The organism is Ligilactobacillus faecis (assembly GCF_029889745.1).
Classification (GTDB): domain Bacteria; phylum Bacillota; class Bacilli; order Lactobacillales; family Lactobacillaceae; genus Ligilactobacillus; species Ligilactobacillus faecis.
Genome location: NZ_CP123639.1, coordinates 930,172 through 1,147,500 on the forward strand (window position 1 = coordinate 930,172; position 217,329 = coordinate 1,147,500).

Consider the following 217,329-nt stretch of genomic DNA (forward strand, 5'->3'; position numbering starts at 1 on the left):
CTTTGCTGATCTAGATAAATACGGTAGCATGCAAGCTGTTAAAGAAGCTGGACGCTTACGTTCAGAAGGTAAAGCGTACGAAGTTCAAGATGGTGACATCATCGAATTTAGATTCAACGTTTAAAAATTTAACTAAAAGATCCAGCTAGGAGGGATTTGCGTGGCAGAAGAAAGTAGACGTAACGAACAAGCAGCCAAGCGCCAACAAGAACGGGCCAAAGAAGTTCAAGTGACTGTGCGCGATGGTAAATTTTCAGGGTTAACAAAGCGCAATGAAGATTATTTGTTCCATTTAGATAAAGCTTTAACAGAAAGAAACTATGATCCTGAGAAAAAAGAACAAGTTTTGACTTTGATGTATGAAGAATTAAAAGATAAACAACGTCAAGGGATCGTCGCAACTAAGCTTTACGGGACAGTCACAGAGAAAGCAGAAGAGATCGTCAATGGACCAAAAAAAGAAGATGAGCCAACAGAGCTACCTAAGTTTTGGGTCTTAGCACTTGATAATGGTTTGATCATGTTTATCATGTTTTGTATCATGTATACTTTGCTAGGACTCTTCTCACCAAAACAAGCCGATGTTAGTGGTGGCTGGATCACACTTTTAGCAACTTCAACGATCGCTGGGATCGGGCTTGCCTTCTTCTACCGTAGCATGCTGTCTGCCCGGAAAGAAAAAGGACGGAGACGTTGGATCAGGACGCTTTTAGTAACACTTGAGTTGATCTTGATCTGGATCGTGGCTTTTGGCGTGATCGCCTTTATCCCAGTCTCGATCAATAAGACGATGGAACCGATCGTTTATGCGATCTTAGCTGGTCTAGGTTACTTAGCACGACGCTATTTGAAGAAAAAATTCAACTTTAGAAGTGTAATGTTTTAACGAACTTTAGACCTGCGAGATAAACAGATAGCTTATTAAAAGACCACTGCAAGCCTCAGTCATTTTGGCGCTTAAAGTGGTCTTTTTGTTTAGAAAAGGTGTGCTCTTGAGCAAATGCGCAAATTATTAGTTGCTAGAGAGATATAGGTATTGCTAAAGTTGCGTTTTTATTAAATTTTAGATAAACTTTACGTTAGAGAGCGTGCTAAGACCGCTTTCCTTTCCGCAAGATCTCTGCAAAGTTCCCAAGGCTTTGTAGAGATCTTGTTTTAATGAGATTATGCTATTAAGCAGTCTCTGCCAAATAAGAGTAATTTAGAAAAGTAAATTTTCTAAATTACTCTTATTTTTTTTTAGGTGTTTTTGTTAATAATGATGAGCAAGCCCCCTACAACAAATGAATAAATCGATTTTATTTGAATAAAAGTATCGAAGGAATAAAAAGGATGAAAAAATTTTAATACGTCAAATTATATATATAATAGCAATTTATAAAAGAAAATAAGTTTTTTTAAGTAGTGACGAGGTCAAAAACTAGTTTACGTGATACTACTATTAGTATACCCTTAAATTGTGATGATAACTGAAGTGAAGAATGGAGTTTATTACGGAAAAGTTATCTTAATTAAAAAATGGTGTAAAACTATTCAATATCACATATTTTTAATGATTAACACACGATCATAGGAGGGGTGTGCATGCTTAGGTATAATGTCAATTCGCGGTTGTTTAAATATACGACTGAGGAAAAGAAGCGGTATAAGCTATATAAAAGGAAGAAAATGTGGGTCGTAGCTGGGATGTCGCTCTTTAGCACCGCTACGCTCGTACAACAAGTTTCTGCTGATGAGGCGCCACTAACAAGTACGACTGCGCAAAATGATGTTAAAGATGAAACTACTCAGCCAGTTGTAAATATTAGTGAAACAAAAGAAAGTGATCCAGCTAGCCAAACTAGCGCTTCTGTAGTGGCTGAAAAAGAACAGGCTGATGGATCAAGTGAGCAAACTGCTACAGACAAGCCCCAAATGATATCAGAGCAAACGCAAGACACTGAGGAAAGTGATGCTGTAAATAAAGCAGATCAACCTCAAGTAGGGACTGTTAGTCAAGGAGAAGTCACTGCAAAAGAAACTGAAACATCCAATGGACAAGATGCTCCAAAAGACCAAGATGAGAGTGTTAAGGGGCAAGCAACGACTGTTGATAAGCAAGAAAGTACGCCTACTGAAAAGGATGCTCCTGTTGAGGTGGCTAAGGATGATCAGGTAGGAGAGCAAATTTCCGATAACAAAATTCAAGCAACAGCAAAAGAAGAAAACGTAGTTGATAAAGTCAATAAAGATGTGACTGAAACAAAAACAGCCACTTCAGTAGTATCTAGTGAGCAAAAACAAGCCGATGAACCAGCAAAAGTTCAAGGTCAAGTAAATGGTCTACATACAAAAGCAAATATTGACTTTTTAGAGCGTGAAAAAGATCTAACGCCTTTGAAAAGAACAGCACGTTCAGTCGCAACAAACAAATTAGAAACTTCATTATTAGCAACTACTGCAAGCGTAGAACCTAAAGCAGCAGATGTGACTGACGGTAGATCAGTTGGTTTGACCTCTTTGACCCAAGGAGATAGCTATGGAACTTTGTCTGCTCCTAAAGTATTAGAAGATGGCTCTAAAATGTACGTATATGATGCTCAAGGGCATGCCAACTACAGTAGCCAGTATCAAGGTAAACTAGGTATGACAGTGTCATATACAGGGAAAAAAGGTGATAAATTTAGTCTGGTTTTTAGTCCTCTTAAAAATTATCCTTATACTTATTATTACGTAAGCCCAGTAGAGCAGATGCGCCCAACGGGAAATCCTGTGAAGAAGCGTGAGAAAAACGGTAGCTGGACTATGACTTGGACGATCGAGGACGCACCTGATAATGTTACTGTCACCCGAACCCAGATCATCCCCGCTGTTGATTTCTTTAACCATGGGCATGCTGCTACTAGTGGTTCTGACGAATACCTACCATACAAGAGTGGCACAGGAAGTGATATAAAAAAATATCATGGTGGGGAAAGTTATGAGATCAGCTTTTTAATAAATGGTGAAGCTGCCCCCGCTAATACACGCAATGAGATCGTGTATAAGCTGGGAGAAGAGGTTATTCCTAATATTAATATAAAAAGCATTGGGCCTGTCGAGAATAGCAAAGTACTACGAACTGTTGATGAAAACTATCTGTATGTTGTTACGGTAGATTCTGATAAATATGCAGGGAATGGTATTTTAAGACTGAGTATCCCTGTTCCTGAACACTTTCTTTTAGATGAACAAGCAACTAAAGATTATATAAAGAAGAGTGCATACGAGGGATCTTATGGCGAGGGGCTTTTCTCAGTAACACAACCTCAAGGCGAGGGAACACCCATAGTTGTTGATTATTTAAGAGTAAGCAGTATGGCTAGTCTTAACAAAGTGCCATTTGTTGGACGGTATACTAGTGAACAGACGACAGGTGAGAGTGGACAGGCCTCAGGCTGGTATGATGTAGGTGATGGCGAAAAACATTACTTTGGTCAAACAAATATTGATACTGGTGAAGCGTTAGATGCTAGCAGAGCTGTCAAAAATCTTAAATCTTTTGCCGAAAAAGTTTTACCTAGAGATGGTGCTAAAGTTTATGAAGATTTTAGCATTAATCTGCAATATCCAATTTTTAATCAAAGAAACAGTGGTATTGATGAGTATGAGTCGAACACGAATTTTGGTTCTATGCCATATTATTATGGGTATGATAATCTCCCAACGACGCATCGAATGACAATAAATGTACCAATATTAGAAAATGGTGCACCTTACGCCCCAGTATTGTATTCAGTAGGGCTAAAAGGGAAGGGGCTTACTAGTTTTACGCCTACGTATCATTTTGATTTTCCAGCTGAGGTCACAACTACTGGGATCGTCATGCCCCTAAACAATGTAAGTGGTGACTATGCCGATTTTAGGTCATATAATCCAGCGCAGACAGGTTACATAGTCGTCGTTACTGGAGCAGATGGAAGTAAAATAACACAACGATTACAAGCTGGGGAAAGCTATAACCCGACTACTGGCGTTATAGATCACTTTGGTAAGTTTAGCAATGGGGAAAAGTTAGCTGAAGGCGTAAAAATTTCGGCTTATGATGTTACCCCAGATGTTCCTTATTATGCTAACGCCATTATGGAAAGGAGTTATAACTCAACTTACTATGACGGCTATCATGATATCGGTACTGGATACATCAATATATTGGGGTATCTAAATACTCTTGCACAGTACGGTAAAGATAATGTGTATACTACAAATATATCTGTTACATCTAAAAATAGAAAACGGAGTATACAGTTAGACCTTAGACCATTTCGAGCAGAAGATACAGTGCTTAATTTACCTATTAGGACGGTATTACCTTCATCGGCTGGATCTGGAAATAATCAAAGTGTGTATAATTTAGGCGATAGCTTATCGTTGTATTTAGAAGCAGGTGGAAGTCTAACAAAACCGACTTCTGTTTATAAACCTGGGGTAAACCTAGATGCAGGTGGGATCTTAGAAGGAAAGCCCAATAATACAGCTACCGATCTTTCAGGTGGTTACTGGGTAGAAGAACCTAAAACAATATATAAAAAAGTTAAAGAGCCGATCGTGTACTTTACTATTCCAGATCAAATGGAAGTCACTAAAATTGCGGGCTCAAATAGGTTCTATGCTGTTAGGTCAGCTCAAGGGGAGGTCCCAGAGCCTAAAATATCTAGGAAGTACAATAGTGATAATCAGGAAGTTATTATTCTTGATTGGACTGGGACAGGCTTTGAACTTGGACCTACTGACAGAGTGGGCATTAATGTACAGGTCCGTAGTGATGCGTTAAATGGTTTTGATACGAACAGAACGACTGAGACCTTATACGCTTACGAAGACAAAGCCAATAATAAGACTTTAGATCTATATACTGTAGCACAACTACAAGCGATGGGAGTTTCAACTGAAGGTTTACGTGCTTATGCTCCTAACTTCTATAGTGATAGAAATACTAGCTGGGTTCAAGTTGGTGGTGATTTTAGTAACTCTGATCTATCTGATTCATCTAAGACAAAGATCGTGTTTAATGATGGCACGAGCGCTGATACTATACCGCTACTCTCAGGAACTAATAATGGCTATTTGCGGATCATTGCGCCTGTTGAAGTTAGACCAGTACCTTTGATCAAGGGGACTGCTGATGTTGGTTTATCTTCTAGTGGTTTGAGTTATCCAGCTCAAGATTTTATTGATGTTAATGGTAAGAAGACTGGTCTTCAAACACTTCAAATGGGGATGGTCAATAATACCGCTGACCCATTAAAAGGTGTTATTTCAGTTATGAATCTCCCCCAAGTTGGAGTAGTTGATGGCAATAATCCTAATGCGACCCAAGATTTTACGCTAAATGTTAGTGGACCAGGGTCATTGGCAATTGATCCAACCAATAACTATGTCAATGACGCACATACAATGTATTATTCGACGCAGTTAGCTACACTGAGTTCAGACGGTACAACGTTAACCTTTGAGGATGGATCGACATGGTCGCGTGGTCAAGCGCTCCCAAGTCAATTAAAGACTGCCGACCAAGTAACTGATTGGTCAACAGTCAAATCATTAGTATTATATGTGCCAGCATTGAGTGCAAGTAACAAGATCGTTTATCAATTTAACGCATATTCACCGACAAGTGAGCATAATATGTCGAAGAAAGTTACTTTACGACAAGTCATGGGTTATGAAAATCAGCTCTCTTTAATCCCAGGGACAGTTACTGATACTTATGCGACTTATGCTACTTTGAAGATCGTTGATCAAGATGGAAATCAGATCAACGGTTACAAAGATGTACAAGGTAAAGCTGCTTTAGATCCAAGCACTGGCGAGTATGTCATTGAAAATGGTGATCTTTTTGGTGAAGCGGGGAAAGCTTTAGTGCTTGATCCTCCCGAAACTATTACTGGATATAAATTCACACGAAACACTTTCTCCCCAAGTACTCTTTTACAAGCCGATGGTTCTACTGTGGTGACAAGGGTCTATCAAGTCGATAAAGCGCGGTTACTTGAAGGATCGCTTAGTGGGACTGAGTTGGCGACTGCGACTGGTGATCCGCAAGCAAATACTGGAAGTAACTTCCAAGAAGATCCAACAGGGGTCAGCGCTATCAGCTTTAGTGTAACGGATGCACAATTAGCTCGTAAAGGATATCACTATACGATCACAGTAGTCGATCGTACGGGTAAACTACTGACAGATAAAGATGGACGTAGTGAATATGATACTTTAGCTGATGCTTTAGTAGCTCAAGGAACATTTGATAGTACCAGTGATATCTCTGGTGCCACGCAAAACTTTATCGTTAATTATGTTGGTGATTTCCAAAAGGCTGTGATCATTAGTAAAAATGATCCTGCAAAAGAGATCCCAACAACGATAGCTGAGGCAGAAAATATCAGTCCTTTCTATAATGACGGGGTATCTGGGGGAACGATGTTTTATGGTGCAGATGGAAGGCCTGTTCTTTCAGATGCAACTACGTTAGCAAATGGATCTTTGGCGTTTAGACGTCAAAATTATCGCTATACAGTCACTGCGCCAGACGGAAAAGAATATAGCAGTTTAGATGCGGCTTTGGCAGCTAAATTGACTTTTGATAACACTGAAAATACTGGTAATACTGATACAGATATTCAAGTGTATGAGATCAAATATGTTGAAGATCTCCAAACTTTACGTGTGACTGTTATCGATGATCAAGGCACTAAAACTGATGCGGGATATACACCAGTTACATTAGTAGACAAGCAAGAGCTTGGAAATGGTTTATCAAATTCAGAAGTCAGTGCTTCGACTAAGAGTGATTATGAAAATATTATCGAACGTTATAAAGCTGCTGGGTATGTTGTAGTCAGCCAAGATCCAGTACCTGATAACTACGATAATGATCCAACAGTCGATCAAACATTAGTGGTCCATTTACGGCATGATACAGAGGATAAGGCAGGATCTTCAGTAACATTAACAGAGAAGATCAATTATTTATATGCTAGTGGGATCCATAAAGGTGACGTTGCAGCGCCAATGTACACTTCACAACCAATAACGTTCACTTCTGTCGATACGATCGATAAAGTAACTAAGGAAGTTATCAATACAGTTTGGAGCAGTCCTCAAATATTTGTTGAAGTTCAAAGTCCGACTGTCTCAGGCTATACACCAGACAAAGCAAAGATCGAAAGTATCAATGTAACGCATGAAACGCCAGAAAGTGATCTGAGCTTTACCGTTTACTATGCTCCTGAGCAACAAGTGCTCAATTATCAAGTGATAGATGATACTGAAAACAAAGAGCTTGTTCCAGTAACGTTGCTTGGGACAGGTGAATCAGAGGCAAATATTCCGTTAAGTATCTATCAACGCTATCAAAAGATCGCTGATGGTTATGAAAAACAGGGATATATTATTGAAAGTATGTCTGAGATCCCAGACAAATATGATTCAGATTCATCTGTAGATCAGTTGGTGGTGATCCACCTTAGCCATGGTCGTTTAGAAGAAAACGGCGAGACGAAGACGATCAAACAAACGATCAGATATGTCTATGGCAATGGACCAAAACAAGGTGAAGAAGCCGCCAGAACGTATGAAAAAGACTACGTCTTCACCTCAAGAAATACGTTAGATGCAGTAACGAAAGCAGTGCTGACTACTGTTTGGAGCGAGCCACAAACAACACTAGAAGTAACGAGCCCAACAATTGCAGGCTATGTCGCTGATAAGACAAGTGTCGGCAGTCAAAGCTTGACGCATGAGTCGACTGACTTAAATGATGTCGTAACGTATACTGCTGGGACTCAAACAGTAAAAGTGCACTATGTGGACGTTTACGGAGTCGAAAAAGGCACAGGTTACACCCCAACGTCAGGGACTGAGTTGACAGCTCAACTACAAACATTGACAGGTGAAGCAGACCAAAGTTACACCAATACGTTGTGGAACTACGGACAAGCTGGTTATGAGCTTGCAGAAGCACAGCCAGAAGCAAGTGCTGGGACTTTTGATGCTGATCCAAGTGTCGATCAAAACTACTATGTCTATTTGACACATACGCTAAGAGATGTAGAAGGCACACCAGTGAACGTCACAAGAGTAGTCAACTACGTTTACAGTAACGGAACTAAAGCAGGTCAAAGGGCAGCGGACAGCGTGACTGAGACGAAGACGTTTGTGCCAACTTATAAAGTAGATCAAGTAACTAAACAAAATGTTGGCGATCCAGTCTGGAATCCAGCCACAGATACGTTTGTGGCAGTGACAAGTCCAACGATCGCTGGTTATACCGCTGATAAAGCTGTGGTCGAAGCAGAGATGATCACTTCAGCTAGTCAAAACAGCGAAGTGACAGTTTACTACAGCACAAATCAACAAGTATTGACATATACAGTGATCGATGATGGTGATAATGGTAGAGTCTTAGAAAACGAAGTGAGATTGGCAGTTGGAGCCAGCTCAAGTGTGATCGGTGCAAGTGTTCTCCAAGATTACCAACGGATCATCAATGGTTATGTTGATCAGGGCTATGTGTTAGTGAGTCAAGATAGCTTACCAGCAACATTTGATGACAATGATGATGTTGATCAAAATGTAGTGATCCATTTAAACCATGGTCGTTTAGAAGAAAACGGCGAGACGAAGACGATCAAACAGACGATCAGGTATGTCTATGGCAATGGACCAAAACAAGGTGAAGAAGCAGCCAGAACGTATGAAAAAGACTACGTCTTCACCTCAAGAAATACGTTAGATGCAGTAACGAAAGCTGTTCTCGATACGATCTGGAGTGCTGCCCAAACAACATCAGAAGTGACGAGTCCGACAGTCGCAGGCTATGTCGCTGATAAGACAAGTGTTGGCAGTCAAAGCTTGACGCATGAATCGACTGACTTAAATGATGTCGTAACGTATACTGCTGGGACTCAAACAGTAAAAGTGCACTATGTGGACGTTTACGGAGTCGAAAAAGGTACAGGTTACACCCCGACCTCAGGGACTGAGTTGACAGCTCAACTACAAACATTGACAGGTGAAGCAGACCAAAGTTACACCAATACGTTGTGGAACTACGAACAAGCTGGTTATGAGCTCGCAGAAGCACAGCCAGAAGCAAGTTCTGGAACTTTTGATACTGATCCAAGTGTCGATCAAAACTACTATGTCTACTTGACACATACGTTAAGAGACGTAGAAGGCACGCCAGTGAACGTCACAAGAGTAGTCAACTACGTTTACAGTAACGGACCAAAAGCAGGTCAAAGAGCAGCTGATAGCGTGACTGAGACGAAGACGTTTGTGCCAACTTATAAAGTAGATCAAGTTACTAAACAAAATGTTGGTGATCCAGTCTGGAATCCAGCCACAGATACGTTTGTGGCGGTGACAAGCCCAACGATCGCTGGTTATACAGCTGATAAAGCTATGGTCGAAGCTCAAACAGTCACCTCAGCTAGTCAAAACAGCGAAGTGACAGTCTACTACAACGCAAATCAACAAGTATTGACGTATACAGTGATTGATGATGGTGATAATGGTAAAGTCTTAGAAAACAAAGTGAGATTAGCCGTTGGTGACAGCTCAAGTGTGATCGGCGCAAGTGTTCTCCAAGATTACCAACGGATCATCAATGGTTATGTTGATCAGGGCTATGTGTTAGTGAGTCAAGATAGCTTACCAGCAACATTTGATGACAATGATGATGTTGATCAAAATGTAGTGATCCATTTAAACCATGGTCGTTTAGAAGAAAACGGCGAGACGAAGACGATCAAACAAACGATCAGTTATGTCTATGGTAATGGACCAAAACAAGGTGAAGAAGCAGCCAGAACGTATACAAAAGACTACGTCTTCACCTCAAGAAACACGTTAGATGCAGTAACTAAGGCTGTTATCGATACGATCTGGAGCGATCCACAAACAACACTAGAAGTAACGAGCCCAACAATTGCAGGCTATGTCGCTGATAAGACAAGTGTTGGTAGTCAAAGCTTGACGCATGAATCGACTGACTTAAATGATGTCGTAACGTATACTGCTGGGATTCAAACAGTAAAAGTGCACTATGTGGACGTTTACGGAGTCGAAAAAGGTACAGGTTATACACCGACTTCAGGGACTGAGTTGACAGCTCAACTACAAACATTGACAGGTGAAGCAGACCAAAGTTACACCAATACGTTGTGGAACTACGAACAAGCTGGTTATGAGCTTGCAGAAGCACAGCCAGAAGCAAGCGCTGGGACTTTTGATGCTGATCCAAGTGTCGATCAAAACTACTATGTCTACTTGACACATACGTTAAGAGATGTAGAAGGTACACCAGTGAACGTCACAAGAGTAGTCAACTACGTTTACAGTAACGGACCAAAAGCAGGTCAAAGAGCAGCTGATAGCGTAACTGAGACAAAGACGTTTGTGCCGACCTATAAAGTAGATCAAGTGACAAAACAAAATGTTGGCGATCCAGTCTGGAATCCAGCCACAGATACGTTTGTGACGGTGACAAGTCCAACGATCGCTGGTTATACAGCTGATAAAGCTGTGGTCGAAGCAGAGACAATCACCTCAGCTAGTCAAAACAGCGAAGTGACAGTCTACTACAGCGCAAATCAACAAGTATTGACGTATACAGTGATCGATGATGGTGATAATGGTAGAGTCTTAGAAAACAAAGTGAGATTAGCAGTGGGCGCAAGCTCAAGCGTGATCGGCGCAAGTGTTCTTCAAGATTACCAACGGATCATCAATGGTTATGTTGATCAGGGCTATGTGTTAGTGAGTCAAGATAACTTACCAGCAACATTTGATGACAATGATGATGTTGATCAAAATGTAGTGATCCATTTAAACCATGGTCGTTTAGAAGAAAATGGCGAGACGAAGACGATCAAACAAACGATCAGATATGTCTATGGCAATGGACCAAAACAAGGTGAAGAAGCTGCCAGAACGTATGAAAAAGACTACGTCTTTACTTCAAGAAATACGTTAGATGCAGTAACGAAAGCAGTGCTGACTACTGTTTGGAGCGACCCACAAACAACACTAGAAGTAACGAGCCCAACAATCGCAGGCTATGTTGCTGATAAGACAAGTGTTGGTAGTCAAAGCTTGACGCATGAATCGACTGACTTAAATGATGTCGTAACGTATACTGCTGGGATTCAAACAGTAAAAGTGCACTATGTGGACGTTTACGGAGTCGAAAAAGGTACAGGTTATACACCGACTTCAGGGACTGAGTTGACAGCTCAACTACAAACATTGACAGGTGAAGCAGACCAAAGTTACACCAATACGTTGTGGAACTACGAACAAGCTGGTTATGAGCTTGCAGAAGCACAGCCAGAAGCAAGCGCTGGGACTTTTGATGCTGATCCAAGTGTCGATCAAAACTACTATGTCTACTTGACACATACGTTAAGAGATGTAGAAGGTACGCCAGTAAACGTCACAAGAGTAGTCAACTACGTTTACAGTAACGGACCAAAAGCGGGACAAAGAGCAGCCAACAGCGTAACTGAGACAAAGACGTTTGTTTCGACCTATAAAGTAGATCAAGTGACTAAACAAAATGTTGGTGATCCGATCTGGAATCCAGACACAGATACGTTTGTGGCGGTGACAAGTCCAACGATCGCTGGTTATACCGCTGATAAAGCTGTGGTCGAAGCAGAGACGATCACTTCAGCTAGTCAAAACAGCGAAGTGACAGTTTACTACAGCACAAATCAACAAGTATTGACATATACAGTGATCGATGATGGTGATAATGGTAAGATCTTAGAAAACAAAGTGAGATTGGCAGTTGGTGCCAGCTCAAGTGTGATCGGCGCAAGTGTTCTCCAAGATTACCAACGGATCATCAATGGTTACGTTGGTCAGGGCTATGTGTTAGTGAGTCAAGATAGATTACCAGCAACATTTGATGACAATGATGATGTTGATCAAAATGTAGTAATCCATTTAAACCATGGTCGTTTAGAAGAAAATGGCGAGACGAAGACGATCAAACAAACGATCAGATATGTCTATGGCAATGGACCAAAACAAGGTGAAGAAGCTGCTAGAACGTATACAAAAAACTACGTCTTCACTTCAAGAAATACGTTAGATGCAGTAACGAAAGCGGTGCTGACTACTGTTTGGAGCGATCCACAAACAACATCAGAAGTAACGAGCCCAACAGTTGCCGGCTATGTCGCTGATAAGACAAGTGTTGGCAGTCAAAGCTTGACGCATGAATCGACAGACTTAAATGATGTCGTAACGTATACTGCTGGGACTCAAACAGTAAAAGTGCACTATGTGGACGTTTACGGAGTCGAAAAAGGTACAGGCTACACCCCAACGTCAGGGACTGAGTTGACAGCGCAACTGCAAACATTGACAGGTGAAGCAGACCAAAGTTACACCAATACGTTGTGGAACTATGAACAAGCTGGTTATGAGCTCGTAGAAGCACAGCCAGAAGCAAGTACTGGGACTTTTGATGCTGATCCAAGTGTCGATCAAAACTACTATGTCTACTTGACACATACGTTAAGAGACGTAGAAGGTACGCCAGTGAACGTCACAAGAGTAGTCAACTACGTTTACAGTAACGGACCAAAAGCAGGTCAAAGAGCAGCTGATAGCGTGACTGAGACGAAGACGTTTGTACCAACTTATAAAGTAGATCAAGTTACTAAACAAAATGTTGGTGATCTGATCTGGAATCCAGCCACAGATACGTTTGTGGCGGTGACAAGCCCAACGATCGCTGGTTATACAGCTGATAAAGCTGTGGTCGAAGCTCAAACAGTCACCTCAGCTAGTCAAAACAGCGAAGTGACAGTTTACTACAGCGCAAATCAACAAGTATTGACTTATACAGTGATCGATGATGGTGATAATGGTAAGATCTTAGAAAACAAAGAGAGATTAGCAGTGGGCGCAAGTTCAAGTGTGATCGGCGCAAGTGTTCTCCAAGATTATCAATGGATCATCAATGGTTACGTTGACAAGGGCTATGTATTAGTGAGTCAAGATAGATTACCAGCAACATTTGATGACAATGATGATGTTGATCAAAATGTAGTGATCCATTTGAAACACGGAGAAAAACCAGTTGGACCAAATGATCCACACGAACCGGAAACCCCAGTGAACCCTAACGATCCAGATCCAAACGGACCAAAATGGCCTACAAAGGATCAATACCGCAAAGACTACACCTCAACGATCACTTATGTTGATGAACAAGGTAACAAAGTTGCTGAAGATAATATGCAAACATCTACATGGACTCGGACATTGATCATTGACACAGTGACAGGTGAAGTCAAGAACCCTAACGAAGCGTGGACAGCTGACAAGTCACAATATGATGCAGTCAAATCTCCAGTTATTGAAGGGTACTACGCTGATAAAGCAGTCGTAAATGCTAAAGACACAGTGCAAGAAAACTTGAGTGAACAAGTCGTTTACCGTCCATTAGGCAAGATCGTTCCGGTAGATCCAGATGGTAATCCGATCCCAGATGTACCAAATCCACAGTATCCAAATGATCCGACTGATCCAAGTAAGACGACCCCAGATCAACCAGTACCAAATATTCCAGGAATGACGCCAGAAGTACCGACGATCACTCCAGAAGATCCAGGGAAAGATACAAAAGTCGTTTACAACTATGATGATCAAAAAGCAACGATCAATTATATCGATGAAACGACAGGACAACAGTTAGGTTCAGATAGTGTTACAGGTAGAAATAACGCCAAGATCGAATATACGACGGTGGGCAAGATCAATGAGTTGACAAATAAAGGGTACGTGTTAGTAAGTGATGGTTTCCCAACAGATGCGACCTTTGATAATGATAAAAATGTCGATCAGATCTTTGAGGTTATCTTGAAACACGGAGAAAAACCAGTTGGACCAAATGATCCACACGAACCAGAAACTCCAGTGAACCCTAACGATCCAGATCCAAATGGACCAAAATGGCCTACAAAGGATCGATACAGTAAGGAATACACCGCTACGATCACATACGTTGATGAACAAGGCAACAAAGTTGCTGAAGATAATATGCAAACATCTACATGGACTCGGACATTGATCATTGACACAGTAACGGGAGAAATCAAGAACCCTAACGAAGCGTGGACAGCTGACAAGTCACAATATGATGCAGTCAAATCTCCAGTTATTGAAGGGTACTACGCTGATAAAGCAGTCGTAAATGCTAAAGACACAGTGCAAGAAAACTTGAGTGAACAAGTCGTTTACCGTCCATTAGGCAAGATCGTTCCGGTAGATCCAGATGGTAATCCGATCCCAGATGTACCAAATCCACAGTATCCAAATGATCCGACTGATCCAAGTAAGACGACCCCAGATCAACCAGTACCAAATATTCCAGGAATGACGCCAGAAGTACCGACGATCACTCCAGAAGATCCAGGGAAAGATACAAAAGTCGTTTACAACTATGATGATCAAAAAGCAACGATCAATTATATCGATGAAACGACAGGACAACAGTTAGGTTCAGATAGTGTTACAGGTAGAAATAACGCCAAGATCGAATATACGACGGTGGGCAAGATCAATGAGTTGACAAATAAAGGGTACGTGTTAGTAAGTGATGGTTTCCCAACAGATGCGACCTTTGATAATGATAAGAATGTCGATCAGATCTTTGAAGTTATCTTGAAACACGGAGAAAAGCCAGTTGGACCAAATGATCCACACGAACCAGAAACTCCAGTGAACCCTAACGATCCAGATCCAAACGGACCAAAATGGCCAGCTAAAGATCAATACCGCAAAGACTACACATCAACGATCACTTATGTTGATGAACAAGGCAACAAAGTTGCTGATGACAATGTGCAAACATCAACATGGACGCGGACGTTGATCATTGACACAGTAACGGGAGAAATCAAGAACCCTAACGAAGCGTGGACAGCTGACAAGTCACAATATGATGCAGTCAAATCTCCAGTTGTTGAAGGGTACTATGTTGATAAAGCAGTTGTAAACGCTAAAGACACAGTGCAAGAAAACTTGAGTGAACAAGTCGTTTACCGTCCATTAGGCAAGATCGTTCCGGTAGATCCAGATGGTAATCCGATCCCAGATGTGCCAAATCCAAAATATCCAAATGATCCGACTGATCCAAGTAAGACGACCCCAGATCAACCAGTACCAAATATTCCAGGAATGACGCCAGAAGTACCGACGATCACTCCAGAAGATCCAGGGGAAGATACAAAAGTCGTTTACAACTATGATGATCAAAAAGCAACGATCAATTATATCGATGAAACGACAGGACAACAGTTAGGTTCAGATAGTGTTACAGGTAGAAATAACGCCAAGATCGAATATACGACGGTGGCCAAGATCAATGAGTTGACAAGCAAAGGGTACGTGTTAGTAAGTGATGGTTTCCCAACAGATGCGACCTTTGATAATGATAAGAATGTCGATCAGATCTTTGAGGTTATCTTGAAACACGGTCGTTTAGAAGAAAATGGTGAAACAAAGACGATCAAACAAACTATTAATTATGTCTATGGCAATGGTCCTCTGAAGGGTGGGCAAGTCGCACAGACATATGAAAAAGATTACGTCTTTACTTCAAGAAATACGTTGGATGCAGTAACTAAAGAGGTTTTGGCTACAACATGGAGTCCAGCGCAAACGACAGAAGCGGTTGAAAGTCCAACAGTTGCAGGATATGTGGCAGATAAAGCGACAGTTGGTGCAACTCAGCTCGACCATAATAGCGCAAACTTAAAAGATACGATCAATTACTATGTTGGGGAGCAACTGGTGACGATCCACTATATTGACGTTAACGGTGCAAAGACCAAAAATACTGGATATACTCCAAGTGATGGAAAAGAGATCACAGACTTTATCCAACACTTAAGTGGTGAAGCCGGAACAAAATATAGTAATAGGCTTCAAGACTACGGTGCAAAAGGTTATGAATTAGTTTATGCACAGCCTGAGGCTAGTGAGGGAATGTTTGATGAAGATACGAACAAACAGCAAGACTACTATGTTTATCTAGAACATGGAACAAAAACAGTTACAGATATCCCAGTAACTGTTACTGATACGATCAACTATGTTTACGGTAATGGTCCTCATAAAGGCGAGCCAGCGTTTCCATCTAGTGTGGTAGAAAAAGTCTTTACGCCGACATATGTGATCGATAAGGTAACTGGTGAGACGATCGAAACTGTATGGAATGGTGATGGGACGATAGATCCAAGTGTTGTTCCGACTTTAGATGGATATACACCAGATAAACTAGTAGTGGCTGGGAGAGTATTGACACCAGATATGAAAGATCAAAGTCAGACAGTATACTATTACACTGCAGGTGAACCAAATGTCACAGAGCCAGCCAAGCCAAACTCCGTAACACCGACATCTGTTGGAGAGGGGAAAGAAAGTGACCAGAAAGTTCAGGTAAACCAAAGACAAATATCATCGGAAGGTTCAAAACAAGTTTTGGATCAAAACCAGATCGTGAATCGAGAAGTTGTAGGTGAATTACCACAAACTGGTGATGAAAACGATGAAGAGTCAATGTTACTAGGACTAGGATTGTTGAGTGGAGCAGCCTTGTTAGGCGCCACAGAACTAGGCCAAAGAAAACGAAGAAAAAGAAACTAGATCAATAGGTCAGATTTAATATATTTAAAGGATGACGGGTGGGTTAGAGGAATTTATTAGTGATCTAGGAACATGTTATAAAAAGGACGTGAGATATTAGTGAAAAGGTATAAGTATGATCAATTACGTAAGGCTCAGCCAAAAAAACTTTATCACAAAATGTATAAGGCGGGTAAAAACTGGGTCGTTATGGGGTTAACCGTAGTTGGCTTTGGAATATTATTTCCATCTTTAGCTAAAGCGGATACACAAGAAGACGTTCAAAAAACAGAAAATGTCCATGATGATCCAAATGAAGAAATTAAGGAAGGTTCCTTGTCGATACAAGAAAATGATCAAATAAAGCAATTGGCACCTACTGAGGTGAAAGAAACAGATAAGCCAACTGTGACTTCAGATGATCCTACGAATGATCAACAAGTGGATATGTCTAACGATGCTGAAGCAGATAAGGGTGTGGTTGAGCAGCCAAGTAGTACCTCACAAGCTGAAGATCCAGTAGAGATGACTGTTGAACCAGTTGTTGTAAAAGCAACTATTAATAATGACCAAAATACGGAAGCAATTGAAAATATTTCTACGGAAGCAATTGAAAGAGCACAAGCTGAAAGCCCTGATTATTCAACCCAAAATGCTACACAAGAGTCTACAGGGGATATTCAAGAACAAGTAGAAACATCTGTAGCAGCTCCAGATCAAGCACAGCAGCCATCTGAAGTTGCGCCAGAGACAGTAGAAAAAACTACTCAAAATCAAGTTGCCTTTCGAGTTGCTAGTATGCGTGCCGCTACGCAATCTGTAGTTAACGATACTCCTGATGCAAAAATTGAACAAGAGATCCAAAAGTATATCAAATCAGGCGTGCTTACAAATGCAGATGTATCGACGACACCTATTTTGCCGAATCCAACACTCTTTGACGATGCAAGCTTGACAGCTCCACGACCAATTAAGTCACAAACTAGAACGCTATCATATTATGCTCTCTATTATCCTTTTGTTAAACGTTTACAAGATGCGTATAGTAAAAAAGATTATAAAGAAGTAATGAATAATCTAGCTATAATGAGAGTTTTTTCGGAGCTTGGAAATCAGGAGCAAACTATTCCGATACAAGAAAGCTTTAAGTATAAGGCCGATACAGCATTAGCAAGATTCTTCCAATCTTTAGCAGTGATTATCAATGTCGATCAGGATGGCCATATAATCACAGAAACTAGTGGAAGATTAGGGACTGTTAATTCTATTCTTACAGGAAGTGGTGAGGCGTATCGAGTCGATAGTGGGGCAAAATATGCTCTAGGAGGATTTACTAACGCCGCTCAAGGACCGGCTAAGGCTAAGCTTGAAATTCAGTTAGGAAAAAATGGGACTGATGACTTATTGGGGTACGATAGTAGTAATGTAGAAACGATTCAGAACAATCCAGCTAAGAAGTTAGGCCAATATGATTATTTGACTACCGATTATTACCATGCAGATGCTGATCATAATTTAATCAAATATGATGATAATGATCCTAATAAGACGAAGTTTGCAGTTACCGACATGTCCAACCCAAAGAACGCCAGCAATAATGATTACACGATAACATTGGTCGTCAATCGTTATGGAAAAGCTGGAGTTGAAAAAGCAACAGTGACAACGAAATACGTAGATGAACAAGGGAACGCAGTTACACCAGACAAACAAGTGCAAGTACAAGGGAATGTAGGCGACAAGGTGAAAGTACCAGATGCGCCAACAGTTCAAGGACATCATGTAGATAGCATCACTTTCAATGGGACAAAAGTCCAAGCAGGAAGTGAAGTAACACTGAAAGAAACAAATGAATTGACATATACGTATGTGAAAGACGAAGAACCAGTGGTACCAGAAGCTAAAACGACAGTGAACTATCAAGCAGATGGCAAAGCAGTGAGCCCACAAGAAAAAGTCGAGCTAAGAGGACAAGTTGGCGATAAAGTAACAGTGCCGACGGCCCCAGTAGTATCAGGACATCATGTAGATAGCATCACTTTCAATGGGACAAAAGTCCAAGCAGGAAGTGAAGTAACACTGAAAGAAACAAATGAATTGACATATACGTATGTGAAAGATGAAGAACCAGTGGTACCAGAAGCTAAAACGACAGTGAACTATCAAGCAGATGGCAAAGCAGTGAGCCCACAAGAAAAAGTCGAGCTAAAAGGACAAGTTGGCGATAAAGTAACAGTGCCGACGGCCCCAGTAGTATCAGGACATCATGTAGATAGCATTACTTTCAATGGGACAAAAGTCCAAGCAGGTAGTGAAGTAACACTGAAAGAAACAAATGAATTGACATATACGTATGTGAAAGATGAAGAACCAGTGGTACCAGAAGCTAAAACGACAGTGAACTATCAAGCAGATGGCAAAGCAGTGAGCCCACAAGAAAAAGTCGAGCTAAAAGGACAAGTTGGCGATAAAGTAACAGTGCCGACGGCCCCAGTAGTATCAGGACATCATGTAGATAGCATTACTTTCAATGGGACAAAAGTCCAAGCAGGTAGTGAAGTAACACTGAAAGAAACAAATGAATTGACATATACGTATGTGAAAGATGAAGAACCAGTGGTACCAGAAGCTAAAACGACAGTGAACTATCAAGCAGATGGCAAAGCAGTGAGCCCACAAGAAAAAGTCGAGCTAAAAGGACAAGTTGGCGATAAAGTAACAGTGCCGACGGCCCCAGTAGTATCAGGACATCATGTAGATAGCATCACTTTCAATGGGACAAAAGTCCAAGCAGGTAGTGAAGTAACACTGAAAGAAACAAATGAATTGACATATACGTATGTGAAAGATGAAGAACCAGTGGTACCAGAAGCTAAAACGACAGTGAACTATCAAGCAGATGGCAAAGCAGTGAGCCCACAAGAAAAAGTCGAGCTAAAAGGACAAGTTGGCGATAAAGTAACAGTGCCGACGGCCCCAGTAGTATCAGGACATCATGTAGATAGCATCACTTTCAATGGGACAAAAGTCCAAGCAGGTAGTGAAGTAACACTGAAAGAAACAAATGAATTGACATATACGTATGTGAAAGATGAAGAACCAGTGGTACCAGAAGCTAAAACGACAGTGAACTATCAAGCAGATGGCAAAGCAGTGAGCCCACAAGAAAAAGTCGAGCTAAAAGGACAAGTTGGCGATAAAGTAACAGTGCCGACGGCCCCAGTAGTATCAGGACATCATGTAGATAGCATTACTTTCAATGGGACAAAAGTCCAAGCAGGTAGTGAAGTAACACTGAAAGAAACAAATGAATTGACATATACGTATGTGAAAGATGAAGAACCAGTGGTACCAGAAGCTAAAACGACAGTGAACTATCAAGCAGATGGCAAAGCAGTGAGCCCACAAGAAAAAGTCGAGCTAAAAGGACAAGTTGGCGATAAAGTAACAGTGCCGACGGCCCCAGTAGTATCAGGACATCATGTAGATAGCATCACTTTCAATGGGACAAAAGTCCAAGCAGGAAGTGAAGTAACACTGAAAGAAACAAATGAATTGACATATACGTATGTGAAAGACGAAGAACCAGTGGTACCAGAAGCTAAAACGACAGTGAACTATCAAGCAGATGGCAAAGCAGTGAGCCCACAAGAAAAAGTCGAGCTAAGAGGACAAGTTGGCGATAAAGTAACAGTGCCGACGGCCCCAGTAGTATCAGGACATCATGTAGATAGCATCACTTTCAATGGGACAAAAGTCCAAGCAGGAAGTGAAGTAACACTGAAAGAAACAAATGAATTGACATATACGTATGTGAAAGATGAAGAACCAGTGGTACCAGAAGCTAAAACGACAGTGAACTATCAAGCAGATGGCAAAGCAGTGAGCCCACAAGAAAAAGTCGAGCTAAAAGGACAAGTTGGCGATAAAGTAACAGTGCCGACGGCCCCAGTAGTATCAGGACATCATGTAGATAGCATTACTTTCAATGGGACAAAAGTCCAAGCAGGTAGTGAAGTAACACTGAAAGAAACAAATGAATTGACATATACGTATGTGAAAGATGAAGAACCAGTGGTACCAGAAGCTAAAACGACAGTGAACTATCAAGCAGATGGCAAAGCAGTGAGCCCACAAGAAAAAGTCGAGCTAAAAGGACAAGTTGGCGATAAAGTAACAGTGCCGACGGCCCCAGTAGTATCAGGTCATCATGTAGATAGCATTACTTTCAATGGGACAAAAGTCCAAGCAGGAAGTGAAGTAACACTGAAAGAAACAAATGAATTGACATATACGTATGTGAAAGATGAAGAACCAGTGGTACCAGAAGCTAAAACGACAGTGAACTATCAAGCAGATGGCAAAGCAGTGAGCCCACAAGAAAAAGTCGAGCTAAAAGGACAAGTTGGCGATAAAGTAACAGTGCCGACGGCCCCAGTAGTATCAGGACATCATGTAGATAGCATCACTTTCAATGGGACAAAAGTCCAAGCAGGTAGTGAAGTAACACTGAAAGAAACAAATGAATTGACATATACGTATGTGAAAGATGAAGAACCAGTGGTACCAGAAGCTAAAACGACAGTGAACTATCAAGCAGATGGCAAAGCAGTGAGCCCACAAGAAAAAGTCGAGCTAAAAGGACAAGTTGGCGATAAAGTAACAGTGCCGACGGCCCCAGTAGTATCAGGACATCATGTAGATAGCATCACTTTCAATGGGACAAAAGTCCAAGCAGGTAGTGAAGTAACACTGAAAGAAACAAATGAATTGACATATACGTATGTGAAAGATGAAGAACCAGTGGTACCAGAAGCTAAAACGACAGTGAACTATCAAGCAGATGGCAAAGCAGTGAGCCCACAAGAAAAAGTCGAGCTAAAAGGACAAGTTGGCGATAAAGTAACAGTGCCGACGGCCCCAGTAGTATCAGGACATCATGTAGATAGCATTACTTTCAATGGGACAAAAGTCCAAGCAGGTAGTGAAGTAACACTGAAAGAAACAAATGAATTGACATATACGTATGTGAAAGATGAAGAACCAGTGGTACCAGAAGCTAAAACGACAGTGAACTATCAAGCAGATGGCAAAGCAGTGAGCCCACAAGAAAAAGTCGAGCTAAAAGGACAAGTTGGCGATAAAGTAACAGTGCCGACGGCCCCAGTAGTATCAGGACATCATGTAGATAGCATCACTTTCAATGGGACAAAAGTCCAAGCAGGAAGTGAAGTAACACTGAAAGAAACAAATGAATTGACATATACGTATGTGAAAGACGAAGAACCAGTGGTACCAGAAGCTAAAACGACAGTGAACTATCAAGCAGATGGCAAAGCAGTGAGCCCACAAGAAAAAGTCGAGCTAAAAGGACAAGTCGGTGATAAGGTAACAGTACCAGAAGCCCCAACAGTTCAAGGTCATCATGTAGATAGCATCACTTTCAATGGGACAAGAATTCAAGTAGGTAGTGAAGTAACACTGAAAGAAACGAACGAATTGACATATACGTATGTGAAAGACGAAGAACCAGTGGTACCAGAAGCTAAAACGACAGTGAACTATCAAGCAGATGGCAAAGCAGTGAGCCCACAAGAAAAAGTCGAGCTAAAAGGACAAGTCGGTGATAAGGTAACAGTACCAGAAGCCCCAACAGTTCAAGGACATCATGTAGATAGCATCACTTTCAATGGGACAAAAGTCCAAGCAGGAAGTGAAGTAACACTGGAAGAAACGAATGAACTGACATATACGTATGTGAAAGACGAAGAACCAGTGGTACCAGAAGCTAAAACGACAGTAAACTATCAAGCAGATGGCAAAGCAGTGAGCCCACAAGAAAAAGTCGAGCTAAAAGGACAAGTTGGCGATAAAGTAACAGTGCCGACGGCCCCAGAAGTATCAGGACATCATGTAGATAGCATCACTTTCAATGGGACAAAAGTCCAAGCAGGAAGTGAAGTAACACTGAAAGAAACGAACGAATTGACATATACGTATGTGAAAGATGAAGAACCAGTGGTACCAGAAGCTAAAACGACAGTGAACTATCAAGCAGATGACGGTGAAAATCTAGCTAATGAGACCAATGGGACTGTGAATACTGTTTCGAAGGCCACAGATGATACTATGAATAGTCATTCTCAAAAAGTAATTAAGGCTGATGCACAAAATTCGCTAAGTGGCGAATTCGCTAAATCAAGTGCTGAACAAAATGACTTACCACAAACGGGAGACAAAGTGGAAGATATGAAAGCAGGTCTTCTAGGGACATTGCTTGTGGCTCTTGGCGGTTTTCTCGGGGGAAGCGTAGGAAAACGAAAGAATAAGAGTAAGTAATGTAGCGTAGTGACTAAAAAATTTTAGAAGTTCCATGGAGATAGTTTCGAGCTATCTTCATGGAACTTCTTGTATCTTTTCCGACTCTTTGTCAACCACTGTGTAAAATTAAATTTAGATTTAGTGTTTAAAATGGTTGGCAAGGAATTTTTGATCGCTAAGTTCAGATCATAGTGGTTCAAATTTTCAATGAGTATTTATAAAATTGATATATATATAATGCAGAGCATAACTATTTTTTGTGGTAACGTTTTCTTGGGGGTGTTATACTTAGCATAACTTCTAAATGAGAGGATGTTAGTGATGGATTTTACTGAACTTGTCCAAAAAAGACACTCGACACGTGATTTTACTGCTAAAGCTATTTCACAGACACAGCTTGATCAGATCATAAAAGATGCCTTAACAACACCATCTTGGGTCAATTCTCAACCTTGGCGTGTCTATGTTGCTACAGGTAAAACTTTAGAATTGATCAGAGAAAAACACCGTGAGTTGGTCGAGAAGGGAGTTTCTGGGCAACCAGAATATCCTGTTTTGAGTCGAAATAAATGGGATCAACGCTCACAAACTAATATGGCTGCCTGGACAACTGAATTTAAGCAACGCTTCAAACCAGGCGAGGTTGATTTTTATCAAAGCCAAGTTGAGCTCTTTAACGCTCAGGCAATTATTTATATCACCTTACCTAAAGGATCATCACTTTGGTCGATCCATGATATCGGTGCTTTTACTCAAACTTTAGTTTTGAGTGCGACTTATCAAGGGATAGACTCGATCACTGCTTATGAATTGGTCAAATTTCCAGCAAGTGTGAAAGCGATCATGGAGATCCCGACCAATGAAACTTTAGCGATCGGTGTAGCTTTAGGGTATAGTTCAACTGATCCTTTAAATAGCTTTAGCCCCAATAAGCTTGCCTTAGAACAAGTAGTTACTTATAAAGATTAGCTATGATCAGATAGGAAGGCTTTTAGCTACTAAGTGTGCTATATTGAGGTAAGAAAAATAAATTAAGGGGCAATTTGATGTTAAAAAAAGAGCGTTTATTAAAGATCACGGCTTTAGTCGAGCAACAAGAGATCGTCACTGTCAATGAATTGATCAAGCTGTTAGGTGTCTCTGATATGACGATCAGGCGCGATCTCGATGAGTTAGCCAAAAGTGGTAAGCTCGTACGTCTTCATGGAGGCGCGCAAAGGATCATGCGGATAGAGGAGCATGAACTTTCACGCATTCAAAAACGCGAACTCCATTTAGCTGAAAAAGAAACTGTTGCTAAGGCTGCTGCTAAATTGATCAAGCCAAATGAGACGCTCTATATCGGAGCAGGAACGACACTTGAACTGATCGTTTCTTACGTTGAAGATCCGAGTACGCTTAGAGTCGTGACAAATAGCTTGCCTGTCTTTGAAGCTTGGCAAAAGACTCCAGCAGAATTGATCTTAGTCGGGGGGCATTACCGTCAGCGTTCAGGTGAGTTTATCGGGAGTCTGACTGTCAAAATGTTAGAAGATCTTAAGTTTAGCAAAGCTTTTGTCGGTGTAAACGGCGTTAAAAACGAGAGCATGATGGCCGCTAATGCTGAAGAAGGTCAGGCTGAGGCATTAGGCTTAAACAATGCTAAAGAAAAGATCGTTGTGATGGATAAGTATAAGTTCAATCGCGATGATTTTTATCGCTTCTATAGTTTATATAATGTCGACCTTCTCATAACTAACCAAGATCTTGCGAAGGACACATTAGAACATTACGAGCGCTATACCAAGATCATCCAAGCATAAAATGAGTTAGCTAGTTGAGACATTGTAATTATGTTGCCAATTGCTTGTACCAACTAATTAAGCTAAGATAGAACTAACTTAATATATCTTGAAGGGAAAACTTATGGAAAAGATAATGATCATCAACTCTGGTAGTTCGAGTTTAAAATTTAAATTATTTGATAATGAAGACCGCCAAGTTTTAGCAAGTGGGATACTCGAACGGATCGGTCTGAGTGGCTCACGTTTGAAATTAAAATATGGACCAGACAAGAAATATGAACTGACACAAGATATCACTAATCATTTACAAGCGATCGAATTATTGCTTAAAGTTTTAAAAGAGTTAGACATTGTGACTGATCTCAGCGAGATCAAAGGGGTCGGACACCGTGTCGTAGCTGGAGGTGAGTATTTTAGCCGACCAGTCGTGATCGATAACGATGTGATCAAAAAGATCAAAGAGTTAGCTGAACTGGCACCTTTGCATAATCCAGCTAATTTGAATGGGATCAAGGCTTTTCGAAAGTATTTGCCCCAAGCAACAGCGGTGGCGGTTTTTGATACGGCCTTTCACCAAACACTTCCAGAGGAGAACTATCTTTATAGTACGCCGTATGAATGGTATGAAGATTTTGGTGTCCGACGTTATGGGGCACATGGGATCAGCCATGAATATGTGGCCAACGAAGCGGCTAAGCTGATGGGACGCCCTTTGACCGAGCTCAAATTGATCACCTGCCACCTTGGTGCGGGTGCTTCGATCACCGCTGTCAAAAATGGTCGTTCTTTTGATACATCGATGGGTTTTACTCCATTGAGTGGCCTTCAAATGGCGACACGCGCAGGCGATGTTGATATCTCATTAGCCAATTATATGATGAAAAAACTAGAACTCAGCTCGATGTCTGAGATGGTCTATTTGTTAAATGAAAAATCAGGCTTCTTAGGTGTTTCCGGTGTTTCGGCAGATATGCGCGATGTCGAAGAGGCGGCTGAAACAGGGAATAAACGTGCTCAATTAGCGATCAAACTCTTTTACCACAATATTTTGCGCTATGTCGGGCAATATATCACCGAAATGGGAGGTGTCGATGGGATCGTCTTTACCGGTGGTATCGGTGAAAATTCACCTGAGACAAGTGAAGAGATCATGAAAAAATTGTCTTATTTAGGTGTCACGCTTAATGAAACTGAAAATAAGAAACGCGGGCAAAAAACGATCATCTCTGGTCCAGATTCTGCGATCACTGTGATGCGGATCCCGACCGATGAAGAATATATAATCGCTCAAAATGTTTGGGAGAAGATAACTGCTAATTAAAATATAATCAAATGCGATATAATATCTACAAGAAAGATAAAATGTGAGGTAGATATTATGGCGATATTAAAACCAAAAGAAATGGCTGAAAGATTGACGTTACTGTTTTGACCCTCCAACGCTGGGATAATAATGGGATTTTAAAATCTTATCGTACTCCCACTAATCGAAGATATTACACAGAAGAACAATACTTAAAATACATCGGTCGATCAACCAGTAATGATCGTAAGAATGTTGCTTATGCTAGAGTCTCAACATATGGGCAGAAAGATGATTTAAAAAATCAAATTGCTTTTATTAGACAATATGCTAATGCAAAAGGCATTATTCTTGATGAAACATTTACTGATATTGGCAGCGGGCTTGATTATAACCGTAAAAAATGGAATCAATTACTGAAAGAAGTAATGGATAATCAAGTCGATGCGATCTTTATTACCTATAAAGATAGATTTATCCGCTTTGGTTATGAATGGTTTGAAAGATTATGTAAGATGCACAATACAGAAATTGTAGTGTTAAATAACATTGAAACTAGTCCTACTCAAGAAATGATCGACGATATGATAAGCATTGTACATGTATTTTCTTGTCGCTTATATGGTTTACGTAAATATAAAAGTAAATTAAAAAATGACAAGTCTTTGAAAGCTGGCGAAAATAATGATTCGAGTTCAAAAAGTAAGGCTTTATCCAAACAAGACCATGAAAAAGGTGATTGATGATTTGTGTGATTATCGCAGATATTGTTGGAATCAAGGTTTAGCTTTATGGAATGATATATACGATAGCTCGTTGATTTTAGACGACAAGTTGCTTAGACCTAGTGAACGCAAAGTTCGTGATGAATTAGTAGCTGATAAAGAAGATTGGCAGTATCAATTATCAGCTCGTTGTTTACAATTAGCGATCTCTGATCTAGGTAAGGCTTGGAAAAATTTCTTTGATAGATCCCAACCTGATTGGGGCAAACCAAAATTTAAGTCCAAGAAAGCTCCTAGACAAGGCTTTAAAACTGATCGAGCTAAGATCGTTAATGGTAAGCTGAGACTTGATAAACCACTTGGAGTCAAAACTTGGTACGACATCAGATTTAAAGGGGCTAAGTCTTTAGAAGGTGATTTAAGAGTCGTTTCAATTTACCGTGAAAATGATAGATACTGGGCTAGTCTACCTTTTGAAGCAGAGATAAAAAAGAAGATCAAGACGGGTAAGAACTCAGCCGTTGACGTCAATATCGGACATCTAAACTACACAGACGGTAAGTTCAATACTTTGCCAAGTAATTTGAAACGACTTTATAAACGCATTAAGTATTATCAAAGAAAATTAGCTAAAAAACGTGTTGTGAATGGTACAAAAGCTACTCAAACGAGTAATTACGTTAATACGAGAGCCAAGTTACAACGTGATTATCGTAAAGTGGCTAGTATCCAACATGACATTATCCAAAAAGTTACCACTGAGTTAGTGACTAATTACGATCAGGTCGTAATTGAAGATCTAGATGTCAAGAAAATGCAGATGACACATGTTGCCTCTAAAAGACTTCAACGTTCATTGTTTGGCTACTTTAGACAAGCATTAACTTATAAGTGCAACTGGTATGGTAAAAAAGTAGTTTTGGCTGATAAATATTATCCAAGCACGCAACGTTGTTCTAAGTGTGGCTTCGTTAAGACAGGTGCAGATAAAGTCGGTCTCAATGGTAATGAAAAGCACAGAACTAAGCATAACGAGTATATTTGTTATGAATGTGGTGCGATCATGGATCGAGATGAAAATGCAGTAGCTAATCTTTTAGCTTTATTAAATTAAAAAGATAACGGGGTGGGCTACACCCTAAAGCTATCAGAGCTAGTCAATGTCATTACCCTCTAGTTAGGATATGGGAATACTAGCATTGACGGTAGTAAATAAAATTTAGGAAAGGAAAAGCTATATTTCTTTCTCAAATGTAATCATCAGACACGTTTGATTATATTTGTTCACATTTTATATAGCAGATCTTAGACGAGAAAGCCTAGTAAGCCTTTTTGGCTGATAAAGTGAGCAGTTAGTGTTAAAATTATATCTAAACTTAAAATTTTATTAAGGTGGTAATTATTATGCAAACTGCAAAAAGAGGTTTCGACTGGTTTAGTCTAGTTGTCGGGATCATCTTAGTGATCGCCGGGATCGCTTCTTTTATGCGACCAGATGCAACTTTGAAATTTGTTTCGATCTGCTTAGGGATCGGGCTCTTAGTGAAAGGTATTTACGAATTGTGGTTCCGTCAAGGGATCAACAACTGGTTTGGTGAAAAATCAGGCTGGCTCTTATTTATGGGGATCATTGATATCATTTTAGGACTCTTATTTATTTTCCGTGCTGCAAGTGGTGTGGTCGTGATCGCCTATATCTTTGCGTTCTGGTTCATCTTTGATTCGATCGCTGAGATCGCAACAGCTAATTATTTCAAACGTTTAAACCGCGGTTATTATGTAGCGATGCTTATCTTGAACATCTTAGCTTTATTAGTTGGGTTCATCTTACTCTTTAACCCCTTGATCGCAGCTTCAACGTTAGTGTTGATCATCTCATTTTATTTATTGTTGATCGGCTTTATCAAGATCATTCAAGCATTTTAAAAAAAGCGAGTTGGAAGTTTCTTCCAGCTCGTTTTTCTTAAGGGGGAATTCCATATGCGCAAAGTAATTTTATATATCGCGCAAAGTGTCGATGGCTATATCGCAGATGCAAAGGGGCAAGTTGCTTGGCTCAAAGGGCAAGTGGCAGATCTTGAGCTGCCAGATACGTACACTTCATTTATCCAAAATGTCGATACGATCATCATGGAGCAAAAGACATATCACCAGATCACAACTGAACTAGCCAAAGATATGTGGCCTTATCCAGAGCAACAAAGTTATATCGTCACCCATCGACCAAAAGCCCCAACCGACAAGTTGCTCTTTACTGACAAAGATCCTGTGAGTTTAGTCACAGAACTCAAAAAAACAGCCAGGCAAAGATATTTGGATCTGTGGTGGAGCGAATTTGATCGCTCAGTTAGTCGAACATGATCTGATCGATGTTTACCAACTGACTTTGATCCCAACATTACTTGGACAAGGGATCAGACTATTTTCAGAGAATAGAGAGCCAAAAGAGCTGTGCTTACTGCGGACTGTTAGCCAAAATGGGGTCGTTGAATTGACTTATGAAAGAAAGAGAAATGTTACCACAAAAGATCGAAGTTAGAGGAGCTCGCGTGCATAATTTAAAAAATATCGATATCCCGTTGCACCAATTTGTTGTGATTTCGGGGCTATCTGGCTCAGGTAAGAGTTCTTTAGCTCACGGGATCTTGTATGAAGAAGGTTCGAGGCGGTATTTAGAAGCACTTTCGACGTATACGCGGCGTCGCTTAAAGACTGGAGCAAAAGCTAAAGTCACAAGCGTCAAGCGTATTCCGTCAGCGTTAGCTTTGCGTCAAAGACCAAGTATCCCATCTGAGCGGGCAACGGTCGGTACGATGAGTGAGTTGTTCAATGTGATCCGTTTGATCTTTTCTCGCCTAGGATGCCCACTTTGTCCTAATGGGCACCGCTTAACACCTGATCTAGCGATCTCAGAGGCGATGAGTCGTTCAGGTGAAGAGCTCGGAAAGATCACTTGCCCGACTTGTGGTGTTGTATTTTATGCTTTTAGTGCTGAAGATTTTGCGTTCAATTCGACGGGTGCCTGTCAAACATGCCAAGGAACAGGCAAGATCCGTCAGCTAGATGAAAGCAAATTGATCGCAGATGAAACGTTGAGTTTAGCAGATGGTGCGATCGCTTCTTGGCGCTTACCAGGAAGAAATTTTATGGCGTATGTGGCTGAACGTGCGGGTGTTAGGATCGATGTGCCCTATAAAGAACTCAGCCCTAAAGAAAAAGACTTTGTTTTGAATGGGTCAAAGAAAAAATATACCGTCGATTTCAAAAGTAGTACAGGGCGCGTCTTTCATGATTTTCAAGCGCTCTATGAGAATGCCAAAGATGCTGTATTAGATTCGGTCAAAACAAGTAAGAGTGAACGTTCGCAAAAGAAACTGGCTGAATTTTTCCATTATTCAACGTGTCCAACGTGTCACGGGACGCGGTTACGCCCTGAATTGTTGACGCAATTGACTGGTGGGCTAAATATCGCGCAAGTCAGTGCGCTGACATTAGGTGAACTCAAGGCGTGGAAAAAGCAAGTTTTAGCCACTTTACCACCGACGATGCACACTTTAGGACAAGCACTATTTACTGAATTTGATGATGATCTTTTGCCTTTGCTCGAATTGGGACTAGATTATTTAACGTTAGAACGCAATGGTAATAGTTTATCGACTGGCGAACTTCAGCGGTTATAGTTAGCGCGCACATTACGTACTGAAACAACAGGTGTTTTATATATTTTAGATGAGCCCTCGATCGGGTTACACCCTGATAACGTCAAAGGTCTCTTACATGTTTTGCGAGAGCTTGTCGCTCAAGGTAACTCACTAGTCGTCGTTGATCATAACGTTGAGATCATCAAGGCAGCTGATTATTTGATCGAGATCGGACCTGGTTCAGGTGCACTCGGAGGACAGATCATCGGCAAAGGAACGCCGGCTCAGCTTGCACAAGAAAAAGCTTCTTTGATCGGACCTTATTTAAACGGAACTGCTAAATTGTTAGCCCGCACGCCACAAGAAAAAGCTACCGAAAAGATCAGTTTGACTGTACACGAACACTATAATCTGACCGATGTAGAGGTCACGTTAAATGTCGGACAGTTGACGGCCGTCACGGGTTTTTCAGGAGCTGGCAAAACAAGTTTGATCTTAGATAGTTTAGTGCCAGCTCTTAAAGCTAAAGCAAAAGGGCAAGCTTTACCGACTTATGTCACCAAAATAGAGACGACGTTAAAAGATGTCGTTAGTGTTGATGCAACTCCGATCGGGAAAAATACTCGTTCGACAGTTGCGACATATACGACGCTGATGGATGATCTGCGTAAGCTTTTTGCCAGTCAAAAAAGCGCAAAAGAAAAGGGTTATACTGCAAGTTTCTTTTCGTATAATAATAAGCAAGGTGCTTGTGAACGCTGTGGGGGAACTGGAGTCGTCAATTTAGATATCCAGTATTTACCTGATATGGAACAAGTTTGTCCACAATGCCAAGGAGAACGCTATCAAGATAAGATCAAAGCGATCAAATGGCAGGGTTATTCGATCGTCGATCTATTGGCTTTAGATGTTGCGCAAGCGCTTGAAGTTTTCCAAGAACTGCCACACTTTAAGCGTGAATTAGAGCTTTTAGCAGAAGTGGGTCTAGGCTATCTTCATTTAGGTGAGAGCACGCCTAGCCTTTCTGGCGGGGAAGCGCAACGCCTAAAGCTCGTCAAACATTTGCGTAAAAAACAAAAGCACACGCTCTTTGTTTTTGATGAACCAACGATCGGCTTACATCCACTTGATGTCAAAGTTTTAGTTACCGTGATGCAGCGCTTGCTCGATCAAGCAGCGACGATCATTACGATCACGCATGATCTCGATCTGATCGTCAATGCTGATCAGATCTTAGATATGGGACCTAAAGGTGGTAAAAATGGGGGGCAAGCTATCGTAAATGGAACTCTAAAAGAAGTTTTAGCTAAAAATAAGGGGATCACGACGAAGTACTTGAAAAAATATTGCCAAGAGTTTGGCCTAGCAGACTAAAAAAGCAGAGCATACCGGCTCTGCTTTTTTAGTCTGCAAGAGAGGCACTGAGGCGTTTGATGAAGAGCTCAGCGACTTTGGAGCGAACGATATTTTTCTTCCAGATCACGCTTGTGGTCTCTGTCAACTGCGGTGTCAACGGGCGAAAAGTCAATTCACTTTGATTTGAATTATCGATCAGATCATCAAAGGTGATCATATAAGCTTGTCCTTGTTTGACCATCAGTTGGGCGTTGAAGACAAGAGTATAAGTTCCGATGATCTGAATTTTTTTTTCAAGGTTGCCCCACCATTTTTGAAAGCGATGTTCTTCGATCGCTTGCTCGGAAAAAAGCAATGGTAGCCCTAAAAGATCAGAGGGCGCGATCGTTTCTTTTTGAGCTAGCGGATCGTCTTTTCTTAAGACTAAGCCCCAACGTTCTGTTTCAGGTAATTGTAAGTGGTGATAGTTATCTAACGCGCGATCAGCCATCAAAACGGCAAAATCGATCGTGCCTCGTTTCAACGCAGCTTCCATCTCCGCTGCGTTCCCACTGACTAAGCGTAATTTGATATCGGGGTAGTCGTGGATCATTTGACTAAGAACAGTCATGATCCGTTGCATCCCCCCACTTTCCCCAGCGCCAAGTGCCAGTGTCCCACTGATGACTTGGTCGGCTTTTAGAGAGGTCGTAGTTTGGTCAGCGAGTTGGACGATCTCTTTAGCCCGGGCTTGGAGATATTCACCAGCTTCAGTCAACGTGATCTGGCGGTGTCCGCGGATAAATAAAGTGACACCTAACTCAGCTTCGAGTTCAGCTAATTGGCGTGAAAGCGTCGGCTGAGAAACTAGGAGTTCTTGAGCCGCTCTAGTGATATTTTGATACTGGGCCACAGCCAGAAAATAACGTAAGACGCGTAATTCCATGAGGACCTCCTTTTGTATCAGTACGTCTCATCAGGTAAATAATGATTGTAATAAGCGATCTTGATCTGTCCCTCAGAAGAGACGTCTAAGCGCGTGACCGAACCGTTTTTAGGACCGACTGTCACATCGATCTCAGGTGCAAAGTGTTGGGTGATACTGCGGATCATCGTCGCATGGGCGACAAGTAAGATCTTGTCATCAGGGCGAGCAAGCTCATGCAGATATTCAAACCCATGCTTAAGGCGCGTCCAGTATTCAGCGTTATCTTCGGCATCGTGGAATGGATCGGCTGCTTTAGTAAAGTCGCGGGCTTTTGCAAGTGAATACTTAGTGATGAGCTCGTTGAACGTTTTACAACCATGGTCTGCGCCGATCATGAGCCAGGCTTGACTTGTATCGCTACCTTCAAAATAGCCAAAGTTTTGTTCCCGAAATTCAGCAAGTGCTTTTGGTGCAAGCGTCGCAGCTGCTGTTTTATTTTCAGCTAAAATATAGCGACAAGTTCGCGCTGCCCGAGTCGTATCACTATGAAAAGCGTGCGTAAAGGCGAGCTGGGCTAATCTTTTGCCAGCATCGTGGCCATCTTTGACACCTTTGGGAGTGAGCGGTGAATCAGACCACCCTTGGATCTTGTTATAGCGGTTCAAATACGTTTGTCCGTGGCGGACTAAATAGATCGAATAAGCCATGTTTTTACCCCCTAAATTTTCCTTAATTATAGCATGTTAGTAAAAAAAGAAGACCGCTAACGATCTTCTTTTTTAAAAGTTATCATATTCATTTAACTTGCTGATCTGCTTTCTGATGTCGTTTACGACTTCTTTATTGGCTGAGAAGAGCAGATGATCGCCAACTTGGATCTGCGTATTCCCGTTGACTGGGATCGAGCGCCTGTTTCTAAAGATCCGGCTGACCGTGATCTCTTTGATAAATGGCAATTTGCGCAATTCAAGACCAGCAAATTTCTCATTGCGCACGACAACTTCGTAGAGTCGCGAATCACCGGTGATCAGATCAAGTGTCGATGGTGATTCGATGATCGCCCGCATCATTCCGACTGTCGTGGCAAAAGAAGTAAAGAATTCAACACCTGCATCAGATAAACGCTTATCCATTTCAGTCATACTATCGGGATCGCTATTTTGGATCCGCGTGATGACACGGGCCACGCCGTATTCTTTGGCAGCTAAAGCAAGTTGATAGTTGATCTCAACATTTGAGTGCCCTAAAACTAAAATATCAGTATCAAAGACTTGTTGCTTGATCAAAGCTGGAATAGAAAGATCATTGACAAGATGGACGTTATTTTTATATTTATACGTCTGATAGTTTTTCGGCCAATCAGTATACAGCGCGATGTCATACCAATCGTCATTCAACTGCTCGGCGGCGTTGACTGTGATCAAGTTGACGCCAATAAAATGAACTTGGCTCTTTTGTAAGTCTTCTGGTTCAGGTCGATGTAGTTTATTAAAGCAAAGGGGGCCAAGCAAACAACTCAAGACAGCAGCTAAAATAAAAGCGCCAGACTGTTCATTGCTGATAACTTCTAAATTTTGGGCCACTGTTAAAGTTGCCAACACGAGCGTGATCGTCGTTTGTACAAGAAATGTCCCCGCCAAAGCATTGATCTGCTTAAAGCGCAACCGCAAGCCTAAATAAGCAGGCCCTTTAGCTAACAGGTAAGCTAAGAAGAAAAGTGGGATCAAGATCAAAGTCTTTGGTGAAGCTAACAGATCCCAAATGTTGATCTTAGCACCTGTCAAAATGAAAAAGAAGGGGATAAAAAGGCCATAACCGATCGCATCGAGTTTTTCGCGCGTACTTTCAGCCGGTTGGAGCAATTTGATCACGATCCCGGCGATAAAGGCACCTAAAATATTTTCGGCCCCAACGGTCTCAGCTAAGATCACAAGTGTCATGATCACAAGAAAGGCTAGCCGAATGTCGACTTGGGTCGTAGCCTTGTTGATCTGATCAAGTGAAGTAAAAAAGCTTCGGAAACGGCGAAAGATGAGCGCGCCTGCAATAAAGACCAAAAAGATCAGCCAAACACTATTTCCACGCCCCGAGACAAATGAACTATAGATCGTCAAGCATAAAAGCGGGACGACTTCGCCTAAGACCGAGATCAAAAGAAGTGTTTGTCCTAAAGGTTTATTCAATAATTCATTTTCTTTCAAAACAGCGATCACGACTCCCAACGCGATCGTTGAAAAGAGGATAAAGGCAAGCGGGATATTTGAAAATAACCCGAGAAATTTAAACGCTAAAGCCAGTAAAAAGGCCATACCTAAACTTGCACCATAGGCGACCAAGGCGACCTTGACTGGCGAATAGGTCGGGGCCTTGGCAGCCTTTTTTTGTGCTAACGGTGATAAAGTCGTCTCTTTTTTATTGAAGAGCGAAAAATCGATCTCCATACCACTTAAAAAGAGTAAAAAGATCACACCAAACGTAGAAAGATAATTGAGTAAAGTATCGGTGTGGATCACATTTAAGCCGCTTGGACCAAGTAAGATCCCCAATAACACTTCTGCCACAGCTGTTGGTAAAAGTGTGACGTTAAAACGATTTAAGACCATGGGGGTCAAAAAAGCGGCAAAGATAACGATCAAAAGTGAGATCGACATCAATTGGTCACCCCTTTAGTAAAATAATCAACGTAAATTATACACAACTTATGTGCTAAAAAAAACTCTTCTTTTGGCTGAAGCCTTTAGATTGTTCTAAATTCAAAAGATGTGCTACAATATAATACCGAAAATTTGAGGAAGGCAGTGAAACAGATGAGTGAAAGTATCAAACAACAAGAGCAACGGCGGATGGATGACGTTGTTCAAAAAATCCAAACTGCTGAGAAAAAAGCACAGCATAATATTCGGACTGCCAAACGAGATACCCAAGCGATCCAAGACGATTTCAAAAATAATTTGCGGATCAAGACCGGAACTTACTCGGGAATGATGGAGACGGCGCTGACGGTCCGCCAACAACAGCAACAATTAGCCGAACGAGAAAATAATCGGACGCAAGCGGTCAAGCGCCTCGACATTTTAGAAAAAATGGAAAAGAAACCTTATTTTGCTAGAGTCGATCTGACTGAACAAGATGAACAAAAAACCGAAAAGATCTATATCGGCTTAGCGTCATTTTCTGATAAAAATGATCACTTTTTAGTGTATGATTGGCGGGCCCCGATCTCAAGCGTTTACTATGACGGCGGACTTGGCAAAGTCAAATATATGACGCCAGTTGGCGAACGCGAAGTCAACTTAGAATTAAAACGTCAATTTATGGTCGAAGATGGCCAGATCATCACTTTGTTTGATACCGATGAGACAGTGGGCGATCAGATGTTATTAGAAGTTTTAGATGAAGGCTCAGATACGAAGATGAAAAGTATCGTGACGACGATCCAAAAAGAACAAAACAAGATCATCCGCGATACCGATTCAGACTTGTTATTTGTCCAAGGAGCAGCGGGTTCTGGGAAAACGTCTGCAGTCTTGCAACGGATCGCCTTTTTGCTTTACCGTTATCGGGGCAATTTGAATTCGGGCCAAGTCATCTTGTTTTCGCCAAACCAATTATTCAATGACTATATCGACCAAGTTCTACCAGAATTAGGCGAACAAAATATGGTCCAAATGACGTATCATCAGTTTACGAATCGGCGTTTGCCAAAGATCAGAGTCGAAACGTTAAAAGAACGCTTTGAAGAAGAAAGCACTGGGAGCGCTAAAGTTGTCAAAGCTCTAAAAGATAGTTTGCCGTTTTTCCACGCTACGACCCGTTACAGTGAGCGGTTAGAGAAAAAAGGGATGCGGTTTAAAAATATCATGCACCACGGCGAGATCTTTTTCTCGAAAAAAGAGATCAAAGAGATCTATTATAGCTTCAATGAAAACTATCATTTAGGCAACCGGCTACAAGCGACTAAAGAAGCGTTGATCAAACGCTTGAATAGCAAAGTCGGCCAGTTGGCTAAAACTGATGAAGTTCAAAAAGCGGTGCAAGGGCTCTCCCAACAACAACTAAATGAGCTCTATGGGGATGAGCCGCGGAATTTTGAAAATGGCGATAAAGAATTGCTCTTTTTAGCGCGTCGTTATGTGATGCAAGATCTAAAGGCAGTTCAAACTGCGATCTTGCGCAACCGCTTTTTGAACATCAACGCGCAATACGTGCATTTCTTGCGCAGTGTGCCGAGCTTTGTTGACTTGAGTGCTTTTGGGATGGATGAAGCTAAATGGCAAGAAGGGATCGAAAAGACCGTTTTGCTTTTAAAAGAACGACGTTTGTCGATCACAGATGTGACGCCTTACCTATATTTGTATGACCGGATCACTGGGAAAAAAGGCGAATTAGAGATCAAGCAGATCTTTATCGATGAGATCCAAGACTATACGGCTTATCAGTTGGCATATTTAAAGACTGAGTTCCCGCGCGCTAAATTTACGATGTTAGGGGATCTGAACCAAGCGATCTTTACTAAAGAAAATAGTCATTCGCTTTTACGTGAGTTGGAGACGCTCTTTAAGAAAGATAAGATCAAAGTCGTGCAGTTGACGACGTCTTATCGTTCGACACAACAGATCACAGATTTTACTAAAGAAGTTTTAGTCAACGGCGAAAAAGTGACTGCGTTTGAACGCAATGGTAAAAAACCAACGATCACAGTCGATCAAGATGAAGTAGCATTATTAGACGATGTCAAAAAACAACTTGCACAAAATGATGAGAACAAACTAACGACTGCGATCATCGCTAAAAGTTTAGCTGAATGTGAGGACCTTTTTGAAAAGCTCAAAGCTAAAGGTGTCAAGACGACGCTTATCCGGACAGAGAACCAACGCCTTGTGCCAGGAACTTTGATCATCCCATCGTATTTGGCTAAAGGTTTGGAATTTGATGCCGTCATCATGTGGAACGCTGATGCCAAGCATTACCATGACGAAAGCGAACGCCAACTCGTGTATACGATCTGTTCGCGGGCGATGCACCAGCTCGACATTTTTGCTAAAAAAGAGCTCTCGCCGTTGTTTGCGACGGTCTCACCAAGTTTGTATCAGTTAAACGAGCGCTAATAAAAAATGTCTCTATAACGGAGAAGTGAACCCCCTAAGTTGGAAAAAGGATCTAACTTAGGGGGTTCACTTTAGAGTGATCACAGAATTTTTTTATTTCTGTATCCACTCTAGGGGAATCATATCAAAAATTAGCAAGTGTCTCTTTTTTACTCTATTCTTTAACTTGTTCAACGTCTTCTAGATCGTCAAAATAGTCAGCGATCTGCTTGATCTCAGCTGGTCCAGTTGTACAACAACCGCCAATGATATCTGCTCCCGCTAGATGCCAGCGTTTGAGCGCTCGGGCAAAGTCAAAACTTTTATCGACTTTAGTCCATGTCTTAGTCGTAGGATCATAAGTTGCTCCTAAGTTAGGATAAATAATGATCTGTTTTTTTGTATTTTTTCGCATCACTTTGAGTGCTTTATCAACTAGTTTTGGGGCGATACAGTTGATCCCGACCGCAAAAACTTGACGATATTTTGAAACTTCTTTGATCGCTTTAGCAAGCGAAGTACCATCACTTAATGTCTCTTCATCAAGCAAAGTAAATGAGACATAAACCGGCATATCACTTGCATTCTCTTCTAACCAACGCAGTAGTGCCAATGGCTCTGAAAGTTTAGGTTGTGTTTCAAGTGCGATACAATCTGGTTCTTGCTTTAAGATCGTCTCTAAACGTGGTAAATGAAAATCTAGGTACTGGGCTTCATTTAACAAATATTCCCCGCGATATTCATTGCCATCAGCTAAATAAGCACCATATGGTCCAATCGTTCCAGCAACTAAGAGATCTTTTTTCCCTGTCTCTTGCTCATGATCGTCACGGGCTTTTTTAGCAGCTAAAACGGCGATACTGATCAAAGTCTCAGCTTGTTTTTTAGAATAGCCGATTTTTTGGAAAGCTTGTACATTAGCTTGATATGTATTTGTCAAAACAAGTTGCGCTCCGCTTTGAAAATACGCTTTGTGAACGTCATAGACTGCTTGAATATTATCGATCAACGCTTTGGCAGTCCATAAGGCATCATTTGTATCAACGCCTCTCGCTTCTAATTCATTTGACATTGCTCCATCTAAAACGTGGAGTTCTGGAAATACTTTATCAGTCATCTCAAACGCCCCTTTCATTAAAATAGGTGTAGTGCTTATATTTTAACATGTTTTTAATTCTTTTGTAATCTTAAAAATATAAAGGAAGATTTATTTTGAAAATATTAGACCTCTCAAAACCTGTTTATGAATTAGTCAGCCTTTATCCTGAATATGAAAAATCCAAATAGCCACTTTATTTATCTATTAGTTTTGGTATAATTCTAAATAATATTTAATTATCTAACCTTTTTTTAAGGGGGCAACTTATGGCTAAAAACACTCATCTTGAGCGCAAAATGGAAGCGCGCCATATCCAGATGATCTCGCTTGGTGGTGTGATCGGGACCGGACTATTTTTAAGTTCAGGTTATACGATCCATGAAGCGGGACCTGTCGGCACGATCATCGCATACTTTATTGGCGCATTACTGGTCTTTTCAGTCATGCTTTGTCTAGGGGAGCTCAGTGTTGCGATGCCTTACACCGGCGCTTTTCACGTTTATGCTAAACGCTATATTGGCCCAGCAACTGGTTTTTTAGTGGCCATCTTGTATTGGCTGACGTGGACGATCGCCTTAGGTTCTGAATTTACCGCAGCCGGCTTGATAATGCAAAATTGGTTCCCAAATATTCCAGTTTGGATTTTTAGTTTATGCTTTATCGTGTTGATCTTTTTGACTAATTTCTTTTCAGTCAGAATCTTTGCGGAAAGTGAATTTTGGTTTTCACTGATCAAAGTTTTAGCGATCGTACTCTTTATCATTTTAGGCACACTTGCTATCGTTGGAATCTTACCTTATAACGGTCTACACAGGGTGATCGGTCTTAGCGATCTGACTAAAAACGGCTGGTTTCCAAACGGTTTTAGTGGCGTCTTTACGACGATGTTGACAGTCAATTTTGCTTTTTCTGGGACCGAGTTGATTGGGATCACAGCCGGTGAAGCAAAAGATCCCCAAAAGACGATCCCAAAAGCGATTCACACAACACTTTTACGTTTAGTGATCTTTTTTATCGGTAGTATTGTTGTGATGTCGGCTCTTATTCCTTATAAAGTAGCCGGTGTGACGCAAAGTCCGTTTGTTTATGTTTTAAAACAGATCGGTCTACCTTATGTAGCTGACATTATGAACTTTGTCGTTTTAACAGCGATCATTTCAGCAGCTAATTCAGGCTTATACGCTTCAACGCGGATGCTATGGTCACTTGGAAATGAAGGTACGATCCCTAAGGTCTTCAAGCAAACATCAACGCATGGTGTGCCGGTGATCGCACTTTGTACAAGTATGCTAGGTGGGATCTTGGCGTTACTTTCAAGCGTGATCGCTGCTGATACCGTCTATCTTGTGTTAGTTTCGATCTCTGGTCTAGCCGTTGTGATCGTTTGGATGGCGATCGCCTTAGCTCAGATCAGATTTCGCAAAACTTTCTTAGCAGAAGGTCATTCGCTAGATGAATTGAAATATCGCACCCCACTCTTTCCATTTGTGCCGTGGTTTGCTTTTATTTTAAGCGGACTGTCATGCCTTCTCATTTGGTTTGATGAGACCCAACGCGTGGCACTTTATTACACGATCCCATTTGTCTTGTGTTGTTATCTTGGACATTATTTATTTACTAGATCAAAACAAAGTTAAAAAATTGAGGCTGTGACATAAGTAGTCCCTACTAAGAGAAAAGTATCTCAGAAATCGAAAATTTGATTTCTGAGATACTTCTTCTTTGTGTATTTTATTTATCTTGGTCACTACTGTGGCTAATTTGTTGATATTCATTGCCAAAACTACAATGCTCATTTCCTTTGCGACCTCCTCTAACTGAGAAACGATTGAATTCTAAAAAAGCCTTCAATCTTCCCAAAACAGGTTCAACATCAATTTTTCGCCGTGCTTTAAAATATTCTCAGTCATTATTGACCATGATCTTCCTCACATACCGACTTTTAGTTAAGGTTTGGGAATCTATCAAATGATCATCATCAAATTTTTCGGCAGTATACACTTTAAAATCTCTGGTAAAGCCGTACTTATCAGTTCTTTTAGAATTGCTTGAAAAGTTGAATCTGACACCATTATAAATAATAATCATATTTTTCATTATAAGACCAATTTATAACTTTAGCTTCGTGAAGCTCGCCTAAAAGTTCGACAACTTTTTGACGATTGAGTTCATCAAAACGAACGACATTTTTCTTCCATAAAGAGAATACTTATTAGTATCCGCAAAGATCTTCGTACCATCAATGAAAGAAATGTCGTTGATTAGATTATGTTTTTTTAGAAAAGCTGTCAACTTAGTTAAACTTTCTTGCGTTAAAGTGGCTAGCTCATCAGAGATCTGAAAACGACAAATAGTTCGATAAGAAGTTGATCAGCGATCAACCAACCAGCAGGCTTATTTTTGCGAGAAAATCTCTCAATTTTTCGACTACTAAAGATACCATAGCTATAAGCAAGTAAAGTGAGCTTCAGCATAGCCCCTAGATCATATTCACGAGGGTGTCCCAATTGATAGTCATACTTGAGTTCTAAACTTTCAACAAGTTCATGATGTAAAGAGCTGGGTGATTTTTTCAGGAAGATATTCTAAAGAGGTGTTCAAAGTAGTCTGATTAATGTTATAACGTTCGTATGTCGTTTTATCTTATTCTTTCGGGGGTAAGTAACTATAAGGTAGCCGGGCGTGGCTACCTTTTTTCTTTGATTATAATTCAAAAGCTGGATATATGAGACACGAAGGTCTTCATAATATCCAGCTTTATTTTATAGGCTTATGTCACAGCCTCTATTAGTATTTACCCCAGCTCAGCGAGTTTAGCTTTTAGCAAGGGGGTCAGTTGTTCAGTCAATTCGCGATATGCCTTTTTAGAATAATGTAGATCGTCTGCTTGGAGCAGTACTTTTGGATCTTGATCTTTAGTGTAGTCGAACCAATCTAAAACAGGTACTGAAAATTCTTCTGCTACAGCTAAAGTTTCTTTGGCATATTGTTCGACTTTATCTAACGGACGTAAGTTTTGGCGCGTCGGACCAGTTAAACCTGGGGTGATCAAAAGCCCCTTATTAGGCCCGATCGAACTCAACATATAAGCTAAATTGTTGTGATAGTTAGCTAAAAAGACTTCTTTACTTGAGACGTCATTTGTTCCAAAGAAGATCACGACAAGATCTGGTGCTTCGGACAAGACATCGTTTCGGAGGCGTTTGCAAGCGTTACGTGATTGGTCGCCTGGTACGCCACGGTTGATAAATTCGACATCTGGGAATTTGTCGTGCAAAAGTTCCGTGAAGATCCCAGTTGGGTGTCCCTCAAAGACGCCAGCAGTCAAGCTGTCGCCAAATAATACTACTTTAGTCATGTTTACGCTTCCTTTTTTTCAATATCACGCTAAGAGACGTGCTATAATTATTTATTATAAGTTAGAAAACGCTACATAAGGAAATAATAAGCATGGAAAATCAAATAAACTACTATAAGATCTCACGCAAAGAATGGAGTGGTTTTTATAAAGATCAAGTAGCTCCTTTGACTGAAGCTGAGTTAGAGAAGATCAAATCATTAAACGACCGGATCTCTTTGGCAGACGTCTCAGATATTTATCTGCCCTTAGTTCATCTGCTCCATTTATTTTTCAAGACTCATCAACAACAACAAGACGATCAAGCGAAATTTTTAGGTATCAGGCCCCATAAAGTTCCGTTCATTTTAGGGATCGCCGGTTCAGTCGCTGTCGGTAAAAGTACGACGGCACGTTTGTTGAAGGTGCTTTTGAGCGCTCATTTTCCCGCTAAAAAAGTCGACTTGATCACAACGGATGGTTTTTTATACCCGAATGCGACCTTAAAGAAAAAGCGCTTGATGAAGCGCAAAGGTTTTCCCGAAAGTTATGACATGGAGCGCTTGATCAACTTTATCAACGATGTCAAAAATAATCTTCCCGCCAAAGCGCCGGTTTATTCGCATAAGATCTACGATATCGTACCTGGTGAATACGAAACGATCGCCTCGCCTGATATTTTGATCGTTGAAGGGATCAACGTTTTGCAACTGCCAAGCAAACAGCAGATCTATGTCAGTGATTTCTTTGACTTTTCGATCTACGTCGACGCTAAAGAAGAGCATATCAAGCGCTGGTATTTAGAGCGCTTTGGGATGTTGCTCGATACAGCTTTCAAAGATCCAACGAATTATTATTATCCGTATGCTTTAGGTGATCGTGCTAAAGCCTTTGCGATGGCAGAAGCCGTGTGGGATGAGATCGACCACCCTAATTTACACGACTATATCTTACCGACTAAAAAGCGGGCCGATCTGATCATCGTAAAAGGTAAAGACCATTTGATTGATGAATTATTGTTGCGCAAATATTAAGCGGAGTGTTTATTCGGTTTCTAGCTAAAATCTAATTAATTTCATGAAAAATGTACGTGAAAAACGATTGACCCAACTCGGTTCAATGAGTACAATGTAAGATAATATAATGAAAAAATTTATGATGAGGTGAATATCTTGGCTAATGTTGATATGCAGGCTTTTGACAAGATCATTGTATTGGATTTTGGAAGTCAGTATAACCAATTGATCACACGCCGTATCCGTGAGTTCGGCATTTATTCTGAATTGCTCTCCCACAAGATCACAGCTGAAGAGATCAAAGAAATGGCACCTAAAGGTATCATTTTCTCTGGTGGTCCAAACAGTGTCTACGATGAAGGTGCCTTCAAAGTTGACCCTGAGATCTTTAACTTAGGTATCCCTGTTTTAGGTATTTGCTACGGGATGCAACTGATGACGCATACGCTTGGTGGTAAAGTTGAAGCTGCTGATAACAAAGAATACGGTAAGGCTCAGATCACAGTGACTGATAAAGATACTGTGATGTTCAAAGGTCTTCCTAAAGAACAAACAGTCTGGATGAGCCACGGTGACCTCGTCACAGAAGTGCCAGCTGGCTTTGAAGTGACTGCTACAAGTGCTAACTGCCCGATCTCAGCGATGGCTAATGTCGCTAAAAACTTCTATGCTTTACAATTCCACCCAGAAGTGCGCAACACTGAATACGGTAATGATATTTTACGTCACTTTGCGTTTGACGTTTGTGGCGCAGTCGCTAACTGGTCGATGGCTGACTTTATCGACATGCAAGTGGCTAAGATCCGTGAAAAAGTTGGGGATCGTAAAGTCTTACTTGGACTTTCAGGTGGGGTCGATTCTTCTGTCGTTGGTGTTTTATTACACAAAGCGATCGGAGACCAATTGACTTCGATCTTTGTTGACCATGGCTTGTTGCGGAAAGGTGAAGCCGAACAAGTAATGGAAAGTTTAGGGGGCAAATTTGGCCTAAACATCATCAAAGTCGATGCTAAAGAACGTTTTATGGATAAATTAGCCGGTGTTTCTGATCCAGAACAAAAACGCAAGATCATCGGAAATGAATTTATCCGTGTCTTTGACGATGAAGCTACTAAGCTCAAAGGGATCGATTTCTTAGCTCAAGGTACGCTTTATACTGACGTGATCGAATCTGGAACAGATACGGCCCAAACGATCAAGTCACACCACAACGTTGGTGGTCTGCCAGAAGACATGCAATTTGAATTGATCGAACCTTTGAACACACTTTTCAAAGATGAAGTGCGTGAATTAGGTGAAAAATTAGGTATGCCACATGAACTTGTGTGGCGCCAACCATTCCCAGGTCCTGGTCTTGGGATCCGTGTTATCGGTGAGATCACGGAAGAAAAACTTCAGATCGTGCGAGACTCTGACCTTATCTTGCGCGAAGAGATCGCTAAACATGGCCTTGATAAAGAGATCTGGCAATACTTCACAGTTTTACCAGGGATCCGTTCTGTTGGGGTCATGGGTGATGGTCGGACATACGATTATACAGTCGGGATCCGGGCGGTGACTTCGATCGACGGGATGACAGCTGACTTTGCTAAGATCCCATGGGATGTCTTGCAAGAGATCTCAGTGCGGATCGTTAACGAAGTGGACCACGTCAACCGCGTCGTCTACGATATCACTTCGAAGCCACCGGCAACGATCGAATGGGAATAAAAACATAATATAACTTGATGAGGGAAAGCCTATATTTCGGGCTTTTGATGAAGGAAGTCCTACTTAAAAAACGGTAAAATAACATGGTTGTTTGCCAAAAGTTTGCCAAAAAGACTCAATATGAAGAAATTCATATTGGGCCTTTTTTGTGTACCAAGAAATAGAATATAATAAAACATATAACTTAATTAAGGAGTTGGAGTAAATGGCAGTAGAACCAAAAGTAATGGAGCATGTACGCTCTGTTCTCGAACAGTTTGATAATAAGTACATAACTGCTGAGGGCGTTTTAAAGCGGAATAGTGTTATTGAGGACTTAGATAAGTATGAGCATGATTTAATGACAGCCTTGTTATCTGATGAATTAATTCATAACTCTTATACTGAAAAGATTGCAGATGTTGAAGTGTTTAAAGTTAATCAATTTATTGAAATGCTTGAATTTAAGAGTTATTGGGAAGATAGCTATACCAAATATTCAAATAAAATAGGTTTAACAGCAGGTGGGAAGTTTATTGATGAGTCAGCTGATGTAGTTTTAGATTTTCCGTTTAAAGATACTGTTTTAAAGGCAGGCATGAGTAAAGAAGATTTGGAAAATTCAGCTGATGCTGATGAACCATTTTTAAATGAAGTGATTGCTAAGCCTGAGATTGATGAATTATTTGAACCGAAAATTTTGGTAAATGCTAAAAAATTTGATGGTTCGGGGGGGGGCGAACATTACCTACATATCTAATGATGATAATTTAGTTATAAAAGGAAATAATTTAATTGCACTACATAGCTTGAAAAAACGTTATGCGGGTAAAGTAAAGCTGATTTACTTAGATCCCCCATATTATTTTGATACAACTAAACCAAGTGATGCTTTTATGTATAATTCTAATTTTAAATTATCTAGTTGGTTAACATTTATGATGAATAGGTTGGAAATAGCTAGGGAGTTACTTTCAGATGATGGAGCTATATTGTTATCTATTAGTGAAAATGGACAAGCATATTTAAAATTGTTAATGGATAGTACTTTCGGAAAAGAAAACTTTGTTGAAACTTTTATATGGAGAAATACTGATAACGCAGATTCTATAAGTAAAAAAAGTCGTTCAGGTGTTGAGTATGTTCATGCATATGAAAAAATAAAAGATTTATCAAAAAGATGGATTGGTAAGGATACAGAGAATGGTGATGCCCCGTTACTTAATAATGGAAATGGTATTACTAAGAAATTTTTTGTTCCAGGAAGTGTCCATTTTAATATAGCTGATGGAATTTATACAGCTGGAGTCTATGGAAATGTAGAGGTACTAGAAGATTTAGAAGTTAAAAATGGAAAAAATGCTAATACTTTAGTAATGAATGGTCGCTTTAAGTGGTCGCAGGAAACTATAAAAAAAGAGATAGAAAATGGTACATACTTCATTGTTAAATCTGATAAATTTTCTATTAGATTTCAACGTAAAAATGCAAATCCTATGGCTCCTGAAAAGTTTATTGAAGAAAGATATTTATCGAAAATATTTGGTGTTGGTACTAATGAGGATGCTACTTCACATTTGAAGAGCTTGGGTATAGATTTTACCAACCCTAAACCGGAGTCGTTACTTGCATTTTTTATAAGAGCAATAACAGATGAGAACGATATTGTTTTGGACTTTTTTATGGGTTCAGCAACCACTCAAGCAGTAGCTATGAAGATGAATCGCCAATTTATCGGTATTGAACAAATGGATTATATTAATACAGTATCGGTCCCCAGGTTACAAAAGGTAATTGAGGGAGAACAAGGTGGCATTTCTAAAGATGTCAATTGGCAAGGTGGCAGTTCATTCGTTTATGCTGAATTGATGGAGAAAAATCAAGGGTATTTGAAAGATTTACAAGAAGCGCAAACAGTTCCTGAACTTATGTCAGTATATGGACGAATGAAAGAAAGTGCTGATATTGATTTCAGACTTGACCTTGATAAGTTTGAAAAGGAAATAGAACAATTTACTGGCTTGGACGATAGACGAAGAGAGTTTGTTAGAATTTTAGATAAAAATCAACTTTACTATAACTATGCCAATATTGATGATGAAAATGTAAGAGATTTGCTTTCAGATTCTGACTACCACTTTAATAAGTCATTTTATGGCGAGGATGGTGAGTAGTTATGGCTAAGAAGAAACAATCTAAAGGATTACCTTTGTTAGAGGAGATTAATAAGTTTCAACAAACAAGTTTACTTGAAGCAGATGAAGCACTTGACTATAAAGTTGGCGACTATATTAGTGATAATTTAAAGCATGAATTGAGACCTTATCAGGCACAAGCTTTATATGCACTTAACTATACACAAACTAGGGACAAGAAATATAATCAATTATTATTTAATATGGCTACAGGTTCGGGTAAAACTGATACTATGGCTTCGGTAATTCTCTATATGTATGTTGAGTATGGCTATCAAAATTTTGTTTTTGTGGCAAATACTAATGCGGTGGTATCAAAGACTAGAGAAAATTTTTTAAATGATAACTCCCCTAAGTACCTTTTTAATACTCCGATTAGTATTGACGGACAAAGAGTTGAAATTCGAGCTGTAAATAGATTTCCGGTAGTTCAAAAGCCGGGAATTATATACTTAAAGCTTACAACAATCCAGTCCTTAGCTAATGAATTGGGGAGTTCTAGAGAAAATGGCTTAACATATGAAGAGTTAAAGAAAAATAAGCTTGTAGTATTAGCTGATGAGGCACACCACTTTAATGCAAGCACAAAGTCTCAAAAAGTAGAAGAAAAATCATGGGAAATTTTACTTGATAAAGTTAGAAATTCAAATTCAGATAATCGACAATTTGAATTTACAGCTACCATAGATATTGATAAGGAACTTGTTTATGAAAAGTACAAAGATAAAATTGTGTATAAGTACGATTTAGATAAGTTCATGAATGATGGTTATTCAAAGAATGTCTACCGTTTGGAAGCTCAAAATGAAGATAGTGTGAAAATGCTCAATGCTGTTTTATTGAGTCAATATCGCAAGCGGATTGCGCAAAAGGTAGGGGTTGAAAATTTCAAGCCTGTTATTTTGTTTAAATCAAACCGAGTTGCTAACTCAATACAAGCTAAAGACGATTTTTTAGAAATGATTGCCGAATTAAATGCTGAAAAACTGGCAAACTTTTTAGCTGAACAAAATAATATCAATCATAGTACGACTTTAAAGAAGGCTTATAACTATTGGATGAAGCAAGATTTTGCAGAAACAGTGGTTGAATTAAAGCGAGACTTTAAACCTTTGACAACCATTAATGTTAATGATACAGCTAAAGAAGGTGTTCTTGGTGATAAGAATGACTTTAATAACTTGAATACCTTGGAAGATATAAATAACCCTCTTAGAACAGTTTTTGCAGTTGCTAAACTTACTGAAGGTTGGGACGTTTTAAATCTGTATGATATTGTGAGAATTGGTGAACAACCTGTAACTGCTAATCAGACCAATAGCGAAGCGCAGTTAATTGGTCGGGGAGCTAGATACAATCCGTTTGTATACAAAGGAGAAAGGTCTTATACTCGTCGTTTTGACCGAAGCAATCCAGACCTAGAATTATTGGAATCACTTTTTTATCACACTATTAATGATGTGAAGTATATCAATAATTTACTCAAGTCCTTTGATAAGATGAATTTGGTATCCGAAAGTGATAATGACAATGACTATAGTGTTTATACTGCCACAGTTAAGGATAGCTTTAAGCAGTCTAAAGCTTATAAGTTTGGAAAACTATATCATAATCAGTTAGAAGCTGTTCCTGAATCGGCTTATAACAACTTGGGAAGTTACGGATTTAACCGCAATACAATCACGATCGATATGAATGATAGTATTTTAGAACATGCTAAAAATCAGGAAAGTAAGATTAATGAAGCAAGCAGTCGTGAAGAAATTATTGCTGATTTTTCAAAAGTTAGGGATTTACGATTACTAAAGAAAGCAATGTCCAGGGATAAATTCTTTAGATTTGCCGAATTATCTAAGTGGCTTCCTAGCTTGAAGTCCTTAGATGAGTTTATGACATCTAGAGATTGGCTTGGGAATCTGCGAATAAATGCGATAGTACCATATAACAGGCTGGATTCTCAACAAAATAATAGCTTTAGATTATTAGTTGTTGTTCAAGCGTTAGCCCAAGTTAAGAGTTCTATTAAGAGAAATTATTTAAAGAAACGAGGAACTAATAGATTTGATTCAGTTCCGTTGAAAGATATAGTAATTGATTATACTAAGCGTGTGTCTAATAGTAGTACAGGTGTGCAAGCTTTAATTAAGCCAGAACCTATGGATAAAGATGACTGGTTTGTGTATGACCAAGCTATTGTAGACGGGTTAGAAAAAAACTTAATTGAAATGATTAGAGGGTTGGTTACTGAATTAAAAAAGGAATACAAAGAGGTATTCTTGATTCGTAATGAAGAAACTATCAATAAGCTTAAGATATACGATTTTGATAATGATGGTAGTAAAGATATTTTACATTATGAAGGCTTTATGCCAGATTTCCTGCTTTATCTAGATAACGGTCAAGTAACCTATCAATTATTCATTGAGCCAAAAGGGGACCAGTTATTAGAAAGAGATAGTTGGAAAGAAAAATTACTAAAGAAAATTAATCCCGAAAATATTGAGCTTATCGGTGAAAATGATGATGTGCGATTATATGGGGTGAAATTCTTTAGGTTCGGTAATGGTCGTGAAATTGAAACAGAAATAACAGAAATATTAGAGTAAGTGAAGGCGTTGGGGAAAAACTATTTTTTAGTTCGACCTACGAAAAACAGACCTATCAAAAAAAGCGCTAGAAATCAACGTTTTAAGACGTAATTTCTAACGCTTTTTAAATTTGAGACTTTTTTCTAGTCCCATTTTGCTAATTTAAAAAGTGATCTTCACTCAATTTTTGAATACTTTCATCTAATCTTTTTTTAATATAATCGGCTTCGTCATAGACCCTATTAGCGACTTCAGCATTCCTAATTCCTCCACCATATAATTTTTTTTGCCTAAGGGCCTCTTTTTGTCTAACTTCGGCATTACCAATGCTCCCTTTAACATTAATTCCACCAATAACTTTAAAATATAAATCATTAAAAGCGTCTTTATATAATTCTAATAATTCTCGATTATATTTATCGTTTTTTTCTTTAGTATCAATGGCGTTCTCAAATTCACTTTCAATCCTATGAGAAATATAATCATTACGAGCTGTATCATTTTTAATAATTATATCGATAATTTCGTTATAGACACTATCAAGCAAGTCAGGAGAAGCATTTTTATTAAGTACTTTAATTTCATCAATAATTTTTAATTTTTCTTCCTGGTTTCGTTTATTATTATTTTTTCTAATTCTATCAGTTTTAACTATGTCTACCAAAATATTTTTGTATCCAGTCAATGATGGTTTCTTTAAAGATGAACTTTTTTTAGCAGTTAAATTTGGAATTTCATTTCTATAATATTTAATAAGAGAGTTGAGGAGACTTTCGTGAATATAAATTTCATTATCATTTTTATATGTTTTAATATGTTTTTCAGAACCGTTAAGTTGATGAGCTTTTTTTAGAATAACATCACGACTCTTTTTATTTTTAAAACCTATTGGGTCATCGAAAATAGGATGGATAATTTTTCCATCGTCATCATACTTTTCAGCACCATTAACTTTGTTTACAACTTTATTCAGTGAATACCATTTTTCTTTTGTGTTTGGATTTTGAAGGATTCCATAAACGTTTGCACGAGGATCCTCAGTATAAGTATTTTGGGGAATACCATTAATGACTTCGACAGCCGTTTTACTCTCAATAATTGTGGCTCCCTGTAGTTCCGGTGGGATAAAAACAGGAGTAGGTTCGTATGGGATTACTTCATTGTATTTAAAATATATCTTTTTCACGTAAAATTCCCTCTTTTAATTATTGTCAATAATTATTTTACCAGTGTGGTGAAAAAAATATAAATAAATTGTAAAGAATTTAACTTTTTTTAGTAATTAAAAAAAAGCTTTTATATCAGTGATAATAAAGGGTCCACGAAATTAACTTTACAAAGACTACTATAAAAATTGCGTATACTTTAAGTGTTGAAAGGATACCGAAGTAACTTTCGACACTAGTAAAGTAACTCAGGTATTGGTGGTTTACCCACCAGAAAGGATTTTTAATGAAAGTTAATACTTTTACAGGTGGCTATATGCCACAAACTTACACGGCACAATTTGGGAATGAATCTCCACGTATTTTGATTGGCTCAGGTCCGGAAGCAAGAATCAAATTTGACCCGGAAACCAAACGACCAGTAGAGACCGGTGAAGTAGATAGTAAGCGGGTAATGCTGTATTATCCAGGACTGGGAGTTCAAGCGGTTAAGCTACCTGCTGATTTTGAATTACCTAAGGGCTTAGATGATTTAGCGGAAGTAGTGCTCGAATCTCCGGAAGCTTGTATCGTAAATCGCGAAATCTACGTTCGGGCCAAGAATATAAAAGCCCGTTAGAGTATAGGTATTTGAAAATTGAATGTGTGGCAGGATGCCGGGACAGAGGTGGGTTAATAATACAAGGAGGCGGTTATTATTCTATCAAACCGCAATAGCCATGAACCTATGGATATAGATATTCTAGCATATCTTGAAGCAGTACTCATGTATACCGCGTTTACCAATGCTGACCAAAACAGGGAGTATTCTATTGAACAAGTTGAAGAAGGCTTTGTTTTCATACCAATCTACCCTATAACCTATGTAATAGATGAATCGTTCTATAACAAGCTATTTACAATTCTTAATCTAGCCTTGACGCCTATGTATACTCTAATTCGCCCTTTAACAATGCAAGTGGTTACATTAGAAGGAAGAGACCCGTCAAGGTCAAGGGGATTGTTAATACCAGCACGTAAAGGTAAACCATCACGATTAAAAGGTACTCTAAAGGAATTAGTAAACCAATCGAAAGAAAAAGACGGTATAGCAATTATGAACCTTATCACGTGGGATTACATTAGGAGCCCCCATGCCTGTATCACCGGTGTGAGTGGTTCCGGGAAATCGTATTTCCTGAAGTACCTATTCATGATTTGTTCAACTATTGGTGACACAGTTGCGATTGACCCTAAAGGTAGTGATTTAGCAAGGTTAGCTAAAAAGCGAGGGACGGAAGATATTGTTATACCACCGTTTGTTAATGGTGAAGATGGAAAAAATGGTATTGGTGGTAGATTCCTACAAGATGTGATCAATACTTTAAAGCGGGTGGAATCCATAATGTATGAACGTCAAAGTAAGCTATATCAAACAACCAGTAGAGTTTCAACAGATTATCGTGAATTAGGTATAGAGCCCATTTTTGTATTCATTGATGAATTATCAGCATTAATGACAGGGGCAAGTAAGCAAGTGAAACAAGATTTCCAAGATACTTTAACTAGGTTAGTAGTACTAGGTCGTGAAGCAGGAATTTATCTGATTTTGTCCATGCAGTCGGCAAGAGCGGAGTATTTACCAACTATTGTTAGAGATTCGATTTCTTTACGTGTTCAGCTTGGACGAATTAATTCAGAAAATACACGCTTTTTGTTTCCTGAGCTATCAGAAATGCCTATGGTACCTATTGGTGGTAAAGGTTCGGGGATACTTTCAATCGCAGGAGACCCACGTTATGCAGGAATTGAACCAGTTTTGACACCGACAATTTTAGATTAAGAGAGGTAGCGTAAATGTTCTATTTTAAAAAGTTTTGGATTATTCCGGAATTGTTTTTGTTGATGTTGTGGACTATATGTAAGTATGTAGGCCCATATTTTATAAAATTTATCATTAATGCATTATGGAGTGCGAGTGCTAGCGGTAAATTATCATTAAATCCTACTAATTTAATAGCAAAAATGCAAAGCTTAAATGTTAGTTTAGCGGTTTTAGAAAGTAAAGTGCTTCATATCATTATTTTAATTGCGGTATTAGTACTGTTGTGGCTAGTAATCGACCTATTTAGTGGCCAATTAGTAAGAGATATTAAGTTAGTTCCAATTATAAAATTTCTTGTTCGTGATGTAAATCAGGATAGCTTAAATGTAGTGATGGCGGAAGAAAATAAGGCTAATGAATGGATTAGAAGAAGCAGAATTATTAAATGGAAGAAAAAGTTGGTATTCATTATGCCGATTGTAGCTAATGGTACGGTTATGAAGATAATTAAGCAAAGATGTGAACAAGATTTATTAGGTTGCCTATCAGAAAGTTTTAAAACAGTTAATTGGACGCCGATTGCACTAAAAAAGGGAGGGCTTGTGAAATGGGTTATCGTGAAACAAAAATGAGTAAGTACTTTATCAAGAAGGCTGAAAAAATTAGAGTTACTCGGATTAGATACACCGAAAATTATATTGAAAGAGAACATACAATGGCTCGTATTAGCTTAATTACTGGAGTTTTATATTTGTTCGGTGGCAGTTTAAGTCAAGCTAAACGTCAATTTGAAGTGTGGAGCTATCTCCGCTCAAGGAAGAATTAATAATTGAGCACTCCTAAAGGTGAAGACTGCTTTGCGTCAGCAAAGAGCAGAGTCTTCACCTTTTGGAGTGCAAACGAGGAGAACCGCTTGCGGTTCGGGCTGTAGGCCTTTGATGTAATGGGGGTTACTACGACCCCCCATTACATCAGTAATCAATAATCAAGCAGAGCAGGTGATGAAATGAAGGTGAAGCAAAAGGAAGTAAGGTCATCAAAATGGGCATTTCTTGTATATGAAGAAAGTGCGCCGAAAGACTTTATTGAAAAGTTAAACAGTAAGCATGTACCTTATATTTTGAGTCCGTTACACAACTTAGATGTTAATTCAGAAACAGGGGAATTAAAAAAAGCTCATTGGCACGGGTGCTTATTCTTTGAATCGTTGAAAAGTCAATCACAAGTTTCTGAATTACTTGCAGATTTGAATGGTCCTAAATATGTTGAAGTAGTTCACTCCCCTAAAGGTATGTATGATTACTTTGTCCATGCTGAAAATCCTGACAAAACCCCATATAAAGTAGAAGATATTAAGTCAGGTTGCGGATTTGATTTAGTGAAATTCATGCGTGAACAAGGTGAAGATGAATTTGTAGCTAAAGTTATTGATGTAATTGAGGAAAATGATTTTTATGAATTTCGTGAGCTTGTTTCATACGCAAGAAAAGAAGATATGGAACTATTAAAACTTATTATTAGTAGAGCTTATTTTTTCGTAAAATATTTAGATTCAAGAAGAAATGCGATGAGAGATAATGAAAAATAGCTGTTGTTCAACCGGCCAAAGTAAAACGACAGCTATAGTGATAGTAAAATTGGGGAAGTAACTAAACTATCATGTTCATTATCTAATAAAGAAAGGATAATGGCAACTATGGATAAACAAATGATAAATTTTGAAGACCTGGTAAAAATGGGTTTTCCTGCTAATCAGGCAAGAAATATTATTCGGGAAGCTAAGGGAATACTTGTATCACGAGGATATGGGTTTTATAATGGTAAACGAGTAGGGCTTGTCCCATCATCAGTTGTTGCGGAAATTATTGGCTTACCATCAATAGATGAAGGGGCAGATTGATGATGAAAAAGACAAGATATGCTAATGTTTACCAAGATAGTAAAGGAAATTTTTTCTACCAAGTGTTTCTTGGTCGTGATGAACATGGAAAGCAAAAATTTAAAAAGGGTAGGAAGGACACAAAAGGTAATCCATTTTCCTCTGCTAGGTCAGCATATATTGAAGCTGTAAAAATTAAGAATAACTATTTTGAGAGTAGCGGTAAGGTAATTTATCGCATGACCTACAAGACCTTTATGCTGAAGAAGTATATTCCTAAGTATAAGGGAGATGTTGAGGAAAGTACTTTTTTATCGCATTCTAAAGCTTTTGATTATGCAATTAATCGTTTAGGTGATAAGTTACTTGAAGATATTACAGTACTTGACTGTGAGGAGTATCGTACCTGGCTACTAACAGAAAGTGGATTTTCTAAAAGTTACTGTAGCATGGTTTATATTTCATTTCGCCAGTCATTAGAATACGCTGTTTCAGTAGGTATTTTAGATGTAAATGTTTCAAGGAAAACAAAGTCAATTCCTAAGGGAAAAGCAGTAGTTGCTTATTGGGATAAAAAGCAATTTGAAAAGGTTATTTCAAAATTTTGTATTGATGATTACCATGAATATTTTTGTTTCATGATGATTTGGTTTTACTTTATGACTGGTGTTCGAGTTAGTGAAGCGTTGGCTTTGAAATGGTCTGATATTGATTTGAAAAATGCTAAAGTGCGAGTTCACCACACGTTGGAATACAAAAATAAACAAAATTATACCATTAAGCCATATACTAAAACAGCTAGCGGAAAGCGAGTTATTTCGCTAGATTCTGATACAGTTAATTTTCTGAGAAAATGGAAAAAGGTTCAAAGAGAACACGGGGTTAGAAATTTTGTTATTTCTTATGATGATACTCCAACCAGTCGATCGGTGGTTAATAAAATTGTTAAGAGGTATGCCAAATTAGCAGGAGTACCGGAAATTGAAGCTAAGGGGCTTAGACATAGCCATGTTTCATACTTAATCAATGAATTTAACGCAGATGTGTTGACTGTATCGAGACGTTTAGGACACTCCGGACCAGACATTACTCTAAAACATTACAGCCATTTATGGAATAGAAATGATGATAGCCTAGCTGAGTTGATGACGGGTAACATAAAGGTTAAATTTTCTAGAAAAAGACAAGCAAGTTTTAACGGTAATCAGGTATTTAAAGTCAATAAATAGCCTGTTTGCCAAGTGTTTGCCAAACAAAGTAAAGTAAGTAAGAAACATTGATATGATAAGATTTTTAGAACTAAAATTGTATCGAATGGGAATAATGAACTAATTAATTTGGCGACGGAATGCCTGTTTAACAGCAAAGAATAACGAGGTAGTCTATCAAAAATCATTGATGAAGTCTAGTGCAAGAATTTTTTGTGCTAGGCTTTTATTGTATAATATTGATATTATTTGTCGCAATTTACATAATTTATTGTCAAGATGACAATTTGAAAGGGTACGTAAAATATGAGTACATTTAACGAATTAGTAAATCAAATAGATAATAATATAACAAATCAAAGAGATAGGGGCACAGCTTTTGAAAAGTTGGCAGTTGCTTATCTAAAGAACGAACCGGCGTTTAAAAATAAATATTCTGATGTTTGGATGTTAAGTGAAGTACCAATAGAATATAATATTTCTAAACAAGATACCGGTGTTGATATTGTCGCTAAAGATCGTGTCACGGGAAAACTTACCGCAGTTCAAGCTAAGTACTATAAAGGAAAAGTAGGAAAAGACACTATTAACTCTTTTATTGCTGAAAGTTGTAAAGATTACTACGCTGATGGAATGATTATTTCATCAACTGATGATTGGAATAAAAATGCTAAAAAAGCAACTGAAGAATTATCAAAAGATATTTCAATCATTGGATTATCACAACTTCAAAATGCAAATTTTGATTGGCAACTATTTGACTTTGATTCCCAAAATGAAAATTTAAGTTGTGAGCCTAAAGAATTACGAGATTATCAAAAGGAAGCGATTGAAAAATCCTTAGCGTATTTTAAAGAAAATACACGTGGGAAGCTTGTCATGGCTCCAGGGACAGGGAAAACCTTTACAAGTTTGAAGATTGCCGAAGCACTAATGACAGAAACAGACACGGATAATTTTAATGTCTTATACTTAGTTCCAAGTATTCAGTTACTTTCGCAAACACTATTTAACTGGAATTCTGATAAGTCGGATGATATTTCAATGGTTTCATTTTCCGTTGTATCTGATAAAAAGGCAACGAAAAAGAAAACAGGTGTAGATGACTTAAGTGCTAAAGATGTTGGTTTTCCTGCTACAACTAACGTAGATGAACTATTGGAGAATTATACTAATGTTCGAAATCAGGCACAAAAGACGATGGCGGTGGTATTTTCAACATACCAATCCATTGATGTTATTTCTAAAGCACAAAATCAAGGATATCCTAAATTTGACTTGATTATTGCTGATGAAGCCCACCGTACTACTGGGGCAAGTCAGATGGGAGACGCTAGTGTATTTACTAAAGTTCACGATAATAGCATTGTGAAGGGAAAGTTACGTCTTTACCAGACAGCAACACCAAAAGTTTATGGTCCAGAAGCTAAGAAGAAAGCAGATGATAATAGTATGGTTATTTCATCGATGGACGATGAAGCAAAGTATGGTGTAGAAATATTTCGTTTAGGTTTTGGAGATGCTGTTTCACGAGGATATCTAACGGATTATAAAGTATCAGTACTTGCGGTTAGTGAAAATTACATTAACAAAAATATGCAGGCGGTTATGGCTTCTAGCACTAGCGAACTCGATACGAATGATATTGGTAAAATTATTGGCGTGTGGAATGCTATGGTTAAAAGAAATGGTATTACTGGCGAAATTACGGGAGCACCAATGAAACGTGCAATTGCCTTTACCGATACGATTGCTCATTCAAAACAAATTGCCGAAGAGTTTAATTATGTAATAAACGATTATCTTGGAGCACAAGCAGATGATAGTTTCTCTGTTGATGTTCACCATGTTGACGGTGGATTAAATGCGCTTCAAAAGAAAGCTCAGCTTGATTGGCTTGCTAGTGATATGGAAGATAATGAAGCTAGGGTATTGTCTAATGTTCGTTTTTTAACAGAGGGTATTGATGTTCCTAACTTAGATGCTGTTATTTTCTTATCACCTAAGAAATCACAAGTTGATATTGTTCAAGCCGTTGGGCGAATTATGCGTAAATTTGAAGGTAAGGAATATGGTTATATTATTTTACCAGTAGTGATTGATACTAACTCAGATCCCGTGGCTGTTCTTGACAATAATGATAGGTATAAAGAAGTCTGGCAAGTACTAAATGCTTTACGGTCAACTGACGAACGTTTTGAAGCTGAGATCAATAAACTTGAACTTAATAAAAAGAAGAGTGGCAGAATTAATGTTATTGGGACTAACACATCACCTAATGAAGCCGTTACAGAAGATAATGGTAAGAATATTGAAAATGGTGAAGGTAATCAACCGGTTCAACTTGAATTAGATTTAGATGAGATGTCAGATTTGGAACAAGCGTTTTATGGACGAATTGTTAAGAAGGTGGGTGATCGCCGTTATCTTGAAGATTGGTCTAAAGATGTTGCTGAAATTGCTAAGCGTCATATTACTAAAATTAACGATTTGATTGATAGTAGAGAAGAAGCAAAAACAGCTTTTAATATATTCTTAACTAGTTTACAGCACAATATTAATTCATCAGTCGATAGAAAGCAAGCAATTGAAATGTTGGCTCAACATCTTATTACGCAACCTGTCTTTGAAGTTCTTTTTGAGGGTTACAGTTTTGTTAAGGATAACCCAGTATCTCACGCTATGAATGATGTGGTTGACGAATTTTCTAAGTATGGCTTTGATAAAGAACAAAAAGAATTGGCACCATTCTATAAATCTGTAAAATTAAGAGCTTCTGGAATTGACAATGCTGAAGCCAAGCAAAAGATTATTGTTACACTTTATGATAAGTTCTTTAGAACTGGTTTTAAAGAGACTACTGAGCAGTTAGGAATTGTTTTCACCCCGGTTGAAGTAGTTGATTTTATCATTAATTCAGTTGACTATGCTTTAAATAAATATTTTGGTAAACGTCTTTCAAGCAAAAATGTGCATGTTTTAGACCCATTTACTGGAACGGGTACCTTTATAACAAGAACCCTTCAATATCTAAAAAGACAGATGGATGGAGGAGAAATTACGTTTGAAGATATCCTCTACAAGTATAATCACGAGTTACATGCTAATGAAATTATTTTATTGAGCTACTATATTGCGTCGATTAATATTGAATCTGTTTTTGATGAAGTAAATGGTCCTAACCATGGATATCAACCTTTCGAAGGTATTGTCTTAGCAGATACATTTGAGAGTACAGAGCGTGAAGGTTCATTTGTGGATGAGCTACTAGGGGAAAATAATGAACGGTTAAAAAAACAACAAGAAAAGCCAATTACAGTAATATTTGGCAATCCACCATATTCTGCAAAACAAGATAATGAGGATAAGAACTATTCAAGGGCTAAATACCCTAAACTTGATAATTCATTGAAGAAAACATGGATTGATACATCGTCAGCGATAAATAAAAATGGATTGATGGATTCGTATATAAAAGCGATAAGATGGTCTGCAGATAGATTATCAAACGATGGAATTATTAGTTTCATTACAAACAGTTCATACATTGATGGTGTGGCAATGGACGGAATGAGAAAAAGTTTATTGAACGAATTCTCAGATATTTATGTTATTGATTTAAAAGGTCAAATTAGGAGACGATCAAAAAAGCAAATTGCAAATGAGGGTGGAAATATCTTTGATATTATGACAGGTGTTGCAATAATTTTATTGGTTAAAGATAGTAGTAAAGGCAAAGGAAAAGGAAATTTACATTATTTTGATATTGGAAATGGTCTAACTAAAAAAGATAAACTTGAAAAGTTAACGAAATTAGGAAGTATTGCCAATATTGAAAATGTTGCGGAACTTATTGAACCAAATGAAAAAGGGGATTGGATAAATCAAAGAAATTCAAATTTTGAAACACTCCTAAAATTAGGGGACAAAAAAAGTAAGGATGGACTATTTATAGATTATACTGGTGGAATTACTACAGGTAGGGATGATTGGTCTTGGGGATTCTCAGAAACAGCAGTTTATTCAAAAATAAATACGCTTGTGAATTACTATAATGAACATTTAGGGGATACTAGTGTATATGATGAAGATAATACCTCTATTTCTTGGACACGTTCTTTAAAACAAAGGTTTGAGAAGAAAGAAAAAATATCCTTTAAAGACTACAGAATTTACACAGGAATGTATCGTCCATTTGTTAAAAAGCATGTCTACTACTCACAAGAGCTAGTAGACAGGCAATACCGTATGGCTAAGGTATTGCCTGTCTCAGATAGTGATAACATTATGATTTCATTGTCAAATAAAACAGAAGGTAAGGATTTAACCCTACTTGCTTTAAATGTTTTACCGGATAGAAATTTATTTGCAGGTGGTTCGCAAAACTTACCTAAATATTTATATGATGGCTTAGGCAAGTATTCATCTGTTCGTCAAGAACAGCTAAAAAAATTGGTGGGATTAGACGAAGAAGATGTATTGGCTTATATCTACGGTTTGTTAAGTTCTAGTGATTATGAAAATTTATACGCTTTAGATTTGGCGAAAAGTTTTCCTCGTATTCCTAACGTTAAAAATAAAAAAGCTTTTATTGATATTGGAAAGAAATTAATGGACTTACATCTTAATTATGAAGAAGTTCCGGTATTTAAAGGGGTTTCTATTGAAAAGAAGTCTAATCCAGACTATAGAGTTAAGAAGATGAAGTTTGCTAGAGTGAGGAATCCAGAAACTGGTAAACTTGAAAACGATCGTTCTACAATTATTTTTAACACTGATATAACAATTAAAGATATTCCTGAAAAGTCGTATGAGTATATTGTTAATGGTCGTTCTGCTATTGAATGGATTATGGACCAATATCAAATTAAGGATAAAACAAAGTCAGGAGTCATTGACGATCCTAATGATTTTAGTGATGATCCCAAGTATATTTTTAAGCTCTTGCTTCGAATTATAAATGTCTCGGTTCAAACTGTTGACTTGGTCAATAGTTTGCCTAAGCTTGAGGAAGTAGAGTAAATAAGAAAATGAGTGGTCACTAAAAAGATGCTGACGTGAATTGACGAGTTGGACAAAAATAAATGTAGATAGCCCATTTAATAAAAGAGTAAATTTTGCCTTTCAGTTATTATGATCAACTGTAAAATCAAAAAATTAATATTATAGATAAACAAAATATCTTCAAGATCCGAACAAAGGAATCTTGAAGATATTTTTTACATACGTTGCACACACTCTTTTTTTTCTCAAAGTGATGTTGTTTGCTGGTAAAGCGAGATTATGTTTTAATTTTTATATATAAAAAGGAGATGAAGTTATGGATAAGGTAAAAGTAGTGGCGAAGACTCTTCTACTAACGATGGTGTTATTAGTGGTCGCAACGCTTCCGCTCCAAATAGCCATCATCATTACGAGTTTGATCTCGATGTTTGATGTAAGCCACATCACGCTTTATCAGCCGTTGGCGTTAGCGCTTGGCTTGATGGGTGAAGGGTTCGTCTTGTTTGTTTTGCGCCAAGAATTCAAAGGCGATAAAGCGCGCTTGCAGCAGGTGATGCCGTTTGACCAAAAAGGCGCTTTGATCCGTTATGGGACAGGTTATGTCTTAGGGACGATCACTTTTGCCTTGCTTTGGGGCATAGCCGTCTTAGGTAAAGCTTTTCGCGTGACCGTTACTTGGGAAAATAGTGCTTGGTTTTTCTTTGTCTTATTTTTAGTCGGTTTTGGGATCCAAGGCATGGTCGAAGAAGTTATTTTTCGAGGTTATCTGCAAGGAAAACTGACCAAAGAGATTTCGCAAAGTGGGGCGATCTTGACCTCAGCTTTAGCGTTTGCGGTGGCGCACTTAGGTAATGGCGGGATCTCGTTTTTAGGCTTTCTCAATTTGACTTTATTTGGGCTCTTGATGAGTCTCTTTCGGATCTATACTGGCGATCTTTGGCTTGCAGGTGCTTTTCATAGCGCGTGGAATTTTGCTGAAGGTCCACTCTTTGGAACACCTGTTTCTGGAATCGTTGGCACAAATGTTGTTTTGGGTTCACAGTCGGTGGCAGCTCATCCGCTATTGAATGGTGGAAACTTTGGGATCGAAGCCAGCCTGTTGACTTTCGGCGGGTTCATTTTGTTAATAGCGTTCACCTATTACTTAGGGCAAAATTATGCTAAAAAATCTAATCGGATCGAAAAAATAATTTAGAGGCGATAGCAAATGAAAGCTTATGCATTAACTAAAAAAGATAGTCGTGGTCTAGAGGCGCTTGAATTGATCGAAGCACCTGTGCCACGACCACAAGCAGATGAAGTGTTATTAAAGCTTTTCATCCAGCTAAGATCATCGACTATAAGCAAGAAGACGTGACAAAAGCTGTTCTTGAATATACGGACGGTCAAGGTGTCGCTCTGATCATAAATACAGTGGGAAGCAAAGAAGCTAAGCTTGATCTTACAGAACGGTTAGCTTACAACGGTGAACTTGTGTGTTTAGTCGAAGTGCCTAAAGTCGATGACCCAGCGTGGTTATTTGAAAATGGGCTCTCCCTTAGTGCGTTGAATTTAGGGGGCGCCCACGGTCGTTGAGAGCTTTTTATTTATAGTTTATAATTATTACATTTTTAATTCTTTTATAGCTCCAAATCGCATTTTAAAGAAGAAGTATGCCATTTCTTTAGCAGAATATTTAGGATTTTTTATCCAATATTGAATTATCCCGATTAATGCAGAAATACTGTAATAAGATAGCAATTCTTGTTCATTTTTAGGAATGTTTAAATACATATATGGATGCGACTTAGCTTCAAGATTGATTAAGTAGTTCATTAATTTATTGGCAAAGTCTAAATTTGCATTTGGTCCCATTAAAACCTGAAGAATGGAAAAGTTTTTTTGAAATACTTCTAAGAAGTATATTAATACTCTTAATTTTGGTTCAGTTTCCTGTGTTTGATTAGTTAATTGAATATTAGCAATCATATGTGCATGTGGAATATCTAATTTATGGAGAAAATCTTGTTCAATTTTTTCTAATATATCCCATTTATCATTGTAATGGCGATAAATAGTCACACGGTTAATATCTGCAGTCTGTGCTATCTGCTTTGTAGTTATCTGATTAATGTCATTTGTCTGTAAAAGCGTTAATAAAGCTTTTTCAATTTTCGTAGTTGTCTTAATATGTTTCATAAATGCAACACCTTGTTACTTTTTGTAGTTTTATTATAGCATTGCAATTCCTACAATGTTAGTAATCTAAATGTTGAAAGGGATGTCTTTATGTTAAAATTTCTAAAAAATAAATTTGTATGGTTACCCATTTTAGTAGCATTATTTATTGGAGCATATTTTTCAATCACTGCAATTCCATCAACTCATATGAAAGTTAATGATTTACCAATTGCTATTGTTAATGAAGATAAAGGCCAAACTGGAGAAAATTTAACTAAACAAATTACAAACGCCAAAAGATCTTCTAACTCTTCCATGAGTATAAAATGGACAGTTTTTAATTCTGAAAAAGAGTTATTAAAAGAAATGAATAAGGAACAATATTACGGTGCAATTGTTATACCGAAAAATTTTTCTTCTAATCTTCAAAGTTTAATGACACCAACTGCTAAAAAAGCAGAATTAAAAATCATCACTAATCAAGGAATGGGGACGGCTGTTACCAATCAAGTAACTACAGCATTGACTGAAATGTCTAATCAGTTAAATCAAACCTTGAGTAAGCAGTTACTTGAAAATGTATCTAAACGAATGCCTACAATTCCTGCAGAAATATCTTCAAACTTGGCAAGTCCATTAATTATAAAGAAAGAAACCGTAAATAAAACTGGAGATTTAGCAAATGGTGGGGCTCACTTTTTCCAATCAGTTTGGTTAGGATGTCTTGGTACTTCAATGTTGCTTGGGTTTGCATTTTCAAAGGTAAAGTTCAAATCACTTAAAGAAAAATTTGGTGCACTAACAGTTCAATTAATATCTGCTGTTGTTTCTTCATTTGTAATTGGATATGGAGTAATTTATCTACAATCAACAATTCTTGATGTAACAATTCCTAATTTTAACTTGCTTGGTTTGTTCTTATCGTTATGTGCATTTTCATTCATTATTTTTATCAATGGTGTTGAATCATGGGTTGGTTTGATCTCCATTCCAGTTTTCATGTTACTCTTATTCTTTGCAGCCCCATTATTAACAGCTATTCCAGAATCTTTGAACAGTTTCTATAGCACACTTTCAGATTGGCTACCAATGTCATACATGTATAGAGGCGTAAAGAGTATTATGTATTTTAATAATACCCCATCATACTCTGTAATTATGGGCTTAATATACACTATTATTTGTGGATTCATTTTAGTAATTTCAGCACAATTTAAACCAAATAAAAAGAAAGAAGGAAATGAATAATGAAATTGTTTACACTAGGTGCCACAGGACGCACGGGACAAGAAGTGGTCAAGCAGGCAACAGAATTAGGATATGATATTGTTGCTTATGTCCGCTCACCAGAAAAAATGAAAATACAAAAGAATGTTGAAATTGTTCAAGGTGAGCTTAACGATGATAAAAAAATGGAGCAGGCAATGACATCCTGTAATGCAGTCTTAGTAACATTAGGAAATCCTGTAAAGGATAGTTCCGCTGATTTGTTTGGAAGCTTAATGCCAAGATTAGTAAAAATTATGGGCAAAGCAAAAGTGAAACGAATAGTTAGCTTATCTAGTATGGGGACTGGTGAGACAATTCTTAATGTCTCATATCCCTATAAAATTGGCGTTAAGACTTTCTTAAAAGGAAATCAAGCCGATCATGAAAAAGGTGAAAAATATCTAGCAGAATCTAATTTAGATTGGACTTTGGTCTATCCAGGCCCATTATTTGATGGTCTCAAGACTAAAGATCCACTTGTAAAAGACGCTGCTTCTGGTTATAAAATGCCGGGTGCACCTAAAACTAATAGAGCAGATGTTGCTGCTGTAATGCTTGATCAATTAAATAAAAAAGATAGTTATAGAAAGAAATTAGTCATGTGTTCAAAGTAGGAGGACTAGTATGACAGAAATTCAGGAATTAAAAGAGATGTTGTTAGCGAGTCAATCAACTATAGTTATTACGGGAGCAGGAATCTCGAATAGCTCCGGTATTGCCGACATGGAAAAAATGAATGTTACTACAACTCTTGAAACATCATTAGAACCACTCGTTCGGATGCATCCTGAACACTCTTATAAATTGTTACGTGAATCTTTTTTAAAAGCTATGTTTGAAAAAGGACCTAGTCTTTCCCATCGTAAACTAACTGAACTAGAGGAAGAAGGATTAGTAGATGGTATTATTACCACTAATATTGACCACTTGCATTCTTTAGCAGGCTCTCAAAATGTTGCAGAAATACAAGGCTCATATGCAATTAATCGCTGCAGTAAATGCAAGGTACATGAAGATGGAGTTGATATTTGGAATAAAGGAAAAGCTCCTCGCTGTTCAATATGTAATGGTATTATGCTTTCATTCCCTGTATATTCTCATGTAGGAGTTTATGAACCAGCAATGAAGAGGGCAAATCAATGGATCTCACAAGCTGATTTAGTACTGGTAGTTGGTTCAAAAGGTAATTATGGTTCTTATCTTAATAACTTATCCTCATCTGCAAAGATTATACAAATAAATCCCCATCCGACTCAATTTGATAGTATTGCTGTTTTAAATATAAGAGAAAAAGCTGATACCGTATTTAGTCAATTATAAAAAAAGATTTACATGAAAACAGTAATAAATTCAATTCCTGTAGTGCTAGTCGTAAAAAGTCTAATAAACGGTATGATTTAGATATCAAGAAAATATAAAGTGCATTTTATCATAAGTGAAAAAGAGTTATAAGGTAATGTGGTAGGCATTACCTTTTTTTATTTAAAGTGAGATGATTAAGATTATCGTCGCAAAAAAAGTGAGACGATTAGCGTAATCGTTGCAAAACGATTGCGACGATGATACGATTTGGACAAGAGAGGGGTGGGCCTAATGAAAGAGACAAAGACACTCGAATATAAAGAAAAGATCACCAATACTTTTCTTAAAACAGTCAGCGCTTATGCTAATTACGAAACAGGGGTCATCAAATTTGGGATCACAGATAGTGGTGAAGTGGTCGGAATCACAGATCCTAAAGAAACTTGTTTGAATATCGAAAATAAGATCAATGATAGCATTGATCCTCGGCCTAATTTTGAGTTAACGCTCGAAGCGCATAACGTTATTGCTTTAAAAGTATTTGAGGGGTTAGAAAAACCGTATTTATATAAAGGCAAAGCCTATAAACGAAATGATACAGCTACGATCGAAGTTTCGCGGGGCGAGCTCAATCGGTTGACGTTACAAGGTATGGAAAAAACTTTTGATGAGCAGCTAACATCGACTAAAGAACTACATTTCACAGCGCTTGAAAAAGAATTACAAGATAAACTGGGGATCAAAAAACTCACGCCTGATATTTTAAAGACGCTAGATCTTCTTTCACCTGCTGGGTATAATCACGCTGCAGAGTTACTTGCCGATGAAAATGACTTTCCTGAGGTCGATCTAGTCCGATTTGGTAAGAGCATCGATGAGATCATGGAACGAAAAACGTTTAGACAGTGCTCACTCTTGCTTCAGTTTAGAGGTGCGCTTAAGCAGTATCGAAAGTATTATGAATACGAACAAATAAGCGGAACAACAAGAAAGAAGGCCCAGTTGATCCCAGAAGTTGCGTTTCGTGAAGCACTTGCCAATGCACTTGTCCATCGTGCTTGGGATGTTTCAGCTAATATTTTGATCTCAATGTATGCAGATCGGATCGAGCTCCGTTCACCTGGTGGTTTACCTTTTGGAGTCACAAAAGATGAGTACTTGCGGGGGTATATCTCTGTCCCGCGCAACCCGATCATTGCTAATCTCTTTTTTAGATTGAAATATATCGAAATGTTTGGGACTGGTATCTTACGGATCAAAAATGCGTATGTGGATGAGTTTGTACAACCAAGTTTTCAAGTACTGCCAAACGCTGTGATGATCACGTTACCAGTTTTGCATGCGAAAACAGAGCTTTCCAAAGATGAATTATTAGTGTTAGAGCAGTTTGAGACGGGGGAGCTTTTATCTAAGCGGGAACTAGTCACTTTGACTGGTTTGAGCAGTAGTAAGCTTAGTCGCTTGCTAGCTAAATTAGTGAGTGACCACCGTTTGACCCGCATTGGTGCTGGACGAGCTACTAAGTATCAAAGGTAAATTTACAATAAAAAATAAACCATCCGTACAATTTAGCGGATAGTTTAAATAAAAGAAGCTAATATTTTAGAATCTGAAAAGCGCCATTGCAGACGCCAGAGTCCAGGTGCGGCATTCATTAAAAACAACATAGCTCTCACCTCTACGTAGCTCTAATTTACAAGCTAATTATAATTTTTGAGTTTAGTCAAAGCAACTACTGAGCAATAGGTTTAGAAAATCAAATATCATAAAAAGTCGTTCTTTGGGGCGACTTTTTTTGTGACATTTGTCATGAAATAGTATGACACTCACGCCTAGGAAGGGCTAGCTTCTTTGTTTAGACTAAAGGAAAGGATGTGAAAGAGATGAAAAGAGTAGTCAAAGTTAAAAATGTTGCCAAAGCGTACGATAACAAATTTGTTTTAAAACAAGTTGGATTTGAGATCAAAAAAGGTGAGTTGGTAGCTCTTTTAGGTAAAAATGGTGCGGGAAAGTCAACTTTGTTGAATGTTTTGTTACAATTGACACCTAAAGATCAAGGCGAGATCGAGATCTTAGGTGAAAAGAGCTTAAAAACTGAGGCACTTGGAGTGATGTTTCAAGAAGATTTTGTCCTTGAACGAGTAACTGTCAAGGAGATCATCGAGTTGTGGCGAAGTTATTATCCTAAAAGTAAAAGTTATGCCGAATTAATAAAGATCGCAGGATTGGTTGAGAAATCAAATGTATTAATAACTAAACTCTCAGGTGGTCAAAGGCGGCGTCTGTATTTTGCGTTATGTTTAGCAGGTGATCCAGATCTGATCATCTTAGATGAACCGACGGTCGGCATGGATTTGGAGAGCCGCCAAGCATTTTGGCATCAGATCAAAAAGCTGCAAGCCGCTGGTAAAACGTTTTTGATAACAAGCCATTATTTAGAAGAGTTGCAAAATATCGCACAACGTTTTTTGATCTTACAGGATGGATGTATAACTTTTGCTGGAACTTTGCAGGACTTGCAACAGAAATATCAAAAAGTGACGGTGCGCTTTAGAAGCTCATTAAAACCAAGTTTTTTTAGAAAATTAGCTGGGGTCGTGCAGCTACAGTCCGAGGTTGGGAATTATACTTTACAGACGACTAAATTGAACGAATTTCTTAAACAATTAACACCTTATTTGGCAGAACTTGAAGATTTAAATATCGAACAAGGTACGTTAAATGAGCTCTTTTTAGAGATCACTGGAGGGAATAGCGATGTTTTATCAAAGTAAACTCAATTTTAAGCGGATCATTTTAAGAAATCCAAATTTTTTCTTCTTTGATATTTTGTTACCAATTTTATTTTATTTACTTTTTACCAAGATCATGCCGGCTAATCCGACATTTAAACGCGATTATCTTGTGTCGATGATGATCTATGCTAATTTACTAGGATCAGTTTTGACGGTCGCTAATACTTTAGTGATCGATCATGTAAGTGGCTATGCTAAATTATTACAGGTACTTCCGTATAAACAATGGCAATACTATGTATCGATCGGAAGTGTCTTTTGGTTGTTGAACGTCTTTTGTGTAGGGGCTTTAGGATTGACTGGTTGGGTATTCAATGGTATCGTTTTTTCAATGAAATTATGGTTGATCTTAGAAGGACTTATCCCTCTATTAGCTACTCCGTTGATGTTGATCGGGATGTTGCTAGCAACGTCACGTGATCTAAACACAGTCAATATTTTAGGAAATATTGTCTTTTTATTAGCGATCATCAGTGGTTTGTGGTTCCCATTCCAAACTTTGCCACCTTGGGTTCAAGCTATTGGACGTTATACGCCAGTATATTATGTAGCTGAACTTGCTCGTGGGTTGATTCAGGGACAGATGTTTAACTGGGGATATCTTTTTGGGCTTATTTTGTGGAGCATTATCTTAGTAAGTTTGATCTATGCTGTTGAAAAATTAATTCGAAGGACAAATTAAGAATGAAAAAGTTTTTGCGCACCTATCTTTTATTTCCTGAGTACCTAGGGCTTGCTCCGTATTTTTGGTTACTCTTTTTATTACCAGTATTCAGTTTGATCGGTGAGCTAACTGGATCAGAGCGATACTTTTGGTATGGATTGCTCTTTTTTTATACTAAAGTCTATCGAGATAGCTTTATGACGGCTAAAAATTTTTGCTTACGGGTCGTTGTTCAATTGGTGATCGATCTGATCTTTGCATGGCGTTTTAACTATATCTATTTATTTATATTCACGTCGTTTTTGATCGGTTCTTTCCCGCTGGCAAAAGTGCAGTTTAAACGTTTATTAGGGCTTTTTTATATGTTTTTAGCGCTCGGTTTTGGAATAGTATTCTATGGATTATGGTCAGTAAAGGCTAATATTGATATCTTTGACTTAGTTTTGATGATCTTAGCGACAGCTATGCCGGTGTTGGCTTCACGTTCTTTAGGGGAAAAACAAAAACAAAAACGGAACTTACAAAATGAAAATCAAAGATTACGTTTATTAGCAGCAGAAAGAGATCGGATCGCTCAAGCTTTGCATGATGATCTAGGACAAAGCTTTTCTCTGTTGGCTTTAAAGGCCGAACTAGCTCAGAAGCTTTTAGAAATTGATCCAGTTAAAACTCAGATCCAGCTTGAGCAAATTGCAACTGAAGCACGTAAAAATTTAGATATTGTACGCCAGATAGTACATGATTTAAAGTACGAGACCTTGGGCCAGATCTTAGATGGAACAAGTGATAAGTTGAAACAAGCAGAGATCAAGTTGATCGTTGAAAATGCTGAGAATGTAGTCTTGTGGGAAGTGGAGACCCAACAAACGATCGCAGCGGTCATTAATGAAGCAGTTACAAACACGATCAGGTATAGTCAAGCTAGCTTTTTTAAAATATCTTTTGCTGAAGATGCTCTAAATTATCGCGTCATATTAAAAGATAATGGTATCGGATTTGATACTAGACAAGCTTCGTTTGGGATCACGGGTATCAAGCAACGTGTTACTAAAGTAGGTGGCACTAGCACATTTACGACAGAAAATGGAACGCTGATCACACTTGTATTTCCAAAGCAGAAAGGACTGGTAACAAAATGATAACGATCTATTTAGCAGAAGATCAAGTAATGATCGCACAAGCACTACAAACACTTCTTGATTTGGAAGCGGATCTAAAAGTTCTCGGAGTCGCAAATGATGGACAACAAGCCTTAAAAGATATTTTAGAACTCAAACCAGATATAGCGCTATTAGATATTGAGATGCCACATTTGAATGGCTTAGATGTAGCAACACAGCTAAGAGAAAGTGTTTGGTCAGGAAAAGTTATCGTTTTAACAACATTTGCGCGAAAGGAATATTTTGCTAAGGCAATAAAAAATGAGGTTGCCGGTTATTTGTTGAAAGATTCACCGAGTGTAGATCTGATCCAAACGATCAAAACAGTTTTTAATGGTCAAACTGTCTATGAGAGTCGTTTAGTCAAAGGGATGTTCACCAAGGAGGAATGTCCGTTGACTAAGCGAGAATTACAGATCTTGAGTGCATTGCAAACTTCAAGTAATACACAACAGATCGCTCAAAAAGTCTACTTAGCTGAAGGAACGATCAGAAATTATATTTCAGCGATCTTGAGCAAGACAGGAACTAGTTCGCGCCTAGAAGCTGTGCTCTTAGCTAAGGAAAATGGTTGGATCTAAATGAAATAATATAAGTCTAGAAATAATTTTCAATAAGTTACTAAGTTGATTTTAAATGGTGGTAAAATTAAAGCGATAAAGTGAGTAGGTGTTTGATCGTATATCAATAGCTACACATGTTGGAGCAGAGAGGCGCTAGAATGATATTATAGGAAATGAAGAAGCATGACATATCGTCATTGCTTCTTTTTTATTTTTTGGGGAATTCCTCTAGAGATCTAAAAAGATCTAGAAAAACTTTGCTGAATTGTTCAGCATCTTCATTAGGTAGGTTTTGAAGTTTTAAAAAGAGTAATTCGGTGTAAGGCGTAGAATTATCTGAAAATTGCGGTTTTTTAGTAGAGAGTAGAGTGGCTAAATCGACCTCAAGTGTATTTGCGATATTTGCGAGATTTTGAATACTGATATTGGTAGAAGCATCATTTTCTAACAAAGAAATATACTTAACAGATAAATTGCTTTTTTCAGCTAGTTGTTCTTGAGTCATTCCTTGCTGCTTGCGATAAAATCTGATCGTTTGTCCGATATCGATTTGCTTAGAACTCATATTTATACACTCCTATCATATTTACTTTTTATGATAGAAAAATATTTCCTGTATTATAACTTAATATATTTCTGTATAAACTAGTAAAATATTTCTTGTTATACGTGTTTATTGGAAATATAATTCTTGTTATAGGGTTGTAAAAGGATATGCTATGTAAAAATGGCAAATAACAGCCTGTATTTGTATAGAATATCTGTTTATCTTTGATCGGGAAAACAAAAGTAAGTTAGGGAGAAATGTAGATTTATGACCAAAAGAAATTATGGGATCGATCTACTCAGGATCGTTTCGATGTATCTGATCGTTTTGAATCATATTTTGCTTATTGGGGGTGTGCTCGGTCAAGCTACACAATTAGGAACAGGAACGTTCAATTATAAATTGAGTTGGTTGCTTGACATTATCTGTTATGGAGCTGTTAATTGCTATGCTTTGATATCGGGGTATGTAGGTGTTACGAGTCGATACAAACCCCAAAACATCATCCGCTTATGGTTACAAGTTTTATTTTATTCAGTCGTTTTGAATATTGCAGTGGTAGCTTTAGTGCCTGGCTTAAAACTAAGTAAAGAAGATCTCCTGGCGATGTTTATGCCGATCTCATATCAAAGATACTGGTATTTTTCTGCGTATTTTGTGCTTTTTCTTTTTATACCGTTTTTGAACTATCTTTTGAATAATCTAAGTCGAGCTTCATTGCAAAAAATGCTCTTCATGCTGATCATGATCTTTTCTTTTGGCGAGACCTTTATTTTTCGGGTCAAAGATTTTTTAGCACTTAACAGTGGGTACAGTGCTTTATGGCTTCTTGTCTTGTATTTGATCGGGGGCTATATTCGTTTATATGATTGGAACTTATGGCACGCCGATCGACTGGTATTTAGTGGACTTGTACTCCTTTCTTTTATTTGCTTTTTAGTCTTTGGGGGTGAAGCAGGACATGGACGGGTCTTAGTCAACTATCCAGCACCTACGATCCTGTTGATGGCGATCGCATTATTAGCTTATTTCAAAGATCTCAAACTCGATCCTCGAAGTATCAAATGGATAAAATGGTTTGCTCCTTTGACGTTTGGGGTCTATTTGATCCACTTACAACCCATGGTAGCGGTGCATCTTATGCAGGGGCGTTTTAGCTCACTTGCAAAAGAAGCGCCTTTGATCTTATTAGTAGATGTTGTAGGTGGAAGTTTGTTGATCTATTTAGGATGTTCATTGCTTGAAAAATTAAGGCAAGTACTTTTTAGCTTATTAAGAATAGAGTTACTTGTTCAGAAGATAAAAACATTGTTAGTGCAAGTCGTTCATTTAGGAACGAGTAGATTATAGTTAATGGTCGAGGTGGATAAAGTGAACAGATCAAAGAGAAATATTGAGATATTATTATTATTTTGTTGTTTGAGTTTCTTTTTTACCTTTTGGGTAGCGAGAACTCAGTTATTGAGTGGCTTTACTTCAGATGGTAGTTTTCATTTTTCACGGGCAGAAGAGATCTATCAAAATTTACGCTCAGGACATTTATTTACATTTATTGCGACGCATACCTTTCACAACAGCGGTGTCGGTTCATTCTTATTTTATCCGACAGTCTTTTTATATCCTTGGGCGCTTCTAAGATTCGTTTTTGATCCGATCATGGCTTTTTATATTTGGTATGGTCTTTTCATGTTCTTGACCCTTAGTTGTGCTTACTATGCCATGTATGGTTTCTCACGTGATCGTTTGCGGGCGGTAATGTTTGCGCTCTTTTATACGATCTCGAGCTATCATGTTTATTTGGGACTTAGAAATTACGTTTTAGGCGAATTTATCGCCTATACTTTTATTCCGCTCGCCATGTATGGTTTTTACGAAGTCATCTGGGGTGATCAGCGTAAATGGTCTCTTCTAGCAGGAGGTGTGGCTTTACTGACTTATAGTCACATGATCAGTGTTGTTATTACGGTAGGGCTTTTTATTTGCTTATTTCTTTGTCGATTAATAGTAGATCGCCATTTTTCAAAAGAAAGATGGGTGACACTGCTTAAGAGTGTAGCAGTAACTTTTCTTTTGGTCGCTTGGTTCGTATACCCATTTTGGACAGACTTCATCAAAACGCGTTTAGGGACTCCTAGTTTTGGCTTTGCATTTTTATATAGTATGCAAGATCTGTGACAAGCATCTTTGGAAAATTATGCGACTAACCGAGGTTTAGGGATCGTTTTACTTGCAACCGCACTTGGTGGCTGGTACTTTGTTCGCCACGATAAGCGTGAATTGAGTCTTTATATCTTGGGGCTGATCTTTATCGTATTATCGACAAATCTTTTTCCATATACTGAGATAGCTCGGATCAAGTTTCTGAAGATCTTAGGGGTGATCCAGTTCCCGTATCGTTTTACGACCTATTCATCATTCTTTATGGCAGCTATCTTATCATTGGTTTTAGTGTGCATATTTAGACATTTTCAAGGTAAAACAAAAGTGTTAGTGGGCTTGTTTGTGCTTAGTATTGCAATGTGTTTATATGTTCAGACACTTACTCCTGTGTTGGAGCGACTCTACAATGTTTCAGCAACAACGCTATTAAAGAAGGCGACTGATAAATTTGCGACGATTCCAGAAGGGGCTGTCATAAGTAAGAAAAACTATTACGACCTGTATACTTATCGGATACCTTATGGTGAGACTGATTATTATCCTAAAGTCGCGTTTGACGGAAACATGATCGAGACAAATCCAAAGACGCAAAGTATTTTGCTACATCAGGCCTATATCAACCATAAAGTTATGGTGGTTTCTCCACGACCACAAGCTAATGCACTAGAGTATCAAATAAAATTAAAAAATGTGGCCACGGTCGATCTGCCAGTTGTAGCTTATCCGAGTGAAAAAGTTTCTGTTAATGGGCGCACAAGTGCATATACAGTTAGTGAGCGCGGAACAGTTCAAGTCAACTTAGAACGTGGTGTGAATAATGTCACAGTTTACTTTGAAATGAAGAAGCCTTACTATGTTTTATTTGGTCTTGCTGTGCTGACATGGTTTGTTTTGCTCGTGACACAATTTATCAAATTGAAAAAAGCATTGCACGATAGTAATTGATAGTCATACTTGAGTTCTAAACTTTCAACCAGTTCATTGATTTAGAGAGCTAGACGAGTTTTTTTGGAATATATTCTAAAGAGATGTTCAAAATGATCATGTGTTAATTTATGTTATTCTTTCGGGGGGATCGTGAGATAGCTGGGTAGGGCTCAATCGTGAAAAAGAAAAGAACTACCCGCTATAGCTCCTGTTAGTTGTGGTAATTCACTTAGAATAGGCCCACCACCCATTGATAAAATATAAAGTAGTGTATCTTTAAAACCAAGTTTTTTCTGGCGTATAAGATCACTTTTAGGATCGACAACATATTTTTCTTGGTCGATCGAGTCAAAGGTAGTTAAAAATAACTTCTTCAATTGTGCTATATTCATAATGCTTACCGCAGCTAAAATCATAGATGTCAAATAAGAGAGCTTGTATCAAATTTTAATTTAGAAATTTGATACAAGCTCTCTTGCTTTAATGACATTGCTTTTACGAGGGATCTTTTTAAAGCCCAAAAGCTTCATCGTAATGTACGATACCGCTTAGAACAGGGGCGTTTGGACTAAGTTTGGCGGCCATAAAGAACTCATCAGAGACGGTGAATGGAGCTTTGATGTCGTATGAACTAGCTGGACGATAACCAAAACGGGAATAGTAACCTGGATGGCCTAAAACGATCGAGTAAGTGTAGCCAAGTTCCTGGGCCTTTATATGTCCTGCTTTAATAAGTGCTGAACCGATGCCTTGCTTTTGAAATTCAGGTAAAACGGCTAAAGGAGCCAGGGCTAAGGCTTGATGGTTTTCGATCGTGACTTTTGTAAATAAGATGTGACCAACGATCTGTTCGGCACTTACGGCAACTAAAGAAAGTTCGGGGATAAAGTTTTGACTATGGCGCAGCTTTTCCACTAGTTGTGCTTCATTACCATCGCGATGTGTTGCTTTAGCAAAAGCTTGTTCGATCAGTAAAGTGATTTTTGGGTAGTCAGTGATATTTTCTGGTCTGATTTGCATAGGATCCCCCTTGCTAAAATTATTTTTGTACTAAGGTAAAGAAAAATATCTGTGATAAACGAATGATATATATAGTATACTGTGAAATTTTATTTTAGTAAAAAGTAAGTCTAGCTCTGGATCTTTAAATATTTGAGAGATCATTTTTAAGACAATGGAGTAATAGTTGTATATCTCGCTATTAAAATAAGTTTATATTTATTATATTTTTAAATTAAAAATTATCGTTATTTTGTGTATTTATGGAATAAAGACTCTTTTATAGAAGAATACAGTTTTTCTTTGATCAATAAGATTGCTTTTTTTTGATAAGAGCTGTATCACATAAGTGTAAGTTTTATAATTAAAGACTTATGACAATAGTAAGGGGGATCACTATGCTATCGAAGAACAATCAAAAGTTACAGTCACAAAAGATGCGATCAAAGCACCAACATTTTACGATCAAAAAATTCACTGTTGGAGTAGCTTCAATTTTGATCGGAACGACTTTTACGACCTATACGGGGACCACGGTCGGTCATGCCGATCAAGTAAACGAACAAACGACTAAAGAACAAGGTGTGGCTTCAAATGAGGTCACCAATAAACAACAGATCACAGATCCGGCTAGTGACCTCAAAGAAAAAAAGCCAGTTGAGCCAAATGCGACTGTCACACAAGCGCCCAGTTCAGTAGCGTCTGATACAAGTAACGATGTTTCTGGAACTAAAGTAGCCTCTACCGCAGCGGGGGTAGCTTCAGTAGCCGATACGGATCCAGTTTCAGCTGTACCAACAAGATCGAGTGCGGCTCAGTTATCAAGTCAGGCATCAGCAGCCCAAGTTGGCGCGTCTGCTTCTTTCCAACAAACAGCCCCGCAATTTGCCGAAAAAGCAGTGCATGTTGCCACGATACAAGCTTTGCAAACGGCCTTGAATAATAAAAACGTTACGCAAGTTATTTTAGACCAAAACGTCACTAATGCTAATAAAGATACGAATGTGACTGTTGATGGAGAAGGAGTAGCTCGAGCAGTCCAGATCACGGGGAAAACAGCGCAAACGACACTTGATCTAGGAGATGCTTCATTGCTGTTTAAGAATAATACTTATGGAGCTGACAGCACTAAAAAATGGCAGTTAAACTTTAAAGATCTTGCACTCTCTACCAATAATGCTGATGGTTATGGTGTCGTCCGCTTTCAAAGTGATAAAAGTGATGGAGCAACAGTTACGTTTGATCATGTGACAAGTGCAGGTAATGGCGTCTTAGTTTATGCCCCAGATGCAGATGTCACTTTAAACGATGTTGTTACGACACCAAGTACAGTGACAGATCCTAATATCACTGCCAAAAATGTCAATATAGGGGATAATGTAGCGTTGAGTACGCGTCAAAATAGTTATGTAAATGCTAATATCGTGGCTAATGGCAATGTCACTTTCACTGGCAAAAATATTGCGCTACACACAGACGTTACAAACGACAGTGTTGCCACTAACGTTAGAGCAACAGGCGCTGTTAATGTTGTGAATGGGGCCAGTGTTATTTTGAGCGCTAATAATAATTATAGTAACGAGATCCAAAATATTAAGGCTCAGGCTTTAAATATCGATGCAGGAGCTAGTTTGACTGTTGATTCTACGACCTCAGCGACAAATATTTCGACCCCGACCAATTGGGGAACGTATGCTTTTGTTGATGGATATAGCGCAGTCCTTTTAGAAAATGGGAGTGCGGTGATTGATGGTGATCTGACTTTTAACGCTATTTCAAAAAATCGTCCCTCAAGTGGTATCGTAGCTGCTTTGGCATTATATGCCCCTTCAACGGCGACGCGATCTGATGTTAAGATCGGATCAAGCGGGAAATTAGTCGTTAATGCAAGTAAATCACCGAATACACGAGGTGTCTATTTTGTAAATAACAATCATAACATGGGACTATTAAAAGGTGCGAAAGCTTCATTTTATATGGGCCATGGTGTTTCAAATGCTCTGTGGAACCCAGATAATTTAGTGTTAAATGAAGGGGCAGTTCTAAAGATCGAAACATTGCAAGATAATAATGGAAACACAAATAATGGGATCCAAAGTGATGGAGCTGGTGTCCACTCAGCCCCACTCACTTTAAACTGGGGTTCGACACAAAATTATGCCGATAACTCTGACCTAACGAAGGGCAATATTCACGGTACACTTGATATCAAAAAAGATGCTTCTCTAAAGATCAAACGTTTGATGGATGCTGATTCTAAACAAGTAGGAAGTCCCTTGATCTCTTATGGCGGGATAAGTGCCAATAATGTTAGTGCCACACTTGAGGTAGATCATGGAACATTAGAACTGTCTGATGATATGCAAGATAATAGCTCAGATGGGATCAATGGTTATGCTTATGAACAATATTTAGGTAATACTGAGACTAAATTTCCTATTTATCCAATGGGAATGATCGCGATGTGGGGCGTGGCCACTAAAAATAAGATCACTTTGACAGATCCGCGACTTTTTAAATTGGTGCGAAATGGCGCACAGCAAGGGATATTTTTACGTTTAGAAGGGATCGACAATAAAGTTGAACTTAAGGCGGTAGATGAAGAAGAGCTCCCTTTAAGTTTTAAAACAGTTGCTGGCGTAAAATATGCAAATGGAAGTACTACAAAAGCTAAAAAATATTTAGTTGCCGTCAAAGCTTTGGACTCGGTCAATAAGCAGGGAGATTGGTCTATGCATTTTAATAATAAAGATGGTGATACAACAACACGTCCCGCTTATGCAACAGGTGTTTCATTTGGCGAAGCAGATGCAAGCGTAACCTTTGGAAATAAAGTTTCAGAAGTTACTAAAGCGGCATTCAACAATGCCTTTAATTGGTGGGGGATCAATAACTTAGCCTTGGGGACTGATCTGATCGATTATGTGCCCAGCTATGCCCCATTAACAGTCAAACAAGGTGAGCGAGCGGTCTCAGCGGTCAAATATAATACATCAGATAGACCAACAGGTGAGTCTTATGGTTTGGGTGGAGGAACGCCAGCGTGGGTGACAATAACTCCACAGGGAGATCTGCTTGTTGCACCAACAAAACAGACTTCGCCAGGATTATATAATGTGTTAGTGACGACCTATTTTCCAAATAGAACGTTAAGATATACTTATGCCCCGATCTTTGTTACTGATGGGCACGAAAATATTCGCTGGAATGCAAATGGAGCTTTAGTCGGGACTGCTGCATCCCTGACAACGCATAAGACAAGTGATAAAAATATTCTTCCAATGGCGAGTCAAGCAGTCGCAAGTCTTACCACTTACCAAAAAGATCAAGATGGGAAATATGTTGCACTGGAAACTTATGATGTTTTACCAGATGGAAATTTTAAGGCTAAAAATAGTAATGTTATGATCCAAGGGGTCAAAGTGACCTGGAAGAACGCACCGACAACGCTTGTCCCGGCCCAAAGTACACATACTGATTCAGAAAAATTACTGACTGAGGTCGATATTAAAAATGCAAATGTCTTTTTCCCAGAAGTGGGAACTTTTGCAGATCTTGATCGATTGGGGGTCTCGCTCGAACTCCTAGGTGCAACAGCCAAATCTGAGGGGAAGGCCTATCAAAATGAGCTCCAAACTTTACCCTCTGCAACTGATCTAGTTGATACAACAGCTTTAAATAATTTGGTTTCAACGATCACATGGGAGCAAGCACCATCTTTAACGACAGCTAACGCTAAAGCACAAGGAGTTGTCAAATTAGCTTTTGTTGATGGATCGTACTTGAATGTGCCTGTGACAGTAGATGTTATCGGAGTCAAGCAAGGTGACATTTCACAAGATAACATAGAATTGGAGCATAAGATCGACCGTACGATCATAGTTGATTATCCAAAAAGTCCAGCTCAAACTGTTGTTCAGACTGTTGTCTATTCGCGTAATAAATATACTGATCTTGCTAAGCCCAAAGGAAAGCAAGTGACGTACTCGACTTGGACGCCAGTAACGAACACGACTTTTGGGCCGTATTCGTTCTCACCTGTTGCAGGTTATAAAGCTAGTGCTGTTAGTGGAAAAGATGCTGTCTTACTTACAACTTCAGCGACACAATTAATTGTTCCAGCTCAAGAAAATGTAAGTTTTACAACTCCATCAACAACAGTTGTAGTTGATTTTACAGCCAATGATCATGAAGTGACAGTTAAGTATGTTGATGATGCAGGACAGCAGGTCGGGGCAAGTTATACTGTTCGGGGTAAAACTGGGGAAACAGTCAAATTAGATGTTGCATCTCATGCACCACTTAATTGGGTATTAGCCCCAAAACAACAAACGACAACAGATTATACATTTGGCACTGATACTCCAAGTGAGTTGGTTTATACAGTTCAGCATAAAAAAGAGCAAATCGATAATGAACGGAAAGTTACACGGCAGATCTACATGACTAAGCCTAATGGAAAGAGAGAATTAGTCGCAGATGAACAACAAAAATTTCAACGAACTGGTCTTAAAGATCTTGTGACAAATGATATTGTTTGGCATGCATGGTCGCCTGTTAGTGCAGATTTCCCAGGTTATAATTTTGCTCAAGTTAAAGGTTATATCTCAAAAGTTAACGGCAAACCAGCAACTAGTGTGCAAAAAATGAAAGTAACAGCAACTTCACCAAATACTAGCGTTGAAGTGACGTATGCTGTATTAGATGCTGGAAAATACACACCAGTAGGACAAGTAATAACAGTCACTCAAGGTCAAGTTCCTACCCCAGAAGCAGGTGTAAGAAATAAAGTTAAACTGCCAGTATCAACAAAATACAGTTGGCAAGAAGCACCCGACACATCAAAAGTTGCTCAAACAAAAGGGACAGTCGTAGTAACTTATCCAGATGGTAGTAAAGAAGAAGTGCCAGTTGAAGTGAAAGTGGTAAGTGCAAAGACATCAGAAGTAACTCCAGCAGAGCACCAACCAAAAGAACAGACAGCAGCAGATAAGTATACGCCAGTAGGTCAAACAGTAACAGTCACTCAAGGTCAAGTTCCTACCCCAGAAGCAGGTGTAAGAAATAAAGCCAAACTACCAGCGTCAACAAAATACAGCTGGCAAGAAGTACCCGACACATCAAAAGTTGGTCAAACAAAAGGGACAGTCGTAGTAACTTATCCAGATGGTAGTAAAGAAGAAGTGCCAGTTGAAGTGAAAGTGGTAAGTGCAAAGATATCAGAAGTAACTCCAGCAGAGCACCAACCAAAAGAACAGACAGCAGCAGATAAGTATACGCCAGTAGGTCAAACAGTAACAGTCACTCAAGGTCAAGTTCCTACCCCAGAAGCAGGTGTAAGAAATAAAGCCAAACTACCAGCGTCAACAAAATACAGCTGGCAAGAAGTACCCGACACATCAAAAGTTGGTCAAACAAAAGGGACAGTCGTAGTAACTTATCCAGATGGTAGTAAAGAAGAAGTGCCAGTTGAAGTGAAAGTGGTAAGTGCAAAGACATCAGAAGTAACTCCAGCAGAGCACCAACCAAAAGAACAGACAGCTGCAGATAAGTATACGCCGGCGGAGCAACCAGCAACGATGTCCCAAGGCCAAGTTTTTGTCCCAGAAGATAGTGCGAAAAATAAAGCAAATTTACCAACAAAAACAAAAGGGACAGTCAAGGTAACTGACTTAGATGGAAACAAAGGTGTTGTGTCAACTGAGACAAAAGCAGAAAATGATCTGCACAAAACTAAATTGCCAGTAGTGAGCTCAACAGCGCCACGCGCAGATGCAGAGAAACACACGGTAGCAAACCATGCAGTGATGGTGATCCAAGATCAAGTTCCAAAAGTAGGCGTAAAAAATAAAGCAGGTTTACCAGCAAAAACAAAAGGGACAGCTAAAGTGACTGATCTAGATAGTAGTAAAGACGTGCATGTCAAAGTTGAAGAGGCAAACAAACAGGAGCATAGTCTCGAGCCAGAAGTTCAAAAGACTTCAGTTCAAGTCGGAAAATATCTAACTACAGTAGAGAAAAACAAGGGTAAAGGGACTCGCTCAGATAGTCCAAAACAGACTGTTGTCAAAGTAACAAATAGCGATAAACACAAACCTGCAACTCAAAAGAACACATATTTTCAAAGTGAGCCAGGAGTGCCCACAAAAGCAGACTCAAACAAAACTGCTCTACCAGCAAAAACGAAGAAGCAAGTGCAAGAAGTCTCAGATACGACAAAAGAGAAAGGGGATAAAGATGCCAGAGTAATCAAGGTAAAAAGAGTGAATGGACCAAAGAAAGTTGCTTTATCAGAAGTGTCCAGAGAGGATAAGTACCAAAAAGGCTTGACCGATGCTGATAAATATATGCCAGTAGGAAAAGTCGTAACTGTTGTTCAAGGTCAAGAGCTTGCGCCAGAAGCTGGCGTCGCTAACCGCTCTACTTTACCAGCAAAGGCCAAATATAGTTGGCACGAGAGCCCTGTAGTGACTAAAGTTGGAAAAACACATGGAGTAGTTACGATCCTATATCCAGATAAAACTAAGGATATGTTAGTTGTTAGTGTGTTTGTTCGTGAAAAAGAAGCAAGTGCGATGCCACAAGATAAAGTTCAAAGTTTAAGTCAAACGGTAGCACCTCAGACTGAAAAAGACTTAGATGACACCCATTTAGAGCAAAGCTTATTAAAAGATCAGTTTGCCAAAGTAGTACTTAATAATAAAGAAACGCCTAAAGATCTTTTTTCTACTACTTTAGCAACAAAAGAAGTTTCAAAAGCTCAATTACCACAAACCGGTGAAACAAAGGTAAAACATCTAGGGATCTTGGGAACGTTACTTACTTTAAGTGCATTCTTTTTGGGATATGAAGATCCGAAGAAAAAACATGAAAACGAATAGATCTTAAAGATCAAATAGAGTCAGATGGGAGTTTTTCTTATCTGGCTCTATTTGTATACATTTTGAGATATGTGTCGCATTCTATTGTAGACCAATATTTGGATATTAAGGTAGACTCCTGTTATATCAAGGGTTTTGAAAGGTATATCGAACGAATCTGTTGAATGAATAAGGATTGTTTTTTTAAGATAATAAGTGTATATTATAGAACGGTTAACAAAAATTTTAAGTAAGGAGTGTAAGCGATCTTGAAAACGATCAAAGCTGAGTTCAAGCATATCAAAAGCCAAAAAATGCTATTAGCGGCGATTTTGGCGATCATGTTCATTCCATTTTTGTATTCAGTATTCTTCTTGAAATCAGTTTGGAATCCGTACGGGGATGCTAAATACTTACCTGTTGCGGTCGTAAATGAAGACAAATCTGTTAAATTTAACGGAAAAACGCTTGATGTCGGTGATCAACTGGTCAAGAAGTTAAAGGAAAATGACGGTTTAGACTGGAATTTTGTTTCGAAAAAAGAAGCTGATTATGGCTTGAGTCATAAGAAATACTACATGGTCATCACGATCCCTAAAGATTTTTCTAAAAATGCAACAACTGTTTTGGATAAAAATCCAAAGAAAATGCAGTTGAAGTATACAACTAATGACTCTTTAAACTACATTGGTAAAGTTATCAGTGAAGAAGGTGCTAAGCAAGTCAACTCACAAGTCAAAGAAACAGTTTCAACGTCTTATGCTGATACGATCTTTGGCGTGATCAAACAAGTTGGCAAAGGTTTTAACACAGCTGCTAAAGGTTCAGAACAGTTGAGTGATGGTTCAAAAACTTTATCTAATGGTATTAACACATATACAGCCGGTGTCGGTAAAGTCAACGATGGGGTGATCCAACTCCAAACAGGTGTCGTACCGCTAGGACAAGGTGTTTTAAAATTAGCTGATGGTTCAAATACATTAGCTAACGGCATCAACACCTATACAGCTGGTGTTGATCAAGTCAATAATGGTGTTTCCCAACTTCAAAATGGGACTGGGGCGCTTGCAAGTGGTGTTGGTCAATTAGCAACAGGCTCAAATACATTGGCAAATGGTATCGGTACCTATACAGCTGGTGTTGGTCAAGTCAATGATGGTGTGCTCCAACTTCAAAATGGTAGTGGAGCGCTTGCAAATGGTGTTGGTCAGTTAGCAAGTGGTTCAACGACTTTGACTTCAGGGATCTCAAGTTATACGCAAGGGACGAAGGATCTTCAAAAAGGTTTGAGCACGTTACAAACTAATTCTGAAAAGCTGCAAACTGGTGCAAATAACTTAGCTGCCGGCAACCAAGAATTAGCTACCCAATTAGCTCAAGGTAGTAACCAGATCCTCGCCTTGTTACAATCAGAACAAACACAAGCTGCGATCGAAGGGTTAACGACTTTGAAGACGCAAGCTCCAGCGATCCAAAAGACGTTGGGTGAGCTGCAAAATACGATCACAAGCGTGCCAAATGTCATGCAAAGTGTAAATAGTCAAGCAGAACAATTTAAGTCAACTTTGACATCAAACTTACAAAGTGCAGGTTCAAACGTACAGACAGCAGCGACAGATGTTGCTCAAGTTTTAGCTGCTAATAAAGATAAATTATCAGCTGAAGATCAAGCTAAACTAGCCGATGCTATTCAAAAGAACCAAGCAGCCGGTGAAAACATTAAACAAGCTGGTGTTGCAGCTCAAACATTTAGCGATCAATTAAATGGCGTTCAAAGCCAATTAAGTAGTGTTGTGCAACAAGCTAACCAGTTGAATGAAGCTGGTAAACAAGTCAATGCTTTATTGGCGCAGCTTCAAAATGCTGATCTTTCAGATGTTGATAAATTAAAAGAAGTTCCAGCACAATTACAAAAATTGACTGCTGGTGCAAATCAGTTAGCCGCTGGTTCAAAAGAATTAGCAACAGGTATCACGACGTATACAAATGGTGTTGCGCAAGCTTCAGCTGGTGCAAATCAATTAGTAGCTAACAACAACGCTTTGAACAGTGGTGCAAGCCAATTAGCTGGCGGTTTAGGGCAATTGAATGCCCAAGTACCAACGTTAACGACTGGTATTGCCCGTTTAGCAAACGGTACAGGTCAATTAACAGCTAACTCAGCAGCTTTGAACAGTGGTGCGAGCCAATTAGCTGGTGGTTTAGGGCAATTGAACGCCCAAGTGCCGACCTTGACATCTGGTATCGGTCAATTAGCAAATGGTACGAGCCAACTTGCAGCTAACTCGGCTGCTTTAAGAAGTGGTGCGAGTCAGTTAGCTGGCGGTTTAGGGCAATTGAATGCCCAAGTACCGACCTTGACATCTGGGGTAGATCAATTAGCCGATGGTACAAAACAACTAGCTGCTAATTCCCCACAATTGTCATCTGGTGCTGCTAAGTTGAGTCAAGGTAGTGACAAACTTGCGACAGCTCTTGCTAAAGGTGCTACTCAAGTCAACGACAATACAAAGAATGTGACCTCGAAGACTTCAAATATGTTTGCATCGCCAACTGAACTCAAGCATACAAATTACAGCTACGTGCCAAATTACGGTTATGCTTTAGCACCATACATGCTTTCAGTTGCATTATATGTTGGCGCCTTAGTCTTTAACCTTGTTTACCCAATACGTCGCCTTTCTGATCCAGATGCAACGGCAACTGAATGGTGGGCAAGTAAGCTTGCGATCGGTGCGATCATGGCAACAGGAACTTCAGTCGTTGAAATTCTCTTGATGATGGCTTCTGGTCTTCATCCTGAACATCTAGGTGCAACCTTGATCAATGCTTGGTTCTTTGCTTTAGCAAGTACCTACATCGTCATGTTCTTAGCGATCGCCTTTGGTAATATCGGACGCTTTATCGGGATCATCTTCTTAGTCTTGCAACTTGGTTCTTGTGGTGGTTCGTTCCCAATTCAGATCACACGGGCGATGGGCGGATTCTTCCAATTGATCAACCCATTCTTGCCGATGACTTACTCAGTTTACGGTTTCCGTGAAGCACTAACATCTGGTCTAGGTTCGAACCAGATCTTGATCTCAGTCGGAGTTCAATTGATCTACATCGTAGTTGCTGTAGGTCTTCTCTGGGTCGCAATGAATATCGAACGTAGTAAAGTAACTTACGTTGATGTAAACGATCAAGAAGAATTAAATGCTTAATAAAAAGAGGTCAGCGTGTGACGCGACCTCTTTTTTGTATGCAAAATTATTTTAGGTATTTAGCCATGAAATCGCCAACGCGTTTCGTATATGCGCTTGGATCTTCATAGTAAGACATACCGTGGGCTGCTCCTTTGACGACCCAGAGCTCTTTTGTGCTTTTATTGGCTTGGTAATTTTCATAGACCATCTCGCTTGGCACAAAACGATCTTTTGAACCGTGGATGAAAAGGGTAGGTAGTTTATTTTTGGCCAATTGTTTTGTCGTATCACCGTCTTTGAAATCAAAACCGATAAATGGGCGCGCCAACCAGCTTGCAGTTGTCAAGATCGGTTCTTTTGGAAGCCCAAATTGAGCTGAAAGTTGCTCACCTAATTCAGCTTTGATCGAAGAATAGCCACAATCTTCGACGATCGCTTTGACTTGCGAAGGTAATTTTTCACCGCTGAGCATCATGACTGTTGCCCCGCCCATGCTGACGCCAAAGAGTCCGATCTCTGAGTCAGAGCCATTTTTTTGGATGACTTGGGTGAGCCATTTTTGATAGTCTAAACGGTCAAGCCAGCCAAAAGTGATATATTTTCCTTCACTTTTACCGGCGGCACGATCATCAGGGGCAAGGACGTTATAACCGAGATCATGAAACATGCGAATATAACTTGCCATCCGTAAGTTATTTTCTCGGTAGCCGTGAGCAATGACGATCGTTTTTAACGTTTGCTTTTGAGCAGGTAAATACAAAGCTTTGAGTTCTAATTTACCGTCAGCTGAACGTTCCTGCCAAGTTTGGGTCTTTTGCGTCTTGAGCCATTTTTGATCAGCTGTCAAAAGTTTCGCCTTTTTAGGCGCTGAGGCTCCAAGAGTAGCTGAATCACGCACAAAAGCATAATTGACTAGGTAGGCATTACCCCCCAGATAGATCAGTGCTAAAAGTGCTCCGAGAATCAATAATAATTTCTTTTTGTTGAATTTCTTTTTCATCACTAAAAAGTTAGCTTAACAAAATGCTAACGAATGCGCCTCTTTCTTCGTAGGTATTTTGTCACAAGCATTCAAAACCGACCATCAGACCACCTTGTTCGGCATAGTAACTACAGATCCCACGGGTCTTAGTCAAAGTGATCTGTGCTTTAGGGTGTTGCGCTTTGATCTTTTCAGCCAGTAGTTTAGCGCCTGCTTCGTTCAAACAGTGGGCGATACAAACTTTTCCTTCGGTAAACCCACTGGCTCCCATTTCATTTAAGATCAATGACAAGGCTTTAGCTTGGCCACGCGCTTTTCCAAGCGGAGTCAATTTTCCATCTGTGTCAGTCCCAACGATCCGAAGTTTCAATAAATTTGCGACTTTTGCCGTTGCGCGACTGACCCGTCCGTTATTGACAAGATTGGTCAACGATTCAAGGGAAAAGATCAGTTTTGTTTTTGTCAAATAAAGCGTAAGAGCTTGTTTGATCCCGTCAAATGAGACCCCTTCATTGATCAAAGTAACTGCTTTATGTATCAGAAGTTCCATTCGTGGCCCCGCTGAGGTGCTATCTAAAACAAAGATCTTAGCTTCAGGATGGTCTTCTAAGTAAAGTTCGCGTGCTTGGACAGCTGCTGAGTAACTACCTGAGAGTGCTCCAGTGATCGTAAAAACGATGACGATATCGGCACCTGCGTAGGCGCGCATCCACTGATCGATGTTAGGACAAGCAGTACTACTCTTTGTTGTTAATTGACTCAGGTCAGTGATCATTTGGGTGACATCTAAAAAACGATCATCGCGATACTCTTTTTTATCTGCCATGATCGTGATCGGGACGTTTTCAAAAGTGACACCTGGTAAGTCAGTTAAGTTAGCACCAGAATCAGTAACGATCTTGTAGTTCATTAAGAACCTCCTTAATATTGAATATCTTTTTAGCGGTTTTTGAAAAACTTGTGGTATATTGAGTATAAACAGATAAATTCTTTTTGTAAAGTTAAAACTAGCTCGCAGTTTTAAATTAAGTTATAATTAAAAATGTGAAAGGAATATGATAATGGCGACTGAAATGCAAAAAAGGTTACAGGAAACGATCAAAGATTTTTCTTTACCAACGTTTGAGGAGATCCCGACAGTAGGACTTTATCTAGAACAAACATCGAATTTTATCAATAGTTATTTAGAGGAATTATTAGGGACCAAACTGACTCCTTCAATGATCAGTAATTATGTCAAAAAAAATTTGATCGCTCGCCCAGAAAAAAAGTTATATTCGCGCGAACAACTCGCATATCTATTTTTCATTGCTCTAGCTAAAACAGTCTTACCGCTAGATGATCTTAAACTCCTTGTTAAAGTTCAGCAAGAATCATATGCGACAGAAGTAGCTTACCGTTATTTTTGTGAAGAATTGAAACAAACTTTAACAGCAGTTTTTGAACATAAAGCTTTAGAGCTGACGACGGCTGATCAACCTGAGCAAAAGATCATGTTGTCAAATATCATTATTACAGTCGCACATAAGATCTATTTGGAAAAGTATTTCGCTGTTTTACAAGATAAATAAGGGGGTAGGGTATGTTAGAAGTAAAGCGACTCAACAAAAGCTTTGGCCAGATGCAAGCTGTCAATGATCTATCTTTTCAGATCGAAGATGGACAGATCTTAGGATTGATCGGACAAAATGGTGCAGGCAAAACGACGACTTTTAGAATGATCTTAGGTCTGATGCAAGCTGATCAAGGTGAAGTCTTATGGAATGGAGAACCGATCGGACCAAAGCATCAAAATTTGATCGGGTATTTACCTGAGGAGCGTGGACTTTATCCTAAAGAAACAGTCGAGCATCAGATCATTTATTTTGGGAATTTACGGGGAATACCAGCCTCAGAACTCAAACAAGAAGTGGATGTATGGTTAGAAAAGTTTGCCGTGAAAGGTAAAAAGAGTGACAAGATCAAATCACTTTCAAAAGGAAACCAACAAAAAGTTCAATTGATCACGACCTTGATCCATCGACCTAAACTTGTCATCTTAGATGAACCGTTCAGTGGACTTGATCCCTTGAACGCAGACATTATGAAACAAGCGATCCTAGAGCTCAAAAAAGCTGGAGCGTGTGTGATCTTTTCTAGTCATAATATGGCCAATGTGGAAGAGCTTTGTGATCAATTATTGATGATCAAAGATGGAAAAGAAGTTTTAGCCGGAACGGTGACTGATATCCGTGAATCTTTTGGACGGATCAAAGTCTTCTTAGAAGCGCAAGTGACGCTTGCCGAGCTGGAAGCTTTACCATATGTCGAAAAGGTCAAAGAAAAACAAAAACTCTTTGAAGTGACTTTGACGACACCAGAAGCAGGAAAAGAACTTTTTAAGTTTGCGCTAAAAGATGATTATATCGCAACTTTTAGTCAGCAACCGCTCTCATTAGAAGAGATCTTCAAACTAAAAGCAGGGCAGGTGAAAAGAGATGAGTAAGTTTTGGATCATTGCCAAAGACGTTTATTTTAAAACGATCAAGACCCCTTCATTTATCATCGGGATCTTTTTACCCTTTATCGTAGTTTTAGGGGGGATCTTTTTTGCAAATTTCGCCAAAGAAGACCAAAGTTTGCAAAAAATTGGTGTTTATACTAAAGAACCGGCTTTGACGCAAGCACTTGTCGCACAAAAACAAGCTCAAGTTCGCTATCGCCCACTATCGTCGTTAAAAGAGGCCAAATCCCAGCTCAAAGCAGAAAAGATCGACTATTACTTAGTAGTTGAGCAAAAAGGTGTCCAATTGACGAGTACGGTCTATGGGAAAGATATCCCGGGAAATAATTTAAAGCAAAAGCTCACCCAAACGGTAACCAATGTGCAGTTAGGCTTAAAAGCAAACGCTTATCAGCTCACACCAAAGCAGATCGAGACTCTCGTTGAACCAGCGCAACTAACGCCTAAAAAAGTTGATTTTGAGGCAGATGGGCAAGTTCAGATCAAAGATGATACTTCAGATATTGAGTTTATGATCGCGTATGTTGCTTGTATTTTTACTTTCTTTTTAGTGATGACGTATGCTAGTATCATCGCACAAGAGATCGCAAGTGAAAAAGGGATGCGGATCATGGAAGTCATTTTGTCAAGTACGAGTGCTAAGACGCATTTTTATGGGAAATTAGCTGGTGTGATCTTGGCGACACTCACGCAATTATTTTTAATGGGACTTTTACTCGTTGGGACTAAATTTGCTTTTCAAAATGATGAAAATGTCAAGGGTCTATTTAAAATGGTCGATCTTGATCAAGTCTCCAGTAGTTATTTAGTCTTCTTATTGCTCTTTATTATTGGTGGTTGCTTGCTTTATGCTGTTTTGGCTGCTTTATGCGGTTCTTTAGTCAACCGGGCAGAAGACGCCCCTAAAGCAGTAGCGCCAGTCAGTTATTTGTTACTGATCGCGTATATTTTAGGCTTAGTGATGGCAGTTAATGATCCCAATAATATTTTAGTGACGGTGACGAGTTACCTGCCATTTTTCTCGACCTTTATCATGCCTGTTCTCTTAGCTAAAGGTCTAGCAACGACTTTGAGTGCAGTGCTCTCGCTTGTGATCTTAGGTGGCTCGCTAGTTGTCTTAGCCGTTCTTTCGGCTAAGATGTATAAAGCTAATGTTTTAGTCTATGATCAACGAGGAATTTGGTCAGCTCTCAAGAAATCGGTCGTTTTGTTACGAAAAGGTGTTTAGCTAAAAAACTGGTCATTTAATTGGCCAGTTTTTGCGTTATAATTGAATTACAAAAGTACAAGGGGGATCAAAAGATGGAACGTAAACGTAATGTACGTCGCAAAGAAGAAAAGAAGATCGAGATCAGTAGTGCTGGAAAACCTTTCGTTAAGGGGACTCATGTTGCCTTTTCTTATCATCGGCACCATTTTAAAGGGACCATCGAAAAGCAATTGCGAAATTCAGCGATCATCGTCTTTGATCCCGAATACGAAATGACTAATACTGCGATCGATCTTAAGCAACGGATCGTGATCAGTTATACTAAAATGAAAGCGATCAAGTGATAAGAAGTATGTTTTATAAGCTAAAAAAGAAAATCGGGATGAAATATCGAGAGGCGACTCCGATCCAATTATTGGTCGCTTACTATGCGATCGCAACGCTAGTGACATTTTTTTTACTATGTTTACCAGTTTTTAAATTACCCGATGCCCCAAAGACAACGCTTTTAGATGACCTTTTTATGGCGATCTCAACGATCAGTGTGACAGGCTTGACGACTTTTCCGATCGATCAAGTTTATAACCAATACGGGGTGATCTTACTGGAAGTCTTGTTCCAAGTTGGGGGCTTTGGGGTTACGATGTTAGCGACTGTTGCGATGGTCTTGACTGGAAGACGCATCGGTCTGCATCAACGGCAACTGATCCAATTTGATATGAATCAGCCACGTTTGAGTGGGATGGTCAAATTGGTGACGTCTGTCTTTGGACTGATGCTGATGGTCCAACTTATCTTTGGGATCTTATTTTCACTTTATTTTGCGTGGAACGAGGTCTATCCAACTTTTAGCGAAGATCTATTTCATGGGATGTATATCTCAGTTAGCGCAGTTACCAATGCTGGGTTTGATGTGACTGGGGATTCGATCATTCCGTTTCGTAACGATCATCTTTTCTTATTGATCATTATGGTCTTGATCGTGATCGGCAGTATCGGTTATCCTGTGTTGACTGAGATCGAAGCTTGGCTCGTTTATAAATTTAAGTATCCTGGACGCCGAAAATTTCGTTTTTCGCTCTTTTGTAAACTAGCTGTCTTTTTTGCAGTTATTTTTACAGTGGTGGGAACGGTCTTGCTTTATCTTTCTGAAAATGAAGGCTTCAAGTTGCGCGCAGATAGTTTGAGCAACTTTATGTCAGCAATGTTTTATAGTGTTTCAGCGCGTAATGCCGGACTGCAGATCAATAGTATGAATGATTTTAATCATACGACGTTATTGATGTTAGCTTTACTGATGTTTATCGGTGCTAGTCCAAGTTCAGTCGGTGGCGGAGTCCGAACAACAACGATCGGGATCTTTATTTTATATCTTTATTCATTTATTCGCGGGCGTAATAATATCAATATCTTTAATCGACGGATCAGTCAAGGTGATGTGCAAAAAGCGATCGTTGTCGTAAGTTTATCGACTCTTCTATGCGTCTGTGCGGTCTTTATCTTATCAGTCACAGAAGATGCTCCGCTGTTAGCACTTGTCTTTGAAGTCGCTTCGGCGTTTGGAACGACAGGTCTTTCGCTTGGGATCACAGAAAGCCTTTCAACTTTAGGAAAGATCGTGATCATGGTCTTGATGTTTGTCGGACGGATCGGGATGCTATATACGCTGATGTTTTTCATTCGCAAGCGTGACCGCGATCTTAGCTATAAGCTTCCGACAGAGAAGATCATCATTGGTTGATCTTTTTAGGGAAGGTTTTTTGTCTGATACTGGTGTGGTATAATCGAGAATGCAGGAAGTTTTTTGACCAGTGTGCACTTAAAATAAGTGGATACGTTTCAAATATTTTTACGGTCAGGGGACCGGATTCTTTAATGGAGGCTTTTTTGTGGAAAAAGAGAAACCACGTTGGCGCGAGGTCTTTGATATCTCGCTCCCTTTATGTCTTAGTTATATCCCGATCGGACTAGCCTGTGGTGTTTTGTTACACGCCGCTGGTTTTAATTGGCTCATGACAACATTAGTTTCATTATTAGTCTTTTCAGGAGGAGCGCAGTTTATGATCGCATCGATGTTAGTTGCCAATGCACCGATGCATACGATCTTGATCATGTTATTTTTCTTAGAATTGCGGTATGCCTTACTTGGTTCAAGTCTGTCGCAGTATATGCGGGGGACTAGCAAGAAATTTTTATATCTCTTTGCCGCTTCTTTGAATGATGAAAACTATGCAGTCAACTATTTGAAATCTGCGACTGATAAAGCATGGACCCCTAAAGATGCTCTACTTGTTGAACATTATTCGCTTTTATTTTGGACAGGGGCCAACTTGATCGGAAGCTTGATCGGAAATATGATCACCATCAATTTAGATATCGTTGATTTTGCATTAACAGCACTTTTCCTTTATATGATCGTGATGCAAGTCAAGAATGTTTTGACGATCGTGATCAGCTTTTTAGCGGCGGTGTTAGCGATCATTGCGATGGTCTTGATCAAGAGTACGATGGGACTTGTTGTTGCGACGTTACTTGCTTCTTTGATCGGCTTTATGATCGAAGACTATTTGGTCAAGCATGGACGTGAAAAAGGCTTTTTACTAAAGAAGATCAAGCCTAAAGCAAGTCGAAAAGTTATCAGCAAGTCGGGGGAATAGCTTATGAGTATGTCTAATATGGATCATTTGATCTTGATTTTATTATCCATGGTAGTTGCCTATTTACCACGCTTTATTCCTTTGCGGATCTTTTCGACACGGCAGATCCCACAGTGGTTCAATGAATGGATGAAATATGTGCCAGTCTCTTTATTTACGGCACTTGTTGTTAAAGATGTTTTTATCGATACCAAGGATTACACCTTTGTTGGCCTTGGATATATGGCAAAGATCTTTGCAGCGATCTGTGTGATCGTTGTCGCTTACCGCTCACGTTCGATGGGGCTTTCCGTTGTTTTGGGCTTAGTGGCAGTCGCGATCTTGGCCTTATTTATGCCAGTATAGTTTCATGACCGTTGCCACTTAAGGTAATGGTCTTTTTTAGCTAAAGAAAAGAGGGGTCAGTGATGAAAAGATGGATCTGGTGGAGTATCGTTGGCGTGATCGTAGCAGTCTGCTTTATCGGTTTTGGTCTAACTAAAAAAGTTGAGACTGATAAGATCTACCAAAATGCCTTCGATTCAGGTCAAAGCTATTTAAATGATGGGAATTATCGCGATGCTAAGATCGCTTTTCAAGATGCGCTCAAAAAGCGGCCTAACGATCAAAAGGCTACAGCTCATTTGAAACAAGTCACGCTTTACGAACAAGGACTCGCACAGATCGATCAAAGAGCCTATACGAAAGCTAAGGCGACGTTCAATAAGACAGAACAAGTCAAAGACGGTTCACCACTTTTGAATAAACGGGCGATCGAAAAACAAGTCGAGTTAAAAGAAGTCAGTGTTCAGCGCGCGAATTTTGCTAAAGCTTATAAAAAAGCAGCCTCGTTGACTAAAAATTATGAATATACTTCGTCAAACACTCAATTAGCGGTGATCTTAGGTTATAGCGGGATCGAGCAAACGTATTATGAAGATATCTTCCAAAAAGCCCAAGCATTGAAAAAAGAAAATGATGCCCAGTTGAGACGGTTAGGATATACTGTCAAAAGCCCAGATGACCGTTCTGAAAGTGCAGAACAAAGCGCGACGAAGTTAGCTCGTCAAAATAAGATCTCAAAAGCTCAGATCAGACAAGCTAAACAAGAACTTGAGCAAAGTGGATTAGATATCAGTGATTTAGACGATAAACAGATCATCAAATTGATCATTCAAGCCAAAAGTGAAAAGAAAAGTATTCAAGCGATCGCTGAAGAATATAAATAAAGTATTTGATCTAGTACGATCAGATGCTTTATTTTTTTGTTTTTTATTTTTGTATATACTTTTGATACATATGAGTTGACCAATTTAAACATTTAATATATACTAACAATTGTAAAAAAAGTTAAGCGTTTACAATAGATGTAAAAGTATAGTCATTTTTGTGAGATATTCATATTTTTTGTAAACGGTTAAACAAAATTATAAAATGGAGGAAATGGGTCATGGTAGAACAAAAGAAAGGCAGAGTCGGAGCGTTTATCAACGCTAAGGTCCTGCCTCCGATCATGAAATTTGTCAATACAAAAGCTATTGTTGCTTTAAAAGACGGGATGGTCTATGCTTTGCCCTTCATCATCATCGGTTCGATCTTTTTGATCTTGAATTCGTTCCCGATCCCGGCTGTCCAAGAATGGTTCAAAGATATCGGCTGGTCAGTTTTTTTCAATCAAGCTTACCAAACGACTTTTGCGATCATTTCGATCTGGACAGTCATCGGGATCGCCTATGTTTATGCCCGCAATGAAAAACAAGAAGCCTTGCCGTGTGGATTGACTGCGCTATCAGTGTTTTTACTCTTGCAAAACTTAGTCGTCAATAGTCCCCTAGTTTCGGCGATGGGAAAAGATGGTGCGGGGATCACAAATGCAGCTGGAAAAGTTGTTTACACTGGCACTCAACTTGCTGATCAGATCGATAAACTCCCGCAGATCGTGCAAAACTATTTGACTTCACCAGTCACGGGGGCGATCAATATGACATGGTTAGGCGGTCAAGGGATGATCGCTGCGATCATCGTCGGTTTATTAGTTGGTTGGAGTTATACGGCGATGGCCAAAGCTGGTTGGAAGATCACCTTACCAGAACAAGTTCCAGCTAACGTGGCTAACCAATTTTCAGCGATGATCCCTTCGGGTGTGATCATCACCGTTTCAATGTTAGTCTACGCTTTCTTTGCTAAAGTCTTTGAGACTGATATGTTACAGTGGATCTACGATGTCTTACAAGCGCCGTTGCAAGGGCTTTCAGATTCGCTGGGAGGTGCTTTAGTTTTAGCATTTATGGTCGTCTTCTTCTGGTTCTTTGGGGTCCACGGTGGTTTGATCATGGGTGGTATCGGAGGAGCCTTTTTGATCCCAAATACTGCTGATAATGCAGCTTTATTAGCTAAAGGTGAATTGACGATGCAAAATGGTGCACATATCGTAACAAATGAATTTTACAACAACTTTATCAATTTGACGGGTTCTGGGATCACGATCGGCCTATTAGTTTTCACACTAGTGGCAGCTAAGTCGGTCCAATTCAGATCATTAGGAAAAGTTGAAGCTGTTCCTGGGTTATTCAATATCAACGAACCATTTCTCTTTGGGATCCCGTTAGTGATGAATCCTTGGCTTGCGATCCCATTTTTCATGACACCTGTGATCGTGGCACTCTCAACGTATCTGGTGATCTACTTTGGCCTTGTCCCACCAACTGGGGCGGCAGCTCCATGGACGACGCCACCGATCATCTCTGGCTTCTTGATCGGCGGTTGGAAAATGGCTTTATGGCAAGCGATCGTTTTATGTATCTCGGTCGTGCTTTACTGGCCATTTGCGAAAAAATATGATAACTATCTTTGCGAGCAAGAAGCTGCTGCGCAAATGAATGAAGAAAATAAAGAATAAAGGATGGATCGATCATGTCTGAAAAAATTATTATGTTAGCCTGCTCAGCAGGGATGTCAACTTCGATGTTAGTACAAAAAATGCAAGAAGCTGCGAAAGAAAATGGAAAAGACTATGAGATCTTTGCCCGTTCAGTGGCTGAGATCGATCATCAATTTGAGACTAATAAACCTGACGTTTTGATGCTTGGACCTCAAGTGGCTTATATGAAAGCTGATGTGCAAAAGAAATGTGATGATGCTGGAGTACCGATGGAAGTCATCAATATGTCAGATTACGGGATGATGAACGGAAAAAATGTTTTAGCCGAAGCTGAAAGGATCATGGGCTAAGAAAGGATACGATCAAGATGACAGATGAAAGAATGCAAGTCGTTATGGGCTTGATCATCGCTGGTGGCAATGCCAAAAACCATGCGATGGAGGCGATCACAGCCGCTAAACAAGGTGATTTTGAGTTAGCTGAAGAAAAGTTAAAAGAGGCTAATGAAGCCCTTGTCAACGCCCATAACGTACAAACTGAGATGTTGACTAAAGAAGCCCAAGGTGAGCATACTGAGATCGATCTCTATATGGTCCATGCTCAAGATCATTTGATGACAGGGATCACGTTTGTTGATCTTGCAAAAGAGATCATCGCAGTTTACCGCAATTTAGCAGAGATAAAAGCCTAAGGGTCTTAAGAGAGGCTAGAGAATTTGACTAGTCTCTTTTTTTTTAAAATAAAAGTATATACATTATCAGAGGTGAATATAATGCACGAGCTGATCGTGATCGATGTTGGAGGGACAACGATCAAATTTGGCGTGTTTCATCACGGGAAACTCTTTAAATTTGGAAGTGTACCGACGCCAGCTAAATTAGCTGATTTTTATGAAGTTTTGACAAAAAAAGTCAAAACTTTACAACAAAAATATCCCATTCAAGGGGTAGCTTTGAGTGTTCCTGGGGCAGTCAATAAGAAGACAGGTGTGATCGAAGGTGCCAGTGCGGTGCCCTATATCCATGACTTTGCGATCAAAGCTGAATTTGAAAAGCGTTTTGGCTTACCTGTCAGTTTAGAAAATGATGCAAATTGTGCCGCTTTAGCCGAGGCCAAGAGTGGTGCTGGTAAAGATCAGCAAAGTTTAGCTGTTTTAGTGATCGGGACTGGTGTTGGTGGAGCTTTTGTTTTGAATAAAAAGATCTGGCATGGAGCACATTTAGTCGGAGGTGAATTCGGTTATCTGCTGGCTACTGAAGAACTGACGCTTAGTATGGCAGCTTCACCTGTTAGCATGGCTAAACGTTATTTTGAAAAAACGGGAAGAAAAGTTACAGGTAAAGAAGTTTTTGCTTTAGCTAAACAAGGTGATGTAGACGCTCAAAAAGAAGTTGAGTTATGCATCAGTTCTTTAGCCAAGGTGATCTATGCACTCCAATATAGCCTTGATCCAGAGCTGTTTGTTCTTGGAGGGGCGATCTCCAATAACCCTGACTTGATCCCATTATTAGAGCAGAAATTGACGCAGCTCTTAGCTCAAGTCCAGATCGCAAAAGTCAGACCGCGCTTAGCACTGTGTACTTATCGGGAAGATGCAAATCTTTTAGGCGCAGCCTTTGATTTTGAACAAACAAATAGAGGTGAATGAAATGGTTGGATTTCCAAAAAATTTTGCTTGGGGAGCAGCGACTTCGGGCCCCCAATCAGAAGGTAATTTTAAGAAAAAGCATCAAAATGTCTTTGATTATTGGTATGCCAAAGATCCTAAGGCTTTTTATGCTGGTGTTGGACCAGATACAGCTTCCAATTTTTACAACGACTATCGTGAAGATATCCCGTTGATGCGGCAAGCTGGGATCAAAGTTTTACGCACTTCGATCCAGTGGAGTCGCTTGATCGCAGACTTTGAAAAATGTAGCGTCGATGAAGAGGCTGTAGCCTTTTATAACGATATGATCGATACGTTGCTTGAAAATGGGATCACGCCGTATCTCAATTTATGTCATTTTGATATGCCAGTCGAACTTCAACACAAATACGGTGGTTTTGAATCAAAACATGTAACTGATCTCTTTGCCGGGTATGCGAAACGATGTTTTGAATTGTTTGGGGATCGAGTCGATCATTGGTTCACTTTCAACGAACCAAAAGTGATCTTAGATGGCGGCTATCTTTATCAATTCCACTATCCGCTAAAAGTTGATGGACCGTTAGCTGTCCAAGTCGCTTATAACTTGAATCTCGCATCAGCCAAAGCGATCGCTGAATTTCGCAAGCTTTATGGAAATGATGGGACAAAAAAGATCGGAACGATCTTGAATTTGACACCCGCATACGCAGCAAGTGAGAGCAAAGCAGATCAAGCAGCGGCCGAGTTTGCTGAATTGTGGGCAAACAAAATGTTTTTAGATCCAGCTGTTTTAGGTGAATTTCCTAGTAAATTAGTTGAGATCTTAGAAAAAGATGGTGTTTTGTGGGAAGCTACACCAGAAGAACTTGCGTTGATCAAACAAGAGACAGTCGACTTGCTAGGGATCAACTTTTATCATCCGTTCCGAGTCAAAGCACCTGAAATTTCGGCTAAAAGTTTGCAAGATTGGATGCCAGATATTTACTTTGATGACTATGAGATGCCAGGACGGGTGATGAATGTTGATAAAGGCTGGGAGATCTATCCAGAGGCTTTGTATGATATTGCGCTAAATATTCGCGATAACTATCACAATATCGAGTGGTTCGTCTCTGAAAACGGAATGGGTGTTTCACGGGAAGAACGTTTCATGGATGAACATGGGATGGTCTGTGATGATTATCGGATCGAATTTTTAAAGGAGCATTTACGTGCGTTGCATCGAGGGATCACTGCTGGTTCAAATTGTCACGGTTACTTTGTCTGGACAGGGATCGATTGTTGGTCTTGGCAAAATGCTTATCGCAATCGCTACGGCTTGATCAGAGATGAGATCCATACTCAAACGAAAACTTTAAAAAAATCAGGCTATTGGTTTGCCAAAGTTAGTGCACAAAATGGATTTGAATAGGGAAAAAGACCACCGTCTAAGGATGAGGTGGTCTTTTTTGAATTGACTGCCAGATCGTGAAGAGGTTTTATTTATCTAGAAATAAAATAGTAGGGAGATCTTTTTAAATATAAAAGTTTAATTAATTTTCTTATTGCATATTAATTTTAGCTGTGCTAAACTGCTAATTAACAAATTTAAATGGAGGGAAAAAGCATGAGCCAAGTTCGCTTAACAAACATTCAAGTAAATATTAGCATTATTCGAATCATTGATAAGTGATGCGGATAGTTTGTGATGTCTGCATCCTACAGGAGGCAGACAAGCGAAGAGAACTCAGCTTTAGAGCTCAGCGTTTGTTTGAAAACAGGCGCTGAGCTTTTTTCATTTAGATTTGAGGAAATTTACATAGCAAGAAAAGAAGGGAAGCGATGAAATGGAATCATCAGAAGTAACGACGCCAGTCAAAGAAGTTGAAGAAGTAGTTATGCCACAAGTTTCACAAAGTTCAGTCAAAACTGTGATCGTAGCCTCTATGATCGGAACAGCAGTCGAATTTTTTGATTTTTATGCTTATGGCACAGCCTCAGCCGCTTATTTTCCCAAAGTCTTTTTCCCACAAATGACACCAGTCTTAGCCACGGTTTTAAGTCTATTGACTTTTGGGGTCGCCTTTGTCGCGCGCCCAGTGGGGTCATTTTTATTTGGACATTTTGGTGATCGTTTAGGGCGGAAAAAAACGCTAGTCCTTTCAATGCTCGTCATGGGGGTAGCGACAGTAGCGATCGGCTTTTTACCAGGATATGCGACAGTTGGGGTTTGGGGAGCGCTTCTCCTTTGTGTCTGCCGTTTTGTGCAAGGGATCGGTCTTGGTGGCGAGTGGTCAGGCGCTGTTTTAGTCGCAACTGAAAATGCACCGGCAGATAAACGTGCTTTATACGGAGCTTTTCCAGAAGTCGGAGCACCGATCGGCTTTTTCTTATGTAACGGGCTCTTTTTCTTACTAGCTAATTCATTGACAGAACAACAGATGCTAGCATTTGGCTGGCGCGTTCCGTTTTTAGTTTCAGCAGTTTTAGTTGTGATCGGATTATATGTGCGGCGTCATTTAGAAGAAACACCGTTGTTCAAGTTAGCGCAAGAAAATGACAATACGACGAAAACTCCGCTTAAAGAAGTTTTTCAGTCAAATTGGAAAGAGATCGTCAAAGGGACTTTTATCATGGGGGGAACGTATGCGATGTTTTACACTTTGACGACTTGGTCTTTAGCGTATGCGACGACAGCGCTTGGCTTTAGTCATTCTGAAATGCTTTTATTATTGATGGGAGCGATCGTTGAATTTGCCGTTTTGATCATGACGACTTCACTTTTAGCCGATAAAATTGGGCGTAAAAAAGTCTTATTGACAGCAACCGTGGCTTTAGTTGGTTTTTCCATTGTCTTTCCGTACTTCTTAGAAGGACAGCATAACTTAGGGGGGATGCTCTTATTTTTAGGTGTTGGCTTTGTCATCATGGGGACGTTGTATGGTCCAGTTGGTGCAGTTTTGCCAGAGCTTTTCCCGACTAAAGTCCGTTATTCAGGTGCTGGGATCACTTATAATCTTGCAGCGGTGATCGGTGCTGCCGTTGCTCCCTCAGTAACGACATGGTTGATCGCGCGTCATGGTCTACATGCGGCTGGACTTTACATGCTAGTCTTAGCCGTGGCTTCGGTCGTAGCTTGGTTGACGACAAAAGAGACAAAAGATATCGATTATACAAAATAAAGTTATCCACTTGTGGATAAAAAAATAACGTAGTAGTTCAGAGCTGACTACTACGTTATTTTTTAAGCTAATTTAGCTCGTTTGCTCAAAGAAGCACTGATGCTAGCTAAGCTGATCTGTGCCATTTGGGCCTCAGCTGCTTGTTGGATCAGTTCATATTTTTCTTCTAAAGTAGCTTGAATATTGGCGCCCACGGGACATTTTGGGTTCGTGTGTGGATCAACATGTAAAAGATCGGTGTTGTCTGCGATAGCTTGATAGACCTCAAGCATGCTGATCTCTTCTGCTGGACGCGCTAAACTTGCTTTAGCTACCCCCGGCTGATTATTCAAAAGACCGGCTTTTTTCAAGCGTGCCATCGTTCCTCGGACAACGCTTGGATTAGCTTCGATACTATTAGCGATCGCTGCACTGCTGAGATCGCCGTCAGGGTAAAGATCGATATATGTCATGATGTGTAAAGCATCACTTAATTTATATGAATAGCGCATAAATTTCCCTTTCTAAATTTGATATCAATATTATAGAAAAAGATCGCCGTTTAGACAAATACCGCTAAAAAATTTTAGTGAGCGCTAAGTTGTTTGATAGCTTCTGCAAAAGGTGTGAGTTCATGCCCTAACACATCTGGCAGATCTCTTGTTGTATGTTCAAGGTCACCAGCGGCGATCACTTCTTGCGAAAGCGTGGCGATCATGATCGTTGCTTCAGGCAGACCAGCGTCTGTTAAAGCTTTTTTGTAAGCTGAAACGCTGACTGGCACTGGCTTGATCTCTTTTTCAAAAATTTTAGTAAGGACTTGAGCCATATCGGCATAAGTATGCGCTGGACCAGAAAACTCATAGATCTTTTTCGGTGTTTCAAGTTGTAAGACTTTTGCTGCCCCTTGGGCGTATTCGGCTTCAAGGGCCCAACCAACAGCATGACCATTTGAAGCTTCGAGAAAATCATTTCCAGTAAAGTTACTTGCCTCATTTTCAAGATACCAGTTATTGCGCAAGAAAGAATAGTCTAGACCGCTATCGATCAGCATTTTTTCCGTTGCTTTATGATCGTCAGCTAAAGCCGAAGTTGCTTGATCAGCGTGAGCAAAACTCGTATAAGCGATGTAAGGTACGCCTGCTTTTTTAGCCGCTACGATCACATTTTCATGTTGCTTGATCCGTGGTAAAGAACCGCCTGGTAAAGATGAGATGAAAAGAAGTTTATCAACACCAGTTAACGCTTGGACTAGCGAAGCTTCATCGTCGTAATCGCCAAAGCGAACTTCAAGATCTGGGTAAAGTTCTTTGGCCTTTTCAGTGTTGCGTGCGATCAAAACGAGATCTTTAGCTGGAACAGTCGTCAAAAGTTCTGTGATCGCTGCGTGGGCAAATTTTCCGGTAGCTCCTGTAATTGCATATTTCATAATTATCGTCCTCCTGTTGTTTTATTATCAACAATTAAAATATAACATCTTGTTATTTTAAAGTCAACAGGTTAAATGAAAAAATTAACGATCAAATCTGATCGTTAGTTTGTGATTTATTTATGTTGTTTGAAATACATATCTTTAGTAATGATCCATTGCTCAGCTGTGATCGATTCGACTTTTCCCGTGAGATTAGAGAATTCCCGTTTATAATCTGGGAAAGTGCCAATCCTTTGCATACCGATCTTTTGCATCACACGACCACTGGCAGGATTGTCGACGTGGTGGAGCGCATGAACTTGTGTGAGCCCTAAAACTTCAAAACACAGTTTCAAAAGAGCACTGGCAGCTTCAGGCATCACTCCTTGTCCCCAAAAGGTGCGATTTAAGATATAGCCTAGTTCAGCTTGATGTTCATCAAGGCTCATCAAAGAGATCGTCCCGATAAATTTGCCAGTCTCTTGCCAAATGATCCCCCAAGTTTGTAATGTGTTTGGCATAAAGTGATTAGCGATCGCTTCTTGACTATCAACGACTGTTTGATGACGTGGAAAACTGACATAGCGCACAGTCATTTGATCGCTTGCATATTCAAAAAGATCATTAGCATCGCTTAAATGCACTTTACGTAAAAGGAGCCGTGGTGTGGCTAAAGTAGCGTTTTGAGCTAAACGTAAGTTAAGTGATGTCATAAATATCCCCCCTAAAATTGCACATAGTATACCACAAAAGTTCGCCGAGAGGTTACTGATTTGAAATATACGTTTTGCGTATAGTGATATAAAAAACAAGCATTATCCAAGCTCACAAATGTACGTTAAACTAAAGGCAACAAATCAAAGCAGGGGGGAAAATAAATGTCAGAAGTACCAATGAGTGAATTAAATAACGGAGTCAAAATGCCAACGCTAGGTTTTGGTGTCTTCCAAGTCCCTGAACCAGCTCAAGCTAAAAAAGCGGTGGCGCAAGCGTTAGCGACTGGTTATCGTTTGATCGATACAGCCCAAGCTTATCAAAATGAAGAAGCTGTTGGACAAGCGATCAAAGAGAGTAATGTTTCACGGGAAGATGTTTTTGTGACTTCAAAACTTTGGGTCTCAAATTTCAACTACGAATTAGCTAAGCAAGGGATCGATGCTTCCTTAGCTAAGCTTGGCACCGATTATATCGATCTTTATTTGCTCCATCAACCATATGGTGACACGATGGGCGCTTGGCGTGCGCTAGAAGAAGCTTATCATGCTGGCAAGATCAGAGCCCTTGGTGTTTCCAATTTTGCACCTGATCAATTAAAAAATCTAGCTTTGACGATGCCAGTGATGCCAACAGTCAACCAGATCGAGATCAACCCTTGGTATCAACAAGAACAAGCCGTTGACTTTGCCCAAAGTATCGGTGTTAGAGCTGAAGCTTGGGCTCCATTTGCTGAAGGGAAAAATGGGATCTTTACAAACGAAGTGATCACACAGATCGCAAATGCGCATGGAAAATCAAATGGACAAGTCATCTTACGCTGGCTCTTACAACGTGGGATCACAGTGATCCCTAAATCAGTGCATCAAGAGAGAATGCAAGAAAATATCGATGTCTTTGACTTTGAATTAACAAAGGAAGAAATGACCTTGATGGCGACGCTCAATAAAAATGAGAGTCAATTCTTTGATCATCGTGACCCAGTGACGATCGAACAGATCTTTGGCTCAAGTTTGAAAAATGTTCAAGATAATGAAAGGAAGAAGATCTAATGTCAAAAACTTTCAAGTTAAATGATGGAAATGAGATCCCAGCTCTTGGCTTTGGTGTCTTTCAAGTTCCAGCTGATGGTTCAACCAAAGAGGCTGTCTTAACAGCTTTGAAAGCTGGTTATCGGCATATCGATACAGCTGTTGCTTATTTTAACGAGCAAGAAGTCGGTGAAGCGATCCGCGAAAGTGGGGTCCCACGTGATGAGATCTGGGTCACAAGTAAATTGTGGTTCCAAGACTATAAGTATGAAGATGCCAAAAAAGCGCTCGACCTTTCGTTTAGAAAGTTAGGGCTTGAGTATATCGACCTTTATCTTTTACACCAACCGTATGGACCAGTCGAAGAAGCTTGGCAGGCGTTAGAAGAAGCTAAACAAGCTGGTAAAGTTCGTTCGATCGGTGTTTCCAACATGACACCTAAACTTTATCAAAAGTATGTGCCACACTTTAACGAAAAACCAGCAGTCGACCAAGTTGAGTTCAATCCATATTTCCAACAAAAAGAATTACGTCAGCTCTTAGCCAAAGATGATGTTGTGTTAGAGGCTTGGGCGCCTTTAGGTCAAGGAGATCAAGGGCTCTTGTCAGAACCCCTTTTACAAAAGTTAGCGCAAAAATATGAGAAAAATGTGGGCCAGATCATCTTGCGCTTTGAGCATCAAGAAGGGGTGATCGTTTTTCCAAAATCGGTTCACGCAGAGCGGATCAAAACGAACCAAGAGATCTTTGACTTTACGCTAAACAGTGCGGAAATGGATGCGATCCGTGCCTTAGATAAAGGTCATGGACGCCACGATCCAGATGCACCTGGTGTGGAAGAGATGTTGCGTCAATATGATGTTCACGCAAACGATTAAATAAAAAAAGTTTCTGAGGTCAGCTCAGAAACTTCAGAATGTAGACTAAGTCATCAGAGTATGTGCTCTGGTGACTTTTTTTTGTATAATTAAAGAAAACGGTTACGGAGGTGCTCATTATGCTTCACAAAAGTGATCCCAATCTCAAACGCTGTGAATATGCTCGTACTTCTCTAGATGATTTGGTCCCAAAAGATCATTTACTCCGTAAAATTGATCAAATTATTGATTTCTCTTTTATTTATGATCTTGTCGAAGATTCCTATTGTAAAAATAATGGTCGTCCTAGTCTTGACCCTGTACTACTCATAAAGATTCCTTTGATCCAAAATCTATTTGGTATTCGTTCTATGCGTCAAACGATCAAAGAAATTCAAGTTAATGTCGCTTATCGATGGTTTCTAGGACTAGGTTTAAATGATCCTGTTCCTCATTTCTCTACCTACGGTAAAAATTATAAAAGAAGATTTGCTGAAAGCCATGTAATAGAAGCTATTTTTGCTCATATTTTGAAACTCTGTTTAGAAAATGATCTTATCGACACAACTGATATCTTTATTGATGGAACTCATTTGAAAGCTGCTGCTAACAGCCGTAAATATACTACTGAAGTTATTGAAACTAAGTCAAAATTTATGAGTGAAGATCTCGAAAAAGAAATAAATGTAGATAGAGCTAAACATCAAAAGAAACCCTTAAAAGAAGAAAAACCTAAAAAAAAACTAGACAAGTAAAAATATCTAAAACTGATCCTGATAGTGGATGGTTTCATAAGGGTGAACACAAACAGGTTTTTGCCTATAACGTTCAAGCTGCCTGTGATAAAAATGGGTGGCTCTTAGCTTATGTGGTCGGTGCGGGAAATATCCATGATACGCAACTTTTTCCTGAAATATTTGAAAAAGTACGGAAGTACGACCCACAATATATTATCGCTGATTCTGGCTATAAAACACCCACGATCGCACACTTTTTACTATCTCAAGGCATAATTCCCATTCTTCCTTATAAACGCCCAAGGGGCAAAGTTGGTACGCTTAGACCCAAAGATTTTGTTTATGATGAATATTATGATTGTTATTTATGTCCTGGCGATCAAATCTTAATGTACTCCACAACTAATCGAAGTGGTTATCGTGAATATAAAAGTGATCCTACAATCTGTGAAAAATGTCCTTTACTGCACAAATGTACACAAAGTAAAAATCATCAAAGAGTTATCGCTCGTCATGTTTGGCAAGATAGTATGGAAAAATGTGAGGATATCAGGCATCAAACTGGCTCAAAATTAAAGTATGAAGCGCGAAAGGAGACGATCGAAAGAAATTTTGGTTCGGCAAAAGAATATCACAACTTGAGATACGCCCGAGAAGTAGGAATTGATAAAATTCTAGCTAAAGTTGGGTTGATATTTGCGTGCCTAAATCTAAAAAAATTGGTAAAAATACTGGGGAAAAACCCTGTTATATTCGTATATTTCAAAGTATATAGTTATAAAAATACATAAAAAAACAAACTCTATCCGATTTGAATAGAGTTTGTCTACGTTCTGAAGTTTCTGAGGTCAGCTCAGAAACTTTTTTAGTATTTGGCCTAAAAGAAAGCATGCGTTCAAAAAAATAAGACTGACTAAAGTTGTACTTGTAAAGGGAAAAAGACCTAAATAAACGCCTAAAAACGTCCCCAAAAGAGAAGCTAGAAAAAAGATCAAACTCAAGCGGTATTTTTTCATCGCAAACGCTCCTTTCTTACCTTGAGCATAACAAGAAGTAAATGCTCAAGTAAAGAAGCAAGCTTAGCCAAAATGAGCGCTCAAAATTTAAACTCAGTTTCGTTCCCAGAGCCGTTCGATCGTTGGGTTATCGTGGTCTTTAGTATTGAATTTAGCTAAATGTTCATCGAAGTTGTCAAGTTTATAACGCAAGAGCGCTTGAGCTTGTGCCAGTTCTTCGATCTTTTCATTGATGTCAGCTAATTGAGCCCGTAAGATCGCTTTTTGTTCGGTCGCTGCATCAACTTGAGATGCTTTTTGTGAAAGTCGCGTGTACTTTTGTAAAGCGTTGATCGGCATTCCCGTTTTGCGCAACGTTTTAACGAGATAGATCCAGTTGAGATCAGTCGTTTTATAGTCACGGTAACCATTTTTATCACGGGCGATCGGGGGAATGATCCCGATCCGTTCATAATAACGTAGAGTATCGATCGAAAGTCCAAATAACTGTGAAACGTCTTTTGCTTACATAAAGTGCCTACTTTCAGATTTTATAATTTTATTATAAGCGCCCGAGTGAACTTCAGTGTTAGTAAAAAGCTCAAGTATAATAAAGATAAAAAATAGAGGTAGAGTCAAGTGCAAGCATTAACAGAACAACTTCAAGTTTTGTCAAAAGAAGGTTGGGATAAGCAGGCCCAAGCAAATTATGTACGTTATGTAAATCAAGAACAAATGGAGCTGGCTGAATGTTTTAGGCAAGTTCATCTAGTTGGTTCACCTTTATATACGCAAATGCTTCAAGTCGCGCGTCTTAGTCCAAGAGAAAAGTTGGCGCTCATCTTGCGCCAACTGGGAGCGTATGTTGATGAATATGATTTTTTACAGCTCTCTGTCCGAGCCAAATATACGTTTGACCCTGAGCTAGCGCCACTGGCGCCTTTTTATGTTTTGGTCAGAAGTTATGTTTTACGACTTTACGGTCGGGCGAAAAGGAAAAGTCAGCCGTTTTTGCAAGAATTTGCCCAAACAAATGACCGCAATGCTTTTAGCAGCCAGTTGAATCTACTGCGGACGTATTTAGATCGCCAAGCGCTTAGTTATTTGCGGACGAAGTATCTAACTGAAGCAAACGATTTAGCGCGTTTACTATGCTATGCCAAACAGACAGGTTGTGCGCTTGATTTTGAGACAGGGGCGAGTTTTCACAATCGGTGTTTAAAGACGACACACGCTTATTTGCCTAAAAATATGAAAGTCCAATTAGCTAAAACCGATACGACTGGCTATTTTAACTTAAAAAATAACGCGCGCATGATCGAATACATCGTCTCCCTTGAAAGTTTGAATTTTGTCAGCCAATGGAACGTGCTCAAAAAAAGAGCAGATCAAACGTACGAATCCGATCCTAAATGTTACGACCTCTTTGAGTTAGAAGAGATCGCTAACACAGAATCGTTCAACTACGGGATCCCGTATGGTCGCGGGACCGTGCCTTTTTGGTATCGGGCTTCGCATGCTGAACTTGATGGTGTCAGTCAACTCGATAGCCAAGTGCGCCGAGCAGCTAAAAAGAAATGGCGTTATTTAAAAGACGCGCGCCAAACTAAAGCCGGGCTAGCTTATGCCGATATCGTCAATCAAGGTGGCTTGACAGATCTTTTTTTGTGGCGAAGTATTTCCCAGGAAAAGCGCTTGTCTCTTTACCAAGCATATGTAGACTATCTGCGCCAAACCGACCAAAAAGCTCCCGGGATCACAGCATTTTTGACAAAGACCGATCGGTGGTATAAAGCATCAAACTAAATTTTAGTTTGGTGCTTTTTTTAGTGTAATTTGCTTGCGAGCGAGGCAAGAGACAATTTGCCGTTTGAAAAAAGGGCCACTTGATAGGGCTTAGGCAAGGTGAGCTTTTTGGAAGCTAATTCTTTATAAAGTGCGCTTTTTTGCTGATGCTTGGCGAGAAATTCAGGCAAGATCGTGACTGAATTAAACGGTTTATGACTGATAAGATAGCTGATAAAGTCAAAACAATTAACAGTTTGGATCAAAGGACGAGAAAGCAAGGCACGGTCAAATAAATGCTCTAACTGCGGTGCAAGGGCACTGTATTCGGGATGGAGAATAAAACGCGTATCTTTTAGATCGGTGATCTGCAAGGTTGAAGTGGCTACTTTTTGTAAAGCTTGATTTTGTTTAGCGTAAACAACATAGTAAGGTTCTGAGCGGAGCAGGTGTTTTTCATAACTATGTGTCAGTTTATTTTCTAAAAAATCATTCATGAAAATGATATCTAAAAGGCCGTAGTTGAATTTTTCGATCAATTCAGACGTCTGATTGGTCAAAAGCAGTTGTTGTTTTTCAAGGGGTAAAGTGCTAAAAAAGTGGGGATACAATAAGGCAGCGATACTGTCCAATGCACCGATCTGTAGACATTCAAGCTGAGGTTCAGCTTGGTCTGACTCAGTTGCGTAAAGTGCATCAAAATCGTGAAGCACTTTGAGCGCTTGTTGATAAAAGGTTTGGCCAGTCATAGTGAGCATCATTCCATGTGCAGAGCGGATGAATAACTTTGCCTGAAAGTGTTCTTCTAGTTGCTGGATCTTTTTACTGATAGCAGGCTGTGAGAGTGAGAGGATCGTACTGCTTTTGCTGATACTTTGCGTTTTGGCAACAGTAGTAAAGACATATAACAAATCGATATTTAGTGAACTGTACATAACTAAAGCCCCTTTTTGCTTAGATATAACGATTGATTATAACGAGGTATTATATATTGTTAATTCCCAATAATCAAATAAAATGATATTCTAGCGAGAAAATGGGGGGAGAGCCGTTGGAAGAAAGAGAAGTTTTTAAAAAATATCAGTGCAAAGATCTTACGACCCATAAATTGACGCAAGGCAAGTGGTTTATCGGTTCAGCCTTGCAAGCTGTTGCTTATCCTGATCTGAATAAAGGTTGTTACTACTATCATCAACCAACGATCTGGACGCGGATGCTTCAAGTTGATCCGATCAATCCTTATTGGGAGATCCATAATGAAACTGAAAATTTTTTGTTGGTAGATGGTTCAAACAAAGAGGCAACTGCTTTATTAGAAGATGTTCTTACTGAATATTTCCAAAAAAAGAGCGAAAAACCGCTCAAACTCTACTCGTTTGGCGTTGGAAAAAGACGGCTATTTGCTGGAAAAGTCGTCGAAACTGAATTGGAGATCCCTTTTTATATCGATAAGATTCGGGTCGGTAATTATCGTAAAGTTTTTGTGCAGATCGAAGGTCGTTTTTATCCACTGCTTGACTGGGGCTGGGAAAAAACTCAGTTCTAATAAAGAAAGAGGCTCACGTCGAATTTTTTCAACGTGAGCCTTTTCATATGATCGATCTCTTGCTAATATTAAGTTGTCCAAAAATAATAAAGGAGAGACCTACCATGTATAAAAATTATAACACATCTGAATTAGAATTGGATATCACTTATTCAATGAAATTACCTGCTGATCATATTGCTGTTTTGATCAGTCATTTTGTTGATTCGATCCCCCAAGATATTCTTTTAGAGGACACTTCACATACCGGTCGTCCAGCTTTTCATCCAGCTATGCTTTTAAAAATGACTTTATTTGCTTACCATGAATCCGTCTTTTCTGGTAGAAAGATCGCTAAATTGAATCAATACTATCTTCCAATGATGTGGTTAAGCGGAAATACTTCTGTTAGTTATAAGACTATCAATAACTTCCGGTCAAGTGATCATGCTAAAGAAATCATCGAAAAAGCCTTTGTGCTGTTTACCTTGCTTCTATCTAAAAATGGTATGTTAGATGCCGATGAAGCTTTATTTATTGATGGTACTAAATTAGAAGCTGATGCTAATCGCTATAGTTTTACCTGGAAAAATGCTTCTGATAAGTTTGAAAAGTCGCTTGATGAAAGAGTAGCTAAGACCTATGACGAGCTGATCCAACACCAAGTTGATATCGCTATTTCAAAAGATATGCTGGGGTCCAGTGATGCGATAAAGGAGCTTATTAAGGGGACCGATCTTAAATTAGATGCGATTGAAGAAGATATCGCTACTGAACCTAAAGTCATAAAAGGTGGTTCAAAAAATAAGCGAGCTCGTCGAAGACTAAAAAGCATCAAACGCAAACTCCAAACTGATCTTCTGCCAAGAAAAGAAAGATACGAACGTAATAGGAAGATCTTTCAGGGACGAAATAGCTTCTCAAAAACAGATAATGACGCTACTTTTATGCGTTTAAAGGAAGATCATATGAAAAATGGGCAACTAAAGCCTGCTTACAATTTACAGATCGCGACTAGCGGTCGCTTTGTCCTACATTATGATATATTTCCTAACCCAACGGACACACGGACATTAGTGCCATTTTTAAAATCTTTTACTAACTTAGAACTATTCAAATATATAGTGGCGGACGCTGGATATGGGAATGAAGCTAACTATCAGGCTGTTACTGATATGTTTGAAAAAATTCCCTTGATGCCCTATCCAATGTATCAAAAAGAACAGAGTCGCAAATACAAAAAAGATCCACGCAATATCAAAAATTGGACATATCATGCAGAAGATGATTATTATACAGATCCTGACGGTGTAGTATTTAAGTTTCAAAGATACAGTTCAAGTGTGGACAAATATGGATTCAAAAGAAACTTTAAAGTTTACGTAGCTGATGTTTTCCAGGCCACTAAAGAACTTGAAAACTTAGCTAAGACACCTAAGGGCTATCAGCGAACTAAAGCCATAAATTATAACTGGGAATTTTTTAAAAATAGTGCCGCAGAAGACCTTTCAAGTGAAAAGGGTTCAAAGATCTACGCGAGAAGACGTACAGATGTTGAAACCATTTTCGGAGATATGAAGGGTAATTTTGGCGTACGCCGAGTACATGTTAGAGGAGAGAAAGCAGTTCGAAATGAGATCGGACTGATACTTTTGACGATCAATATATCAAAATTATGGCACCTATTCAAAGAAATAGGGGGAGGATTTTTGAAAAAACGATCCGAAAACAAGCATAAAAGAAAAATACCTGATCAAATTTCTCAAAAACGAGATTTGATCAGGTATTTTTAGTTCAGGCTAGTAGTTTTTTCCCAGCCCCGGTCAAAAAAACTATTTTGAGATCAATTTGAACTGCTCTTATCTTGAAATGGCAAGACGGCAATTAGCGTGCATTTTCTATGGGGAAAGGTACTTAAAATATACCGAATATTTTGAGCTTACCCCAGCTAAGTTGATCACAGATCAAAGATATCTGCGCCTTATTTCTCTACTCGAAACAGTAGCTTTTTTAGAAAAACGCGCTTTTAAAACGACTGCTAGTTATTTAGGGCACACCGTAAAAAAGATCCATAAACTTTTGGCGCTACAAGTTTTCTTACTAAGGCTCCCATCAACTACTTTACATGAACTCTTAGATGGAGCAGCACTTGAATCGGTAAAACAAGAAGTACATAAACTTGAAACATTTGAACTAGCAAACTTAGAGAAGTACGCACCAGAGATCTTGGCTGATCGTTACGGGATCACCTTAGAAATGCAAACGGCTTTGCAAGGCAAGAAAGACTATGTGAGAAACTATACGCAAAAGACCGCTAAATATTTTGATATGATTCCCCTAGAGTGGACACGGAAATAATAAAGATTCTGTGATCACTCTAGGGGGATTTTTTATGTCTAGAAGAACTACTAAACATACACTTGAAGAAAGATACCAGGCAGTCTCCGAGTATCTTAGTGGACAATATAGTAAGTACTTTATCTGCCGGAAATATACCATTTCTAAAAATACATTTGATAATTGGATCAGAAAATACAAAGCTGGCGGTTTAGATGGCTTAAAAGAGTCTAGAACCTGGAAAGAATATTCAGTTGAATTAAAAACAACTGCGGTTCTAGAATATTTAGAAAATGGACGTTCACCAAAGAAAATTTGTGATAAATACAATATTTCGAGTGTTTCGGTTTTACGTAAATGGATCAACTTGTATACTAATGGAAAAGGCTTTAAAGCTACCATTGGAGGTCGTAATAGAATGAAACATGGACGTAAAACTACTTTTAAGGAACGGCTCGAAATAGTTCAGTATACACTTGCTAATAATAAGAATTATCACAAAGCGATCGATAAATATAATGTTTCTTATTCCCAAGTCTATAATTGGGTCAAAAAGTTTGAAGTAGATGGCGAAAAGGCATTATACGATAATCGTGGTAAAACAGTTAAAGATCGTGATTATAAGACTCTTTCTGAAACTGAGCGTCTCAAGCTTGAGATCCTACGTTTGAAAGAACGTAATAAATATCTAGAAGCAGAAAATATCGTTTTAAAAAAATTGGACGAACTCGAAAGGAGGAGATAAGCTTTATACCTAAAAATCTGCGTTTTAAAGCTATTCAGGAAGTTCTTAAAGAGTTTCCACAAATTGAACTCTGGATCCTTTGTGCGATCTTAAATGTATCGCGCTCAGGGTATTATCGTTATTTAACTGCTCCAAAATCACAATGTACTTTGGAAAATGAATGGTTAAGTGAGATCATAAAAAAAGAATTTCATGCTTTAAATGGAATTTACGGTTCTAGAAGAATGACTCTTCTTATCAATCGAAAGTATCAAAAACAATATAACTTCAAACGTATTCGTCGCTTAATGAGAGTCCTTGGTTTATATTCAGTAATTCGTCGCAAACGCCGAGGTTGTACTCGTTCAGAACATTTAAACTACGAAGAAAATACTTTAGGTCGTGATTTTTCCGCTACTAGACCTAATCAAAAGTGGGTGACTGATGTCACTTATTTAGAATATGGCTTAGGACAAAAAGCTTATTTAAGTGCGATCAAAGATCTATACGATGGATCTATCATAAGTTTTGAAATTAGTAAAAGAAATGATAATCGGCTTGTCATGAAGACTTTAGAAAAAGCATTCACGCATTTAAATGAAGCTAATCTACTTCTTCACAGTGATCGTGGATTTCAATATACTTCAAAGGAATATCTTCGGTTGACCTCAAGGCATGGTGTTACAAGAAGTATGTCTCGAGTGGGGAAATGTATCGATAACGCACCAATGGAAAGTTTTTGGAGTCATTTCAAGACAGAATGTTATTATTGGCTAAAATGTGAAACATATGGAGAACTTGTAGAAATGATCGAAAACTATATCAAGTTCTACAATACCCAACGTTACCAAATAAAACTAAACAGCCTGACTCCAGAAGAATACCGGAATCAGGCTGCCTAGAATTTTAATTATTTAGTTGTTCACTTGACGGGTCTCAGATCATTTTACAGATCTCCCTTTTTGTACTGATATTCAAACAGAAGCTGAATTTATCACAACGCTTTTGAAGATCCAACAGCAAAAATAATATGTAAAAGAGGTGAAACTAATGACAGGACAAAAGCGGTTAACGATCTCCAAGACGCTATCTTTTGCAGGCACGACTTTTTTTAATGCGATCTTAAATATTTGGGTCTTAGAAGTGTTTGGTTCAAGCAAAGTTTTAGGCAATATCAATGGCTATATCGGTGTTGCAGCGATCATTTGTAATTTATTAGGTGGGGCATTTGCTGATAGTCGTTATCTAGTACGCTTATTGCTATGGTCAGACCTTATCGCGAGTTTGGTGTGTTTTTATATCGTTGGGATGAACTTAGTAGAAGAATTATTGTGGCTTTACATCCTTGTTTTTAGTCTAAATGCTAGTACATATCTAGCTTCACCACTTTTTAAAACTTTAGTTCGCTATGTGCTAGCTAAAGATGAGATCGTCAAATATAATACAGAGCTTTCTTTTTTGATCCAATTAGCGACGATCGTTGTCCCACCTTTAGCCACGACGCTTTACGCCACTAAATGGATCACAATGAACGAAGCGATCCTTTTGAATGGCGTTTCGTATTTGATCTCGTTTGTGGCTTTATTTTCGCTACGAAAGCTCAAACTTAAAAATACCCGGCTTGATTTTAACTACTACGCTGCCTTACAGGAGTTGAAAGCTAAAAGAAATATCTTGTTTTTAGTCTTGACGGGTGGCGCTTTAAATGCTTTTTTAGCTGGTTTTAATTTATATGCACCGCTTTTTGCGACGACGCTCATGAAAGATCCCGCACTTTATGGATATTTGATGTCTCTTGAAGCGATCGGTGGGATCTTAGGGATCATTTCTCTTAAATGGCTGGATATTTCGCAAAAGATCGGCTTAGAGCGTTACTTATTTGCACTTGCAGCCGGTGCACTTATTTTCGTTTACGTCTTTACTAGTATTTTTTGGATCGCTCTGTTTACCTTGATCTTGACTTTTTGCTTAGCGCGCTACAATGTAGCGATCCAATCGATCATTCAACAAGAGATCGTGCCTCAAGTTCTTGGCAAAGTTTTTTCGCTGTTTTTTTTAGTTGTAAATATCGGGCTTTCGAGCGGAAGTTTTATTTTTGGTCATTTATTTGCACTTGATCATAATAAACCACTACTTTTAGTAGCTGGCGGGTTGATCTTGATCGATCTTTTATGGTTTTTTGTCACTAAACTTGAACAAAAGGAGAATTAATATGCAGATCATTTTCTTTCGTTATTCACCACGTGTCGTTGAATTGAAATATGTTGCTAAAGATGCGCTCATCATTGCTCCAAAAGCTTTAAAGGCTAAGTATGATGCATATGCAGGTCTACAAGCAAAAGTCATTTTCCTAGAAGATTACACATTGCCAGAATTTATCAAATGTCTTAAACGTTTAGAAAAAAAGGTGACGATCGAAAGTATCACCACGTTAAGTGAAGAAGATATGGATCAGGTCGGATTTTTAGCAGATCTTTTTTTACATAGAAAAACAACTTTTGGCGTCAACACGCTCTTTAAAGATAAGTACTATATGCGTTCAGTTTTAGCCGGATGTACAGATATCTTACAACCGAAGTTTGAATTAGTTATCGATCATGAACAGATCTGTGAATTCTTTAAAAAGCATCATTTACAAAAGGCCGTGATCAAAGTGCGAAATTTGGCGGGAACAGAAGAGATCTATCCGATCACTGAAAAAGAACTAGCTCAGTTACCAAAACATATATATAACGGTGGCTATTTGATCGAAGAATATGTCTCCTTAAAGCGGATGTTGACTTGCGATGGTTTTGCATTTGGTAGCAAGATCCAATACATTTTTTCACACGAATATGAAGATTTATTATTAGATACACTAAGTAAAAATAGTGGTTATATCATTCGAACTAATCATTTGTATTGGACAAAACGCAAGTTGCTAGAACAGGTCTTTGAGAAGAGCCAAAAAGTCTTAGCGACGTTCACTGATAGTGATGAAGTGACTCCATTTCATTTTGAGTGGTTTTATGATGAAAAAACGGAACGCTTTGTCTTTTGTGAAGTTGGAAAACGGTTTGGGGGTGGAGCGATCCCGGCTTTGATCCAATATGGATTTGGGGTGAATGTTTTAGAAAAATATTGGCAAGCACTTACGCAAAAAAATGATCATCAAAAAACAGAGAATGTCTTTATTTTGCCCCAAAAGATCGCAACTTCATATTCACCTTATCTTCAAAACGGGGTGATCACGGCGCTCCCAGCCAAAGAAGAATTTGACTGGACTAAAGAAACTTATTTCTTTGTTGATGTCGGTAAAAAAGTAACGGCAGCTACAGCAGTCGTTCAAAATACCTTCCTCAGTATTTTTACAAGTGATGGTGAAGCTGAGTATCGTGCCTCACTTGCTAAGTTGGCCCAGTTAGCCCAAAAATTTAAATATGAATAAGAAAAAAAGTCTGCCAGCAACTGGCACTAGGGCCCGTCAAGTATACAGTTTAAATAGAAAAATAGTTTATGCGGTTTGAACGCGGAATTTTTCTGCGGTCAAGCCGTTTTTTGATGTATATGCACGTTGCGTGTTGAAATATTCAATAGATTCTTTTACTGATTCCTCTAATTCTTCCAACGTCTTAGGTCGAGCGCGTTTTGCTAACCAAATTAGTTTAAAGTCATTCCACCAACGTTCCATCGGTGAGTTTTCCCAAGGATGTCCTGGGTGAGACATACTATGAATACAGTTTCGACTGGCTAAATAGTCGTTAAAATCAATAGAACGGTATGCTGCTCCGCGATCCGTATGGATCATCGGATGTGCATCAGGTTCTATTTTAAATGCTCGTCTAAATACTTCAATTGCCGAAATTGCAGTTTCTGTAACGGAAATATTGTAACTCAATGCATAACGACCATACAGATCCAGAACTATATGCACTCGAGCCTTCTTTAACTTATCTACTCCATACAGAACTTCTGTAGTATCAGTTACCCAAACTTCATTTGGTCTTTGGCGATCAAATTGTCCGTCGAGTAGGTTATCATTTATATACTCCTCATGGCGTTTAACTCGATTATGTTTCTTTTTACGGATATTTGCTCTAATTCCATGTTTTCGCATACAGTTGGTTACTCGCTTTAACCCTACTTTAAAATTCAGTTTATTTTCAAAAGCCAGTTGTGTCGTCATACCTAAATAACCCAAAGTCCACTTATGTTTTTCTTCCAATTCTAGAATTGAACTAAGTAATTCTGCTTGTTCATTTTCGTGCTTGCTTGGCTTTCTGCGAACCCATTTGTAATAGGCGTCTCTAGTAATACCAGCGATTTGACACAAGCTAACGATTGACCAACCATATTCTTTATTTAGTTCTTTGATGGCTTGTTGTTTGAAGAATCGTTCGCCTCCCGATCGCGTATTTCCATCACTTTTTTTGCGTATGCTTCCTCCATTTCTTTACGGAGAAGTTGGGCCTTTAATAATCGATTCTCAGCCTTTAGCTGATCAATTTCTGTCCACTCTTTTTGTGTCTTGGCTTTGCCTCGACGATCACGAAGTGATTGTGGATCATTGCCACTTTTACGATACTTTTGATACCACCCATAAACTTGTTGATAACTAACGTTATATTTTTCTACGGCCCAGTTGTAATTGACATCGTGCTTGATCAACTCTTCGATTATCGATAATCGTTCTTCAAAAGTAGTTTTTCTTCCTAGCATAATTGAATCTCGCTTTCTTGGCGTATAAGCCTTTAGTTTTGATTCATTATACTGCATAATCCAATCTAGCAGTTGTGTTTTGGACTTTAGCCCATGCTTGATTGCGAATATTTCAAGCGACTCATCTGATTTTTGATACTGTTGGACCAAAAATACTTTAAATTCCTTTGAATATCTATGATTATTGTGAGTAGATCGTAAGCCATCAATGCCCTGATATTTATATAGATACCCCCAAGTTCTAATAGTTTTCTTGCCCACCGCATACTTTTTAGCTACCTCACTGATACTAGAACGATTTAGTTCATTTAGTATAGCTAATTTTTGTTCTGCACTGTATTTTGATTTCCTAGACATATAAAATACCCTCCAAATATAAGATGAAATTTCTATTTCATCTGTATACTTAGAGGGCATTATAACCACTGCCAGCAGACTTTTTTCTTATTCATCAGTCAATAAATAGCGGTAAAGGTTCAAGTCGAGATCTTTATATGGCGTCAATACGATCTTTAGACTTGGGTCTTTAGCTTGGGCTTTTTTAGCTGCTGTGATCGCGATCTTAGCGGCTAATTCATTTGGAAAGTTTGCCGCTCCAGTTCCTAGAGCACACAAAGCGATCGTTTTGATCTGATATTTAGTAACAGCTTCAAAGATCCCCGCATAACAAGAACGTAGAGCTTCGATCTGTTCAGGCTGTAAGACTCCGTGAACAGTAGGGGCGATAGCTTGGATCACATATTTAGCAGGTAAATGATAACCGGGGTTAACGTAAGTTTGTCCGCTTGCTAACGGCGTTTTGCCAGCTTGCTTTAACTTATGCCCAGTTTCGCGTAAACGACTACCTGAAAAAACGTGAACTTCATTGTCTAAACACGGATGCGTGGGGTCAAAGCATCCTAATAAGTCTGGGTCGGCTGGATCAACGAATGCTTCGACTTGCAGTGTCGTGATGTCGCCTTGATAAAGGTAAAGCCCGGGTAAAACTTCGTCGAGCTCTGCTAAAGTCACGAGGGGACGTCTTTGCCATAAAAGATGTAAAAGTTCATCTTCTTTTTGTAAATAATTGGTTGGTAAATAGCCCGGTTCTCTAAGCGTCACTAGTTCACGCCAGTAAGCTAGTTGAGCTGGCGTTGTTGTTGGCAAAGGCCCAGTTGGCGCGAGTTTTGTGATCAATTCGGGTAAAAGTTCTGTGATTTCCATATTAAACACTTCCAAATTTTGAGATATGTAGTAAAAAGCTATCGCATTAATTATAGAAAAATGGTAAAGTTTAGACAAATATATTGTAAGAAATAAGGTGGAAAGATGAATTTCTTTACAGCTGATACTCATTTTTTCGATAAACATCTGCTGGGAAAGACTGATTTTGCTGATCGCCAGTACTTGACCGTTGCCCAGATGAATGAAACGATCATCGCTAACTGGAATGAAGTCGTTTTGCCGACGGACACAGTTTATCATCTCGGTGATATCGCAGTACACTTTGTGCGTCCAGAAAAACGAGCCCATCAAGATATTTTTGAAGTTTTACGGCGTTTAAATGGGAATTTAGTCTTTGTCAAAGGTAACCACGATAGTCGAGCGTTATTTAAATACTTGGCTAAAAATAACTACGAAGTCAATGGCAGACCTAAATTTAGTTTTCATGACGTTGGCGTATTGTTCAAATATGACCATCGTCAATATTATTTGACGCATTACCCGCTGATGTTAGGGATCGCTCCAAAGATCATCAACCTTCACGGGCATATCCACCATTATGCTGTCAATGTCAAAGAAAATATCAATGTCGGGCTTGATTCACCAGAAGTTGATTATTTAAAAGAAAAACCGGCTTTTGGCCAACCGCTATCGCTGGAACAAGTTACCCAGATCATCGCAGCTAAACGCGATGATTATTTGAAACGGAGGTGAGAAGGTGCAACAAAAGAAGTTTGGCTGGTTCATCTGCTTTTTCATCAGTTTAAGTCTTGCTTTTTTAGGGCAGAGTCAAGTTGCTTTGGCTAAGACTCAAACGATGATCCCGACTCTGTTTATTCATGGGTGGGGCAGTAGCTATCACGCTGAAGAGAAAATGGCACAAGCGGCTAAGAAGGCTGGCGTGACGAAGACGATCATTTTAGCTGATGTCGATCTAAATGGCAATGTCACCTTAAAAGGTAAGATCCCAGCGCAAGCTAAAGCTCCGCTCGTCTTAGTCAATTTTGAAAATAATAAAAATGTCAATGCCAAAATGGAAGCTGGTTATTTGAAAAGTGTCCTCGAAACGCTTCAACAAAAGTATCATTTTCAAAAGATGAATCTCGTCGGGCACTCAATGGGAAATATGGCGATCTTAGATTATCTCTTGGAAAATGCCCAAAATAAAGAACTACCGCAGTTGAATAAACAAGTAGCGCTCGCGGCTTTTCCTAATGGATTAGTCGAAGAGATGCCGTCTGATGTCACAGTGGCAAAAGATGGGCGACCAGATCAAGAGACGAGTACGTTTACCGAGCTGTTACCGCTAAGAGAACTTTATCCTAAAGGGGCCTCAGTCTTAAATATCTATGGTAACTTAGAAGATGGGAGTGATTCGGACGGACCAGTCCCAGTTAGATCGGCGCAAACTTTGCGCTATTTAGTCACACCAAATGCGAAAAGTTACGAAGAACATCAGATCACAGGAAAGCTTGGACAACATAGTAAGCTGCACAACAACCGCGAAGTTGACCGCTTACTGATCAAATTTTTGTGGGGAAAATAAAACGGGGGAAAAAACATGAATAAGATCATTGATATTTTTGCAAGAGCTTATCAAAAAAAGCTCACTTTGATCGTGATCCGGACTTTGCGGGTCCTCTTCCCGCTCATTTTACTAGGAAGTTTTGCAGAAGTTATCAAACTGACCTTTTTAACACCGACCGGCTATATCGCAACTTTATTTGCTGTCCCAGACTGGCTACCATTTGTTGACGTTATCGCCCGGATCTTAGGCACGATCTATCACTGTACGATCGATCTGATCGCACTGTATAGTGCTTATGCGATCGCTTATCAGACAGCTAAAGCGTATCAGCTCGACCCAGCTTTGCCGAGCTTATTAGGGGGTGCTTCTTTTATCTTACTAGCGTATCGACCTAACGGACAAAACGTGATCGGGTTCAATGAACGCTTGTTGAGTCAAGGGATGCTGATCGCTTTAGTCTGTGGTTATGTGAGTGTGCGTTTATTGTTATTTGTCCAAAAGAAACTAAAAAAAACACAAAACGCTCAGATCGTAACGATCACGCTCATCTTGCTCGGGGCTGCAGTTTTGAATTACCTTCTGCGCTTATTAGGTGAACTTGAAGTGCCGACCTATGTCGCAAGTACGATCATGAAAAATACGGCCGGTAATGCCTTTTTATATGTCGTTTTACTAGGCTTTTTGACCGATCTGTTATCTTTTATCGGGATGGGGGGACCTTTTAGCATGAGTCCGACTTTTACCGATGCGACTTCGTTTGCGAACCTAAACCATGCCCTAAAGACGGGTTCTGCTTATGGAGTACCGTATCCCTTTACCGATACGACGCTCTTTCATAGTTATGCTAATTTTGGCGGTAACGGAGTCTTGTTAGCGTTAGTGATCGCGATCGCTTTGACAGCAAAAACAGCCGATCATAAATATAAGAGCGTCACCAAATGGTCTCTTTTTCCAACGTTGTTCAATAACCATTATCCGTTGATGTTAGGGTTGCCGATCTTGTTTAATCCACTTTTGTTTATTCCGTTTATCCTGGCGCCCCTAGTCAATATGCTGATCGCCGGTGCGTTTATCGCACTTGATTGGATCCCAACGGCCGCCTATCCCGTTCCTGCCGGTACGCCAGGACCTTTGATCGCTTTTATCGGCACAAATGGGAATTTTTTAGCGTTAGGCTTAGGGATCTTGCTGTTGATCTTAGATGTTTTGCTCTACTTGCCATTTGTTAAATTAGCTGAAAAGATCAAACAAAGGGCAGGTGAATACGATGTTTAAGCAAAAAAAGTTCTGGTTCAGTTTGTTAGGTGTTCTCTTAAGTGTGATCCTTTTAGTTTGTTCGCTAAATTGGTCCCGCCAAAATGTCGCTGAATTGACTCGCTGGCACCGCTCCAAAGTTTCACCTGTGATCATGATCCCAGGCAGTTCAGCGACTGAAAATCGGTTTGATCGTCTCGTTAAAAAGCTAAATCAAAACGCAAATGAAAAACACAGTCTGCTTAAAGTCCGCGTGACAAATGATGATCAGATCCACTATTCAGGTTCGATCCGTCCGGGGGATAACGAACCGATCATCGTGGTCGGTTTTGAGAATAATCATGATGGCTATGACAATATCAAACAGCAAGCGCGCCGTTTTGCTTTAGCTTTTGAAGATCTGAACGAACAGTATAACTTTAATAACTTTAAAGCGATCGGGCATTCAAATGGTGGCTTGATCTATACGGCATTTTTAGAAAAATATTATCCCGAATATGCCCAACAAGTCACGCTCAAGCGTTTGATGACGATCGGAACACCGTATAATTTCAACGAAGGTTCGATGCAACACAAGGCGCAAATGTTGACTGATTTCATCAAAGATCGTAAAAAATTGCCGACTGAGCTCGTGATGTATTCGGTGGCAGGTTCCCAAACGTATAACGCTGATGGGCTAGTTCCAGTTGGCAGTGTCTTGGCAGGGCGTTATATTTATCAAGGGCAAGTCAAGCAATTTACGACGATCACGGTCTCAGGTGAAGATGCGCAACATTCTGCCCTACCGCAAAATGATCAGATCGTTGAGTTGATCGAACGCTATATGCTCGATCATGTTAAAAAGCGGCCTACGATCCAAGGGATGCCCCAGCTTAGAGGCGATGAGAAATAGGAGGAAGAAAGATGGAAAATTATTTATTTGATTTTGATGGAACTTTAGCTGACTCAGGCAAGACAGCTGTTGTTGCTACAAAAAAAGCTTTCTTAGATCTCGGGTTAGCGGCACCGGAAAAAGAAGCGATCTTAGGCTATATGGGGATCCCGATCGAAAGCTCCTTTGTCCTTTTAGGGGCAAAAGATCTGCCAAAAGCAGATTTAAATGAGTTATTTGAAAGATTTAGGGCGCACTATCAAGCTAACGAAAATGAATACGTCACGCTTTTTCCTGGGGTAAAAGACGTCTTGGCTCAACTTGTTTCTGCTAAGAAGCAATTATTTGTCGTTTCTAGTAAGCATTCCGAAGCGTTAGCCCGCAATCTAGAATTTTTAGGGATCGCTAAGTATATCACTGACCTAGTTGGTTCAGATAATGTGAAAAATTATAAGCCAGCGCCAGATGGGATCGAGCTCTTAGTTAAGCGCCATACTTTAACAAAAACACAAAGTGTGATGATCGGGGATGCGATCTATGATATCGAGATGGGGCAAAACGCTCAAGTCAAAACAGCCGGAGCGCTATGGGGCGCGCACGATCCGAAAGCCGTTACAGCTTTGAGTCCGACTTTTGCCTTAAAAGACCCAAAACAATTACTGACTTTACCATAACTAAAGTGGATCATTTAACATGAAAAATAAGCATTTTAAGTTTTGATCAAAAAGTGCGATGATAAAGATAGTTAAACAATGAGGTGATCAGAATGGAAAAAGCAATAGTCGTTTATTTTTCGTGTACCGATACGACCGCTAAAAAAGCAGAAGTTTTAGCTCAGATCCTCAAGACAAAGGCTTGGCGCTTACAGGCAAAGCTCCCTTATACTCAAGCTGATCTAACTTGGCAAAATGCAACAAGTCGTGCAAATCAAGAACAAGAGGATGAAACAAGTCGTCCTGAATTTGTCCCGTTAGAACTACCTGAATTTGAAACGTTATTTTTAGGTTATCCGACATGGTGGGGGCTTCCACCGCGCTTGATCGAGACGTTTTTAGAGAGCTTGGACCTAACTGGAAAACGCGTCGTATTATTTACGACTTCAGGTTCTTCGACACCAGAAAAGGGACTAGCAGAATTAAAACAGCTCTTTTCTCAAGAAAAATTTGGACCAGCTAAGCGTGTTAATAATGCGACAGCAACAGAATTGGCAGCTTGGATCAAAACATTGAAGTAAACTTTTATATAGCAACGAGCATGAAACGATGTTCGTGCTATTTTTTTGTTTATTTACGGCCCAAAATAACCTAGGTTATAATAATAAGTAGTACAAAACTAAAAAGGGGGTAGACGATGTTAGTATCAGCATTTGTGTTATTACTAGTATCGGTCTTTAGTTTAGTGATCTCGCGGCTCTTTCCGCGGATCTCAGTCAATTACGTGAGTACTTTTGTCGGGATCATCTGTGGGCTTATTCCGTTTATCGATCAAAAGGTCGAAACCTTTCACTCTGAAGTTTTTATGTTAACGATCATTGCGCCATTGCTATTTTTTGAAGGCTTTGCGACGCCGTTTGGAAATCTAAGGAATAAGTTGCGACAGATCATGGGGATCACCGTCGTGATGGTCTTATTGAGTACGATCGTAGCTGGAGTCGCGCTTCATTTAGCGATCGGCGTCAGTTTGCCGTTAGCCTTTGTGATGGCTGCGATCAGTACTCCGACTGATGCGACGGCAACTTCTTCGGTCTCAATGGGGTTGAAAATGCCTAAAAAGGCCAGCGAATATTTGCGCTTAGAATCACTTTTTAACGATGCTTCAGGCCTGATCTTATTACAAGCAACTGCTTTATGGCTCGTTAATGGACAGTTTAATTATCAAAAGACATTCGTTGATTTTTTGAGCTCTGCTTTAGGTGGGATCGCAGTCGGGATCGCTTGCTGTACGGTCGTGATGCTCTTTCGGCAACGCCTTTTACGCACGCTAGTCGATAGTTTGACTGTTCAGATCATGTTGTATATCTTAACACCGTATATCATTTATCTTGTGGCTGAAGAATTACATGTTTCAGGGATCTTAGCTGTCGTTGTAGCCGGGATCATGCACAATAGTGAAGCCCGTGTCTCACTTTTTGTCGATGCACGTTTGTCTTTTATCACGCGCAATACGACCGATATTATGAATAATCTTTTGAATAGTAGTGTTTTTGTGATCTTAGGGATCTTAGCTGTGCGGGTCTTTCGCGAGTATTTTAGTTTACAAAATATTGCGATCTGGGGGATCAGTGGGATCTTACTATATGTGATAGCTTTACTCGTGCGTTACTTTTACGCGCGCTATAAAATGCGAGAGACAAAGCAAAATGCGCTTGTTTTTGCCTTAGGTGGTGTGCATGGGGCAGTCACTTTAGCCCTTGTTTTTTCTTTACTGGAATTAGGTGTTTCTGACAAAGATTTTAGTTTGATCTTGATGGCCGAATTTATCTTGATCATCTTGAGTATGTTAGTGCCAACGGTCGTTTTTCGGTTTATCTTACCTAAGAAAAGAAGTGATGCTGAGATCTTGCAGTGTTTAAGCCAGATCAGAACTGAGATGGTCGAAGCAGCGCTTGCTGAAGTTGAACAGATGCACTTACCTAAGCCGGCTAAAAAAGTTATCAGTACGTATTTGCGTGACCAAGCTAAAGCAACTTCGATGAGCGAGTTCAACCGCCGTTTTGCCCGTGTTTTACGACTTCCTGAGATCCAAAATGATTTTTATCATAACTTCCGCTATCGCGTTTTTACCCGCTGTTTTGCGGTTGAAAGGGAATATTTGCAACAGGCAGTCGAAAAAGGACGGATCGAAGATACACATGCGGCTAAACTCTATCAAGAAGTTTTATTAGCAGAAGCGATGTTAGTTGATAATCGTGAAGATGAATAACAAAAAAGGACGCCTCGTTGCGTCCTTTTTGACTATCTTGTTTTTTCGCTGAGGATCTTACCGTTATCGGCATCTAACTTTAATTTGATCTTTTTATTGTTTTCGACGAGCTTGATCTTGTAGATGAGTTGATCGTTATCATTTAGATCAAGTTCAACTTCGTAAAGTTTAGCGTTAGGGTATTTTTCTTGGGCTTTCTTTTGAGCATCATCAAAAGAAAGTTTAGGGGTAGCTTTGCTCAATTTGACATCTTCAGCCTCGTCAGCGATATTTTCTGAGCTTGTTTTTAAAACTTTACCGTTATTACCGTCGATCTTGTATTCTTTTTCAGTTTCACCGTCTAAAACAGTTGCTTCATAGTAAACTTTGTTCTTTTTACCTTCAAGCTCTAAGTTGACAAGTTTTCCTTGTTTGGCTTCTTTCAACACGATCTCTTGAGCTTTATCAAAATCGAGTTTAGCATTTAAATTTTTAGGTGTATCTGCTAAAGCTGTCCCAGCTGGGATCAAGCTAGCTGTGAGTAAAGCTAAACCGCCTAAAGCTGCGATAAGTGGACGTTTTTTTGTTTGAATTTTCATGTTTTTTCCTTCTTTCCTGATTTCTTGTCTTTAGTATAAAAAGGAAAAATGAATGCTAGATGAATAGAGCTTTTATTTTACAAAAAAATTTTTGTAGTTTAGGCTAAAATTGAAGAAAGTGGGGTGAAAGTGATGAAGATCTTACTAGTTGAAGACGACAAAGATTTGAATCGTAGCTTACAAAAACTTTTAAAGACGCAAAATTACAGCGTTGATCCAGCTTTTGATGGAAAAGAAGCTTTAGCATATAGTACTAATTTTGACTATGATGTGATCATCTTAGACGTGATGATGCCAAAGATGGATGGTTTTGAATTCATCACACGCTTGCGCGCAACGGGAAATGAAGTTGCCGTTTTGATGTTAACGGCTAAAGATGCACTAGAAGATCGGATCAAAGGTCTTGATCTAGGGGCTGATGATTATTTAGTCAAACCGTTTGAATTTGGCGAGTTACTTGCCCGCTTACGTGCCTTACTCCGCCGTAAAGAACGCAAAGTTTTGAATGACACGCTCAAACTAGGCGACATCACGTTGAGTATCGCACAAAAACAAGTAACAAAAGGTAAAGAAGTGATCCCTTTGACGGCCCGTGAATATGAGGTTTTAGAATATTTAGCGCGCCATCGCGGGCAAGTTTTGACGCGTGAGCAGATCCGCGAGCACGTCTGGGACTTTGCCTATGAAGGAGAATCCAATATCATCGATGTGCTCATCAAAAATATTCGAAAGAAGACAGGTGAGGCGACATTGATCAAAACTAAAAGAGGTCTAGGTTATGTCATTCCGGAAGAAAAATAGTATCGTGTTCAAGGTAACGCTATGGTACAGCGCGTTTATCCTTATTTTATTGAGTTTGTTAGTCGGCGGTGCGTATCTAGTTGCCACGAATCTCGCTGATGCGAAAGGCCAAGCTAAACTCCAAGAAGATACGCTTGAATTAGCGCAAGATATCAAAGAATACGAAAGTTTTGATGATGGGATCTATTATGCGCTCTATGCAAAAGATGGCACGGTCCTGCGCAGTAGTTTTCCAAGAAATTTCAAGCAAAACTTACCTTTTAGTCAAGAGAACGTCAAACAAGTAACAGTCAAAGGCGTCACTTACCAATACTTTGATGTCTGCGTCAAAGATTCTTCTGACTGGCTTCGCGCGATCCGTTTACGCCCTAAACTCGATCATGAGATGCTCTTTTTTTTAGGGAGTTTAGCTTTAGCAGCGCCCCTTTTAGTAGTTGCGGTCGTGTTTGGAGGTTATCGGATCTTAAAACGGGCTTTTATTCCAGTCGAGCAGATGTCGCAAACAGCTTTAGCGATCACTAAGAGCCATGACTATACGAAACGGATCCCAGTAACTCAAAAAGAAAATGAACTTAGCCGTTTAGCCCAAACGTTCAACAAGATGTTAGCTTCGATCGAGCGTTCTTTTGAAAGAGAAAAGCAGTTCAACCATGACGTTTCCCATGAATTACGGACGCCGATCGCCGTGATCTTAGCCGAAAGTGAATATGCCAAAGATTATGCAACTCAGTTAGACGAAGCCAAGGATTCAGCGCAAACGATCAACCGGCAAGCTAAAAACATGAAAGAGTTGTTAGAACAATTACTTGAATTGACACGCTTAGAAGCTGGGCAGCCGATCCCGTGTGCGACATTTGATCTTAGTGAGATGCTTGCACAACAACTAGCAGATCAGCAAAAGATCTTAATGAAAAAAGGCCTTATCCTTAAACAAGAGCTAGAGCCAGAAGTGTTGTATTACGGCAATGAATTACTTTGTCAGCGCTTAGTGGCAAATCTTTTGAGCAATGCCTGCAAATTTGCACAAAAAGAGATCTCAGTCACTTTGAAAAAGCAGGCACAAAATGTTATTTTGACAGTCACAGATGATGGGCGTGGGATCAAGGAAACTGAGCTCGATAAGATCTGGGATAAATTTTATCAAAGTGATCAAGCCCGTAGCAAAGCGCAAAATAATGGTGTGGGACTTGGTTTGGCGTTAGTCAAAGATATTGTTCTTAAACACCAGGGACAAGTGAAAGTTACTTCAACCTTAGGTAAGAAGACGACCTTTACCATTACGTTACCGCTGAGACACTAAAAAAGGGATGTCAAACCATCCCTTTTTTAGTGTTCTTTTTTATTTTCACGTCGTGGACGCCGTCTTTTTTGTTCGGGAACGAGTAATGAGACTAGCGGTAAGATCAAATAAAGTACTAACGTTAATTTAGGTAAAAACATAATGATCAAAGTCAGTGGTAATAAGATCAAACCAAAACGGGTTAGCGTCATGCCTGCAATACTGTGTTGAAAACCAGCTTGCTTGATCGAGTCAAAATTTCCCGCAATAAAGATGAAAAAGAGTGACATTTCGATCAGAAGATAGACGATCCCGTAGTTAAAGAGTGCCAATTTACTTGACGAATGGATCACCCATTTAGTCATCACAGGGATCAAAGAAAGCATCGCTAAGTAAAAGAAATTAGCGATCATCACTGATTTAGTCGCTTTTTCAAACGTATTGAAAACTTTATGCCCGTCATACCAAAAATTAGCAACGATCACAAAGCTTGCTAAAAAGTTCGCGATATCGCGTAAAAAATCAAAATAAGAAGCTAATGAATCTTTAGGAACTGGGATCTCTAAGACGATGATCGTAATGATGATCGCGATGACAGCATCGTTGAAGACATCTAAATGATCGTGGAGCGAAGTCGTTAATTTTTCTTTTAAACTTGCCTCATCAAATGGAGTTTCAACTGGACGCGAGCCTTTTTTCTCTGACATAAAATAGTTTCCTTTCAAAGTAAAAGTTCTGTTCCATTATAGTGCAGATAGGACCTAGCGTCTAGTTGACTTAAAAATTTGAGAAAAAAGATCAAGTTACTATTTTCAAATGGCTTGATCTTTTTTTAGAAATATTATTGATTTTTAAGACCAGTCAATGCTGGAAGTGGCGTGGCGGTCTCTTTTAAAACTTGGTTCAAACGTTCGATATTTTGACGCCCCACGGTCCGACACCAAGTACGTGCAGCTTCACTGCCTGCGCTGGCAAAAGGTTTGATGCTATCTTTCCAAGTGGCACGCCCACATAAAACACCGTTGAAAGTCGAGCCGGCGTCATGCGCAAAATAAAGCGTTTCTTGGAACATCTCGGCCGAGACCCCAGCGCTCAAGAAGATAAACGGGACGCCGTTTGCAGCTAAAACTTGCTCTTTAAAGTAGCGCATTGCTTCTGCTTTAGAATAAAGTGGCGCTTCAGTTGACATCCCACTCACAAAGCGCATCTCAACGGGAACTTCAACTTTCAAGACATCGACGTTATATTGTGGCTTAGAAAATTCAGCCATCATCGCGTTGACTTTATGCGGTTTGATCCGCGCATAAGCTTCACTTTTTGTATCGTTGATGTGGGCATCATAAGACATCAGCTCAAGGAAAAATGGCAACCCTTCAGCGACGCATTCGCTTCCGATCCGTTCAACAAAAGCTTGCTTTTTGCTGTTGATCAAAAAAGATTCATCTGTATCGTAATAAAGCATGAATTTAACAGCATCGGCCCCCGTTTCTTTTAAGCGTTTGACAGACCAGGTCGAGAGTAAGTCTGGCATCCGTCCAGGTGCAGTCGTATCATAGCCAGTTTTTTCATAGGCTAATAAAAGCCCGCAGTCGTTAGAGCGGGCAAAAGCTGCCGGCAGACCGTATTCGGGATCAAGTAAGATCGCTGATGAATACGCTGTCATTTCTTGAGAAATGATCTCTTTGAAATGACTGAGAGCATTCGGGCTAAGGGGCTTGTCAGCTGCTTTGGCTAACATCTTTTGTAACGAGCCACGTTGATCGATCGCTAAAGCTGCGATCACGCCGTCAGCATTGGCTAAACGACTTAACTTGTTGAGCTTTGTTTCCATTTGCGCCACACCTTCCGTTCAATGTTTGAATTTGTTTTTACGAGTTTAAATTAACATTAACGAACATATTAGTCAACTTTTTAGTTCGATGTTGTTCGTTTTTGTTTTATTTATCTGGATCAAGCGGAACTTTGTAAGAAAAATAGTGGGAAGGAGCCGTTGTGATCGTAAATTCGATCGGCCGTTCATGTTGGTCAAAGGCCGTGCGTAAGATCTTAAGACAAGAAGCGTTAGGACGAAGTGAAAGCAAAGTGGCTTCTCGTTCAGTGATCGTACTTGCAAAAAATTCTTCGGTCCCGTGTTTGACTTGAAGTCCGTATTTTTGTGCCAAAAGTTCGTACAGCGAATTTTTGGCGAGTTGATGCCGTTTAAGGGCTGGGAAAAGTCGGGCTGGTAAAAATGTTTTTTCAAAGAGGACAGGGCGTCCTTGCAAAAGCCGCAACCTTTCCAAGCGATAAACTGTTTCGTTTTTATCGAGTTGGAGCATGTGGGCGACATAGTAGTTGGGGATCGTTTTTGTAAAAAGAATGATCTCAGTTGCAGGCGCTAAATTTTGCTCTTGACCAGACCGACTAAAGCTATAAAAATGAGCAAAGTCATATGTGGCTGGTTCGTAAGATACATAGTAACCAACATTTTTTTCTTTGGCGATAAATTTAAGATCTTCGAGTTCGCTTAAAGCGGCACGGATCGTTGAGCGACTGACTGCAAATTTTAAAGCTAATTCTTTTTCAGTAAAGAAGCGTTCGTTTGTTGTTTTTTCTTTATTTAAGATCAACTGGATCAATTGATCAGCGATCATAGCATATTTGGGACGGTTCGACATCAGACTCACCTCACAAAGATTGTACATTGTAAAAACGCATACATAATAATATTTGTATGCACATTATACTGCAAATGGTCTTGAAATTGATAATGAAAAGCAGAGTAAAAGAGTTTTAAAGAAAAAAAGGATACGCTAAAATATAAGTGTAAATGATAGCGCATACATTTTGTGAACTATCTTTACGGGTATATACCTTTTGAATAAATGCATTTAAAAATTTTAAGTTGCTGTTATGTTGAGTAGATCTGAGGAAAAGAAATGGATAAGTTCAGAGTACAAGCAGACGGGTTTTACCTTAACGATAGAAAATTTAAACTTTTATCAGGGGCGATCCATTATTTTAGAATTCCAAGAGAAACTTGGAAACGTTCTTTATACAATCTTAAAGCTTTAGGTTTTAATACGGTCGAAACGTATATTCCTTGGAACGTGCATGAAAAAAGCGAAGGTGTCTTTGATTTTGGCGCCGTAAAAGACTTTGTCTGCTTAGCCCAAAAATTAGGTCTATATGTGATCGTACGCCCCTCTCCTTATATTTGTGCCGAATGGGAATTTGGAGGCTTTCCAGCTTGGTTACTGACAAAAAATGTTCGGCTACGCAGTGATGATCCAACCTATCTCAATTATGTTGAGCGGTACTATCAACACTTATTTCAAGTTTTGACGCCACTCCAAGTGACTCATGGTGGTCCGATCATCATGATGCAACTTGAAAATGAATATGGTTCTTTTGGTGAAGATAAAAATTACTTGAAACAGATCAAGCGTTTGATGGAAAAATATGGTGCAAACGTGCCACTCTTTACCGCTGATGGGGCCTGGCAAGCAACGCTTCGCGCAGGAAGTTTATTAGCAGAAGATGTGCTTTCCACAGGAAACTTTGGTTCACATGTGTCTGAAAACTTAGCGGCTTTACGCGCATTTCAGCGTGAAAATGGCAAGAAACAACCGCTTGTCTGCATGGAATTTTGGGATGGTTGGTTTGATAAATGGGGGCAAGAACCAGTTGTTCGTAAGCAAGCTGAATTAGTTGAAACGATCTTACAAGTCATTACGCAAAGTGATGGGATCAACCTCTACATGTTTCATGGGGGCACTAATTTTGGCTTTATGAATGGCTGTTCAGCCCGACATGAACACGATACGCCCCAGATCACGTCATATGACTACGGCGCTCTATTAAATGAGCAAGGTGATCCTACGCCAGCTTACTTTGAATTGCAAAAGCGGTTGGCTGCTCTCTATCCCGAGCTCAAACAGCAAATGCCGAAAAGCAGTCAAAAACTAACTGAAAAGACATTTACGTTAGTACAAAAGACGAGCCTTTTGACAAGTTATGATCAGTTAGGTAAAAGCACGCAAAGTAAATATCCAAAGTCTTTAGAAGAACTTGGGACGGGGTATGGTTATGCTTTATATCGCACACAGATCAAACGCGATACACTAAAAGATGAACGTTTTCGGATCATCGATGCACGCGATCGGGTGCACTTTTTTATCGATGACGAACACATCAAAACGCAGTATCAAGAAGAGATCGGAGCAGATATCTATGCGCCCCTACTAAAACCAGAAGTAAAGCTGTCGGTCTTAGTTGAAAATATGGGACGTGTCAATTACGGCAGTAAGCTTTTAGCTTCGACTCAGAAAAAAGGCTTAAAGACAGGCTTGATGGTCGATCTGCACTTTGTCTCTGGTTGGGAGCAACTTGCTTTTGATCTAAGTGAAAGTCCAAAGCTCGACTATACGCGTCCTTATCTACCAGGCACGCCGAGTTTTTATCGCTATACATGTCAGTTAGAAAAAACAGGCGCTTGTCATTTAGATCTACGTGGTTTTGGTAAAGGGATCGTTTTAGTAAATGGGCATAATCTAGGACGTTTTTGGGAGATCGGGCCCCAGCATTCACTATATCTACCCGCTGAATTTCTCCACCTTGGAGAAAATGAGCTCGTCGTTTTTGAGACTGAAGGACGTTATCAAGAAACGATCGCAGTTAGAGAAAGACCAGTTTGTAAAAAAGTTAAGGAGGAAGCGAAATGAGTATTATCGCAGTACGGATCGATGGTCGTTTGATCCACGGCCAAGTAGCAAATCTTTGGACCACTAAATTAAATATCACGCGGATCATGGTCGTAGATGATCAAGTCGCGCAAAGCGCGATCGAAAAAAGTGGACTCAAATTAGCGACTCCTGCTGGAGTCAAGCTCAGTGTTTTGCCATACGCTAAAGCTGCCCAAAATATTTTAGCAGGACGCTATGATTCTCAAAGGCTCTTGATCGTAGCTAAAAAGCCACATTACCTCTTGAAACTCGTTGAAGAAGGCGTTTTGATCGAAGAGATCAACGTTGGGAACATGTCTCAAAATGAAACAACGCGTCAGATCACGCGTTCGATCAATGTTGATGACCATGATGTCGAAGACTTCAAGCGCTTAGATGAAAAAGGGGTCCGTTTGATCGCCCAAATGGTCCCAGCTGATGATGCTAAAAACTTTATGGCGATGTTGAAAGAAAAGGAAGGTGAGTAACATGACGATCGCATGGTGGCAGATCTTACTTTTGACTTTATATGCTGGCTACCAGATCTTAGATGAGTTACAGATCAACTCGTCGGCTGGTTCGGCAGTTTTTGCCGGTTTTATTTCAGGACTTATCATGGGGGATCTTAAAACAGGTCTGATCATCGGTGGGGGAATGCAGCTTACGATCTTAGGAGTCGGAACTTTTGGAGGCGCTTCCCGGATCGATGCGAACTCGGGAACTGTGTTAGCGACTGCCTTTTCAGTCGCGATCGGGATGGAACCAAAGCAAGCGATCGCCGCTTTAGCTGTACCGGTGGCGGCTTTGATGATCCAGACAGACGTGTTAGGGCGGTTTGCGAATACGTATTTTGTCCATCGGATCGATAAAGATATCGAGAATTTCGAATATAAAAAGATCGAACGCCATTTCTTGCTGGGGGCTGTTTCGTGGTCGCTCTCAAGAATGATCCCAGTCTTTTTAGCTTTAGCCTTTGGTGGCGGGCTTGTGACCCGAGTCGTAAATTATTTGAATACAGATCTTAAATGGTTAGGTGATGGTCTTTCAGTTGCTGGTGCAGTGCTTCCAGCCGTTGGGTTTGCGATCTTATTACGGTACTTGCCAGTCAAAAAGCAATTTGCCTATTTGATCTTAGGTTTTGTGATCACAGCCCTTCTAACCACGCTTTTTGGCAATATCCAACTGCTAGGGACAAGCGTTTCTGGGCTCGACAAGACCTTTACAGGTAACTTTAATAGCTTGCCGATGTTAGCCGTTGCTTTGATCGGACTTGGTCTAGCAACGATCTCGTATAAAAATAACAATAATAATGCTCCAAAGAAGACAAACGAGCAAGTAGCGCAGACACAAGATAATAATGAAGGTGAGGGGGAGATCGAAGATGACGAACTCTAATAAACCAAAAACGACAGGTTATAAGTTGACTGAAGCCGACTTCAAGCAGATCAATCGCCGAAGTCTCTTTGGTTTCCAACTTGGCTGGAACTACGAACGTATGCAAGCTTCGGGGTATCTTTATACGATCTTACCGCAGTTGCGAAAATTATACGGCGATGGCACCCCAGAGCTAAAACAGATGATGAAGCTCCATACCCAATTTTTCAATACGTCGAACTTCTTTAATACGATCGTAACTGGGATCGACTTAGCTTTAGAAGAAGAAGAAGGGGTAAAATCAGCTGAAACTGTCAACGGGCTAAAAACAGGGCTCATGGGACCATTTGCAGCGATCGGGGATGCGATCTTTGGGGCTTTGATCCCGGCGATCTTTGGTGCGATCGCAGCGAATATGGCGCAAGAAGGTAACCCAGTCGGCGTTTTCATCTGGGTCGCAGCTAATATCTTTATCATGGTCTTTCGTTGGAAACAATTAAAATTTGCTTACCGCGAAGGAACAGCTTTAGTGACAACGATGCAACACCGGTTGACAGCTTTGACTGAAGCTGCCACGCAACTAGGGGTCTTCATGGTCGGAGCGCTTATAGCAACGATGATCAATGTCAAATTGACGATCGCACCGATGATCGGAAAAGTATCGATAGATTTTCAAAATAACTTAGATATGTTATTGCCAAGGCTTTTACCAGCTTTGATCGTGCTTGCGATCTATTGGATGCTAGGTAAGAAAAATATGACGTCAACAAGAGCGATCTTTATCGTTTTACTTGTTTCGATCGCGTTATCTGCTTTAGGCGTGATCGGTAAATAATTACAGAAGGGAAGAATAGATATGCGACCACTAGTCTTAGTCAGTCATGGCGAGCTTTGTGTAGAATTGAAGAAAAGTATCGAGATGATCATGGGTCCTCAACCAGATATCCATACGGTAGCTTTATTACCTAATGAAGGCCAAGCTGAATTTTTACAAAAATTTGAAAGCGTTATAAAAAAGCTCGATGATTTTATCGTCCTTGCTGATCTTTATGGAGGCACACCGTGTAATGTCGTTGCCAAAGAGATCATGGCCGGTAAGCCGTATCATTTATATGCTGGGATGAATATGGCGATGATCATTGGCTATCTCAATGCTTCGATGTTAGGTGAAACTTGTGATCTTAAAAAAGAAGCGACAGCTGGGATCGTTGATGTCAACCTGGCGCTAAAAGATCTGCTCCATACGAATGAATAAGGGGTGAGCCTATGTTTTTTAAAAGTGAAGCAGAATTAGAAAAACTTGGAGCTGCGATCACGACGAAAGAGATCAAACAACAGCCGATCTTATGGGAAGAAACGTATACTTTGTGGCAAAAAGCAGCCCCAGCTTTTGAGCAGATGGTGACTGAACTATTGCAAAGCACAGCTAAAAAAGTCCGGGTGATCTTTACTGGAGCTGGTACGTCACAATATGTCGGTGATACGCTCGTACCATATTTGACACGCATAGGTGCCACCGAACGGCTGGAATTTTTGAGCTTTGGTACGACGGATATCGTCTCGGCGCCTGAAGATCATTTACTTGCAGATGAACCGACGCTTCTAGTGTCCTTTGCACGTAGTGGCAATAGCCCTGAGAGTAAAGCTACGATCGAGCTTGCACAAAAGATCGTTAAAGATCTGCGCAACTTGATCATTACTTGTGCGCCCCAAGGTGATCTGGCCAAAGCAGGTCAAGCAGATAAGCAGAGTTTAGTCGTTTTGATGCCGAGTGCTTCTAACGATCAAGGTTTTGCGATGACGGGTTCTTTTACATGCATGCTTTTAGCGGGGGCGCTGTTTTTTGATCAAACAAGTGCAGATCAAAAAGCACAGTTTGTCCAAACGGCGGTCAAACTTGGGCAAATGATCTTAACAAAAGAAGCAGAGCTCCAAGCTTTAGTTGACCTTGATTTTACGCGGATCGTTTACTTAGGTTCAGGTAGTTTACGCGGATTGAGTCGCGAAGCTCAGTTGAAGATCTTAGAACTGACGCACGGCCAGATCGCTACAGTTTTTGATTCTTCAATGGGCTTTCGCCATGGGCCAAAGTCTTTTGTCGCTCCTAAAACACTTGTCTGTGGCTTTATCGCCAATGATCCGTATACGCAAAAATATGATCTTGATATATTAGAAGAGATCAAAGCCGATCAGATCGCTTTAGCTGTTGTTGCTTTAGGTCAAGAAGCAAATAAATTTAGTGGGCAAAGCATCGTTTATGGCGAACAAGACTTGCTTTTACCAGAAGTCTATCTTGCTTTACCTGATATTTTAGTGGCGCAAGCGTTAGCGTTGTTGACTGCGGTCAAGATCGGCAACACACCTGATACTCCTTCCCCAAGTGGTACAGTCAATCGCGTCGTCAAAGGGGTCTTATTACATGAATATCGCTAAAAAAGAGCAAATGAGACATTATTATCTCAAAGCCAAAGCATTTTTATTACCAAGTGGTCTACAAGAAGGGGGCTATTTAGAGATCGCTGCTGGTAAATTTGGACGTCATCTCACTTTCGCCGAGCTACCAGCAGATGCTAAGATCAAAGATCTAGGTGAAGCCTTTGTTGCCCCAGGTCTTGTTGAGACGCATCTACATGGCTATTTAGGTCATGACGTGATGGATGCTAGCAAAGAAGGCTTGGCAAAGATCGGTCAAGGACTCTTAGCTTGTGGTGTCACTTCATATTTACCAACGACTTTGACAGCGCCAAAAGAAAAGCTAGCGCAAGTCTGCCGTTTGATCGCTCAGGAAAAAGAAAAACTTCCTGGTGCAAAGATCCAAGGTATCTATTTTGAAGGCCCGTATTTTACCACGGAACATAAAGGAGCCCAAGACCCAAGTTATATGCGTGCTCCGTCGCTAGCTGAATTTACTGAACTGCAGACTTTAGCTCATGGAGCGATCAAGAAGATCGCTTTAGCGCCAGAAAGAAAAGGGGCGCTTGAGTTTATCCAAGGCGTAGTCCAAACTGGGTGTCGTGTTTGCTTAGGGCATAGTGCCGCTAGTTATGAACAAGGACTAGCCGCAGTTGATGCAGGGGCAAGCATCTTTACCCATACGTATAACGGGATGAGTGGGTTAGCACACCGGGCGCCTGGGCTAGTCGGCGCAGCTTTTGAGACCCAAACGACATATGCTGAATTGATCTGTGATGGTCATCACGTTCATCCTGGCGCAGTTGGTGCCTTGATCAAAGCTAAGGGACCACAAAAAGTCGTTTTGATCACTGATTGCATGCGCGCTGGTGGGATGCCTCCGGGAGATTATCATTTAGGTGAATTTCCAGTGACTGTTTCTGCTGGTATGGTCCGTTTAAAATCAGATCACAGCTTAGCAGGGAGTGTTTTAGAACTCTTTACGGCCGTCAAAAATTTGATCATGTGGGGTAAAGCAAGTATTGTCGAAGCATTTTTGATGGCAAGCTATGTTCCAGCTCTAAGTGTCGGGCTTACCGATGTTTGTGGAAGCTTGACCTTAGGACACCCTGCTGATTTTATCGTTGTCAGTCCGACGCTTGAGTTAGAAGCGACTTATCTTGATGGTCATTGTGTTTATCAAAAATAAGCGTAAAGAGGTAGCTACGAAGTTACCTCTTTGTTTTATTTTTTGAGCTAAACCGGGAGACGTTCTATAATTTGAGATAGATAGGTAGGTGGATGCATTTGAAAAAATATCACTTTCAAGTAGCACCAGAGCTTCAAGAAAAACTGACTGCAGTTGAACTTGAAACGCTAAAAAAGCAAGTTAAAGAACATCTCGAACATGATTTTTTCGGATCAAACCGATCAAGACAGACTTAAAAGTCAAATGCTACGAGCAAAAAGTCCATTTAGCTAAGCAAACTTATCGTGTGGCATTTTTAGTGACTGCTAAAGAAGTTGAGCTTTGTTACTTGAGCTCGAGCTTGATCAAACGTGTTTTTGACAAAGAAGTTCAAAAATATTTACGCAAACGGCAAAAGAGGTGAGCTTGGTAGTGCAAATGATCGCTAAAAAACAACTCAAGCAGCTCGTGAAACGGCAAGTCAAAAGTCCGTATGCTTTTTCAATCAAATTTTTGACTTTTAAAAAAGATCGTGCGCTTGAATTGAGCTATCGCGAAGGCAAGTATTTTTTCAGTGAAAATGGTTTTGAAAAAAAGGAACAAGTCTTTACGACGGCAGCTCAAGCTAGTAAGGCACTTTTACAAGCAGCCGAATACGAATTCAAACGAAGTCACAAACTCTATTTTATTCAAACAAAGGATCGATCGAACTGATCGATCTTTTTTTTCATGGTGGCACAGTTTAGTGTGTCATAAGGTGCTCTAGCAATTATTGAAAGCGCATACTTTAAATTTTAAAATTAAATTGTAAACAGATAAGGAGGCGCGGAAATGGAAACAGGAAAGCAGAAAACATCACTCAAAGCAAAGATCCAAAAACTCGGGACGGCACTTTCGGGGATGGTGATGCCAAATATTGCTGCGATCATTGCGTGGGGCTTGATCACAGCGATCTTTATGGAGAAAGGTTGGTTCCCCAATAAACAGATCGCTGAATTGATCGATCCGATGTTAGATTATCTCCTCCCGTTACTGATCGGTTATGTTGGTGGACGTATGGTCGATGAAGAGCGCGGTGCGATCGTTGGTGCGATCGCAACGATGGGGGTCGTAGTTGGTTCAGATGTTCCGATGTTTTTAGGGGCAATGATCATGGGACCACTTGGAGGGTATTGTATCAAAAAGCTCGATGAACTCTTTCAAGCAAAGATCCGTTCAGGCTTTGAAATGATCTATAACAATTTTTCAAGTGGAATCATGGGAATGTTGCTTGCGATCTTAGGCGTGTATATCGTCAATCCGATCGTTAGTTCAGGAAGCCACTTGATGAGCCAAGGTGTTGACTGGATCATTTCGATCCATATGTTACCATTAGCAAATATTTTTATCGAACCAGCCAAAGTGCTGTTCTTAAACAACGCGATCGGTAATGGGATCTTAGTGCCTTTAGGGGTCCAACAAGTTGCTAGTGCGGGTAAATCAGTATTATTTTTACTTGAATCAAATCCCGGCCCAGGGTTAGGGGTCTTATTAGCCTTTATGTTCTTTGGTAAAGGCAACGCCAAAGCTTCTGCTCCTGGGGCAGTCGTGATCCAATTTATCGGGGGGATCCATGAGATCTATTTCCCATATATTTTGATGAAGCCAGCTTTATTTTTAGCTGTGATCGCTGGTGGGGTGACTGGGACGTTTACCTTCCAACTCTTTGGCGCCGGGCTCAGAGCCGCTGCTTCGCCAGGCTCGATCATCGCGATCATGATGATGACCGCCCAAGGTAGTTATTTAGGAGTCTTAGCCGGGATCGCTTCGGCCGCTATCGTTTCGTTTATCATCGCTGCGATCATCTTAAAAGCTGACCGCAAGAGTGAAGGCGATGATGAATTTGCTGCAAAACAACGTGAGATGAAGCAGATGAAAGCTGAGTCAAAAGGCCAAGCTACTGAGACAACTGATTTGACAGATTATGCAAACGTCAAAAAGATCATCTTTGCTTGTGATGCGGGAATGGGCTCGTCTGCGATGGGAGCTTCGCTGTTACGCGACAAAGTCAAAAAAGCAGGTTTAAATGAGATCTCAGTGACAAACACGGCAGTCAGTCGCTTAAAAGATGAACCAAACTTACTTGTCGTAACGCAAGAAGAATTAGCTGAACGCGCGGCGCAAAAGACACCACATGCAGTGCATATCCAAGTCGGAAACTTTTTGAACAGTCCAAAATACGATGAGATCATTGCCAAATTAAAAACAAGCACTTACCTTGAACCTGAAACAAATTCACCAGAAACTAAAGCTAAACCAGAGCTTGAACTTGATCAAGTAGAAGAGATCGATTTTATCCGACACGATCAAAATCGCGGGACTTCGACGATGGCAGTCAGTCTCCTGAAAGATAAATTGCATGAGCAAGGTAAAAATATTCCAGTCAAAGCAGTGCGTTTAGCTGATCTAAAAGATGATCACCATCATTTAGTGATCGTGACAAAAGAAGCACAAAAGAATTTAGAAGTTCGTTATACAAATGTCCAAGTTTTAGTCGTTTCAGATCTTTTAGATCTTGACGTTTTACTTGAAAAACTTTGAGAGGTGTAAGCACATGGAATTAACAAAAGATATGATCTTATTAGATCAAGCACCCGCTACCAAAACTGAGGCGATCCGCTTAGCCGGACAGTTGCTCGTCAAAGCTGGCTGTGTTAAAGAAGAGTATATCGATTCGATGATCGCAAGAAATAATGATGTTTCGACATATATGGGCAATTTCATCGCGATCCCCCACGGAACTGACGCTGGCAAAAAATATATCGAAAAAACAGGGATCTCAGTCGTTCAAGTTCCATTAGGTGTTGACTTTAGTAATGATGCAGCGACAGAGAATCTAGTGACGGTCGTTTTTGGGATCGCAGGCTCAAATAACGAGCATTTAGAGTTGCTCTCTCAGATCGCACTTTTTTGTAGTGATGTTTCAAACGTAGCCAAATTAGCAGATGCACAAAGTGAACAAGAGATCATAGATTTATTGAAAGAGGTCGGAAAAGAATGAAAAAAGCATTACATTTTGGAGCAGGTAATATCGGACGGGGCTTTATCGGAGAAGTTTTGGCTAAAAACGGTTTTGCGATCACATTTGTTGATGTTTCAGAAGAGATCATCGATGCTTTAAATGAGAAAGGTGCCTATAAGATCTTCTTAGCTGGACCAGAAAAAGAAGAGCAACTGATCACAAATGTCAAAGGGATAAATAATGCGCTTGAACCAGAAAAAGTTAGCGCAGCTTTGGTAGAAACAGATCTAGTGACGACTGCGATCGGACCTAAGATCTTACCAAAGATCGCTCCTTTGATCGCTTCTGGGATCAAGCAACGTAAACAAGCTAAAAAGATGCGACCGTTAGATGTGATCGCCTGTGAGAACATGATCGGTGGCTCACAATTTTTAAGACAAGAAGTCTATCGTTACTTAGATGGACCTGAGCGTGCTTATGCTGATGAATATCTAGGTTTTCCAAACGCTGCTGTTGATCGGATCGTACCTAAACAAGACCACACAGATCCTTTGTCAGTCACTGTCGAGCCTTTCAAAGAGTGGGTCGTAGACGAAAGTCAACTCAAAGCTCCAGCGCTAAAATTGACGGAAGTTCATTATGCTAAAGATCTTGAACCCTATATCGAGCGTAAACTTTTTTCGGTCAATACTGGACATGCGACAGTTGCTTATACTGGAGCTGATCTAGGCTACCAGACGATCAAAGATGCGATCAAAGATCCTAAAGTTTTGCAACGCTTGCGTGCGGTTTTAAGTGAGACTAGAGCCTTGTTGCTTGCTAAATGGGACTTTAGTGCAAAAGAACTTGAAGATTACCACCAAAAGATCATCGCCCGCTTTGAAAATCCTTATCTTTCTGATGAGATCGTTCGCGTTGGCCGTACACCGCTCCGGAAATTGGGTTATAACGAGCGCTTTATTCGCCCCTTGCGTGAGAGTTTTGCCCGCGGGCTTAATTATCAAGCACTTTTAGAGACGACCGCGTTGATCTATCGTTTCGACGACCCAAAAGATGAAGAAAGCCAAAAGTTGGCGTCTCTCTTAGCGACCCGACCGCTGAAAACTGTGATCAGTGAGACGACTGGATTAGATCCAAAAAAAGATCATGTCTTGATCGAACAGTTAGCTACATGTTATTTACAGCATAAATAATGTAATGTTCAACTGAGGCGGGGCCGTCAAAATAACGGATACCGCCTTTTTAATGTATAATTATTATAGCTATAAAAATTATTGGATCTTAAGAAAGGAACGGGATATGGTCAAATTAAGTGAGCGTCAAAAAGTCATTTTAACTGCCTTTTTCCAAAATGAGGTCAAGGGAGTTGCGCTCGATCAGTTGAAAAAGCAAACTAAAGCTAGTCGGCGCACGATCTACCGTGAATTTAATGAATTAAGTCTTTATTTAGATCATTTAGGACTCAAGATCAGAAATGAACAAGGACGTTATCGCTTAAAAGGTGCAGCGTCAGGTCTGACGCAGTTGCAAGAACTCTTAGGAGTCCAAACTGAGGTCAGCCTTCCGTTAAAAAGTAAGCGCCGCCAAAATGCGTTAGCGGCATTATTACTTTTAGCTGATGAGCCCCAAAAGATCGTTGGTCTAGCTTTAGAACTAGATGTCAGCGAAAATACGATCAAGCGGGATCTAAATATTTTAGAAGAAGCGTTAGCAGATTTTGCAGTCGAGATAAAGCGAAAGAAGGGCAGTGGTGTTTGGCTCCAAACAACAGAAACGATCCGCCGCCAGATCTTATGCGAGATCTTATTAAATGAACTCAATGACTACCAATTCTTTGAGTACTTGACTGGTCAATGGCAGACGCCAGATATCTTTTTACGGCTTTTGCCACGAGAATTGCTAGTCGCATGCCATAATGGCCTCAAAAAAAGCGTCTTTGAAAAAACGTCAGTCACAAGTGATCAACAGACGATCACTTTGATCTTGTACTTTGCCTTGTGTCTCTTTCGAAGCCAACAAAAGCACTATGTGACGAAAGCACCAGATAGTGATGCTTTGCGTTATCAAGCTTTAGTTTATCGCTTTTTAGCAGTATGTGAACTCAAGAGCACTTTGCCCCAAGGTGAAGTGAATTATTTAGCAGAAAAATTGCAACAAGTTATCCAAAAAAAACATACTGTTGATTATGAAAATGAATTTGAGTTGAGCATTTCGCTCAAAGTCAAAGATCTGATCGCTTTAGTCTCAAAAAAAGTCAAATACGATTTTGCGCGCGATCCACTTTTCTTTAAAAAACTTGCAACACATATCGTCAATTTGATCCAAAATGAAGAAAGCGGGCTACCAGACGTTAAGATCGAGATGCTTGAACGGCTACAAAAAGAACATCAGGTACTTTTTTTGAGTATCAAACAAGCGTGGCAAGAGATCTTCTTTGATAAAACGCTGACTGAGACTGAATTGCAATTGATCTTGCTCTATTTTGCAAGTCAATTGACGACATCTAAGAAAAATGAACGCTTAGCGGTTTTAGTGATCTGTGAAAATGGGATCGGCACGTCTTCGATCTTAAAACAGCGTTTGAAAAAAGAACTTCCACAGATCAAACAGATCAAGATCGCTAAAGTTTTTGAATTAGCAGAACTTAGCTTAAAAGAATATGATGTCGTTTTATCGACGCTGATGCTTCCGGGATTTCCTAGAGATTATCAGATCGTTAGTCCACTTTTGACTGCTACAGAATTAAAGCGCTTAAAAGAATTTTTAGCACAATATCAAAAAGAATATTTGAGTAAAGCGAGTCCTGCAGCAGCTAAAGAACCAACAGATCTACCTGAGAAATTAGCGTTTATCGCGCAAAAAGCCTTTTTTTGTTCAGAACTGGTCAGTAGTTTGACGATCAAACGCTTAGAGATCACGACAGATTCTTTGCCTACTGTGATCGCACAAGCAGTTGCTAAAGTTTCACGAGAGATCATAACTGACCGTGCTCAAGTTACCCAAGCCCTTTTAGCGCGTGAAAAATTAGCTCCGATCGGATTACCAGAAAGTTCGTTGGCATTGTTACATACTGTCAGTTCAGCAGTCACGCAGTGCCATTTTATGATCTTTGATCTGACGCGCCCCTTACCGATGTTAGCGATGGATCAAACAAAGATCGCAGTTACGCGCTTTTTATTGATCCTAGGTCCTAAAGAAATGTCAGACAGTGAACGGGAAACTTTAGGATCGATCAGTAGTATGATCATCATGAGCGATCAAACTTTAGCTTTATTTACATCAGGTACGAAAGAAGTTTTGCAAACACAGCTGGCAAAGCACTTTTTAAAAGAAATAAAAAGTGGTATACCAATTTGAAATTTTATTAGTTGACAGGGTCATTTAGTTGCGCTATATTTAGTTTTGTTACTTGATATAAGAGTGATTTTAACTATTTGATGTTATTCGATAAGGTATATACCAATTTTTAGAATGTGAGGTATTTGATATGTGTGGTATTGTTGGGGTTACAGGCAATAGCAATGCAAAAGATATTTTATTAGACGGCTTAGAACAACTTGAATATCGTGGCTATGACTCAGCTGGGATCTATGTCAATGATCAGCACGGTGATGGTTTTTTAGTTAAAGAAAAGGGACGGATCGCAGACTTACGCGCTTTAGTCGGGGATGAGGTCGTTGGCTCAACTGGGATCGGACATACTCGTTGGGCGACACACGGTGTGCCAAGCGTACGTAATGCCCATCCACATGTTTCAGCTAATGGGCGTTTCTTTTTAGTGCATAACGGTGTGATCGGTAACTTTGCCCAATTACGCGAAACATACTTACAAGATGTTGAGCTAAAAAGTGATACCGACACCGAGATCATCGTTCAATTAGTCGGAAAATTCTCTGATGAAGGTCTCGATACTTTAGCAGCTTTCCGAAAAGTTTTAAGTTTAGTCGATGAAAGTTCTTCTTATTCCTTTTTGATGATGGACAAAGAACAACCAGAAAAGCTTTTTGTTGCTAAAAATAAGAGTCCACTTTTGATCGGGGTCGGTGCAGGTTTTAACGTTGTTTGTTCCGATGCAGTTGCCATGTTGACACAAACGCATGATTTTATCGAATTGACAGACGGTGAAGTCGTGATCGTGACACCAGATCAGATCAAGATCTTAGATGAAAAAGATCATGAGATCAAACGAAAACCATTCCATGTGGATACTGATCCCGCTGCTGCTCAAAAAGGCGCTTACCCACACTATATGTTGAAAGAGATCGATGAACAACCAGGTGTGATGCGGACTTTAGTGCAAGAGTATTTTGATGCTTCTGGTAATGTCAAGATCGATCAAGACTTGCTCGATACTTTAGGTCAAGCTGATCGTTTATATATCGTAGCTGCTGGGACAAGTTATCATGCTGGGCTCGTTGGCAAAGAGCTTTTTGAAAAATTAGCTGGTATCCCAACAGAAGTTCATGTGGCCTCTGAATTTGCTTATAATCCACCGCTCTTATCGAAGCGTCCATTCTTTATCTTCTTGACTCAAAGTGGTGAAACAGCTGATAGTCGCCAAGTTTTGACTCAAGTCAATGAATGGGGCTATCCAAGTTTGACGATCACTAACGTGCCAAACTCAACGCTTTCGCGCGAAGCGAGCTACACGCTTTTATTACATGCTGGGCCTGAGATCGCTGTTGCTTCTACAAAAGCTTATACGGCTCAGATCGCCTTAGAAGCGATCTTAGTCAAAGCTTACGGCGAAGCCAAAGGGATCCAAAAAGTCAAAGACTTTGATGTGGCTTCTGAATTGACTAAAGTTGCTAATGGGATGCAAGAATTAGTTGATGAAAAGCATAATGTCGAACAGATCGCTAAAGAGATGTTGAGTACAACGCGAAACGCCTTTTACATCGGACGCGGAGTCGACTACGCTTTAGCACAAGAAGCGGCTTTGAAACTCAAAGAAGTTTCTTATGTCCAAACAGAAGGGTTTGCTTCAGGTGAATTGAAACACGGAACGATCGCCTTGATCGAAGAAGGTACACCAGTTGTGGCGATCATCACAGATCCAAAAACAGCTGCCCATACAAGAAGTAACGCACAAGAGGTCTTAGCGCGCGGTGCTAATGTCTTGTTCATCGCTAGTCGTGATCTGGCAACAGATAATGATCAGATCGTCTTACCAGAAGTTGACCCGTTACTTTCTCCACTTGTGTCAGTCGTGCCAACACAATTACTGGCTTATTACACAAGTATCCAACGTGGTTACGATGTCGACAAGCCACGTAACTTAGCTAAGAGCGTAACAGTCGAATAAAAATAATGTAAAGGATCGGGACTCTCCGATCCTTTTTGCTTGCATTCTGTTAAAAAGCGCTCTATAATTGGACTATACCAATAAATGATAAAGGGATGGGTGAAGATGGAAGTTATTGTAGTCAAAGATAAAGTCGCTGGTGGCAAAAAAGCAGCTGAGATCTTTAAACAAGAATATGAGAGCGGTGCCAAAGTTTTTGGCTTAGCTACTGGTGGAACCCCAGAAACGACTTATGCCGAATTAGTCAAAAGTTCCCTTGATTTTAGTGATGCGATCTCGATCAATTTAGACGAGTATGTCGGGCTTGCCAAAGATGATCCCCAAAGCTATCACTACTATATGCAAGAACATCTCTTCAAAGATAAACCATTCAAACATTCGTATTTACCAAACGGCAAGGAAAGCGATGCTAAAAAAGAAACTGCACGTTATCATGAAGTGATCGAAACACATCCGATCGATCTGCAATTGTTAGGGATCGGCGAAAACGGACATATCGGTTTTAATGAACCAGGGACGCCATTTGATTCAACGACAGCTAAGATCAAGTTGACAGATTCAACGATCAAAGCGAATTCACGTTATTTTGCTGATCCAACAGATGTGCCACAATATGCTTATTCGATGGGGATCGGTGAGATCATGCAAGCTAAGCATATCTTATTAGAAGCTTTTGGTGAAAATAAAGCAAAAGCTGTCAAAGCAATGCTTGAAGGTGAAGTGACGCCAGACGTGCCGGCAAGTGTTTTACAAAAACATCCTAAAGTCACAGTCATCGTTGATGAAGCAGCTGCTAAATTATTGACTAAATAAAACTTAATTTAGGCCTCGTAGCGACTACGAGGCTTTTTTGTTATAATTTCAACAACGGTGTATAATTAACTACTGTATCGCCAATTTAGGTTAAACAAAATGTGAAAAGCGAGAAACAGAATGAAAAACAAATTGTTATCTGGAACGTTTTGGATGATGCTTGGGAGTATTTTGTCACGGATCTTGGGGATCGTTTATTTGATACCATGGCTCATGATGATCGGCAGTCCCGCCGATCAAAATGCAGCGCAAGCGATCTTCAATGCAGCTTATACTCCTTATGCACTTTTCCTCGCCTTAGGAGTAGCTGGTTTTCCGACCGCGATCGCGCGTCAAGTTGCCGAATATAACGGACAAAACCGCTTTAAAGATAGTTTGCATGTTTTTAAATATGGTCTGCTCTTTATGTTTTTTACAGGGGCACTATGTGGCCTGTTGCTTTATCTTTTTGCACCTTTGATCGCACGCCAAAGCGCCGTTGTTTCGACAGAAGTCGCTACGACTGCGATCCGTGTGATGGTCCCAACACTTGTGATCTTACCACCGATGAGCATGATCCGTGGCTTTTATCAAGGAAATTCAGATATGCAACCGATGGGTGTCTCACAACTATGGGAACAATTAGTACGTGTCCTCTTTATTTTAGTTGCGACTTACTGGATCATGATCTTAGGTCATGGTGATTATATCAAAGCTGTAAATTATAGCACGTTTGCGACTTTCATCGGTGCGCTAGCAAGTTACATATATCTTTTAGCTTACATGCGCAAACGTTTTGGACACTATAAAACTCTTTATCATGAAAGCTTACCGCCACGCGATGTTTCGATCGGGCGGATCTTCAAAGATATTTTCAAAGAAGCGCTACCGTTTATCTATATCGGTTCAGCGATCACGATCTATCAATTTATCGATCAGTTGACTTTTAAAGATATCATGGTCGGTCTGACAGGTTTAGATGCTTTGCAAGCTCAAGATCTGTACACATATTTTTCAGCCAACCCAAGTAAGATCACGACGGTCGTGATCTCCTTGACGATCGCGATCTCTGAGTCTTCTTTACCGCTTCTAGCAACGTTAGCCAAGCGTAAAGAAAAAGAGCAGATCGGGCAAACGATCGCGCAAAATATCGAATTGATGTTAGTGACATTACTGCCAAGTTCGCTTCTTTTAGCTGTTTTAGCTTGGGAAGTAAATGGAGTCTTCTTTCCATTTAGTCAGTTAGGGGCACATCTCTTAGCTTACGCCTTAGTAACAAGTATTGCCTTGGCGGTTTTTACAGATCTTTTTACTGTGATCCAGTCATTAGGCGAACATAAACTAGCAGTGCGCTATTTGACGCTAGGGATCGTTTTGAAATTAGCTCTCCAAGTTCCGTTGACGTATACTTTCGGTGCTTATGGAGCTTTGACAGCTACGGCTCTTTCATTTACTTTGATCTCATTAGGTGTTTATGGACATATCAAACATAAGTATTTAGTTAGAGGACAACTCAAAAATGTCAAATTGATCATTGTGATCAATGTTTTAGTCGCGTTAGCCGCGCTCTTAGTAAATGAATTGATCAGTTTAGTCTACGTTCCCCAAAATAAAGTGACGGCCTTTTTATACGCCGCTGTTTTTGGGGGGAGCTTTGCCTTACTATATCTTGCGCTTTTGAACAAGAGTGGGGTCTTCAAAGATATCTTTGGTTTTAAAGTTCGCCTAGCTGTTCGCGGTAAACATTGATAAATTTTAAAAGACTGGTGTTTGCCAGTCTTTTTTATTGACAATGATTTTCATTTTTCTTAAACTTTCCTTGGATAAATCAAGATGATCGAGGTGGGGCGCTTCATAATGATAAGAGTAAAGTTGAAGTATCCATTAGAAAGTAGCAAAAATGTAGAGTAGATACTCGACTCATTAACTGAAGTAATAAGCATAAAAGGTAACGTTAGAAAGGAAAACTATATTACTTTTTGATCACAGAGCACAAAAGATGCAGTGATCCTACATTTTATAGAACGGTGAACACTTGTGAAGTTGAATAAATTATTTAAAGTTTTTAGTGTAGTCTTTATTTTGAGTTTTTTTGTCAGCGCTTGTGGCGCTAAACATACTCAGACGAGTGCAAACGAGAAAAAAGAAACAACTAAGCTAAACATCGGAACGATGCCGGCGCCAGATTCTTTACCATTATACGTAGCACAAAAAGAAGGTTATTTTAAAGCTGAAGGATTGGATGTCAAGTTGACAAGCTTTAAATCACCTAAAGATCGTGATGCAGCGATCGCAAGTGGGCAACTAAATGCAGCTGTCAGTGATGTCGTTGCTTTGGCAAGTTATGTCAATGGGGATCTAGGTTGGAAGAGTGCGACAGCTTTGACTGGTTATTTTGGGATCGTTACGAGTGATCCCGCCGTGACTGATGTCGCTTTGCTCAAAGGTAAAACTGTCGCAACTCAGCCACGACAAACGCCGACATTTTACTTAGATCAACAGTTAAAAGCTCATGGTCTGACAAGTTCAGACGTGAAGATCAAAGAAGTTGCTGCGATCCCAGTCCGTTTACAATTAGTTGAACAACATAAAGCAGATGCTACGATCTTGCCTGATCCATTTTTGAGCATGGCTAAAGCTAGCGGAGCAAAAGTGATCGCTCAAAGTGATCCTACTAAATACCAAACCACGATCTTAGCCGTCGATAAAGAGTTAGGCAAAGATCAAAAAGTTCGCGCTAAATTCATACGTGCTTATAATAAGGCTGTCCAAACGATCGATCAGCATGATGCAAGCGATTATCAAGAGATCTTAGTCAAAGACCTTGGTTTTCCAGAGGCGATCGCCAAAAATTATCAGTTGCCTAAGTATACAGCGGCGCGCCCAGTTGCCACACAGATGCTAAAAGAAGCGTTCAACTATGCCAAAAGCGAAGGGATCTTACATGAAACTAAAGATCCAGCTAAGTATCAATTGAAGGTCGTTGATTGATGCTTGAAGTTAGTGCATTAAATGTCAGTTATCAACAACAAGCTGTTATCTGTGATCTGTCTTTTCAGTTAGCCGAGCAAAAGATCTTAGCGCTTTTAGGTCCATCGGGTAGTGGTAAGACAACGTTTTTAAGAGCTCTCTTAGGTGAATTGCCATATTCAGGGCAGATCACTTTAGGGGGGCAAAAGATCACTCCACATTCAGTTCGGTTAGCCTATGTGCCACAAGATCTAGGTCTGTTACCGTGGAAAACTGTTTGGCAAAATGTTGTCTTAGCGCAAAAGATCAGCCAAAAAAGACATCAGCATATGTTAGAAGAGCCAACTGCACTCTTTGAAAAATTAGATCTAATGCCAGTTTTGACCCGGTATCCAGCGCAATTATCAGGAGGACAAAAACAAAGAGCTGCATTAGCCCGGGCTTTTGCGCTCGAGCCTGAATTACTTCTAATGGATGAAGCTTTTTCAGCGTTAGATATCGTTACGAAAGCTAAGGCTCAAGCGCTTTTTTTAGAGCAGTGGCATAAGGCGCCAGTTACAACGATCTTAGTCACCCACGATCTCAAAGAAGCGTTACAGTTGAGCGATCAAATGCTGATCTTTTCCAAAAACAAACGCCCCCAGCTTTTAGAAAATCCGTTGGCTAAACTCAGTTATGCAAAACGAATAAAACCTGAAAATTTGATGGGACCGTTTTTAGAATTTGAACAAAGGATGGTGCAACTATGGGAGGCCAAATAAAGCGTTTTGTTTATGCTGTAGTAGTCGTGCATCTTATTTGGACACTATGTGCATTAGCTTTAGATCGACCACTCTTACCGACACCTTGGGCAGTATATGCTTATTTTCCAACGATCACCTGGACAGTTTTATGGCAAAATCTGATCGCCAGTTTATTGCGGCTAAGTGTCAGTTTAAGTTGTGCTTCGCTTTTAGGGATCATAAGTGGGATCGCGTTGGTGCGTTTTAAAAGACTAGGGCAACTTTGTGATCCCTTGTTGTACTTTCTTTATCCCTTGCCTAAGATCGCCTTTTTACCTGTCCTCATGCTTCTTTTTGGTTTAGGTGATGGCTCAAAGATCATCATGATCACTTTGATCACAGTGTTTCAGATCACGATCGGTGTGCGCGACGCAGTTCGGCAGATCCCTGCCGAATTGTATCAAACTTTAGATGTATTGGCAGCAAGTCGAGTAGATCTTTTTAAAGCTGTAACTTGGCCAGCGAGTTTAGCCGGTTTCTTGTCTGCGTTAAAGATCGCTTTAGGAACTGCGCTTGCAACGCTTTTTTTCACTGAGATCTACGGCACTCAAGTCGGATTAGGCTATTTTATCATGGATGAATGGAATCGCCTCGATTATCGTGGGATGTTTGTGGGGATCGTTGTCCTTAGCGGACTGGCCTACCTTTTATTTAGTTTGATCGAATTAGCAGAAGGATATTTTTTACGGTGGCAAAGAGCTTAGCAAAGTCTGTTTCAAGAAACAGGCTTTTTTAGTTGACAAATGTAAATAATAAGTATAAAGTTGCAGTGTAAGGTTACAAATGTAAACGAAAGAAGAGTGGAATTTATGGGAAAAGTCATCACAGTTATCGTTGCCATTGTTTTGATCGGTTTTATTTTATGGTGGTTCTTTGATAAACACGAACAAGTCGAGGTCAAAGCTAAAAAGACCGGGGGGAATGAACAAGAAGTCAAGATCACAGTTGACGGGGGCTATTCACCAGAAACAGTCGTTTTGCAAAAAGGGGTGCCTGCAACACTTGTCTTTGAAAGAAAAGATCCATCGAGCTGTTTAGAGCGCGTCGTCTTTTCTGATTTTGGGATCAACGAGCTTTTGCCCCAAAATGAAGAAAAGAAGATCAAGTTCGATACAAGTAAAGCCGGTGAATTTGGCTATGCATGTGGGATGAACATGTTCCACGGAAAGGTGGTCGTTAAATGATGTCGTATAAAAAACGCTTCATCATTTCGTTAGTTTTATCCCTCCCATTATTAGTCGATATGGTCATGATGCCTTTTGGTTTGATGCTACCAGCGTATAATTGGATCGCTTTAGTCACGACGACTTTGATCATGGCTTTATCAGCTTATCCTTTTTGGCGCAGTGCCTGGGCCTCATTTAAACATCACCATGCTAATATGGATACGTTAGTTGCGATCGGGACTGCTGTTGCTTACTTCTATAGTATCTTTGCGATGTTTACTGGGCGCCCGGTCTATTTTGAAAGTGCAGCTTTTGTGACGGTCTTTGTGCTTTTAGGGCAAGTGATCGAAGAAAGCATGCGTGATAATGCATCGAGTTCGGTTGAAAAGTTACTAGATCTTCAAGCCAAAGATGCTGATGTCGTTTTAGGCGATAAGATCGTTAAAGTTCCATTAGCTAAATTGAAAGTAGGCGATCTGATCCGCGTCAAACCTGGACAAAAGATCGCTGTTGATGGTGTGATCGTCAAAGGAAATTCAAGTATCGATGAATCGATGGTCACGGGTGAAAGCATGCCAGTCAGAAAAGAAGTTGGTGACGATGTGATCGGCTCAACTCTGAATTTAGATGGGACTTTTACCTTTAAAGCAAGTAAAGTCGGTGAAGATACACTTTTGGCACAGATCGTTGAATTAGTCAAAAAAGCGCAAAATAGCCATGCACCGATCCAAAAATTGACGGATAAGATCTCAGATTACTTTGTCCCGCTTGTCATGATCGCTTCGATCTTAACGTTTGTTATTTGGTATGTCTGTTTAGGTAGCACGCCAGTCCAAGCCTTGTTATACGCAGTAGCTGTTATCGTGATCGCTTGTCCATGTGCGCTTGGTTTAGCCACACCGACAGCGTTGATGGTCGGGACTGGGCGCAGTGCTCGAGCTGGGGTCTTGATCAAAAATGGTGAAGTTTTAGAAGAAGTCGATCGGCTGACGGCTGTCGTTTTCGATAAAACAGGAACGATCACTGAAGGTAAACCAGTTGTAACAGATATCGTAGCAGAAAATGAAAAAGAAGTTTTACAATTAGCTGCGAGTTTAGAAGAAGCTTCAGAACATCCGTTGGCAAGTGCGATCTTAGCCAAAGCAAAAGCGGAAAAAGTAACGCTTTTACCAACGGCTGATTTTATTTCATATCAAGGTAAAGGTGTCTGCGCTAATATTTCCAATAAAGACGTTTTTGTGGGCAATAAGCATTTAGTCAAAGAGAAAGCTTTGTCGGAAAAACTTAAGGAAAGTTACGATAAATTGCAAGAACAAGGCAAAACAGTCGTTTTTGTCGGTGAAGCAGAGCAAGTGATCGGGTTGATCGCGATCCAAGATGCGCCAAAGAAAACTTCTAAAGAAGCGATCGAGCTTTTGAATAAAAAGGGCTTAAAGACGGTGATGTTGACTGGGGATGCCCCTAAAGTTGCCGAGGCGATCGCTAAAGAAGTCGGGATCAAAGAGGTGATCGCTGGTGTTTTACCTGCTGAAAAAGCTAAGTATATCGAAGAGCTCAAAGAACATGAAACAGTTGCCTTTGTTGGGGATGGGATCAACGATGCTCCTGCTTTGACAACGGCCGATGTAGGGATCGCGATGGGTTCAGGAACTGATATCGCGATCGAATCTGGCGGGATCGTTTTGATGAAAAATGATCTTCTAGGCGTAGTTCGAGCATTAGAGCTGAGTCAAAAGACGTTTGCCCGGATCAAGCTGAACTTGTTTTGGGCCTTTATCTACAACGTGATCGGGATCCCGATCGCAGCTGGTCTTTTTGTTGGCGTAGGTTTAACATTAAGTCCTGCTTTTGCAGGTTTAGCGATGGCACTTAGTTCGATCTCAGTTGTGTTGAGTTCGCTACTTTTGAATCGCGTCAAACTTTCAGTTTGATATAGTATTAAAAGAGCTGTCTACCTCATTGACATGAGAGGGACAGCTCTTTTATGTTATGTTTAGAGCAAAAAAGAGTCACGCTACTGCTGTATAGTAGCGTGACTCTTTGACTTATATTACAGGCTCTTTAAGAGAACAAGCGTTGATCTAGTTTAATGGTTTCCATTCCCAAGCTTCAACTTCAGGTAAGTCGGTCCCTTCATCGCGAATGTATTGGTGATGTTTAGCGATGATGCTATCCATCTCAGCCACGATCTCACCGTATTTAGCTGGTGTTGGTAAGCTTGCAACGGCTGATTTGACTAAGTCGAAACGATCCATTTGGTTAACGACTCGCATGTCAAATGGTGTCGTGATATCCCCGTTTTCACGGTAACCGTGGATCTTGATATTGTGATTGTGACGATCAAAGAAGATGTCACGGATCAAACCTTCAAAGCCGTGGAAAGCAAAGACGATCGGTTTGTCTTTGGTGAAGTACATGTCAAATTCTTCATCGCTCAAGCCACGAGGGTCGATCTTAGGACTGCGAAGCTTCAAAAGATCAACGACATTGATAAAGCGGATCTTAAGGTCAGGCAATTTTTCATGCAAGATCGAGATCGCTGCTAAAGCTTCTAAGTTTGGTTCAGTACCAGCGGCCGCAAAGACGATATCTGGTTCGGCATTTTGGTCAGTCGAAGCCCAATCGATGATCTTAAGCCCTTTGTCGACTAATTCTTTTGCTTCGGCAGCAGAATAGAATTGTTGCCGTGGATGTTTGGAAGAAACGATCAAGTTGATCTTTTCACGGTCATTTAAGACTTTATCAAAAACAGCCAAGAGTGAGTTAGCATCAGCTGGAAGGTATTCACGGATGAATTCCGGCTTCTTATCAGCTAAGTGGGCTAAAATACCAGGATCTTGGTGTGTGTAACCATTGTGATCTTGTTGGAAAACAGTCGAAGTTGCGATGACGTTCAAGGATGGGACTTCAGTTCTCCAAGGAAGCTCTTTAGCTTTACGTAACCATTTGAAGTGTTGTGTGAGCATTGAGTCAACAACACGTAAGAATGCTTCATAAGAGGAGAAGAAGCCATGACGACCTGTTAAAACGTAACCTTCTAAGAAACCTTCATCTTGGTGTTCAGAAAGTTGAGAATCGATCACACGTCCAGCTGGTGCTATGAATTCATCGTTAGGCTCTTTGACTTCTAGCATCCATTGCCGGTTTGTTTCGTTAAAGACTGGTCCTAAGCGGTTTGACATCGTTTCATCAGGGCCAAAGATCCGGAAGTTTTTGTTGTGAGCATTTAGTTTGATCACTTCTTCTAAATAGTTCCCAAGCACAGTCATATCTTGTTTGGTTTGTGCCCCTGGAGTCGTTGTATCGACTGCAAATTCTCTAAAATCAGGTAAGATCAGATCACGGATCAAGGCACCTGGATTAGTATGTGGGTTCATCGCCATCCGCTTGTCGCCTTTTGGTGTGATCGCAGCGATCTCAGCTTTGAGTGCTCCGTTTTCATCGAAGAGTTCTTCTGGACGGTAGCTTTCGAGCCATTCAACTAAAGCATCAGCATGTTGCATATCATTTTGGTCAACTGGGATCGGGATCTGATGTGCTCTAAAGGAGTTTTCGATCGGTTTACCATCCCATGTCTTTGGACCAGTCCAACCTTTTGGTGCTCTAAAGATGATCATTGGCCAAACTGGTAAGCTTTGGTCGTTATTTTCGCGAGCATTAGCTTGAAGTGCTTTGATCTTTTCGATCGCTTGATCGAGTGCTTTTGCCATTTTTGGATGCATTTCAGCTGGATCGTCACCTTCGACAAAGATCGGATCCCAGCCAAGGCCTTCAAAATATTTTTGTAAGTTTTCATTTGATTCACGCGACAAGATCGTTGGGTTTGAGATCTTGAAGCCGTTGAGGTTCAAGATCGGTAAAACCGCACCGTCATTGATCGGGTTGATAAATTTATTTGACATCCAAGAAGCTGCTAATGGACCAGTTTCAGCTTCCCCGTCACCAACGACAGAAGCAACGATCAGATCTGGATTATCAAGGACTGCTCCGACAGCGTGAGAGATCGAGTAACCTAATTCGCCCCCTTCGTGGATCGAACCTGGTGTTTCTGGGGCCGCGTGCGATGCGATCCCACCAGGGAAAGAGAAACGTTTGAAAAGTTTAGCCATACCTTTTGTGTCTTGTGTGATCTCTGGGTAGATCTCTGTGTAACTGCCATCAAGGTAAGAGTTTGAGACCATAACTTGACCACCGTGACCAGGACCTTCAACGTAGAACATATCAAGATCATATTTATTGATGACCCGATTCAAGTGGGCATAAATAAAGTTTTGACCAGCGATCGTACCCCAGTGACCGATCGGTTTGACTTTTACATCAGAGGGTTCAAGTGGGCGACGTAAAAGCGGGTTATCTTTCAAATAAAGTTGGCCGACAGAAACATAGTTTGCAGCCCGCCAATAAGCATCTAATTTATCTAAATATTCTTTGGATGAGAAATCTGTTGTCATTATTCGCCTCTCCTTTTGCTTTTTCTAGCTACACTTATAATAATAACTATTTATCATTTGGTGTCAACTATTTATAACTTTGGAACGTACCAAATTTAACTAAAATATAAAAGATTCACATTTTGAGTCAAAGCTCAAATTTTCCTCTAGTTGGATCGAGTTTGATCAGTTCGATCTCACGTAAGATCATCAATTCTTCGTCAGTTGGAACACATAAAACTTTGATCGTTGAATCTGGTGTTGAGAGCACAGCTTCGCCACCGCTTTCATTTACTTTTGGAGCAAGCTTCACCCCCATAAAAGCAAGTTCATCACAGATCAACTGGCGAATGATCGGAGAATTCTCACCGATCCCAGCCGTGAAAGTGAGCGCATCTAGTCCTTGCATTTCGACATAGTATTGGCCAATGTAGCGTACGATATTTTTGACAAACAAAGTGATCGCTAGAGCTGCTCGAGCCTCACCTTGATCTTTGGCAGCTAAAATATCACGCATATCTGATGAAAGGCCTGAGATCCCTAGAAGACCTGATTTTCGAGTTAAAAGAGCGATCATCTCATCTGGGTCAGTGAGCTTGAGTTTTTTCATCATATACATGACAAGTTCGGCATCTACATCACCTGAGCGTGTTGCCATCGTGACTCCAGTCAGTGGGGTAAACCCCATCGTTGTATCAAAAGAGTGACCATCTTTGATAGCACAAAGTGATGAGCCTGCGCCTAAGTGACAAGTGATCAATTTCAATTCGGCTAATGGACGTTTTAACAGAGCAGCTGTTTGACGGGCAACATATTCATGACTGATCCCGTGTGCGCCATAACGGCGAACGCCATATTTTTCGTACCATTCGTACGGAACGCTATAAAGATAATTTTTAGCCGGCATCGTATGGTGGTAAGCAGTGTCAAAGGAGGCAATAGCTAGTGCATTTGGAAGTTGTTCTTTAAAAACTTCGATCCCTAAAAGATTAGCCGGGTTATGCAAACGGGCTAATTCACTCAATTCAGCGATCTTTTCGATCACTGTTTCGTCGATGATGACTGAATGATCAAAATACTCGCCTCCAGCTACAACGCGATGACCAACAGCTGTGATCTCATCTAAAGCCGTGACTAGATCAAGTTCGACTAAAAGTTTCAATAGTAGATCGACAGCCACTTTATGATCTTTGATCGGAAGGCTCTTGTGGAACTTTTCCCCTGCAAATTTTATCGTAACACTAGAATCTTTGATCCCGATCCGATCGATCAGACCACTAGCTAAAACAGCCTCGGTCGGGAGACTGAAGAGTTTGAATTTTAAACTCGAACTACCTGAATTAATGATCAATGTTTTTTCCATGTTTGCTCAGACCTCTTTCCTGTATTAAGCTACATGCATATCATAAGCCATGAAGACAGTTGTGTAAACGCTTTAGCTCGATATTAAAAAAAGCTCATCTAACTTTAGATGAGCTCAGAGAAAGGCTAAAAAAGTATAGCAAAAGATCAAGAAAAGGCTGATCGCCCATTGAAAGCGAGGTTTCTTTTCGGTGTAAACTAAGGTACGGGGGCATCCTTCTTCAAAACCTTGGCTGTGCATCGCTTGACTGAGAGCGTCCGCTTGATCTAAAGCAAAAACGATCAGTTTTAAATATAGGCGAGGGGAAAAGACATGATAAGACACACCTTTCATTTTGGCAGCGTAATTTATCCGTGCGAGTTGTTTTTGTAAGTTACTAAGTAGATTGACTGCAGCTAAAAAACCATAGACAAAAGTTGCTGAAAGTTTGAGTTGCAAGTGCAAGCTAAATAAGATCTCTGTCAGTTGATAAGGTAAAAGTAAGCAACAGCCTAAGAGCAAGAAGGTATATAGGCGGAGCGTATATAACCAAGCAGTAGTCAAAGGAGCTGTTGTACTGAACAGATAAAATGACCACCAAGTTCCAAAGGCGAGGGGCAAAGCACTAAGGAAGATCAAGCTTAGTTTTTTTAAAGGACAGCGACATAAAAAAAGATATCCTAGGCATAGACTGCTAAGCAAGATGTTAGGTAATAAACGTTGACCAAAGGCAACTAAAATGCTCAGGCAAAGCATCGTGAGACAACAGACAGTAGCGTTTAATCTTAAAGGTCTCATTTTGCGAGGTCACCTACCAATTTCAAATGTTTATCGGTCAAAACTAGCTCATAGTCACAAAACTCTTTTAGCAAAGAACGTTGATGACTGATCAATAAAATACTTGTTTTGAGCACTTGGCAACTTTGAGTGAGCAGCGTAAGGCAAGTTGCTAAAGAGGTTTGATCTAGGTTAGCAAACGGTTCGTCAAGTAGTAAGATCGGCTGACTAGTGATCAAGACGGAAAGCAACTGGAGCTTTTTTTGCTGTCCGCCAGAAAGTTGGTAGACTGAGTGATCTAGCAGTTCAGTAAGGCCTAAAGCTTGACTTGCCGCAGTGACTTTAGTTGTTGTCCAATAGTCTTTGTGCAATGAATTTTTTTGTGCCAGTGCCAACTCTTCTTTGACTAGGGGACAAACGAATTGTTCTGGGGCATCTTGGAGCATAAGACCAACGATCTGAGGCCATTTAGAGCGTTTGACTTTTGTGGCAGGACGCCCCTTATAAAGCAGTGTCCCAGAAAACGAGATCAGGCGACTCAAAGCATAAAAGAGACTTGATTTTCCTGCTCCGTTTGGGCCAGAAAGAAGCCCGAGTTGACCTTTAGGCAATGTAAAAGTACTTGCTTTGAGCAACTCTTTTTTAGCTCGGGTCAGCTGGAGATCGTGCCAACTCAACTCGCCATTTTGTAAAACGCGATGCGGGAGAGGTGTTAGTGGTCCAGGCGTAAATTCGAGCGCTAACGGTGCGATCTTTCCGTTGACTAGTTGGTAGGTCTCATCAAAAAAATCTCCGTAGTTACTAGGATCATGTTCGGCGATCACAAGTGTTTTACTAGTCGTTTGTTTGAGGCGTATTAAAATTTTAAGTAAGCGCTGTTGACTCTTGAAGTCGACGTTTGCAAAAGGTTCATCAAGTAAAATGATCTCACTATCTAAGGCTAGCGCACATGCTAAAGCCGCTTGTTGTTGTTGCCCTCCAGATAAAGTATTCAGTGGTTGATCTTTGATCGGTATCAACTCAAGTTCAGTCAGTAATTTCGTGATCTTTTGAGGGATCAACTGTGGTGGTGTCGCCAGATTTTCAAAGATGAAGGTGAGTTGTTCAGTCAGTGTCTTTAAGGCAAAACGACGGGCAGGATCTTGAAAAAGCAAAGAGATCTTTTGTGAGCGTTCCTTAAAGCCTAGCTGTGTAAGTGGTGTCTCATCGATTAAGATCTGTCCACTTTGTAAAGTTCCTTTCTCACTTAGATCAAGCCCGCAAAGTAGTTTGAAAAGAGTCGACTTGCCACTACCTGAAGGCGAATGAAATAAGTAAGTCGTTTGCGGATGCAAAGTAAAAGAGAGGTCGTTAAAAAGGGCTTGTGGTGCGTGTTTATAGGTAAAGGTCAGATCTTTAACAGTTAAAGTCGCCATCTAAAAGACCTGCGCTTTACTTAAAAGACGTTTGATCAAATAGATCAAGAGGCCATCAAAAAAGGCAAGTGATAAAAAGCGTAGCCCTAAAAGACTGAGCAACATCGGCAATGAATAGGCGCGATAGCCACTGTAAAAGTAATCCCAAGCAAAAGTCAAAAGTGTTGCCCAAATAACGCCATAAGCTAAACCACGGGCACCCCAGTTTTTATAGCGTGTGGTCGCAAAACCAAGTTCACTTGCTAGACCTTGGAGCGAACCAGTGATCAAATTGGCAGCACCCCAACTGGAAAAAAGAAGCATCTCAGTTGTTGCAGCTAAGAATTCGCCTAAAAAGGCGGCTCCTTTTTGCCGGAGACAAACACCTGCTAAAGGACCTGCCATCAACCATAAGCCAAGCATCAGATCGTTAGCATAAGGCTTGAGTGGCGTTGCGGCTAAAGCGTAATAAAGGTAACTAGCGCCTTGATAGATCAGACCAAAAAAGCAAGCAAGCAAGGCTAGAAAAATGATATCTTTGAGTTTCCAACGGTGTTTTTGAGACATAAAAACTCCCCTTCCTAAAATACACGACAACTAGGCAGGGGAGATACATGTCAGCTTGTTTTTGACAAGGCTTCCTCCGCTGGTACTAACCAGATCAGGTCAATGGGTCTTTCTCAGCCAATAGGCACCCCAGCTTGTTGTAATGTCAAGTCAAGTCTAACAAGAAAAGTTTTTCTTGTAAAATGATAGGTTATTGGGAAACACTGACAAAAGTATTGAATTTTAAATATTTGTAGTGAAAACGCATATGTGAGTATTCAAATGGTGTCCCGTTATCTAAGAAAAAGACACCTTCCATGATCCCAGTCGGTTCATTTTCTTTGAGCAATAAAAGCTTTTGATCCTCTTTTGTCGAAGGTTCTGCAAAGACGGAAAGAAAAGAGCGGGTGACGGATTGTTTATATTTATCTTGCATGTAGTTGAAGATCGAACCTTTGATGATCTGTTCTGTTAATTTAGGAACGATCTTGATCGGGATGTAGCCAGTCTCGATCATAAAAGGTTTGTCTTCAAAGAGGCGCAAGCGGACGATCTTGTAGACGAAATCTTCGGGTTCTAAAAAAAGGTCGCGCTGTAGTTCGCTACTCGGGCGCTCGACTTCAAAACTCAAAACTTTGATCTGAGATCTCTTCCCGTTCATTTTAAAGTTATCAGTTACACCAAGATTTGAGCTTTCTTCGTAGTTAAAAACAGATTCATTTTTTAAATAAAGTGGGTTGATAAATGTACCTGAACCTCTTTTTTTAAAGATGATCCCGTCATTTGCCATTCGATTCAAAGCTCGTTTGATCGAACTGCGACTCACATTATACGTACTCGAAAGCGTTCGTTCATCGGGAAGTTTCATGTCAGGAAATTCTTGTTCAAAGATCCGTTTTTTCAGATCGGCGATGATCTGTTTGTAAATAAGTTCTGCCGTGGGTCTCACCTTCTTTTTTAAATTATGAACTAATGTGAGTATAATCAAATAAATGTGGAAAAGCAACGAGCAAATGACTTGAATTCGTTGCAAAAGGAAGGCTCAAAGCAAAATAGTGAGCATTAGTAAAATTTTACTAACGCTTTCATAAAAGAAATGATAAAATAGAAATGAACAAAAACTATTCAAATGGATGGAGGCTCGCAAATGTCAGTTTTAGTTTTAGGTGGAGCTGGTTATATCGGTTCTCATACTGTTGATCGTCTAGTCGAACAAGGTCAAGATGTTGTTGTCGTGGACAGCTTAGTAACAGGACATCGTAAGGCCGTGAATGAAAAGGCTAAATTTTACCAAGGCGATCTAGCTGATCAAGCTTTTATGCGCAAAGTTTTCGCAGAAAATAAAGATATCGATGCAGTGATCCACTTTGCAGCTTACTCACTAGTGGCTGAATCGATGAAAGATCCGTTGAAATACTTTGACAATAACACAGCAGGAATGGTCAAGTTACTTGAAGTCATGAATGAAGTCGGGGTAAACAAGATCGTCTTTTCATCGACAGCTGCTACATATGGCATTCCAGAAAAGATGCCGATCATGGAAAGTGATCCGCAAGAACCGATCAACCCATACGGTGAAAGTAAGTTGATGATGGAAAAGATCATGCGTTGGGCAGATGAAGCATATGGCACTAAATTCGTGGCCTTACGTTACTTCAACGTGGCGGGAGCTAAGCCAGATGGTTCGATCGGTGAAGATCATGGACCAGAAACGCATTTGATCCCGATCGTCTTACAAGTTGCCCAAGGTAAACGCGATAAACTTCAGATCTTTGGGGATGATTATAATACTCCAGATGGTACGAATGTCCGCGATTATGTACACCCGTTCGACTTAGCTGATGCGCATATTTTAGCGGTGGATCACTTGCGCGCTGGAAATGATTCAAACGCCTTTAACTTAGGTTCTTCAACAGGTTTCTCAAATCTTGAGATCGTTGAAGCTGCGCGGAAGGTGACCGGAAAAGAGATCCCAGCTGAGATCGCTGGTCGCCGTGGTGGAGATCCAGATTCTTTGATCGCAAGTTCAACTAAAGCGCGTGAAGTTTTAGGTTGGGAACCAAAATTCGATAATATCGAACGGATCATTGAGACTGCTTGGGCATGGCATTCTACCCATCCAAACGGTTATGCTGATCGTGACTGATATCTAACTAAAAACGGCCGTTAGCCAAAGAGTTTCTTTGGCTAACGGTCGTTTTTAGTAGTTTGGAAAGCTTAACCGATCTGTTGGAGCAACGCTTTAGCTTTGTCATGGTCAAGAGGTAAATACGCAAGACCGACTGTTTGTTGATCGATCAAGAGTTGATAATCATTTTTAAGTGAAGGGACCATACGCATAAGTTCATTTAGTTGTTCCGACTCAAAACGCGAGAAAGAAAAGTTACGGTGAGTCCGCATTTTACGCTCAAGGTCGATATTAAAGATCACATCTAAAAAATGACCAGTCTCTTTGTTTGATAGGCGCCAAGTTTTGCTTTTACTGTGTCGAGCTTCGATTTTTTCGATAAGTGTTTCGTTCATGATTTCAGGTCCCTTCTAGAAAATACTTTTTGTTGCTCAAGCAACGTGTATACCATACTATATCAACTCACTTGATTGCAAGCGTTTTACTCACCTAACTAAGTAAACGCTTATTTTCGCTTATAGAAAAGCATGTTTATCTGGTAGGTTTAAGGAAATTGACTCAATAATCCTTACGAAGAAGTAAGCAGTTCTTCGTAAACTAGACCAATTTTAGCAAAGTAAAAAAATTTCTTACCACATTATGCAAGCGCTTTAAAAAAAGAGGCAAATGCGGTAAAATAAGGATAGCTTTTAATAAAGATACGATATAGAGATGCGAGGGAACGAAATGGATATTTTGAGAAAAGAATTGGAGCAATATGACGGGCATAATGTGACTCAGATCACTTTAGTCAACGATAACGGGGTCGAGATCTCATGTTTGACGATGGGAGCGATCTGGCAGTCGTTCAAAGTTCCAAGTGGTGCTGGGAAAAAAGATCTTTTATTGAGCTTTGCTGAGGCTAAAGATTATTACGCCAACGCCCAAAATATTTGTAAAGCGATCGGACGTGTCGCAGGGCGGATCGCTGATGGTAAATGTGAAGTAGCTGGGCAAAAAGTAGAACTCCCAACAAATGAGAACGGAAATACTTTGCATGGAGGCGACCATGGCTTTAGTACGTATAATTGGAACTATACGACTTCACGCAACAAAGATAGTGTCAGCGTGATCTTCCAAAAGAAGATCACCGAAAAAATGGATGGTTTTCCGGGAAATATTTTAGCAACGATCATCTATACTTTGAATAATAATAACAAAGTAACTTTGACTTTTAGTGCTTTGGCTGGGGAGAAAGATACGCTCTTTAATCCAACGAATCATGTTTACTTCAACTTGAGTGAGCGAAAAGATCTAAGTAGTCATGAATTAAAGATCGCAAGTGATGCAACGCTTGAGACAAACGAGAAAAATATCCCGACTGGTCGGATCAAAGATGTGACGGGTACACCGCTTGATTTCCGTAATTTCCGCAATTTGAAAGCTGCTGCTGATGAAAATGATGGTTTCGATGACGCTTTTGTGTTAGCAAGTGATGGGAAATTGACTGAGATCGCAACTTTACGCGACGAAGAAAGTGGGCGCCAAGTAACGATCTCATCTGATCGCAATGGATTAGTGATGTATAACATGCCCGCTTTAGATACAACGATCAAATTTACCCGCGATCACGGGGAAGAAGCGATCCCAGGAGAAGGGATCGCCCTTGAAGCCCAAACTTTACCAGATGCGATCAACCAAGAAAACTTTGGCGATATCGTTTTACCAAAATACGGTAAACGTTCGTATAAGATCGAGTTTGCGTATTCGAAGAGTAAATAAAATATTTTAGTAGTCTTTAAGAGGTCAAACCTTTTAAAGGCTATTTTTTTAGCAAAATTTCAGTCGTAACAGTCAACAATTTAGTTAGATAATGTTATAGTAAGAGAGATATTGAGAAAAAGTAAGGAGGAATCAACGGAATTTGTGGAAGAAGTTTATAGATAATGTTCCTTTACGGCGTTTTACCGTTTTAATGGGGATCATCGGGATCTTATATGCGATGCGGAGTTTGATCAGCATTATTTTATTGACGTTTATTTTTACTTTCTTAGTCATTCAGCTGATCAATTTTGTGCAACGCTATCTCAAGATCCCATCACAGTTGATCGTGATCTTAGTCTACCTCTTATTTATTGGGGGGATCTATTTTGCAGTGACGATCTATGTGCCAAAACTGATCATCCAAACAGAAGCGATGGCGCGCTCGATGCTTGCGTTTTATCAACATCCACCTGCGGGCGCTAGTGATTTTATCCGTTATATCGATCGCTATTTTGGAAAAATGGATATCTTTCAGCAATTCAAAGGTGGCTTTGGGATCGCCTTGCGCTATCTCTCAAGTATCGGTTCGATGGGCTTTACGTTTGTAATGTCTCTTTTATTGAGTTTCTTCTTTACGATCGAGAAAGATGATCTCTATCGTTTCTCAAAAGGCTTTTTACACGGACCTTTTGCTTGGTTATTTGGAGATATTTATCATTTTGCGAAGATCTTTGTCAATACGTTTGGGGTCGTGTTAGAAGCCCAATTTGTGATCGCAGTCGTCAATACCGTGATCACAACGATCTGTTTAGCGATCATGGGGATGCCACAACTGCTTAGTTTAGGGATCATGGTCTTTGTTTTGAGTTTAGTGCCAGTCGCTGGGGTGATCATCTCGGCGATCCCGATGATGTTTATCGGTTATTCAGTCGGTGGGATCAGATACATCATCTATATCATCGTGATGTTAGCTGTTGTTCACGCGTTAGAAGCATATGTTTTGAATCCAAAATTTATGGCGAGTCGCACTGAGTTGCCGATGTTTTATACTTTTGTCGTGTTATTTGTAGCTGAGCATCTCTTTGGAGTGTGGGGCTTGATCGTCGGGATCCCGATCTTTACGTTCATGTTAGACGTTTTAGGTGTCAAACCGCTCCACGCCAAAGGAGAGCGTTTAAAGAAAGTCAGAAGGATGGATAAGAAAAATGGATGAGCAAGAATTTTTAAATGAATATACCGCAAAAAGAAAACAGACCGACTCGGTCAAATGGGATAATCTAAAGGCGATGTTTGGCACAGATGATCTGTTGCCCCTTTGGGTCGCTGATATGGATTTCAAGGCACCTAAAGCAGTGCGTGAAGCGCTCCAAAAACGGATCGACTATGGAGTCTTTGGATATTCTTTGACACCAGATGATTACTACGATCATTATTTCAAATGGCAAAAAGAGCGTTATGGGATCGAACTTCACCGCGATTGGCTTCGTTTTGGAACTGGGGTAGTCAACTCGCTGAATACGTTAGTCAAGTTGTTGACCAAAAAAGGCGATAGTGTCATGATCTTGCAACCAGTGTACTATCCATTCAAACGTGTCGTTGATAATAATGAACGCAAACTAGTCGTTTCAGATCTTAAAAATGAAGCAGGTAAATATTCGTTAGACTTTGATGATATCAAACAAAAGATCGAACAAGAGCACGTCAAACTCATGATCTTTTGTTCACCACATAATCCAGTCGGTCGCGTTTGGTCAGAAGAAGAGCTGACAGAGTTGTTGGAACTTTGTCGCAAGAAACAAGTTTTAGTGATCGTCGATGAGATCCACCACGATCTGCTTGTAGGCAAGCGTCCTTTTGTTTCGGCGCTTTCGATCAAAGATGGACACTATCGGGATAATTTGATCGTCGTGGATGCACCTTCAAAAACATTTAATCTCGCTTCATTGATGAATAGCCATGTGATCATACCAAACCCGCAAATGCGGATGCGCTATGATCGTTTAGTTTCTCGGTTAGAAAGTCCAGCGGGAAGCATGTTAGGAAAGATCGCTGGAAGTGCTGCTTATCGCGCTGGAGCAACGTGGTTGGAAAATGTTTTGACGATCGTCAGGAAAAATTATCACTACGTTAAGACTGAATTGGAAAAAGCTTTTCCCAAAGTGCAGATCGCGCCTCTTGAAGGGACATATTTGATGTGGATCGACCTTTCGCAAGTCGTCTCACCTGCTGAACTTGAAACATTTATCAAACAAAAGGCGCATTTAGCTGTTGATTTTGGCGATTGGTTCGGTGAAGCAGGAAAAGGGCATATTCGTCTGAATTTGGCGACGACGCCAGAAAATATCGTTAAAGCGACTGACCAACTTATTTCTGCACTACGTGAAAAACAGAGCTAAATTTTTTAAAGCACTAGGAATTTTTAGTGTTTCAGTGTAAAATAATTTTGTATCATAAACAAAAGAAAGAGGTTTGTACTAAATGGCAAAATTAGTATTTATCCGTCACGGACAAAGTGAATGGAACTTAGAGAACCTTTTCACAGGTTGGGTCGACGTCAACTTGAGTGAACAAGGCGAACGTGAAGCTAAAGAAGCTGGCCGTAAATTAAAAGAAGCAGGCATCGAATTTGATCAAGCTTACACATCTGTGTTGACACGTGCCATCAAGACTTTACACTTCGCACTTGAAGAATCAGGCCAATTATGGATCCCTGAAACAAAATCTTGGCGTTTGAACGAACGTCACTACGGTGCATTGCAAGGTAAAAACAAAGCTGATGCAGCTGAAAAATACGGTGACGAACAAGTTCACATCTGGCGTCGTTCTTACGATGTATTGCCTCCACTTTTGGACGCAAACGACGAAGGTTCTGCAGCAAACGACCGTCGTTACGCAGAATTAGACCCACGTATCATCCCTGGTGGTGAAAACTTGAAGGTTACTTTGGAACGTGTTATCCCATTCTGGGAAGACAACATCGCTCCAGACTTGTTAGATGGCAAGAACGTTATCGTTGCCGCACACGGTAACTCATTACGTGCCTTGACAAAATACATTGAAAACATCTCTGATGAAGACATCATGGACGTTGAAATGGCAACAGGTCAACCAGTTGTTTATGAATTGGACGACAACTTGAACATTGTCTCCAAAGAAAAGCTTTAAGATAAAGCCTTTCGATAAAAGCGTGATCTCCTAAGTGAGACCACGCTTTTTTTACATATCGTGACGATTCATGACGAATAAATGACGACTTGTGCCAAATGTTAGGAATAGGAATTTCTCGGGAAATAAGTTGTGAAAAGTGCCCAAAGATAATTCTCTAAATATTTAAGCAATTTTTATTTGCCTCTATAATCTTTAATAGAATAAACTGTTTATCAAGAACGAGGAATTGTTTTCCATTCTTTTAGCTGTTTTATTGAGGTGTAAAAGAATTTTGATAGAACTAATTATCTGTTTTTTGTATATTTTTCTATAAAGGAGGGACTTCATGAGATTAGGAGATAAAATAAAAGATAGACGTTTAGAATTGAGGTTGACGCAAGACCAAGTTGCTCAAGAACTGTATATATCGCGACAAACTTTGTCTAATTGGGAAAATAATAAGACACTTCCAGACATTCAAAGTTTGATTTCATTGAGTGATCTCTATGGGCTCTCTTTAGATGAATTAATAAGGAATGATAAAAGATTGCAAAAAAAAATCAAAATTAAGGACAATTTTGAAGATATAGTTATGTATCTAGGATGTATTATGGTTCCTATTAGTGTTATTTTTCTATCAGGCTTTCTTTCTATTTTAGTATCTAGTGCTGGTGTGTTGTGTATTCTTTTGAGTAAAGATATAGCTGAAAATCTAAAGAAACTATTTACAAACTAATCTTTGGCAGTATGAATTGGATGACAACTTAAACATTGTCTCCAAAGAAAAGCTTTAAGATAAAGCCTTTCGCTAAAAAAGCGTGTTCTCAAACGAGAGCACGCTTTTTTGTGTATCGTGACTATACATGACGAACAAATGACGAGTTAGGACAAATATTAGGGCGTAGGTATGTCCTAGGAAATGAGTTGGAAGAAGTACCCCAAGTACTCTCATCAGTAAAAAGCTTGTAAGATGATAGATATCAATGAGATGATAAAGGATCCCTTCTTTCTAATAGCAACAAGAAGGTAGAATCAATATGATGCCGCTCGATCATTAGAAGAAATGAAAAATGAAGGCTTTAAATCATTTGATAGTGTTTGAATCAATAAAAGAACCTAAACGATGAAGATTAAGCGTACTCCTATTTTTAACAGGAATTACAAGTACTTAAAGAGTTAACTTATATCACCAATGACGAATATAGGCAAAAAGAAACATTGGATGATTCAGATTGAAAGAATAAAAGAAGGACACAAATACTTTGTAAATAAGTAAGGTAACGGAGAAAATAGATTAGAAGCAGTATATAAAATTGGGGATGCTACTTAATTTTTGTATTTAGAAAATGAATCTAGACCATTTTCTCTAATACAATGTAGTTGATTCCACACCTTCAAATCAAAAATAAGAAACTAATTATTGACAAATATATATAATTTTTTTAAAATATCAGTCAAATAAAAAAGAAGTTGATGTGAAATACAAAATAATAAGTGAGTAAAAGTATTCAAAATATTGACTGAGAATGATTCGTTAGAAGGGGAATGCGAATTGAATATTAAAAAGTCTTCATCTCGATCCGATGACCACTATTCGAAGAAATTGCGTAGTTTGACAAAAGAAGTTGCTAGCGTGGGGAGTGCGGACGGCAATTACGTTGATAAGTTTCGCTTAGTGAAAAAAGCAAGCAAGTTCGCACCAGATGAAAATGAAGTTTCATTTTTGCAGAGGCATGTTCTTCAAGTATATTTAATTTTTGTGATCCAATTATTCTATACTGGAATAGTATCATGGTATATGTATTTGCATCCAAAGTTGCTTTTGAAATTGTTGAAGGGCCTTCTTTTTGCTCATGGTCTAGTATTTCTTGCACTGTGTTTTGTTCTATTAGCTTTATTGACTTTTGCACAAAAAACTGATTCTTTAATACTAGGTATGGTAGCTACTCTTGGATTCACGACAGCATGGGGGATAGTGATGGGACTTGTACCCATTTTTTACGACGGAAAACTGATTTTTGAGGCTTTGGTGCTGACGATCATTATTTATTTGGGTAGCGCATTGTTTGGTTTTTTGACAAGAAACAATTTAACCGGGTGGGGAACACCATTATTTGGTGGATTATTGGCATTGATCGCATTGGGCTTCTTTCAGCACTATTATGCTAATAGTTTTTTGAACATAGTAATTTTAATTGCGGACATTATTATCTTTACACTGTATAGTGCATATGATAATCAAATGATCAAAATACGTTTCTTAGACAAGTTGCGTGACGGTGTTCCTGACTCTGGAAAGTCATGGTGGCTGTTAGCTATGTCTAGCTCAATAGATATTTACTTAGACTTTGTTAATTTATTTTTGGATATTCTGAATCTTTTAGGTGACGGTGACGATGACGATTGAGGATCAATTTTAGCCATTAAGATGATCATTTGATAAATCCAAAAACTTTAATTAAAAGTGGATATGTGAGAAAGATCATGGTTAACAATGACTGGGGATATTTTAAAGTGCAACAAAGAACTTTTCCTTCATTTCCATGTATACGTGACACAAAATTTTGAAAACAGGTGAATCCAATTAATGGACGGTAGCAAATAGAATTAGAAAGAGAGGAGTAATATTATTCATGTCATAATATTACAAAATGGGATATGGAAAATGAGTATATTGTATATCAGAGTAGGTTAAGGATAGTTGGAAAACTTTTACTTGGGGTGTTTATGATACTTCTGTTCCTCTTTGCCTTTTTTGTTGGAGTGCTTGAACAGCAATGGTTGCCTTTAGTTATAAGCATCATAGGTTTTATATTTTTTGGATACTTCGAGATTTATATCATAAAACAACTTTTTGTGGGTAGAAAACTGGTGGTATTGACCGTTGAAGGTTTTTACGATTTCAGTTCAGTAATTTCCCCCAAAAATCAATTGATTCCATGGAGTCAGGTAGCAAAAATTGAAAAAATAGATTTTGCTGAACAAGAGTTTGTCTCCGTCTATCTGAAAAACTCAGAGGAGATTTTATCTGAATTACCTACTATGTCGAAAAAATTAATAGCTACAAATGTAAAGATGGGCTTTGGAGAAATCAGTATCAATCTAAATAGTGCAAAAAAATGTACGGTTAATAAGTTGATCGCAAAAATGAATAGGTACAAAGCCCTAAGTACTTTGCATAAAGACATAGATCGATCTGATAATTAGTATCAAGCGTTTAATAGAGTACCTCAAATACTCTGTTATTTTTTGGATATTTAATACTGACGAAAAAGTGGGAATTTTAAGCAAACATATCCTACAGAAGGGAGAAGATAGGAAATAAAGCATGTTTAGAAAGGTAAACATGTAAAATATACTTTGATTAAATTTTTACTTCTTTAAATAGAAAATATAAGCAGTGAATAACCATATAAAAGTTTGAGATAGAAATGAAATGATAAATTTCATATGATATATATAAAACATTTTTAAGATACCATTTTTTGTTGTTTATCATGTGTTTATAACCCAGACAATAACTTGAACCATTCTCCAGAAAAGCATACAGTTTTCTACACAAAAAAGCGTGTTCTCAAACGAGAGCCCGCTTTTTTGTGCACATTACGTTATGCTAGCAATAAAATACAAGACTGTGGATAAGGTCATCAACACAAGGCAACTAAAAAGGAAAAGTGATGAACGATCATTTTCCAAAAAGGTCATACCAAGTGTGAGAGCCAGCAAAAGTTCTGGGTGAAAGTTGAAGATCTGCAATAAAAGATGTGTAACAAGAAAAACGATAAACAAGACGATCTGGATCCTTTGTAAGACTTTAAAGCGCATGCTTGTTCCCCCTTTTTATATCAGTGATCGTATTCTAGATCATAGTAGTGGTATAGATGTTGTTTAATATCTGTTTTAATGTGTTATATCATAATTTAAGCAAACATTAAAGGTATTATAGATGCGCTTTGATTTTAATGATCACCAAAATTTTAATGAGATTCAGCCGGAAATCCCGTGACTTTAGTCATGTGATGGATAGGCCCTGTCAAGCTCCGTAAGGGGCTTTTTTCATCTCATTGTATTTTTGATCGTTTATATATTTTTCAACTACTTCTTTACTCATATTACCTAACGTGCTCATGTAGTAACTAGGAGACCATAAATGACCACTCCAGTATCGAGACTGCCGAATTTCCGGGTGTCGACGTAAGAAAATAAAGGCACTTCTGCCTTTGAGCGCTTTGATGGCGCTAGTCGGTGCCTTGCTAGGCGGAAAGCTAATTAAGACATGAACATGGTCAGGCATAACTTCCATTTTCTCGATTACGATTTCGTTATCCTCGGCTACTTGCCATAGGATATCCTTCATTTCGTTTGATAACTCATCAGTAGTAAAAGTTTTATGACGATATTTAGTAACCCAAATTAGATGGAAATGGAAGTTATAGATATATCGTCTGGTATATACTGCGTCTTTGATTTTATCTTTACTCATTTTATTTACCCCTATATTTATTATCATTGACATATGATACAATATCATTATATCAATTAAGGAGGTGAAATTAAATGAAGTCAATGGCAAAAATGCAATATCATTATGGCCTGAAAATGCGTTGCTACCCTAGTGACCAACAAAAGCAGTTGATTAAAATTAACAGTGACGCTAGTCGCTTTATCTATAACGAAATGGTTGCGATCGGTAAGGAACTGATGCAACTTCGCAGAGTTAAGTTACCGATTGACACAGTCCAGGAGCGTATTAAGCAACTAACTATGCGTCAAAACGCTAAACAAATGTCTAATCACTATCAATTTTTAGAAGATAAACGAATTGACAGTTTGGCGAAAGCTAATGCCATTCAGAACTACCGAAAAGCTTGGAATGCCTTTCGGAAGGTTCACACTGCTGGTGTTCCTAAATTTCATCGAAAGAGTTATCGCTGGAGTTATCAAACTAATTGTCAATACCCAGGGCAAAAGACTGCGTTGCTAACTAACGGTACAGTATGTTTTTTAGATAAGCACCATGTTAAAGTGCCTAAAATTGGTCGGTTACGGATTACGGGTTCTCAAGCGCGCCTATTGAAAAGAGCGTGTGAAACTAGAATTGGCACAGTAACTTTGACTAAAGATCCAGCAGATCGCTTTTTCATATCAATGCAACTAGCTTCAGATGAACCTTTTGTTAAAGTGTCCAAGGCTAATCACGGACATATTGGAATTGATCTTAATACTGATAATTTCTTAACCGATAATGAAGGTAACACAGTTCCTAACCCACGATATTATCGTACTATTAAAGGCAAATTAGCCAAAGAACAGCGTATTCTATCTAGACGACAACGCCGTGCCAAGAAAGAACATCGCTCTTTACAGAATAGTAAAAATTACCAAAAGCAACGCTTGTTAGTTGCCAAACTCCATGCCAAAGTAATGAACCAAAGACATAATTTTCTCCAACAAATCTCTACTGCACTAATCAAGAACCACGATTTAGTAGTAGCTGAGGAGTTGCGTAGTAAGAATATGCTCAAGAATCATGCTTTAGCGCTTAGTATTTCTGACGTTGGCTGGCGAACATTTCTCGGCATGTTGGCTTATAAAGCTAAGCTGTATAATCATCAGTTCGTGACTGTCAGCCCGAAAAATACTACTCAAACTTGCAATGATTGTAGTTTTATCATGGGAACTAATAACACCGAGAAACTAACCTTGGCTGATCGTGAATGGACGTGTCCTAATTGCGGTATTCATCATATTCGTGACTGGAATGCCGCTAAGAATATTCTTGATAAGGGAATAGCTAAACTAGCCTAGCTTATCTGTCCCTATGGCAACCTAGGGACATAAAAGGCGTTGGTAATTAGACGACCGCTACTTGATTGCAACTTTGGTTGGTCAAGCAAGTTGTCCCTATCTACGCAAATTGTGGTCTGAAACTCACGAGGATTTTCGGCTCACAAGCCATTGACTTTAGTCAGTGGTGGTTGACTAACGGATAAGTATATGTAGCTTTGGCTTGTGGTGCAGTGTTGAAATTTTGCCACAGACTAGTTTTATGTAAGTCAAAAACGTAAAAAGCTTGTGTTTCGCTAGGACGAGCATAATCAAGATGTCCGTCGTGCATGGGATACGTGGCATCGCGGTGTTTGACGAGATAATTCAAGTTATTTTTTTGAGCAACTTTTGTAATACTTGTGATGATCTGCTGAAATTCTTTTTGGTCGTGAGCGCTGAACGGAACTCTAAAAGGCGTGAAATGCTGGCTTGTTTCAAGTTGCTCCAAAGCCATCGTGACGGATGTCTGATAGTTGCTGTAATAGACAGTGAGTGCGTTAAAGATCAAGCTAAATAAAAAGATCGTAAATAAAAAACAATTTCGCTGTTTCATAAATTTTTCCCCATGAACTTTCCCCAAAGTTTTTGCTCTCAAATTATAGCAAGTCTAAAAGTAAAAATGTGCTTGTAACACAGATATAACGGATAAGTTATCAGTTTGTAATGGATAAAATACTATAATCCCAAAAATAGTTGCATTTGCAACAAAAATAGTTTATAGTCAGATCTAAGGATGTGAGCCAAATGACAGAGATCTTACGTGAGATCGGGATGATCGCGCGGGCGTTAGATTCGATCAGCAACATTGAGTTCAAAGAGCTCGAACTTGCTAAAGGGCAGTATCTTTATTTAGTTCGGATCTACGAGCACCCAGGGATCATCCAAGAAGAGCTCGCTGAACTGCTCAAAGTCGACAAGACAACAGCTTCGCGGGCGTTAAAAAAATTAGTTTCAGCTGGGCTGATCACGCGCGAAAAAACAAAACAAAATCAAAAAAACAAGGCACTATTTGTGACCGAAAAAGGCGCGCGTTTATACGATCTCATCAAACGTGAACACGACCATTCAGAACAAGTCGCACTTTCAGGACTAGATCAGGCTGAGCAAGAGATCTTAGCGCGACTTTTAGTTAAAGTGCGTCAAAATGTTGCAACAGATTGGCGCTTTGTTAAAAAAGGAGGCAAACGAAAGTATTGAAAAAAGATCTACGACAAGTGACTGTTGCAGAAGTGAAAACTTTACAAGCTTTAAGTATCACAACTTTTAGTGAGACTTTTGCAACAACGAATGATCCAAAAGAATTAACACTTTATTTGCAAAAAGCGTATGCGTTAGAGAAATTGACGCGTGAATTACAAGATAAAGACTCTTGTTTTTATTTTGCATATTTAGATGGTGAATTGGCTGGCTATCTAAAGCTCAATGTCAACGAAGCGCAGACCGAGCAAGTTGCGTTAAATGCTCTTGAGATCGAACGGATCTATCTCAAGGCGGACTTTAAGCGCCAAGGATTAGGCCGTTTTTTGTTAGAACATGCGCTAAAGGTCGCAAAAGAAAAGCACTGTTCGACTGTTTGGCTCGGTGTTTGGGAAAAAAACTTTCCAGCATTAGCTTTTTATAAAAAGCTTGGTTTTACTGAGCAAGGTGCGCATTCATTTTTCCTAGGAAATGAAGAGCAGACCGATCTGATCATGGTCAAGCGCTTAGAGAACTAAAAAAAGCCCAAAGTTTTTTAACTTTGAGCTTTTTTAATTATTCTGAAACGATGACCATCGATTTGATCGTCTTACGTTCTTGCATATCTTTATAAGCTTGATCGATCTCGTCTAATTTATACGTGTCAGTAAAGACGCGCCCTGGATCGATATCACCGTCAAGGACGGCTTTTAATAAGAACTTCTTATCGTAAGTCGTAACTGAGGCCGAACCTCCGCCGATCGTGATGTTTTGGGCAAAAGTCGAACCTAACGGACGGTTGTTGTAGTGCGGGACTCCGACATAGCCGACCCGACCACCGTTGTGTAAAACACCAAGCGCTTGATCGATCGAAGCTTCCGTCCCAACACATTCAAGCGCAGCATCAGCTCCACCACCGAGGATCTCACGGACTTTTTTGATCCCTTCAGGGCCACGTTCAGCGACGACCGCAGTGGCCCCTGATTGAAGGGCCATTTCTTGGCGATCTTTGTGGCGACTCATCAAAACGATCTGCGAAGCGCCCCGCATTTTAGCAGCGATCACGGCACATTGCCCAACAGCACCATCACCGATCACGACGACTTTATCGCCTGGTTTGACATCAGCGACACGGGCTGCATGATAACCAGTCGGCATCACATCAGCTAAAGTTAGTAATGATTTGAGCATGCCTTGCGTATAATCGGCTGGTTGTCCTGGGACCTTGACTAACGCCCAGTTACCATAGTGGAAACGCACGTATTCAGATTGGAAACCACTTGACCAGTTGCTATAACCGGGATGGTTATCACAAGTGCCATCAAAACCGGCCCGACAAGCATCACATTGACCACAACCGTGTGTAAAAGGCACGATCACAAAGTCGCCTGGTTTGACAGTCGTGATCGCTGAGCCGATCTCTTCTACGATGCCCAAAGCTTCGTGACCACTATTTTCTGAATGTGCTTCTTTGTTATCTCCGTGTGCATAAGACCAAAGATCTGAACCACAGACACAAGCATAAACGACTTTGATGATCACATCGTCATCAGCTTGGAGTGTTGGTTTAGCAACATCTTCTACGATCATTTGGCCAGCTTTTTCAAAAATTGCTGATCTCATATAAAAAGCCCCTTTCAATTTATTACTTACATTATAAAAGATAGTAAACAATATATCTAATGCTTAATCTTAATAGTTAAACATACCTCAAGTGAATAGTAGTTAGTCTTTGAGCGGAATACGTAATTCAGTTACAAATTTGTTATTAGGTGCCTTTGTATAAGTGAGAGGAAATGAGATCTCTTCAACTTCAACGTCACTTTTTTTATAGTTAGTTTGATATGCGTCTAAAAGCTTTTGGTAATGTTTAAGGTAATCTACTGTTGACCAATTAAACGCAATGCAAAGCATTTTTGTAGATTTGACCTTAACGATCTCAAAGGAATCTGTGATCTCGATTTCACGATAAAGAGGCATGAGTAATTTTGAGTAGACGATCTTTTCTAGGCTAGTATATGTTTTGAGAGGAAAACAAAAGCTGTATTGAAGTGGAGCTACAGCCTGGTTTTTTTCAAGTTGTTTTGTCAAGCTTCTAACTGCTTTGTCAGGAGTATCTAAAGGTGTTAAATTTGTCGTTGGCGTGATAGTTAAGAGTGTTCTCTTAGGTAAAATGCGTTGATAAACTTCGCCGAAAGGACGGCTTTGTAAGAAATCTTGTGTTTTTAGCTGAAATTGTTGGTAATTTAGAGCTTGTTTTAGTTCATAAAGATGGGCGATCTTAGTATCTATCAAACGTGATTGTTCTTGTAAAGCAGAAGAAAGCTCCTGCGCTGGAAGTTTGAGCAGTTCTTTGATCTCTTTTAAAGGTAGTTCTAAGTGACGTAAGTATTTTATGATATCTAAGTAAAAAAGTTGATCGACTGAGTAATAACGGTAATTACTTTGGGGATCAATAAAAGCGGGTGTAAAAAGTTCTAGTTGATCATAATAGCGTAATGTTTGGATCGAAACATTGCTGAGCTTGGACATCTCTCCGATCGATAGATAATTCATTTTTTGACCTCTTTCCACTTGACTCTCTAGTAACTATAAACTTTACAGTATGAGTATATCACAAAGAAATGAGGAACTGATATGAGTACTTTAAGATTGTTGATCCCAGATTGGCAAGGGGGAAATAGACCTGAATATTATTTAGGTGCTAAACTTTTAGCTGCTTTAGCTCCAAAAAGCCAAAAACAAGAACAAGTTGAGATCAAAGTAGCTAGGACAACGACAAAAGTAGAACTTGAAAATGGGGTTCACGCTCAAAGTGCCTTGAGCGAACAAATCAAAAAGACTAAAGAAGTTTTAAATAAAAAGGCGCCTACTAAAGTGATCACTTTAGGTGGAACGTGTTTTATCTCTCAGGCTCCATTTGATTACTTGCATGCTAAATACCAAGAAAAACTAGGTATCATTTGGCTAGATGCACATCCAGATGTATCGACTCCAGAAGATTTCACGAATGAGCATGCGATGGTTTTGGGGAACCTCTTACATGCTGGACATAAAAAGTTAGCTCAACAAGTTGAAGCACCACTTGATCCCAAAAGTATTTTATATGTAGGTCTACAAAAGTTAAATGCTTATGAAGTTGACCGTTTAGCACAATTAGGGATAAAATATCACGATCAAACTGCAGGGGCATTACCGTTAGAGGCTATCCAAGCTTGGATCGATGCGAATGGTTTTACGAAATTAGCGATCCATTTTGACGTCGATGTTTTAGCTCCGACCGATTTCCATTCGCTATACTTTGCAGAGCCAAATGTTAAAGCTTACTCAGCTTCAGCTGGACAGATGAGTTTTGCCGAAGTTAGTGCGCTTTTAAAGATGCTCTCGAGCCAAAATGAAGTTGTTGGTTTGAGCATTGCAGAATATCTTCCGTGGGATGCATTACGATTAAATCAGCTTTTTGAGCAGCTAGATATCTTTCAAGCAGATCGATGAGAAACTTGGTGTCAAAATGGCACCAAGTTTTTTAGTATTTATACGTTTTAGCTATATAATTTCATTACATATAAGTATTTAACATGGCTAATGAAAATTGGTAGGATAAAGACAACAGTTCGAGATGATAACTGCTGATAAATTGACCAATATCACTCAAACAGCTTTAAAAAATCAAGCGCTTTTGCAAAGCTTGAATAGTCGACCAGCATCTCAAGCTGAGATCCGCCAAGTTTTAAGAGAAGTCATCGGGCAAACGATCGATCCTTCAGTTGAGATCCGGTTACCACTTTGCAGTGACTATGGGGCGAATTTAAAATTAGGTAAAGAGATCTTCATCAATAGTGGTGTTATGTTTACTGATCTTTTGGGGATCGAGATCGAAGACCACGTATTGATCGGGCCCAATGTGACCCTTGTTTCAGTGGAGCACCCCCTTGAACCTAAAGAGCGCCGTGGGGTCTGCTTAAAACCAGTTTTGATCAAGCAAAATGCTTGGCTCGGCGCTAATTGCCACGATCTTATCCGGAGTGACGGTCGGCCAAAATGCTGTTGTTGCTGCTGGTGCAGTCGTGACTAAAGATTTTCCTGAAAATACAGTCGTAGCTGGGATTCCAGCACGAGTTAGCAAAGAGATCGGAGGAAATTAAAATGTCATTTGGATATATCACACCCTTAGCTAAAAACGTGACCCGTAAAAAGATCACTTTTAAAAATCGTTATGGTTTAGAATTAGCCGGCGATCTTTATTTTACAAAAACATTAGATGAAACTAAAACTTATCCCGCTTTGATCGTAGGTGCACCGTATGGGGGCGTTAAAGAGCAAGGACCAGCAGTCTACGCTAATGAATTAGCTAAACGTGGCTTTGTTGTCTTGACGTTTGATCAAGCTAATATGGGAGAGTCAGCTGGCAAAGTCAGACGAGCGTCTTCACCAGAACTTTTTGCAGAATCATTTAGTGCAGCGGTTGACTTTTTAGGGGTCGAAGTACCTTTTGTTGAACGCGAAAAGATCGGCGTGATCGGGATCTGTGGTTCAGGTGGTTTTGCTTTAGCAGCCGCTGCCGTCGATCCCCGGATCAAAGCTGTTGCAACAGCTTCAATGTATGACATCACTGATGTCCGGGGCATGCTTGGGTTGAGTGAAACAGAACTTGCCAAGATGAAAGCAGAGTTGGCAAAACAACGTTGGGAAGATTATGCAAATGAGATCCCAGAGTATAAGCCCAGCTTTCCAACGCGTCCGTATCCAGCTGTGGACGCTTTGCCACAAACTGATCCAGTCACTAATGAATGGGATCGTTTCTACGCTGTGCCTCGTGGTTTTCATGCGCATGCACGGGGAAATTTCACGACGACTTCCAGTCTTGCGATGCTACAATTTCCAGCTTTAGCTTATATTGCTGAGATCGCTCCGCGCCCCGTACTCTTTATCGTAGGCGACAAGGCGCATTCACGAGCCTTTTCTAAACGTGCTTATGATCTAGCTAAAGAGCCTAAAGAGATCTACGTTGTAGCTGAAAGTGAGCATATTGATCTTTACGATCGTGTGGATAAGATCCCCTTTGAAAAATTACAGACCTTCTTTACTGAAGCATTCAAATGACCACAAAAAAATGGAAGCTAGTTGGCTTCCATTTTTTGTAATCATTATTCCCAGATCTGTTTAGCTGTTTTGACGACGAGTTCGACTTTTGCCCATTGTTCTTCTTCAGTCAGTTTATTGCCTTCTTCTGTTGAAGCAAAACCACACTGAGTCGAAAGACCGAGATTTTCTAACGGAACGAGCTGAGCAGCTTCAGCGATACGAGCTTTCAGTTTTGCACTGTCTTCTAATTGTGGTGTTTTTGAAGTAACAAGCCCTAAAATGATCTTGACGTTTGGACGTTTGTTCCAGATCTCCTTTAAGGCAGTAAAATCGCCAGAACGTTCATCGTCGTACTCTAAGAACAGTTCGTCATAATGTAATAAGCTCAAATAAGGTGCGATCACGTCGTAACTTCCGCTAAAGAGATAAGTCGACTTGAAGTTGCCACGACAAATATGTGTTGTGACAGTCATATCGGCAGGGACTTTTTCTAACATCTTATTGATGACAAAGACCGAATCTTTCGCTAATGCCAAATATTTATCCCGTTTTTCGCCTGTCGTTTCATTTAATTTGCTGATCAAAAAGGCCCAAGTCGTATCATCAAATTGAAGATAACGACAGCCCAGATCATAAAAATGTTGGATCATTTCGGCATAAGTTTTGGCAAGACCCTTTAAGAAGTCTTCCCAGTTAGCGTAGAAAAGCTCATAGTTTTTACTACGATCATCGCGGAAGAAAAGCGTTGGTGAAGGGATCGTTTCTTTAGCAACGACTCCTTTTGGCACGATGCTTTTCAAATATGCAAATTGTTTAAAGAAGGGGTGGTCGGGATTGCTTGCCAAGCGGCCGCCCAATTCAACGTTGTCAGTGCGTGTTTTTTCACCGTGAAACTTATAACTTTCGTGGCGATCAACATGTTTGACGCCTTTTAAGCCTAAGAGAAAGTCTAAATGCCACCAACTCCGGCCAAATTCACCATCAGTTGCATCTTTTAAGCCAAGTTTAGCTTGTTTTTCAACAACACGTTTGATCTCTTTTTTCAAGATCTCATCGTAATTTGCCTGATCGATCTTATGTGCTAAAAGATCTGCTTTTACGTGTTGCAACTTATTTGGTCGCAAAAAACTACCAACAACGTCATAGTGTGAACTGAATTTTTCACTCATAAATATTGCCCCCTTGAGATCGTGAAGAAATACTTCACGTTACTTTAAGGATAACTCTGATCTTCAACTTAGACAAAGAAAAACAATTTTAAGTTTTGGAGGAAAAATCTTATTGCCACCTAGTTATTTACATAGAGCTGCTGATAAATAGCTATTATATAAAATGTAAACAAATATAACTTTTATCTTCTTAAATTTAGTTAATACTGGCAACACCAGTATTTTTATATCCTAACTTAGACAGGTTTAGGATGTATCTTACTTCACTATATTTCTGTTAGCTGCATTCGGACTTTGCTGTTTTTCGGACGAACATTTCAGCTTTTTTAGAGACTAAAACCGATCCAAGACGTAAGTTGCTTTTTTTGACAGATCGAAGTGCAAAACTTGATCTTTACGCCGCTTATTTGAAAAGCGAACGAGCTGAGTTACAAACTTTGATCGAACGACTTAAAGTTTCCTTACAAAAATGTGCTCTAAAAGGTGTAAGATAGAATTTAGCAGGACAACTGCTAGAAAGAAGTGACTATTGTGAAAAAGAGCTTTGCAGTGAGCGAAGAAGCGCTTGTCAAGCTCTATATTTTATTGCCCAATATAGTGTTTGCTTTTTTGATCGATGTCAAAAAAGACGATGGGACATTACATACAGCGTTACCGTTTATTTTGCTATACTGTTTTCAAAAAATGGGGATCTTTACGCTAGATAGTTTTGGTAAGATCACGAATTACTTGAAAGTTTTACGGGTAGCCTTGAGTTTAGCGTTACTTGGAAGTTGTTTGGCGCTTATAGGTGTAAGTGGACACAAAGAGATCTTGATCGATCTTGGAGCGATCCTTTTAGGGAGTGGGCTTTCGTGTTTACCCCTTTTAGATAAAGAGGCTTTTGGATCTCGTTTGCCTAAGATCAAGCGTTGGGCGCTAGTTTTAACGTTTGTCATTATTGGACTTGTCAGCTTGGCGATCAAGTATCAAGCTAAATTTTTTGAGCTCTTACTATTAGTCGGGTTGCTCGGCGGAGCATGGCTCAATGCTTTTTTAGCTCCGACTTCAAAGGAAAAGATGCTAGACCACCTTACGATCAAATGGCGTTCGTTTGTGCCTGCTGGGACGATCTTTATCTTATATGCGATGATCAGGACTTACCGGCAAACAGCTTTGATCTCGGATTTTGAATGGATGCTGATCTTTTGTGGGATCATCTTGCTCTCGTTTATTTATAAAAATATGTTCAACATTTTTGAGCAGACTTACCAATTTTGGTTAGGGGCTTTGAAAAATTTTCTCGTGATCTATACGCTTTTTTGGCTATTTGTTTTAGGGAAGATGCAAGAGATCATGCTAGCCTTTGTGATCTTGATCGTAAGTGGGCTTTTGGCTAGTCAGATCATACAAAAACTTGCCCCTAAAAAATTATTTGGAGCTGAAGTATGGGCCTATTTAGGAACGCTTATCGGTCTTTTAGGGATGATCTTACCCAAGACATATTTAGTTGGCCTATTTTGTGCTTGTCTTTGTTCAAGCGTAGCAGATAAACTCAACACTCAAGTGGGCGAAAATGTTGATCAGACAGGTAAGGTCAAAACATTAGGAAGTGTTGTGCAACAGATCTTTTTAGGAGCAACGATCGAATTTGTTTCCTTAGTGATGCTGCATAGTCCCCAAGCTTTGATCTATCCGACAGTTTATCACCAAACTAAAGCTAGCTATTATTTACCTGCGATCACTGTGCGAGTGATCTTGATCACAGTATTTATCATCAGTGGGAGCTTGATCTTTTTTAGAAAATATAAACAACAAGTAATACACCAAAAAGAGGCAGGTCATGTGTGACCTACCACTTTTTGGATATTTTCACTATTTGAAATGAGTGTTAGGAAAATGGCTCTTTGGGGATCTGAGCTAAAATTTGCCAAGTAAGGCGAGAAAGTGTTAACATAGACAAAATCAGAAACGGGGGTGTGTTCAATGGGAATGCATGAATATTTAAAGAGCTTAAGTGATCTTGAGATGATCAATCGAGCTCCAGGATATTTTAAATTTGAAGAGCATAATGTGGCCGCACATTCATTCAAAGTGACACAAGCAGCTCAAATGTTAGGGGATATCGAAGAACACGCTGGCCAAGAGATCGACTGGCGCGCGCTTTACGAAAAGGCACTCAATCATGATTATACCGAGCGCTTTATCGGTGATATCAAAACACCAGTCAAGTATGCGACTAAAGAATTACGGACGATGCTAGCTAAAGTCGATGAATCTTTGACGGAAAATTTCATCCAAACAGAACTTCCCGAAGAATTTCGAAAAGCTTATGAAAGACGTTTTGCAGAAGGCAAAGATCAAACACTTGAAGGCAAAATCTTGGCAGTGGCTGATAAGATCGATTTGATGTATGAATCGTTTGGCGAGATCCAAAAAGGAAACCCAGAACCAGTCTATATGGATATTTATTGCTCGAGTTTAAAAGCGATCATGAAATTCAATGATATGGTCAGTGTCCAATACTTTTTACGTAATATTTTGCCAGAACTTTTAAAAGATAATGCAAAAGCTAACGCGCAAAATCAATTAGCGATCATGACGACTCAGATCTTGCAAGGTTAAAGTGATTTTAGTATCTTTTTTTGGCCGGCAGTGGTATCTTAATAGACGTAGATAGGGGGCATGCCACATGGCAGAAGAAAGAACTTTGATCCTCGTTAAACCCGATGGGGTAAAAGGACAACACATCGGTGATATCATCACACGGATCGAACATAAAGGTTACAAGATCGAGGCGTTGAAAGTCATCAATGCAACGTTAGCACAACTCAAAGAGCATTATCATGACAAAGTCGACGCACCATTTTTTCCAGAGTTGACGTCTTATATGCAAGAAGGACCGATAGTTGGGATCATTGCTTCTGGCACAAATATCGTTTCGATCTTACATCGGATGGCAGGGGCAACTAACCCTGGTCAAGCCGATTGGGGGACAGTCCGTGGTGATTATGGGCGTGAGTGGCCTGATGGGAATTTACGTAATGTGATCCATACGTCTGACAGTCCAAGTGAAGCTGAACGTGAGATCGCGATCTGGTTCCCAGAAGAAGTAAATAAATAAAAAAGGCTCTTTGTCAACCACTGTGTAAAGTTAAATTTTTTTAGAAGTTCCATGGAGATGGTCTAGGCTATCTTCATGGAACTTCTTGTATCTTTTCCAAGATAGGTTTGAAGGTAAATGCGTGCTTTTAAATGATCAAAGTTTCTATATCCATAGGCAGTACGTTGTATCTGTTTGATCTTCCGATTGATCCCTTCCAAAGGACCGTTTGTGTAACGTGAATACATTGGATCTAAAGCAGATATGATCGCGTCTAAATTGTCAAAGAACGATAAAAGAACTTTTTCAGATTTAGTAGCTAAGGTACGCTTAATAAGGTACTTTTGATGAACTTCGTTAATACGTTGTTTAAAGATGTCTATTTTGTTTTTAGTTGGAGCGACGATGATCTCTAATAAACGTTGATAGTCCCAGTAAGCTTCATTAAAGGTTTGATCACCAACTTTAAGTCCCAAATTTACTAAGCGCTCTGAAGTAGTCCAAATTTTTAGTGAACGTTCATAAAATTGATGGGTACAATCTAGGTCGTCATAGCGTTTTAAGAATAATTTCCAATTCCGCTTAAATAGTTTGTAGTTTTTAGAGCTGCGTTCAAAGCTATTCATCAAATCAGTTCGCATAGAGTTAAGTGCTCGGTTAAGCATTTGAACTATATGAAAACGATCAATGATGATCTTAGCATTAGGGAATAGAGTTTTAGCAATATCAACGTAGTAAGAGTTTAGATCACAACTGACGGTGCGCACTAACTGTCTGACGGATTCCGGGAATTTCATAAAATACTTGATGATAGTATCTTTAAACCTATTAGGTAAGATAGTTTGGATAACATGATTATCCGAATCAAGGCAAATAAAATGATAGCCATTGTGAGTACCTCTAAATTCATCAAAGCAAAGATGGAGCGGTAAGAAATTGAAGTTATTCCGAAATTCAGAACGAGTATGAGATAACATACGGTTAACTGTTGAAGCAGAAACACCTTCTTCATAAGCGATCGTTTTAGCGGAAATGTCATGTCTTAGTTTAGTGGCAATCTTAGCTCTAAGTGAATAAGAGATCTGACAATTTGGAGGTAGGAGCGTAGTTTTGGCAGAAATAGTTGAATTACAATTGCGACAACGGATACGAGCTGAACGAGCTTGGATAGTAGTTTGATGAGTGGCGTTGACAGCTGGGATCCGAATGAGTCGTTTAGGAGTGTAACCATTACGGTAAAAAGTGGTAAAGCCACAATTATTACAACGAAAGTTCGTTAATTCGTGAGGCAAGAAACTGATAGTAGCTTGAAAAACTTTATAAGAGATACCATTGATCATTTCATCATAAGGTTCATTAGAGAAGTGAAGATGAGGATCACTGATATCAAGACAAGATTTAACTATCGAATCAACAGAATATGTAGTATAATTTAAAGAAGTCATAATGTCACCATACTTTCTAATGATGTTTTCGTGGTTGTATACACAAGAGAAAAAGGTGCCATTATGGCTCTTTTTTTTGTGTAAAAATTTTTATTTACATACCATATCAAAAAAGCTGTGTAATGAACAGATTATCATTACACAGCAAAAAGTATAGAGCCATAAAAAATAGAGGTGAAACAAACATGTTTCACCTCTATTTTTGTCCTGCGAACAGAACAGATAGGAGGATTGTAGATTCCTGATAGAGCGACTGTCATCAACTATCTTATTTCGTAACTAGAAAAGATCAGCGTTCTTTCTGTTGGTAGGTAAAATGTTTAGCGCTGCCGGGACTTTTTGAAGAGAGTTTTGCCAAAGCCTAAGAGACCGGTTGTTAAAACAGTTAGCAAGCCTAGTAAAGATAGTTTAGAGGAAGTTTCACCAGTTTGTGGTAGTGCTGTTTTAGCGTCAGTAACTTCAGTGAGCGTGTGCGCTTGATCAGTGTTATCTGTTTGGACAGTTGCAGTTGTTGATCGTTGTTTTCCTTCGTCTTTTACAAGTGGTTGCACTTGATCAGTGTGGTCTGTTTGACCAGTTGAAGTCGCTGGTTGTTTTTTGGCTTCATCACTTACGAGTGGTTGTGCTTGATCAGTGTGGTCTGTTTGACCAGTTGAAGTCGCTGGTTGTTTTTTGTCTTCACCATTGACGAGCGGTTGCGTTTGACCTTGAGCAGGATCTTTTACTTGGAAAACTTTGACAGTTTCTTGGTAAAGATCAACTAAACGGTATGTTCCAGGGGCAAAAGTGCTTGTCAGCTCTAGCGGATGCCAATTTTTTGTCACCTCGTCATACTTTTCTAAAGCAATGATCGGTTCTTTAGTAACTTCTTTGCTAGCTTGCTCTGGAGTTAGGATCTCTGTTTCTGGTTCAGGGCGTTTAGGACGATAATGGACATAGAATTTACGCGTGGTGATGTTCCCTGTCACGTCCTGCACTTCAAGGGTATAAACGTGAAGTGTTTCTTCACTTCCTGCGACAAAACCATCTTCATTTAAAGTAAAGGAGCGTTGGAACTGATAAGGCGCATATGGATGAGCACCATGATCGACTCCAAAAGTATGGAATTGCCGGAATTCATTGTCACCATTGAAGAAGAAGCGGTAACCATCGAGATTATCATTTGCTGTACCTGTGAGTGTGAAACGAGGTTCGTTTGTATAAACTTGATAAGTATCACCAACTAAAGTATAAGTCGAAACATTATCAAAATTTAGTTCAGGTAAAACAGTATCTAAGATCAGTTGCAAAGTTCCCCGCGTCTTTTGACCATCTTTTGTTGTGTAGATATAGGCCAGTGGGCGGCTAGCAGTTGGTCTGATCTTAAAGCTGAAGCTAAAGTTTCCATTAGGATCTAAATGAGCTTTATTTTTAGGGTCATTTTCAGATGGACTATCACCTAAAAAGATCAATTCACTGACTTGATCGGAGACTTTTCCTGTAACGGTAAAAGTTTCACTGTGAGGATCGTAGAGACCTAAGTTGATCGCTTGGGCTCCGAGCCAATTATAATCACTATCTTTTAAGTTACTGAAAGTGATCTCACTATTAGGCTCACTTCGAGTCGTCAGATCGCTCAAGGCGTGTCCTGGTAATGGGCCAGGCGTCCCTAAAGTTGCTGGATCAGCTAATTCATCTGTGACTGAGGTCAAAAGCTCACTAACATCAGTAAATGGCTGCGTTTGCGCTGGATAAGCTGGATCAGTTGCGACTCCCAAGTAAACACCGGTCGGATCTGTTTTTTGGGCTAAGTTGAAAGTCGGACCGCTGATCTCAGTCCAACCAGTTAAAACAGTGCGTGTTCGACCAGACGGAACAGAGATCGTAAATGTTGCCAGACCGTCTTTAACAGTTGCTTCGTAGACTGTATCATTGAAGTAATCTTTGGCAAACGCCCGTACATTTTGCCCTTTTGTGACAGCAGCATAGACTGTGACTTTAGTTGGATCATTTGCGACGACAGTATCAAGTTGGATCCCGAAGTTTTGTTTGCGCGTCTGAGCTTTTTGCCATTCGAAAACGGCTTTTGGTGTTGTCGTTGGTAAAGACAAGAGCACCTCTTTACCAGCTTGGTCTTTAGTAAAGACGATCATTGTCTCATTTACAGAGACTGGAACAGCATACACCCCATCATTTACTTGTACTAAAGCTCCTTGATAGTAAAAATCTGCTTGAGCACTTCCTTTGAGGATATATGTTTGTGTAGTAGGTTGATAGTCAGGTGAATCTTTAGAAAAACCAAGACCTGGTGTCGCATTCCAGACTGTTAAAGGCGTTTGGGCTGTAGCTACTGGGGCTAAAACGAGACTTTGGGTCGTGGTGTTATCAGCCGTATCACTCAAAGAGACGCTGACTAGATTTTTGGCATTGCTGAAATATGCCAACTCAGCAGGACTCAAAGTAAAATGAGCTGTCCCAGTCGTTTTAGCCTCATCAGTAAATACTGAAGCTCCTTCATTTAATTTATGACCAAAGCTGTGACCGTTGATCGTTACGACTGCATATGACCAATCTGTAAAACCAGCGCCAGTATCACGGTAAGTGAAACTAAGTGTTTGTGTAGCTAGGTCAACGTTCATGTTTTCGAGCAAAGGTGGCTTAGTATCGATGATCACTGGGTAATCTGCTGTCTGGACTTGGTTTGGACCTTCATTATAAAGTGTTGCTTCATAGCGATAGGTATATGCCCCATCTGGAGCTGTGACATATGTACCTGATGTTTGGTCGTAGATTTTTCCATCCCACTTCAAAGTCTCAGGATCATTGCGCATAGAAAGTGAAAGCGTCACATCATTATTATGCCCAGATTGGTAGGTCGATTTATCCAAACCTTTTTCATCAGCGATGATCCGGACGACTTTGCCGTTTTGATCTAAAACTTTGACTTTTAACTCTTTTAAGTTTTGTTTGACAAAAACATATGGTCGTAAAAGATCGCTTTGTTGATCATTATTTGGTGAGAAGGCGACTTTACCACTTTCATATAGTTTAGCCACTTGTTGCCAATCGTAATCTCCGTCTAAATTGACTAGTTTTTTGAGTGATTCTACGTCAGCTACGCCACGAGGATAATTTTGTTCATTGACAAAATAATTACCGCCATAAACATTTGTAGGATCATTAGCAGCTTTATCAAAGACAGCTTCTTGTGTCATATCGCCACAGTAAGCAAGGTAAGGAATGACAAGTGCTGGTGCATTTTGACTAGTGAAATTCAGCCAACCTTCAACGAGTTGATTTTGCGTTAGACCAGTCAAGTTCAAAGTATAGTCGACTTTGAGACTGGAGTTAGCTTTGATCGTCACTTCTTTTGGTCCGTAAACATGAGCTCCAGCTAAGTAAGTATCATAATAGCGGCCTGTCACAGGATCGCGTTTTTCAGTTAAACCACCGCCAAGATCATCAAAAGTATATGTTTGGTCGGTCGAACTGATATTATGGAAAGTCAGTGTAAATGTTGTCTGTGGACCAACTTGACGTAAGGAAAGTGAACTTGTTTCGTCTGGAGTCGTAATATAGACTGGCGAAGATGTTGCCGCTCCAACGTTGATCTGACCAGCGCCTTGGCGTCTCGGCGAGACTAAAGAACCATATTTTTGATCGGCCATCGGGGTTGCCGTATTCATCAAAAGAGCTTTGGTGGCTTGTACTAAAGCTGCATTTTTTAAGGAAGTTTCTTGCTTGAGGCGCTGACTGACTAAAGCTGCCGCGCCGGCAGCAAACGGACCAGCCATCGAAGTTCCGCTCATCGTTTTATAGCCATTATCATTTCCCGTTGAGACGATGTCGACACCAGGGGCAGAAACATCTGGCTTCAAAGTGAAATCAGGTAATGGACCCCAAGAAGAAAAACTTGCCATTTGACTATCTTCGCCTAAAGCAGATGTTTCAGCAGCAACTGTCAAAGCGTGGCGCGAAGCACCAGGATCAGCGATCGTGCTACTTGAGAAAGGCTCAAAATTACCACTTGCTCCTCCAGGACGATAAGGCAAGTCTGAACCTGTTACACTTCCAGCGTGTCCACTGTTTGAAGCCGAGATCGAAACAAAGACTCCGTGCTCGATCGCATATTGAACAGCTTTTTGCTCAACGTCGTTTTCATTAGCGGAAACGACACCTTGTCCGAGCGACATTTGGATCACATCAGCACCTAATTTAACTGAATCATAGATCGCTTGGGCGATATCGTCACGGTTTTCGTCGGCAAACTGATCATTAAAAACACGCAGACCTAAAAGTTGGCTTTCAGGGGCGACCCCAGTAGCATATTCTGTCTCAGCTGTAGCGCTTCCGTTGGCACCGATGATCCCTGCAACGTGTTGGCCGTGTTCAGAAGCATCAGGTCCATTGTCTTTGATGTAGTCATTGCTTCGTGAAGCATAATTATAGACGTAAGGAAATTTTTCAGAAGCATAACTACCATAACCTAGTTCAGCTGCTTTTTGTGTTGCAGTCGCTTGATCGATTTTTGGTGTACTTGGCGCTTGACTGAAATCTTTATGTTCGGTATCAAAACCAGAGTCGATCACAGAAACAACAGTACCTTCCCCATGAAAACCTTGATCCCAAGCCGCTTGAACATTACCTTTTTCATGATCTTTTTGAGTTGTTGGTAAAGTTTCTGCAGGTTGTGTTGTTTCCGGGTCAGCTGTTGTTTGTGCTGTGGCAGGAGGCGCTTGGTCGTTTGTTTGAAGCGCTTCGCTAGTTGGTGCTTCTTGATCGGCACGAACACTAGGGACAAGTGCGGCACTATAGAACATAAGACCTGAAGTTGTGACTAAGGCGACTGTCACCCACCGTTTTTTGGCTTTGTAAAGTTTATAACGACGTTTTTCTTCATAGAGCTTTTCCATAAAAGTCACTTCCTTTGTAATAAGTTAGACTAAATATAGCATATTACCAATTAAAAATACATCTTTTTTTAATAATATTTTACCTTAAAATTAATGTAACATTAATTATTTTATGTTTTGGACAATAAAAAAGCACTTTATCCTACAAATAAAGTGCTAGAAATTTATTTAACGACAGTAGTTTTAAAATTGTAACCTCCGATCGGAGCATATTGAAGAGCTTGGACATCTTTTTTGAGCAGAGTTGCTAAGGCTGGCTGATAGAGTGGAATCACAGCTTGTTCTTTATTTAATAGATCAGAAGCGCGCAATAGATCTGAGATCCGTTTAGCGCCACTGTTAGTTTTAGCTTGGGCTAACAACTTGTCATATTCTGGATTTTTCCACTTACCAAAGTTATAGTGACTATCAGCTGTAAAGAGATCTAAGACACTCGTCGCATCTTGATAGTCGGCCCCCCAACCCGTTGAGACAAGGTCAAAATCACCTTGTTGCATTCGCGTGATCCGATTTTTCTTATTGATGTTAGCGGTTTTGATCGTCACATGAGGTAAATTACTTTCAAGTTGGGATTGGAGAAATTCATTTGTTTTTTTGCTCAAATCTTCATCATCACCTAAGAGTTCAAGGGTCAATTCTTTTTGCCCAAGTTCTTTTAATCCTTTGGCCAAATATGCTTGAGCTTTTTTCTTATCAAAACTTGTACCAACTTTAGTAGCAGCTAGTTTACTGAAATCTTGTCCTTTATAAGACATCAGGCCTTTGGGAATGAAGCTTTCAGTCGTGATCGAACCATTTGCTAAAACGCGCTCAACAAGTTGTTTGCGATCGATCGCGTAAGAGAGTGCACGTCGGATATTCAAATTTTTAAGTGCCGGTCGTTCTTTGTTGATATCAAGATAGTGGATCCGTGCTTGCTTACGGGCTACAAAATCAGGATCCTTTTTCAGAGCTTGTGCTTGATCTTGACTTAGATCAGTCTTATCAAGTTGACCACTTTGAAACATGTTATATGAAGTGCTAGTACTTTTGGTGACTAAAAAATTGATCTTATCTAATTTAACATGGCCTTTGTCCCAATATTTAGCATTTTTAGTCAGAGACCATTTTTGTTCAGGTCCGGTCCAAGCTTTAACGGTAAAAGGACCGTTAAAAATAGCTTTTTTAGCTGAGGTCCCATATTCTTTTCCAAATTTTGCCACGGCTTTTTCATTTAGGGGAGCAAAGATCGGCGCTGTCGTCAACGATTCAAAGTAAGGGATCTTATTTTCTAAAGTGACTTGCAAAGTATGTTTATCAAGTGCTACTACGCCTAGTTGATCGGGAGCGACTTGACCAGATGCGATCGCTTTAGCATTTTTGATCCCGTCAAAAAGTTGTACATTAGCAGCACCAGTCTGAGGCGTGAGCGCTCGCCGCCAACTAAAGACGAAATCCGCCGCCGTCACAGGGTCATTATTAGACCACCGTGCATCTTTTTGTAAAGAAAACGTGTAAGTCAGACCATCAGATGAGATCTTTTCTTTAGTAACTAAGGCAGGGCTCAATTTACCGTTATTTTCTAAACGATACAGTCCTTCATAACTATTGCGTAAGATCTCTGAGCTAGTCGTATCAACTGAGAGTGCTGGATCAAGGGTCTGGAGTTCAGCTGGTTCGCTCCAATTCAAAGTTTTTGTGGCTAAGACAGGCGAACTTTGCCACAACCAAAAGGTGGTCAGACTAAAAAAAATAGCGGTAATAAATTTAGTAACTTTATGCATAAAAACACCATCCTTTTTTAATAAACTGATCTTCAGTAAGATAAAATCAATATAGTATATAATTTAACCAAAATCAACACTTTATTTAATCCGAGTCTAATTTATAGTTAATTTTTTAGCTAATTATTTGGCGATAAATCTTGTGGTACACTTGAGAAAGTGAAAGGAAGTGGCACGATCTTGCAAGCAAAAAAACACACACTTACAGTTGAAAAGGGAGAATTATTACTTGAAACAACACTTTTAGCCGGAAAGATCATGATCGAAAATGGAGCAGATATGGCACGAGTTGACGATACTCTCAAACGGATCGCCCAAAATTCAGAGATCACAACACCAGAGATCTTTGAGACAACGACTGGGATCATGATGTCGATCCCAGGGCATAATGCTCAAGTCAAAGCGATCGCTCGGCGCCAGATCGATCTAGAGCGGATCGCAATGGTCAATGAGATCTCGCGCGCTTATCAAGCTAAGCAAGTCGATCTAACACAAATGCACGAATATTTGAAAAATCTGGATAAAAGTGCTCCTGATTTTAAATTGATCTGGCTTATTTTAGGGGCTGGAACTGTGGGAGCGACTTTGGAGATCATGTATGGTGGTAGTTGGAGCGATCTTTTACCGACTTTTTTGATCAGTGCACTAGGTTATTATGTTTTTTATGCGATCAACACGCGCTTTAAAGTTAAATTTGCGAGTGAATTTTTGGCAGCTTTAGTGATCGGTCTATGTGCTTTATTTGCTGTCAAATTTCGGTTAGGTCAAGATTACGGAATGATCATTATCGGGAGCGTGATGCCACTTGTGCCGGGAGTTCCGTTGACCAATGCAGTCCGCGATCTCTTAGCTGGACATATATTGAGTGGCAGTGCCCGGGTCGTTGAAGCTTTGTTGACAGCTGTGGCTTTAGGCATGGGTATCGCTTGTGTCTTGCGTTTTTGGAAATTAGGGGGCTTATGATGACGATCAGGGAGAGCTTAGTTCATATTATTTTTAGTTATTTAGCCACGATCGGGTTTGCAGTGACTTTGAATATCCCACGCAAAGCGCTTAATGTTTGTGGACTGATCGGTGTTTTAGGCTGGATGACGTATAAAGTTTTTTATTTATGGCATAGTGGGATGGTCTTGGCTAGTTTAGTGGCAGCTTTAGTGATCGGAATTTTTTCCTTTATCGCTGCTAAAGTTAAACAGATGCCGATGGTTTTGTTCAATGTGCCGAGTTTAGTACCTTTAGTTCCTGGAGGGCAGGCTTACCGAGCAGTCTATTATTTTGCTTTTAAAGACGATGAAATGGCTTTGCGTTACTTGGTCGAAGCCGCGATGATCGCTGGCGCTTTAGCATTAGGTTTCTTTTTAGCCGAACTATTGACGCAGTTTTACTACAAGTTTTCTCAGAGTCATAAAGTTTGAATTTTTGTAGTAAATACAGTATTTTGGAAATATGTGAGAATGTTAGAGGTGAAAAGGATGGAACCACTTTTATTACCGCTTGAGCAAGGTGTCAATTTTAGAGATCTTGGCGGTTATCAGACAAAAGATGGACAGCGGATCAAGAAAAATAAAGTGATCCGTTCAGGCTCGCTGGGCAACTTATCGCCTAACGATCTAGCCTTTTTAGATGACTATGGTTTGAGGTATGATGTTGATTTTCGTTCTTCAACAGAGCGAAAAGACGCCCCAGATCGCTTACCAAACGGAGTAGATTACTATTTCACGCCAGTTTTTCCAGAAGATGAGACTAAAAGCAGTACAAAAGATCGGCGGAAAAAGATCTTTTTGTCTGATCCAGAAGCTGGTTTTAAAAATATGATCCGCGCTTATAAAGATATCGTTTTGCAAGCAAGTGCCAAAAAAGCTTACCGCGAATTTTTTGATGTTTTGCTGGCTAATGATAAGGATAAAGAAGCAGTTTTATTTCATTGTTCAGCTGGAAAAGATCGTACTGGGATGGGAGCTGTATACCTTTTGAGCGTTCTTGGAGTCGATGAAAAAACGATCCGAAACGACTACCTAGCTTCAAATAAATTCTTAGCTCCATGGGCAGAACGTGAACTTTCTAGACGTAAATTGCCGGTAGAACACCGGGAAGTCTTTTTAAGTAATCTAAAAGCCCTTGGCTCAGTTAGAGAATCATATTTAAATATGGCTTTAACGGTGATGCAAAGAGAGTATGGTTCATTAGAGGGATATTTAAAACACGAGTTATATTTAACAAAACAGCAAGTCAAAGATCTCAAACAGATCTACTTAGAAAAGCTTTAAAAAAGAGGCTCTCAGAAAACGAGCCTCTTTTTTAAAGTAATTTGAGTTGTGTCGGTGGCTTAGGAGCGAGACCAGAAAATTCAAGACCTAAGAGTTCTTTTAACAAAAGAGCGTTTGGCGCTGCATCACCAGCCGAATTATTATTGAAGATCACACAAACTTCTTTGACTTGAGATGTAAACGCTAAGATCGTCTCTTTGAACTGTAAAAGTTCTTCTTTGCTGTAACAATAAAGCGTCCGCTCTTTGCGCCAATCAGGCCCTTTTTTGAGCCAACCTTGCTGATTGCGACCATGTAAGCGCCAGAACATGAGCTCTGGAGTCGTTACATAAGGAGCAAAAGGTACTGAGGCTTCAGTCTGTGTCGGCTCATCAGCCACAGTCAAAGTAAAGCTTTGTTCCGTACAAAATTTGAGCAAGGAAGGTAAGGTCTGAGGCCGATACCATGCTTTAGTGCGAAATTCGAGGCAGATCGGGATTTGTGGTAACCATTGCCGGATCTGACGTAAATAGTTGATACTCTTTTTGGTCGGCGTAAAGTAAGGTGGAAATTGAAATAAGACGGTCTTTAACTGATCAGTAGCTAGTAAAGGAGCAAGCGCAGTCTTAAAAGCTAGAAAAGTTTGGTTAAGCTGAGCTAAAGTGATCTTTTCTTTGCTATGTCCTGTCATAACACGATTTGCTTTGACTACGAAACTAAAAGTTTTTGGAACTTTGGTTTGCCAATTTTCGATCGTTTGAACAGTCGGGATCGCATAAAAAAAGGTGTCGACTTCAACAACAGGAAAAAAGGCGGCATATTCTTCTAATTTAACTGGACGTATGTCAGCGATCAAAGCCTGGTGCTCGCTCCATGTTGTTGCACCTAAAGTGATCATCAAACTCTTCCTTTCTAAATTGGCAATTAGATCAAGATCCCATGGAGATGGTCGATCTCATGTTGAATGATCTGCGCTAAAAAACCGTCAAAAGTTTGCTTTTGTGGTTTGAAAGCTTGATCTAGATAAGTGACTGTGATCGTCTCATAACGGATCGTTTCTCTTTTACAGTCAAGCGAAAGGCAACCTTCTTTTGTTTTATAAGGGCGCGCCTTTTTGACGATCTTAGGATTAAGTAGTGCAAAGCAAAGCGGACCAGCAACACACGCAATGATCTGTTTATTTTCACCGATCATATTGGCAGCCATCCCGACACAGCGTTCTCTATTAGCTTGGAGCGTGTCTAAAAGGTCGGTAACGATCGAAGTATCGGCAGGTGTGGCACAAGTCGCTCTTTGTTGTAAAAATTTTTGATCACGATTGATGGGTCGGATCATAAAAATACCTCATTTCTTGAGCAAATTTAGTTTAAGCAAAAGAAGCCTAAACGGGCTTTTTTTTGCTTAACGGTAAAATAATAACTAAAATAGCTGCTAGTAAAAAGGAACTAGCGCCTAAAATAAAAGGGGAAAGGGGCGCTTGATCGTACAAGATCCCAGCTAGAAAAGCTCCAAAGATCCGACCAAAGGACTGTGAAGCTTGATAAGCACCTAAGATCTGTCCTTGATTGTCTTTAGTTGCTTGATTGGTGATCAACTCTTGGACCAGTGGCACGCTGATCGCGTAAAGACCATAAAAGATCAAATTAGCCAAGAAAAACCACTTTAGATCATAGGTCAAACAGACACATCCCATGAAAACAGCACATAAAACTAAGATCAGGCTCGTGTTTTGTTTGAGGTGTGGTTTTTTGACTAAATAAAGGCCAAGCGTCAAGTTTGCGCCTAAGGAGATCAAACCGACGGCTCCTTTAAAAGTTCCATTATAGCTTGTAGAAAGATCAAAGATGTCTTTTAAGTAATAATTAAAGCTTTGGTCAAAAGAAGTATAGCCTAAAAAGGTCAAAGCTGAAACAGCAAGTAGTCCCCAGACTAATGGCGCAAGCGCAGGTCGTCTTTTTGTCTGGGCTGATGTTTTTTTAGAACTTACTGTATCTGATACTTTAAGATCATTTTGTAAACAAAAATAAAATAAGATCCCAGTCAAAAATAATTGCCCGATCTGTAAGCCAAAAGCAAGCATTAGATCGTAGTCGCCGACAAGTCCACCAACAAAATAGCCTAAGGCAGAAAAAACAGTTTGGATCGCAGCGTTTAGTGTTAGATCTGCTCCCCGTGTTTTAGCAGTTGTCGTGTTAGTGATGTACGCTAGAGCACCGACAAAAAAGCTAGCACAAGAAAAACCTGCAAAAAAGCGTCCGCCTAAGATCAAGCTAGGGCTATGGGCGACGGCAAAAATGACTTGGGCTAAAGAATAGCCTAATGAACCTAAGCCCATTAAAGTTTTTGAGGCGTATTTATTTGAAAGCTTTCCAAAAAGAGGGGAGGCAACAAACATCCCTAAAGACATCAGCGCGAAGGCATAGCCAAACATCGCACTGTCTAGACCTAAAAGCTTAAAATAAGTCGGGGTGATCGGATGGGCATAATTAGCTGCAAGATTGAAAGAAGCAACTAACATAAAGAAGAGCTTACGTTGTTGCATCGACTAGTTCTTTTTCCGTTTGAGCCAACTAAAAAAGCCCCGACGCTTCTTTTTAGTTTCACTTTTGCTGATCGCATTTGTATCACGATAACTCACTCCAGGAGTGTTGTATAAGATCTGCGCAGCTGTGCTATTTTCCGGCAATTGTCGGTTGATCTCAGCCGCTGTGATCTTGATCGCGTCAGGATCTGTTTCTTGGAGTGCTAATAGGTCATTGAGCTGCTTAGTTGCTGAAAGCGTCAATTTTTGTTGATGATCGATCAATTGATGTAATTCGGCGATCTGGCGATCTTTTTCACGCAATTGTTCGTTGATCAATTCTAATTGTTGTTGTAATTGGTCAAGATGTTTTGTGTTGATACTTGGCGCTTGCTTTTGATTTGTTGGCAAGAGCAGTTCTTGTTGAGCGCGTTTGAAAGTTTGTTTGTCATAGAGCTTAGAACGTCCCTTTGATTTGATAGGTTCGATATGATTAACTTTTAAAAAGCGATAGATGGTCGAGCGGCTGACCCCGACTCCATCAGCTAGCTCTTGACTAGTGTAGTACTTTTCAGCCAATATGGATCAATTCCTTTCGTATAAAGTCGTTTGGGTTAATTTTACCATAATTTGGGTTAACTTGTAGACGATGTTTGAAGTCAAAAGCCACTTAGTGCTAAACTGAAAGTACCACAAGAAGGGATGGTCATTTATGTTTAAGACACAGATCAATGCTGATGTCCCGATCAATGAAGGCTCAGGTCAGATCATGACAGAACTTCCTTTTATTCCTCATAAAGGGGATTTTATCATGGTCGGGGATGAGCAGACCCAATGGGAAGTAGTCAGCAGCACTTTTATCGTGCATGATAAATTTCACCCGAAAAAAGATTTTGTCGATTTAGTTGTCAAAGTCAAACAAATCTAAAAAAGAGCGCCTCGACTGGCGCTCTTTTTTAGATCAAGCTTGTAAGTCTTCGATCTCAGGAACTTTAAAGTTTTTTCGTTCCAAACTTGCGACGATCCGTTCTAATTTTTCATGGGAAACATCAGATGGGAGCGTAAAGAGCGTTCGGCGTACGAGTTCTCCTTGTTGTACATCTAGAGTGATGCAACTAGCGATCGAAGTATATTTAGTAATGATCTTAGCCATATCAACGAGATCACCTCGTTCACCAGAAGAAACAACAGTCAAAACATAGCTACCAACGTTAAAGTTCCACGATTGGGTCAACATGTCTAAAAGACGTGTATGTGTCAAGATCCCATAAAAGAAGTTGTTTTCATCTAACACAGTGATGTAAGGGAGATCTTTGATCGAGAAAAATACATTAAAAAATGCTGAATCTATCGCAATGAACTTGTTTGCATTTTTTAATAAATGGGTAACAGGTAAACTCATATCGCCCCCACGAGATTTGTGGCGGTAGATGTGCATTTTGTAGATATTTCCACGGAAAAGTTTACCCGTTTCGTCTAAAATCGGAACACAACGATAACCGGAATCTTCTAAAACCGTAAGTGCTTCTTCGAGTGTGATATCCTCTTTGACAGTCACAAGATCTTTTTTGGGTTTGATCAATGTTTTTAGTAACATACGTTTCACCTTTACTTTCATTTCATTTTCATAATATCCTAATACATAATATAACATAAAAAAATCAGTAAGGTGATAAAATTTCATTTTTTCTCAAAAATAAATTAAAAAAGTCGAGATAAAAAAATAGCCATGGTTTTTTAAGACCATGACTATTTTCCGTAAGAAATTAAGCTTACTTGTCTTCTTCTAAGCTCTTCAAGCCGTTTGTAAGAACTTCTTTCAAAGTCTTAGCAGAATCTTGCATGTGTTTAAGTTCTTTTTCGCTCAAAGGAACTTCGATAACTTGTTTTACACCTTCAGCATTAACAACGGCTGGTGTACCGATGTAGATATCGTTTAGACCATATTGACCATCTAAGTAAGCTGAAACAGGTAAAACTGTATCTTCGTCACGTAAGATAGCTTTTGAGATACGTGCAAGAGCAGCAGCAACACCATAGAATGTAGCACCTTTGCGGTTAATGATCTCATAAGCTTTGTTACGAACGTCATCTTCCATCTTATCAAGAGTTTCTTGAGATACGTTGTTTGCTTTAGCCCATTCTAAGAATGGCACACCACCGATAGTTGCTGATGAGTAAGCAGCAAATTCGGAGTCACCGTGTTCACCCATGATGTATGCGTGCATAGAACGTGGGTCTTTGATGCCTGTAAGGTCAGCCATAGCAACACGAAGACGTGCTGTATCCAAAGATGTACCTGAACCTAAAACGCGTTCTGTTGGGAAACCAGAGAACTTCCATGTAGCATATGTCAAGATGTCAACTGGGTTAGCAGCAACTAAGAAGACACCGTTGAAACCAGAGTCAACGATCGGTTTAACGATGGATGACAAGATGCGTAAGTTCTTGTTAACAAGGTCAAGACGAGTTTCGCCCGGTTTTTGAGGAGCACCTGCAGTGATAACAACTAAGTCTGCATCTTTGCAGTCAGAGTATTCTGCAGAGTAGATCTTCTTAGGATATGTGTAGCCCGTAGCGTCGATCAAGTCTAAAGCATCGCCTTCAGTACGTTCTTTAACAACGTCAACGATACCAAATTCTTCAGCGATACCTTGTAAAGCCATTGCGTAAGCATAGCTAGAACCAACAGCACCGTCACCGACTAAAATAACTTTTTGATGATTTTGTGTTTTTGACACAGTAATTCATCCTTTCTTAAGTAACTTATTGATACCCCATAAGTATAACATGTTTTTTTTAAAATGGTGTAAAGTTTTCATACTTTGTGAAGAATTTCTTTTTACGCTCTCAAAATAAGTGAAAGTTCGATTTAAAATTTCATTCCGCCGACGACCCCAAACAGCACATATAAAACTAAAAAGCAAGCAAAAGTTACTAAAAATAACGCATGGACGCTGAAAAATACTTTTTGCAGTTTCGACGGGCGGAAAGGAAAGTAACGGAAGTAAAAGAGCAGTTGCAATAAAAAGAAGCAACTGAGCAAAAACAAGAGCAAGTATTGCATATTTTTTCACCTACCTTACATTTTTGTCGGCAAGAGCAAAAAGGCGACAAGACCTAAAAGAAGCATTTCAGCTACTAGCAGTTTCCAATAACTTTGTTGGCGTTTGAAGTGCAGAAAACAGCTCAAAAGGCCAAGCAAAATAAACAAAAAGAGGGTAGCTAAAGCTAAACAAGTATAGAGTACTTCTAAAGAAGAAATATGCTTTGCAAAAAATTTGCTACTAAATGTTTGCTGTTTAGTGAGCGCTGAAGCACTAAAAAATTTTTGTAACATTGCTAAAACTTCAGATCTAGTCTTGCCTAAAGCAAAATAGTTTGCGGCTGCACCAGTGACAAAGGCCGTCCCAAAAGATGTTCCTTCGACATAAACGAGTTGTTGCTCTTTAGTTAAAGCGATCTGTGTGAGGGGCGCATAAAAAGCGATCGCTTTATTTTGTCCTAAAGGTTGAAAATATTGATCATAAGTCCCGACTAACAAAACGCCTTTGAGTTTTGAAAATAACGAGAGCGTCGTGGGATCTTTCAACGTATAAGCCGAAGCAAAAACAAGTCCACCTTGGCGTTGATAAGTAGCGAGCAACTCTTTGACTTTAGGCGTCAAGTGTTTAGGTAACAAACTGAGATTTAAAAGATCGACCTGGTCTTTTAGCGCTTGTGTAAGGGCGCGTTCTAAGTAAGCATTTTTGACGAGGCCTGCTCGATCAACGACCTTATAGGAATAAAGTGTGGCTTTGGGAGCGATCCCGAGCATGAGGCGTTGATCATCTTTAGCCGCAATGATACTTGCCACTTTAGTCCCGTGACCAAGTGTATCGAAGGGATCATTTTGTGTTGTTGCGTCAAAGTATTTGACCCCTGCTAGTTGACCCGCTGTTTTTTTAGCGACTCCAGAATCGATAAGACCGACAGTTACTTTTTTATGAAAATGAGCGGTTGGATCGAGCTTAGGATAGTACAAAAAAGTTGCTTGCCCAACATGTTGTTCCTTGAGCGTAAAGCCTTGAAAATCATTGGCGGAATAACTGACCAAACTTTTAGGAAAGATAAAACAAAAAACGAGAGCACTAAACAGTGTCAAACAACTAAGATAACGAAGAAATTTCATACGAGCCCACCTTTCTATATAAAATTTAGGAAATGTTATCATTCTTTCTAAATCATGTCAACGCTTACATTATCTCAAGTTATTTATGTAAATCGTTGCAATAAAGCTGACTTTTCGCTCATAGTTGACGGCCCAGGCGTAAAAAATGTTATAATGTTCAAAAATATCGCGCGCGTTTGTTAAGAACGTGCGTGTTAAAATATCAGCAATGTACACTGACCAAACTGATTTTAGAGTATGGTATGAATGAAGTGTACATCTTTTTTCTGTTTTGAAAATGAAAGGTTTTGAAAAAATGAAATTGATCGTTGGTTTAGGAAATATTGGTCCGCGTTATGAAAAAACGCGGCATAATACTGGTTTTATGGTCGTAGACCGTTTTGCTAAAGAACATGGACTTTCCTTTGACAAAGAAAAGTTTGAAGCTCAGTTGGCGCAAGGTTTTGTTGCCGGTGAAAAAGTTTTAGTCGCCAAGCCAACGACGTATATGAACGAATCAGGACGGGCCGTGCGCAAACTGATGGACTTTTATGATATCGATCTCGAAGATGTGATCATTGCTTATGATGATATGGATCTAGCTTGTGGACGTTTGCGTTTACGCCAACGTGGCTCAGCTGGAGGTCATAATGGGATCAAAAGTTTGATCGCGCATTTAGGAACCCAAAATTTCAATCGGTTACGTGTAGGGATCGACCATCCTAAACAAATGAAAGTCGTCGATTGGGTCTTAGGGCGCTTTACGCCTGAACAAACTGTAGCCCTTGAGCCAGGCTTGAAAGAAGCTACGGCTGCTTTAGATCATTGGCTCAAAACAGCTGATTTTGCTCAAACGATGAATGAATATAATCGCAGTAAATAAAGAAAGGAATCAAAATGGAGCTGACAAAAGCTTTTAGTAGTATCGAAGAAGTGGCGACTTGGTCAAAGCATGCTAAAGAGCCAGGGCGCCATTTGTTGACAGGACTTTCAGGTTCAGCTAAAACGCTCTTTTTAGCTGAAGAGTTTGCAAGTTCTGAGGGATCTTTGATCGTTGTGTGTGATGATCTTTATCATGCCCAACAACTTGCGCATGACTTGGAAAACGTCCTTAGCCCAGAAGAGATCAAGCTCTTTCAAGTTGAAGAAACGCTAGCCGTTGAATTAGCAACGAGCTCACCTGAGTTTCGGGCTGAACGGATCGAAACGTTGCAGGCGTTAGCGAACGGTGAAAAATGCCTTGTAGTAACTTCTCTTTCGGGGATCAGACGGCCATTGGCACCACTTGATCTCTGGCAAAAACAAGCTTTAACGTTAGAAGTTGCTCAGACATATGATTTTAGTAAACTCATCCAAAAATTAGTTCAAATGGGCTATACTAAGCAAAAACAAGTCGAACGGCCAGGTGATCTAGCTGTTCGTGGTTCGATCATCGATGTCTTTCCTTTAACCGCTAAAGAGCCATTGCGGGCTGATTTCTTTGATGATGAATTAGATGCGTTGAAAGTCTTTTCTGTGACTGATCAGCGCAGTTTAGAAAATATCACTAAAGCCCAGATCTTGCCAGCAACTGAACTGATAGCCGACCAAGAAACTTTGGAAAAAGCAAGTGCTACTTTAGAAGAAAGTTTAGCTAAGCTTTCAAAACCAGCACCTGAATTAGTTGAAGCGATCAGACGTTTAACGACGGCTTTTGCAAATCAGATCATTTTGCTCGAAGCGTTGCCGTATAGTGAACTGCTTTATCCTAAATTGACGAGTTTGTTTGATTATTTACCAGCAAACGGACGTGTCGTTTTTGACGACCAACCAAAGTTACGTGCAAAAGAAAAAAAACTTGTCCAAGAAGAGCAAGAGTGGCAAGTTGAGATGCTAGAAAAACATAAGCTCTTGCCGGGGTTGAAACTGAGCTTAGAGCTAAGAGAACTAGAAAAGAAATTAACTTGTCCAGAGATCTTTTTAGCTCTTTTCCAAAAAGGGATGGGACGGATGCGTTTTGAACAGAGTTTGGACCTCAAAGCGCGTTCAGTTCAACAATTTTTTGGGCAAATGGAACTCTTAAAGGCTGAGATCAAACGTTGGCAAGCAGCTGGTCAAACAGTCGTTATCTTAGTTTCCAGTGAAAAAAGGCGCAAGAAACTGACTGAGATGTTTACGGAAAACCAGCTCAAGTATTTATTGACAGAAGTAGATCAACTTCAAAAAGGTCAAGTCCAACTTGTTATTGGACAGTTGGAGAGCGGTTTTGAATTGCCAGAAGCCAATTTAGTCGTTTTGACTGAAAATGAACTTTTTACCAAGCGTGTTCGGAAACAAGCTAAGCGCCAAACGATGAAAAATGCTGATCGCTTAAAAAGTTATACCGATCTGAAAAAGGGCGACTATGTCGTGCATGTGAATCATGGGATCGGACGTTTCATGGGAATGGAGACGTTAGAGATCGGTGGCAGGCATCAAGATTACATGACGTTAGTTTATCAAGATGATGCTAAGCTCTTTATCCCAGTCACCCAACTCGATCGGATCCAAAAATACGTTTCGGCAGAAGGTAAAGAACCAAAGATCAATAAACTGGGCAGCAATAAGTGGGCAAAGACTAAAAGTAAAGTTGCTGCTAAGATCGAAGATATCGCTGATGAATTGATCGAACTTTACGCTGAAAGAAGTGCGAAAAAAGGCCACGCTTTTTCACCTGATACGAGTTATCAAGCTGAATTTGAAGAAGCCTTTCCGTTTACGGAAACACCAGATCAATTGCGCAGTGCCAAAGAGATCAAACGTGATATGGAAAAAGAACGCCCGATGGATCGTTTGTTGATCGGTGATGTTGGTTACGGTAAAACAGAAGTTGCGTTGCGCGCGGCCTTTAAAGCGATCGAAGACGGTAAACAAGTTGCCTTTTTAGCTCCAACGACTGTTTTAGCCCAACAACATTATGAAACGATGGTCGCGCGCTTTGAAGGTTTTCCCGTCGAGATCGGGATCTTATCGCGTTTTAGTACGCCAAAACAAGTCAAAGAGACATTAGAAGCGCTAAAGACAGGGCAATGCGATGTGATCGTTGGGACTCATCGCTTATTGTCAAAAGATGTCAAATTTGCTGATCTGGGGCTCTTGATCATCGATGAAGAACAACGTTTCGGGGTCAAACATAAGGAACGCTTAAAAGAGCTCAAAGCTTCGATCGATGTTTTGACTTTGACAGCAACACCGATCCCCCGAACTTTGAATATGTCGATGCTTGGCGTCCGTGATCTTTCTGTGATCGAAACTGCTCCCCTTGACCGTTATCCGATCCAAACGTACGTGATGGAACAAAATTATAGTGTCATCATCGATGGGATCAGACGGGAGCTTTCTCGAGGTGGCCAAGTCTTTTATTTGCATAATCGCGTCGACGATATCGAACAGACTGTCGGTCAACTAAAAGATCTCGTTCCTGAAGCCAAGATCGCTTATATCCATGGCCAGATGACAGAAACGCAACTTGAAGGGATCTTAGTTGATTTTATTGCTGGGCGTTATGATGTTTTAGTCACGACGACGATCATTGAGACTGGGGTCGATATTCCAAATGCCAATACACTTTTTGTCGAAGATGCAGATCGGATGGGACTTTCACAACTTTACCAATTACGTGGCAGAGTCGGACGTTCTAACCGAGTCGCTTATGCTTATTTTATGTACCGACCTGATAAAGTTTTGACAGAGATCAGTGAAAAACGCTTAGAGGCGATCAAAGATTTCACCGAGTTAGGTTCTGGTTTTAAGATCGCAATGCGTGACCTTTCGATCCGGGGGGCAGGAAACCTTTTAGGGAAACAGCAGCATGGTTTTATCGATTCTGTTGGGTATGAATTGTACACGCAGATGTTGAATGAAGCTGTAGCAAGAAAACGTGGCGTAAAAGAAAAGATCAAAACGAACTGTCAACTTGAATTACAATTAGAAGCTTATCTACCAGCAAGCTATATCGAGGATCCACGCCAAAAAATCGAGATCTATAAGCGGATCCATCAACTTGAAAACAAAGAGCAGTATGAAGAGATCAAAGAAGATCTCATTGACCGCTTTGGAGAATACCCTATTGAAGTTGCACGTTTGCTTGAGATCGGGCGCTTAAAGCTTTATGCAGATCATGCTTTACTAGCAAGTATCACGCAAAAGAGCCCGTTAAAAGTTGACCTTGTCTTATCTCCTAAGGCAAAATTAAGTGGTCGAGATCTTTTGCAAGCAACGAGTGCTAGTTCAGTTGGTGCTATCTATAAAGACGAGAGTAAAACGCTTGCTTTGACTTGGCAGCCAACAGATGCTGCTAAATTATTGTCTGAATTGAGTGCGATCTGTGAAAGATTGATGTTAGCTCAAGATAATGCCCCAGTAGTTGAGGAAAATGCGGATGAAAAATGAGCAAGTCAAAAAGACGATGAAAGGCGCCTTGATCTTATCGGTCGCTTCTTTGATCGCTAAGATCTTGAGTGCTGTTTATCGGATCCCTTTTGAAAATATCGTTGGAAATACTGGCTTTTATGTCTATCAACAAGTTTATCCCCTCTATGGGATCGGGATGACGTTTGCTTTGACTGGTTTTCCAGTCTATATTTCCAAATTAGTGGCTGAAAAGCGTAGTGAGGCAGAAAAGTTGCGGTTAGTCCAACAACTTTTTGTTATTTTATGTGTTTTTTCAGTACTGACTTTTAGTGGCCTGCGTATTTTTGCGCCTCTGATCGCCAAAGCCATGGGCGACCTTAAGTTAGCGGAGTTGATCAAAAGTGTCGCTTGGATGCTACTTTTCATGCCTTTTTTGGCAGTTGGACGGGGCTATTATCAAGGAACGTTCAATATGGTCAAAACAGCTGTTTCACAAGTAACAGAGCAATTTGTCCGTGTCGGGCTCATCATTTTAGCGGCACTTTTGTTTGCGCGTTTGGATTGGAGCTTATACAAAATGGGCGCTTTAGCGATGTTTGCCTCAAGTGTGGGGGCCTTTGTTGCTTGCCTTAGTTTTGTGGGCTTTTACCGTAAAAAGTTTTTTAAGCGCGTTAAAGCACCCCAGACGAGCTATCTGGCGTTGACTGAAAAACTTTTCACAGATGGTTTGATCTTATGTTTATTTGCGTCAATGATGGTCTTATTGCAACTGATCGATTCTTTTACAGTCGTGCGTGGTCTTTTTAGTAATGGCTTTTTGCCAGCTGACGCTAAAAACATTAAAGGGATCTATGATCGTGCTCAGCCACTCGTTCAGCTAGGGATGGTCTTAGCCGTTGGTTTTTCTTCAACGCTTTTGCCGACGTTGAGTCATGCGCTTCAGCAAAAAAAGCTGGCAGAATTTCGGCGGATCTCAAGTGTGATGTTGCGCGTAAGTATCGCAATGGCCGTTGCCGCCACTTTTGGGATAATCGTTTTAATGCCACAGATCAATACTTTGCTCTTTGGGGATGCACATTTGAGCTTAACGTTATCTGTCTATGCCTTGAGTATCATCTTCATTACGGTGATCGGGACTTATAATTCGATCTTACAAAGTTTGAACCAATTTTTGATCACAGTTTTTGGGTTGATCTTAGCGTTGATCGTCAAGTTGATCCTCAATGTTTGGTTGATCGGGCGTTTGAATATCATGGGAGCTAGCTTAGCGACAGTTATCAGTTTGATCGTAGCTCTTGGGTGGATCTTGGCTTTTATTCCAGATCTAGTCAAAGGGCTGTTTAAGACAGGTTATTTTTGGATCAAATTGGCTTTAGCAACAGGTTTGATGTATGGCAGTGTTTGGTTGCTTTTACGCCTATTAGGACCTTTATTTGGCACTGGACGTTTAGAATGTTTAGGTCTTGTTTTTCTAGGAGCCCTATTAGGAGCAAGTGTTTTTTTAGTAGTTGCCTTGAGCTCAAAACTTTTCTCAGTGCGTGAATGGCTACTCTTACCAGGTGGGAGAAAGATCTTAAGCCTATGGCAAAATATTTTACGAAAGAAGGAAAGCAAATGAGATTAGATAAATATTTAAAAGTTTCGCGCGTGATCAAACGGCGGAGCGTAGCTAAACAGATCGCAGATCAAGGGCGGATCACGATCAATGATCGGGTCGCCAAATCAGCTAGTGAAGTCAATGTCGGCGATCTTTTAGTGATCAATTTTGGAAATAAGACTTTGACTTTAAAAGTAGCAGAACTAAAAGAAACGACTAAAAAAGATGAATCAAAAGGGATGTATACGATCGTCAGTGAAGAATATCAAGAAGATCATCGCCTTTGATAAAAGAGCTCCGAAAAGGGGCTTTTTTTATAGCGCTAAAATTGAATTTTAGCCAATTGGTCTGATATAATCGACCTAATAAGATCTCTAGCGGTTTGAACTTTTCTGAGGATGTAATCATAATGAAAGATAAACAAAAAAAGGTGAAAGTTCTCGATAATGATTTTTATCGGCAACAAGTAGCTAGTGAGAAGCAAAAAAAAGCGCATAGTAGAAAACTAAAGAATCATCGGCTAAAGATGCGCTTGATCTATGGGGTAGCGTGTTTGGTGACTTTTTTTTGTTTGTGGAGTGTCGGTAAAAACTTGTGGCAAACGCATTTGGTCAAACAACAAACAGTGACTGCTCAAAAAAACTTGAATACTGTCAAAAAAGAAAATGAAAAATTAAAGATCAGGGTCAAACAGCTCAATGACAATGATTATTTAGAGAAATTGATCCGTGAACGCTATTATTATTCACGCGATAATGAGACTGTCTATAATTTGCCTGAAGATAAGGCTAAAAGTCTGATGGATTCTGGAAAATAATCTTTCTCAAATCGCTTGTGACTATGGTATACTTAGGGTTGTTTTATCATAAAAAACTAAAGATGAAGTAAGTTTTTTGATGGTAATAATATACCGGTGTGGAACGTGCCGTGGTGAGGAAATGTCGGTCTAGCTGATCGCTTTCTTTCCGAGATCTCCAACTTAAGTTTGAGAAGGGGAAGTTCAAAGTAATTTCTAGGAGGAAAAAATTTTTTATGTCAATTGAAGTCGGAGAAAAAGTCAATGGCAAAGTATCCGGGATAACTAATTTTGGGGCTTTTGTAGATCTAGGGGATAAAAAAACAGGCTTAGTGCATATCAGTGAAGTATCAAACAATTATGTCAAAGATATTCACGATGTATTGACAGTAGGGGATGAAGTTAAAGTCAAAGTTCTTTCTGTTGAAAACGATGGAAAGATCAGTCTATCGATCCGTAAGGCGACTGACATGAAACGCTTTGATCAAAATAAAAAAACAAGCGACGAAAAGAAGCACTTTGAAGGTGAACGTCGCGAACGGGGAAGTAAAAATAGTTCTGCGTCTAAAAATCGCAACTTTACAGCACACAGAACTGAAAATAAAAAGAAGGACTTCGACTCTTTATTGGCTGGTTTCTTAAAAGAAAGCGATGAACGCTTGACCTCTTTGAAACGAAATACAGAAGGTAAACGTGGTGGCCGGGGTGGCCGTCGCAGCTAAAGACTATCGAACAAAAGCCAAGGGCTGGATCAACTGCCAGCTCTTGGCTTTTTAAGTTAGAAATGGGTAAAAAGAAAATGGAACAAATAAAAACGATCTTTGCAAATGATTGGGCTAAGTTAGTCCCCCAAAACGAAGCTGTTTTGCTAGCAGTGTCGACAGGCGCAGATTCGATGGCGCTTTTGTGGTTAGTAGCACACCTACCAAGTAAACTGCGCCCAAAGATCAATATTGCTTATGTTGATCATCAATTGCGGCCTGAAAGTCAAGCTGAGACAAGATTTATCCAAGAATACTGTCAAGAGCAAGGCTTTCCGCTTTATTGGACGAAGTGGCAAAAAAAGCCGGTGACTGGCTTGGAAGCTAAAGCTCGTGCCTTTCGGTATGCTTTTTTTGCAGAAATTTTAGAAAAACAAAATATCAAATATTTAGTCACAGCCCATCATGCCGATGACCAAGCTGAAACTTTTTTGATGAAGTTGATCCGCGGGGGTGAATTGCAACAATTAACAGGGATCAAAGCCAAACGTGTTTTTGAAAAAGATAAGTTTTTAGTTCGCCCTTTATTGTCGTTTTCAAAAGCCGAACTCAGCGACTTTATCACAAAAAATAAGATCCCTTATTTTGAAGACCAGACGAATCAAGATCTGAGCTACTTTCGTAACCGTGTCCGGCATAAACTCATGCCAAAACTTAAGCAAGAAAACGCTAAAGTTTTGACGCATATTGCAGATTATGAAGCTCAACTAACTGAATTGTATGAGCTAGTTGCAGCTGAATTACCAGCAAAATTAAAGCAGTTAGAGAAAACAGAAGGTTACGATGTTACTTCTTTTCAGCAACTCTCGCTAGCGTGGCAACACCAAGTCTTGCGCGCTTTATTTGCTAAAGAAAAATTAGCAGTTACGAAGCAAAAGTTAGCTCAAGTTCAAAATGCCTTAGTGGGTGAACGACCGCAAGTCGCGCTTGATCTTGGAGCGGGACGGGAATTTTGTCGAAGTTATCAGACCTTTTATTTTCAAAAAAAGTCGGCTGTGTTCGAAGCAAAAACAATAAAAACGCGGCTTGAAGTCGGAAAATGGCATAAACTGCCACACGGGCAAGTCGGCCTCTTTGAAAAAGCTACTTTTGTTTTTCAAGAAGGAGACGAGAGCTTGAGCGTGTCTAAAGAACAGGCCCCTTTTTATGTGCGACAACGGCTTTCTGGTGATAAGATGCCTTATTCACAAGGGACTAAAAAGATCACCCGTCTTTTGATCGATCAAAAAATTCCAGCTAAAGAACGGGCTAAACTTTGGTATCTAGTTGATGATAAAGATTTTGTCTATTGGGTCTTTGGGATCAAAAAAACTGATTTGTCACCACGGGCTGTAAATGCTAAAATTCAATACATAATAGTTTATCGTCGCGATGACAGAAGAGAGGAAAAAATAGATGAATAACGACATCAAAGAAGTCTTATATAGTAAAGAACAGATCGAAGCAGTAACAAAGAAATTGGGTGAACAGATCACAGCTGATATGAAGGACAAAAATCCGCTTGTGATCTGCGTTTTAAAAGGAGCCGTTTTATTTATGGCCGATATCGTGCGTCAGATCGATACGTACTGTGAACTTGATTTCATGGATGTTTCAAGTTACGGTAATGCAACTGAATCTTCCGGTGAAGTCAAGATCGTCAAAGACCTTGATGTTTCAGTCAAGGGACGTCATGTTTTGATCGTTGAAGACATTATCGATACTGGGCGTACCTTAGAACGTCTAGTTGAACTTTTGAAGCACCGCAACGCAGCTTCAGTTAAGATCTGTACACTACTTGACAAGCCAGAAAGACGTGTTAAGTCAGTTGTTCCAGATTACGTTGGTTTTGAAGTGCCAAATGAGTTTGTTGTCGGTTACGGTCTAGACTATACAGGACACTATCGTAACCTACCTTATGTTGGGATCTTGAAACCAGAAGTTTACGAGAACAATTAATGGTCAAGATTAGTCAAATATGATATTATTGATTGCGATAGCCTTAGTTGGTTAAGGTAAAATAAGCCAAAAAATACTCGATAAAAGGTCATTGTGGGTCGAGTAGTCGTATTTTTTATGCGACGTTAGCGCGTAATCTTAGATGAAAGGAAGACTATATAAACTTTTATCCACATTTATATAGCGGGAAATCCATGAACAATAACAGAAATGGACTGCTCAAAAATAGTCTATTTTACATCGTGATCTTTTTAGGCTTCATGGGAGCGATCTACTATTTCTTTGGTGGTCGAGAAACAACACAATCACAGCCTATCCAAACAAGTCAATTCATTTCTGAGTTGAAGAAAAATAACGTTAAAGATTTTACGATGCAACCGGCGGGAAGTACTTACAAGATCACCGGGACTTACAAAAAACCTGAAAAAATAAAGCGGACGACTGGGTTGACCGGGATCGCAGGTACGACAAGTGAAGTAACTTCATTTACGACCAATGTTTTGACTAATGATTCTTCTGTCAGTCAGATCAAACAGTACGCTGATAAAAATAAAGTCAAATATGGTGCTAAAGAAGAGGAATCAAGTAGTATTTGGATCCAATTGTTGATCTATGTTCTACCGCTTGTGATCTTTATCTTCTTCTTCTACATGATGATGGGCCAAGCTGGTCAAGGCGGTGGCGGTGGCCGTGGCGTCATGAACTTTGGTAAGTCGAAAGCTAAACCAGTTGAAAAGAAAAACAATAAAGTACGTTTCTCAGATGTTGCTGGTGCAGAAGAAGAAAAACAAGAGTTAGTCGAAGTAGTCGAATTCTTGCGTGATCCACGCAAATTCCTCTCACTTGGTGCGCGGATCCCTTCGGGTGTTTTACTAGAAGGACCTCCGGGAACAGGTAAGACTTTGCTAGCAAAAGCCGTTGCTGGCGAAGCAGGCGTGCCCTTCTTCTCGATCTCTGGTTCAGACTTTGTTGAGATGTTTGTCGGGGTCGGGGCAAGTCGTGTACGTGACTTGTTTGAAAATGCTAAGAAAAACGCCCCATCGATCATCTTTATCGATGAGATCGATGCGGTCGGTCGTCGGCGTGGAAACGGTATGGGCGGTGGTCACGATGAGCGTGAACAAACTTTGAACCAACTTTTAGTTGAAATGGATGGTTTTGAAGGCGATGAAGGCGTGATCGTGATGGCAGCGACAAACCGTTCTGATGTGTTAGATCCAGCGTTACTTCGTCCAGGTCGTTTTGACCGTAAGATCTTAGTCGGTCGTCCAGATGTCAAAGGGCGTGAAGCGATCTTGAAAGTTCATGCTAAGAACAAGCCGTTAGCGTCTGACGTTGATCTGAAGATGATCGCTAAACAAACGCCAGGTTTTGTTGGGGCCGATCTAGAAAACTTATTGAACGAAGCTGCTTTACTAGCTGCTCGTCGCAATAAAAAAGAGATCGATGCTTCTGATATCGATGAAGCAGAAGATCGCGTGATCGCAGGTCCTGCTAAACGCGATCGCGTCATCAGCAAAAAAGAACGCGAGACCGTCGCCTACCATGAAGCTGGACATACGATCGTGGGCTTAGTTTTAAATGATGCTCGCGTCGTGCATAAAGTAACGATCGTTCCACGTGGTCGTGCTGGTGGTTATGCGATCATGTTGCCAAAAGAAGATCAAATGCTTCTTTCGAAGAAAGATATGCAAGAACAGATCGCAGGGCTTATGGGTGGACGTGCTGCGGAAGAATTGATCTTTGGACAACAATCATCAGGGGCTTCAAACGACTTCCAACAAGCGACTCAATTGGCGCGTGCCATGGTCACAGAGTATGGGATGAGCGATCAATTAGGTCCAGTCCAATATGAAGGTCAAAGTGGTATGTTTGCCGGGGATGCTGTTCCAGGTCAAGCTCCATTCTCGATCAATACAGCAAATGCGATCGATGAGGAAGTTAAACGCCTTTCCGAAGAAGGGATGGCTTTAGCTAAGAAGATCATCGAAGAGCATAAAGAGCAACATGAAGTGATCGCCAAAGCCTTACTTGAGTACGAAACACTTGATGAGAAACAAATTTTGAGTTTGTATAAGACTGGTAAGATGCCAGCACAAGCTGAAAATGAATTTCCAAGTGAAAAAGCGCAAGCAACGACTTTTGAAGAATCAAAAGAAGCTTTAGAACGCAAGGAAGCTTTGAAGCGTGAAAATAAATCATCAAAACCAGAGCACTCAGAATTTCCAAGTGAAAAAGATGCGACTGAAACAAAGTCGAGCAAAGAAACGGTCGTCTTTTATCCAAAAGAACAAAAAGACGATGATGATGTAGATAAAGATTGATCTTAACAGCGGATAAAATGAGCTTCATTTATCCGCTGTTTTATTTGTTAAGAAAAGAAAGGATGTTTAAAATGACAGATCGGTTAGTGAAAAGTTTAGTTTATGGAGGACAATTACGGGCTTACGCGGTTGATGCGACAGAGACAGTCAGAACAGCGCAAGAATATCACGATACATGGAGTGCGGCTTCGGCTGCGTTAGGACGCGCTTTGATCGGAACTTTATTATTGGCCGAAGCTTCTTTGAAAAAAGACGGTAAAATGACAGTCAAGATCAATGGTGATGGTCCTTTAGGGGGGATCGTCGTTGATGGTAATACCGATGGAACAGTCAAAGGTTATGTCCAACATCCGCATGTACATTTGCCTTTAAATGAAAAGCATAAGATCGACGTTAAAGGTGCAGTTGGTACAAGTGGGTTCATGACTGTTACAAAAGATCTAGGCTTAAAAGAACCTTTTACAGGTCAAGTTCCTCTGGTGTCAGGTGAATTAGGTGAGGATTTCACTTATTATTTGGCTAAGTCCGAGCAGATCCCTTCAGCTGTAGGGCTATCTGTCTTTGTAAATGATGATAATACGATCAAAACAGCTGGTGGCTTTTTGATCCAAGTTTTACCTGGGGCTACAGATGAAGTTTTAGACAAATTAGAAGAACGTTTGAAAACTTTGCCACTTGTTTCAGAAATGATGGGGCAAGGTATGGGACCAGAAGATATTTTAGAAGAGATCTTTGGCAAAGAAAATCTAGAGATCTTAGAAACGATGCCGGTAGCTTATCGCTGTGACTGTTCAAAAGAGCGCTTTGCCAAAGCTTTGGCGAGCTTGCCTGAAAAGGATATCGAAGAGATGATCGCTAAAGATCATGGAGCTACTGCGCTTTGTCATTTTTGCAATAAAGAATATCATTTCACTGAAGATGAATTGCGTACGATCGCAAAAAACGCTCGTCAGCAGTAGTCGGAAAAAAGAAAGTGTGCTATCATCAACAAGCGAAACAGAAATTTTAACGAGGTGAGATCAAGTAATGGAGTGGAAGATCAAAGATGTAACGATCCCCAACCGAGTTGTCGTCGCTCCGATGGCAGGGGTAACGAATGTTGCTTTTCGGATGATCTGTAAAGAATTTGGGGCAGGGATGGTCGTTTGTGAAATGATCTCAGATAAGGGAATCCATTTTCGCAATAAAAAAACGCTAGAGATGTTATTTGTCGATCCAAATGAACATCCAGCTAGTGTTCAGATCTTTGGAGGAAGCAAAGAAACTTTAGTTGAAGCTGCACAATTTGTAGCTGAGAATACCAATACAGATATCATTGATATCAATATGGGATGTCCAGTTCCTAAAGTGACTAAAACTGATGCTGGTGCGCGGTGGTTGCTTGACCCAGATAAAGTTTATGAGATGGTCAAAGCTGTATCAAGTTCAGTCGAGAAACCAGTTACTGTCAAAATGCGGACTGGTTGGGATGAAGATCATATTTTAGCTGTTGAGAATGCTCTTGCCGCTCAAGAAGCAGGGGCCAGTGCTTTAGCAATGCATGGGCGCACACGTAAGCAACTTTATTCCGGACAAGCTGATTGGGAATTGTTGCATGAAGTCGCAAACAAGTTAGACAAGATCCCATTTATCGGAAATGGTGATGTACGGACGCCACAAGATGCTAAAAAGATGTTAGATGAAGTTGGGGCTGATGCGGTGATGATCGGACGGGCAGCCTTAGGAAACCCTTGGATCGTTAAGCAGACAACGCATTATTTGGAAACCGGTGAACTTTTAGAAGAACCAAGTCCAGACGAAAAGATCACAGTCGCCAAAGAACATTTACACCGTTTAGTTGAGGCTAAAGGTGAGATCGTAGGTCCAAAAGAATTTCGCTCACAAGCAGCGTACTATTTAAAAGGGATCCCACGTTCAGCGCGTACAAAAGCAGCCTTGAATGAAGCAGCAAGTGAAGCTGAAATGCAGGCGATCTTTGATGGTTTTTTGGCGGATATTAAGGAACGGACTGCAAAGAGTGTGCTATAATTAAAAAAATACTAAAGGAATAGGAAAGTGAGGACTTTTAATGGCTAATCAACAAAACATGAATGACCAATTGCGTGTGCGTCGGGAAAAGATGCAGGAATTACGCGAAGAGGGGATCGATCCATTTGGTCATCGTTTTGAACGAGATGCAATGAACCAAGATTTGCATGATAAATATGGTGCAATGGATAAGGATGAATTAAATGCGCTTGAGATCACAGCGACGATCGCAGGGCGAATGGTTGCAAAACGTGGTAAAGGTAAAGTAGGTTTCGCTGATCTGCAAGATCGCAGTGGCCGGATGCAACTTTATATCCGCAAAGATGAAGTAGGCGAAGAGATGTATCACATCTTCAAACGTTCTGATCTAGGTGATTTTTTAGGGATCAAAGGTCATGTGATCAAAACTGATATGGGTGAATTGACGCTTAAAGTGACTGAATTGACCTTCTTATCAAAAGCGCTACGTCCACTTCCAGATAAGTGGCACGGGTTGCAAGATGTTGAGCAGATCTACCGTCAACGTTATCTAGACCTCATTTCTAATCAAGAAAGCTACCAACGTTTTGTAAATCGCAGTAAGATCGTTTCTGCGATCAGAAGTTATTTAGATGGCAAAGGCTTTTTGGAAGTTGAGACACCAGTGTTACATGCGCAAGCTGGGGGAGCGGCTGCGCGTCCATTTATCACCCACCATAATGCACTTGACATCGAATTATATCTTCGGATCGCGCTCGAGCTACATTTGAAACGATTGATCGTTGGGGGGATGGAACGTGTTTATGAGATCGGTCGTGTTTTCCGCAATGAAGGGATCGATACACGTCACAACCCTGAATTCACAATGTTAGAATCATATGCAGCTTACTATGATTTTAAAGATGTGATGGATGAAACTGAAGGGATCTTCAAAGCGGCAGCATCAGTTGTTTCAAATAACAATATCGTCAACTATCAAGGGCAAGATGTCGATTTTGATAAGCCGTTCAAACGTGTTCATATGGTCGACTTGATCAAAGAATATACAGGTGTTGATTTCTGGCAAGAAATGACTTTAGAAGAAGCGCGTGCTTTAGCTGATGAGCATGGGGTCCACTATGAACAATATTGGAAAGTAGGCCACATCATCAATGAGTTCTTTGAACAGTTCTGTGAAGATAAGATCACAGATCCAACTTTTGTTTACGGACATCCAGTTGAGATCTCGCCATTAGCTAAGAAAAATGCAGAAGATCCTCGCTTTACTGATCGTTTTGAGCTTTTTATTCTAGGAAGCGAATATGCTAATGCCTTTACAGAATTGAATGATCCGATCGATCAACGCCAACGCTTTGAAGCTCAAGTGGCTGAACGTCAAGCAGGTAATGATGAAGCGGAAGGGATCGATGAAGATTATATCGAAGCTATGGAATATGGGATGCCTCCAACAGGTGGTTTAGGTATTGGGATCGATCGTTTAGTGATGCTCTTAACAGATGCCCCTTCGATCCGTGATGTTCTCTTGTTCCCAACGATGCGTCCGCACGAAAATAACTGATTTAAAGTGAAAATATCGTAGGTCTGTTGATCTACGATATTTTTTTACAAAAAAATATTGACGGACCATATTAAGTCTTGCTATACTATAAAAGTTGCTGATGCAGCAGATAATATTTAGTAATTCAAACTTGACAGTAGTCAGTTGGGATGATATTATATAAAAGCTGATTTGATTTAGCAAAAAATAAATAAAAAAATCATTGACGTCGAGTTTGTGATTTGTTATTATTATTTAGTCGCTTATTTCTTGTTTAAAAAATTAAATAAAAAATAAGTTGACATAAAAATCCAGATGTGATATAATAAATTTGTTATTACATCTATCAAGTAGATCTTTGAAAACTGAACAAAGTTTCGATAAGCAAATGTGCAGGGTCTCTTATCTAAGCGATAAGAGCAAATAAACATTTTGCGAAGTCAATTCGCTAGTAAAATAAAGAGTCACAAACTTTAAATTGAGAGTTTGATCCTGGCTCAGGATGAACGCTGGCGGCGTGCCTAATACATGCAAGTCGAACGAAACTTCTTTATCACCGAGTGCTTGCACTCACCGATAAAGAGTTGAGTGGCGAACGGGTGAGTAACACGTGGGCAACCTGCCCGAAAGAGGGGGATAACACTTGGAAACAGGTGCTAATACCGCATAACCATGAACACCGCATGGTGTTTATGTGAAAGGTGGTTTCGGCTACCGCTTTCGGATGGGCCCGCGGCGCATTAGCTAGTTGGTGGGGTAAAGGCTTACCAAGGCAATGATGCGTAGCCGAACTGAGAGGTTGATCGGCCACATTGGGACTGAGACACGGCCCAAACTCCTACGGGAGGCAGCAGTAGGGAATCTTCCACAATGGGCGAAAGCCTGATGGAGCAACGCCGCGTGGGTGAAGAAGGTCTTCGGATCGTAAAACCCTGTTGTCAGAGAAGAAAGTGCATGAGAGTAACTGTTCATGTTTCGACGGTATCTGACCAGAAAGCCACGGCTAACTACGTGCCAGCAGCCGCGGTAATACGTAGGTGGCAAGCGTTATCCGGATTTATTGGGCGTAAAGGGAACGCAGGCGGTCTTTTAAGTCTGATGTGAAAGCCTTCGGCTTAACCGGAGTAGTGCATTGGAAACTGGGAGACTTGAGTGCAGAAGAGGAGAGTGGAACTCCATGTGTAGCGGTGAAATGCGTAGATATATGGAAGAACACCAGTGGCGAAAGCGGCTCTCTGGTCTGTAACTGACGCTGAGGTTCGAAAGCGTGGGTAGCAAACAGGATTAGATACCCTGGTAGTCCACGCCGTAAACGATGAATGCTAAGTGTTGGAGGGTTTCCGCCCTTCAGTGCTGCAGTTAACACAATAAGCATTCCGCCTGGGGAGTACGACCGCAAGGTTGAAACTCAAAGGAATTGACGGGGGCCCGCACAAGCGGTGGAGCATGTGGTTTAATTCGAAGCAACGCGAAGAACCTTACCAGGTCTTGACATCTTCTGACAATCCTAGAGATAGGACTTTTTCTTCGGAAACAGAATGACAGGTGGTGCATGGTTGTCGTCAGCTCGTGTCGTGAGATGTTGGGTTAAGTCCCGCAACGAGCGCAACCCTTGTTGTTAGTTGCCAGCATTTAGTTGGGCACTCTAGCAAGACTGCCGGTGACAAACCGGAGGAAGGTGGGGATGACGTCAAATCATCATGCCCCTTATGACCTGGGCTACACACGTGCTACAATGGACGGTACAACGAGTCGCAAGACCGCGAGGTTTAGCAAATCTCTTAAAGCCGTTCTCAGTTCGGATTGTAGGCTGCAACTCGCCTACATGAAGTCGGAATCGCTAGTAATCGCGGATCAGCA

At 39.9% G+C, this 217,329-nt stretch carries 172 protein-coding genes, 1 rRNA gene, 8 pseudogenes and 1 riboswitch (2 of these 182 cut by a window edge); of the genes and pseudogenes, 132 read left to right on the forward strand and 49 right to left on the reverse strand.

All coding sequences use genetic code 11. From position 1 onward, the window contains the following. The 12 genes and pseudogenes from ychF to QFX10_RS04605 form a co-directional block, all read left to right on the forward strand. Window positions 1–124: the 3' end of a redox-regulated ATPase YchF gene (gene ychF / locus QFX10_RS04550; protein ID WP_280607025.1), read on the forward strand. It extends 977 nt beyond the left edge of the window; 124 of the gene's 1,101 nt are visible here — the last part of the coding sequence; its start codon lies beyond the left edge, outside the window; its stop codon occupies window positions 122–124. 36 nt (window positions 125–160) lie between these two features. Then, window positions 161–886, forward strand: coding sequence for a DUF1129 domain-containing protein (locus tag QFX10_RS04555; RefSeq protein WP_280607026.1), 726 nt, complete (start codon window positions 161–163; stop codon window positions 884–886). Between the two features lie 698 nt (window positions 887–1,584). Further along, window positions 1,585–16,686, forward strand: a complete 15,102-nt coding sequence (locus QFX10_RS04560) for a mucin-binding protein (RefSeq protein ID WP_280607027.1) — start codon at window positions 1,585–1,587, stop codon at window positions 16,684–16,686. Between the two features lie 99 nt (window positions 16,687–16,785). Next, window positions 16,786–23,004: a KxYKxGKxW signal peptide domain-containing protein gene (locus tag QFX10_RS04565; RefSeq protein WP_280607028.1), complete on the forward strand. Its 6,219-nt coding sequence runs from the start codon at window positions 16,786–16,788 to the stop codon at window positions 23,002–23,004. Window positions 23,005–23,307: 303 nt separating this feature from the next. Further along, complete coding sequence (locus tag QFX10_RS04570; RefSeq protein WP_280607029.1) at window positions 23,308–23,955, forward strand: nitroreductase; 648 nt, start codon at window positions 23,308–23,310, stop codon at window positions 23,953–23,955. Between the two features lie 77 nt (window positions 23,956–24,032). Further along, on the forward strand, window positions 24,033–24,788 hold the full coding sequence (locus QFX10_RS04575; protein WP_280607030.1) for a DeoR/GlpR family DNA-binding transcription regulator: 756 nt from the start codon (window positions 24,033–24,035) through the stop codon (window positions 24,786–24,788). Window positions 24,789–24,891: 103 nt separating this feature from the next. Further along, complete coding sequence (locus tag QFX10_RS04580) at window positions 24,892–26,091, forward strand: acetate/propionate family kinase (RefSeq protein ID WP_280607031.1); 1,200 nt, start codon at window positions 24,892–24,894, stop codon at window positions 26,089–26,091. A 57-nt stretch (window positions 26,092–26,148) separates the two neighbouring features. After that, a pseudogene (locus QFX10_RS04585) lies at window positions 26,149–26,816 on the forward strand (IS607 family transposase). Next, a complete protein-coding gene (locus QFX10_RS04590; protein ID WP_280607032.1) occupies window positions 26,758–27,912 on the forward strand; it encodes an RNA-guided endonuclease InsQ/TnpB family protein in 1,155 nt (384 codons plus the stop codon). The pseudogene QFX10_RS04585 and the gene QFX10_RS04590 overlap by 59 nt, the downstream one beginning before the upstream one ends. Window positions 27,913–28,202: 290 nt before the next feature. Further along, window positions 28,203–28,724, forward strand: a complete 522-nt coding sequence (locus QFX10_RS04595) for an HdeD family acid-resistance protein (protein WP_280607033.1) — start codon at window positions 28,203–28,205, stop codon at window positions 28,722–28,724. Window positions 28,725–28,778: 54 nt separating this feature from the next. Further along, window positions 28,779–29,337 (forward strand): annotated as a pseudogene (locus QFX10_RS04600) (dihydrofolate reductase family protein). Beyond that, window positions 29,297–31,813, forward strand: a pseudogene (locus QFX10_RS04605) (excinuclease ABC subunit UvrA). Before QFX10_RS04600 ends, QFX10_RS04605 begins: the two co-directional pseudogenes overlap by 41 nt. A gap of 28 nt (window positions 31,814–31,841) precedes the next feature. Here QFX10_RS04605 and QFX10_RS04610 read toward each other — a convergent pair. From QFX10_RS04610 to QFX10_RS04620, 3 genes are all read right to left on the reverse strand, one after another. Continuing rightward, the gene (locus QFX10_RS04610) at window positions 31,842–32,720 is read right to left on the reverse strand and encodes a LysR family transcriptional regulator (RefSeq protein ID WP_280607034.1); all 879 of its coding nucleotides are present in this window, start codon (window positions 32,718–32,720) and stop codon (window positions 31,842–31,844) included. Window positions 32,721–32,737: 17 nt separating this feature from the next. Then, window positions 32,738–33,409 (reverse strand): histidine phosphatase family protein, encoded by a 672-nt coding sequence (locus QFX10_RS04615; protein ID WP_280607035.1) that lies wholly within the window; start codon window positions 33,407–33,409, stop codon window positions 32,738–32,740. 72 nt (window positions 33,410–33,481) lie between these two features. Continuing rightward, window positions 33,482–35,353, reverse strand: a complete 1,872-nt coding sequence (locus QFX10_RS04620) for a monovalent cation:proton antiporter family protein (RefSeq protein ID WP_280607036.1) — start codon at window positions 35,351–35,353, stop codon at window positions 33,482–33,484. A gap of 156 nt (window positions 35,354–35,509) precedes the next feature. On the opposite strand from QFX10_RS04620, the gene helD reads away from it, so the two are divergent. Further along, entirely contained in the window at window positions 35,510–37,810 is a 2,301-nt protein-coding gene (helD, locus tag QFX10_RS04625; protein WP_280607037.1) for an RNA polymerase recycling motor HelD, read from the forward strand. A gap of 154 nt (window positions 37,811–37,964) precedes the next feature. On the opposite strand, the gene mmuM is transcribed toward helD, so the two are convergent. Next, window positions 37,965–38,906, reverse strand: a complete 942-nt coding sequence (gene mmuM / locus QFX10_RS04630) for a homocysteine S-methyltransferase (protein WP_280607038.1) — start codon at window positions 38,904–38,906, stop codon at window positions 37,965–37,967. 248 nt (window positions 38,907–39,154) lie between these two features. Here mmuM and QFX10_RS04635 point away from each other — a divergent pair, with 248 nt between their 5' ends. Continuing rightward, window positions 39,155–40,525: an amino acid permease gene (locus tag QFX10_RS04635; RefSeq protein ID WP_280607039.1), complete on the forward strand. Its 1,371-nt coding sequence runs from the start codon at window positions 39,155–39,157 to the stop codon at window positions 40,523–40,525. Here the strand turns inward: QFX10_RS04635 and QFX10_RS04640 are convergent. Both QFX10_RS04640 and QFX10_RS04645 read right to left on the reverse strand, forming a co-directional pair. Beyond that, window positions 40,522–41,504 (reverse strand): annotated as a pseudogene (locus tag QFX10_RS04640) (transposase). The gene QFX10_RS04635 and the pseudogene QFX10_RS04640 overlap by 4 nt on opposite strands. Window positions 41,505–41,682: 178 nt before the next feature. Next, window positions 41,683–42,246: a GDSL-type esterase/lipase family protein gene (locus tag QFX10_RS04645; RefSeq protein WP_280607040.1), complete on the reverse strand. Its 564-nt coding sequence runs from the start codon at window positions 42,244–42,246 to the stop codon at window positions 41,683–41,685. 92 nt (window positions 42,247–42,338) lie between these two features. On the opposite strand from QFX10_RS04645, the gene coaA reads away from it, so the two are divergent. The 5 genes from coaA (at window position 42,339) to QFX10_RS04665 (ending at window position 49,731) form a co-directional block, all read left to right on the forward strand. Continuing rightward, entirely contained in the window at window positions 42,339–43,259 is a 921-nt protein-coding gene (gene coaA, locus QFX10_RS04650; protein WP_280607041.1) for a type I pantothenate kinase, read from the forward strand. 138 nt (window positions 43,260–43,397) lie between these two features. Beyond that, window positions 43,398–44,951: a glutamine-hydrolyzing GMP synthase gene (gene guaA / locus QFX10_RS04655; RefSeq protein WP_280607042.1), complete on the forward strand. Its 1,554-nt coding sequence runs from the start codon at window positions 43,398–43,400 to the stop codon at window positions 44,949–44,951. A gap of 205 nt (window positions 44,952–45,156) precedes the next feature. Continuing rightward, on the forward strand, window positions 45,157–45,690 hold the full coding sequence (locus QFX10_RS10950; RefSeq protein ID WP_367617609.1) for a site-specific DNA-methyltransferase: 534 nt from the start codon (window positions 45,157–45,159) through the stop codon (window positions 45,688–45,690). After that, window positions 45,638–47,104 carry a site-specific DNA-methyltransferase gene (locus tag QFX10_RS04660; protein WP_367617610.1) on the forward strand — a complete coding sequence of 489 codons (1,467 nt, stop codon included), beginning with the start codon at window positions 45,638–45,640 and terminating at the stop codon, window positions 47,102–47,104. Before QFX10_RS10950 ends, QFX10_RS04660 begins: the two co-directional genes overlap by 53 nt. Window positions 47,105–47,106: 2 nt before the next feature. Beyond that, entirely contained in the window at window positions 47,107–49,731 is a 2,625-nt protein-coding gene (locus tag QFX10_RS04665; protein WP_280607043.1) for a DEAD/DEAH box helicase family protein, read from the forward strand. Window positions 49,732–49,870: 139 nt separating this feature from the next. On the opposite strand, the gene QFX10_RS04670 is transcribed toward QFX10_RS04665, so the two are convergent. Beyond that, on the reverse strand, window positions 49,871–50,899 hold the full coding sequence (locus tag QFX10_RS04670) for a hypothetical protein (RefSeq protein WP_280607044.1): 1,029 nt from the start codon (window positions 50,897–50,899) through the stop codon (window positions 49,871–49,873). A gap of 266 nt (window positions 50,900–51,165) precedes the next feature. On the opposite strand from QFX10_RS04670, the gene QFX10_RS04675 reads away from it, so the two are divergent. The 11 genes from QFX10_RS04675 to QFX10_RS04725 all read left to right on the forward strand — a co-directional run bounded on the left by QFX10_RS04675 (window position 51,166) and on the right by QFX10_RS04725 (window position 62,349). After that, the gene (locus QFX10_RS04675) at window positions 51,166–51,498 is read left to right on the forward strand and encodes a hypothetical protein (RefSeq protein WP_280607045.1); all 333 of its coding nucleotides are present in this window, start codon (window positions 51,166–51,168) and stop codon (window positions 51,496–51,498) included. Window positions 51,499–51,606: 108 nt separating this feature from the next. Further along, a complete protein-coding gene (locus QFX10_RS04680; protein ID WP_280607046.1) occupies window positions 51,607–52,701 on the forward strand; it encodes a P-loop NTPase family protein in 1,095 nt (364 codons plus the stop codon). Window positions 52,702–52,715: 14 nt separating this feature from the next. Further along, on the forward strand, window positions 52,716–53,315 hold the full coding sequence (locus QFX10_RS04685) for a hypothetical protein (protein ID WP_280607047.1): 600 nt from the start codon (window positions 52,716–52,718) through the stop codon (window positions 53,313–53,315). Next, entirely contained in the window at window positions 53,291–53,509 is a 219-nt protein-coding gene (locus QFX10_RS04690) for a hypothetical protein (RefSeq protein ID WP_280607048.1), read from the forward strand. The genes QFX10_RS04685 and QFX10_RS04690 overlap by 25 nt, the downstream gene beginning before the upstream one ends. A gap of 180 nt (window positions 53,510–53,689) precedes the next feature. Then, the gene (locus QFX10_RS04695) at window positions 53,690–54,271 is read left to right on the forward strand and encodes a replication protein (RefSeq protein WP_280607049.1); all 582 of its coding nucleotides are present in this window, start codon (window positions 53,690–53,692) and stop codon (window positions 54,269–54,271) included. A gap of 108 nt (window positions 54,272–54,379) precedes the next feature. Then, window positions 54,380–54,583, forward strand: a complete 204-nt coding sequence (locus QFX10_RS04700; RefSeq protein ID WP_280607050.1) for a DUF3173 domain-containing protein — start codon at window positions 54,380–54,382, stop codon at window positions 54,581–54,583. Between the two features lie 2 nt (window positions 54,584–54,585). Then, window positions 54,586–55,791 carry a tyrosine-type recombinase/integrase gene (locus QFX10_RS04705; protein WP_280607230.1) on the forward strand — a complete coding sequence of 402 codons (1,206 nt, stop codon included), beginning with the start codon at window positions 54,586–54,588 and terminating at the stop codon, window positions 55,789–55,791. A gap of 285 nt (window positions 55,792–56,076) precedes the next feature. After that, window positions 56,077–60,792 carry a type ISP restriction/modification enzyme gene (locus tag QFX10_RS04710; RefSeq protein WP_280607051.1) on the forward strand — a complete coding sequence of 1,572 codons (4,716 nt, stop codon included), beginning with the start codon at window positions 56,077–56,079 and terminating at the stop codon, window positions 60,790–60,792. A gap of 298 nt (window positions 60,793–61,090) precedes the next feature. Further along, window positions 61,091–61,969 (forward strand): CPBP family intramembrane glutamic endopeptidase, encoded by an 879-nt coding sequence (locus QFX10_RS04715; RefSeq protein ID WP_280607052.1) that lies wholly within the window; start codon window positions 61,091–61,093, stop codon window positions 61,967–61,969. A gap of 12 nt (window positions 61,970–61,981) precedes the next feature. Next, window positions 61,982–62,131 (forward strand): hypothetical protein, encoded by a 150-nt coding sequence (locus QFX10_RS04720; RefSeq protein ID WP_280607053.1) that lies wholly within the window; start codon window positions 61,982–61,984, stop codon window positions 62,129–62,131. Beyond that, on the forward strand, window positions 62,128–62,349 hold the full coding sequence (locus QFX10_RS04725; RefSeq protein WP_280607054.1) for an MDR/zinc-dependent alcohol dehydrogenase-like family protein: 222 nt from the start codon (window positions 62,128–62,130) through the stop codon (window positions 62,347–62,349). The genes QFX10_RS04720 and QFX10_RS04725 overlap by 4 nt, the downstream gene beginning before the upstream one ends. A gap of 27 nt (window positions 62,350–62,376) precedes the next feature. On the opposite strand, the gene QFX10_RS04730 is transcribed toward QFX10_RS04725, so the two are convergent. Next, entirely contained in the window at window positions 62,377–62,952 is a 576-nt protein-coding gene (locus tag QFX10_RS04730) for a TetR/AcrR family transcriptional regulator (RefSeq protein WP_280607055.1), read from the reverse strand. A gap of 90 nt (window positions 62,953–63,042) precedes the next feature. Between QFX10_RS04730 and QFX10_RS04735 the strand changes: the two genes are divergently transcribed. From QFX10_RS04735 to QFX10_RS04770, 8 genes are all read left to right on the forward strand, one after another. After that, window positions 63,043–64,182, forward strand: a complete 1,140-nt coding sequence (locus QFX10_RS04735) for a DUF3533 domain-containing protein (RefSeq protein ID WP_280607056.1) — start codon at window positions 63,043–63,045, stop codon at window positions 64,180–64,182. Then, entirely contained in the window at window positions 64,182–64,817 is a 636-nt protein-coding gene (locus tag QFX10_RS04740) for an NAD(P)-dependent oxidoreductase (protein WP_280607057.1), read from the forward strand. The genes QFX10_RS04735 and QFX10_RS04740 overlap by 1 nt, the downstream gene beginning before the upstream one ends. A 10-nt stretch (window positions 64,818–64,827) precedes the next feature. Beyond that, window positions 64,828–65,523 (forward strand): SIR2 family NAD-dependent protein deacylase, encoded by a 696-nt coding sequence (locus QFX10_RS04745; RefSeq protein ID WP_280607058.1) that lies wholly within the window; start codon window positions 64,828–64,830, stop codon window positions 65,521–65,523. A gap of 273 nt (window positions 65,524–65,796) precedes the next feature. Next, complete coding sequence (locus QFX10_RS04750; protein ID WP_280607059.1) at window positions 65,797–67,041, forward strand: RNA-binding domain-containing protein; 1,245 nt, start codon at window positions 65,797–65,799, stop codon at window positions 67,039–67,041. A 347-nt stretch (window positions 67,042–67,388) separates the two neighbouring features. After that, window positions 67,389–68,279 carry an ABC transporter ATP-binding protein gene (locus tag QFX10_RS04755; RefSeq protein ID WP_280607060.1) on the forward strand — a complete coding sequence of 297 codons (891 nt, stop codon included), beginning with the start codon at window positions 67,389–67,391 and terminating at the stop codon, window positions 68,277–68,279. Further along, window positions 68,263–68,982, forward strand: coding sequence for an ABC transporter permease (locus QFX10_RS04760; protein WP_280607061.1), 720 nt, complete (start codon window positions 68,263–68,265; stop codon window positions 68,980–68,982). Before QFX10_RS04755 ends, QFX10_RS04760 begins: the two co-directional genes overlap by 17 nt. Window positions 68,983–68,984: 2 nt before the next feature. Next, window positions 68,985–70,103, forward strand: a complete 1,119-nt coding sequence (locus QFX10_RS04765; protein WP_280607062.1) for a sensor histidine kinase — start codon at window positions 68,985–68,987, stop codon at window positions 70,101–70,103. Further along, complete coding sequence (locus QFX10_RS04770) at window positions 70,100–70,705, forward strand: response regulator transcription factor (protein ID WP_280607063.1); 606 nt, start codon at window positions 70,100–70,102, stop codon at window positions 70,703–70,705. The genes QFX10_RS04765 and QFX10_RS04770 overlap by 4 nt, the downstream gene beginning before the upstream one ends. 190 nt (window positions 70,706–70,895) lie before the next feature. Here QFX10_RS04770 and QFX10_RS04775 read toward each other — a convergent pair whose 3' ends face one another. Further along, window positions 70,896–71,252 carry a helix-turn-helix domain-containing protein gene (locus QFX10_RS04775; RefSeq protein WP_280607064.1) on the reverse strand — a complete coding sequence of 119 codons (357 nt, stop codon included), beginning with the start codon at window positions 71,250–71,252 and terminating at the stop codon, window positions 70,896–70,898. Window positions 71,253–71,501: 249 nt separating this feature from the next. On the opposite strand from QFX10_RS04775, the gene QFX10_RS04780 reads away from it, so the two are divergent. From QFX10_RS04780 to QFX10_RS04790, 3 genes are all read left to right on the forward strand, one after another. Continuing rightward, window positions 71,502–72,584 (forward strand): acyltransferase, encoded by a 1,083-nt coding sequence (locus QFX10_RS04780; RefSeq protein ID WP_280607065.1) that lies wholly within the window; start codon window positions 71,502–71,504, stop codon window positions 72,582–72,584. A gap of 111 nt (window positions 72,585–72,695) precedes the next feature. Beyond that, on the forward strand, window positions 72,696–73,409 hold the full coding sequence (locus tag QFX10_RS04785) for a putative glycosyltransferase family protein (protein ID WP_280607066.1): 714 nt from the start codon (window positions 72,696–72,698) through the stop codon (window positions 73,407–73,409). Between the two features lie 9 nt (window positions 73,410–73,418). Beyond that, complete coding sequence (locus tag QFX10_RS04790; protein WP_280607067.1) at window positions 73,419–74,339, forward strand: hypothetical protein; 921 nt, start codon at window positions 73,419–73,421, stop codon at window positions 74,337–74,339. Between the two features lie 152 nt (window positions 74,340–74,491). Here QFX10_RS04790 and QFX10_RS04795 read toward each other — a convergent pair whose 3' ends face one another. Both QFX10_RS04795 and QFX10_RS04800 read right to left on the reverse strand, forming a co-directional pair. After that, window positions 74,492–74,713 carry a hypothetical protein gene (locus QFX10_RS04795; protein ID WP_280607068.1) on the reverse strand — a complete coding sequence of 74 codons (222 nt, stop codon included), beginning with the start codon at window positions 74,711–74,713 and terminating at the stop codon, window positions 74,492–74,494. Window positions 74,714–74,831: 118 nt separating this feature from the next. After that, complete coding sequence (locus QFX10_RS04800; protein ID WP_280607069.1) at window positions 74,832–75,341, reverse strand: GNAT family N-acetyltransferase; 510 nt, start codon at window positions 75,339–75,341, stop codon at window positions 74,832–74,834. 377 nt (window positions 75,342–75,718) lie between these two features. Here QFX10_RS04800 and QFX10_RS04805 point away from each other — a divergent pair, with 377 nt between their 5' ends. Continuing rightward, window positions 75,719–82,201 carry a Rib/alpha-like domain-containing protein gene (locus QFX10_RS04805; protein WP_280607070.1) on the forward strand — a complete coding sequence of 2,161 codons (6,483 nt, stop codon included), beginning with the start codon at window positions 75,719–75,721 and terminating at the stop codon, window positions 82,199–82,201. A 248-nt stretch (window positions 82,202–82,449) separates the two neighbouring features. Beyond that, a complete protein-coding gene (locus QFX10_RS04810) occupies window positions 82,450–85,386 on the forward strand; it encodes a YhgE/Pip domain-containing protein (protein ID WP_280607071.1) in 2,937 nt (978 codons plus the stop codon). Between the two features lie 46 nt (window positions 85,387–85,432). On the opposite strand, the gene QFX10_RS04815 is transcribed toward QFX10_RS04810, so the two are convergent. Together QFX10_RS04815 and QFX10_RS04820 are read right to left on the reverse strand one after the other, a co-directional pair. Beyond that, window positions 85,433–86,368, reverse strand: coding sequence for an alpha/beta hydrolase (locus QFX10_RS04815; protein ID WP_280607072.1), 936 nt, complete (start codon window positions 86,366–86,368; stop codon window positions 85,433–85,435). A 61-nt stretch (window positions 86,369–86,429) separates the two neighbouring features. Continuing rightward, window positions 86,430–87,260: a DegV family protein gene (locus QFX10_RS04820; protein WP_280607073.1), complete on the reverse strand. Its 831-nt coding sequence runs from the start codon at window positions 87,258–87,260 to the stop codon at window positions 86,430–86,432. A 151-nt stretch (window positions 87,261–87,411) separates the two neighbouring features. Between QFX10_RS04820 and QFX10_RS04825 the strand changes: the two genes are divergently transcribed. From QFX10_RS04825 to QFX10_RS04890, 14 genes are all read left to right on the forward strand, one after another. Further along, window positions 87,412–87,921 carry a DUF1836 domain-containing protein gene (locus QFX10_RS04825; protein ID WP_280607074.1) on the forward strand — a complete coding sequence of 170 codons (510 nt, stop codon included), beginning with the start codon at window positions 87,412–87,414 and terminating at the stop codon, window positions 87,919–87,921. A gap of 11 nt (window positions 87,922–87,932) precedes the next feature. Next, window positions 87,933–88,835 (forward strand): ABC transporter ATP-binding protein, encoded by a 903-nt coding sequence (locus QFX10_RS04830; RefSeq protein WP_280607075.1) that lies wholly within the window; start codon window positions 87,933–87,935, stop codon window positions 88,833–88,835. Next, window positions 88,828–90,081 (forward strand): ABC transporter permease, encoded by a 1,254-nt coding sequence (locus tag QFX10_RS04835; protein WP_280607076.1) that lies wholly within the window; start codon window positions 88,828–88,830, stop codon window positions 90,079–90,081. Before QFX10_RS04830 ends, QFX10_RS04835 begins: the two co-directional genes overlap by 8 nt. Before the next feature lie 74 nt (window positions 90,082–90,155). Then, window positions 90,156–90,407 (forward strand): hypothetical protein, encoded by a 252-nt coding sequence (locus QFX10_RS04840; protein WP_280607077.1) that lies wholly within the window; start codon window positions 90,156–90,158, stop codon window positions 90,405–90,407. A gap of 8 nt (window positions 90,408–90,415) precedes the next feature. After that, window positions 90,416–91,804 carry a TrkH family potassium uptake protein gene (locus QFX10_RS04845; protein WP_280607078.1) on the forward strand — a complete coding sequence of 463 codons (1,389 nt, stop codon included), beginning with the start codon at window positions 90,416–90,418 and terminating at the stop codon, window positions 91,802–91,804. 148 nt (window positions 91,805–91,952) lie between these two features. Beyond that, complete coding sequence (locus QFX10_RS04850) at window positions 91,953–92,720, forward strand: AzlC family ABC transporter permease (RefSeq protein WP_280607079.1); 768 nt, start codon at window positions 91,953–91,955, stop codon at window positions 92,718–92,720. Between the two features lie 3 nt (window positions 92,721–92,723). Beyond that, the gene (locus tag QFX10_RS04855) at window positions 92,724–93,065 is read left to right on the forward strand and encodes an AzlD domain-containing protein (protein ID WP_280607080.1); all 342 of its coding nucleotides are present in this window, start codon (window positions 92,724–92,726) and stop codon (window positions 93,063–93,065) included. A 62-nt stretch (window positions 93,066–93,127) separates the two neighbouring features. Next, window positions 93,128–93,928, forward strand: a complete 801-nt coding sequence (locus tag QFX10_RS04860; RefSeq protein ID WP_280607081.1) for a tetratricopeptide repeat protein — start codon at window positions 93,128–93,130, stop codon at window positions 93,926–93,928. A 221-nt stretch (window positions 93,929–94,149) separates the two neighbouring features. Then, complete coding sequence (locus QFX10_RS04865; RefSeq protein WP_280607082.1) at window positions 94,150–95,598, forward strand: PTS sugar transporter subunit IIC; 1,449 nt, start codon at window positions 94,150–94,152, stop codon at window positions 95,596–95,598. Window positions 95,599–95,612: 14 nt separating this feature from the next. Further along, complete coding sequence (locus QFX10_RS04870) at window positions 95,613–95,930, forward strand: PTS sugar transporter subunit IIB (protein WP_280607083.1); 318 nt, start codon at window positions 95,613–95,615, stop codon at window positions 95,928–95,930. Between the two features lie 17 nt (window positions 95,931–95,947). Then, on the forward strand, window positions 95,948–96,271 hold the full coding sequence (locus QFX10_RS04875) for a PTS sugar transporter subunit IIA (protein ID WP_280607084.1): 324 nt from the start codon (window positions 95,948–95,950) through the stop codon (window positions 96,269–96,271). 81 nt (window positions 96,272–96,352) lie between these two features. Next, window positions 96,353–97,228 (forward strand): ROK family protein, encoded by an 876-nt coding sequence (locus tag QFX10_RS04880; RefSeq protein WP_280607085.1) that lies wholly within the window; start codon window positions 96,353–96,355, stop codon window positions 97,226–97,228. 1 nt (window position 97,229) lies between these two features. Continuing rightward, complete coding sequence (locus QFX10_RS04885) at window positions 97,230–98,621, forward strand: glycoside hydrolase family 1 protein (RefSeq protein WP_280607086.1); 1,392 nt, start codon at window positions 97,230–97,232, stop codon at window positions 98,619–98,621. A 466-nt stretch (window positions 98,622–99,087) separates the two neighbouring features. After that, entirely contained in the window at window positions 99,088–100,371 is a 1,284-nt protein-coding gene (locus QFX10_RS04890) for an MFS transporter (protein WP_280607231.1), read from the forward strand. Between the two features lie 62 nt (window positions 100,372–100,433). Here QFX10_RS04890 and QFX10_RS04895 read toward each other — a convergent pair whose 3' ends face one another. The 3 genes from QFX10_RS04895 to QFX10_RS04905 all read right to left on the reverse strand — a co-directional run bounded on the left by QFX10_RS04895 (window position 100,434) and on the right by QFX10_RS04905 (window position 102,474). Beyond that, entirely contained in the window at window positions 100,434–100,862 is a 429-nt protein-coding gene (locus tag QFX10_RS04895) for an Rrf2 family transcriptional regulator (RefSeq protein ID WP_280607087.1), read from the reverse strand. A 74-nt stretch (window positions 100,863–100,936) separates the two neighbouring features. Next, window positions 100,937–101,779, reverse strand: a complete 843-nt coding sequence (locus QFX10_RS04900; protein WP_280607088.1) for an NAD(P)H-binding protein — start codon at window positions 101,777–101,779, stop codon at window positions 100,937–100,939. Window positions 101,780–101,895: 116 nt separating this feature from the next. Further along, window positions 101,896–102,474: a GNAT family N-acetyltransferase gene (locus QFX10_RS04905; RefSeq protein ID WP_280607089.1), complete on the reverse strand. Its 579-nt coding sequence runs from the start codon at window positions 102,472–102,474 to the stop codon at window positions 101,896–101,898. A gap of 165 nt (window positions 102,475–102,639) precedes the next feature. Between QFX10_RS04905 and QFX10_RS04910 the strand changes: the two genes are divergently transcribed. The 3 genes and pseudogenes from QFX10_RS04910 to QFX10_RS04920 all read left to right on the forward strand — a co-directional run bounded on the left by QFX10_RS04910 (window position 102,640) and on the right by QFX10_RS04920 (window position 105,919). Then, entirely contained in the window at window positions 102,640–103,527 is an 888-nt protein-coding gene (locus tag QFX10_RS04910) for an aldo/keto reductase (RefSeq protein ID WP_280607090.1), read from the forward strand. After that, the gene (locus tag QFX10_RS04915) at window positions 103,527–104,384 is read left to right on the forward strand and encodes an aldo/keto reductase (RefSeq protein WP_280607091.1); all 858 of its coding nucleotides are present in this window, start codon (window positions 103,527–103,529) and stop codon (window positions 104,382–104,384) included. Before QFX10_RS04910 ends, QFX10_RS04915 begins: the two co-directional genes overlap by 1 nt. A 119-nt stretch (window positions 104,385–104,503) precedes the next feature. Beyond that, window positions 104,504–105,919: pseudogene (locus QFX10_RS04920) on the forward strand (IS1182 family transposase). A 290-nt stretch (window positions 105,920–106,209) separates the two neighbouring features. Here QFX10_RS04920 and QFX10_RS04925 read toward each other — a convergent pair. Then, window positions 106,210–106,605: pseudogene (locus QFX10_RS04925) on the reverse strand (MerR family transcriptional regulator); the annotation flags it as partial. Window positions 106,606–106,734: 129 nt separating this feature from the next. Here QFX10_RS04925 and QFX10_RS04930 point away from each other — a divergent pair. Next, window positions 106,735–107,901: a DUF3114 domain-containing protein gene (locus QFX10_RS04930; protein WP_280607092.1), complete on the forward strand. Its 1,167-nt coding sequence runs from the start codon at window positions 106,735–106,737 to the stop codon at window positions 107,899–107,901. Between the two features lie 20 nt (window positions 107,902–107,921). Here QFX10_RS04930 and QFX10_RS04935 read toward each other — a convergent pair whose 3' ends face one another. Then, complete coding sequence (locus QFX10_RS04935; protein WP_280607093.1) at window positions 107,922–108,815, reverse strand: LysR family transcriptional regulator; 894 nt, start codon at window positions 108,813–108,815, stop codon at window positions 107,922–107,924. A 116-nt stretch (window positions 108,816–108,931) separates the two neighbouring features. Between QFX10_RS04935 and QFX10_RS04940 the strand changes: the two genes are divergently transcribed. From QFX10_RS04940 to QFX10_RS04965, 6 genes and pseudogenes are all read left to right on the forward strand, one after another. Continuing rightward, window positions 108,932–109,426, forward strand: a complete 495-nt coding sequence (locus tag QFX10_RS04940) for a hypothetical protein (RefSeq protein ID WP_280607094.1) — start codon at window positions 108,932–108,934, stop codon at window positions 109,424–109,426. Window positions 109,427–109,530: 104 nt separating this feature from the next. Then, window positions 109,531–111,198: an IS1182 family transposase gene (locus tag QFX10_RS04945; RefSeq protein WP_280605405.1), complete on the forward strand. Its 1,668-nt coding sequence runs from the start codon at window positions 109,531–109,533 to the stop codon at window positions 111,196–111,198. 76 nt (window positions 111,199–111,274) lie between these two features. Then, window positions 111,275–111,763, forward strand: coding sequence for a hypothetical protein (locus tag QFX10_RS04950; protein ID WP_280607095.1), 489 nt, complete (start codon window positions 111,275–111,277; stop codon window positions 111,761–111,763). 34 nt (window positions 111,764–111,797) lie between these two features. Next, window positions 111,798–113,368: pseudogene (locus tag QFX10_RS04955) on the forward strand (IS3 family transposase). Window positions 113,369–113,516: 148 nt separating this feature from the next. After that, a complete protein-coding gene (locus QFX10_RS04960) occupies window positions 113,517–114,677 on the forward strand; it encodes an MFS transporter (protein ID WP_280607096.1) in 1,161 nt (386 codons plus the stop codon). 1 nt (window position 114,678) lies between these two features. Continuing rightward, window positions 114,679–115,893, forward strand: coding sequence for an ATP-grasp domain-containing protein (locus QFX10_RS04965; protein ID WP_280607097.1), 1,215 nt, complete (start codon window positions 114,679–114,681; stop codon window positions 115,891–115,893). A 66-nt stretch (window positions 115,894–115,959) separates the two neighbouring features. On the opposite strand, the gene QFX10_RS04970 is transcribed toward QFX10_RS04965, so the two are convergent. The 3 genes from QFX10_RS04970 to QFX10_RS04980 all read right to left on the reverse strand — a co-directional run bounded on the left by QFX10_RS04970 (window position 115,960) and on the right by QFX10_RS04980 (window position 118,367). Further along, window positions 115,960–116,778, reverse strand: coding sequence for an IS3 family transposase (locus QFX10_RS04970; protein WP_280605682.1), 819 nt, complete (start codon window positions 116,776–116,778; stop codon window positions 115,960–115,962). A 29-nt stretch (window positions 116,779–116,807) separates the two neighbouring features. Further along, window positions 116,808–117,521 carry a helix-turn-helix domain-containing protein gene (locus QFX10_RS04975; RefSeq protein ID WP_280605683.1) on the reverse strand — a complete coding sequence of 238 codons (714 nt, stop codon included), beginning with the start codon at window positions 117,519–117,521 and terminating at the stop codon, window positions 116,808–116,810. Between the two features lie 87 nt (window positions 117,522–117,608). Beyond that, on the reverse strand, window positions 117,609–118,367 hold the full coding sequence (locus tag QFX10_RS04980) for a macro domain-containing protein (RefSeq protein ID WP_280607098.1): 759 nt from the start codon (window positions 118,365–118,367) through the stop codon (window positions 117,609–117,611). Window positions 118,368–118,472: 105 nt separating this feature from the next. Here QFX10_RS04980 and QFX10_RS04985 point away from each other — a divergent pair, with 105 nt between their 5' ends. From QFX10_RS04985 to QFX10_RS05015, 7 genes are all read left to right on the forward strand, one after another. Then, window positions 118,473–119,081 (forward strand): metallophosphoesterase, encoded by a 609-nt coding sequence (locus QFX10_RS04985; RefSeq protein WP_280607099.1) that lies wholly within the window; start codon window positions 118,473–118,475, stop codon window positions 119,079–119,081. A 4-nt stretch (window positions 119,082–119,085) separates the two neighbouring features. Next, window positions 119,086–119,913: an alpha/beta hydrolase gene (locus tag QFX10_RS04990; protein ID WP_280607100.1), complete on the forward strand. Its 828-nt coding sequence runs from the start codon at window positions 119,086–119,088 to the stop codon at window positions 119,911–119,913. A 15-nt stretch (window positions 119,914–119,928) separates the two neighbouring features. Further along, window positions 119,929–121,170: a PTS transporter subunit EIIC gene (locus QFX10_RS04995; protein ID WP_280607101.1), complete on the forward strand. Its 1,242-nt coding sequence runs from the start codon at window positions 119,929–119,931 to the stop codon at window positions 121,168–121,170. Continuing rightward, complete coding sequence (locus tag QFX10_RS05000; protein WP_280607102.1) at window positions 121,163–122,041, forward strand: alpha/beta hydrolase; 879 nt, start codon at window positions 121,163–121,165, stop codon at window positions 122,039–122,041. Before QFX10_RS04995 ends, QFX10_RS05000 begins: the two co-directional genes overlap by 8 nt. 11 nt (window positions 122,042–122,052) lie before the next feature. Then, window positions 122,053–122,694, forward strand: a complete 642-nt coding sequence (locus QFX10_RS05005; RefSeq protein ID WP_280607103.1) for an HAD family hydrolase — start codon at window positions 122,053–122,055, stop codon at window positions 122,692–122,694. 92 nt (window positions 122,695–122,786) lie between these two features. Beyond that, the gene (locus tag QFX10_RS05010; RefSeq protein ID WP_280607104.1) at window positions 122,787–123,254 is read left to right on the forward strand and encodes a flavodoxin; all 468 of its coding nucleotides are present in this window, start codon (window positions 122,787–122,789) and stop codon (window positions 123,252–123,254) included. 116 nt (window positions 123,255–123,370) lie between these two features. Next, a complete protein-coding gene (locus QFX10_RS05015; RefSeq protein WP_280607105.1) occupies window positions 123,371–124,942 on the forward strand; it encodes a cation:proton antiporter in 1,572 nt (523 codons plus the stop codon). Window positions 124,943–124,974: 32 nt separating this feature from the next. Here QFX10_RS05015 and QFX10_RS05020 read toward each other — a convergent pair whose 3' ends face one another. Further along, a complete protein-coding gene (locus QFX10_RS05020) occupies window positions 124,975–125,520 on the reverse strand; it encodes a PepSY domain-containing protein (protein ID WP_280607106.1) in 546 nt (181 codons plus the stop codon). A gap of 132 nt (window positions 125,521–125,652) precedes the next feature. Here QFX10_RS05020 and QFX10_RS05025 point away from each other — a divergent pair, with 132 nt between their 5' ends. Both QFX10_RS05025 and QFX10_RS05030 read left to right on the forward strand, forming a co-directional pair. Continuing rightward, on the forward strand, window positions 125,653–126,321 hold the full coding sequence (locus QFX10_RS05025) for a response regulator transcription factor (RefSeq protein ID WP_280607107.1): 669 nt from the start codon (window positions 125,653–125,655) through the stop codon (window positions 126,319–126,321). Continuing rightward, window positions 126,299–127,621 carry a sensor histidine kinase gene (locus tag QFX10_RS05030; RefSeq protein WP_280607108.1) on the forward strand — a complete coding sequence of 441 codons (1,323 nt, stop codon included), beginning with the start codon at window positions 126,299–126,301 and terminating at the stop codon, window positions 127,619–127,621. The genes QFX10_RS05025 and QFX10_RS05030 overlap by 23 nt, the downstream gene beginning before the upstream one ends. Before the next feature lie 26 nt (window positions 127,622–127,647). Here the strand turns inward: QFX10_RS05030 and QFX10_RS05035 are convergent, their stop codons facing one another. From QFX10_RS05035 to QFX10_RS05045, 3 genes are all read right to left on the reverse strand, one after another. Next, window positions 127,648–128,307, reverse strand: a complete 660-nt coding sequence (locus QFX10_RS05035) for a TMEM175 family protein (protein WP_280607109.1) — start codon at window positions 128,305–128,307, stop codon at window positions 127,648–127,650. Window positions 128,308–128,441: 134 nt separating this feature from the next. Then, window positions 128,442–129,431 (reverse strand): tagatose 1,6-diphosphate aldolase, encoded by a 990-nt coding sequence (locus QFX10_RS05040; RefSeq protein WP_280607110.1) that lies wholly within the window; start codon window positions 129,429–129,431, stop codon window positions 128,442–128,444. Window positions 129,432–129,537: 106 nt separating this feature from the next. Next, complete coding sequence (locus QFX10_RS05045; RefSeq protein ID WP_280607111.1) at window positions 129,538–130,257, reverse strand: GntR family transcriptional regulator; 720 nt, start codon at window positions 130,255–130,257, stop codon at window positions 129,538–129,540. 261 nt (window positions 130,258–130,518) lie between these two features. Between QFX10_RS05045 and QFX10_RS05050 the strand changes: the two genes are divergently transcribed. From QFX10_RS05050 to QFX10_RS05150, 21 genes are all read left to right on the forward strand, one after another. Then, window positions 130,519–132,303 (forward strand): glycoside hydrolase family 35 protein, encoded by a 1,785-nt coding sequence (locus QFX10_RS05050; RefSeq protein ID WP_280607112.1) that lies wholly within the window; start codon window positions 130,519–130,521, stop codon window positions 132,301–132,303. After that, window positions 132,300–132,791, forward strand: a complete 492-nt coding sequence (locus QFX10_RS05055; RefSeq protein WP_280607113.1) for a PTS sugar transporter subunit IIB — start codon at window positions 132,300–132,302, stop codon at window positions 132,789–132,791. The genes QFX10_RS05050 and QFX10_RS05055 overlap by 4 nt, the downstream gene beginning before the upstream one ends. A gap of 1 nt (window position 132,792) precedes the next feature. Beyond that, window positions 132,793–133,698 carry a PTS mannose/fructose/sorbose/N-acetylgalactosamine transporter subunit IIC gene (locus QFX10_RS05060; protein ID WP_280607114.1) on the forward strand — a complete coding sequence of 302 codons (906 nt, stop codon included), beginning with the start codon at window positions 132,793–132,795 and terminating at the stop codon, window positions 133,696–133,698. After that, window positions 133,685–134,512, forward strand: coding sequence for a PTS system mannose/fructose/sorbose family transporter subunit IID (locus tag QFX10_RS05065; RefSeq protein ID WP_280607115.1), 828 nt, complete (start codon window positions 133,685–133,687; stop codon window positions 134,510–134,512). The genes QFX10_RS05060 and QFX10_RS05065 overlap by 14 nt, the downstream gene beginning before the upstream one ends. A 21-nt stretch (window positions 134,513–134,533) precedes the next feature. Further along, window positions 134,534–134,932, forward strand: a complete 399-nt coding sequence (locus QFX10_RS05070) for a PTS sugar transporter subunit IIA (RefSeq protein ID WP_280607116.1) — start codon at window positions 134,534–134,536, stop codon at window positions 134,930–134,932. 11 nt (window positions 134,933–134,943) lie between these two features. Then, window positions 134,944–136,110, forward strand: coding sequence for an AgaS family sugar isomerase (locus QFX10_RS05075; protein WP_280607117.1), 1,167 nt, complete (start codon window positions 134,944–134,946; stop codon window positions 136,108–136,110). Beyond that, window positions 136,097–137,278, forward strand: a complete 1,182-nt coding sequence (gene nagA / locus QFX10_RS05080; RefSeq protein WP_280607118.1) for an N-acetylglucosamine-6-phosphate deacetylase — start codon at window positions 136,097–136,099, stop codon at window positions 137,276–137,278. Before QFX10_RS05075 ends, nagA begins: the two co-directional genes overlap by 14 nt. Window positions 137,279–137,370: 92 nt before the next feature. Then, a complete protein-coding gene (locus tag QFX10_RS05085) occupies window positions 137,371–137,514 on the forward strand; it encodes a hypothetical protein (RefSeq protein WP_280607119.1) in 144 nt (47 codons plus the stop codon). Between the two features lie 169 nt (window positions 137,515–137,683). Further along, a complete protein-coding gene (locus tag QFX10_RS05090; RefSeq protein WP_280607120.1) occupies window positions 137,684–137,971 on the forward strand; it encodes a hypothetical protein in 288 nt (95 codons plus the stop codon). Window positions 137,972–138,088: 117 nt separating this feature from the next. After that, the gene (locus QFX10_RS05095) at window positions 138,089–139,837 is read left to right on the forward strand and encodes a PTS mannitol transporter subunit IIBC (protein WP_280607121.1); all 1,749 of its coding nucleotides are present in this window, start codon (window positions 138,089–138,091) and stop codon (window positions 139,835–139,837) included. Between the two features lie 13 nt (window positions 139,838–139,850). Next, window positions 139,851–140,297, forward strand: coding sequence for a PTS mannitol transporter subunit IIA (locus tag QFX10_RS05100; protein WP_280607122.1), 447 nt, complete (start codon window positions 139,851–139,853; stop codon window positions 140,295–140,297). Continuing rightward, on the forward strand, window positions 140,294–141,451 hold the full coding sequence (locus QFX10_RS05105; RefSeq protein WP_280607123.1) for a mannitol-1-phosphate 5-dehydrogenase: 1,158 nt from the start codon (window positions 140,294–140,296) through the stop codon (window positions 141,449–141,451). Before QFX10_RS05100 ends, QFX10_RS05105 begins: the two co-directional genes overlap by 4 nt. 106 nt (window positions 141,452–141,557) lie before the next feature. Continuing rightward, window positions 141,558–143,615 (forward strand): BglG family transcription antiterminator, encoded by a 2,058-nt coding sequence (locus tag QFX10_RS05110; RefSeq protein ID WP_280607124.1) that lies wholly within the window; start codon window positions 141,558–141,560, stop codon window positions 143,613–143,615. A 130-nt stretch (window positions 143,616–143,745) separates the two neighbouring features. After that, a complete protein-coding gene (gene glmS / locus QFX10_RS05115; protein ID WP_280607125.1) occupies window positions 143,746–145,563 on the forward strand; it encodes a glutamine--fructose-6-phosphate transaminase (isomerizing) in 1,818 nt (605 codons plus the stop codon). 105 nt (window positions 145,564–145,668) lie between these two features. Further along, window positions 145,669–146,376, forward strand: coding sequence for a glucosamine-6-phosphate deaminase (gene nagB / locus QFX10_RS05120; protein WP_280607126.1), 708 nt, complete (start codon window positions 145,669–145,671; stop codon window positions 146,374–146,376). Between the two features lie 120 nt (window positions 146,377–146,496). Beyond that, entirely contained in the window at window positions 146,497–148,104 is a 1,608-nt protein-coding gene (locus tag QFX10_RS05125) for a putative polysaccharide biosynthesis protein (protein ID WP_280607127.1), read from the forward strand. 288 nt (window positions 148,105–148,392) lie between these two features. Then, window positions 148,393–149,346, forward strand: coding sequence for an ABC transporter substrate-binding protein (locus QFX10_RS05130; protein WP_280607128.1), 954 nt, complete (start codon window positions 148,393–148,395; stop codon window positions 149,344–149,346). After that, complete coding sequence (locus QFX10_RS05135; protein ID WP_280607129.1) at window positions 149,346–150,086, forward strand: ATP-binding cassette domain-containing protein; 741 nt, start codon at window positions 149,346–149,348, stop codon at window positions 150,084–150,086. The genes QFX10_RS05130 and QFX10_RS05135 overlap by 1 nt, the downstream gene beginning before the upstream one ends. Beyond that, window positions 150,071–150,811 (forward strand): ABC transporter permease, encoded by a 741-nt coding sequence (locus QFX10_RS05140; protein WP_280607130.1) that lies wholly within the window; start codon window positions 150,071–150,073, stop codon window positions 150,809–150,811. Before QFX10_RS05135 ends, QFX10_RS05140 begins: the two co-directional genes overlap by 16 nt. Window positions 150,812–150,916: 105 nt before the next feature. After that, complete coding sequence (locus QFX10_RS05145; protein WP_280607131.1) at window positions 150,917–151,291, forward strand: cupredoxin domain-containing protein; 375 nt, start codon at window positions 150,917–150,919, stop codon at window positions 151,289–151,291. Next, window positions 151,288–153,204 carry a copper-translocating P-type ATPase gene (locus QFX10_RS05150; RefSeq protein WP_280607132.1) on the forward strand — a complete coding sequence of 639 codons (1,917 nt, stop codon included), beginning with the start codon at window positions 151,288–151,290 and terminating at the stop codon, window positions 153,202–153,204. The genes QFX10_RS05145 and QFX10_RS05150 overlap by 4 nt, the downstream gene beginning before the upstream one ends. A gap of 150 nt (window positions 153,205–153,354) precedes the next feature. Here QFX10_RS05150 and QFX10_RS05155 read toward each other — a convergent pair whose 3' ends face one another. From QFX10_RS05155 to QFX10_RS05180, 6 genes are all read right to left on the reverse strand, one after another. Continuing rightward, the gene (locus tag QFX10_RS05155; RefSeq protein ID WP_280607133.1) at window positions 153,355–155,724 is read right to left on the reverse strand and encodes a phosphoketolase family protein; all 2,370 of its coding nucleotides are present in this window, start codon (window positions 155,722–155,724) and stop codon (window positions 153,355–153,357) included. Between the two features lie 127 nt (window positions 155,725–155,851). Then, complete coding sequence (locus QFX10_RS05160; protein WP_280607134.1) at window positions 155,852–157,066, reverse strand: acetate/propionate family kinase; 1,215 nt, start codon at window positions 157,064–157,066, stop codon at window positions 155,852–155,854. A gap of 114 nt (window positions 157,067–157,180) precedes the next feature. Then, window positions 157,181–157,843, reverse strand: a complete 663-nt coding sequence (locus QFX10_RS05165) for an energy-coupling factor transporter transmembrane component T family protein (RefSeq protein ID WP_280607135.1) — start codon at window positions 157,841–157,843, stop codon at window positions 157,181–157,183. Continuing rightward, on the reverse strand, window positions 157,840–159,237 hold the full coding sequence (locus QFX10_RS05170) for an ATP-binding cassette domain-containing protein (protein ID WP_280607136.1): 1,398 nt from the start codon (window positions 159,235–159,237) through the stop codon (window positions 157,840–157,842). Before QFX10_RS05170 ends, QFX10_RS05165 begins: the two co-directional genes overlap by 4 nt. Continuing rightward, window positions 159,238–159,783, reverse strand: a complete 546-nt coding sequence (locus tag QFX10_RS05175) for an ECF transporter S component (RefSeq protein WP_280607137.1) — start codon at window positions 159,781–159,783, stop codon at window positions 159,238–159,240. 53 nt (window positions 159,784–159,836) lie between these two features. Then, window positions 159,837–159,925: riboswitch (TPP riboswitch) on the reverse strand. Window positions 159,926–159,973: 48 nt separating this feature from the next. Continuing rightward, the gene (locus QFX10_RS05180; protein ID WP_280607138.1) at window positions 159,974–160,711 is read right to left on the reverse strand and encodes a GntR family transcriptional regulator; all 738 of its coding nucleotides are present in this window, start codon (window positions 160,709–160,711) and stop codon (window positions 159,974–159,976) included. A gap of 198 nt (window positions 160,712–160,909) precedes the next feature. Between QFX10_RS05180 and galE the strand changes: the two genes are divergently transcribed. After that, the gene (gene galE / locus QFX10_RS05185) at window positions 160,910–161,908 is read left to right on the forward strand and encodes a UDP-glucose 4-epimerase GalE (protein ID WP_280607139.1); all 999 of its coding nucleotides are present in this window, start codon (window positions 160,910–160,912) and stop codon (window positions 161,906–161,908) included. 71 nt (window positions 161,909–161,979) lie between these two features. Here galE and QFX10_RS05190 read toward each other — a convergent pair whose 3' ends face one another. Continuing rightward, entirely contained in the window at window positions 161,980–162,285 is a 306-nt protein-coding gene (locus QFX10_RS05190; RefSeq protein WP_280607140.1) for a hypothetical protein, read from the reverse strand. 331 nt (window positions 162,286–162,616) lie between these two features. Between QFX10_RS05190 and QFX10_RS05195 the strand changes: the two genes are divergently transcribed. The 7 genes from QFX10_RS05195 (at window position 162,617) to QFX10_RS05225 (ending at window position 169,987) form a co-directional block, all read left to right on the forward strand. Next, complete coding sequence (locus QFX10_RS05195; protein ID WP_280607141.1) at window positions 162,617–163,651, forward strand: aldose epimerase family protein; 1,035 nt, start codon at window positions 162,617–162,619, stop codon at window positions 163,649–163,651. 193 nt (window positions 163,652–163,844) lie between these two features. After that, a complete protein-coding gene (locus tag QFX10_RS05200; protein WP_280607232.1) occupies window positions 163,845–164,846 on the forward strand; it encodes an AI-2E family transporter in 1,002 nt (333 codons plus the stop codon). After that, on the forward strand, window positions 164,839–166,029 hold the full coding sequence (locus QFX10_RS05205) for a MalY/PatB family protein (protein ID WP_280607142.1): 1,191 nt from the start codon (window positions 164,839–164,841) through the stop codon (window positions 166,027–166,029). The genes QFX10_RS05200 and QFX10_RS05205 overlap by 8 nt, the downstream gene beginning before the upstream one ends. Before the next feature lie 82 nt (window positions 166,030–166,111). Next, window positions 166,112–166,798: a 2,3-diphosphoglycerate-dependent phosphoglycerate mutase gene (locus QFX10_RS05210; RefSeq protein WP_035448552.1), complete on the forward strand. Its 687-nt coding sequence runs from the start codon at window positions 166,112–166,114 to the stop codon at window positions 166,796–166,798. A gap of 328 nt (window positions 166,799–167,126) precedes the next feature. After that, window positions 167,127–167,516: a helix-turn-helix domain-containing protein gene (locus tag QFX10_RS05215; RefSeq protein WP_280607143.1), complete on the forward strand. Its 390-nt coding sequence runs from the start codon at window positions 167,127–167,129 to the stop codon at window positions 167,514–167,516. An 816-nt stretch (window positions 167,517–168,332) separates the two neighbouring features. Then, the gene (locus tag QFX10_RS05220; RefSeq protein ID WP_280607144.1) at window positions 168,333–169,187 is read left to right on the forward strand and encodes a Bax inhibitor-1 family protein; all 855 of its coding nucleotides are present in this window, start codon (window positions 168,333–168,335) and stop codon (window positions 169,185–169,187) included. Window positions 169,188–169,438: 251 nt separating this feature from the next. Then, window positions 169,439–169,987, forward strand: a complete 549-nt coding sequence (locus tag QFX10_RS05225) for an STM3941 family protein (protein ID WP_280607145.1) — start codon at window positions 169,439–169,441, stop codon at window positions 169,985–169,987. A 396-nt stretch (window positions 169,988–170,383) separates the two neighbouring features. Here the strand turns inward: QFX10_RS05225 and QFX10_RS05230 are convergent, their stop codons facing one another. Both QFX10_RS05230 and tnpA read right to left on the reverse strand, forming a co-directional pair. Further along, on the reverse strand, window positions 170,384–170,605 hold the full coding sequence (locus tag QFX10_RS05230) for a hypothetical protein (protein WP_280607146.1): 222 nt from the start codon (window positions 170,603–170,605) through the stop codon (window positions 170,384–170,386). 208 nt (window positions 170,606–170,813) lie between these two features. Then, window positions 170,814–171,263: an IS200/IS605 family transposase gene (gene tnpA, locus QFX10_RS05235; RefSeq protein ID WP_280606323.1), complete on the reverse strand. Its 450-nt coding sequence runs from the start codon at window positions 171,261–171,263 to the stop codon at window positions 170,814–170,816. A 74-nt stretch (window positions 171,264–171,337) separates the two neighbouring features. Here tnpA and QFX10_RS05240 point away from each other — a divergent pair, with 74 nt between their 5' ends. Further along, entirely contained in the window at window positions 171,338–172,588 is a 1,251-nt protein-coding gene (locus QFX10_RS05240; protein WP_280607147.1) for an RNA-guided endonuclease InsQ/TnpB family protein, read from the forward strand. Window positions 172,589–172,748: 160 nt separating this feature from the next. On the opposite strand, the gene QFX10_RS05245 is transcribed toward QFX10_RS05240, so the two are convergent. Then, a complete protein-coding gene (locus tag QFX10_RS05245) occupies window positions 172,749–173,162 on the reverse strand; it encodes a hypothetical protein (protein WP_280607148.1) in 414 nt (137 codons plus the stop codon). A 191-nt stretch (window positions 173,163–173,353) separates the two neighbouring features. On the opposite strand from QFX10_RS05245, the gene QFX10_RS05250 reads away from it, so the two are divergent. Together QFX10_RS05250 and QFX10_RS05255 are read left to right on the forward strand one after the other, a co-directional pair. Continuing rightward, entirely contained in the window at window positions 173,354–173,806 is a 453-nt protein-coding gene (locus QFX10_RS05250) for a MarR family winged helix-turn-helix transcriptional regulator (protein WP_280607149.1), read from the forward strand. Beyond that, the gene (locus QFX10_RS05255; RefSeq protein ID WP_280607150.1) at window positions 173,803–174,324 is read left to right on the forward strand and encodes a GNAT family N-acetyltransferase; all 522 of its coding nucleotides are present in this window, start codon (window positions 173,803–173,805) and stop codon (window positions 174,322–174,324) included. Before QFX10_RS05250 ends, QFX10_RS05255 begins: the two co-directional genes overlap by 4 nt. 37 nt (window positions 174,325–174,361) lie before the next feature. Here the strand turns inward: QFX10_RS05255 and QFX10_RS05260 are convergent, their stop codons facing one another. Beyond that, the gene (locus tag QFX10_RS05260) at window positions 174,362–175,408 is read right to left on the reverse strand and encodes a zinc-binding dehydrogenase (RefSeq protein WP_280607151.1); all 1,047 of its coding nucleotides are present in this window, start codon (window positions 175,406–175,408) and stop codon (window positions 174,362–174,364) included. 102 nt (window positions 175,409–175,510) lie between these two features. Further along, complete coding sequence (locus tag QFX10_RS05265) at window positions 175,511–176,341, reverse strand: MerR family transcriptional regulator (RefSeq protein ID WP_280607152.1); 831 nt, start codon at window positions 176,339–176,341, stop codon at window positions 175,511–175,513. 81 nt (window positions 176,342–176,422) lie between these two features. On the opposite strand from QFX10_RS05265, the gene QFX10_RS05270 reads away from it, so the two are divergent. The 3 genes and pseudogenes from QFX10_RS05270 to QFX10_RS05280 all read left to right on the forward strand — a co-directional run bounded on the left by QFX10_RS05270 (window position 176,423) and on the right by QFX10_RS05280 (window position 178,888). Further along, window positions 176,423–177,280 carry an arginase family protein gene (locus tag QFX10_RS05270; protein WP_280607153.1) on the forward strand — a complete coding sequence of 286 codons (858 nt, stop codon included), beginning with the start codon at window positions 176,423–176,425 and terminating at the stop codon, window positions 177,278–177,280. A 124-nt stretch (window positions 177,281–177,404) separates the two neighbouring features. Then, a pseudogene (locus tag QFX10_RS05275) lies at window positions 177,405–177,930 on the forward strand (DapH/DapD/GlmU-related protein). A 1-nt stretch (window position 177,931) separates the two neighbouring features. Beyond that, complete coding sequence (locus QFX10_RS05280) at window positions 177,932–178,888, forward strand: alpha/beta hydrolase (protein WP_280607154.1); 957 nt, start codon at window positions 177,932–177,934, stop codon at window positions 178,886–178,888. Between the two features lie 44 nt (window positions 178,889–178,932). On the opposite strand, the gene QFX10_RS05285 is transcribed toward QFX10_RS05280, so the two are convergent. Then, complete coding sequence (locus QFX10_RS05285; protein ID WP_280607155.1) at window positions 178,933–180,039, reverse strand: vitamin B12 independent methionine synthase; 1,107 nt, start codon at window positions 180,037–180,039, stop codon at window positions 178,933–178,935. Between the two features lie 365 nt (window positions 180,040–180,404). Between QFX10_RS05285 and QFX10_RS05290 the strand changes: the two genes are divergently transcribed. From QFX10_RS05290 to QFX10_RS05305, 4 genes are all read left to right on the forward strand, one after another. Continuing rightward, on the forward strand, window positions 180,405–180,533 hold the full coding sequence (locus QFX10_RS05290) for a hypothetical protein (protein ID WP_280607156.1): 129 nt from the start codon (window positions 180,405–180,407) through the stop codon (window positions 180,531–180,533). Between the two features lie 37 nt (window positions 180,534–180,570). Beyond that, window positions 180,571–181,869, forward strand: coding sequence for a hypothetical protein (locus QFX10_RS05295; RefSeq protein WP_280607157.1), 1,299 nt, complete (start codon window positions 180,571–180,573; stop codon window positions 181,867–181,869). A gap of 135 nt (window positions 181,870–182,004) precedes the next feature. After that, window positions 182,005–182,643, forward strand: a complete 639-nt coding sequence (locus QFX10_RS05300) for a YfbR-like 5'-deoxynucleotidase (RefSeq protein ID WP_280607158.1) — start codon at window positions 182,005–182,007, stop codon at window positions 182,641–182,643. Window positions 182,644–182,710: 67 nt separating this feature from the next. Then, the gene (locus tag QFX10_RS05305) at window positions 182,711–183,142 is read left to right on the forward strand and encodes a nucleoside-diphosphate kinase (protein ID WP_280607159.1); all 432 of its coding nucleotides are present in this window, start codon (window positions 182,711–182,713) and stop codon (window positions 183,140–183,142) included. Window positions 183,143–183,204: 62 nt separating this feature from the next. Here QFX10_RS05305 and QFX10_RS05310 read toward each other — a convergent pair whose 3' ends face one another. From QFX10_RS05310 to QFX10_RS05320, 3 genes are all read right to left on the reverse strand, one after another. Then, on the reverse strand, window positions 183,205–184,566 hold the full coding sequence (locus QFX10_RS05310) for an ISL3 family transposase (protein ID WP_280607160.1): 1,362 nt from the start codon (window positions 184,564–184,566) through the stop codon (window positions 183,205–183,207). Between the two features lie 320 nt (window positions 184,567–184,886). Next, entirely contained in the window at window positions 184,887–189,458 is a 4,572-nt protein-coding gene (locus tag QFX10_RS05315; protein WP_280607161.1) for a S8 family serine peptidase, read from the reverse strand. 164 nt (window positions 189,459–189,622) lie between these two features. Continuing rightward, the gene (locus QFX10_RS05320) at window positions 189,623–191,221 is read right to left on the reverse strand and encodes a peptide ABC transporter substrate-binding protein (protein ID WP_280607162.1); all 1,599 of its coding nucleotides are present in this window, start codon (window positions 191,219–191,221) and stop codon (window positions 189,623–189,625) included. A gap of 180 nt (window positions 191,222–191,401) precedes the next feature. Between QFX10_RS05320 and QFX10_RS05325 the strand changes: the two genes are divergently transcribed. The 3 genes from QFX10_RS05325 to QFX10_RS05335 are packed head-to-tail and all read left to right on the forward strand — an operon-like array spanning window position 191,402 to window position 193,488. After that, window positions 191,402–192,184: a threonine/serine exporter family protein gene (locus QFX10_RS05325; RefSeq protein ID WP_280607163.1), complete on the forward strand. Its 783-nt coding sequence runs from the start codon at window positions 191,402–191,404 to the stop codon at window positions 192,182–192,184. Further along, a complete protein-coding gene (locus QFX10_RS05330; protein ID WP_280607233.1) occupies window positions 192,184–192,636 on the forward strand; it encodes a threonine/serine exporter family protein in 453 nt (150 codons plus the stop codon). Before QFX10_RS05325 ends, QFX10_RS05330 begins: the two co-directional genes overlap by 1 nt. Window positions 192,637–192,693: 57 nt before the next feature. Next, entirely contained in the window at window positions 192,694–193,488 is a 795-nt protein-coding gene (locus QFX10_RS05335) for a tyrosine-protein phosphatase (protein WP_280607164.1), read from the forward strand. Between the two features lie 31 nt (window positions 193,489–193,519). On the opposite strand, the gene QFX10_RS05340 is transcribed toward QFX10_RS05335, so the two are convergent. From QFX10_RS05340 to QFX10_RS05355, 4 genes are read right to left on the reverse strand one after another with little or no spacing between them, the layout of a single operon-like run. Beyond that, window positions 193,520–194,365, reverse strand: a complete 846-nt coding sequence (locus QFX10_RS05340) for a DUF72 domain-containing protein (protein ID WP_280607234.1) — start codon at window positions 194,363–194,365, stop codon at window positions 193,520–193,522. Between the two features lie 26 nt (window positions 194,366–194,391). Continuing rightward, complete coding sequence (locus QFX10_RS05345) at window positions 194,392–194,802, reverse strand: peptide deformylase (RefSeq protein ID WP_280607165.1); 411 nt, start codon at window positions 194,800–194,802, stop codon at window positions 194,392–194,394. Window positions 194,803–194,848: 46 nt separating this feature from the next. Beyond that, window positions 194,849–196,009 (reverse strand): MFS transporter, encoded by a 1,161-nt coding sequence (locus tag QFX10_RS05350; protein WP_280607166.1) that lies wholly within the window; start codon window positions 196,007–196,009, stop codon window positions 194,849–194,851. A gap of 3 nt (window positions 196,010–196,012) precedes the next feature. Beyond that, a complete protein-coding gene (locus QFX10_RS05355) occupies window positions 196,013–196,567 on the reverse strand; it encodes a DUF536 domain-containing protein (protein ID WP_280607167.1) in 555 nt (184 codons plus the stop codon). Window positions 196,568–196,700: 133 nt separating this feature from the next. On the opposite strand from QFX10_RS05355, the gene QFX10_RS05360 reads away from it, so the two are divergent. Continuing rightward, the gene (locus tag QFX10_RS05360) at window positions 196,701–196,916 is read left to right on the forward strand and encodes a hypothetical protein (protein WP_280607168.1); all 216 of its coding nucleotides are present in this window, start codon (window positions 196,701–196,703) and stop codon (window positions 196,914–196,916) included. A gap of 33 nt (window positions 196,917–196,949) precedes the next feature. Here the strand turns inward: QFX10_RS05360 and cbpA are convergent, their stop codons facing one another. The 4 genes from cbpA to QFX10_RS05380 all read right to left on the reverse strand — a co-directional run bounded on the left by cbpA (window position 196,950) and on the right by QFX10_RS05380 (window position 200,159). Then, window positions 196,950–197,585, reverse strand: a complete 636-nt coding sequence (gene cbpA, locus QFX10_RS05365) for a cyclic di-AMP binding protein CbpA (RefSeq protein WP_280607169.1) — start codon at window positions 197,583–197,585, stop codon at window positions 196,950–196,952. A 175-nt stretch (window positions 197,586–197,760) separates the two neighbouring features. Next, a complete protein-coding gene (locus tag QFX10_RS05370) occupies window positions 197,761–198,729 on the reverse strand; it encodes an L-lactate dehydrogenase (RefSeq protein WP_280607170.1) in 969 nt (322 codons plus the stop codon). Between the two features lie 6 nt (window positions 198,730–198,735). After that, window positions 198,736–199,065, reverse strand: coding sequence for a hypothetical protein (locus tag QFX10_RS05375; protein WP_280607171.1), 330 nt, complete (start codon window positions 199,063–199,065; stop codon window positions 198,736–198,738). Window positions 199,066–199,070: 5 nt separating this feature from the next. After that, entirely contained in the window at window positions 199,071–200,159 is a 1,089-nt protein-coding gene (locus QFX10_RS05380; protein ID WP_280607172.1) for a S8/S53 family peptidase, read from the reverse strand. A gap of 295 nt (window positions 200,160–200,454) precedes the next feature. On the opposite strand from QFX10_RS05380, the gene pth reads away from it, so the two are divergent. From pth to QFX10_RS05445, 13 genes are all read left to right on the forward strand, one after another. Continuing rightward, window positions 200,455–201,021 carry an aminoacyl-tRNA hydrolase gene (pth, locus tag QFX10_RS05385; RefSeq protein WP_280607173.1) on the forward strand — a complete coding sequence of 189 codons (567 nt, stop codon included), beginning with the start codon at window positions 200,455–200,457 and terminating at the stop codon, window positions 201,019–201,021. A gap of 14 nt (window positions 201,022–201,035) precedes the next feature. Further along, complete coding sequence (gene mfd / locus QFX10_RS05390) at window positions 201,036–204,548, forward strand: transcription-repair coupling factor (RefSeq protein WP_280607174.1); 3,513 nt, start codon at window positions 201,036–201,038, stop codon at window positions 204,546–204,548. Beyond that, window positions 204,538–206,127: a putative polysaccharide biosynthesis protein gene (locus QFX10_RS05395; protein WP_280607175.1), complete on the forward strand. Its 1,590-nt coding sequence runs from the start codon at window positions 204,538–204,540 to the stop codon at window positions 206,125–206,127. Before mfd ends, QFX10_RS05395 begins: the two co-directional genes overlap by 11 nt. After that, complete coding sequence (locus QFX10_RS05400; protein WP_280607176.1) at window positions 206,124–206,393, forward strand: RNA-binding S4 domain-containing protein; 270 nt, start codon at window positions 206,124–206,126, stop codon at window positions 206,391–206,393. The genes QFX10_RS05395 and QFX10_RS05400 overlap by 4 nt, the downstream gene beginning before the upstream one ends. A 122-nt stretch (window positions 206,394–206,515) precedes the next feature. Then, window positions 206,516–206,923 carry an FtsB family cell division protein gene (locus tag QFX10_RS05405; protein ID WP_280607177.1) on the forward strand — a complete coding sequence of 136 codons (408 nt, stop codon included), beginning with the start codon at window positions 206,516–206,518 and terminating at the stop codon, window positions 206,921–206,923. A 215-nt stretch (window positions 206,924–207,138) separates the two neighbouring features. After that, window positions 207,139–207,624: a S1 domain-containing RNA-binding protein gene (locus tag QFX10_RS05410; protein WP_280607178.1), complete on the forward strand. Its 486-nt coding sequence runs from the start codon at window positions 207,139–207,141 to the stop codon at window positions 207,622–207,624. A 77-nt stretch (window positions 207,625–207,701) separates the two neighbouring features. Next, window positions 207,702–209,066 (forward strand): tRNA lysidine(34) synthetase TilS, encoded by a 1,365-nt coding sequence (tilS, locus tag QFX10_RS05415; protein ID WP_280607179.1) that lies wholly within the window; start codon window positions 207,702–207,704, stop codon window positions 209,064–209,066. Then, window positions 209,059–209,601, forward strand: a complete 543-nt coding sequence (gene hpt / locus QFX10_RS05420) for a hypoxanthine phosphoribosyltransferase (RefSeq protein WP_280607180.1) — start codon at window positions 209,059–209,061, stop codon at window positions 209,599–209,601. The genes tilS and hpt overlap by 8 nt, the downstream gene beginning before the upstream one ends. 194 nt (window positions 209,602–209,795) lie before the next feature. Then, entirely contained in the window at window positions 209,796–211,925 is a 2,130-nt protein-coding gene (gene ftsH / locus QFX10_RS05425) for an ATP-dependent zinc metalloprotease FtsH (RefSeq protein ID WP_280607181.1), read from the forward strand. Window positions 211,926–211,996: 71 nt separating this feature from the next. Then, window positions 211,997–212,884 carry an Hsp33 family molecular chaperone HslO gene (hslO, locus tag QFX10_RS05430; protein WP_280607182.1) on the forward strand — a complete coding sequence of 296 codons (888 nt, stop codon included), beginning with the start codon at window positions 211,997–211,999 and terminating at the stop codon, window positions 212,882–212,884. Between the two features lie 67 nt (window positions 212,885–212,951). Beyond that, on the forward strand, window positions 212,952–213,953 hold the full coding sequence (gene dusB, locus QFX10_RS05435; protein ID WP_280607183.1) for a tRNA dihydrouridine synthase DusB: 1,002 nt from the start codon (window positions 212,952–212,954) through the stop codon (window positions 213,951–213,953). A gap of 40 nt (window positions 213,954–213,993) precedes the next feature. Continuing rightward, entirely contained in the window at window positions 213,994–215,490 is a 1,497-nt protein-coding gene (lysS, locus tag QFX10_RS05440) for a lysine--tRNA ligase (protein WP_280607184.1), read from the forward strand. Window positions 215,491–215,943: 453 nt separating this feature from the next. Further along, window positions 215,944–217,329: ribosomal RNA gene (locus tag QFX10_RS05445) — 16S ribosomal RNA — on the forward strand (it continues 179 nt past the right edge of the window).

Bases quoted from the DNA above. Each gene is read 5' to 3' on its own strand.
- QFX10_RS04560 (WP_280607027.1), top strand. From the start codon at position 1,585: ATGCTTAGGTATAATGTCAATTCGCGGTTGTTTAAATATACGACTGAG.
- QFX10_RS04570 (WP_280607029.1), top strand. From the start codon at position 23,308: ATGGATTTTACTGAACTTGTCCAAAAAAGACACTCGACACGTGATTTT.
- QFX10_RS04575 (WP_280607030.1), top strand. From the start codon at position 24,033: ATGTTAAAAAAAGAGCGTTTATTAAAGATCACGGCTTTAGTCGAGCAA.
- QFX10_RS04580 (WP_280607031.1), top strand. From the start codon at position 24,892: ATGGAAAAGATAATGATCATCAACTCTGGTAGTTCGAGTTTAAAATTT.
- QFX10_RS04590 (WP_280607032.1), top strand. From the start codon at position 26,758: ATGATTCGAGTTCAAAAAGTAAGGCTTTATCCAAACAAGACCATGAAA.
- QFX10_RS04595 (WP_280607033.1), top strand. From the start codon at position 28,203: ATGCAAACTGCAAAAAGAGGTTTCGACTGGTTTAGTCTAGTTGTCGGG.
- QFX10_RS04610 (WP_280607034.1), bottom strand. From the start codon at position 32,720: ATGGAATTACGCGTCTTACGTTATTTTCTGGCTGTGGCCCAGTATCAA.
- QFX10_RS04615 (WP_280607035.1), bottom strand. From the start codon at position 33,409: ATGGCTTATTCGATCTATTTAGTCCGCCACGGACAAACGTATTTGAAC.
- QFX10_RS04620 (WP_280607036.1), bottom strand. From the start codon at position 35,353: ATGTCGATCTCACTTTTGATCGTTATCTTTGCCGCTTTTTTGACCCCC.
- helD (WP_280607037.1), top strand. From the start codon at position 35,510: ATGAGTGAAAGTATCAAACAACAAGAGCAACGGCGGATGGATGACGTT.
- mmuM (WP_280607038.1), bottom strand. From the start codon at position 38,906: ATGACTGATAAAGTATTTCCAGAACTCCACGTTTTAGATGGAGCAATG.
- QFX10_RS04635 (WP_280607039.1), top strand. From the start codon at position 39,155: ATGGCTAAAAACACTCATCTTGAGCGCAAAATGGAAGCGCGCCATATC.
- QFX10_RS04645 (WP_280607040.1), bottom strand. From the start codon at position 42,246: ATGACTAAAGTAGTATTATTTGGCGACAGCTTGACTGCTGGCGTCTTT.
- coaA (WP_280607041.1), top strand. From the start codon at position 42,339: ATGGAAAATCAAATAAACTACTATAAGATCTCACGCAAAGAATGGAGT.
- QFX10_RS10950 (WP_367617609.1), top strand. From the start codon at position 45,157: ATGGCAGTAGAACCAAAAGTAATGGAGCATGTACGCTCTGTTCTCGAA.
- QFX10_RS04660 (WP_367617610.1), top strand. From the start codon at position 45,638: ATGCTAAAAAATTTGATGGTTCGGGGGGGGGCGAACATTACCTACATA.
- QFX10_RS04665 (WP_280607043.1), top strand. From the start codon at position 47,107: ATGGCTAAGAAGAAACAATCTAAAGGATTACCTTTGTTAGAGGAGATT.
- QFX10_RS04675 (WP_280607045.1), top strand. From the start codon at position 51,166: ATGAAAGTTAATACTTTTACAGGTGGCTATATGCCACAAACTTACACG.
- QFX10_RS04680 (WP_280607046.1), top strand. From the start codon at position 51,607: ATGGATATAGATATTCTAGCATATCTTGAAGCAGTACTCATGTATACC.
- QFX10_RS04685 (WP_280607047.1), top strand. From the start codon at position 52,716: ATGTTCTATTTTAAAAAGTTTTGGATTATTCCGGAATTGTTTTTGTTG.
- QFX10_RS04690 (WP_280607048.1), top strand. From the start codon at position 53,291: ATGGGTTATCGTGAAACAAAAATGAGTAAGTACTTTATCAAGAAGGCT.
- QFX10_RS04695 (WP_280607049.1), top strand. From the start codon at position 53,690: ATGAAGGTGAAGCAAAAGGAAGTAAGGTCATCAAAATGGGCATTTCTT.
- QFX10_RS04700 (WP_280607050.1), top strand. From the start codon at position 54,380: ATGGATAAACAAATGATAAATTTTGAAGACCTGGTAAAAATGGGTTTT.
- QFX10_RS04705 (WP_280607230.1), top strand. From the start codon at position 54,586: ATGAAAAAGACAAGATATGCTAATGTTTACCAAGATAGTAAAGGAAAT.
- QFX10_RS04710 (WP_280607051.1), top strand. From the start codon at position 56,077: ATGAGTACATTTAACGAATTAGTAAATCAAATAGATAATAATATAACA.
- QFX10_RS04715 (WP_280607052.1), top strand. From the start codon at position 61,091: ATGGATAAGGTAAAAGTAGTGGCGAAGACTCTTCTACTAACGATGGTG.
- QFX10_RS04720 (WP_280607053.1), top strand. From the start codon at position 61,982: ATGAAAGCTTATGCATTAACTAAAAAAGATAGTCGTGGTCTAGAGGCG.
- QFX10_RS04730 (WP_280607055.1), bottom strand. From the start codon at position 62,952: ATGAAACATATTAAGACAACTACGAAAATTGAAAAAGCTTTATTAACG.
- QFX10_RS04735 (WP_280607056.1), top strand. From the start codon at position 63,043: ATGTTAAAATTTCTAAAAAATAAATTTGTATGGTTACCCATTTTAGTA.
- QFX10_RS04740 (WP_280607057.1), top strand. From the start codon at position 64,182: ATGAAATTGTTTACACTAGGTGCCACAGGACGCACGGGACAAGAAGTG.
- QFX10_RS04745 (WP_280607058.1), top strand. From the start codon at position 64,828: ATGACAGAAATTCAGGAATTAAAAGAGATGTTGTTAGCGAGTCAATCA.
- QFX10_RS04750 (WP_280607059.1), top strand. From the start codon at position 65,797: ATGAAAGAGACAAAGACACTCGAATATAAAGAAAAGATCACCAATACT.
- QFX10_RS04755 (WP_280607060.1), top strand. From the start codon at position 67,389: ATGAAAAGAGTAGTCAAAGTTAAAAATGTTGCCAAAGCGTACGATAAC.
- QFX10_RS04760 (WP_280607061.1), top strand. From the start codon at position 68,263: ATGTTTTATCAAAGTAAACTCAATTTTAAGCGGATCATTTTAAGAAAT.
- QFX10_RS04765 (WP_280607062.1), top strand. From the start codon at position 68,985: ATGAAAAAGTTTTTGCGCACCTATCTTTTATTTCCTGAGTACCTAGGG.
- QFX10_RS04770 (WP_280607063.1), top strand. From the start codon at position 70,100: ATGATAACGATCTATTTAGCAGAAGATCAAGTAATGATCGCACAAGCA.
- QFX10_RS04775 (WP_280607064.1), bottom strand. From the start codon at position 71,252: ATGAGTTCTAAGCAAATCGATATCGGACAAACGATCAGATTTTATCGC.
- QFX10_RS04780 (WP_280607065.1), top strand. From the start codon at position 71,502: ATGACCAAAAGAAATTATGGGATCGATCTACTCAGGATCGTTTCGATG.
- QFX10_RS04795 (WP_280607068.1), bottom strand. From the start codon at position 74,713: ATGAATATAGCACAATTGAAGAAGTTATTTTTAACTACCTTTGACTCG.
- QFX10_RS04800 (WP_280607069.1), bottom strand. From the start codon at position 75,341: ATGCAAATCAGACCAGAAAATATCACTGACTACCCAAAAATCACTTTA.
- QFX10_RS04805 (WP_280607070.1), top strand. From the start codon at position 75,719: ATGCTATCGAAGAACAATCAAAAGTTACAGTCACAAAAGATGCGATCA.
- QFX10_RS04815 (WP_280607072.1), bottom strand. From the start codon at position 86,368: ATGAAAAAGAAATTCAACAAAAAGAAATTATTATTGATTCTCGGAGCA.
- QFX10_RS04820 (WP_280607073.1), bottom strand. From the start codon at position 87,260: ATGAACTACAAGATCGTTACTGATTCTGGTGCTAACTTAACTGACTTA.
- QFX10_RS04825 (WP_280607074.1), top strand. From the start codon at position 87,412: ATGGCGACTGAAATGCAAAAAAGGTTACAGGAAACGATCAAAGATTTT.
- QFX10_RS04830 (WP_280607075.1), top strand. From the start codon at position 87,933: ATGTTAGAAGTAAAGCGACTCAACAAAAGCTTTGGCCAGATGCAAGCT.
- QFX10_RS04835 (WP_280607076.1), top strand. From the start codon at position 88,828: ATGAGTAAGTTTTGGATCATTGCCAAAGACGTTTATTTTAAAACGATC.
- QFX10_RS04840 (WP_280607077.1), top strand. From the start codon at position 90,156: ATGGAACGTAAACGTAATGTACGTCGCAAAGAAGAAAAGAAGATCGAG.
- QFX10_RS04845 (WP_280607078.1), top strand. From the start codon at position 90,416: ATGTTTTATAAGCTAAAAAAGAAAATCGGGATGAAATATCGAGAGGCG.
- QFX10_RS04855 (WP_280607080.1), top strand. From the start codon at position 92,724: ATGAGTATGTCTAATATGGATCATTTGATCTTGATTTTATTATCCATG.
- QFX10_RS04860 (WP_280607081.1), top strand. From the start codon at position 93,128: ATGAAAAGATGGATCTGGTGGAGTATCGTTGGCGTGATCGTAGCAGTC.
- QFX10_RS04865 (WP_280607082.1), top strand. From the start codon at position 94,150: ATGGTAGAACAAAAGAAAGGCAGAGTCGGAGCGTTTATCAACGCTAAG.
- QFX10_RS04870 (WP_280607083.1), top strand. From the start codon at position 95,613: ATGTCTGAAAAAATTATTATGTTAGCCTGCTCAGCAGGGATGTCAACT.
- QFX10_RS04875 (WP_280607084.1), top strand. From the start codon at position 95,948: ATGACAGATGAAAGAATGCAAGTCGTTATGGGCTTGATCATCGCTGGT.
- QFX10_RS04880 (WP_280607085.1), top strand. From the start codon at position 96,353: ATGCACGAGCTGATCGTGATCGATGTTGGAGGGACAACGATCAAATTT.
- QFX10_RS04885 (WP_280607086.1), top strand. From the start codon at position 97,230: ATGGTTGGATTTCCAAAAAATTTTGCTTGGGGAGCAGCGACTTCGGGC.
- QFX10_RS04890 (WP_280607231.1), top strand. From the start codon at position 99,088: ATGCCACAAGTTTCACAAAGTTCAGTCAAAACTGTGATCGTAGCCTCT.
- QFX10_RS04895 (WP_280607087.1), bottom strand. From the start codon at position 100,862: ATGCGCTATTCATATAAATTAAGTGATGCTTTACACATCATGACATAT.
- QFX10_RS04900 (WP_280607088.1), bottom strand. From the start codon at position 101,779: ATGAAATATGCAATTACAGGAGCTACCGGAAAATTTGCCCACGCAGCG.
- QFX10_RS04905 (WP_280607089.1), bottom strand. From the start codon at position 102,474: ATGACATCACTTAACTTACGTTTAGCTCAAAACGCTACTTTAGCCACA.
- QFX10_RS04910 (WP_280607090.1), top strand. From the start codon at position 102,640: ATGTCAGAAGTACCAATGAGTGAATTAAATAACGGAGTCAAAATGCCA.
- QFX10_RS04915 (WP_280607091.1), top strand. From the start codon at position 103,527: ATGTCAAAAACTTTCAAGTTAAATGATGGAAATGAGATCCCAGCTCTT.
- QFX10_RS04935 (WP_280607093.1), bottom strand. From the start codon at position 108,815: ATGTACAGTTCACTAAATATCGATTTGTTATATGTCTTTACTACTGTT.
- QFX10_RS04945 (WP_280605405.1), top strand. From the start codon at position 109,531: ATGTATAAAAATTATAACACATCTGAATTAGAATTGGATATCACTTAT.
- QFX10_RS04950 (WP_280607095.1), top strand. From the start codon at position 111,275: ATGGCAAGACGGCAATTAGCGTGCATTTTCTATGGGGAAAGGTACTTA.
- QFX10_RS04960 (WP_280607096.1), top strand. From the start codon at position 113,517: ATGACAGGACAAAAGCGGTTAACGATCTCCAAGACGCTATCTTTTGCA.
- QFX10_RS04965 (WP_280607097.1), top strand. From the start codon at position 114,679: ATGCAGATCATTTTCTTTCGTTATTCACCACGTGTCGTTGAATTGAAA.
- QFX10_RS04975 (WP_280605683.1), bottom strand. From the start codon at position 117,521: ATGTCTAGGAAATCAAAATACAGTGCAGAACAAAAATTAGCTATACTA.
- QFX10_RS04980 (WP_280607098.1), bottom strand. From the start codon at position 118,367: ATGGAAATCACAGAACTTTTACCCGAATTGATCACAAAACTCGCGCCA.
- QFX10_RS04985 (WP_280607099.1), top strand. From the start codon at position 118,473: ATGAATTTCTTTACAGCTGATACTCATTTTTTCGATAAACATCTGCTG.
- QFX10_RS04995 (WP_280607101.1), top strand. From the start codon at position 119,929: ATGAATAAGATCATTGATATTTTTGCAAGAGCTTATCAAAAAAAGCTC.
- QFX10_RS05000 (WP_280607102.1), top strand. From the start codon at position 121,163: ATGTTTAAGCAAAAAAAGTTCTGGTTCAGTTTGTTAGGTGTTCTCTTA.
- QFX10_RS05005 (WP_280607103.1), top strand. From the start codon at position 122,053: ATGGAAAATTATTTATTTGATTTTGATGGAACTTTAGCTGACTCAGGC.
- QFX10_RS05010 (WP_280607104.1), top strand. From the start codon at position 122,787: ATGGAAAAAGCAATAGTCGTTTATTTTTCGTGTACCGATACGACCGCT.
- QFX10_RS05015 (WP_280607105.1), top strand. From the start codon at position 123,371: ATGTTAGTATCAGCATTTGTGTTATTACTAGTATCGGTCTTTAGTTTA.
- QFX10_RS05020 (WP_280607106.1), bottom strand. From the start codon at position 125,520: ATGAAAATTCAAACAAAAAAACGTCCACTTATCGCAGCTTTAGGCGGT.
- QFX10_RS05025 (WP_280607107.1), top strand. From the start codon at position 125,653: ATGAAGATCTTACTAGTTGAAGACGACAAAGATTTGAATCGTAGCTTA.
- QFX10_RS05030 (WP_280607108.1), top strand. From the start codon at position 126,299: ATGTCATTCCGGAAGAAAAATAGTATCGTGTTCAAGGTAACGCTATGG.
- QFX10_RS05035 (WP_280607109.1), bottom strand. From the start codon at position 128,307: ATGTCAGAGAAAAAAGGCTCGCGTCCAGTTGAAACTCCATTTGATGAG.
- QFX10_RS05040 (WP_280607110.1), bottom strand. From the start codon at position 129,431: ATGGAAACAAAGCTCAACAAGTTAAGTCGTTTAGCCAATGCTGACGGC.
- QFX10_RS05045 (WP_280607111.1), bottom strand. From the start codon at position 130,257: ATGTCGAACCGTCCCAAATATGCTATGATCGCTGATCAATTGATCCAG.
- QFX10_RS05050 (WP_280607112.1), top strand. From the start codon at position 130,519: ATGGATAAGTTCAGAGTACAAGCAGACGGGTTTTACCTTAACGATAGA.
- QFX10_RS05055 (WP_280607113.1), top strand. From the start codon at position 132,300: ATGAGTATTATCGCAGTACGGATCGATGGTCGTTTGATCCACGGCCAA.
- QFX10_RS05060 (WP_280607114.1), top strand. From the start codon at position 132,793: ATGACGATCGCATGGTGGCAGATCTTACTTTTGACTTTATATGCTGGC.
- QFX10_RS05065 (WP_280607115.1), top strand. From the start codon at position 133,685: ATGACGAACTCTAATAAACCAAAAACGACAGGTTATAAGTTGACTGAA.
- QFX10_RS05070 (WP_280607116.1), top strand. From the start codon at position 134,534: ATGCGACCACTAGTCTTAGTCAGTCATGGCGAGCTTTGTGTAGAATTG.
- QFX10_RS05075 (WP_280607117.1), top strand. From the start codon at position 134,944: ATGTTTTTTAAAAGTGAAGCAGAATTAGAAAAACTTGGAGCTGCGATC.
- nagA (WP_280607118.1), top strand. From the start codon at position 136,097: ATGAATATCGCTAAAAAAGAGCAAATGAGACATTATTATCTCAAAGCC.
- QFX10_RS05085 (WP_280607119.1), top strand. From the start codon at position 137,371: ATGCATTTGAAAAAATATCACTTTCAAGTAGCACCAGAGCTTCAAGAA.
- QFX10_RS05095 (WP_280607121.1), top strand. From the start codon at position 138,089: ATGGAAACAGGAAAGCAGAAAACATCACTCAAAGCAAAGATCCAAAAA.
- QFX10_RS05100 (WP_280607122.1), top strand. From the start codon at position 139,851: ATGGAATTAACAAAAGATATGATCTTATTAGATCAAGCACCCGCTACC.
- QFX10_RS05105 (WP_280607123.1), top strand. From the start codon at position 140,294: ATGAAAAAAGCATTACATTTTGGAGCAGGTAATATCGGACGGGGCTTT.
- QFX10_RS05110 (WP_280607124.1), top strand. From the start codon at position 141,558: ATGGTCAAATTAAGTGAGCGTCAAAAAGTCATTTTAACTGCCTTTTTC.
- glmS (WP_280607125.1), top strand. From the start codon at position 143,746: ATGTGTGGTATTGTTGGGGTTACAGGCAATAGCAATGCAAAAGATATT.
- nagB (WP_280607126.1), top strand. From the start codon at position 145,669: ATGGAAGTTATTGTAGTCAAAGATAAAGTCGCTGGTGGCAAAAAAGCA.
- QFX10_RS05125 (WP_280607127.1), top strand. From the start codon at position 146,497: ATGAAAAACAAATTGTTATCTGGAACGTTTTGGATGATGCTTGGGAGT.
- QFX10_RS05135 (WP_280607129.1), top strand. From the start codon at position 149,346: ATGCTTGAAGTTAGTGCATTAAATGTCAGTTATCAACAACAAGCTGTT.
- QFX10_RS05140 (WP_280607130.1), top strand. From the start codon at position 150,071: ATGGGAGGCCAAATAAAGCGTTTTGTTTATGCTGTAGTAGTCGTGCAT.
- QFX10_RS05145 (WP_280607131.1), top strand. From the start codon at position 150,917: ATGGGAAAAGTCATCACAGTTATCGTTGCCATTGTTTTGATCGGTTTT.
- QFX10_RS05150 (WP_280607132.1), top strand. From the start codon at position 151,288: ATGATGTCGTATAAAAAACGCTTCATCATTTCGTTAGTTTTATCCCTC.
- QFX10_RS05155 (WP_280607133.1), bottom strand. From the start codon at position 155,724: ATGACAACAGATTTCTCATCCAAAGAATATTTAGATAAATTAGATGCT.
- QFX10_RS05160 (WP_280607134.1), bottom strand. From the start codon at position 157,066: ATGGAAAAAACATTGATCATTAATTCAGGTAGTTCGAGTTTAAAATTC.
- QFX10_RS05165 (WP_280607135.1), bottom strand. From the start codon at position 157,843: ATGAGACCTTTAAGATTAAACGCTACTGTCTGTTGTCTCACGATGCTT.
- QFX10_RS05170 (WP_280607136.1), bottom strand. From the start codon at position 159,237: ATGGCGACTTTAACTGTTAAAGATCTGACCTTTACCTATAAACACGCA.
- QFX10_RS05175 (WP_280607137.1), bottom strand. From the start codon at position 159,783: ATGTCTCAAAAACACCGTTGGAAACTCAAAGATATCATTTTTCTAGCC.
- galE (WP_280607139.1), top strand. From the start codon at position 160,910: ATGTCAGTTTTAGTTTTAGGTGGAGCTGGTTATATCGGTTCTCATACT.
- QFX10_RS05190 (WP_280607140.1), bottom strand. From the start codon at position 162,285: ATGAACGAAACACTTATCGAAAAAATCGAAGCTCGACACAGTAAAAGC.
- QFX10_RS05195 (WP_280607141.1), top strand. From the start codon at position 162,617: ATGGATATTTTGAGAAAAGAATTGGAGCAATATGACGGGCATAATGTG.
- QFX10_RS05200 (WP_280607232.1), top strand. From the start codon at position 163,845: ATGGGGATCATCGGGATCTTATATGCGATGCGGAGTTTGATCAGCATT.
- QFX10_RS05205 (WP_280607142.1), top strand. From the start codon at position 164,839: ATGGATGAGCAAGAATTTTTAAATGAATATACCGCAAAAAGAAAACAG.
- QFX10_RS05210 (WP_035448552.1), top strand. From the start codon at position 166,112: ATGGCAAAATTAGTATTTATCCGTCACGGACAAAGTGAATGGAACTTA.
- QFX10_RS05215 (WP_280607143.1), top strand. From the start codon at position 167,127: ATGAGATTAGGAGATAAAATAAAAGATAGACGTTTAGAATTGAGGTTG.
- QFX10_RS05225 (WP_280607145.1), top strand. From the start codon at position 169,439: ATGGAAAATGAGTATATTGTATATCAGAGTAGGTTAAGGATAGTTGGA.
- QFX10_RS05230 (WP_280607146.1), bottom strand. From the start codon at position 170,605: ATGCGCTTTAAAGTCTTACAAAGGATCCAGATCGTCTTGTTTATCGTT.
- tnpA (WP_280606323.1), bottom strand. From the start codon at position 171,263: ATGAGTAAAGATAAAATCAAAGACGCAGTATATACCAGACGATATATC.
- QFX10_RS05240 (WP_280607147.1), top strand. From the start codon at position 171,338: ATGAAGTCAATGGCAAAAATGCAATATCATTATGGCCTGAAAATGCGT.
- QFX10_RS05245 (WP_280607148.1), bottom strand. From the start codon at position 173,162: ATGAAACAGCGAAATTGTTTTTTATTTACGATCTTTTTATTTAGCTTG.
- QFX10_RS05250 (WP_280607149.1), top strand. From the start codon at position 173,354: ATGACAGAGATCTTACGTGAGATCGGGATGATCGCGCGGGCGTTAGAT.
- QFX10_RS05260 (WP_280607151.1), bottom strand. From the start codon at position 175,408: ATGAGATCAGCAATTTTTGAAAAAGCTGGCCAAATGATCGTAGAAGAT.
- QFX10_RS05265 (WP_280607152.1), bottom strand. From the start codon at position 176,341: ATGAATTATCTATCGATCGGAGAGATGTCCAAGCTCAGCAATGTTTCG.
- QFX10_RS05270 (WP_280607153.1), top strand. From the start codon at position 176,423: ATGAGTACTTTAAGATTGTTGATCCCAGATTGGCAAGGGGGAAATAGA.
- QFX10_RS05280 (WP_280607154.1), top strand. From the start codon at position 177,932: ATGTCATTTGGATATATCACACCCTTAGCTAAAAACGTGACCCGTAAA.
- QFX10_RS05285 (WP_280607155.1), bottom strand. From the start codon at position 180,039: ATGAGTGAAAAATTCAGTTCACACTATGACGTTGTTGGTAGTTTTTTG.
- QFX10_RS05300 (WP_280607158.1), top strand. From the start codon at position 182,005: ATGGGAATGCATGAATATTTAAAGAGCTTAAGTGATCTTGAGATGATC.
- QFX10_RS05305 (WP_280607159.1), top strand. From the start codon at position 182,711: ATGGCAGAAGAAAGAACTTTGATCCTCGTTAAACCCGATGGGGTAAAA.
- QFX10_RS05310 (WP_280607160.1), bottom strand. From the start codon at position 184,566: ATGACTTCTTTAAATTATACTACATATTCTGTTGATTCGATAGTTAAA.
- QFX10_RS05315 (WP_280607161.1), bottom strand. From the start codon at position 189,458: ATGGAAAAGCTCTATGAAGAAAAACGTCGTTATAAACTTTACAAAGCC.
- QFX10_RS05320 (WP_280607162.1), bottom strand. From the start codon at position 191,221: ATGCATAAAGTTACTAAATTTATTACCGCTATTTTTTTTAGTCTGACC.
- QFX10_RS05330 (WP_280607233.1), top strand. From the start codon at position 192,184: ATGACGATCAGGGAGAGCTTAGTTCATATTATTTTTAGTTATTTAGCC.
- QFX10_RS05335 (WP_280607164.1), top strand. From the start codon at position 192,694: ATGGAACCACTTTTATTACCGCTTGAGCAAGGTGTCAATTTTAGAGAT.
- QFX10_RS05340 (WP_280607234.1), bottom strand. From the start codon at position 194,365: ATGATCACTTTAGGTGCAACAACATGGAGCGAGCACCAGGCTTTGATC.
- QFX10_RS05345 (WP_280607165.1), bottom strand. From the start codon at position 194,802: ATGATCCGACCCATCAATCGTGATCAAAAATTTTTACAACAAAGAGCG.
- QFX10_RS05350 (WP_280607166.1), bottom strand. From the start codon at position 196,009: ATGCAACAACGTAAGCTCTTCTTTATGTTAGTTGCTTCTTTCAATCTT.
- QFX10_RS05360 (WP_280607168.1), top strand. From the start codon at position 196,701: ATGTTTAAGACACAGATCAATGCTGATGTCCCGATCAATGAAGGCTCA.
- cbpA (WP_280607169.1), bottom strand. From the start codon at position 197,585: ATGTTACTAAAAACATTGATCAAACCCAAAAAAGATCTTGTGACTGTC.
- QFX10_RS05380 (WP_280607172.1), bottom strand. From the start codon at position 200,159: ATGAAATTTCTTCGTTATCTTAGTTGTTTGACACTGTTTAGTGCTCTC.
- pth (WP_280607173.1), top strand. From the start codon at position 200,455: ATGAAATTGATCGTTGGTTTAGGAAATATTGGTCCGCGTTATGAAAAA.
- mfd (WP_280607174.1), top strand. From the start codon at position 201,036: ATGGAGCTGACAAAAGCTTTTAGTAGTATCGAAGAAGTGGCGACTTGG.
- QFX10_RS05395 (WP_280607175.1), top strand. From the start codon at position 204,538: ATGAAAAATGAGCAAGTCAAAAAGACGATGAAAGGCGCCTTGATCTTA.
- QFX10_RS05400 (WP_280607176.1), top strand. From the start codon at position 206,124: ATGAGATTAGATAAATATTTAAAAGTTTCGCGCGTGATCAAACGGCGG.
- QFX10_RS05405 (WP_280607177.1), top strand. From the start codon at position 206,516: ATGAAAGATAAACAAAAAAAGGTGAAAGTTCTCGATAATGATTTTTAT.
- QFX10_RS05410 (WP_280607178.1), top strand. From the start codon at position 207,139: ATGTCAATTGAAGTCGGAGAAAAAGTCAATGGCAAAGTATCCGGGATA.
- tilS (WP_280607179.1), top strand. From the start codon at position 207,702: ATGGAACAAATAAAAACGATCTTTGCAAATGATTGGGCTAAGTTAGTC.
- hpt (WP_280607180.1), top strand. From the start codon at position 209,059: ATGAATAACGACATCAAAGAAGTCTTATATAGTAAAGAACAGATCGAA.
- ftsH (WP_280607181.1), top strand. From the start codon at position 209,796: ATGAACAATAACAGAAATGGACTGCTCAAAAATAGTCTATTTTACATC.
- hslO (WP_280607182.1), top strand. From the start codon at position 211,997: ATGACAGATCGGTTAGTGAAAAGTTTAGTTTATGGAGGACAATTACGG.
- dusB (WP_280607183.1), top strand. From the start codon at position 212,952: ATGGAGTGGAAGATCAAAGATGTAACGATCCCCAACCGAGTTGTCGTC.
- lysS (WP_280607184.1), top strand. From the start codon at position 213,994: ATGGCTAATCAACAAAACATGAATGACCAATTGCGTGTGCGTCGGGAA.